Annotated in this window: 224 protein-coding genes, 2 tRNA genes, 1 other RNA gene, 2 pseudogenes and 3 CRISPR repeat arrays (2 of these 232 cut by a window edge); of the genes and pseudogenes, 71 read left to right on the top strand and 158 right to left on the bottom strand. The window is 52.5% G+C overall.

Translation table 11 applies throughout. The annotated features are described in order from the left end of the window. The 16 genes and pseudogenes from Q9L42_RS05405 to Q9L42_RS05330 form a co-directional block, all read right to left on the bottom strand. Nucleotides 1-422, bottom strand: the start of a protein-coding gene (locus Q9L42_RS05405; RefSeq protein ID WP_305909453.1) for a nitric-oxide reductase large subunit. The gene continues 1,876 nt to the left of window position 1, outside the view; 422 of the gene's 2,298 nt are visible here — the first part of the coding sequence; its start codon is at nucleotides 420-422; its stop codon lies off the left edge, out of view. A 16-nt stretch (nucleotides 423-438) separates the two neighbouring features. Next, nucleotides 439-1,161 (bottom strand): ferredoxin--NADP reductase, encoded by a 723-nt coding sequence (locus Q9L42_RS05400; RefSeq protein ID WP_305909454.1) that lies wholly within the window; start codon nucleotides 1,159-1,161, stop codon nucleotides 439-441. Nucleotides 1,162-1,292: 131 nt separating this feature from the next. Then, a complete protein-coding gene (locus Q9L42_RS05395) occupies nucleotides 1,293-2,447 on the bottom strand; it encodes a cytochrome P450 (protein ID WP_305909455.1) in 1,155 nt (384 codons plus the stop codon). Nucleotides 2,448-2,659: 212 nt separating this feature from the next. After that, on the bottom strand, nucleotides 2,660-3,094 hold the full coding sequence (locus tag Q9L42_RS21440; RefSeq protein ID WP_349431147.1) for an IS66 family transposase: 435 nt from the start codon (nucleotides 3,092-3,094) through the stop codon (nucleotides 2,660-2,662). After that, complete coding sequence (locus tag Q9L42_RS05385; RefSeq protein WP_432648879.1) at nucleotides 3,088-3,435, bottom strand: IS66 family transposase; 348 nt, start codon at nucleotides 3,433-3,435, stop codon at nucleotides 3,088-3,090. The genes Q9L42_RS21440 and Q9L42_RS05385 overlap by 7 nt, the downstream gene beginning before the upstream one ends. Nucleotides 3,436-3,955: 520 nt before the next feature. Beyond that, nucleotides 3,956-4,231 carry a DUF6444 domain-containing protein gene (locus tag Q9L42_RS05380; RefSeq protein WP_349432201.1) on the bottom strand — a complete coding sequence of 92 codons (276 nt, stop codon included), beginning with the start codon at nucleotides 4,229-4,231 and terminating at the stop codon, nucleotides 3,956-3,958. Between the two features lie 128 nt (nucleotides 4,232-4,359). Next, complete coding sequence (locus Q9L42_RS05375) at nucleotides 4,360-4,578, bottom strand: hypothetical protein (protein WP_305909456.1); 219 nt, start codon at nucleotides 4,576-4,578, stop codon at nucleotides 4,360-4,362. A gap of 94 nt (nucleotides 4,579-4,672) precedes the next feature. Beyond that, nucleotides 4,673-5,332, bottom strand: a complete 660-nt coding sequence (locus Q9L42_RS05370; RefSeq protein WP_305909457.1) for a hypothetical protein — start codon at nucleotides 5,330-5,332, stop codon at nucleotides 4,673-4,675. A 13-nt stretch (nucleotides 5,333-5,345) separates the two neighbouring features. Further along, entirely contained in the window at nucleotides 5,346-5,681 is a 336-nt protein-coding gene (locus Q9L42_RS05365) for a hypothetical protein (RefSeq protein WP_305909458.1), read from the bottom strand. Between the two features lie 164 nt (nucleotides 5,682-5,845). Further along, complete coding sequence (locus tag Q9L42_RS05360; RefSeq protein WP_349432198.1) at nucleotides 5,846-6,253, bottom strand: hypothetical protein; 408 nt, start codon at nucleotides 6,251-6,253, stop codon at nucleotides 5,846-5,848. A gap of 95 nt (nucleotides 6,254-6,348) precedes the next feature. Next, nucleotides 6,349-7,962 (bottom strand): annotated as a pseudogene (locus Q9L42_RS05355) (ISNCY family transposase). Nucleotides 7,963-8,093: 131 nt separating this feature from the next. After that, nucleotides 8,094-8,282 (bottom strand): hypothetical protein, encoded by a 189-nt coding sequence (locus tag Q9L42_RS05350; protein WP_349432196.1) that lies wholly within the window; start codon nucleotides 8,280-8,282, stop codon nucleotides 8,094-8,096. Nucleotides 8,283-8,373: 91 nt separating this feature from the next. Then, a complete protein-coding gene (locus tag Q9L42_RS05345) occupies nucleotides 8,374-8,622 on the bottom strand; it encodes a DUF2442 domain-containing protein (protein WP_305909460.1) in 249 nt (82 codons plus the stop codon). 3 nt (nucleotides 8,623-8,625) lie between these two features. Then, nucleotides 8,626-8,817 (bottom strand): DUF4160 domain-containing protein, encoded by a 192-nt coding sequence (locus tag Q9L42_RS05340; protein ID WP_349432193.1) that lies wholly within the window; start codon nucleotides 8,815-8,817, stop codon nucleotides 8,626-8,628. A 191-nt stretch (nucleotides 8,818-9,008) separates the two neighbouring features. Further along, nucleotides 9,009-9,200 (bottom strand): annotated as a pseudogene (locus tag Q9L42_RS05335) (transposase); the annotation flags it as partial. Between the two features lie 75 nt (nucleotides 9,201-9,275). Further along, a complete protein-coding gene (locus tag Q9L42_RS05330) occupies nucleotides 9,276-9,842 on the bottom strand; it encodes a hypothetical protein (RefSeq protein ID WP_305909462.1) in 567 nt (188 codons plus the stop codon). Nucleotides 9,843-10,039: 197 nt separating this feature from the next. Here Q9L42_RS05330 and Q9L42_RS05325 point away from each other — a divergent pair, with 197 nt between their 5' ends. Beyond that, nucleotides 10,040-11,023: an integron integrase gene (locus Q9L42_RS05325; RefSeq protein ID WP_305909463.1), complete on the top strand. Its 984-nt coding sequence runs from the start codon at nucleotides 10,040-10,042 to the stop codon at nucleotides 11,021-11,023. A gap of 85 nt (nucleotides 11,024-11,108) precedes the next feature. Here Q9L42_RS05325 and Q9L42_RS05320 read toward each other — a convergent pair whose 3' ends face one another. The 15 genes from Q9L42_RS05320 to yfbR all read right to left on the bottom strand — a co-directional run bounded on the left by Q9L42_RS05320 (nucleotide 11,109) and on the right by yfbR (nucleotide 24,709). Beyond that, complete coding sequence (locus Q9L42_RS05320; RefSeq protein ID WP_349432191.1) at nucleotides 11,109-12,641, bottom strand: phytoene desaturase family protein; 1,533 nt, start codon at nucleotides 12,639-12,641, stop codon at nucleotides 11,109-11,111. Next, entirely contained in the window at nucleotides 12,638-13,060 is a 423-nt protein-coding gene (locus tag Q9L42_RS05315) for an acyl-CoA thioesterase (RefSeq protein WP_305909465.1), read from the bottom strand. Before Q9L42_RS05315 ends, Q9L42_RS05320 begins: the two co-directional genes overlap by 4 nt. Further along, complete coding sequence (locus tag Q9L42_RS05310; RefSeq protein ID WP_305909466.1) at nucleotides 13,053-14,582, bottom strand: HAL/PAL/TAL family ammonia-lyase; 1,530 nt, start codon at nucleotides 14,580-14,582, stop codon at nucleotides 13,053-13,055. Before Q9L42_RS05310 ends, Q9L42_RS05315 begins: the two co-directional genes overlap by 8 nt. After that, nucleotides 14,575-15,498: a hypothetical protein gene (locus Q9L42_RS05305; RefSeq protein ID WP_349432188.1), complete on the bottom strand. Its 924-nt coding sequence runs from the start codon at nucleotides 15,496-15,498 to the stop codon at nucleotides 14,575-14,577. The genes Q9L42_RS05310 and Q9L42_RS05305 overlap by 8 nt, the downstream gene beginning before the upstream one ends. Beyond that, a complete protein-coding gene (locus Q9L42_RS05300; RefSeq protein ID WP_305909468.1) occupies nucleotides 15,495-16,229 on the bottom strand; it encodes a glycosyltransferase family 2 protein in 735 nt (244 codons plus the stop codon). The genes Q9L42_RS05305 and Q9L42_RS05300 overlap by 4 nt, the downstream gene beginning before the upstream one ends. Beyond that, nucleotides 16,226-17,938, bottom strand: a complete 1,713-nt coding sequence (locus tag Q9L42_RS05295) for an AMP-binding protein (protein WP_349432186.1) — start codon at nucleotides 17,936-17,938, stop codon at nucleotides 16,226-16,228. The genes Q9L42_RS05300 and Q9L42_RS05295 overlap by 4 nt, the downstream gene beginning before the upstream one ends. Continuing rightward, nucleotides 17,928-18,479, bottom strand: a complete 552-nt coding sequence (locus tag Q9L42_RS05290; RefSeq protein WP_305909470.1) for a hypothetical protein — start codon at nucleotides 18,477-18,479, stop codon at nucleotides 17,928-17,930. The genes Q9L42_RS05295 and Q9L42_RS05290 overlap by 11 nt, the downstream gene beginning before the upstream one ends. Beyond that, nucleotides 18,479-18,727 carry an acyl carrier protein gene (locus tag Q9L42_RS05285; RefSeq protein WP_305909471.1) on the bottom strand — a complete coding sequence of 83 codons (249 nt, stop codon included), beginning with the start codon at nucleotides 18,725-18,727 and terminating at the stop codon, nucleotides 18,479-18,481. The genes Q9L42_RS05290 and Q9L42_RS05285 overlap by 1 nt, the downstream gene beginning before the upstream one ends. Before the next feature lie 7 nt (nucleotides 18,728-18,734). After that, a complete protein-coding gene (locus tag Q9L42_RS05280; RefSeq protein ID WP_305909472.1) occupies nucleotides 18,735-18,992 on the bottom strand; it encodes a phosphopantetheine-binding protein in 258 nt (85 codons plus the stop codon). Further along, on the bottom strand, nucleotides 18,973-19,755 hold the full coding sequence (locus Q9L42_RS05275) for a lysophospholipid acyltransferase family protein (protein WP_305909473.1): 783 nt from the start codon (nucleotides 19,753-19,755) through the stop codon (nucleotides 18,973-18,975). Before Q9L42_RS05275 ends, Q9L42_RS05280 begins: the two co-directional genes overlap by 20 nt. Then, nucleotides 19,739-20,449 carry a beta-ketoacyl synthase chain length factor gene (locus Q9L42_RS05270; protein ID WP_305909474.1) on the bottom strand — a complete coding sequence of 237 codons (711 nt, stop codon included), beginning with the start codon at nucleotides 20,447-20,449 and terminating at the stop codon, nucleotides 19,739-19,741. The genes Q9L42_RS05275 and Q9L42_RS05270 overlap by 17 nt, the downstream gene beginning before the upstream one ends. Nucleotides 20,450-20,474: 25 nt before the next feature. Further along, entirely contained in the window at nucleotides 20,475-21,812 is a 1,338-nt protein-coding gene (locus Q9L42_RS05265; protein ID WP_349432183.1) for an alanine/glycine:cation symporter family protein, read from the bottom strand. Then, nucleotides 21,809-22,390: a DUF502 domain-containing protein gene (locus tag Q9L42_RS05260; protein WP_349432181.1), complete on the bottom strand. Its 582-nt coding sequence runs from the start codon at nucleotides 22,388-22,390 to the stop codon at nucleotides 21,809-21,811. The genes Q9L42_RS05265 and Q9L42_RS05260 overlap by 4 nt, the downstream gene beginning before the upstream one ends. A 7-nt stretch (nucleotides 22,391-22,397) precedes the next feature. Next, nucleotides 22,398-23,120 carry a hypothetical protein gene (locus tag Q9L42_RS05255; protein WP_305909476.1) on the bottom strand — a complete coding sequence of 241 codons (723 nt, stop codon included), beginning with the start codon at nucleotides 23,118-23,120 and terminating at the stop codon, nucleotides 22,398-22,400. Between the two features lie 1,001 nt (nucleotides 23,121-24,121). Further along, nucleotides 24,122-24,709, bottom strand: coding sequence for a 5'-deoxynucleotidase (gene yfbR, locus Q9L42_RS05250; RefSeq protein ID WP_305909478.1), 588 nt, complete (start codon nucleotides 24,707-24,709; stop codon nucleotides 24,122-24,124). Nucleotides 24,710-24,798: 89 nt separating this feature from the next. Here yfbR and Q9L42_RS05245 point away from each other — a divergent pair, with 89 nt between their 5' ends. Continuing rightward, on the top strand, nucleotides 24,799-25,521 hold the full coding sequence (locus Q9L42_RS05245) for a CBS domain-containing protein (protein WP_305909479.1): 723 nt from the start codon (nucleotides 24,799-24,801) through the stop codon (nucleotides 25,519-25,521). 3 nt (nucleotides 25,522-25,524) lie between these two features. On the opposite strand, the gene Q9L42_RS05240 is transcribed toward Q9L42_RS05245, so the two are convergent. Next, complete coding sequence (locus tag Q9L42_RS05240) at nucleotides 25,525-26,040, bottom strand: nucleoside triphosphate pyrophosphohydrolase family protein (RefSeq protein ID WP_305909480.1); 516 nt, start codon at nucleotides 26,038-26,040, stop codon at nucleotides 25,525-25,527. A gap of 271 nt (nucleotides 26,041-26,311) precedes the next feature. Between Q9L42_RS05240 and Q9L42_RS05235 the strand changes: the two genes are divergently transcribed. Genes Q9L42_RS05235 through Q9L42_RS05225 form a run of 3 tightly spaced genes read left to right on the top strand, consistent with a single transcriptional unit; the run spans nucleotide 26,312 to nucleotide 28,956 of the window. Further along, complete coding sequence (locus tag Q9L42_RS05235) at nucleotides 26,312-26,746, top strand: archease (protein ID WP_305909481.1); 435 nt, start codon at nucleotides 26,312-26,314, stop codon at nucleotides 26,744-26,746. Nucleotides 26,747-26,787: 41 nt separating this feature from the next. Further along, a complete protein-coding gene (locus Q9L42_RS05230) occupies nucleotides 26,788-28,218 on the top strand; it encodes an RtcB family protein (protein ID WP_349432177.1) in 1,431 nt (476 codons plus the stop codon). 3 nt (nucleotides 28,219-28,221) lie between these two features. Continuing rightward, a complete protein-coding gene (locus Q9L42_RS05225; RefSeq protein WP_305909482.1) occupies nucleotides 28,222-28,956 on the top strand; it encodes a DUF72 domain-containing protein in 735 nt (244 codons plus the stop codon). A gap of 33 nt (nucleotides 28,957-28,989) precedes the next feature. Here the strand turns inward: Q9L42_RS05225 and Q9L42_RS05220 are convergent, their stop codons facing one another. The 12 genes from Q9L42_RS05220 to Q9L42_RS05165 all read right to left on the bottom strand — a co-directional run bounded on the left by Q9L42_RS05220 (nucleotide 28,990) and on the right by Q9L42_RS05165 (nucleotide 38,362). Then, entirely contained in the window at nucleotides 28,990-29,232 is a 243-nt protein-coding gene (locus Q9L42_RS05220; RefSeq protein WP_305909483.1) for a DUF1496 domain-containing protein, read from the bottom strand. 595 nt (nucleotides 29,233-29,827) lie between these two features. Next, nucleotides 29,828-30,715 (bottom strand): F0F1 ATP synthase subunit gamma, encoded by an 888-nt coding sequence (locus tag Q9L42_RS05215; protein ID WP_349432175.1) that lies wholly within the window; start codon nucleotides 30,713-30,715, stop codon nucleotides 29,828-29,830. Next, complete coding sequence (locus Q9L42_RS05210; protein WP_349432173.1) at nucleotides 30,702-32,240, bottom strand: alternate F1F0 ATPase, F1 subunit alpha; 1,539 nt, start codon at nucleotides 32,238-32,240, stop codon at nucleotides 30,702-30,704. Before Q9L42_RS05210 ends, Q9L42_RS05215 begins: the two co-directional genes overlap by 14 nt. Then, on the bottom strand, nucleotides 32,237-32,992 hold the full coding sequence (locus Q9L42_RS05205) for a hypothetical protein (protein ID WP_305909486.1): 756 nt from the start codon (nucleotides 32,990-32,992) through the stop codon (nucleotides 32,237-32,239). The genes Q9L42_RS05210 and Q9L42_RS05205 overlap by 4 nt, the downstream gene beginning before the upstream one ends. Nucleotides 32,993-32,995: 3 nt before the next feature. Then, nucleotides 32,996-33,274, bottom strand: coding sequence for a F0F1 ATP synthase subunit C (locus Q9L42_RS05200; RefSeq protein ID WP_305909487.1), 279 nt, complete (start codon nucleotides 33,272-33,274; stop codon nucleotides 32,996-32,998). Beyond that, entirely contained in the window at nucleotides 33,267-33,977 is a 711-nt protein-coding gene (locus tag Q9L42_RS05195; protein WP_305909488.1) for a F0F1 ATP synthase subunit A, read from the bottom strand. Before Q9L42_RS05195 ends, Q9L42_RS05200 begins: the two co-directional genes overlap by 8 nt. A gap of 13 nt (nucleotides 33,978-33,990) precedes the next feature. Beyond that, entirely contained in the window at nucleotides 33,991-34,272 is a 282-nt protein-coding gene (locus tag Q9L42_RS05190; RefSeq protein ID WP_305909489.1) for an ATP synthase subunit I, read from the bottom strand. Then, nucleotides 34,265-34,564: an AtpZ/AtpI family protein gene (locus Q9L42_RS05185; protein WP_349432170.1), complete on the bottom strand. Its 300-nt coding sequence runs from the start codon at nucleotides 34,562-34,564 to the stop codon at nucleotides 34,265-34,267. Before Q9L42_RS05185 ends, Q9L42_RS05190 begins: the two co-directional genes overlap by 8 nt. 24 nt (nucleotides 34,565-34,588) lie before the next feature. Continuing rightward, nucleotides 34,589-34,978, bottom strand: coding sequence for a F0F1 ATP synthase subunit epsilon (locus Q9L42_RS05180; protein ID WP_305909490.1), 390 nt, complete (start codon nucleotides 34,976-34,978; stop codon nucleotides 34,589-34,591). Next, on the bottom strand, nucleotides 34,975-36,381 hold the full coding sequence (atpD, locus tag Q9L42_RS05175) for a F0F1 ATP synthase subunit beta (RefSeq protein ID WP_305909491.1): 1,407 nt from the start codon (nucleotides 36,379-36,381) through the stop codon (nucleotides 34,975-34,977). Before atpD ends, Q9L42_RS05180 begins: the two co-directional genes overlap by 4 nt. A 2-nt stretch (nucleotides 36,382-36,383) precedes the next feature. Then, the gene (gene ahcY / locus Q9L42_RS05170; protein ID WP_305909492.1) at nucleotides 36,384-37,649 is read right to left on the bottom strand and encodes an adenosylhomocysteinase; all 1,266 of its coding nucleotides are present in this window, start codon (nucleotides 37,647-37,649) and stop codon (nucleotides 36,384-36,386) included. 29 nt (nucleotides 37,650-37,678) lie between these two features. Beyond that, complete coding sequence (locus tag Q9L42_RS05165) at nucleotides 37,679-38,362, bottom strand: protein-L-isoaspartate(D-aspartate) O-methyltransferase (protein ID WP_305909493.1); 684 nt, start codon at nucleotides 38,360-38,362, stop codon at nucleotides 37,679-37,681. 890 nt (nucleotides 38,363-39,252) lie between these two features. Between Q9L42_RS05165 and Q9L42_RS05160 the strand changes: the two genes are divergently transcribed. Continuing rightward, entirely contained in the window at nucleotides 39,253-40,278 is a 1,026-nt protein-coding gene (locus tag Q9L42_RS05160; RefSeq protein WP_305909495.1) for a zinc-dependent alcohol dehydrogenase family protein, read from the top strand. A gap of 104 nt (nucleotides 40,279-40,382) precedes the next feature. On the opposite strand, the gene cydX is transcribed toward Q9L42_RS05160, so the two are convergent. From cydX to rluD, 8 genes are all read right to left on the bottom strand, one after another. Beyond that, a complete protein-coding gene (gene cydX, locus Q9L42_RS05155; protein WP_349432166.1) occupies nucleotides 40,383-40,973 on the bottom strand; it encodes a cytochrome bd-I oxidase subunit CydX in 591 nt (196 codons plus the stop codon). 9 nt (nucleotides 40,974-40,982) lie between these two features. Continuing rightward, nucleotides 40,983-42,122 carry a cytochrome d ubiquinol oxidase subunit II gene (gene cydB, locus Q9L42_RS05150; protein ID WP_305909496.1) on the bottom strand — a complete coding sequence of 380 codons (1,140 nt, stop codon included), beginning with the start codon at nucleotides 42,120-42,122 and terminating at the stop codon, nucleotides 40,983-40,985. Continuing rightward, nucleotides 42,119-43,681, bottom strand: coding sequence for a cytochrome ubiquinol oxidase subunit I (locus tag Q9L42_RS05145; protein ID WP_349432162.1), 1,563 nt, complete (start codon nucleotides 43,679-43,681; stop codon nucleotides 42,119-42,121). The genes cydB and Q9L42_RS05145 overlap by 4 nt, the downstream gene beginning before the upstream one ends. A gap of 220 nt (nucleotides 43,682-43,901) precedes the next feature. Continuing rightward, nucleotides 43,902-45,179: a phosphate regulon sensor histidine kinase PhoR gene (gene phoR, locus Q9L42_RS05140; protein WP_349432161.1), complete on the bottom strand. Its 1,278-nt coding sequence runs from the start codon at nucleotides 45,177-45,179 to the stop codon at nucleotides 43,902-43,904. A gap of 7 nt (nucleotides 45,180-45,186) precedes the next feature. Then, complete coding sequence (gene phoB, locus Q9L42_RS05135; RefSeq protein ID WP_305909497.1) at nucleotides 45,187-45,879, bottom strand: phosphate regulon transcriptional regulator PhoB; 693 nt, start codon at nucleotides 45,877-45,879, stop codon at nucleotides 45,187-45,189. Nucleotides 45,880-46,116: 237 nt separating this feature from the next. Further along, entirely contained in the window at nucleotides 46,117-46,953 is an 837-nt protein-coding gene (locus Q9L42_RS05130; RefSeq protein WP_305909498.1) for a ZIP family metal transporter, read from the bottom strand. Between the two features lie 2 nt (nucleotides 46,954-46,955). Then, nucleotides 46,956-47,678 (bottom strand): peptidoglycan editing factor PgeF, encoded by a 723-nt coding sequence (gene pgeF, locus Q9L42_RS05125; RefSeq protein ID WP_305909499.1) that lies wholly within the window; start codon nucleotides 47,676-47,678, stop codon nucleotides 46,956-46,958. Continuing rightward, a complete protein-coding gene (gene rluD / locus Q9L42_RS05120; protein WP_305909500.1) occupies nucleotides 47,665-48,609 on the bottom strand; it encodes a 23S rRNA pseudouridine(1911/1915/1917) synthase RluD in 945 nt (314 codons plus the stop codon). The genes pgeF and rluD overlap by 14 nt, the downstream gene beginning before the upstream one ends. A 98-nt stretch (nucleotides 48,610-48,707) precedes the next feature. Between rluD and Q9L42_RS05115 the strand changes: the two genes are divergently transcribed. Further along, nucleotides 48,708-49,550, top strand: a complete 843-nt coding sequence (locus Q9L42_RS05115; RefSeq protein WP_305909501.1) for an outer membrane protein assembly factor BamD — start codon at nucleotides 48,708-48,710, stop codon at nucleotides 49,548-49,550. A 14-nt stretch (nucleotides 49,551-49,564) separates the two neighbouring features. After that, entirely contained in the window at nucleotides 49,565-50,797 is a 1,233-nt protein-coding gene (locus tag Q9L42_RS05110) for a hypothetical protein (protein WP_349432160.1), read from the top strand. Nucleotides 50,798-50,851: 54 nt separating this feature from the next. Here Q9L42_RS05110 and Q9L42_RS05105 read toward each other — a convergent pair whose 3' ends face one another. The 17 genes from Q9L42_RS05105 to cas3 all read right to left on the bottom strand — a co-directional run bounded on the left by Q9L42_RS05105 (nucleotide 50,852) and on the right by cas3 (nucleotide 78,186). Next, on the bottom strand, nucleotides 50,852-52,114 hold the full coding sequence (locus Q9L42_RS05105; RefSeq protein ID WP_349432159.1) for an MgtC/SapB family protein: 1,263 nt from the start codon (nucleotides 52,112-52,114) through the stop codon (nucleotides 50,852-50,854). Between the two features lie 1,246 nt (nucleotides 52,115-53,360). After that, on the bottom strand, nucleotides 53,361-56,033 hold the full coding sequence (locus Q9L42_RS05100; protein ID WP_349432158.1) for a molybdopterin-dependent oxidoreductase: 2,673 nt from the start codon (nucleotides 56,031-56,033) through the stop codon (nucleotides 53,361-53,363). A gap of 19 nt (nucleotides 56,034-56,052) precedes the next feature. Then, nucleotides 56,053-57,276 (bottom strand): NAD(P)/FAD-dependent oxidoreductase, encoded by a 1,224-nt coding sequence (locus tag Q9L42_RS05095; protein ID WP_349432157.1) that lies wholly within the window; start codon nucleotides 57,274-57,276, stop codon nucleotides 56,053-56,055. Between the two features lie 241 nt (nucleotides 57,277-57,517). Continuing rightward, the gene (locus Q9L42_RS05090; RefSeq protein ID WP_349432156.1) at nucleotides 57,518-58,111 is read right to left on the bottom strand and encodes an ANTAR domain-containing response regulator; all 594 of its coding nucleotides are present in this window, start codon (nucleotides 58,109-58,111) and stop codon (nucleotides 57,518-57,520) included. Between the two features lie 3 nt (nucleotides 58,112-58,114). After that, nucleotides 58,115-59,593 carry an MFS transporter gene (locus Q9L42_RS05085; RefSeq protein ID WP_349432155.1) on the bottom strand — a complete coding sequence of 493 codons (1,479 nt, stop codon included), beginning with the start codon at nucleotides 59,591-59,593 and terminating at the stop codon, nucleotides 58,115-58,117. Between the two features lie 61 nt (nucleotides 59,594-59,654). Further along, nucleotides 59,655-60,566 carry a PhzF family phenazine biosynthesis protein gene (locus Q9L42_RS05080; RefSeq protein ID WP_305909512.1) on the bottom strand — a complete coding sequence of 304 codons (912 nt, stop codon included), beginning with the start codon at nucleotides 60,564-60,566 and terminating at the stop codon, nucleotides 59,655-59,657. After that, on the bottom strand, nucleotides 60,563-60,901 hold the full coding sequence (nirD, locus tag Q9L42_RS05075) for a nitrite reductase small subunit NirD (RefSeq protein WP_305909513.1): 339 nt from the start codon (nucleotides 60,899-60,901) through the stop codon (nucleotides 60,563-60,565). Before nirD ends, Q9L42_RS05080 begins: the two co-directional genes overlap by 4 nt. 2 nt (nucleotides 60,902-60,903) lie before the next feature. Beyond that, a complete protein-coding gene (gene nirB, locus Q9L42_RS05070; RefSeq protein WP_349432154.1) occupies nucleotides 60,904-63,441 on the bottom strand; it encodes a nitrite reductase large subunit NirB in 2,538 nt (845 codons plus the stop codon). 1,042 nt (nucleotides 63,442-64,483) lie between these two features. Then, nucleotides 64,484-66,191: direct repeats of the CRISPR family, unit length 32 nt; unit sequence GTTTCAATCCACGCGCCCGCGTGGGGCGCGAC. Nucleotides 66,192-66,416: 225 nt separating this feature from the next. Next, nucleotides 66,417-68,391: direct repeats of the CRISPR family, unit length 32 nt; unit sequence GTTTCAATCCACGCGCCCGCGTGGGGCGCGAC. A 351-nt stretch (nucleotides 68,392-68,742) separates the two neighbouring features. Further along, nucleotides 68,743-69,553: a CRISPR direct-repeat array (repeat unit 32 nt; unit sequence GTTTCAATCCACGCGCCCGCGTGGGGCGCGAC). Between the two features lie 178 nt (nucleotides 69,554-69,731). Further along, entirely contained in the window at nucleotides 69,732-70,022 is a 291-nt protein-coding gene (gene cas2 / locus Q9L42_RS05065; RefSeq protein ID WP_305909515.1) for a CRISPR-associated endonuclease Cas2, read from the bottom strand. 15 nt (nucleotides 70,023-70,037) lie between these two features. Beyond that, a complete protein-coding gene (cas1c, locus tag Q9L42_RS05060; protein ID WP_305909516.1) occupies nucleotides 70,038-71,072 on the bottom strand; it encodes a type I-C CRISPR-associated endonuclease Cas1c in 1,035 nt (344 codons plus the stop codon). A 2-nt stretch (nucleotides 71,073-71,074) separates the two neighbouring features. Next, nucleotides 71,075-71,698 carry a CRISPR-associated protein Cas4 gene (cas4, locus tag Q9L42_RS05055; RefSeq protein WP_305909517.1) on the bottom strand — a complete coding sequence of 208 codons (624 nt, stop codon included), beginning with the start codon at nucleotides 71,696-71,698 and terminating at the stop codon, nucleotides 71,075-71,077. Nucleotides 71,699-71,712: 14 nt separating this feature from the next. After that, on the bottom strand, nucleotides 71,713-71,928 hold the full coding sequence (locus Q9L42_RS05050) for a type II toxin-antitoxin system HicA family toxin (protein WP_305909518.1): 216 nt from the start codon (nucleotides 71,926-71,928) through the stop codon (nucleotides 71,713-71,715). After that, the gene (locus tag Q9L42_RS05045; protein WP_305909519.1) at nucleotides 71,918-72,127 is read right to left on the bottom strand and encodes a type II toxin-antitoxin system HicB family antitoxin; all 210 of its coding nucleotides are present in this window, start codon (nucleotides 72,125-72,127) and stop codon (nucleotides 71,918-71,920) included. The genes Q9L42_RS05050 and Q9L42_RS05045 overlap by 11 nt, the downstream gene beginning before the upstream one ends. A gap of 21 nt (nucleotides 72,128-72,148) precedes the next feature. Then, nucleotides 72,149-72,997 carry a type I-C CRISPR-associated protein Cas7/Csd2 gene (cas7c, locus tag Q9L42_RS05040; protein ID WP_349432153.1) on the bottom strand — a complete coding sequence of 283 codons (849 nt, stop codon included), beginning with the start codon at nucleotides 72,995-72,997 and terminating at the stop codon, nucleotides 72,149-72,151. After that, nucleotides 72,994-74,985, bottom strand: a complete 1,992-nt coding sequence (gene cas8c, locus Q9L42_RS05035) for a type I-C CRISPR-associated protein Cas8c/Csd1 (protein WP_349432152.1) — start codon at nucleotides 74,983-74,985, stop codon at nucleotides 72,994-72,996. The genes cas7c and cas8c overlap by 4 nt, the downstream gene beginning before the upstream one ends. Then, nucleotides 74,982-75,686: a type I-C CRISPR-associated protein Cas5c gene (gene cas5c / locus Q9L42_RS05030; protein WP_305909524.1), complete on the bottom strand. Its 705-nt coding sequence runs from the start codon at nucleotides 75,684-75,686 to the stop codon at nucleotides 74,982-74,984. The genes cas8c and cas5c overlap by 4 nt, the downstream gene beginning before the upstream one ends. Before the next feature lie 49 nt (nucleotides 75,687-75,735). Continuing rightward, nucleotides 75,736-78,186 carry a CRISPR-associated helicase Cas3' gene (cas3, locus tag Q9L42_RS05025; RefSeq protein ID WP_305909525.1) on the bottom strand — a complete coding sequence of 817 codons (2,451 nt, stop codon included), beginning with the start codon at nucleotides 78,184-78,186 and terminating at the stop codon, nucleotides 75,736-75,738. Between the two features lie 1,240 nt (nucleotides 78,187-79,426). On the opposite strand from cas3, the gene Q9L42_RS05020 reads away from it, so the two are divergent. The 4 genes from Q9L42_RS05020 (at nucleotide 79,427) to Q9L42_RS05005 (ending at nucleotide 85,356) form a co-directional block, all read left to right on the top strand. Further along, entirely contained in the window at nucleotides 79,427-80,749 is a 1,323-nt protein-coding gene (locus tag Q9L42_RS05020; protein ID WP_349432736.1) for a CmpA/NrtA family ABC transporter substrate-binding protein, read from the top strand. A 114-nt stretch (nucleotides 80,750-80,863) separates the two neighbouring features. Then, nucleotides 80,864-81,880: an ABC transporter permease gene (locus tag Q9L42_RS05015; protein ID WP_349432151.1), complete on the top strand. Its 1,017-nt coding sequence runs from the start codon at nucleotides 80,864-80,866 to the stop codon at nucleotides 81,878-81,880. Between the two features lie 9 nt (nucleotides 81,881-81,889). Then, nucleotides 81,890-83,635, top strand: a complete 1,746-nt coding sequence (locus tag Q9L42_RS05010; RefSeq protein WP_349432150.1) for an ABC transporter ATP-binding protein — start codon at nucleotides 81,890-81,892, stop codon at nucleotides 83,633-83,635. A gap of 434 nt (nucleotides 83,636-84,069) precedes the next feature. Continuing rightward, nucleotides 84,070-85,356, top strand: coding sequence for an alginate export family protein (locus Q9L42_RS05005; protein WP_349432149.1), 1,287 nt, complete (start codon nucleotides 84,070-84,072; stop codon nucleotides 85,354-85,356). A gap of 236 nt (nucleotides 85,357-85,592) precedes the next feature. On the opposite strand, the gene Q9L42_RS05000 is transcribed toward Q9L42_RS05005, so the two are convergent. Then, nucleotides 85,593-86,114: a YcxB family protein gene (locus Q9L42_RS05000; RefSeq protein ID WP_305909527.1), complete on the bottom strand. Its 522-nt coding sequence runs from the start codon at nucleotides 86,112-86,114 to the stop codon at nucleotides 85,593-85,595. Nucleotides 86,115-86,257: 143 nt separating this feature from the next. Next, on the bottom strand, nucleotides 86,258-87,148 hold the full coding sequence (locus Q9L42_RS04995) for an SPFH domain-containing protein (RefSeq protein ID WP_349432148.1): 891 nt from the start codon (nucleotides 87,146-87,148) through the stop codon (nucleotides 86,258-86,260). 124 nt (nucleotides 87,149-87,272) lie between these two features. Here Q9L42_RS04995 and Q9L42_RS04990 point away from each other — a divergent pair, with 124 nt between their 5' ends. Beyond that, nucleotides 87,273-87,566 carry a DUF2782 domain-containing protein gene (locus tag Q9L42_RS04990; RefSeq protein WP_305909529.1) on the top strand — a complete coding sequence of 98 codons (294 nt, stop codon included), beginning with the start codon at nucleotides 87,273-87,275 and terminating at the stop codon, nucleotides 87,564-87,566. A 7-nt stretch (nucleotides 87,567-87,573) separates the two neighbouring features. Beyond that, the gene (locus tag Q9L42_RS04985) at nucleotides 87,574-88,545 is read left to right on the top strand and encodes a homoserine kinase (protein ID WP_349432147.1); all 972 of its coding nucleotides are present in this window, start codon (nucleotides 87,574-87,576) and stop codon (nucleotides 88,543-88,545) included. A 577-nt stretch (nucleotides 88,546-89,122) separates the two neighbouring features. On the opposite strand, the gene Q9L42_RS04980 is transcribed toward Q9L42_RS04985, so the two are convergent. The 6 genes from Q9L42_RS04980 to Q9L42_RS04955 all read right to left on the bottom strand — a co-directional run bounded on the left by Q9L42_RS04980 (nucleotide 89,123) and on the right by Q9L42_RS04955 (nucleotide 93,983). After that, complete coding sequence (locus Q9L42_RS04980) at nucleotides 89,123-89,293, bottom strand: hypothetical protein (protein WP_349432145.1); 171 nt, start codon at nucleotides 89,291-89,293, stop codon at nucleotides 89,123-89,125. 25 nt (nucleotides 89,294-89,318) lie between these two features. Then, nucleotides 89,319-89,579: a hypothetical protein gene (locus Q9L42_RS04975; protein WP_349432143.1), complete on the bottom strand. Its 261-nt coding sequence runs from the start codon at nucleotides 89,577-89,579 to the stop codon at nucleotides 89,319-89,321. A gap of 114 nt (nucleotides 89,580-89,693) precedes the next feature. Next, on the bottom strand, nucleotides 89,694-90,914 hold the full coding sequence (locus Q9L42_RS04970) for a UbiH/UbiF/VisC/COQ6 family ubiquinone biosynthesis hydroxylase (RefSeq protein ID WP_349432141.1): 1,221 nt from the start codon (nucleotides 90,912-90,914) through the stop codon (nucleotides 89,694-89,696). After that, complete coding sequence (ubiH, locus tag Q9L42_RS04965; RefSeq protein ID WP_305909535.1) at nucleotides 90,914-92,128, bottom strand: 2-octaprenyl-6-methoxyphenyl hydroxylase; 1,215 nt, start codon at nucleotides 92,126-92,128, stop codon at nucleotides 90,914-90,916. Before ubiH ends, Q9L42_RS04970 begins: the two co-directional genes overlap by 1 nt. Beyond that, a complete protein-coding gene (gene pepP, locus Q9L42_RS04960) occupies nucleotides 92,118-93,437 on the bottom strand; it encodes a Xaa-Pro aminopeptidase (RefSeq protein WP_305909536.1) in 1,320 nt (439 codons plus the stop codon). Before pepP ends, ubiH begins: the two co-directional genes overlap by 11 nt. 15 nt (nucleotides 93,438-93,452) lie before the next feature. Beyond that, entirely contained in the window at nucleotides 93,453-93,983 is a 531-nt protein-coding gene (locus tag Q9L42_RS04955; protein WP_349432139.1) for a UPF0149 family protein, read from the bottom strand. Between the two features lie 188 nt (nucleotides 93,984-94,171). Here Q9L42_RS04955 and Q9L42_RS04950 point away from each other — a divergent pair, with 188 nt between their 5' ends. The 4 genes from Q9L42_RS04950 to Q9L42_RS04935 all read left to right on the top strand — a co-directional run bounded on the left by Q9L42_RS04950 (nucleotide 94,172) and on the right by Q9L42_RS04935 (nucleotide 95,749). After that, on the top strand, nucleotides 94,172-94,399 hold the full coding sequence (locus Q9L42_RS04950; RefSeq protein ID WP_305909538.1) for a TIGR02449 family protein: 228 nt from the start codon (nucleotides 94,172-94,174) through the stop codon (nucleotides 94,397-94,399). Next, nucleotides 94,396-94,695: a cell division protein ZapA gene (locus Q9L42_RS04945; protein ID WP_305909539.1), complete on the top strand. Its 300-nt coding sequence runs from the start codon at nucleotides 94,396-94,398 to the stop codon at nucleotides 94,693-94,695. Before Q9L42_RS04950 ends, Q9L42_RS04945 begins: the two co-directional genes overlap by 4 nt. 22 nt (nucleotides 94,696-94,717) lie before the next feature. Further along, nucleotides 94,718-94,897: non-coding RNA, 6S RNA (gene ssrS / locus Q9L42_RS04940), on the top strand. 213 nt (nucleotides 94,898-95,110) lie between these two features. After that, a complete protein-coding gene (locus tag Q9L42_RS04935) occupies nucleotides 95,111-95,749 on the top strand; it encodes an OmpA family protein (RefSeq protein ID WP_305909540.1) in 639 nt (212 codons plus the stop codon). 116 nt (nucleotides 95,750-95,865) lie between these two features. On the opposite strand, the gene Q9L42_RS04930 is transcribed toward Q9L42_RS04935, so the two are convergent. Beyond that, nucleotides 95,866-96,654 (bottom strand): sulfite exporter TauE/SafE family protein, encoded by a 789-nt coding sequence (locus tag Q9L42_RS04930; RefSeq protein WP_349432136.1) that lies wholly within the window; start codon nucleotides 96,652-96,654, stop codon nucleotides 95,866-95,868. 172 nt (nucleotides 96,655-96,826) lie between these two features. Here Q9L42_RS04930 and Q9L42_RS04925 point away from each other — a divergent pair, with 172 nt between their 5' ends. Further along, nucleotides 96,827-98,065, top strand: a complete 1,239-nt coding sequence (locus Q9L42_RS04925; RefSeq protein ID WP_349432134.1) for a multifunctional CCA addition/repair protein — start codon at nucleotides 96,827-96,829, stop codon at nucleotides 98,063-98,065. On the opposite strand, the gene Q9L42_RS04920 is transcribed toward Q9L42_RS04925, so the two are convergent. Then, on the bottom strand, nucleotides 98,052-98,747 hold the full coding sequence (locus Q9L42_RS04920) for a hypothetical protein (RefSeq protein ID WP_305909542.1): 696 nt from the start codon (nucleotides 98,745-98,747) through the stop codon (nucleotides 98,052-98,054). The two genes, Q9L42_RS04925 and Q9L42_RS04920, sit on opposite strands and share 14 nt — an antisense overlap. Nucleotides 98,748-98,831: 84 nt before the next feature. On the opposite strand from Q9L42_RS04920, the gene Q9L42_RS04915 reads away from it, so the two are divergent. Next, nucleotides 98,832-99,314 carry a YajQ family cyclic di-GMP-binding protein gene (locus Q9L42_RS04915; protein WP_349432132.1) on the top strand — a complete coding sequence of 161 codons (483 nt, stop codon included), beginning with the start codon at nucleotides 98,832-98,834 and terminating at the stop codon, nucleotides 99,312-99,314. 287 nt (nucleotides 99,315-99,601) lie between these two features. On the opposite strand, the gene Q9L42_RS04910 is transcribed toward Q9L42_RS04915, so the two are convergent. The 9 genes from Q9L42_RS04910 to rpsU all read right to left on the bottom strand — a co-directional run bounded on the left by Q9L42_RS04910 (nucleotide 99,602) and on the right by rpsU (nucleotide 108,445). Beyond that, the gene (locus Q9L42_RS04910) at nucleotides 99,602-100,477 is read right to left on the bottom strand and encodes a CPBP family intramembrane glutamic endopeptidase (protein ID WP_349432130.1); all 876 of its coding nucleotides are present in this window, start codon (nucleotides 100,475-100,477) and stop codon (nucleotides 99,602-99,604) included. Further along, complete coding sequence (locus Q9L42_RS04905; protein WP_305909543.1) at nucleotides 100,474-101,208, bottom strand: 16S rRNA (uracil(1498)-N(3))-methyltransferase; 735 nt, start codon at nucleotides 101,206-101,208, stop codon at nucleotides 100,474-100,476. The genes Q9L42_RS04910 and Q9L42_RS04905 overlap by 4 nt, the downstream gene beginning before the upstream one ends. A gap of 259 nt (nucleotides 101,209-101,467) precedes the next feature. Further along, nucleotides 101,468-102,760 (bottom strand): adenosylhomocysteinase, encoded by a 1,293-nt coding sequence (ahcY, locus tag Q9L42_RS04900; RefSeq protein ID WP_305909544.1) that lies wholly within the window; start codon nucleotides 102,758-102,760, stop codon nucleotides 101,468-101,470. 21 nt (nucleotides 102,761-102,781) lie between these two features. After that, nucleotides 102,782-103,942: a methionine adenosyltransferase gene (gene metK, locus Q9L42_RS04895; RefSeq protein WP_305909545.1), complete on the bottom strand. Its 1,161-nt coding sequence runs from the start codon at nucleotides 103,940-103,942 to the stop codon at nucleotides 102,782-102,784. 68 nt (nucleotides 103,943-104,010) lie between these two features. After that, nucleotides 104,011-104,087 (bottom strand) — tRNA-Ile (locus Q9L42_RS04890). A 32-nt stretch (nucleotides 104,088-104,119) separates the two neighbouring features. After that, a complete protein-coding gene (gene rpoD, locus Q9L42_RS04885) occupies nucleotides 104,120-105,919 on the bottom strand; it encodes an RNA polymerase sigma factor RpoD (RefSeq protein WP_349432127.1) in 1,800 nt (599 codons plus the stop codon). Nucleotides 105,920-105,997: 78 nt separating this feature from the next. Then, entirely contained in the window at nucleotides 105,998-107,722 is a 1,725-nt protein-coding gene (dnaG, locus tag Q9L42_RS04880; protein ID WP_305909548.1) for a DNA primase, read from the bottom strand. 19 nt (nucleotides 107,723-107,741) lie between these two features. After that, nucleotides 107,742-108,191 carry a GatB/YqeY domain-containing protein gene (locus tag Q9L42_RS04875; RefSeq protein ID WP_305909549.1) on the bottom strand — a complete coding sequence of 150 codons (450 nt, stop codon included), beginning with the start codon at nucleotides 108,189-108,191 and terminating at the stop codon, nucleotides 107,742-107,744. Between the two features lie 20 nt (nucleotides 108,192-108,211). Continuing rightward, nucleotides 108,212-108,445: a 30S ribosomal protein S21 gene (gene rpsU / locus Q9L42_RS04870; protein ID WP_305909550.1), complete on the bottom strand. Its 234-nt coding sequence runs from the start codon at nucleotides 108,443-108,445 to the stop codon at nucleotides 108,212-108,214. Between the two features lie 101 nt (nucleotides 108,446-108,546). Between rpsU and tsaD the strand changes: the two genes are divergently transcribed. After that, the gene (tsaD, locus tag Q9L42_RS04865; RefSeq protein ID WP_305909551.1) at nucleotides 108,547-109,560 is read left to right on the top strand and encodes a tRNA (adenosine(37)-N6)-threonylcarbamoyltransferase complex transferase subunit TsaD; all 1,014 of its coding nucleotides are present in this window, start codon (nucleotides 108,547-108,549) and stop codon (nucleotides 109,558-109,560) included. A gap of 57 nt (nucleotides 109,561-109,617) precedes the next feature. Here tsaD and plsY read toward each other — a convergent pair whose 3' ends face one another. Continuing rightward, on the bottom strand, nucleotides 109,618-110,190 hold the full coding sequence (plsY, locus tag Q9L42_RS04860) for a glycerol-3-phosphate 1-O-acyltransferase PlsY (RefSeq protein ID WP_349432124.1): 573 nt from the start codon (nucleotides 110,188-110,190) through the stop codon (nucleotides 109,618-109,620). An 85-nt stretch (nucleotides 110,191-110,275) separates the two neighbouring features. Here plsY and folB point away from each other — a divergent pair, with 85 nt between their 5' ends. Beyond that, entirely contained in the window at nucleotides 110,276-110,629 is a 354-nt protein-coding gene (gene folB, locus Q9L42_RS04855) for a dihydroneopterin aldolase (protein WP_305909552.1), read from the top strand. A 3-nt stretch (nucleotides 110,630-110,632) separates the two neighbouring features. Then, entirely contained in the window at nucleotides 110,633-111,124 is a 492-nt protein-coding gene (gene folK, locus Q9L42_RS04850) for a 2-amino-4-hydroxy-6-hydroxymethyldihydropteridine diphosphokinase (RefSeq protein WP_305909553.1), read from the top strand. Here folK and Q9L42_RS04845 read toward each other — a convergent pair. Next, nucleotides 111,113-111,844, bottom strand: coding sequence for a pteridine reductase (locus tag Q9L42_RS04845; protein WP_349432121.1), 732 nt, complete (start codon nucleotides 111,842-111,844; stop codon nucleotides 111,113-111,115). The genes folK and Q9L42_RS04845 overlap by 12 nt on opposite strands. Before the next feature lie 11 nt (nucleotides 111,845-111,855). On the opposite strand from Q9L42_RS04845, the gene Q9L42_RS04840 reads away from it, so the two are divergent. Next, the gene (locus Q9L42_RS04840; RefSeq protein ID WP_349432119.1) at nucleotides 111,856-112,458 is read left to right on the top strand and encodes an arylesterase; all 603 of its coding nucleotides are present in this window, start codon (nucleotides 111,856-111,858) and stop codon (nucleotides 112,456-112,458) included. A 7-nt stretch (nucleotides 112,459-112,465) separates the two neighbouring features. On the opposite strand, the gene tatC is transcribed toward Q9L42_RS04840, so the two are convergent. From tatC to Q9L42_RS04820, 4 genes are read right to left on the bottom strand one after another with little or no spacing between them, the layout of a single operon-like run. After that, on the bottom strand, nucleotides 112,466-113,224 hold the full coding sequence (tatC, locus tag Q9L42_RS04835) for a twin-arginine translocase subunit TatC (RefSeq protein WP_305909556.1): 759 nt from the start codon (nucleotides 113,222-113,224) through the stop codon (nucleotides 112,466-112,468). A 9-nt stretch (nucleotides 113,225-113,233) separates the two neighbouring features. Continuing rightward, nucleotides 113,234-113,548 carry a Sec-independent protein translocase protein TatB gene (gene tatB / locus Q9L42_RS04830; RefSeq protein ID WP_305909557.1) on the bottom strand — a complete coding sequence of 105 codons (315 nt, stop codon included), beginning with the start codon at nucleotides 113,546-113,548 and terminating at the stop codon, nucleotides 113,234-113,236. 8 nt (nucleotides 113,549-113,556) lie between these two features. Then, a complete protein-coding gene (locus tag Q9L42_RS04825) occupies nucleotides 113,557-113,775 on the bottom strand; it encodes a Sec-independent protein translocase subunit TatA (RefSeq protein WP_305909558.1) in 219 nt (72 codons plus the stop codon). A gap of 18 nt (nucleotides 113,776-113,793) precedes the next feature. Beyond that, nucleotides 113,794-114,111 (bottom strand): phosphoribosyl-ATP diphosphatase, encoded by a 318-nt coding sequence (locus tag Q9L42_RS04820; RefSeq protein ID WP_349432116.1) that lies wholly within the window; start codon nucleotides 114,109-114,111, stop codon nucleotides 113,794-113,796. 362 nt (nucleotides 114,112-114,473) lie between these two features. Between Q9L42_RS04820 and Q9L42_RS04815 the strand changes: the two genes are divergently transcribed. Genes Q9L42_RS04815 through Q9L42_RS04800 form a run of 4 tightly spaced genes read left to right on the top strand, consistent with a single transcriptional unit; the run spans nucleotide 114,474 to nucleotide 119,978 of the window. Continuing rightward, nucleotides 114,474-114,833: a hypothetical protein gene (locus Q9L42_RS04815; RefSeq protein ID WP_349432115.1), complete on the top strand. Its 360-nt coding sequence runs from the start codon at nucleotides 114,474-114,476 to the stop codon at nucleotides 114,831-114,833. A gap of 16 nt (nucleotides 114,834-114,849) precedes the next feature. After that, complete coding sequence (locus Q9L42_RS04810; protein WP_349432735.1) at nucleotides 114,850-116,061, top strand: TonB-dependent receptor; 1,212 nt, start codon at nucleotides 114,850-114,852, stop codon at nucleotides 116,059-116,061. A gap of 30 nt (nucleotides 116,062-116,091) precedes the next feature. Then, nucleotides 116,092-118,971, top strand: a complete 2,880-nt coding sequence (locus Q9L42_RS04805; RefSeq protein ID WP_305909561.1) for a bifunctional diguanylate cyclase/phosphodiesterase — start codon at nucleotides 116,092-116,094, stop codon at nucleotides 118,969-118,971. Further along, nucleotides 118,968-119,978, top strand: a complete 1,011-nt coding sequence (locus Q9L42_RS04800) for a terpene synthase family protein (RefSeq protein ID WP_305909562.1) — start codon at nucleotides 118,968-118,970, stop codon at nucleotides 119,976-119,978. The genes Q9L42_RS04805 and Q9L42_RS04800 overlap by 4 nt, the downstream gene beginning before the upstream one ends. 6 nt (nucleotides 119,979-119,984) lie before the next feature. On the opposite strand, the gene Q9L42_RS04795 is transcribed toward Q9L42_RS04800, so the two are convergent. Then, a complete protein-coding gene (locus Q9L42_RS04795) occupies nucleotides 119,985-120,437 on the bottom strand; it encodes an HIT domain-containing protein (protein ID WP_305909563.1) in 453 nt (150 codons plus the stop codon). 9 nt (nucleotides 120,438-120,446) lie between these two features. Then, nucleotides 120,447-121,043, bottom strand: coding sequence for an EF-hand domain-containing protein (locus Q9L42_RS04790; protein WP_305909564.1), 597 nt, complete (start codon nucleotides 121,041-121,043; stop codon nucleotides 120,447-120,449). Between the two features lie 166 nt (nucleotides 121,044-121,209). Between Q9L42_RS04790 and Q9L42_RS04785 the strand changes: the two genes are divergently transcribed. Next, nucleotides 121,210-122,172 carry a M23 family metallopeptidase gene (locus Q9L42_RS04785; RefSeq protein ID WP_305909565.1) on the top strand — a complete coding sequence of 321 codons (963 nt, stop codon included), beginning with the start codon at nucleotides 121,210-121,212 and terminating at the stop codon, nucleotides 122,170-122,172. Between the two features lie 6 nt (nucleotides 122,173-122,178). Here the strand turns inward: Q9L42_RS04785 and crp are convergent, their stop codons facing one another. Beyond that, nucleotides 122,179-122,832, bottom strand: a complete 654-nt coding sequence (crp, locus tag Q9L42_RS04780) for a cAMP-activated global transcriptional regulator CRP (protein WP_305909566.1) — start codon at nucleotides 122,830-122,832, stop codon at nucleotides 122,179-122,181. Between the two features lie 121 nt (nucleotides 122,833-122,953). Between crp and Q9L42_RS04775 the strand changes: the two genes are divergently transcribed. The 4 genes from Q9L42_RS04775 (at nucleotide 122,954) to Q9L42_RS04760 (ending at nucleotide 126,358) form a co-directional block, all read left to right on the top strand. Then, nucleotides 122,954-123,370: an OsmC family protein gene (locus Q9L42_RS04775; RefSeq protein ID WP_305909567.1), complete on the top strand. Its 417-nt coding sequence runs from the start codon at nucleotides 122,954-122,956 to the stop codon at nucleotides 123,368-123,370. A 5-nt stretch (nucleotides 123,371-123,375) separates the two neighbouring features. Continuing rightward, nucleotides 123,376-124,155 carry an adenosylmethionine decarboxylase gene (speD, locus tag Q9L42_RS04770; protein WP_349432111.1) on the top strand — a complete coding sequence of 260 codons (780 nt, stop codon included), beginning with the start codon at nucleotides 123,376-123,378 and terminating at the stop codon, nucleotides 124,153-124,155. A 437-nt stretch (nucleotides 124,156-124,592) separates the two neighbouring features. Next, nucleotides 124,593-125,909, top strand: coding sequence for an HDOD domain-containing protein (locus Q9L42_RS04765; RefSeq protein ID WP_305909568.1), 1,317 nt, complete (start codon nucleotides 124,593-124,595; stop codon nucleotides 125,907-125,909). Between the two features lie 257 nt (nucleotides 125,910-126,166). Continuing rightward, nucleotides 126,167-126,358 carry a pirin-like C-terminal cupin domain-containing protein gene (locus tag Q9L42_RS04760; protein ID WP_305909569.1) on the top strand — a complete coding sequence of 64 codons (192 nt, stop codon included), beginning with the start codon at nucleotides 126,167-126,169 and terminating at the stop codon, nucleotides 126,356-126,358. 426 nt (nucleotides 126,359-126,784) lie between these two features. On the opposite strand, the gene Q9L42_RS04755 is transcribed toward Q9L42_RS04760, so the two are convergent. The 12 genes from Q9L42_RS04755 to Q9L42_RS04700 all read right to left on the bottom strand — a co-directional run bounded on the left by Q9L42_RS04755 (nucleotide 126,785) and on the right by Q9L42_RS04700 (nucleotide 145,168). Continuing rightward, the gene (locus tag Q9L42_RS04755) at nucleotides 126,785-127,702 is read right to left on the bottom strand and encodes a prenyltransferase (RefSeq protein WP_305909570.1); all 918 of its coding nucleotides are present in this window, start codon (nucleotides 127,700-127,702) and stop codon (nucleotides 126,785-126,787) included. 11 nt (nucleotides 127,703-127,713) lie between these two features. Next, nucleotides 127,714-129,948, bottom strand: coding sequence for an MtrB/PioB family decaheme-associated outer membrane protein (locus Q9L42_RS04750; protein WP_349432108.1), 2,235 nt, complete (start codon nucleotides 129,946-129,948; stop codon nucleotides 127,714-127,716). A gap of 26 nt (nucleotides 129,949-129,974) precedes the next feature. Continuing rightward, a complete protein-coding gene (locus Q9L42_RS04745; RefSeq protein ID WP_349432106.1) occupies nucleotides 129,975-130,883 on the bottom strand; it encodes a DmsE family decaheme c-type cytochrome in 909 nt (302 codons plus the stop codon). A gap of 12 nt (nucleotides 130,884-130,895) precedes the next feature. Continuing rightward, nucleotides 130,896-131,840 carry an ethylbenzene dehydrogenase-related protein gene (locus Q9L42_RS04740; RefSeq protein WP_349432104.1) on the bottom strand — a complete coding sequence of 315 codons (945 nt, stop codon included), beginning with the start codon at nucleotides 131,838-131,840 and terminating at the stop codon, nucleotides 130,896-130,898. Nucleotides 131,841-131,891: 51 nt separating this feature from the next. Further along, entirely contained in the window at nucleotides 131,892-132,482 is a 591-nt protein-coding gene (locus tag Q9L42_RS04735; protein ID WP_305909574.1) for a NapC/NirT family cytochrome c, read from the bottom strand. A gap of 1,348 nt (nucleotides 132,483-133,830) precedes the next feature. Beyond that, nucleotides 133,831-137,346, bottom strand: coding sequence for an exodeoxyribonuclease V subunit beta (gene recB, locus Q9L42_RS04730; RefSeq protein ID WP_349432102.1), 3,516 nt, complete (start codon nucleotides 137,344-137,346; stop codon nucleotides 133,831-133,833). Beyond that, nucleotides 137,336-140,467, bottom strand: a complete 3,132-nt coding sequence (gene recC, locus Q9L42_RS04725; protein WP_349432100.1) for an exodeoxyribonuclease V subunit gamma — start codon at nucleotides 140,465-140,467, stop codon at nucleotides 137,336-137,338. The genes recB and recC overlap by 11 nt, the downstream gene beginning before the upstream one ends. 219 nt (nucleotides 140,468-140,686) lie before the next feature. After that, on the bottom strand, nucleotides 140,687-141,730 hold the full coding sequence (locus tag Q9L42_RS04720; protein ID WP_349432098.1) for a succinylglutamate desuccinylase/aspartoacylase family protein: 1,044 nt from the start codon (nucleotides 141,728-141,730) through the stop codon (nucleotides 140,687-140,689). Nucleotides 141,731-141,734: 4 nt separating this feature from the next. Further along, nucleotides 141,735-142,661, bottom strand: coding sequence for a 30S ribosomal protein S6--L-glutamate ligase (gene rimK / locus Q9L42_RS04715; protein ID WP_349432096.1), 927 nt, complete (start codon nucleotides 142,659-142,661; stop codon nucleotides 141,735-141,737). 519 nt (nucleotides 142,662-143,180) lie between these two features. After that, nucleotides 143,181-143,636, bottom strand: coding sequence for an ATP-dependent zinc protease family protein (locus Q9L42_RS04710; protein WP_305909582.1), 456 nt, complete (start codon nucleotides 143,634-143,636; stop codon nucleotides 143,181-143,183). A 111-nt stretch (nucleotides 143,637-143,747) separates the two neighbouring features. Further along, nucleotides 143,748-144,689: a YbgA family protein gene (locus Q9L42_RS04705; protein ID WP_305909583.1), complete on the bottom strand. Its 942-nt coding sequence runs from the start codon at nucleotides 144,687-144,689 to the stop codon at nucleotides 143,748-143,750. Beyond that, nucleotides 144,686-145,168, bottom strand: a complete 483-nt coding sequence (locus tag Q9L42_RS04700; protein ID WP_349432094.1) for a DUF1499 domain-containing protein — start codon at nucleotides 145,166-145,168, stop codon at nucleotides 144,686-144,688. The genes Q9L42_RS04705 and Q9L42_RS04700 overlap by 4 nt, the downstream gene beginning before the upstream one ends. Before the next feature lie 317 nt (nucleotides 145,169-145,485). Here Q9L42_RS04700 and hisB point away from each other — a divergent pair, with 317 nt between their 5' ends. From hisB to Q9L42_RS04670, 6 genes are all read left to right on the top strand, one after another. Then, complete coding sequence (gene hisB / locus Q9L42_RS04695) at nucleotides 145,486-146,079, top strand: imidazoleglycerol-phosphate dehydratase HisB (RefSeq protein ID WP_305909585.1); 594 nt, start codon at nucleotides 145,486-145,488, stop codon at nucleotides 146,077-146,079. 31 nt (nucleotides 146,080-146,110) lie between these two features. Further along, nucleotides 146,111-146,752 (top strand): imidazole glycerol phosphate synthase subunit HisH, encoded by a 642-nt coding sequence (hisH, locus tag Q9L42_RS04690; protein ID WP_305909586.1) that lies wholly within the window; start codon nucleotides 146,111-146,113, stop codon nucleotides 146,750-146,752. A 54-nt stretch (nucleotides 146,753-146,806) separates the two neighbouring features. Continuing rightward, complete coding sequence (hisA, locus tag Q9L42_RS04685) at nucleotides 146,807-147,541, top strand: 1-(5-phosphoribosyl)-5-[(5-phosphoribosylamino)methylideneamino]imidazole-4-carboxamide isomerase (RefSeq protein ID WP_305909587.1); 735 nt, start codon at nucleotides 146,807-146,809, stop codon at nucleotides 147,539-147,541. A gap of 3 nt (nucleotides 147,542-147,544) precedes the next feature. Next, complete coding sequence (gene hisF, locus Q9L42_RS04680; protein WP_349432091.1) at nucleotides 147,545-148,318, top strand: imidazole glycerol phosphate synthase subunit HisF; 774 nt, start codon at nucleotides 147,545-147,547, stop codon at nucleotides 148,316-148,318. Next, entirely contained in the window at nucleotides 148,315-148,704 is a 390-nt protein-coding gene (gene hisI / locus Q9L42_RS04675; protein ID WP_305909588.1) for a phosphoribosyl-AMP cyclohydrolase, read from the top strand. The genes hisF and hisI overlap by 4 nt, the downstream gene beginning before the upstream one ends. Then, nucleotides 148,705-148,780, top strand: a tRNA-Thr gene (locus tag Q9L42_RS04670). A 207-nt stretch (nucleotides 148,781-148,987) separates the two neighbouring features. Here the strand turns inward: Q9L42_RS04670 and Q9L42_RS04665 are convergent. From Q9L42_RS04665 to Q9L42_RS04655, 3 genes are read right to left on the bottom strand one after another with little or no spacing between them, the layout of a single operon-like run. Then, nucleotides 148,988-149,365 carry a protein-export chaperone SecB gene (locus Q9L42_RS04665; RefSeq protein WP_349432088.1) on the bottom strand — a complete coding sequence of 126 codons (378 nt, stop codon included), beginning with the start codon at nucleotides 149,363-149,365 and terminating at the stop codon, nucleotides 148,988-148,990. A 3-nt stretch (nucleotides 149,366-149,368) separates the two neighbouring features. Continuing rightward, entirely contained in the window at nucleotides 149,369-149,632 is a 264-nt protein-coding gene (locus tag Q9L42_RS04660) for a hypothetical protein (protein WP_305909589.1), read from the bottom strand. Continuing rightward, complete coding sequence (locus tag Q9L42_RS04655; RefSeq protein ID WP_305909590.1) at nucleotides 149,629-150,219, bottom strand: hypothetical protein; 591 nt, start codon at nucleotides 150,217-150,219, stop codon at nucleotides 149,629-149,631. The genes Q9L42_RS04660 and Q9L42_RS04655 overlap by 4 nt, the downstream gene beginning before the upstream one ends. A gap of 352 nt (nucleotides 150,220-150,571) precedes the next feature. On the opposite strand from Q9L42_RS04655, the gene Q9L42_RS04650 reads away from it, so the two are divergent. From Q9L42_RS04650 to Q9L42_RS04625, 6 genes are all read left to right on the top strand, one after another. Beyond that, complete coding sequence (locus Q9L42_RS04650; protein WP_305909591.1) at nucleotides 150,572-151,129, top strand: recombinase family protein; 558 nt, start codon at nucleotides 150,572-150,574, stop codon at nucleotides 151,127-151,129. 156 nt (nucleotides 151,130-151,285) lie between these two features. Next, nucleotides 151,286-151,714, top strand: coding sequence for a hypothetical protein (locus tag Q9L42_RS04645; protein WP_305909592.1), 429 nt, complete (start codon nucleotides 151,286-151,288; stop codon nucleotides 151,712-151,714). Next, entirely contained in the window at nucleotides 151,711-152,013 is a 303-nt protein-coding gene (locus Q9L42_RS04640) for a hypothetical protein (RefSeq protein WP_305909593.1), read from the top strand. Before Q9L42_RS04645 ends, Q9L42_RS04640 begins: the two co-directional genes overlap by 4 nt. A gap of 49 nt (nucleotides 152,014-152,062) precedes the next feature. Next, a complete protein-coding gene (locus Q9L42_RS04635) occupies nucleotides 152,063-152,581 on the top strand; it encodes a hypothetical protein (protein WP_305909594.1) in 519 nt (172 codons plus the stop codon). A gap of 261 nt (nucleotides 152,582-152,842) precedes the next feature. After that, nucleotides 152,843-153,697 carry a hypothetical protein gene (locus Q9L42_RS04630; protein WP_349432085.1) on the top strand — a complete coding sequence of 285 codons (855 nt, stop codon included), beginning with the start codon at nucleotides 152,843-152,845 and terminating at the stop codon, nucleotides 153,695-153,697. A gap of 92 nt (nucleotides 153,698-153,789) precedes the next feature. After that, nucleotides 153,790-153,966: a hypothetical protein gene (locus Q9L42_RS04625; protein WP_305909596.1), complete on the top strand. Its 177-nt coding sequence runs from the start codon at nucleotides 153,790-153,792 to the stop codon at nucleotides 153,964-153,966. A gap of 89 nt (nucleotides 153,967-154,055) precedes the next feature. Here Q9L42_RS04625 and Q9L42_RS04620 read toward each other — a convergent pair whose 3' ends face one another. From Q9L42_RS04620 to Q9L42_RS04610, 3 genes are all read right to left on the bottom strand, one after another. Beyond that, the gene (locus Q9L42_RS04620) at nucleotides 154,056-154,379 is read right to left on the bottom strand and encodes a helix-turn-helix domain-containing protein (RefSeq protein WP_305909597.1); all 324 of its coding nucleotides are present in this window, start codon (nucleotides 154,377-154,379) and stop codon (nucleotides 154,056-154,058) included. A gap of 125 nt (nucleotides 154,380-154,504) precedes the next feature. Next, complete coding sequence (locus Q9L42_RS04615; protein ID WP_305909598.1) at nucleotides 154,505-154,690, bottom strand: helix-turn-helix transcriptional regulator; 186 nt, start codon at nucleotides 154,688-154,690, stop codon at nucleotides 154,505-154,507. Between the two features lie 97 nt (nucleotides 154,691-154,787). After that, nucleotides 154,788-156,017, bottom strand: coding sequence for an integrase family protein (locus tag Q9L42_RS04610; protein ID WP_305909599.1), 1,230 nt, complete (start codon nucleotides 156,015-156,017; stop codon nucleotides 154,788-154,790). Between the two features lie 501 nt (nucleotides 156,018-156,518). Here Q9L42_RS04610 and Q9L42_RS04605 point away from each other — a divergent pair. Both Q9L42_RS04605 and Q9L42_RS04600 read left to right on the top strand, forming a co-directional pair. Beyond that, nucleotides 156,519-157,547: a type IV toxin-antitoxin system AbiEi family antitoxin gene (locus Q9L42_RS04605; RefSeq protein WP_349432082.1), complete on the top strand. Its 1,029-nt coding sequence runs from the start codon at nucleotides 156,519-156,521 to the stop codon at nucleotides 157,545-157,547. Then, the gene (locus tag Q9L42_RS04600; protein ID WP_349432080.1) at nucleotides 157,510-158,373 is read left to right on the top strand and encodes a nucleotidyl transferase AbiEii/AbiGii toxin family protein; all 864 of its coding nucleotides are present in this window, start codon (nucleotides 157,510-157,512) and stop codon (nucleotides 158,371-158,373) included. The genes Q9L42_RS04605 and Q9L42_RS04600 overlap by 38 nt, the downstream gene beginning before the upstream one ends. A 57-nt stretch (nucleotides 158,374-158,430) precedes the next feature. Here the strand turns inward: Q9L42_RS04600 and Q9L42_RS04595 are convergent, their stop codons facing one another. From Q9L42_RS04595 to Q9L42_RS04505, 19 genes are all read right to left on the bottom strand, one after another. Next, nucleotides 158,431-158,682 (bottom strand): hypothetical protein, encoded by a 252-nt coding sequence (locus tag Q9L42_RS04595; RefSeq protein ID WP_305909604.1) that lies wholly within the window; start codon nucleotides 158,680-158,682, stop codon nucleotides 158,431-158,433. Beyond that, nucleotides 158,648-158,962: a hypothetical protein gene (locus Q9L42_RS04590; RefSeq protein WP_305909605.1), complete on the bottom strand. Its 315-nt coding sequence runs from the start codon at nucleotides 158,960-158,962 to the stop codon at nucleotides 158,648-158,650. The genes Q9L42_RS04595 and Q9L42_RS04590 overlap by 35 nt, the downstream gene beginning before the upstream one ends. Nucleotides 158,963-159,080: 118 nt before the next feature. Beyond that, a complete protein-coding gene (locus Q9L42_RS04585; protein ID WP_349432077.1) occupies nucleotides 159,081-161,714 on the bottom strand; it encodes an MMPL family transporter in 2,634 nt (877 codons plus the stop codon). Between the two features lie 39 nt (nucleotides 161,715-161,753). Continuing rightward, a complete protein-coding gene (locus tag Q9L42_RS04580; RefSeq protein ID WP_305909608.1) occupies nucleotides 161,754-162,035 on the bottom strand; it encodes a GlsB/YeaQ/YmgE family stress response membrane protein in 282 nt (93 codons plus the stop codon). After that, nucleotides 162,014-162,199: a DUF1328 domain-containing protein gene (locus Q9L42_RS04575; protein ID WP_305909609.1), complete on the bottom strand. Its 186-nt coding sequence runs from the start codon at nucleotides 162,197-162,199 to the stop codon at nucleotides 162,014-162,016. Before Q9L42_RS04575 ends, Q9L42_RS04580 begins: the two co-directional genes overlap by 22 nt. 410 nt (nucleotides 162,200-162,609) lie before the next feature. Further along, a complete protein-coding gene (locus Q9L42_RS04570) occupies nucleotides 162,610-163,260 on the bottom strand; it encodes a DUF4339 domain-containing protein (RefSeq protein ID WP_305909610.1) in 651 nt (216 codons plus the stop codon). Nucleotides 163,261-163,596: 336 nt separating this feature from the next. Further along, on the bottom strand, nucleotides 163,597-164,052 hold the full coding sequence (locus Q9L42_RS04565) for an SRPBCC family protein (protein ID WP_305909611.1): 456 nt from the start codon (nucleotides 164,050-164,052) through the stop codon (nucleotides 163,597-163,599). A gap of 6 nt (nucleotides 164,053-164,058) precedes the next feature. Next, nucleotides 164,059-164,592: a lipocalin family protein gene (locus Q9L42_RS04560; protein WP_305909612.1), complete on the bottom strand. Its 534-nt coding sequence runs from the start codon at nucleotides 164,590-164,592 to the stop codon at nucleotides 164,059-164,061. Nucleotides 164,593-164,796: 204 nt separating this feature from the next. After that, nucleotides 164,797-166,161, bottom strand: coding sequence for a cryptochrome/photolyase family protein (locus tag Q9L42_RS04555; RefSeq protein WP_349432074.1), 1,365 nt, complete (start codon nucleotides 166,159-166,161; stop codon nucleotides 164,797-164,799). 63 nt (nucleotides 166,162-166,224) lie between these two features. Further along, entirely contained in the window at nucleotides 166,225-167,520 is a 1,296-nt protein-coding gene (locus Q9L42_RS04550; protein ID WP_305909613.1) for a Y-family DNA polymerase, read from the bottom strand. Continuing rightward, nucleotides 167,520-168,110, bottom strand: coding sequence for a LexA family protein (locus Q9L42_RS21435; protein ID WP_432648878.1), 591 nt, complete (start codon nucleotides 168,108-168,110; stop codon nucleotides 167,520-167,522). Before Q9L42_RS21435 ends, Q9L42_RS04550 begins: the two co-directional genes overlap by 1 nt. Before the next feature lie 106 nt (nucleotides 168,111-168,216). Continuing rightward, the gene (locus Q9L42_RS04540; protein WP_305909614.1) at nucleotides 168,217-169,374 is read right to left on the bottom strand and encodes an alpha/beta fold hydrolase; all 1,158 of its coding nucleotides are present in this window, start codon (nucleotides 169,372-169,374) and stop codon (nucleotides 168,217-168,219) included. A 30-nt stretch (nucleotides 169,375-169,404) separates the two neighbouring features. After that, complete coding sequence (locus Q9L42_RS04535; protein WP_349432071.1) at nucleotides 169,405-170,124, bottom strand: DUF434 domain-containing protein; 720 nt, start codon at nucleotides 170,122-170,124, stop codon at nucleotides 169,405-169,407. A 197-nt stretch (nucleotides 170,125-170,321) separates the two neighbouring features. Next, nucleotides 170,322-170,540, bottom strand: coding sequence for a formate dehydrogenase subunit delta (locus tag Q9L42_RS04530; RefSeq protein WP_305909616.1), 219 nt, complete (start codon nucleotides 170,538-170,540; stop codon nucleotides 170,322-170,324). A gap of 7 nt (nucleotides 170,541-170,547) precedes the next feature. Next, nucleotides 170,548-171,387: a formate dehydrogenase accessory sulfurtransferase FdhD gene (gene fdhD / locus Q9L42_RS04525; protein ID WP_305909617.1), complete on the bottom strand. Its 840-nt coding sequence runs from the start codon at nucleotides 171,385-171,387 to the stop codon at nucleotides 170,548-170,550. Between the two features lie 14 nt (nucleotides 171,388-171,401). Continuing rightward, nucleotides 171,402-174,257, bottom strand: coding sequence for a formate dehydrogenase subunit alpha (gene fdhF / locus Q9L42_RS04520; protein WP_305909618.1), 2,856 nt, complete (start codon nucleotides 174,255-174,257; stop codon nucleotides 171,402-171,404). A gap of 23 nt (nucleotides 174,258-174,280) precedes the next feature. After that, on the bottom strand, nucleotides 174,281-175,831 hold the full coding sequence (locus tag Q9L42_RS04515; RefSeq protein ID WP_305909619.1) for a formate dehydrogenase beta subunit: 1,551 nt from the start codon (nucleotides 175,829-175,831) through the stop codon (nucleotides 174,281-174,283). Next, nucleotides 175,828-176,307: a formate dehydrogenase subunit gamma gene (locus Q9L42_RS04510; RefSeq protein ID WP_305910294.1), complete on the bottom strand. Its 480-nt coding sequence runs from the start codon at nucleotides 176,305-176,307 to the stop codon at nucleotides 175,828-175,830. Before Q9L42_RS04510 ends, Q9L42_RS04515 begins: the two co-directional genes overlap by 4 nt. A gap of 67 nt (nucleotides 176,308-176,374) precedes the next feature. Continuing rightward, a complete protein-coding gene (locus Q9L42_RS04505) occupies nucleotides 176,375-176,557 on the bottom strand; it encodes a hypothetical protein (protein WP_305909620.1) in 183 nt (60 codons plus the stop codon). A 246-nt stretch (nucleotides 176,558-176,803) separates the two neighbouring features. Between Q9L42_RS04505 and Q9L42_RS04500 the strand changes: the two genes are divergently transcribed. Next, entirely contained in the window at nucleotides 176,804-177,853 is a 1,050-nt protein-coding gene (locus Q9L42_RS04500; RefSeq protein WP_305909621.1) for a sulfite exporter TauE/SafE family protein, read from the top strand. 190 nt (nucleotides 177,854-178,043) lie between these two features. Here Q9L42_RS04500 and Q9L42_RS04495 read toward each other — a convergent pair whose 3' ends face one another. Together Q9L42_RS04495 and ltrA are read right to left on the bottom strand one after the other, a co-directional pair. Then, entirely contained in the window at nucleotides 178,044-178,574 is a 531-nt protein-coding gene (locus tag Q9L42_RS04495) for a cytochrome-c peroxidase (RefSeq protein ID WP_305909622.1), read from the bottom strand. A 156-nt stretch (nucleotides 178,575-178,730) separates the two neighbouring features. Beyond that, complete coding sequence (ltrA, locus tag Q9L42_RS04490; protein WP_305909623.1) at nucleotides 178,731-180,050, bottom strand: group II intron reverse transcriptase/maturase; 1,320 nt, start codon at nucleotides 180,048-180,050, stop codon at nucleotides 178,731-178,733. Nucleotides 180,051-180,707: 657 nt separating this feature from the next. Between ltrA and Q9L42_RS04485 the strand changes: the two genes are divergently transcribed. Genes Q9L42_RS04485 through Q9L42_RS04475 form a run of 3 tightly spaced genes read left to right on the top strand, consistent with a single transcriptional unit; the run spans nucleotide 180,708 to nucleotide 181,934 of the window. Then, complete coding sequence (locus Q9L42_RS04485) at nucleotides 180,708-181,205, top strand: helix-turn-helix domain-containing protein (protein ID WP_349431252.1); 498 nt, start codon at nucleotides 180,708-180,710, stop codon at nucleotides 181,203-181,205. Beyond that, nucleotides 181,186-181,584, top strand: a complete 399-nt coding sequence (locus Q9L42_RS04480) for a hypothetical protein (protein WP_349432067.1) — start codon at nucleotides 181,186-181,188, stop codon at nucleotides 181,582-181,584. The genes Q9L42_RS04485 and Q9L42_RS04480 overlap by 20 nt, the downstream gene beginning before the upstream one ends. Continuing rightward, nucleotides 181,515-181,934 carry a transposase gene (locus Q9L42_RS04475; RefSeq protein ID WP_349432065.1) on the top strand — a complete coding sequence of 140 codons (420 nt, stop codon included), beginning with the start codon at nucleotides 181,515-181,517 and terminating at the stop codon, nucleotides 181,932-181,934. The genes Q9L42_RS04480 and Q9L42_RS04475 overlap by 70 nt, the downstream gene beginning before the upstream one ends. Nucleotides 181,935-182,037: 103 nt before the next feature. Here Q9L42_RS04475 and Q9L42_RS04470 read toward each other — a convergent pair whose 3' ends face one another. Beyond that, on the bottom strand, nucleotides 182,038-182,211 hold the full coding sequence (locus tag Q9L42_RS04470) for a cytochrome c peroxidase (RefSeq protein ID WP_349432733.1): 174 nt from the start codon (nucleotides 182,209-182,211) through the stop codon (nucleotides 182,038-182,040). Between the two features lie 462 nt (nucleotides 182,212-182,673). On the opposite strand from Q9L42_RS04470, the gene Q9L42_RS04465 reads away from it, so the two are divergent. The 3 genes from Q9L42_RS04465 to Q9L42_RS04455 all read left to right on the top strand — a co-directional run bounded on the left by Q9L42_RS04465 (nucleotide 182,674) and on the right by Q9L42_RS04455 (nucleotide 185,470). After that, entirely contained in the window at nucleotides 182,674-184,365 is a 1,692-nt protein-coding gene (locus tag Q9L42_RS04465; protein WP_305909625.1) for an FAD-dependent oxidoreductase, read from the top strand. 146 nt (nucleotides 184,366-184,511) lie between these two features. After that, on the top strand, nucleotides 184,512-184,871 hold the full coding sequence (locus Q9L42_RS04460) for a hypothetical protein (protein ID WP_305909626.1): 360 nt from the start codon (nucleotides 184,512-184,514) through the stop codon (nucleotides 184,869-184,871). Then, a complete protein-coding gene (locus tag Q9L42_RS04455; protein WP_305909627.1) occupies nucleotides 184,868-185,470 on the top strand; it encodes a cation transporter in 603 nt (200 codons plus the stop codon). The genes Q9L42_RS04460 and Q9L42_RS04455 overlap by 4 nt, the downstream gene beginning before the upstream one ends. Here the strand turns inward: Q9L42_RS04455 and Q9L42_RS04450 are convergent. Further along, nucleotides 185,457-185,645, bottom strand: coding sequence for a hypothetical protein (locus Q9L42_RS04450; protein ID WP_305909628.1), 189 nt, complete (start codon nucleotides 185,643-185,645; stop codon nucleotides 185,457-185,459). The genes Q9L42_RS04455 and Q9L42_RS04450 overlap by 14 nt on opposite strands. 46 nt (nucleotides 185,646-185,691) lie before the next feature. Between Q9L42_RS04450 and Q9L42_RS04445 the strand changes: the two genes are divergently transcribed. Both Q9L42_RS04445 and Q9L42_RS04440 read left to right on the top strand, forming a co-directional pair. Beyond that, the gene (locus Q9L42_RS04445) at nucleotides 185,692-187,401 is read left to right on the top strand and encodes an ExeA family protein (RefSeq protein WP_349432061.1); all 1,710 of its coding nucleotides are present in this window, start codon (nucleotides 185,692-185,694) and stop codon (nucleotides 187,399-187,401) included. A 1-nt stretch (nucleotide 187,402) separates the two neighbouring features. Continuing rightward, nucleotides 187,403-188,146: a general secretion pathway protein GspB gene (locus Q9L42_RS04440; protein WP_305909630.1), complete on the top strand. Its 744-nt coding sequence runs from the start codon at nucleotides 187,403-187,405 to the stop codon at nucleotides 188,144-188,146. Here the strand turns inward: Q9L42_RS04440 and Q9L42_RS04435 are convergent. The 3 genes from Q9L42_RS04435 to amrS form a co-directional block, all read right to left on the bottom strand. Then, entirely contained in the window at nucleotides 188,133-188,276 is a 144-nt protein-coding gene (locus Q9L42_RS04435) for a hypothetical protein (RefSeq protein WP_305909631.1), read from the bottom strand. The two genes, Q9L42_RS04440 and Q9L42_RS04435, sit on opposite strands and share 14 nt — an antisense overlap. Nucleotides 188,277-188,288: 12 nt before the next feature. Next, on the bottom strand, nucleotides 188,289-188,456 hold the full coding sequence (locus tag Q9L42_RS04430; RefSeq protein WP_305909632.1) for a hypothetical protein: 168 nt from the start codon (nucleotides 188,454-188,456) through the stop codon (nucleotides 188,289-188,291). Between the two features lie 161 nt (nucleotides 188,457-188,617). After that, the gene (gene amrS / locus Q9L42_RS04425; protein WP_349432058.1) at nucleotides 188,618-189,703 is read right to left on the bottom strand and encodes an AmmeMemoRadiSam system radical SAM enzyme; all 1,086 of its coding nucleotides are present in this window, start codon (nucleotides 189,701-189,703) and stop codon (nucleotides 188,618-188,620) included. 76 nt (nucleotides 189,704-189,779) lie between these two features. Here amrS and amrB point away from each other — a divergent pair, with 76 nt between their 5' ends. Together amrB and amrA are read left to right on the top strand one after the other, a co-directional pair. Then, nucleotides 189,780-190,559 (top strand): AmmeMemoRadiSam system protein B, encoded by a 780-nt coding sequence (gene amrB / locus Q9L42_RS04420; RefSeq protein ID WP_305910295.1) that lies wholly within the window; start codon nucleotides 189,780-189,782, stop codon nucleotides 190,557-190,559. Then, nucleotides 190,546-191,103, top strand: a complete 558-nt coding sequence (gene amrA / locus Q9L42_RS04415) for an AmmeMemoRadiSam system protein A (protein WP_305909633.1) — start codon at nucleotides 190,546-190,548, stop codon at nucleotides 191,101-191,103. Before amrB ends, amrA begins: the two co-directional genes overlap by 14 nt. Before the next feature lie 153 nt (nucleotides 191,104-191,256). Here amrA and Q9L42_RS04410 read toward each other — a convergent pair whose 3' ends face one another. After that, nucleotides 191,257-193,113: a bifunctional diguanylate cyclase/phosphodiesterase gene (locus Q9L42_RS04410; RefSeq protein WP_305909634.1), complete on the bottom strand. Its 1,857-nt coding sequence runs from the start codon at nucleotides 193,111-193,113 to the stop codon at nucleotides 191,257-191,259. A gap of 380 nt (nucleotides 193,114-193,493) precedes the next feature. Here Q9L42_RS04410 and Q9L42_RS04405 point away from each other — a divergent pair, with 380 nt between their 5' ends. The 3 genes from Q9L42_RS04405 to Q9L42_RS04395 are packed head-to-tail and all read left to right on the top strand — an operon-like array spanning nucleotide 193,494 to nucleotide 201,177. Continuing rightward, complete coding sequence (locus tag Q9L42_RS04405) at nucleotides 193,494-198,623, top strand: AAA family ATPase (RefSeq protein WP_349432056.1); 5,130 nt, start codon at nucleotides 193,494-193,496, stop codon at nucleotides 198,621-198,623. After that, nucleotides 198,616-199,020, top strand: coding sequence for a response regulator (locus Q9L42_RS04400; RefSeq protein WP_305909637.1), 405 nt, complete (start codon nucleotides 198,616-198,618; stop codon nucleotides 199,018-199,020). Before Q9L42_RS04405 ends, Q9L42_RS04400 begins: the two co-directional genes overlap by 8 nt. Nucleotides 199,021-199,026: 6 nt before the next feature. Further along, entirely contained in the window at nucleotides 199,027-201,177 is a 2,151-nt protein-coding gene (locus Q9L42_RS04395) for an EAL domain-containing protein (protein WP_305909638.1), read from the top strand. Between the two features lie 201 nt (nucleotides 201,178-201,378). On the opposite strand, the gene Q9L42_RS04390 is transcribed toward Q9L42_RS04395, so the two are convergent. From Q9L42_RS04390 to Q9L42_RS04375, 4 genes are read right to left on the bottom strand one after another with little or no spacing between them, the layout of a single operon-like run. Further along, entirely contained in the window at nucleotides 201,379-202,443 is a 1,065-nt protein-coding gene (locus tag Q9L42_RS04390) for a phosphotransferase enzyme family protein (protein ID WP_349432053.1), read from the bottom strand. Next, nucleotides 202,440-203,039 carry an RdgB/HAM1 family non-canonical purine NTP pyrophosphatase gene (gene rdgB / locus Q9L42_RS04385; RefSeq protein WP_305909642.1) on the bottom strand — a complete coding sequence of 200 codons (600 nt, stop codon included), beginning with the start codon at nucleotides 203,037-203,039 and terminating at the stop codon, nucleotides 202,440-202,442. Before rdgB ends, Q9L42_RS04390 begins: the two co-directional genes overlap by 4 nt. A 2-nt stretch (nucleotides 203,040-203,041) precedes the next feature. Then, the gene (gene rph / locus Q9L42_RS04380) at nucleotides 203,042-203,761 is read right to left on the bottom strand and encodes a ribonuclease PH (RefSeq protein ID WP_305909643.1); all 720 of its coding nucleotides are present in this window, start codon (nucleotides 203,759-203,761) and stop codon (nucleotides 203,042-203,044) included. 54 nt (nucleotides 203,762-203,815) lie between these two features. Next, nucleotides 203,816-204,718 carry a serine/threonine protein kinase gene (locus Q9L42_RS04375; RefSeq protein ID WP_305909644.1) on the bottom strand — a complete coding sequence of 301 codons (903 nt, stop codon included), beginning with the start codon at nucleotides 204,716-204,718 and terminating at the stop codon, nucleotides 203,816-203,818. Nucleotides 204,719-204,762: 44 nt separating this feature from the next. On the opposite strand from Q9L42_RS04375, the gene Q9L42_RS04370 reads away from it, so the two are divergent. Continuing rightward, nucleotides 204,763-205,626 (top strand): YicC/YloC family endoribonuclease, encoded by an 864-nt coding sequence (locus tag Q9L42_RS04370; protein WP_305909645.1) that lies wholly within the window; start codon nucleotides 204,763-204,765, stop codon nucleotides 205,624-205,626. Nucleotides 205,627-206,398: 772 nt separating this feature from the next. Here the strand turns inward: Q9L42_RS04370 and Q9L42_RS04365 are convergent. The 10 genes from Q9L42_RS04365 to Q9L42_RS04320 form a co-directional block, all read right to left on the bottom strand. Beyond that, nucleotides 206,399-207,115, bottom strand: a complete 717-nt coding sequence (locus Q9L42_RS04365) for a M48 family metallopeptidase (protein ID WP_305909646.1) — start codon at nucleotides 207,113-207,115, stop codon at nucleotides 206,399-206,401. A 49-nt stretch (nucleotides 207,116-207,164) separates the two neighbouring features. Beyond that, nucleotides 207,165-210,257 (bottom strand): type I restriction endonuclease subunit R, encoded by a 3,093-nt coding sequence (locus Q9L42_RS04360; protein ID WP_349432049.1) that lies wholly within the window; start codon nucleotides 210,255-210,257, stop codon nucleotides 207,165-207,167. Between the two features lie 236 nt (nucleotides 210,258-210,493). Further along, a complete protein-coding gene (gene darG, locus Q9L42_RS04355; RefSeq protein WP_305909649.1) occupies nucleotides 210,494-211,561 on the bottom strand; it encodes a type II toxin-antitoxin system antitoxin DNA ADP-ribosyl glycohydrolase DarG in 1,068 nt (355 codons plus the stop codon). Beyond that, entirely contained in the window at nucleotides 211,561-212,211 is a 651-nt protein-coding gene (gene darT, locus Q9L42_RS04350; protein WP_305909650.1) for a type II toxin-antitoxin system toxin DNA ADP-ribosyl transferase DarT, read from the bottom strand. The genes darG and darT overlap by 1 nt, the downstream gene beginning before the upstream one ends. Then, entirely contained in the window at nucleotides 212,204-212,788 is a 585-nt protein-coding gene (locus Q9L42_RS04345; protein ID WP_305909651.1) for a DarT ssDNA thymidine ADP-ribosyltransferase family protein, read from the bottom strand. The genes darT and Q9L42_RS04345 overlap by 8 nt, the downstream gene beginning before the upstream one ends. Nucleotides 212,789-212,870: 82 nt before the next feature. Further along, a complete protein-coding gene (locus tag Q9L42_RS04340) occupies nucleotides 212,871-213,290 on the bottom strand; it encodes a four helix bundle protein (RefSeq protein WP_305909652.1) in 420 nt (139 codons plus the stop codon). Nucleotides 213,291-213,310: 20 nt separating this feature from the next. Continuing rightward, nucleotides 213,311-216,361, bottom strand: coding sequence for a type I restriction-modification system subunit M (locus Q9L42_RS04335; RefSeq protein WP_305909653.1), 3,051 nt, complete (start codon nucleotides 216,359-216,361; stop codon nucleotides 213,311-213,313). 9 nt (nucleotides 216,362-216,370) lie between these two features. Then, nucleotides 216,371-216,595 (bottom strand): helix-turn-helix domain-containing protein, encoded by a 225-nt coding sequence (locus tag Q9L42_RS04330; protein WP_305909654.1) that lies wholly within the window; start codon nucleotides 216,593-216,595, stop codon nucleotides 216,371-216,373. Between the two features lie 416 nt (nucleotides 216,596-217,011). Continuing rightward, the gene (locus tag Q9L42_RS04325) at nucleotides 217,012-218,598 is read right to left on the bottom strand and encodes a DUF927 domain-containing protein (RefSeq protein WP_349432045.1); all 1,587 of its coding nucleotides are present in this window, start codon (nucleotides 218,596-218,598) and stop codon (nucleotides 217,012-217,014) included. A 34-nt stretch (nucleotides 218,599-218,632) separates the two neighbouring features. Further along, on the bottom strand, nucleotides 218,633-218,905 hold the full coding sequence (locus Q9L42_RS04320) for a helix-turn-helix transcriptional regulator (protein WP_305909657.1): 273 nt from the start codon (nucleotides 218,903-218,905) through the stop codon (nucleotides 218,633-218,635). A 430-nt stretch (nucleotides 218,906-219,335) separates the two neighbouring features. Here Q9L42_RS04320 and Q9L42_RS04315 point away from each other — a divergent pair, with 430 nt between their 5' ends. The 4 genes from Q9L42_RS04315 (at nucleotide 219,336) to Q9L42_RS04300 (ending at nucleotide 223,842) form a co-directional block, all read left to right on the top strand. Next, nucleotides 219,336-220,649, top strand: a complete 1,314-nt coding sequence (locus Q9L42_RS04315) for an ATP-binding protein (protein WP_305909658.1) — start codon at nucleotides 219,336-219,338, stop codon at nucleotides 220,647-220,649. 211 nt (nucleotides 220,650-220,860) lie between these two features. Further along, the gene (locus Q9L42_RS04310) at nucleotides 220,861-222,093 is read left to right on the top strand and encodes a MerR family transcriptional regulator (protein ID WP_305909659.1); all 1,233 of its coding nucleotides are present in this window, start codon (nucleotides 220,861-220,863) and stop codon (nucleotides 222,091-222,093) included. 214 nt (nucleotides 222,094-222,307) lie between these two features. Beyond that, nucleotides 222,308-222,928 carry a guanylate kinase gene (gene gmk, locus Q9L42_RS04305; RefSeq protein ID WP_305909660.1) on the top strand — a complete coding sequence of 207 codons (621 nt, stop codon included), beginning with the start codon at nucleotides 222,308-222,310 and terminating at the stop codon, nucleotides 222,926-222,928. A 428-nt stretch (nucleotides 222,929-223,356) separates the two neighbouring features. Then, on the top strand, nucleotides 223,357-223,842 hold the full coding sequence (locus tag Q9L42_RS04300) for a YchJ family protein (RefSeq protein WP_305909661.1): 486 nt from the start codon (nucleotides 223,357-223,359) through the stop codon (nucleotides 223,840-223,842). Nucleotides 223,843-223,891: 49 nt separating this feature from the next. Here Q9L42_RS04300 and Q9L42_RS04295 read toward each other — a convergent pair whose 3' ends face one another. Beyond that, nucleotides 223,892-224,749 carry an NAD(P)-dependent oxidoreductase gene (locus tag Q9L42_RS04295; protein WP_305909662.1) on the bottom strand — a complete coding sequence of 286 codons (858 nt, stop codon included), beginning with the start codon at nucleotides 224,747-224,749 and terminating at the stop codon, nucleotides 223,892-223,894. A gap of 1 nt (nucleotide 224,750) precedes the next feature. Continuing rightward, nucleotides 224,751-226,580, bottom strand: coding sequence for a biosynthetic arginine decarboxylase (gene speA, locus Q9L42_RS04290; protein WP_305909663.1), 1,830 nt, complete (start codon nucleotides 226,578-226,580; stop codon nucleotides 224,751-224,753). Between the two features lie 82 nt (nucleotides 226,581-226,662). Between speA and speE the strand changes: the two genes are divergently transcribed. From speE to rep, 5 genes are all read left to right on the top strand, one after another. Continuing rightward, nucleotides 226,663-227,517, top strand: a complete 855-nt coding sequence (gene speE / locus Q9L42_RS04285; protein WP_349432041.1) for a polyamine aminopropyltransferase — start codon at nucleotides 226,663-226,665, stop codon at nucleotides 227,515-227,517. A gap of 230 nt (nucleotides 227,518-227,747) precedes the next feature. After that, a complete protein-coding gene (locus Q9L42_RS04280; protein ID WP_305909664.1) occupies nucleotides 227,748-228,308 on the top strand; it encodes a MarR family winged helix-turn-helix transcriptional regulator in 561 nt (186 codons plus the stop codon). Between the two features lie 219 nt (nucleotides 228,309-228,527). Next, nucleotides 228,528-228,779 (top strand): ubiquinone biosynthesis accessory factor UbiK, encoded by a 252-nt coding sequence (gene ubiK, locus Q9L42_RS04275; protein ID WP_305909665.1) that lies wholly within the window; start codon nucleotides 228,528-228,530, stop codon nucleotides 228,777-228,779. Nucleotides 228,780-228,829: 50 nt separating this feature from the next. After that, entirely contained in the window at nucleotides 228,830-230,338 is a 1,509-nt protein-coding gene (locus tag Q9L42_RS04270; protein ID WP_305909666.1) for a YifB family Mg chelatase-like AAA ATPase, read from the top strand. 3 nt (nucleotides 230,339-230,341) lie between these two features. Further along, a protein-coding gene (gene rep, locus Q9L42_RS04265; RefSeq protein ID WP_349432039.1) for a DNA helicase Rep crosses the window boundary here: on the top strand, nucleotides 230,342-230,686 show its start. It continues 1,659 nt past the right edge of the window; only the first 345 of its 2,004 coding nucleotides appear in the window; the start codon lies at nucleotides 230,342-230,344; its stop codon lies off the right edge, out of view.

The following is a 230,686-nucleotide window of genomic DNA, read 5'->3' as shown; positions in this document are numbered from 1 at the left end:
GCTTTTAGCTCGACTGCTGTTTGCGCATACACAGCCGCCAATTGGCCGGGCGTCAGTGCGGAAAGTGGCTGTTGGTATTGCTGCTGCGCAATGGTCGTGGCGGTATCTTCGCCGATACGGTGCAGTGCCTCGGCCGAATAATCCGGTCCCAGGTAAGCACCATGGCCCCAGATACTGCCGTTGTTCATCAATCCGTATTTGAGGAAGATTGCCTGGCCCTCACTTATTTCGTCACCGCTAAACAACAGTAGCCCTTGTGCATCAAGTACCTGTTTGGGGATCGGCGGGGCATTGCGATAGGCCAACGATGTGATGGCGATTAGTCCCACAAAGCCCAGCGCCATCACGATCAACACCGTGCGTAGCCACCAGGGAGAAAGCGCGGAATCCACTGCAGTTAGGGGATGTGCGGCAACATTCATGGTGTTTCAACCTTCATCAGTAACCTGAAAACTCTTCCGTGCGGATGTTGTCTTCATCGACACCCGCTTCGCTCAACATGTCACGCATCGCCTTTACCATCGGCGCAGGGCCGTCTAGGTAAAAAATGGGTAGGGCCAGATCGTCGATGAACTTCAGCAGCATGGCTTTATTGATAAAGCCTGTTTCACCATCCCACTCGCGACTGGATTTTTCCATCTCGGCCATGGTGCCGATAAAGGTATAGTTTGGGTTGGCAGCGTGTACCACGGACAAATCGTCCAGAAAGGCCGCATCTTCCGGTCTTCGATTAGCATAAAAAACCAGGATTCGGTGCGGTACCCCATCATGAATGGCTTGCAGCACAATGCTTCTGACCGGTGTGACGCCTATACCGCCGGTCAGAAAAACAGCCGGGGCACTGGCTTTATTATGTAAGGTAAACGAACCATAAGGCCCATCCAGCATCACCTCGGCGCCGGGCTGCATGGTTTTTAATACCCGCTTGAACGCCGTGTCGCGCATGCGGGTCGCAAAAATAAGCTCGTCTTCGTAAGGGGCGCTGGCAAATGAAAATGCTCGTGTGTTGCCTTCGGCATCGGTTTCAGTGGGGTTTATCAGCGTCAGATTGCCGAATTGACCTGCTTTGAAGCTTAAACCGGCAGGCTTTTCAAAATGAAACGCCATGGTTCCTTCAGCAATTTCGCGGTTGAACTTCAGTTTGACGGTGTAGTTGGACATGACTAATTTCCATGCATTCTTGTTGAAAATAGGTACACGCAACGCAGTAATCGAAAGCCTACCTTTACCGCCACGGCACTGCTCAATGACGTATTCAGTTTAACCTCGCGCAATCGCTTCAAGCATAGCGGTTATTGGATCTTCAAGGGCAATGTGCAAAATCCGCTTGCTGGATAGCGGCTGTTAGTCGGTGATTGATCCGCTACCAACTCGATCGAGGTGCTATGTTTCAGCAGCTCTTCAATTACCACTCGTAATTCCATACGAGCCAACGGTGCCCCGGGACATGCGTGGATCCCGGCGCCATAGAGAAGATTCTTGCTGGGGTCACGGTCCAGACGAAAAGTGTCCGGCGCTTCAAAAACACGTCCGTCTCGGTTTGCAGCCATCCAGTTAAGAGAGATTCGCTCGCCGGTTCCCAACTCTCGACCGCCGATTTTCACGGGGTGGGTTGTGATGCGCCGGTTAGCTACCAAAGGAGCGTGAATTCGAAGAATTTCGTCGATTGCGGTGGGCAAAATATCTGGCTCAGCGCGTAATTGCATCTGCAGCTCAGTATGCAGTGCAAGATAGTGGACAAGTAGGCCAACGGCAGCGGAAATAGTACCAATCTCTCCGACGGTCCAGTTCCGCAGAATGCTGGCAATTTCTTCGCGCCTTAACGGCTGCCCCCCAACTGTATCCTGTATCAGGGCGGAGGTGACATTGCTGTCAGACTTTGCCCCGGCGTGGCGACAGGTTTCCAGCGTGACGTCAATGAACTCTTCGAACTCGCGCGCGAGTTCTGCAAGTGCCTGTCTATTCTGTGCCAGGGTTGCCTCGTGTTTGTTAATAATCCAGCGAATCAACGGTTCGTGCAAAGCAGTCGGCCAACCGAGAAAGGCGCATTGGACACGTACCGCGAAAGGCTGGGCAAAATCGTTAATCAGCTCTACCTCGCCACGGGCAAGGGCGCTTCGTACCAAAGTCAGGACAATCTCCCGACACAGGGGTTCAAAGGCGTCCATACGTTCTGGGACAAAATAAGTCTCAATCAGACGGCGATATATAGTGTGTTCAGGGGGATCCATCCCGTTAGGTACGGAGAGGTGTTCGGATACCGCGTTGCTGAATGTTTCATGATCATGCAGCGCGCGAGTAATATCCTCATGCCGGAACAGCGACCACCCCATGAGCTCGCTATGCGCAACGGGGCAATGTTCACGCATTTGATCATAGGCCATACGCTGGTCACGCAGGACATCTTCCGATCTCGGATCCCAATCGGGCGTTTTCTTATCGTTCATGGTTAATTATATCCTTTGTTAGTCAAAATACAGCGCCGGAGTACCCGTCAAAGGACGCCATGAATACGTCCATGTGAGCTCTATTGACAGCACCCACGCTGTCAATAGAGCTTACCAAAACTACCCCGGCGCATTCATACGCTAATGCCGAAATTTGAAGTGCTAAAGGTAAACCTTTTAATTCCTCGACATAAATAGCAGTCACAGAGTAATTATTCAGACACCCTAACAATTGGCAAGGCCGGTACCGGCAAGCCTGACCGCTGACTTGCGATCACTTGTGCCAAATAAATCCACGGTGACTGATTTCTTTTGCGGCAGGTTTCAATGACGCTGATTAAAATAGCGAACACACGCGTCCCATTTTCCGAGCGCGTGCCATAGCAAATGCCGCGTAAAATAACCCAGTGGCGCAACGCTCGCTCCGCTTCATTATTCGTTAAGGGCTGATGCGGTTGATCCAGAACTTGAAAAATAGCTGTCCAGTCATTTAGCATTTCCGTGGCTAATGCTGCTGTTTTCTTATGTTCATGGGTTTTCATTTGTATACACATCTGCTGATAGAGCAGTAATTGCAGGCGATAAGTTTCAGAAAGTGGCGTATCAGGTGGTGTTATTCGCGCTTTGCGTACCGCACCTATCAACACAGCCAGTAAATCGTGCGTTTGTTGACCAAAAGCTGGGCGTCTCTGTTTAAGCTTTCATTGAGCCCTTTCGCTTTACGCAGAAGATGAGCCCAGCAACGTAACCGACTCAGATATTTGCGATAAACCGTGTAGCCATCGCTCATTAACCAACCATTAAAGTCGTCGCCTAAAAGATTTTCCAATAATTCAGCGCTACGCGTAGCAATCCAATAGGCTGTGACGCGATTCGTACTGAACACCCATAACCAAAGAAAAGTCGTGTGCTCCATCCAGGAGGTTTCGTCTACATGCAGCAATTCGCTGTTAATGATTTCTTGTGCAAACTCATCTTCAAGCGGCATAGCCGCTGCGCCACTTCATGCAGGGTATTATTGATGGTGCCAACACTTAATTTAATACCTAACCAGTCATATAAAAATTCCTGAATACGCTCACGCGATAGGCGCATACGGTAGGCAAGACAAACAATCATTGCTGCCAGTCCAGGCCCCACTAAACGCCATTCAGTTCGGCTAATACCCGGCAATTGAGCATGACTGCTACGACTGACTTCTTTGCGCGTGATATGTCCATTGGCGCACACTACTTCATAGAGAGTGTGCTTGGTATGGGTGACTAGAATGCCTGGATGCTCAACATCGCCCCATTCGACATTGATTGTTTCATACGCGGCATAGGCGATAGCATGACGCGGCTCTAATGTTTGATGGCAGCAGGCACATATTTCAGGGTAATGATCTTGATAGTGGGTAATGGCTAGCTTTTGTGTTCGGCCAAAGCCTTGTGCGCCTGGTTGTTTGCCGGGTTTGCGGGGTTCTTGATGTTCATTGTTAGGATCAGCGGACTGTTGCTGATCTTTTTTTAGAAGGCGACGGGGGGGGTGACGGTGTCTTCCGTTTCAGCAGACTTATCGATCTCCGTTTGTTCTTGATCGTTTGTATTATCTGTAGCTGCTTTATCCCAAGGCGCTTCGCTGCTAGGTGGACGAGAGCTGTTGCGCGAATTTTGGCTTAAGCGCTCACGCGCTTCTTTTAGGTCGTTAAGTAACTTAATCGATAGGTAACGTAATTCCTCTTCCGGTAAATTGAGAAGCTCGTCTTCATCGATTTGGCTTAGGTCCTGGTTACTGAGTTGCATGGGATAAATACTAAGGCTTCTTAATGGATTTGTACAATGTTCTTGTGTCGGTTTGTCAATTATTTTGTATTTTCAGCTAGGGTGTGTGAATACTTACCCTATTTGCGCCTCTCGCCCATTTGGAAACTTCATATCTCAATGCCATTTAAAATAGCTAGACGAATGAGAATGTTCTCTGCGAGCTGCGCCATTAACTCTTTATTGTGAATGGCGATTTCTATAGGTTCAGGCAGTTCAGTGAAAAGAGTGGCACCCTGAAAGCTGGCTCCAGTCTTAGCCGCATCATGCAGAACCAGAACCGTTTCTCCGTTCCTTTCATCTAGCTGGCAAATTAGTCCGTGCTTCATTTTTTTACACTTAACGCCTTGCTCACCGGAAAATCAGGAGCGTAGCGAGTGATTTTTCCGAGTGCAGCAACTTGTTATGCGCAGTTCTCAAATTTTAAAGATTTTTGTAAGCGTGATAATTGTCGAGCACTTGATGGTAAAGAATTGCCGATTTTTTCCTTGCGGCAGGGTGGAAAGCGTTAATAAAGACAACCCCCTCATGCACATGAACCCGCTCACTCACTTTTTTAATCTCGGGGAATATATAGCGTTTAACTTGACTATATGTACCGCAAAGCACAACAACATCAGGCTTTATCAACTCAACTTGCCTTCTAACAAAAGGAGCAAACTCACTAGCATGTGTATCAAACGCCTTCTTATTGGTTGTAGCACTCCCAGAAGTCTTCCTTATATTTATGTATGCAATGTTCTTAATTGCGTTTTTTTCATTTAGCTTTGCATCTTTGAGTGGCGGCACAACCCCATCATAATTTTGAATCCCGTAAGCCCATCGTCCCACCCGACGAAGAACCTTTCCTTTCCACCATCCACTTTTCTTAACGTCAATAGCTCTATTGATCGCAGTAACAACATTCTGCTTGGCTTTATTTGTTTCCTTTAAAACAAACAAAACTCTTTTTCCACTAATATCCCAATTCTCTTTTGAGATCACACCGTCGTGGTTGAAGTGCCATCCCTCCGGGAATGCCTCTTTCCAAGCAGCCATCAACTCATCAATACAACTTATTTCGGAAATTTCTTTATTATCCATGAGTAAACTCAAATTAACTATTGGATAAGTCAGTAGACCCGTGAGGCAGCCATTCGATATTTAAGCCACCATCACCAAAATGAACTACACCTTCCTTTTTCGGTAGTTCACTGCATTGATCCCGATATTGAATAAAATTATCAAGCAATTCAATTAGGTGCACTTTGAACCCTGACTCAGTAGCCTTCTCAAAAATTTCGTCTTCAACCATCCAACGAGTGCCGCTCAAGCGAGCCTCATTATCTTCCGCACAGAAAACCACTTTGCCATTTTCTTTCACAACCTCAGGGTATTGCTTGGCAAGCATGGCAAGGCGAGTAGCTTCGAAGTTTTGATCAAAATTTGGCATATTGTTTCCTTTGGCTCGTTATTCTTTCAGCTTTCGCCGTATGGGCGACAGGTTGCGTCGTAGGGCCGCATAACGACAAGCATAACCGGGCGCAAAAAGCGGAGCACAGCGGAGCTTTTTGTGGTCCGAGTTTATGCGCTTGTTATGTTTTATTTCACTATGCATCAAGAAGGCATCCATTGTTTGTTTTCGTATTCATACGCCCAAAAATCTACGCCTTCTGTTTCAGTTAATATTTCAATCCTGAGTTCTGGTTCACCAAGCATAAGCTTTTCAGATTCTTTCTTGGCAGCTTCGAACGTTGCAAAATGAAGAGTTATATTGCCAATGTATAGCCGATAATTTAGTTCACTTACATCCTTTCTGAACCAAGTGGGATCTGTTGCAATTGTTTCTTCAAAACCAGACTCCAATGACCTTTCCAGCCAATACTGACTCCTAGTGCTATCTGGAGTGACGCCATTTCCCCCAACTATGTAGTGTCTGACAGAAAAAGCTTTTTTTTCAACCGATACCCAACTTTTGCCACACTCATTTTGATCAACCCAGGCCATTTTCCGGAAAAAATCCATCGCTGTCTCGTCTGATTTCTTCATTAGCGGGCCATTCACCGGTCTGCGGGCGCAACTATCCTGTAGTGAGCCTTTTCTCGCTCCGATGGTATTGTTCAGGCCGCTTGTTGGTAGGGGCCGCGCTTGCGTTTTTCTTTCGCCTGCGCCTGCTGACGCAGGATGGCGCCCAACCGATTGATATTGCGCGAGACGACCGCCAGTGCGACATAGCGTTTGAAGCCATCGAGGCCGTGGTCGGGGCAGATATCCAAGCCGTTATGCTCCAGGGCATTGATGGCCGATTCCACGGCGGAGTGTTGGTGGCGTAGTTGTTTAAAAGCATTGCTGCCTTCCCGCGCTTGATCCGCGGCGCTGAGTCGGCCTTTTTTGGGCAGAATCACCTGTTCCAGATGATTTTTCAGTTCCTTTTGGTTAGCCGGGCTGTGAAAGCCTTTGTCGAAGCTGGTCACGGTCAGTTCGGGGAAGCGCCGGCGCGTTTCGGTGACCATGTCGACGGCGACTTTGTCATCGGTTTGCTTTTCCATCACTAGGTGGTGAAGAACGAAGCGATGGTGGTCCTCCATCACGCAGACCCTTAAACCCAACTCAACCGGGACGCCTGCTTTGCCTACAGGGATGTAGGTAAGGAGCGTGAGCAGGAGCGGAAGCTTTGCCTTTGCTGATCCATTCGGTGTGCGGTTCAAACACGGAGAAGATCTTTTCGGCATGAGGGATGGTTTCGCTGCGTATGACGCGGCGCTCAATTTGGTCCAGCAGCAGGCGGGCATAGGCCTGGTAGGATTGCAACGGCTGCGTTTCATCGGCCAGGGCGCCACGGTCCAGGGCTTGTTTTAAGGTGCGCTCGGATTTGCCCAGGTAGGCGCTCGCCAGGTCCAGGTAGGTCTGATGAGCCTGTTGGATGGCTTGTTCCCGTACGGCTTGTTTGTTTTCATCCTGGCTGGTGGAGCGTTTGAGCTGTTGAGCTCTTCGGTACTGTTGTTTGAGTCGCCGGATGTTGTGCCGGTATTGACGCCAGTCCGGCAGGTCATAGTGTTTCGCCAGCGTATGACTCTCTTCAATAGCTTTGCGGATCGCATCATACAGCAGGTTGATGTCGGTCGGAAAATGGACGTCGGTTTCGACCACAAAGGAATCGCACCGCCCTCTCAGTTTATCGCTGTGGTCGACCGTCGCGGCGGCAGTCGAGTCACTGCGGACGGTTGGCCCAGCGTTTGGCTTTTTTTTTACCAGGGCATGGCCGGCTCTGACCACTTCCTGGTTGATTTGATCGAACAGTTCCGGGTGAACAGCCTTAGATTGTCTTTGATGCGCTGGAGAGAATACTTCGTGTCGTCACACCAGTCGCTATGGCCCAGCATCTGTCGAATGGTATTGTGGTGGTTGGCCAGTTCATGGATGCGGTCGTAGTCGGTATTCAGGCCCAGACGCAAAACGCCCAGCACTAGAATTTTCCATTGTTCCAGGCCGGGCCGACCGCGCCTTGGGTCAGCGGGTTGCTGACGCTCTGCTTCGCTAAGGCCCTGACCGCTTCGGTAGGGAATAACCTGCTCGAGGATGGCGAACACACGGTCGCGCAGTTCGGGCGTGGTATAGATGTACTGCAACCCTAGCAGCAGTTGCGGGATGTCGTCTCTGGATTTGAGGTTAATCTCGATGTCGGCAATATCGACCTGACCGAGGCTCATTTGCGGATTCTTGACGGTGCGCATAGGATTTCAACGGACGAAGATTTCTGGTTTTCGTAAATTTTTATGGCGGCGCTCACCCAAAATCAGTACCTTACGGATTGAGCAACGCAACAATCGTGATTTTGGGCTGCAAACTCATTTCCCGGAATTCATTATATCCCATTGATTATTTTAGGGATAATCAATTTTCGGTCAGGCACTATGTATAGAACTCCTAATTCGTGCGCAGCATGGCCGCTCCCCATATTTGCTGCTTGCAGATAAAGCTGCTCCGCTTCTATAAGATTGTTGCTTTCAAAGTGCTCTTTGTGAGCTTGGATTACGAGTTCTTCAGGACTCATGCTTTAAAAACATAACGCCGCAAATCACCGGCTGCCAACAGCTGCATAGCGAAGCGGCGCAGCTTTTGGCAGTCCGAGTGAATTTGCTTTGTTATGGCATTGCTTGACCATGACTCCACAACTCATATTCGCTAATATCTATATTCTCATTCCAAACTACAGCGTACCCGCCTTGCTCAACCCTGACGGCCTTAAAAAAAGCAGGATTATTTAGCGGATAAAACATGTCCTTATTTAACAGCGGAGTAACATCGTATTTTTTCTTCTGATTATTGTCGAACTCAACAACCAATGTGTGATTGTCAATTGCTAATGCTGACTTTACTTTTGGATATCTCATTTATCACTCCAAGGGAGGCAATTTGTGAAATTCTTGACTATCCCACATCTTTTTCATTTCATCCTTGTTCATCTTTGCCCACTCGATAACCAATTTCTTTGCTCTTTTGGGTAAATCACCTTCAATCATTTCAAGTGTATCAATATTGAGAAGATCGAAGGGGTCAAGATCGAAGGGGGGGCGGAAAGGAATCACAATCCTCCCACCCGGTCACCGAAGGCGGTCACCCGCCTCCGATTCTTAGAACGTAACGTGTGGTTTTCCCTTCTTCGCTCCTCAGCCCGCGTAGGGCGTATTAGCGAAAGCTCAAGGGGTCAGCCAGCTTGAAATGAAAAAAATTAAAAAGGAGTAGAGTTAGACAAAATCAAGTTGGCTGACCCCTTGATTTCGCGTTTATCTGCCACGATCTTGCCTTCCCGATACTCTTTTCGCCAGCGGGACAGCATGAAGGGATGGATATCCAGTGCTTCCGCAACACCCTTCACGCTTGCCCCACTCAGATGGGTCAGCTTAACAGCTTTGGCCTTGAACTCATTCGTGTACTGCCTTGTCTTCTCCTGGTTCTTGTACGCTGGCATTTTTCACCTCGTCTGAATTAGATCGAGGGGTCCACTAAACCGGGGGAACTACACCAGTCCGACAACATGCACTTGTTATGAGCCGATAGCGTAAGTTGTAGTCCGATAGGGTGACTCAATCAAACGAAAAGTACCGGCTCCAACAATATGATTTAATACTTTTACGTCCTGTGCAGTTGAGGTATCTGTTGATAATGCTCGATGATATAAAGCAGAAAATGCAACCAATGCTTCTCCCCAGCCAACGTTTCTAGTCGGGGCAACTATAGCGTTGCAAAAAGATTTATGATAGTTAAACAACTCATCAGCACCTTGTCCAACACTACAGCTTGAGAAACATAAACAGATATTTTTAAGCCGAGGCCAAGCTATTTCATCAAACTCGCTCCAAGTTATAAAATCACCGTCAGTTAACGCAAAACCATTGGAATTACCATGAGCACTAAAATGTACGTAGCGAATATGTTCTTTTTCGGCGTACTTTATAGCTTTAGCCAAATATTCACGATCTACAACTTCTATGTGTTTCGCATGCACTTCTTGCAACTTTAAAATCTGCTTTAAAGTGCCAGCTTCAAAACGATCATCAAAGATATCTTGTGGACTCCGAGATTCAATTATTAAAATTTCATGTTTCGCCATAGCTCCTCCTTGGTTCATAACCACTGATTATCAGGTCAATTTTCCCTGATAAGTTGATAATTACTGGTAATTCGGGAATTTTTTCCTGCATATCCGAAAAAACAGGCATTTTTACCTTGATAAGTTGATATTAACCGATAAATCAGGCATATTGGCCTGCGTATTATTGCGAATGACTCTAGTTGCTAAGCCACTTTATGTCAAGCCAGAAACCCACCCTATTGGACGAAGTAAGACGCGTCATGCGTCTTCGGCATTACTCGATCCATACCGAACGCAGTTATTGCGACTGGATTAAACAGTATGTCAGATATCACCGACTGACGGACAGATCTGAGTTGTTTATCGACAGCGAAAAGAAAATCGAAGATTTCCTGACTCATCTGGCTGTTGAACGCCAAGTTTCGGTGGCGACTCAGAACCAGGCTATGAATGCATTGGTATTTCTATACCGAAAAGTCCTCGATCAAGCTCTGGACAATCCGATCGATGCGGTACGGTCAAGAAAAAACCGCCGAATTCCGGTCGTTTTGACGCAGGACGAGGTCAAAAACATTATCGCCTTGTTGGACGGCGTTCCTCAATTAATCGTCAAACTGCTTTACGGCAGCGGCTTGCGAATTACTGAAGCAGTTAGGATGAGAGTTCAGGATATCGATTTCGATTATAGGCAAGTTACGGTCCGGTCGGGCAAAGGCGAGAAAGACAGAGTGTCAACGTTCCCGGTTTCGTTGACGACTCAATTGAGCGCGCATATGGCCAAAGTCAAATTGATTCATGAGCAAGACCTGGAGAGAGGATATGGCTCGGTTTATCTCCCATTCGCCCTGGCAAAGAAATACCCCAACGCCGACAAGGAATGGGGTTGGCAATACATGTTTCCTGCAAAAACGCTATCGCTAGATCCGCGCAGTTCGATGACACGACGCCATCATATCGATCAATCGGCCGTCAACAAAGCAATCAAAAAAGCGGTGCGGCAATTGGGCATCAGTAAAAAAATCAGCGCCCACACATTCCGTCACAGCTTCGCCACCCATTTATTGCAACGCGGCACCGACATCCGCACGATACAAGCTCTTTTAGGCCATAACGATGTGGAAACGACGATGATTTACACCCATGTGTTGAATCTGGGTGGGCATGGTACGGTCAGTCCATTGGACGATTTGGCTCTGTGAACATGGTGCGCAATGCGCATCCAAAACTGACGCCGTAGAACGCCGGGCGAGGCCCAATGGCCGACTCTGGTGCAGGGAATGCACGCTACGATGGCCGACCTTCATTCACCTCATTCAGCTGCCGCCAAAACTCGGCCTGCTTGCTGATTCCCAAGACCTTTTGTGCGGCCTGCACGCCGGAGACGCTGACGCCGTAGACGCCGCCGCCGGGCGAGGTCCAGTGGCCGGCGAAACAGAGTCCCTTGAGCGGTGACTGATTGGGAATGCGGGCCGGGCCGACCTGGGATGGCGACACGTCCCAGCCATAAGCGGCGCCCTGATAGTTTTGTGTGTAACGCCGCATTGTCGCCGGCGAGCCGCCTTCGCTGAACAGGATATGTTGTCGCAGGCCGGGGATATAGTGTCCGGCGAGCTCGATCAACGCGTCCATATAACCGGGCTTGGCTTGCTTCCAGGATTCGGTCGCCTGATACGGCAACAGCGTCGTCAACATCAGCAGATGCTGGCCGGGGGGGGCCAGTTCCGGGTCGACCAGGGTCGGCGCGGTGATGCTGAGCCAGGAGATCTCGCCATCGACGGTGCGGGCGAAATTGCGGTCATGGTCGACATCGGAGTAACAAAACGACTCGTGGGCGAGGTTCATCGCCGTTAAATCGAGATCGGTAGCGAGATAGACGACGAAGATAGACAGCGAATGGCGCATTTTCTTGATGCGTTGGATATAGCGCGGCGGAAAGTATTGCTCGCCGACCATCTCGCATACGGTATGGCGGATATCGGCATTGGAAATGACCATTGGCGCTGAAAAACGTTGGTCTTTGACGACGACGCCGGCGACGGCGCCGTCTTCGATCAGAATTTTCTCCGCCTTGGCCTTGAAACGGATTTCGCCACCATGGCATTTGAGACCGTTGACCAGCGTATCGGCCAATCGCTGGAAACCGCCCTTGCAGTAATAGGCGCCGTCGACCATGTAGCCGATCAACATTGTCGACCAGTAGACGAAGGATACCTCCGACGGCGGCAGGCCCAGATAAGGCCAGTTGCTGGCGAACACCCCCAGCAGCTCCGGATCGGTGATGAACCGCTCTGCGACCTCGGCCAGCGTCGACTTGCGGTATTTGAACAAAGCCGGCAGCAAGCATTGCGCCTGTTCGTGATCGACCTCGGCCATCATCTCGTCGGCAACGGTAATTTCCTCAGCCACCTGCAGACACAATTGGGTCAAGTCGTTTAGCCCCTGTCGTTGCTCGGGAAACCGTCGACCAAACTCGGCGATAAAGTTTTCGATCGATTGCGGCAGGCCGGCATTGAAGCCCGGATAATAAGCGTGGCTGAACGGGTCGATGCCGATGAACTGAATCTCATCCTCAACCGCCAACGCCCGCAACACCTTGTGGATGACCTGGCCGCCGCGGTAACCCCGGGGCCCGCAACCGCTGATCAGGTGCACGCCGGCATCGAAATGATAGCGCTTGCGCTTAAAGCCGTGGGCGTAACCGCCGGGCCGGTCGTGGCTTTCCAGCACCAGCACCGACTTGCCGGCCTTGGCCAGCAGGCCGGCGGCGGTCAGACCGCCGATGCCGCTGCCGATGACGATGACGTCGTAATCGGTCACGGTTTCGTCAGTCCCAGTTTTTCCCATAAGATCGCAGGAGATTCATAACACATGTCGCCGCTGGCGATGTCCACCGCGACCTGACAGCTATGTCCTCGAATCAGGCGTGCGCCGCTCAGCTTGTCGCAGACCTTATAGTTGATCTTCAGGCGGTTTTCCCATTCGCACAACTCGGCATGGACGGTCAGCTTCTGGCCGAACTTGGCCGGTTTGGCGTAGCGCACGCGCAGATCGATGACCGGCCAGGCGTAACCGGACTCGCGCATTTGCATGTAGTTATAGCCGATCTTGTCGAGCAGCGCGCAGCGCGCCACCTCGAAATATTTGACATAGTGGCCGTGCCAGACGATCTCCATCAGGTCGACATCGAAGAACGGCACGTCGATTTCGACTTCGCAGCTGACGATGCCCTTAGTCATAAAGCCTCCAATGCCGCTCGCGGATCAGTTGCACGCCTAGGCGCAATTCCTGCTCCAAGGCCCGATCACCGTCGAGCAACGGAATGCGGCCTCTGACCTGCGCCATCGTTTCGCGCAAGCCTTCGCTCAAACTTGCTGTATTGCCTCGAAGCTCTGCGCCCTGCACCACCGCGATCAACATCGCCGCGGCCGCCTGTTCGGTCAATTCCAGCACGCGCACGCAGTCACGCGCCGCGATCGTGCCCATGCTGACCTTGTCCTGATTGTGGCATTCGGTGGAACGCGAAAACACGCTGGCCGGCATCGTCAACTTCAAGGCCTCGGCGGTCCAGGCCGAGACGGCGATCTGCACCGCCTTGAAACCGTGGTTCAGCACCGCCTGCTTGCCCTTGGCGCCGGACAGGTTGGCCGGCAGGCCGTGATTGAATTTCGGGTCCATCAACTGCGCCATCTGCCGGTCCAGCAGATCGGCCAGATTGGCCACCGCCGTCTTCAGGCTGTCCATCGCGAAAGCGATATGACCGCCGTAGAAATGGCCGCCATGCAGCACATGCTCGCCCTCGGCGTCGATGATCGGATTGTCGTTGGCGCTGTTCAATTCGTTTTCGATGAACTGCCGCAGCCACGGCAGCGCGTCTTCCAGCACGCCGATCACATGCGGCGCGCAGCGCAGCGAATAGCGATCCTGTAGCCGGGTGTCGTTGCGCGGCGTCTGTTCGGTGACATGCAGATCGTCGCGAATGCGCGCCGCGGCCCTGATCTGCCCGGCATGCGGTTTGACCGAAAACAGCTTGGCGTCGAAATGATAGGCGTTGCCGTTCAAGGCAACCGATGCCAGGCTGGTGATGCGGGTGCACAAGCGCGCCAGATATTCTGCGCGCCTATAGGCCAGACTGGCCACCGCGGTCATAACTGCGGTGCCGTTCATGATCGCCAGCCCTTCTTTCGGTTTCAGCGTCAACGGCTCGATATTGAGCCGACTAAACACCTTCGCGGTCGGCTGCTTTTCGCCCTGATACAATACCTCGCGCTCGCCGGCCAGCACCGCGGCCAAATAGGACAGCGGAGTCAGATCGCCGCTGGCGCCCACCGACCCTTCCTGCGGAATCAACGGCAACACGTCGTGCTTCAGCAATTCGGCGATCCGTTGCAGCAAGGTATAGCGCACGCCGGAATAGCCCTGAGCCAGGCTGTTCAAACGCACCGCGAGGATCGCCCGGGTCTGCTGTGGGTCGAAATGCGCGCCCATGCCGCATCCGTGAAAGGTATACAGATGCTTGGACAGTTCGGCGACGTTTTCCAATGGAATCGACACGGTGCAGGAATCGCCATAGCCGGTCGTGACGCCGTAGACGAAGCCTTCCTCGCGCAACAGGGTTTCGATGAAGCGCGCCCCCTTGTCGATGCGTTCGACAAAGGCAGGCGCATCGCTTAATTCGAGCCGGGCTCCGGCTTCGGCGACCCGGCATATATCCTCGATCGTCATTCCTTTTCCATCGACCATGATGATCTGCTTAGTCATTTTCATCGGTCCAGAAATCATAAAAATTGAACCATTGCAGCGGTTCTTTCAGACAATAGTGTTGCAAACGTTCGGCATAATCCTGCACACAGCGTCGTATCATCGTCTCGCGTTGTTTTCTCGGAAACGACAGGCCGTCGCTGAAAGGATCGAAATAAATACCATATCTACCGCCCCGCTTCAGACAAAACAGCGTGTAGACCGGACACTTCAGCAGCGCGGCCAGGATGAACGGGCCCTGAGGGAACAACGCGGTCTTGCCCAAAAACCGGGCCGGCGCCACCCGGCTCCCGGCATTGATCGGCGTGCGGTCGGCGGCGATCACGACCAGTTCGCCGGCCTCGATCTTATCCTGCAGCAGCATCGCCGTCGCCGCATTGATCTCGGTGACCTGAATCAGATTCATGCTGCCGGCTTCGGCGTAACGGTTCAACAGCTTATTGAACTTCTCCGCATGCTTGGTATGCACCAGCACGTTGACGGTGACCTTGTTGCCCAGATAGGCGATCACCCTGCCGACTTCCAGGTTGCCCAGATGCGAGCCCAGAATCAGCACCCCCTCGCCTTGTTGAATATGGCGCTGTATCGCCTCGCGGCCATGATAGTCGACATCCTGCAACGAGATCGCGCCGCTCCAGGCCGCCAGCTTGTCGATGATGGCATTGGCGAAGCCGATGAAATGCCGGTAGCTGCCCAGCAAACCGGTGTCTATCTTTGACTCCGGCATAAAGGTCGATACCCGGCGCAGATACTGCCTGCTGGCCCTGCGGCCCTTGCCGTTGACCAACCAATAATAACTGACCACCGGATAGAGAAAAAACTGCAACACCTTGCGGCCGAACAGCAGGTACACCTTCAACAAGGCCTGCATGCCCCAGATGATGCCCCGCTCCTCCATTTGCGCCCAATGACTCATCGAAAGCGCCTCCACAGCAGACGCGGCAGACGCCACAACATGCCGAAAAACAATTGCGCGTGTTTACCGGAAATCAACAGGTTGTCCTTGAGTATCTGAAAGTGGGACACGCCGTCCAGCGGATACTGCACCTCCGTTTCCAGATTGACCACGTCGACGCCCTGCCAGTAAAGGCGCACGGCGATTTCGATATCGAAATCCATGCGCCGGCCCAAGCGCGCCGAATTCAGCAACTTCTCGACCGCCGCCAGCGGATAACAACGGAAGCCGCACATGCCGTCGGCGATCGCGAATGACAGCGTGTTGATCCAAATCCACAGGTTGGTGAACTGGCGCCCGTAGAGCCGGCCTTTCGGCACCGTGGCATCGAAGCGGGGTTTGCCCAAAATCAAGCTGTCGGGATGTTGCTCACTGGACGCCAAAAAGCGCCCCAGATCCTCCAGCTTGTGCTGGCCGTCGGCATCGATCTGAACGGCATGACTGTAGCCGTCTGCGATCGCCCGCCGCAGACCATCGCTGACCGCCGCCCCCTTGCCGCCGTTGCTTGGTCTTTCCAACAGCGTGATCCAACCTTTTTCCTGTTCGGCGATCCCTCTCAAGATCGCCGAACAAGCCTCCGAACTGCCGTCGTTGACCAAATAACAAGGCAGATCGTAGGCTTTCAGGCGTTCGACAACCTGAACGATCGCTTGCGGATGATTGTAAACCGGGATGACGATGCAGGTTTTCATGCGCGCTCCCCATAAACCATACGCCCGGAACTGTGCGAACCGGCTTCTGAACCCAATTCGAAATACAGCTTGCCTTTATCCGCCCGCCACTCCAGCGTCATCGTGATCAACGCGGACGGCTGAATGATTTTTTTGAATTTGATCACTTCCATCGTTAAAAACGGTTGCTCAATCGCAAAAAAAAGCTTGCCGTAGTGTTCACAAAAGGCCAGTTGTGCGACGCCCGGCAGAATCGGCTGCTCGGGAAAATGGCCGTCGAAATAGGCCAGCTCCGGCTGAATACGCAGACTCAGCGTGACTATATTGTCTTGACGCCGACAATGAAGCAGTTGGGGAAACTTGCTATGCTCTTGTTGCAACAAAGGCATCAGCAAGGCGTTATCGATTTTTCCTTGCGGCGTAAGCGGCAGCGCATCGATAAACAGCCATTTGCGCGGCAGCACCACGGTCTCGAAGGTCTGCATCAGCTCTTTTCTCAGTTGCCTGATCATCGTGTTCCGGCCCTGCTGCAGACGGTCTTGACCGCTTGCGCTCAAGACCACGACGACGCCGATACGGTCCCTGTGATTGCTCAACAGCAGGCAGTGCGCCTGAACGACCCAATCCGAGTCAGCCAGGGCTCGCTCCAATTCGTCCAGCGACAGGCGTTTTTCCTCGACCTTGACGATGCGATCTAGCCGGCCCAACAAGGTGAAACGGCCGTCTTCATGCACGTCGATGCGATCATCGAGCCGACAATGCCCCGGTTCGGGCAAATACGGCGATGCCAGTCGGCAGCAACCGTCCTTTTCTGGCGTTAGGCGAATGCCGGTAAAAGGCGTCCAGCTTGCGCCTTCGGCGATGCGCCGCCAGCCGATGCCGCCGGTCTCGGAACTGCCGTAGATTTCGGTGACCTGCTGGCCGCTATGATGCTCAATCAACTTGGCCGACTCGGCAGGCAACGGGCCGCCGGAACTGTATATCGCGCTCAACTCGGCAATCTGCCCCCAATCGCTCAGCTCATCCAATCTTTTCAGCTGGGCCGGGCTGGCGACCCAATAGGCCGGCGTCGAGGCCACGGCCCTCAGCATCGGTTCGGGACTCAGAAACATCTCGCTGTGAAAAATTCGGCCTGCAGCCAGAGGCCACAACAATCTGAACAATAGCCCGTAGATATGTTGATGACTGACCGTCGCCACGGCGGCGGCTCGTCCTAAGCTATCGCCCCACTGCCGCTCCAAGCCCTCCACTTCGCTTTGCAGCTGAGCCAGGCTTTTAGCGATCGCCTTCGCTTCGCCGCTGGAGCCGGAGGTGAAAAGGGTCAGCTGCGCATGTTGCAAGTCCAGTGGCGTCGTCGCGTTCGATCTCAAGGGCGCAAGTGCGCGTCCTTCGTCGACACACTCTACGTCACTCTCTTGCCCCGGCCAATCGCCTAACAATCGGCAACCGCGCTCGATCAATTTGTCCGCGCTCGCCGGCCGGTTATTGCCGGGAATCCAGACCTGCTTGCCGGCATGCAGCAAGGCGAACAAGCGCACCGCGAATGGATAAGCCGCATCGCAATACAAGGCGTAATGCTTCTGCGGTTGTTGTTTAAGCGCCGTCGCTAAAACGCCGACCTCTGCGCTAAATTGCCGGCGGTCTATAGGCTGGCCTCGATGCACGGCGATGATCGGCGCCCCGTCTTCCGCCAGCGCACAGCGGGGCAGAGAAGTCAGTTCAGCGCACATGTTCCTGAGTCCGTATTCTCACCCAATACTCGATTGTCATTAATAAGCCCATCAGCACATAAGCCAGCAGGCCATTGTACAGACTCCACCAGGCGAAGCTGCTCCACAGCGCCGTCGCAGCCGCCGCGAGACCGTTCAACAGGAAAAACGCACACCAAACCTGGGTCACCTTGCGGGTATAAAGCACTCCCTTGGGAGGCAAGTCGGGATGTTGAAGACGCGCCAACCGTTCGATCACCGGAGGCGGAAAATACAGACTGGCGGTAAAAATAAGCAACAAGCCGAGATTGATCAGAGCCGGATAGAAGCGCAACGTCATCAGGTTGTTGTGCCAGACGGCAAAACCGCAATAGAGCACCGCGACGATGGCCAACCAGCGGTCGCCTGTGCCGGCCGTCCCGCCACTCAGCAGCCGAAGCAACAGCAGCGACGCCAGGGCCGCGGCGATTTGCCAGGGTTCGATATAACGGATGCCGAAATAAACGGCCAAGGGGTATAACAGCGTCAACGCAGCGATCACGCCATTAGTCAGTCTGCGCATCACTCATTAATCAGTTTATAGACCGCTTCCACCACGTCGTTGATTGTGCGCGCGTTTTTAAAGTCTTCCGGCTTGACCGCCCGGCCTGTCATCTCTTTCAGCTTGACGATCATATCGACCGCATCGATACTGTCAAAATCCAGGTCTTCGTAAAGACGCGCGTCCAAAGTCACCTCGTCCGCTTCAATTTCAAACATATCCTGCATGATGTCCCTAATCATCCGCAGAATGTCATCGCGATTGCACATACTATCCTCAGTTCCGTTCAGATTCTATAAATTCAGCCAGCGCGGCGACCGAGGCGAATATTTTCACCACATCGTCTTTTTCCGCATCGATCCGGACATTATATTTTTTTCTGATAGCCAACCCCAATTCCAGCGCATCGATCGAATCCAATCCCAGCCCTTCATTAAAAAGGGCTTCCTGACTGTCTATGTCGTCTACGCCGATATCCTCCAAGTCCAGCGATTCAATAATGAGGTGTTTTAATTCATTCTCCAAACTGCTCATAGCGTTCTCTTTGTTGGCTAAAATAGTCCTGTAAATAGCGGTTAAAACGACGGACGGCCAGTGTTTTGGGCTCCATCGCCTGAAAATCGTCCAGCACCATATCATCTCCGACCCGCATTGCCAAATGAAAACGGCGCTCCGGAATCTGATACCATTTCTCGGCTTTGGTCAGTGTGCTGGGAACACAACTCAAGGTAACGGGCGTCACGATGGCATTGGCCTTTAAGGCGATAGCCGCCGCGCCGCGCTGAAATTTGTAAGCTTTGCCCGGAACCGAGCGGGTGCCTTCGGGAAAAATAATCATCGTGCCGCCCCTACGCAGACAGTCGACGCAGTCGTTGATCATTTTTTCCGGATCGCCATTGCTGATATATCCGGCGTTGATGATGGGGCCCTTGGTAAAGGGATTATGCCATAACTTTTCCTTAACGATGCAGTTTGCCGCCGGAATCCTGCTGATCAAAAAGACGATATCGACCAAGGTCGGGTGATTGGCGACGATCAGTTGGCCGGGCCGATTAAGCTTTTCCAGGCCGGTAATTTGGTAGGTCATGACGCCGATTCGGTGCATGAAGCCGATAAAAAAATAAAAACTGAGCTGCACGCACTTTTGCGCTCGCCGAATCTTTCGTTCCCGATGGACGGGAAGGCTATTCAACAGCGGAAAAACCAGAACCCATAGCAAAAAACCGCCGATGCCGAACACGGCGAAGCTAAGACCGGTCGCAAACAACCGCCAGCCATAATCAATCTGTTTGCCCATCTTTCTCCCAACACCAACTGTGGCGCGACGTTTTTACGATCAGTTCGGTTTGCGAGTCGGCCAAAAAACGAATGAAAGCCGGTAACTGTAAGGCTTGCTCGCCATCGTTCCCGCTCGCCGGCGATGAATACATCGTCATCCGCTGTCCTTCCCCCTGACCGGCGATACGCAAAGCCAGCGCGCAGCTTTGATCCATCGAGACCTTGAACGGCGCGGAAGGATAAAAATCGACCAGCGGCTCATCATAAAACACCAGCAAAACCTGCTCAGCGCCCTCCTGCAACAGCCCTAAGGCTTCGATGAATCCCGGCGCCATGCCCTCCTCGCCGGGGGCGACGACGGTGCTTTGCAGTTTATTCCGCCAGGCCATCGAAAACAGCCCGGCAATGGCGTTGTGCACCGACAGGCTGAAGGCGGTCGGGGAAATTTCCTCGCCGGCTTGCAGCGTTTCCAGCATCGCGAAAGACTTGGCCAGTTCGCCATGACTGGAGCTGAATACCGTCGGCGCCATCCAGGCTTCATCGATACACTGATTGGCGGCGCAAAACACCGTTTTAGCCAACGGACTCAAGCGCCGTTTCAACATCTTCGGCACGGTTGCCAACAACGCCTTTTCCCTAAGCGCATCCTGTTCCGGATTCGGCAGCAAGGGCGGCCAGACCGCCCAGTTTTGTAATATGAAATGCTGTTGCATGTCGCTGATAAAATTTACGAAAGCTTTACGCGGTTTTCCAGTAAGCTCTGGTCAACCTGAACAAGACCGGACTCAACAAGGCCAGCGCCATTAAATTGGGAATCGCCATCAAGCCGTTCATGACATCGGCCAGTTGCCAGACCAGAGTCAGCTTGCCCAGCGCGCCGACGGGTATCGCGATCAGCCAGAGCAGACGATAAAAACCGATAACCTTGACTCCGAACAGAAATTCGGCGCAACGCTCGCCATAATAACTCCAGCCTAATATCGTCGTGAAGGCGAATACCGACAAACCGCAAACGACAATATAACCGCCCCAGCCGGGCAAACTGCTTGCAAATGCCAGGGTCGATAATGAGGCTCCATTTTCGCCGTCCTGCCAGACACCACTGATGATGATCACCAGCGCCGTCATGCTGCACACGACCAGCGTGTCGATCAAGGTGCCGAGCATCGCCACCATGCCCTGCTGAACCGGGTCCTTGTTTTGCGCCGCCGCATGAGCGATCGGCGCGCTGCCCAGGCCCGCTTCATTGGAAAAAATCCCCCGCGCCACTCCGAAGCGTATCGCCGCCCAGACACTGGCGCCGGCGAAGCCACCCATCGCCGCCGTGCCGTTGAAGGCGCTGTCGACAATCAACGATAACGCCTCCGGCACCTGTTGATAGTGCAGCGCGAGCACGACCACCGCCGCGATTACATAGCTCAGCGCCATCAACGGCACCAGCATCGCCGCCACTTCGGCAATGCGCTTGATTCCGCCGATGATGACCCCGGCGCTCAGCACCGTCATCACCACCGCGCTGACCCAATCGGGAATGGCGAACTGGGTTTCAATCGCATCGGCCACCGAGTTGGCCTGCACCATGTTGCCGATCCCGAAGGAGGCAAGCATCCCGAACAGCGCAAACAGCCAGGCCAGCCACAGCCAATTTTTGCCCAGGCCGTTTTTGATATAGTACATCGGGCCGCCGACATGCTGACCCAGCTCATCGACCTCGCGGTATTTGACCGCCAGCACTGCTTCGCCGTATTTCGTGGCCATGCCGAACAAGGCCGTCAACCACATCCAAAACACCGCGCCCGGCCCGCCCATGACGATCGCGGTGGCCACGCCGGCGATGTTGCCGGTGCCGATGGTGGCCGACAATGCCGTCATCAGCGCCTGAAATGGCGTGATGTCGCCATTCTGGCTGTCTTTTCGGCTGCGCCACAAAAACAGCACCGCCCTGGGCGCGAACAGCCACGGAAAGGCTCTTAGCCCTAGGGTCAGAAAAAAGCCTATCCCTAACAAAAGGGCCAGCATCACTGGCCCCCATACGATCGCGCTGAGCTGGCTTAACCAGGCTTCCAACAGCTTCATTTAGGCAGGTCGTTGGCCTCTATCGCCTTATCGTAATCCGAGCCGATGCTAATGATGAAACTGGTCGCCTGCTCGATATTCATTTGCGATTTGTGCACCCTAGATTCATGCGCGATCAAGGTGAAACCCGAGGTCGGATTGGGCGAGGTCGGCACAAACAAGATGTAGCGGTCGTTTTCCCGATTGGTCACGTAGGCCGGCACCCATAAACCTTCTTTAGGATATTCGATATAGACCACTTCACGGGCTTTGTGCTTTTCATGGCCGGACAGCATGTTGACCAGCTTCTTAGTCACCCGGTAAATGGTGTTCAATAATGGAATACGATGGATCACCGCATCTATGCCCGCAATAATCGAGAATCGTCCCAGACTGACCCGGTAACCGACATAGGCAAATAACGCGAAACTGACGACAAACAGACTAAAAGTCACGCCATAATTTTCATAATAACCGTATACCATCCTGAACAGGTCGGCGAACCGGTCTTTGACAAACCAGACAATCTGTAAAATCACGACGATCGGAATAAACGCCAACACGCCGATTAAAAAATAATTGAATATTTGTCTCATCATGCATTCCTCATATAGATTTTGTTATCAGTAAAAGCCCCGAGGCCAGCAAAAAGGCCGCGAAAAATTTACTGTATTTATTATTATCGATACCACTGTAGACTATTTCTTCAGTCAGCAAAAATACAATAACGCCAACTTGTAAAAAAGTCGCATTTTGCGCATAGCTCAGTTCGAACTCACTCCCTAAGGCCAGCAACGTGGCCAGCTGGAATAACGCGAAGGTAGCGTAACAGACCGCAACGGTGACGCGAGTGGTATTCTTGTCATATTGCTTGCCATGCACGATTGCCGTCAGCAAGGCGCCGCCCAGATTAGTCAGGCCATGGACAATCCCCATTGCCGCCAGATAGGCCTTCTCATATCTCACCAAGGTTTGCAGCATCGTTTCCACCGCCGGGAAAAAGCTTTTCAACGCGACAAAAATCAAAAATGCGCCGATTAACAAGCCGATGTTGATGCTGCTGGAGGTGGCGATAAATAGAAACAAAACCACAAAAGGAATCGTATATATCAATACATGCCTGAAAAAGTCGCCATCGATATAGCGGTAATGTTTGAGAATCTGCAGGGAATTGATCGCGATCGAAATCGGCAACAGAATGCTGAGCGCATTGACAAAATCATAGCCCAACAACAATAACAAAGGCGTGCCAAACAGCAGCACCCCCACCCCGAAAATTGACTGTATCACCGATGTCGCCAGGACAGTCAGCAGAATATCGACCGGCATCCCCTTCCCCCCTTTTTATTTATGCAGAGATTATAAGCGAATTTATCAAGGCAATCGCAATAGTCGCAGAGATTAAAATGACGACAAACAAGGACCAGGGCTCCCTCATTAAAAAATACCTGAATCAACAGATTGGTTAATATCGCGTCATCCCTCAGGGCGGGGCGGGTTATTTAACCCGCCCCGAACGTTTAACTTACTCTAGTCACGGTTGAATCGTTCAGGACCTCGCTGACCTGCATTTCGCATAGCGGCTTTTCGCGCCGAGGGCGGCGCTCCTACGCAAAGCACCGTCTTGCCTTCGGATATGTCGAACACCGTGAAGCGCATCAAAACCGATGCGGGCAGGGCGGATCAAGCGCAGCGGATCCGCCAACGTAGGGCGGCTTCGCGAAGCAAGCCGCCAAAAACCGCCACCAGGGCAAAATTGGGGCGGGTTATTTAACACACCCTAAACGTTTAACTTACTTTAGGCGTATTTGTAGCTAATTTTCTGTTTTGCCACTCATTCATTTAATGAGGTAGCCCTGACCCAAGGTCGACTCACCAGCGCCTTGATTCAATACGTATGTTTGTGATCTCGGCAGGACAATCGTGCTATGTTGCCGGTGATTGTCACATAACCCGCTCCCTTGCGTTCGGTTTGGTCGCTATGCGCCAAGGCGCAAGGGCATGGACAATGCGACCTTGGTGCTTCCCGATATGGTTCACATGCTCTGCGTGGAAACCCAGCCAGGGATGCTCCAGCGTACCGTACCGCAGAGCGCGGGATCGATAGGGCTGAGAAAGGTTGTGGACGGAGTTGCAAACTCCGTCCGGCTTGAGAAATCAATGACCTACTGCCTAAACACTGAAAGATACTGAATAGTTACGTTATTTAAACCAACAACGCTGCCGGTTTAGGCATTTTATCTTCATTGGCCTATGCCGATAGACGGCCAATCGGCGCCGACAATTCCAGACCGCTTTTTCCCGCCGACAACATTTGCCTGGGTGCCCCGTCATTGACCAGCCTCGTAAAGTTGGTCGACCGTCAAATGCACCTCGGGCAGAAAATATTTTCTGAAATAGTCCACTTCCGCTAAGTCGATGGCGTTCAGGCGTTTTTCAATTTCATCCATCGCATCCTTGAACTCCTGATTGCCGGCCTGGATTTCCTCGACGCATTTAACATAGGCGCTGATGGTGTCGGCCGCCTTGACCAGTTCCATGACCTCCAGATCGCAAGACTCGGTCACATAATTGAACAGATCGTCTTTCAGCTGGTCCGGCAGCGTATCGATCAACGCTTGTGCGGCGACCGCTTCAATATCCTTGTAGCCGGCGAAAATTTCTCGGTTGAATCTTTTGATCGGCGTCGGCAAATCGCCGGTGATGCTTTCATGAGCGTCATGATAAAGCGCCGCCAGCACCACTTCGCCGGGATCGATGGCGCCGCCGTAATATTCATTTTTGATCGCGCATAACAGATGGGCTATGACGCAGACATCGAAAGAATGCTCTTTGACATTTTCATCGACCGAATTGCGCTTCAACCCCCAGCGCTGAATGTATTTAAGCCGATTGATGGTCGCGAAAAAACCCGACATGGCGTCTCCTAATATCTATTTCCGATCAAGGTCATGGTGACTATTCTGGCAGTGCTGTATACTTTTTTCAAAAAGCGGAGGAATTCATCATGCGGCTTTGGTTACTGCTTCTTTCCTTTTTCGGCATCCTGTTGCTGATTACCCTGCTTAACGCCCGCATCAACGGCGGTTTCAAAATTGAAAGTTCATGGATTGCCATCGCCTTGGCGCCGACTATCATCTGGCTGCTGTCTTCCGGGCAACTGGCCGAACTCAGCGGCTTCGGCGTGGCCTTCAAGCTACGAGAAGCGGTTGCCCGTCCGTTTTCGCTGAAAATTCACGGCAGCAAAATCACGCCGGAGGTTTTGTCCAGCGATGAGAAAGGCAGCTACGACGCCATTCAGAATTTCATCAGGAACCGGATTCCGGCGATGACTCTGCAACTGGGCCGCAAGGGCTATTACTACGGCCCCGTCATCATGGAATACCTTAAGCAACTCACGCAACACGACTTTTTCCGCTATGTCGTCTTCATCGACGATGCCGGCAAATTCAGCGCGCTGGTTTCGGCCAGACCCTTTTACGAGCAATTGCGCGCAAACAAGGTCGACATCGTCAACTTGATCGAAACCAACGACCTCGAGCCGATTAAGGGCCTGATCAGCAGCGCAATTTCCAGCGACAGCAATAAACGTGAAGTACTGGAAAAAATGGCCCATAAAAACTTGTCGGAACTGCCGGTCATCGATGAAGACGGTTACTTCATCGGCATCATCGATCGCGACAAACTGACCAGCAGCATCGTACTCGACCTGGTCGCGGAAAAACAGTAACGATTATTCAAACAGACAATCACTCAAGTCCGGCGTTTTAAAATGTCGGGAAGGATGCGGATGTTCTTCCAGCGCCGCCATGCGACTGTCATGAACGACTCGAAAGCCCTTGTCGAAATCGGCATTGAGAAAATCCCTCGCCAACTGTTCACACATACGGTAAAGCGCTGAATAATCCGTGCTTTTCCCCGATGAACATTGGTTAATCTTATCGGACAGGCTGCGTACGATCGCGATCACCAAGCGATCATGTTTTCTAGAAGCGTCAGCCTCTTCGACATCGGCGCCCTGCAGTGCGACACCGGTCAATGCGGCATAGCCCAGGTTCACCAGACCGGCCAAGATATCGGCCATCTCGCCTCGTTTGAAAGCGTTGAACAGTTCGCTCCCCTCTTCCATCAACAAAGCCTCACGGGCAATGATGCGCATATCCGCCAACGGTTCGGGTTGGCCGAATTCGGCCTGCGGTATTGAATAAGCGGAATGAAACTCTCTGACCAACTGTAAATGTTCGTTCATCGTCCTGTCTCCTATTTAATACATCGATAGCGAACAGCAATTCCCATTTGAGCGTTTTAAGGGAATGGCTGGATAGTGAATAGACTATGACCATATCATGTGCATTCAGTTTAACCGTAATATGTTACAAAGGCGATAAAAGTTCATCCAGCGCAGCCGAAATTTAATCGATTGAGGTAAAGGTTCTGCTTGCCCCCTCTAACAATATTATTCAACGGTCAACGCATTGGTTTATTATGTTTCCAGTCATCATCCACTGCAACCGCCAGCAATGAACAAGTCTGCCGCCTCGCCTTATTGGGAACATTTCGAACATGACGCCGACATCGGCATACGCGGCGTAGCGCGGGAACTTGACCAGGCCTTTGAACAGGCCGCCGTGGCGATGACCGCCGTGATCGCCGAACCCAAGCTGATTGCGGCGGATCAAGCGATCGCCATCGCATGCGCGGCAGACGATGTTGAACTGTTGTTTCTCGACTGGATAAATGAATTGGTTTACCAAATGGCGATCCATCGGTTATTGTTCAAACAATACCGGGTCAACATCAAAGACGGCAAATTATCGGCAACGGCCTACGGCGAAGCCATTGATCGAGAAAGACACCAGCCAGCCGTGGAAATCAAAGGCGCAACCTTTACCGAGCTGCGCGTCTATCGACAAGCCGATGGCTTGTGGGTGGCGCAATGCATCGTCGATGTCTAATCCGATAAGGCAGCAATGATTCGAGTTAACGGGGGAAAGCGATGGATACCAGTCAATTTATACAACGCGATGAAACCTGTTGGGAAATTCCGCCTCATGGCAGGATGCGGGTGCCGGCCGTCATTTATGCCGACGCCCACTTGCTGCAGCAGATGGATCAAAAGGTCTACGAACAACTCAGCAATGTCGCAATGTTGCCGGGCATCGTCGAGGCCGCCTATGCGATGCCCGATGCGCATTGGGGTTACGGCTTTCCGATCGGCGGGGTCGCCGCCTTCGATCCGGAGCTGGGCGGCGTAGTCTCGGCCGGCGGCGTAGGCTTCGACATATCCTGCGGCGTGCGCACCTTGCATACCGGTCTCAACACCGACGACCTGCAAGCCCATAAACAGGCGCTGGCGGACGCCTTGTATCGGATGATTCCGGCCGGGGTCGGCAGCAGAGGGCGCATTCACCTTAATCATCAGACCATGCAAGGCATGCTGAAAGGCGGCGCACAATGGGCGCTGGCGCAAGGTTACGGCGAACCCCAGGACTTGGAACGCATCGAAGAGCATGGCAAGATGGCCGGCGCCGAACCGAACTATGTGTCCGCCAGAGCCAAAGAACGGCAAAAAGATGAGATGGGCACCCTCGGCTCCGGCAATCATTATCTGGAAGTACAACGGGTTGCCGAAATCTTCGATCAGGACGCCGCCCAGGTATTCGGTTTGCAAACCGATGCCGTCGTCATCAGCATACATTGCGGCTCCAGGGGGCTAGGCCACCAGATCGGCACGGAGTTCTTGAAACAGATGGCGGTCTCCGCTCCGCAGCACGGCATCGCGCTGCCCGACCGGGAACTGGCCTGTGCGCCGCTGGATTCGTCGTTGGGTAACCAGTATCTTGGCGCGATGCGGGCCGGCATCAACTGCGCCTTGGCCAATCGTCAGATCATTACCCATTTGACCCGCCAGGCTGTCGCCGGCATTTTTCCCGATGCCCATCTAAGCCTGCTTTATGATGTCTCGCATAATACCTGCAAGCTGGAACAACATGAAATCGGCGGCAAAAAAAAGGGCCTGTTCATCCACCGCAAAGGCGCGACCCGCGCGTTCGGCCCCGGCCATCCCGATTTGCCGCCGGTGTTCCAAGCCGTCGGTCAACCCGTGTTGATAGGCGGCTCGATGGGCACTAGCTCTTATATCTTGTGCGGCTGCAAAGACAGCGAGAAACGGGCGTTCGGTTCGGCCTGTCATGGCGCCGGGAGGGCGATGAGCCGGCGCCAGGCCAGCAAACAATGGCGGGGTAAAACGCTGATCGAAACGCTGGCGGCTCAGGGCATCATTATCCGCAGCCAGTCCATGCGGGGGGTCGCCGAAGAAGCGCCACCGGCTTATAAAGATGTCGACAGCGTCGTCGATATCGCCGAGCTGGCAGGATTGGCCCGTAAAGTGGCCCGCCTGGAGCCGATGATCTGCATTAAGGGTTGAGCCTTGTCTCGACTTTATATCGGCACCAGCGGCTGGAGCTACCGTCATTGGAAAGACTGTTTCTACTCGGGTATCGCCCGGAAAAACTGGTTAAGCTACTATGCCGAACAATTTTCCAGCGTGGAGGTCAACGGCACGTTTTATCGCCTACAGAATGCCCAGACCCTACGTAAATGGTTCGAGCAGACGCCGGTTGACTTCAAGTTCGCAATCAAGGCCAATCGTTACCTGACCCACAACAAAAAATTACTCGAACCGCAGCAATCGGTGCTGATCGAGAAAGACCATGCCTCGGCATTGCAGCAAAAACTGGCCGTGGTGCTTTGGCAATTGCCTATGAGCCTGTCTAAAGACGCCGCCAGGCTGAAGATGTTTTGTCAGGCCTTACGGCAATGGCCGGAAGTGCGCCATGCAATCGAATTAAGGCACCCTTCCTGGTTTGACGATGAAACGGGGGCAATCCTGACAGATGCCGACATCGCCTCATGCATTTCCGATGCCGGCGACTGGCCGCGTTGGGACAGGGCCAGCTCAAATCTGGTTTATATTCGTCTGCACGGCAAGCCGCAAACCTATGCATCCCGCTATAGCCCGCAGCAAATGCGGCACTGGGCAGAACGCATCGCTCAATGCATGGACCAACAGAAACAGGTGCATGTCTATTTCGATAATGACGCGGAGTGCGCAGCCCCGCTTAATGCCAGGGAATTGCAGCGGTTGTTGAATGGGGCTGTCTGATACAGCCATTGGCGACAGCCCCGACTGACCGGGCTAGGGGTTATCCGGATCGCAAGAGCCCATTTTCACCCAGGCGCCGTAATCACAACGCAATAGCACATCGCCGCTGCAGACTTGGCTTCCATGTTGATAGCTTTTGCCGTTGAAAAGACAGACCGGTTCGCCCGGTTGCTGCTGTTTGATGACATCCGCGCTTTCATCGAATTCATCGATGATCGGAGAGGTTTCCCGTTCCGGATCCGGAGCGCCGACATGCGGCACATTGATGCGATTCATTATTGTCTCCTTATGTCCTGGTCGTTTAAATCCTCTTACCTTAGTTTAAAAATACTCTCTTCGACACTCAATGACAAAACTTTTTAATTCTTTTCCTAGCACATAGTCAATATTATTCTGTCGGCAATTGTGAACATAGGTGAAGTTTTATCCGCGCACTGCGAATAAATTCACACCTACCGCGGCAATTCCCATCAGTTTGGCGTTCAAAAAGGGCACCGGGTGTGTTTGGCGCGGGTGTCCTCGACAGTCACACCCCATGCCCTAAACACAACCTCAGCTTGGGATAAGAGTTAAGAAGGCATCAGGTAGCTCTGGAAGAAGTGTGCGCGGCATGGCCGATTTTTATTTAGGTGCTGGGTGAACGGCGTCTTCTGGAAGCGCTACCTGATACCGGCTGATTTCTTAACCCAAACTCAGGTTAAACACAGCAAAAATGCTCAAACGGAGAAACTTTAGTAAAAGTAGCCTGTCCCCTTTTTGTCCCTTTGTTTATTTAGGTGCTCCTGAGTAAAAGTAGCCTGTCCCCTTTTTCGCTGTCCCCTTTTTTGCCCCTTTTTAAACTCGCGGTCAGTTAATAGCCATTTAATCTTATTCAGCGCTTCCGTTCCTGCAAGGCCTCGAATCCGGACACCACATCCAACAACTCCTCGGTAATCTGATTCTGGCGCTGCTGTCGATAAACCGCCGTTAACGACTCCAGGCGTTGTTGTATGTTTTTTTCCGCCACCTGCATCGACATCAGTCGACTCGCGTGTTCGCCGGCCAACGATTCCGCGCAGGCATTGAACAGCCGGCCGAATAAATACTGCCGGATCAACGACCGCAACAATTGTTCGGCAGGCATAGTAAATTGCGGCAGGGAACGGGACGGCCAGGGTTTGTTGCGGTCGCGGTTAAAGCGGCTCAAATCGACCGGCAATAATTGCCTAACCTCTGGCGGGTAGGTCACCCGTTGCCGGCGGGCATGATGGAACAACATGATCGTGGCTATATCCTGTTGCTGCCAATCATCGATTTTCAACAAAATTTTCTGCACCGTCTCGGTGATATTGTCGACCGTGCCCGGAACCCAGAAACATTCCTCCACGCTTTGCCCCATGGCTCGCAATGAGGCGTCAATCCGGGCGCCGACGACTAGAATGCGGCGACCATTCGTTTGTCGCTGCATCTTATCCAATTCCCGCATGGCAAAGGCCGCCATGTTTTCGTTATAGCGGCCGCATAAGCCGTGATCGGAACCAAACACGATCGCGCCGACCTCTCCTTGCTCCTTTTCGCCACCGCCCATCGTGTTTGCCGGCTTCCGCCGCAATACCGCCTGCAGTCCCAGTTCGACCGTACGATTATATTGCTGCAGCGATTCCTGCGCCCGTTCATACTGGCGTATGCTGACCGCGGCGAGCACCTTCATCGTGCGGACGATGTCCTGCATGTCGGTGGTCGTCGCCATGTCGCGTTGCAAAGCCTCAAGCGTTTTCATGGCCTTCTTCCGTAAAAGCGTCCAGCGTGGAACGGGCGAAATGCATTAACGCGCTCTTTTCCCGCTCACTCAGACGCTCGCCGTCTCTAATTTTCCGGCGCTGTTCGGCGAAACGTCTCGACAACTCGTCGCATAAGCGCAAGCCGGCCTTTTTAACCGCATCCAGCGGCAACGGATCGAACAAACCGGCATTGACCGCCTGCAAAACCACGATTTGATCGAACACGCCGAGCGGCCGACCTTCATCCTGCTTTAAAATCTCCCTGACCCGCCGCCCTCTTTCGATGCTGTGACGGGTGGCGTCATCGAGCCGGGTGCCGAAGCGGGCGAAGGTTTCCAATTCCTCGAATTGCGAATACGCCAAGCGCAGCGGCCCGGAAATATCCAGATATCCCGGCAGCTGCGCCTTGCCGCCTACCCGAGACACCGATTTGCCAACATCGACGGCCGGCAGTCCGCCCTTCTGAAACAACACCGGCGACAGATAAACCTGTCCGTCGGTAATCGAAATCAGATTGGTGGGGATATAGGCGGACAGATTCTGCGCCTGGGTTTCGATAATCGGCAGTGCCGTCAAACTGCCGCCGCCGTATTCGTTTTTCAGATGCGTTGCCCGCTCCAAAAGGCGCGAATGCAGATAAAAGATGTCGCCCGGATAAGCCTCGCGGCCCGGCGGACGTCTCAGCAGCAGCGACAGTTCGCGGTAGGCGTGGGCATGGTGGGTCAGATCATCGTAGATCACCAGCGCATCTCGGCCCTGCTGCATGAACCATTCGCCGATGCTGGCTGCCGCATATGGGGCGATATAAAGCTGGCCGGGCGTGGTTTCGCCGGCGGCGACCACCACCACCGTGTATTTCAACGCGCCATGTTCGCGCAAGCGCTGTATCGCCTTGGCCACCGCGGCGCCGCGCTGGCCGATCGCACAGTAGATGCAGACCATGTCCTTGTCGTGCTGATTCAGGATCGTATCGATCGCGATCGCGGTCTTACCGGTCTGACGATCGCCCAGCAGCAACTGGCGCTGACCGCGGCCGATTGGGATCAGCGCGTCGATGACCTTGATGCCTGTCTGCAACGGCGCCGAAACCGGCGCCCGTTCGATGATCGGCCGCGCCTCCCGCTCGATCGGCCAGCGCGAGCCGGACCTTAGCGGGCCAGCATTATCCTGCGGCCGCCCCAGCGCGTCGATCACCCGCCCCAGCAGAGCTTCGCCAACCGGGACGTCGATGACTCGGCCGCTGCGCTCGACCCTACTGCCGGCCGACAACTCCGTCTCTTCGCCCAACAACACCACGCCGATTTCGTCCGGGTCCAGGTTGAAGGCGATGCCCATGACACCATTTTCGAAGCGCAACAATTCCATCGCCCGAGTATTCGGCAGGCCCTGCACCCGAGCGACGCCGGAACTGAGTTCGATCAAGCGGCCGACTTCCCGCTGTTTCAAGGCGAAATGCTCGCTCGTCAACACCCGGTCGATATGCTGCGAAGCTTGCTGCAGATGACGGCGAAAAAACTCGCTCATGATGATTTGCCGGGGCTAGTTAACAGCTCGCTTTCCAATTCGCTCAGATAGCGATCCACATTCCACTCCCAACTGCGCCCGCCCACTTCCAGCGCGATGCCGCAAACGATCGCGTCACGCTGTTCGAAGAGCAAACGGCAATCGGGCGCAAACTCATCCAACCATCGTTGTATCCGCCGGCGATTGGCCTCGTTCGCCGGAAACCCCGTGATAATCGTCGCCTGATGCTGTTGGCGCAGCGCCTGAGTGAACGCGTCCCGTTCATCCTGCGGCAAGGAGGACAAATGCTCTAGAAAACGCTCGATGATGCGCTGCTCCAGCGACTCGCTGGCCAATTCAGTCAATATCTTGTCGCTGAGCGCTAGCGCTTTTTCGCTAAGCATCTGCCGGATAGATTCGCCCAGCTCCTGTTGCTGACGCTGCATCTCTGCCTCGAACTGCATTTTCTTGCGTTGCATGTCATCGCCGAGGCGTCGCAACAACTCCGTCTTTTCATCTTCCGCCTGCTGCCTGGCCTCCGCCATCTTCGCGTCCCGCTCCTCTTGCAATTGCTGCAGATGCTGCTGGTACTGCTGTTTCAACGCCTGCGCTTCGTCCATTTGCCGATGCGCCTGCTGCAAGCGGCCGTTGATGCCCAGCTCACGACGTTCCATCACATTCATGAGGGGCCGAAACAGCAGTTTTTTCAGCAGCCAAACCAGAATCAGAAAATTGACGATCTGGGCGGCGACGGTAAACCAGTCTATCGACATGGATCAACCTCCGCTTTGGGCGATCGCGTATTCCCAGAATGGATTGGCGAAAATCAGTATCATCGAAATTACCAGACAATAGATCGCGGTCGACTCGACCATCGCCAAGCCGACGAACAGCGTCCGGCTAATCGTGTTGGCTTCGTCCGGTTGTTGGGCGATCGCGCTTAAGGCCTGAGCCAGCGCTCTCGCCTCACCTAAAGCGGGGCCTACTGAGCCGATGGCGATGGTGATGCCGGCGGTAAAGATCGAGATCATACCGATCAAGCTGATGTCACTCATGTGTGTCTCCTGTTTCGGGGTGTTTGCTGTCCTTATCGTCACTGGACGGAACGGCCGAGGCGATATAAACCATCGTCAAGACCGAAAAAATATAGGCTTGGATCGTGCCGGTCAACAAGCCCAGCACCTGCATCAGTATCGGAAAGAAAAACGGCACGAAGCTGAGAAAGATCGCGCCGATCACGACGCCGCTCATGATATTGCCATACAGCCTGACTGCCAGCGCCAGTGTGCGAGAAAGTTCGCCGATGATGTTGAACGGCAGCATGAACAGTGTAGGCCGGCAATATTGTTTCAAATAGCGCCATAAGCCGATCTGTCTGATGCCGTAAACCGGCACCGCGACAAACACGCACAACGCCAATGCGGTCGTGGTCGACAAGGAGCTGGTCGGCGGTATGTAACCTGGCACGATCGCCAACAAATTGGAAATCAGGATGAACAGGAACAGAGTGCCGATCAGCGGCAGATAACGCAGCGGCCGCTGGCGGCTGATTTCGCGGATTTGCAGATTGACGTGAAACACGATCACCTCCAACAGATTCTGCCCTTTGCTCATCGGCGGGTCGACCACCATGCGTCGGGTCACCGCATAACTGACCAGCGCCAGCAAAGCCATCACGCCCCAGGTAAAGGCCAGGGTCGCATTGATCTTGATGAGACCGTATTGCCACAAAATAATCTGATCGGGATTGGTCATCATGGTTTTTCCCCCATCAATGGCTGTCTTGCACCCTGATCCGTCGGCTCAGTAGCATACGGACCACGATGAAACCGGCCAGACAAAACAGCATCGCCTGCCAGCCTTGCAGCGCCACCGGATAAAAAGCCGCCGCCGCCAATAGATTGCGGCTCAAGAAGCTGCCCAGCATCCATAACGCCTGGTGTTTGACTTCGACCAGCCGGCGCACCGTCAGCCACAATCCTCCGAAATAAAACACACCCAGCAACAGGCCCCAAAGCAGGGCCGCGCCGTATAGATAGAACGATTCAGTCATCGCGGCTTTCCTCGCCGATCCAGCGCCAGGCATTCAGGCAACCCAGCACGACGCCGACGAACATCAGCGTCAGCGTCCAGGAAATCTGTCCGGGCCAACGCTTGTCTATCCACACACCCAACGCAATGCCGGCCAGCGTCGGAATCGCGACCGACCAGCCGACCAGGCCGAACATGCCCAAACCGAACCAGACACCATGCCGCCGGTTTTGTCGGGCCTTGAGCTTGCGCTCGGCCTGTTCCTCCACCGATTTTGTCAGTTCCGCCTTGGGCGGCTCCGGTTTTTTATTCATAGTTAATCATTATGTTATAGATCGTCATCGTCCCTCCTGCATCTGGGTAAAGCGCCTGACCACGCCCGCTTCCAGCCTGGACAGAGCGCTGCGCGCGATGCGTTCCCCTTCGTTAAGCTGGCGAAAACGATGTTCCACCGTGTCTTTCAGCGTCTCCAGGTCCTCGCCCCTGACCGCATTGTAGGCCGAAATCATCACTTCGTCGGCGCATTTGACCAGTACGCCTTCATCGACCGCGACAAATACCTCTTGCCCATCGGCATCGACAAACTGCAACAAGCCCGGCGCCAATTCGGAAACGAAATCGACATGGCGCGGCTCCAGGCAAAAGGAACCGTTTCCGCCCTGGGCGATGACTTTTTGCACCGGTTCATCGATCAGCACATGGCTGGGCAGCAACAGTTTCAGTCTCATTTCTCCGCCCCGTCGATGGCGCCGATCATATACAGCGACTGTTCCGACATCTCGGCAAACTCGTCAGCGAGTATGCGTTCACAGCCATCCAGCGTATCCCGCAGGCTGACCAACTGCCCCTTGCGTCCGGTGAAATGCTCGGTGGTGACGAACGGCTGGGTCAGAAAACGCTCCAGTCGCCGCGCCCGATTCACGGTGGCGCGGTCATTTTCGCTCAGCTCTTCCAGCCCCAGCATCGCGATGATGTCCTGCAGTTCGTCATATTCAGCCAACACTCGTCTCACTTCGGTCGCAATTGCATAATGACGTTCCCCGACCACGGCGGCATTGAGCATCTTGGAACGCGACGCCAACGGATCGACGGCCGGATAGAAACCTTGACTGGCCCGTTTGCGCGACAATACCAGCGACGCGGACAGATGACCGAACACATGGGTCGCGGCCGGATCGGTAAAGTCGTCGGCCGGTACATAGACAGCCTGTATCGACGTCATGCTGCCGCCGGCGGAATTGCAGATGCGCTCTTCCAGCTCCGCCAGTTCGGTCGCCAATGTCGACTGATAACCGACCCGAGAAGGAATGCGCCCCATCAAGCCCGAGACTTCGGAACCGGCCTGAATAAAGCGAAAAATATTGTCGATCAACAGCAGCACATCGCGTCGGCTCTCGTCGCGAAAATATTCGGCCACCGACAAGGCGGCGTGGCCGACTCGGAAGCGCACGCCAGGCGGTTCGTTCATCTGGCCGAAGATCAATACCGCATCCTTCAGCACATCGGCTTCATCCATAGTCCGGTAAAGCTCTTCCGCTTCCCGGCAACGCTCGCCGATGCCGCAGAACACGCTGACGCCGCGATAATGACCGACCATGTTGTGGATCAATTCGGTAATCACCACCGTTTTGCCTACCCCGGCGCCGCCGAACAAGCCCGCCTTACCGCCGCGCTCCAACGGCACCAGCAGATCGATGATCTTGATGCCGGTCTCGAACACATCCGAGCTGACGTCGCGTTGGCTCAAATGCAACGGATTGCGATGCAGCGGCCGGGTCTCGCCATTTGCCGCCAAAGGGGCTTTGCCGTCGATGACCTGACCGAACACGTTGATCATACGCCCCAATACCGCATCGCCGACCGGCACCGACAAAAAGGCGCCGGAATCGCTGACCGGCGCGCCTCGCTCCAATCCCTCGGTGGTGTGAAAAGCGATGCAACGTACATCCGTTTCATTCAGATAGGCGGCCACCTCAAGTACGATCTCTTGCCCGCTCTCCACCCGCAGCATTTGATTGATACCGGGCAGTCGCCCCGTAAAAGTCACGTCCACGACGCTGCCTCTGACCGACTTCACCCGTCCGCCGACAGTCTCAGGGTTTTCGCGTGCAGCTTGATTCGACGTCGGCATCGTTAGGTTCCTTCCCGCCACGAGGCCAGATAGGTTTGCTGTTCCTTCGTCAAGCTGTCGATAGCTATTCCCATCGCCTCCAGCTTCATCGTAGCGACCTGACCGTCGAGATCGGATGGCACCGGGTGCACCGCGTGATCGAGCGATGCGCCGTGTCGCCATAAATAAGCGACGCTCAAGGCCTGATTGGCGAAACTCATATCCATCACCGTCGCTGGATGGCCTTCCGCCGCGGCCAAATTGACCAGCCTGCCTTCCGCCAGCAGACGAATGCGACGGCCATCTTTTAGACGGTAGGATTCGACGCTGCTGCGCGGACGGCTTTTATCGGTCGCCAGCCGCTGCAATGCCGGAATATTGATCTCGACATTGAAATGTCCGGAATTGGCGATCACGCAACCGTCTTTCATCACTTCGAAATGGGCCTGATCGAGCACATGTTTATCGCCGGTGGCGGTAACGATGAAATCCGAACACGCCGCGGCTTCCAGCAAAGGCATGACCCGAAAGCCGTCCATCGCCGCCTCCAGCGCCCGCAGCGGTTCGACTTCGGTGACGATGACATGGGCGCCGTGCCCCTTGGCGCGCATCGCGATGCCGCGCCCGCACCAACCGTAACCGGCGACCGTGAAGGTCTTGCCGGCGAGCAGGATATTGGTCGCCCTAATGATGCCGTCCAGCGTACTTTGCCCGGTGCCGTAACGGTTGTCGAACAAATGTTTGGTCATCGCGTCGTTGACTGCGATGACCGGAAAACGCAAGGCATTGTCCGCCGCCATCGCGCGCAGACGAATCACGCCGGTGGTCGTTTCCTCCGTGCCGCCGATTACGACGGGCAGACAGTCGGCGCGATTTTTATGCAATTCGCTGACGAGGTCGGCGCCGTCATCCATCGTCAGCTGCGGCCGATGATCCAGCGCCCTGGCGATATGCCGATAATAGGTGTCGCCATCTTCGCCGCATTTGGCGAAAGTCGGCACCTGATAATGCCGCACCAACGCCGCGGCGACGTCGTCCTGAGTGCTGAGCGGATTGCTGGCGCAAAGCACCAGTTCCGCCCCGCCGGCAATCAGGGTGCGCGCCAGATTGGCCGTTTCGGTAGTGATATGCAAACAACCGCTAATGCGCGCCCCGGCCAATGGTTTTTCCCGATCAAAGCGCTCCATCAATTGCCGCAAGACCGGCATTTCGCTGAGCGCCCAATCGATGCGCTCGCGGCCCTGGTCGGCTAGCGCAAGATCCTTCACATCATGGTTTTTATCATTCACGAACGCTACTCCATCTCAGTTATTCGAGATTAAGGCAAAGGCTTAGCCGCGCCATCGGTCTGATGGCGGCCGGTGAGCGGAACGAAACTGACGCCTAGTATCGCCTGGGCCGCTATTTCCCCGCTTAACTTGTGTTCGACGACGATCAATTCCTGATAACTGTAAGGCAAGCCGACCGGAATGACCAGCCTCGCGCCGGGTTTCAGTTGTTCGATCAGCGGTTGGGGAATTTCCGACGCGGCGGCCGTCACGATGATGCCGTCATAAGGCGCCTGTTCCGGCCAGCCATAATAGCCGTCGTCGGTTTTGAGTTCGATATTGTCATACCCCAATTTGTCGAAGCATGCCTGCGCCTGCTGCGACAATCGTTCGATGATCTCGATACTGTAAACTTTGCGCACTAGCCGTGATAACACGGCCGCCTGATAGCCGGAACCGGTGCCGATCTCCAAAATGCGGTCGCTGGCTTTGCTGTTGAGCAAATCGCTCATCAACGCGACGATATAAGGCTGGGAAATGGTCTGCCCCATGCCGATCGGCACCGGGCCATCGTCATAGGCGTGCTCATGCAGCTCCTGGGGAATGAATTCATGTCTCGGCACCTCCCTCATCGCCGCCATGACGCGGGCGTCCAAGGCGTCTTTGCCGATCTCTGTTCGGGTTAGCCTGACTTCCCTTTCGATGTCCTTCAACATGCGTTGTACATCGTTCATGCATCGACCTCCACAGGGGCATAAACTACTGAGTCATTTTGAATTCCAACACAATAGCGGCCGATTTTCAATTAAAGTCTTTAGCCCCAGTAATTCAGTTTGAGTATTTTTGCAGGGTTTAGGGCATGAGGTGTGTCTGTCGAGGAGCGCCGTAAACCCATCCCTGGGGGCTTGACGGCAGCATCCTTGCTGCCGACATCCTCGCCAAACACACCCCATGCCCTTTTTGAATGCCAAAGTGGGAATTGCTGCTTTAGCCCAGCAGAGCTACCTCATTAAATGAATGAGTGGCAAAACAGAATTTAACAACAAATACGCCAGGGGGATCCGCTGTGCGTGATCCATCTCACGGATGTGGGTGTGCTGACGATAGGAAGCGCACCGGTTTTTGATGCGCTTCACGCTGTTCGGCACATCCGAAGACAAGACGGTGCTTTGCGTAGGAGCGCCGCCCTCGGCGCGAAAAGAGCCATTCGGCCCGAGGGCGGGCCTCCTACGGGCAGACTTTGGCGGAGCAAGCGCACCTTGTTTCGATGCGCTTCACGCTGTTCGACACATCCGAAGGCAAGGCTACATTGGCATGCAACCGTAGGGTGATTCGCCGCCAGGCAATGCGCCTGGATACCTGACCAATTTTGCCTCCGGCGGCGGTTTTTGGCGGCTTACTTCGCGAAGCCGCCCTACGTTGGCGGATCCGCTGCGCTTGATCCGCCCTACCGGTGCGGGTAGGGTGTGCTGACGATAGGAAGCGCATCAAAACACTCCTTTCCCTTGAACGACGATCACCTGCGCTTGCCGCCTTTTTCGGCCAAAATGCAATCATCGCTTTACTCCTGGCAGAAAGCGTAGAATCATTAATAACATCCGGCAACAAAAAAACGGTGGATGCGATGAAAGCGATGCGCTTAACCAGTCTCTGCAATCTGAATGAGAACCAAACGCCGCTGGAATGGGTGCAAGCGCCTGTTCCGACGCCGGCGGCACACGAAATATTGATTCGGGTCTCGGCCTGCGGCGTCTGCCATACCGAGCTCGATGAAATCGAAGGGCGCACGCCTCCGCCCCATCTGCCGGTCATTCCCGGACATCAAGTGGTCGGCCGCATCGAAACGGTCGGAGATCAGGTCGACGACTTTAAAGCGGGCGACAGGGTCGGCGTCGCCTGGATTTTCTCCGCCTGCGGCCATTGCAAATTCTGTCTGAGCGGACAGGAAAACCTGTGTCCGGCGTTTCAGGCCACCGGCCGCGACGCCAACGGCGGCTACGCAGAATACATGACCGTCGATCAACATTTCGCCTATCGCATTCCCGACAGCTTTACCGATCAGGAGGCGGCGCCGTTGCTGTGCGCCGGGGCGATCGGATACCGTTCCTTGCGTCTGACCAATTTACACGACGGCCAGCGGCTCGGACTGACCGGCTTCGGCGCTTCCGGTCATCTGGTGCTGAAGATGGCGAAGCACCGCTTTCCAAACAGCGAAGTGTTTGTGTTCGCCAGAAGTCCGGAGGAAAGACAATTCGCCCTGGAGCTCGGTGCGACCTGGGCCGGCGACACGAAACGGCGAGCGCCGCACAAGCTCGATGCGATCATCGACACGACGCCGGCTTGGCAACCCATCGTCGAGGCGCTGGCTAACCTGGAAGCGGGCGGGCGACTGGTGATCAACGCGATCCGCAAGGAAGCCGGTCAAGAAAGTCTTTTACAATTGGATTATCCGCGCCACCTTTGGCTGGAAAAGGAAATCAAGAGCGTCGCCAATATCACCCGACGCGATGTCAGCGAGTTCCTGACCCTGGCCGCTGACATGAAAATGCAACCGGAAGTCCAGCTGTTTAGTCTGGAGCAGGCTAACGAAGCGCTGGTCGAATTGAAAACCCGTAAGATACGCGGCGCCAAGGTATTGAAAATCGGTTAACGCTCGATAGAATCGGCGGAAAACGCATCACCGGCGCTGATAGGCGCGACCTGATATAGGCTACTCAGGTTAGGCTTTGAACCATGCGCTGCGCATCAGTTGATTCAGGCCACCGCCTCGCCAAGCTGACTCTGGGCGATATCCAACAAGGCATTGACTTCTTCTTCGCCAGTCAAACGATCCAGCCTGAACAGGTCGGCATGAGTGGAATACTCCGCGACGCCGATCATGACTTCCACGGCTATGTTGCCCGGCGTTTTGACCTGGTTGAAAATATCGCTTTTAATTTTTTGCGCGATCTGTTCGGCGTGTTCCTGCGATACGCCCGGCAGCGCCAACAGTAATTCTTCCGGGCCGACTCTGGCCGCGATATCGACCCCGAGCCGAATATCCTGCTTCATCGTCTTCACGACTTTCAGCAGCGTCGTGTCCATTTCATGATCGAGCAAAGTATGTTTAATCTTGAAATCCCTGAGACTCAGATACAGCAACGAAAAAGGCAGTCCATTGCGCCGTGAGTTATCCGTTTTTTCCTGAAGCCGGGTCAACATGCTGTCTTTGCACAACAGCTGCGTCAATGGGTCGATGACTTCATTTTCCTTGGCCAAGGCCAGCTGAGCTTCCAGCCTCAGCACATTGATGATGCCCAATGAACAGGCCAGCAATACCCCCAGAATCCAACTGAAATACCACATGACACTCTCCTAATAAAGCTTATGATCGTTGTCGCGAATAAAATCGACGGTGATTTTGCCGCGCAGCACACGAAACACCCAACTGGTATAGATGACAATCAGCGGCAAGAAAATCACCGTGACCCAAAACATCAAGTTCAGCGTCGCCTGACTGGAACTGGAGTCCCAGACGGTCAACGAGCTGTTCAATGACATGTTGGATGGAATGAGGAATGGGAACATCGACACGCCGGCGGTCAGGATGATCGCCGTGAGGGTCAAGGAACTAGTGAGCAAGCCCCACCCCGGACGATCGAATCTGGACAAGGCGATAGTGGCCAAGGCGCCGACGAAGGCCGCTGCCGGCACGCCCCATAGCGCTGGCACGTGATTATAGTTGTCCAACCACAAACCTTCGGCCCGCTTGACAAACTTATTCAGCGGGTTGGACGGCGCATTCGGGAAAATTTCCGAGGTGATGTGATAGCCCTCTAAATGGGTGATCCACAAGCCGCCCAGCGCAAACAACACGATGACCAGCAAGCTCGATTTCAACACGACCGACTTGGCGCGCTGGTAAATCTCCGCATCGGTCCTTAATTGCAAATAAACCGCGCCATGCATCAAAAACATCGACACGCTTAAAACGCCGGCCAGCAATGCGAAGGGATTGAGCAATCCTCTGAAAGTCCCCAGATAAAAGATACGCATATCGCTATCGAGATGAAACGGAATGCCTTTCAACAGGTTGCCGAAACCGACCCCCATAATCAGCGCCGGCACTAAACCGCCGACAAACAAGGCCTTGTCCCAGTTATTCCGCCAGTTTTGATCGGGCAGTTTGCCTCGGTAATCGAAGCCCAACGGCCTTAGAAACAATGCTACCAGCGTCGCGAACAGCGCGAAATACATGCCGGAAAAGGAGACCGCATAGGCCATCGGCCAGGCCGCGAACAAGGCGCCGCCGGCGGTGATGAACCAGACCTGATTGCCTTCCCAGGTCGGTCCGACCGAATTGATGATGACCCGCCTTTCGTCATCGCTTTTACCCAGATACGGCAATAACATCGCTACGCCAAGGTCGAAACCGTCGGTAACGGCAAAACCGATCAGTAGCGCCCCCAAAAAGGCCCACCAGATGATCCTGAGGGTTTCGTAGTCGAAAATCATGACAACTCTCCTTCGGCGACTTCAAAATGATAACGACCGGTGTGCAGACTGCTCGGCCCCAGTTTGATGAACTTCAGCATCAAGAACATTTCTATCACTAGAAAAATGCTATAGGCGATGAAATAACCGGACAGGCTGATGATCAGATCCCATTCCGTTAATGAAGAGGCGCTAAGGAAGGTCGGCAGTATCTCCGCGATCGTCCACGGCTGACGACCGAATTCGGCGACGAACCAGCCCATTTCACTCGCGATCCAAGGCAACGGAATCATGTATAGACTGGCCTTCAGCAGCCATTCCTGACGGCATTTGCGGATCGAGCTGGCGATAAAGGCCAGGGCAAAGATCACCAACATAACGAAACCGCAAGCCACCATGACCCGAAAAGTCCAGAATAACGGCGCCACTCGCGGAATGCTGTATTGCGCAGCCATTTCGATCTGTTCGTCGGTCGCATCGACGACGTGTTCGGTCCAGCGTTTCAATAACAGCCCATATCCCAAATCGTCTTTCACGCCATCAAACTCGGCCAACAATTCCGGGTCACGCTTGTTATCCCGGAGTTGCTGCAGCAAGGCGTAAGCCTTGATGCCATTGCGTATCCGTAGCCGATTATGCTCCAGGATTTCGCTAATGCCGATAATCGGCTCATCGATCGAACGGGTGCCGATCAGTCCCAGCACCCAGGGGATTTTAACCGCATACTCGGTCTCCATCTTATCCTGATTCGGCAGACCGATTACCGTGAATGCGGCCGGCGGTTCCTCGGTATGCCACTCCGCCTCGATCGCCGCCAGCTTGGTTTTTTGAACCTCGCCATCGGTATAGCCGCTTTCATCACCCAGCACGATCACCGACAACACCGCAGCCAATCCGAACCCTGCGGCAATGGTGTAGGAACGTTGCGAAAATGCCGCATCGCGCCCTTTCAGCATATACCAAGCGCTGATGCCGAGCACGAAGGCGGAAGCCGTGGTATAGCCGGCCGCGACGGTATGCACGAATTTGACTTGGGCGGCCGGATTGAAAATCAAGTCGCCGAAACTCTCCACTTCCATGCGCATCGTTTCGTAATTGAATTCGGCGCCAATCGGGTTTTGCATCCAGCCGTTGGCGACCAGTATCCACAACGCGGACAGATTGGTCCCTAAGGCTACCAGCCAGGTGATCATCAGATGCTGGCCCTTGCTTAAACGGTCCCAGCCGAAAAAAAACAGCCCGACAAAGGTCGATTCCATGAAAAAGGCCATCAGACCTTCAATCGCCAGAGGCGCTCCGAAAATATCGCCGACATAATGAGAGAAATAAGACCAATTCATGCCGAATTGAAATTCCATCGTCAAGCCGGTGGCGACGCCCAGCGCAAAGTTGATGCCGAACAATTTCCCCCAGAACTGGGTCATATCCTTATAAATCTGCCGACCGGTCATCACATAGGTAGACTCCATGATGGCCAGCAGAAACGACAAACCCAACGTTAACGGGACAAACAAAAAATGGTACATGGAGGTAACGGCAAACTGCCACCTCGACAACTCAACCACTCCTTCCGAGATCATAACCTACCCCTCTTTCATTCGCATAAACTTAACCTCGCTGCCCGGCAAAAGACGGTTGGCCGAAATTTGAGGACAAAGCCAATATTAGCGTTTTATTATAAACAAAACAAGATAAATCATCCGAAGACAAATTTCAGAATGGGGTCATTGTGCACCGATCGCGCAAAAGAAGATAGTCGCAATTTGGCTGGGGCTAGGTATAAAGAGGGCTAGCGATAGTTCAGCACACCTGTTTGGCAGGAAAAACGCAGCGGAAACAACTGCCGGCGCCCAACTCGCTATGAATTTCCAACTTGGCGTCGTGCCGGACCAGCACATGCTTGACGATGGCCAGACCCAAACCGGTGCCGCTGAGTTTGCGACTGCGCTTAACATCGACCCGATAAAAACGTTCGGTGACGCGGGGAATATCGCTGCTGGCAATGCCCTCTCCCTGGTCTTCCACCTCCAGACAGGCGCCGCCATCGGCGGCCGCATTCCAACGCACCTTGACCACGGAGTCCTCTGGGGAATATTTCAACGCATTGACGACCAGATTGGTAAAAGCGCTGCGTAATTCCTGAGGATCACCCATCAGTTTCTTATCGGTGCCGAACACCAGTTCTATCCGTCTGGCGGAATTCTCGATGATATCGCCTTCATGACAGATCTGACTGAGCAGGGAGGGAATATCGACGCATTCGACATGCTTATCCGTCGTTTCCAGACGCGTCAACAGCAACAGGTCATCGACCAGAAATTGCATGCGTTCGGTCTGGGCGTACATTTGCTGAAAGGAGCGGGCATACTTGGATCGCTCCTCTTCCATCTCCTGCAGCGTTTCCAGATAGCCCTTCAACACGGTCAATGGCGTACGCAGTTCATGCGAGACATTGGCGACGAAATCCTTGCGCATCCGCTCCATGTTTTTAAGCTGGGTGATATCCTGGGCGACCAACAACCTAAGGCCGGCGCCATATGGAACGACGGTGATCTGCAAAATGATGCTGTCGATGACCGGCGAAGGAATGCTGATTTTCTGAGTATAGTCATCGGCATTGAGAAACTGGCTGAACAACGGCGAACGAATCAGATTATCGATGCGCTGCCCCTTGTCGGATTTTTTCAAACCCAATACTTCCCTGGCGGCCTTATTGATCCACTCGATTTCGGCATGTTTGCCCAACACGACCGCAGCATCGGGCAGAGCATTGGTGGATTTGCGAAACTGATCGATCATCTTGCTCAGTTTCTTCTTCCGTTTTTTTTCGTTTTTTTTGATCTTGTACAGATGATAATAGATATCTTCCCAGATACCCTTGGCCTTCAGATTATCGCCGATGGCGCCGCGTCTCAGCCAACGCTCCAATGCGCTGATCAGCAGCGTTTGCCTGACCAGTAAATAGATCGTGAGCAATAACAATAATTCGACGAAATGGCCGATGAAAAAGCTCAGTATAAGCGCCGCAATGAACAGTAAGGCGACTATATAGGTTTCCCTCCACCACCAACGTCCCATCGTTCACTCAACCGGAAACGGAAAAACGGTAACCAAATCCACGGACTGTCTGCACCAGGTCTTCGCGACCATATTGAGCCAGTATTTTTCGCAAACGCCGAATATGCACATCAACGGTACGCTCCTCGATATAAACACTGCGCCCCCATACCTGATCCAGCAACTGAGTCCTGCTATAGACTTTGTCCGGATTCAGCATGAAGAAATGCATCAACCTGAACTCGGTGGGACTAACATCCAATGCCTGACCGTCTATCATCAGCCGGTGTTGCTCGGTGTCCAGAATCAGATCACCGACCGCAATCTGCCGACTCTCACCGCTCTTGCCGCTGCGCCGCATCACCGCCTTGATGCGGGCGATCAATTCTTTCGGCGAGAAAGGCTTGGTCATATAATCGTCGGCGCCGATTTCCAAACCGCGAACCTTGTCCTCTTCCTCGCCGCGGGCGGTCAATAAGATAATCGGTATCTCCTTGTAACTGTCATCCTTTTTCAACCGACGCGCCAGCTCTACTCCACTGATGCCGGGCAACATCCAATCCAACAACAGCAAATCTGGCAAATTTTCCGCCAACGCCCGCAGCGCCTGCTCGGCGCTTTCGACCGCCGTTACCTGCAAATCTGATTGTTCCAAGGCCATGACCAACATCTCCCTGATGGCTTCTTCATCTTCAACGACCAGAACCTTCAATTTCGACATAATTTTCTGTGATCCGCTTATAAACCTTTTTAATCTATCAGCCCAATGTTACCTTTTTATGACAACGCAAGCATAGAGGCATCGCAGTCGAAACGGTTTGGCTCAAGACCATCAATGGCGGTAATTCCCATTTGGATAACAAAGAGGATTTGGGGTGCGTTTGGCGAAGATGACGGCAGCAGGGAGTGCGCCATCAAGCCCCCACACCGCTAAAACGCTCAAACCGGGAATTCTGGATCAATGGCTAGCCGCTACGCTAGGTCCGTCGATTTCGATATCATGCGCCAGGCCATGCAGGGAAAAGATCAGCAGGACTCCGGCCAGAATCAATGCAATCTGCTCTAACGACGTCTTGATATCGGTTTTTTTATGCAGCGACGGAATCAGGTCGGCCACGGCGATATAGATAAAACTGGAAGCCGCCAGCGTCAAAAAATACGGCAACAGATCATGTAAATCCTCCAGGCTGAAATAGGCCAGCACTCCGCCAATCACCGTCGTCAAACTGGCCAGGATATTATAGAAAAGCGCCTTGCCCTTGGAGTAGCCGCTTTCCAACAGAATGGCGAAATCGCCGACTTCTTGAGGAATTTCATGGGCGGCCACCGCCAGGCTGGTCACGATGCCCAGATGAGTATCGGTCAGAAATGCCGCTGCGATCAGGACGCCATCGACAAAGTTGTGCATGCTGTCGCCCAGTATAATCAGTACGCCTGTCGAGCGGCGGCCGTGACTATGGTCATGATGATCATGACCGTCATCGAGGTGAGCCTCACAAGAATGAGAATGACAGTGACGCCAGATTAACAGCTTTTCCAGGATGAAGAACAACAGAATGCCAATCAATATCGTGCCCGATAGCGACTGCAGCTGATCCGGCTTAGCCTCCTCGAAGGCGTGAGGAATCAGGCCCCAGAAAGAAACGGTCAATAATGCCCCGATGGCGAAACTGATGCCGTGCGGTAAAATACGATTCCTATGCGGTTCCGGCAGCAATAAAAATATACCGGCGGCCAGCACACTCAACACACCGCCTATCGCAGTAAAGATGATGATATAAAGCAATAAATCCAAAGTCAGTCTCTCCAAATGAGCGTCGCCATGCGGCCGGTTTCACCGTCTCGGCGATAAGAATAAAAACGTTCCGATTCGGTGACGGTGCAAAAATCACCCCCGTAGATGCGGTTGACGCCTTGCCTGGCCAAAGTGATGCGCGCCAGCCGATAAATATCCGCCAGCCACTTATGTTCGGCGTGTTCGCGGAAGGCGTGGGCAAACTCCGCAGACTTATGCACGAAAGCCTGCCTGACGTCATCGCCGACTTCAAAACACTGCGCACCGATCGCCGGCCCCATCCAAACCAATGATTCGGAGTCGGCCATCATCTCCACGGTGCGCTCGATGATGCCGCTCAAAAGGCCCCGCCAACCGGCGTGAGCCGCGGCGATTCGCCGGCCATCATCAGTCGTGAACAATAACGGCAGGCAGTCTGCGGTCAGCACCGCGCAAACGATGCCGGGGCGATCGCTGTAACTGGCGTCGGCCTGCGCCACGCCGTCGACCTGATTCGCGTTAACGACTCGCGCCCCGTGCACCTGCCGTAACCAGACCGGCTCGTTCGGCAAATTCAGCATCTGCTTGATCCGCTGCCGATTGACCCGCACGTTTTCGATATCGTCATTGACGTGGCCGGCCGGATTCAAACTCTGGTAGGCGCCGCTGCTGACGCCGCCCGTCCTCAGCGTCGTTGCGCCATGCACGTTCGTCGGCGCCGGCCAATCGGGTTCAATCCAGTTCATCTTCAGCCAATACCGCCAAGAGTTGTTCCATATCGTCCGGTAACGCTTGCTCCCACTCGCAATACTCGCCGGTTAGCGGATGATCCAGCCCCAGTTTGGCGGCATGCAGCGCCTGTCGCTTGAAGTTTCGGAGCGCCTCCTCCAGCTGTGCACTGCATCCCGCCGGCAATTGAAAGCGCCCTCCATAGACCTGATCGCCCACCAACGGGTAATGAATATGCGCCAGATGCACCCGAATCTGATGAGTGCGGCCTGTTTCCAGCTTGACCCGCAACAGCGTATGCCGCTTGAAGCGCCGTTCCAGGCGGTAATGGGTCACCGCCTGTTTACCATCTTCTCTGACCGCGTTGCGTTTGCGGTCTATCGGGTGGCGGCCGATCGGCTCGTCGACGGTGCCGCCGGCGGTCATCCAACCTTTCACCAGCGCCAGGTATTCGCGGGTTATCGTTCTGTTCTGCAGTTGTTCCGTCAGGCTGTGATGCGCCTGCAAGCTCTTCGCCACCATCAACAAGCCACTGGTGTCCTTATCCAGACGATGCACGATCCCCGCCCTCGGCAAAGTATTTAGATTCGGGTCATGATTCAGCAAGCCGTTGACCAACGTTCCGTGCCAATGACCGGCGGCCGGATGCACGACCAAGCCGGGCGGCTTATTGATAATCAGGATAGCCTCGTCTTCGTAGACGATGTCCAGCGGAATGTCCTCGGCTTCGCTCTCCAGCACGACTTCCGCCTCGGCGTCCAAGCGGATTTCCTCGCCGCCATCCAGCTTGTCTTTGGCCTTCAGCGCTTGACCATTAACCCGCACCCGCCCTGACTTGATCCAGGTTTGCAACTTGCTGCGCGAATAATCCGGAAATACTTCCGCCAGACATTGGTCCAGCCGCATGCCCGCCAGCTCTACAGGTACTTTTGCCGTTAATATAGCCATATTCAACTGATTTTAAGTTATACTCGCGAATGGGAAAAACGCCTCAGCGTTCTGAAAACACAAAAAAACCCGTTATAGTACAACGTGTCGTCAACAATATGCGATTACTTTTAATAAAATTTTTATTTCTTTTTGCCCTGTTGGCGCCGCTGGCGGGCTGCGAGACATTAAAGAACCTGCAATCGGCCGACTCCGGTTCGGACGCCGAATATAACGGCTGGGATGCGAAACAATTCCATGACAAAGCCAGGGACGCGATGAAAGCCGGCAATTATCAGAAAGCGATCAAGCTGTATGAAACCCTGGAAGCGCGTTATCCCTTCGGCGACTATGCGGCCCAGACCCAACTCGATGTCGCCTATGCTTATTATAAGAACGACGATCCGGAAGCCGCCATCGCAGCAGCCGACCGCTTCATCAAGATTCATCCCAGAAATCCCAGCGTCGATTACGCCTACTACCTGAAAGGTCTGGTCAATTATAACCGCGGTATCGGGTTTATCGATCGATTTCTGCCCACCGACGCCAGTCAACGAGACCCTGGCAACGCCCGCGATGCTTATGATAATTTCGCCGAGCTGATTCGGCGTTTCCCCGACAGCAAATACGTGCCGGACGCCAAACAACGCATGATCGCGCTCAAAAACAACCTGGCCATGTATGAAGTCCATGTCGCCCGTTTTTATTTGAAGCGGCGCGCCTACGTCGCTGCCGCCAATCGCGCCAGCCATGTCGTGCAGGAATATCAGCGCACGCCGGCCGTCCCTTACGCCTTGGAAATCATGCAGCAGGCCTACGGCAAACTCAACCTGAGCGATCTAGAGGCCGATGCCAAACGGGTTTACCAGCTAAACTATCCTGACGGTCCGCCGATCAGAAAGGATGAAGCTGAAAAAACCTTCGTCGAATCCCTCTGGGACAGCATTGGCTTCGATGAATAAAGGGCAATCCCGCGATGAATAGCAGACGCTCCCCGCGCAGAACTTTCTGGCGACTGCTTTTGTTAACCATCGCGCCCGTTTTCTGCGCCTTTGCCCACCATCCCGACAACGCACCGCCGTTGTTTCAGAACCGCTTTTTCACCCTCTCCCAAGACAACCAGCTGATCTGTACAACCAGCGAAAAACAATTTAAATCGCCGGCCGAATTGCGCGCGATCATCGCCTACTATGAAAAAAATGCCGCTGACCTACGTCAACATTCGGTTGCCGTGCTGACCGACCATATTCATCCGTTGCATCTACAAGATTTACTGGAATTTCGTGAAGATTGCGCCGACACCCCATCGCCTGACTTATGCGTGTTGGAAAAATACTGGGACAGTGAAGAGTCCGCGCTTAGGGTCCTGGCGCTGTTTTATGACACCAAAACCATCATCAAACATAGCGACGATTACCTGATCCCTCGGTTTAAAGATGATCATCTGCGCGTTTTCGAGAAGGGCATTCGTAAGATTCCACCGTTTTTACGTAAAACGATCACCCGGGCCAAACCAATCAACAAACTGGAAAAAGCCATCGCCAAAGCGCCGGCTCACCTGCAGTCGCTGATCCTGGAAGCCTCCCCCGAAGATTACGAAACCAGCATCTGGACCGACCACACCCATCCGTTAACGATCGTACCCGGCACCGGCTTCAGAAGCCAGACGGTGGCGCAGGTTTATAACGGCCAGAACCTGATCATCTTCACCATCCGAGGTTTCGACAAAGCCAAAGACGGAAAGATGTATCGCGACATCGACCTGAAATATCTGGTCGACTTCAGGCTGCCGATACTGATCCATGAAATCGCTCATACGATTGATAACTTCCACTTCTGGAACGGCAGCGATGACCTGTATTTTTTTTACTGGTATCGAAAAATGTCCACCGACAACGCCACGTCGAAACGTATTCTCGACGCCAAACTGGCGTTGTGGCCTTCCAAGTGGTTTGAAGCCTTCGAATACCTCTGGGAAGTCAATGAAGGCCGCTATAACGGCAGGATACAGGAAAAACTGGCCGAACTGGTCGCCCAATATGTGTTGATACCGGAACGGCTAAAACAAAGCTCTCCGGTCGCCTATCGCTGGCTGCGCGACGATGTTTTCAAAGGCGTCGAATACCAAGGCTACGACAGTTGTTCGGCGCCGATCACCAAACCGCTGGACTTCTGGGAAGACGCCGTCGCCAAGGTGCTGGGACAATAAGCGTTTATCCATACAGCAAATATCAATTTGGATAGCAACCCCAGGCAATCACATTCACAAAACCCATAGCCAGACCGATGCCAATCCACTGATGGCGCTGCCCAACAGCGGCAAGCCGACGCGCAGGCCCATAGGGCGTCCTCCGATGAAGGTCGCCATGCCGCCCTTGATCAGATTATTGATGGCCGCGGCGATCACGATTCCGCTTACCGCAATGCGCAATGTCAGATCGTGCTGACTCATACGCGCAAGCGAAAGCGTTATCGCATCCACATCCGCGACACCGGATGCGGCTGCCAGCGCCAAGACCCCGGCTTCTCCGAACCAGCTCTGCAATGCTTTACCAAGCAGCATCACTAACATCAACAACAAGCCAAAACTCAGCGCTGTCTTCAGTTCCAAAGGATTTTTAATCGGCGCCACCGCGTCGGTTTTCTTATGCGACGATGCGCGCCAATAAAACAGTACGGGTAAATAGCTCAGCAGCGCCATCACCAACGCCGGCACTACCAGCAATCTGAATAAATGAGGATTGAGCAGGCTTGCGACTAACACCATGCGCGGAAACATAGTCCCGCAGGCGAGCAGAATGCCCATCGCCAAGATCGGCGCCAGCGCCGCATCACGACGCGATATCCTTGAAAAATGCAGCGTCAGCGCCGTGGACGATGCCAAGCCGCTAAACAAGCCGGTAAATACAGCGCCCCGACGAGCCCCGCCGATCTTGATCGCGAAATAGCCGACGAAAGAAATGGCCGCAATCAACACCACCATCCACCAGATCGCATAAGGATTCAAGGCATTCCAAGGGCCATAGCCCTGATTCGGAAGAATCGGCAACAAAACCACCGAGATCAACAAGAGCTTGATGCCGGCGCGCAGTTCACTGGCTTCAAGGGCGCTCACCCACCGATGCAACAACGGCTTGTAGCTCAGCAGCAGTGTGGTCACCACGGCGGAAGCGGCAGCGATGGCAACCTCGCCGATGGCTGCCAAAGCGCCTAAGATAAAAGTTAAAAGCCCCGCGACTAAGCTGGTAATGCCGACATCGTTGCCTCGATGCAGATTCACGACGTAAGCCGCGGTAAACATCAGCGCAAGCCCGACGAATGCTAACCCCATGGTCAGCGGACCAAACCGTTCGGCAAGCAGGGCTGAGCCTCCCCCTAGCAAACCGGTTAGACCGTAAGTACGCACACCGGCAACGCGCGCGCCCTCCTCGGCTTTGCGTTCCTTCCAGCCACGCTCGAGACCGATCAGCAGGCCTATAGCCAAGGCCACGCTCAAATAGTAAAAAGTTTGCTGCGTATCGCTCATGCGTTAATCATGTAGTTGAAGTAAGGCTATGGTTAACATCAATCTTACAGACATTCCGACCTCTTTGGCCAGGATTGACCTGCAAACTCAAATCGTGTCGGGGCGATTAATGGTCAAAAACTAAGCGATTTTCATTTTTACCCTGTATAGCGGAACTCCAATATAAATCAGCCAGGCTTCTTGATGATCCGAGCTGTTGTCATTGACGACTCATTAGGTAGGGTTTCGCCCCAACCAAGTCAATCGCGCCATGTTGCGGTAATTGCCCTGCGAGCGGATCCACTGCGCGTGGTGCGCCTCACGGATGTGGGTGGATTCGCCGCCAGGCAATCCGCCTTTGATACACACAATGCCAAATTTGGCCCCCGGTGCGGGTTGTGGCGGCTTGCTTCGCGAAGCCACCCTACGCGTTATATCGCAACCGTCGGATGGCCCCACCGTAGGGTAGATTCGCCGCCAGGCAATCCGCCTTTGATACGGACAACGGTCAATTTTGGCCCCGGCGCGAGTTTTGGCGGCTTGCTTCGCGAAGCCGCCCTACGCGTTATATCGCAACCGTCGGATGGCCCCACCGTAGGGCAGATTCGCCGCCAGGCAATCCGCCTTTGATACGGACAACGGTCAATTTTGCCCCGGCGCGGGTTTTGGCGGCTTGCTTCGCGAAGCCGCCCTACGCGTTATATCGCAACCGTCGGGTGACCACCGTAGGGTGGATTCGCCGCCAGGCAATCCGCCTTTGATACACACAATGCCAAATTTGGCCCCCGGTGCGGGTTGTGGTGGCTTGCTTCGCGAAGCCACCCTACGCGAAGCCGCCCTACATTGGGAGCGCACCGGTTTTTGATGCGCTTCACGCTGTTCAGCATCCTACGCAGAGGTTGGGTAATCGCGCCATGTTGCGGTGATTATGACGGCCTGTCACATAAGCCAGCACCTAAACCAGGGCAACGGCTTCATCTGTCAAGCGAATAACCGAATGGCAGCAATTCCCATCAGTTTGGCGTTCAAAAATGCTCAAACTGAATTGCTAACCGAACGGTTCTATTTCGGAAAGTTAGTGTAAGCCAAATCGTAACTATTCAGTATCTTTCAGGGTTTAGGGAGTAGACCATTGATTTCTCGGGACGCGTGAATACTTCCATGTAAGCTCTGACTGCAACGTCCTGTTGCAGACAGCCCGATAAATCAATAGCCTACTCCCTCTGATAAAAATACGCTGAGTAATTACGCCAAATCCTAACCTAAATCACCCCAACAACGCCTTCAATTCCGGGAGGCAGGAACCGCACCCGGTTCCCGCGCCCAAACAACGACCGATCGCGTCAACGTCAGTTAGCTTTTTTTTCTCTATCGTGTCGATTAGCGTTTGTTCGCCGATATTGAAACAGGCGCAAACCGTACGACCTACATCCGCCTGACCTTTGGGAGGTTTGGCGCTGAGCAGACTCAACCGTTCCGCCTGACTCAGCCTGCCCTGCGAAAACAATGACTGCAACCAGCCGCTATCGGGCAGTTGCCAATGGCTGGAAACGAATACACAGCTTTGTAATTGCTCGTCGCCTAATTGTGCCGCCCGGTAAACACCGGCGGAGGTATCTCGATATTCTATCCATTCCGGATCACGCCCTGGAGTGTTAGCAGGCAACAAGGTCCTCGCCCACGCGGCGATATCGTCATGAGCCGTCTTCGTAGCCAGATGATAAAGCCAATATCGCTCCCCTCTTACCTTGACGCAATAGTCGAACCGCGGCAGCGTCAATGCCTGTCGGCTGATGACAAACAGATAATGGCGGACAATATAAGGTGACACCCGCACCGGCGTATGCTTGCTTTCGGGTTGTCCGGAATAAGGATCAACCACTGGATTGACCGTTGCCCCGACTCGCCCGCAACGGCTTAACTGCTCGGTCCAATGCATCGGCGCGAACAAACACCCCATTTTTTGTTTGGATGTCACATGCACTCGACCCAGCATACTGCCCCAGCGGCTTTCAAGCAAAGCCAACCCCCCATCGACGACATCAGCCCGATCGGCGTCCTTGGGATGTATTTCAACGAACGGTTCCGGTTTATGACTGCTCAAGCGGGCCGATAGTCCGGTTCGGGTCATCGTATGCCATTGATCCCGAATGCGCCCGGTATTCAAAATAAATGGATAAGCTGCTGTCGGCGCATTGACAGGCGCCCGCCAATTCACGGGAATAAAATTGGCCCTAGCATTAGGCGTAAAAAAACGGCCGTCTGAAAACAGCCGGGCTACACCATGGCCCGACCTATCCGTGACTGGCCACTGCACCGGTTGCAATCGAGCGTAGTCTCGCTCGGACAAGCCACACAGGCCGGCCAGGTTGAAATCCCGTATGCCATGGCTTTCATCATTCTCAAACGCCGATAACGCGGCATGCTCCTGAAAGATCTCCGCAGCGGAATTGAAATTGAAACCCTCGTCAAAGCCCATGTGTTTGGCGACCTCGCAAATAATCCGCCAATCCGGCCGCGCTTCGCCACTCGAAGGAAAAAGGGCCCGTTGTCTCGAGATCCGCCGTTCGCAATTGGTCACGGTGCCGTCCTTTTCGCTCCAGCCGGCGGCCGGCAGCTTCACATCGGCCCAGGCCGTGGTATCGGTGGAGGCGATGCAGTCCGACACCACCACCAGATCACAGCGTTGCAAGGCCTGTTTGACGAAATCGGCATTGGGCAGGCTGACGACAGGATTGGTCGCCATGATCCAGATCGCCTTCACGTTACCGGACGCCACCGCATCGAACAGCTCAACTGCTTTAAGGCCAGGCTGGTCGGCCACCTGCTCGCTGTTCCAGAATCGTCTCAGACGTCGCACATGTTCGGGATTATCCAGCTCCATATGCGCGGCCAGCGTATTAGCCAATCCTCCGACCTCGCGTCCGCCCATGGCGTTGGGTTGGCCGGTCAATGAAAAAGGCGCCGCACCGGGTTTACCGATACGCCCGGTAGCCAGATGACAATTGATAATGGCATTGCATTTATCGGAACCGGCACTGGATTGATTGACCCCCTGGGAATACAAACTCACCGTCTTGTCACATTGGGCGAACCAGCTATAAAACTGGCGTAAATCCGGCTCCGGCAGATCGCAGTGTTCGGCGACATGCCTCACATTACCGGCTTCGCTCTGCGCGGAAAGCAAGGTATCGGAAAATCCGTCGGTATGCTGTTCGATAAAATCCATGTCCAGCTTGTTATTTTCGGCTAGATAGCAAAGCAAACCGTTAAATAAGGAGACATCGGAGCCCGGCCTTAACGGCAAGTGCAAATCGGCCAGGTCGCAACTGTCCGTATCCCGCGGATCGATGACAACGATCTTCAATTTAGGATTATTTTCCTTGGCCTTGCGAATGCGCTGAAATGCGACCGGATGACACCAGGCGAGGTTGGATCCGACCAAAACCAATAAATCGGCCAGTTCCAGATCCTGGTAATTGCCCGGCACGGTATCCGAACCGAAGGCGCGCTTATAACCGACGACCGCGGAGGACATGCACAGGCGGGAATTGGTATCGATATTGGCTGAACCGATAAAACCTTTCATCAGCTTGTTGGCGACATAATAGTCTTCCGTCAACAGTTGACCGGACACGTAAAAAGCCACGGCATTCCGTCCGTGCTTTGCAATAATATCGTTGAATCCTGACGCGACGTGCGTCAGCGCTTGTTCCCAACCGCAGCGCCGTCCTTTTATTTCCGGATAGAGCAAGCGTCCTTCCCGACTGACGGTATCGGCCAAAGCCGATCCCTTGGAGCACAAACGGCCATAGTTGGCCGGGTGTTGTTTGTCGCCTTGTATCTTGATCTTGTGCGCCTTTGCATCTTCGATCACCGCTTCTACACCGCAACCGACGCCGCAATAGGGACAGGTAGTTTTAATGATGTGTTCGCTCATTTCGTCATAACCAGTTGTTTCAGGCGGCTTCCGAGTGTACCGCTCGGCCGAAAATCAATGCTTCCCGCATTTGGGAAATATCCGTCTTGTCGTGCATCAATTGTTGATACCAGGCGCTGTCGCTCGTATCGCCATACATCAGCATGCCGACGATTTTGTTTTGCCGTAGCACGATCTTGCGATATAGACGCCGTGCGTGATCGATCAATTGTAAGGTATCGGCCTCTTCATCGCCTTGGTAATCGCCCATCGAAAATAGCTTGATACCGCTCACTTTTAGCATGGTGGCCGGAGTGATCGAGCGATAAACGACATTACCCTGCCCGGCGAGAATTTGTGCGCAAACCTTGGCTTGTTCATAGACCGGCGCGACCAAGCCGAACAGTTCTCCCCGATGTTGCACACATTCGCCGACCGCATACACCCGATCGTCACTGGTCTGCATGTTATCCCGGACGATGATGCCTCGTTCACAATCTAATCCGGCCGCTTTCGCCAGCGCTATATTCGGCACGATTCCAGTTGCCATCACCAAAAGGTCGGCCGGCAGCTCCCGGCCGTCATCGAGGACGACGCCGGCGATATTTTCGTCCTCATTAACTATCGATTTGATAGAAAGACCGAGGCAAAATTGCACGCCTTTCGCCTCCAATTCCGCCTGCAACATGGCCCCGGCATGCTCGTCCAATTGTTTGTTCAGTATGTGGTTGGCCCGATTAACAACTGTCACCCGCATGCCGCGTTGCAATAAACCATTGGCCGCTTCCAGACCGAGCAACCCCCCGCCCAGAACGACGGCATTGCTGTGACTGCGCGCCTTATTGATCATGTATTCGACATCGAAAATATCTCGGAATCCAATCACCCCCCGGACATTCCTCCCCGGAATAGGAAGGATATGCGAACTTGATCCGGTGGCGATCAACAGACGATCATAATCGGTCCGGCTGCCGTCGCGGGTGATGACTCGACGCGTGTCGGTATCGATAGCAGTCACCGCTTTGTCCGGGCCGCACTGTAAATCTATCCGATGTGATTGATACCAGGCGAAATCGTGAATCATGATGTCATCGATCCGCTTGGCGCCATACAGTACCGGCGTCAACAGGACGCGGTTGTAATTGCCATAAGGTTCGGCGCCGAAAACCGTTATCGTGAATTTGTCCGCCGCGATGCCAAGCAATTCTTCGATGCAGCGCATCCCGGCCATGCCATTGCCGATAACAACGAGTTTTTCTTTCATAAGTCTACATCCAAAAAAAAACGCCTTACCCCCCTTTCGGGAGATAAGGCGCCATTGCCTAACATGGGTGTGTCGATAACCTTGGGTATCTCGTTAAAGTCTAAAGCAGTATTCGGGCCAACGAATCAGATCCCGCCAAATTCAGCCGCTACGCGTTGGAACAGAGAATAACCGAACCAGATCACGGGTTTCATCGCCGCTTAAACCCTTAGAATTCTCTGCCTTGGTGCGCAACGCACCGTTACTGTGCAGGCTTCTGATTCAGTAAATCGGCCATCGCCAACACATTTTTCGCCATGTCGCCGATGGTCAAGCCCCTTTCCATCGCCAATTTACGCAACGCATGATAGGCCTGTTCTTCAGAGTAACCTTGAGTCTTGATCAACAAGGCCTTGGCCTTGTCTATATCCTTACGCTCTTCCAGTTTGGTTTTGGTTTTTTCCAATTCCAACTTCAATGCGTGCTGTTCCTTGAAACGAGCCAATGCGATATCGACAATCGCCTTGATCCGTTTGGCCTCGAAACCGTCGACGATATAGGCGCTGACTCCCGCCTTGATCACTTTATTGATTGTTTCGGTGCTTTGGTCCTCGGCGAACATAATCACCGGAACGGCATGCTGCTGATTGATACCGATCACTTGCTGCAAGAGAGTTTTATCGGGACGGTATAAATTAAGGATGACGATGTCCGGCCGCAAGTTCTTGACCATTTCCAGCAATTCAAGCCCCGACAGGTTCAATGCCGCAACGTCATAGCCGCAGTGCTGAAGTGTTTGCTGCAATACATCGTCACCCTCCAATTCATTGGCCACCAACACGCTCAACTTGCTCATGATTCAATCCAGTTCGATGACGGCCAACGACCCATCGGGCATGATTTCCGTTATCACGCTCTTCGGTTCATTCAGAAAAAGAATGGTCGTCAGCGACAGCAGACAACATAGCGCCAAAATCAAAAAGAACACGGACGCCGGAACGAAGGTCAGCGCGACCAGAAAGAAAATCGCCCCGGCATTACCGTAGGCGCCGACGACTCCGGCGATTTGCCCGGTCATCGATCGCTTTACCAAAGGAACCACCGCGAAAACAGCGCCCTCGGCCCCTTGCAAAAAAATGGAACAGATCAAGGTGACGGAAACCGCCAGGGCGATAGGCCATTGCGGCGAAATCTGCGCCATCAACACATAACTGATCGTGAGTCCGGCACAATACACATATAACGTCGGCTTGCGTCCGAATCTATCGCTGACCCAGCCGCCGGCCGGCCTGGCTATCAGGTTGAGCAGCACAAAACAGGCCGCCAGCATACCGGCCTCGACCAAGGTGACCTGTTGCGAGGCATTGAAGGTTTGATAGAAAAAAATCGGCAACATCGACACCACCGCCAATTTAGAACCAAAAGTCACCAAATACAGCAAACCCAGCACCAAGACCTGACTGACCTGGTAACGATGAACGATCGCCACCGGTTGACTGAGCCGTTCCGCATTCAGGTCGATAACCTTGTAGGCGTGATAAAAAAACACGCTCCAAATCAACAGATTGATGACCAGGATCCAATAGCCTGATAACAGAGCCATCTCCGGACGCGAAAGTTTCCACACCAACAGAGACAAGGCTCCATAAAGCGGGACGATCGCAAGGATATACAAAAACAAATCGCGAATGCTGGAAACCTCGAGAATAGTCGTAGGCCCACGCCGTAGGCAATGCGCACAATCCGGCAGATTCTTCACGTTGCAATAATAGATAGCGGCAAAACACAAGGACAATAATCCGGTAAGCGCGATGGCATATCGCCAGCCGTTTTCGTCGCCAAAATACAGCGCCGCACCCGGTAAAAGCATGGCGGCGACGGCTGAACCGCAATTCCCCCAGCCGGCATATATGCCTTCGGCGGTGCCCATTTGCCGGGAGGGGAACCAGTCTCCGATAATGCGGATGCCGATGACGAAGCCGGCGCCGATGCCTCCTAACAGAAAACGCGCCCAGGCCAGTTGGGCAAAACTATCGGCCAATGCAAACATGAAACAAGGCAGGCTACACAGCGCCAATAACACACTATAACTGATACGGGCGCCGTAACGGTCGACCAACACGCCGACCAACAAGCGCGCCGGGATCGTTAACGCCACATTCAACAATAATATGATGTTGATCTCCTGTGCGCTCAGTCCGATTTCCTGCTGAATCATCAGCATTAACGGCGCATGATTGAACCAGACGATAAAACTGATCAAAAAGGCCATCCAGCTCATGTGCAAAACTTTCATTTTGCCGCTCAAGCTGAAAAGATTAAATTTAATTGCGCTCATGCTAGATTCTTCAATATCAATTTATACGTCTTTATGCAGTTTCCATACCACCCCATCTGGATCAAATCAAAATCGTACCTTCGGCGAAAATCACCGCTTCCCCGCCTACTCGTAGCGGCAACAAAGCCTCGCCTTTGTTATCCATTTCGATGTTCAGCACACTGCGGCGACTGTCGGCATCACCACGGTCCACGGCAAAGGTATAGGTTCCCTTGCGAGTAAAATCGAAAGAACAAAGATAAGCGGCAAAAGCCGGAATGGCATTACCCACCGGCGGGTCTTCTTGCAAACCGATATTCGGCCCCAGCAGTCTCAAATTGAAATCGGCATCCGGATATGGGGTTTTCGGGGCGAACAACAAAATTTCCTGGGCGGCAGTTTGCGGAGCCACCGACTGGCTCCAGGTCGCATAATTGAATCGAGCCTTGCGCACGCTGGCGTAGCTCCAAAGCGGCACGATGAGATAGGGAAAGCCGCAAGACACCAAGCGGGGAGCGTATTTATTATGGTCCAGGTCGGCGACCCGTAAGGATAGAAAACCAGCCAGCTCTTGATCGCTGGGCGCAAAGCGATCCACCACCGAAGCGACCTTGCGGGTAAATTGCACCAAGGAGGGCCGACCATCCCTGGCCGAAATATTGACCTCGACCGGCCCGGAATTCTGTTCGAACACCATCTGGGTCAAGGGCTCGGCGAGTTGAATATCGCCACAATGCCCCAGCACATAGGCGGTCGCGATCACCGGGTGGCCGGCGAAATCGATCTCGCCATGGGGGGTGAAGATTCGCATGACCCGCCGATGCGGATCTACCGGCGAATTAAACACGAACACCGTCTCTGTCAAGGCCAGCTCCTGCGCAATCAACGCCATTTGCTCATCCGCCAATCCGGTTGCCTGCGGGAAAACGGCTATTTGCGCGCCTCCGAACAATTCGCGGGTAAACACATCGGTTATATAATATTGATAACTCATGGCTCGCTCCCGAAGGCAATTTGCACACGCTGTTTGTCGATACGGACGTTATACGTTTGCAGCTTAACCGCCTCATCCTCAAGGCATACGCCTGTCTTCAGGCTGAAATGCTGTTTATACATCGGCGAAGCCACCATCGGTTCGCCCCGCAAGTCGCCGATCATGCCGCGCGAAAGCACATTGGCATGGGAAAACGGATCATGGTTATCTAACGCGAAAACGGCTTGCTCTCTGGGTAGATAAAAGATGGCGATTTGTCGGTTGTCGATCAGGGCGCAGACGCCCGAATCCGGTTGCAGATCGTCTACAGCGCAGATATCGCTCCATTCAGTCATGCTCAGGCCTCCACGGTTAACTGATGCTGTTCGCGCTCGGCGTCATTAGCCGGGCGAATCTGGCCACGCTCCTCGACAAACAAAACGTTGTCGTCGGACTGGTCGCTGTTGACAAAATGACGGAAGCGCTTGAGTTTTTGTTCGTCCTGGATGGTTGTCTTCCATTCGCACTGATAAGTCTCGATGACACGCTGCATCTGCGCCTCTAATTGCTCACAGATGCCCAACCTGTCTTCAATAACAACAGAACGCAAATAATCCAAGCCGCCTTCCATGTTTTCCATCCATACCGACGTGCGCTGCAAGCGGTCGGCGGTGCGCACATAGAAAATCAACAAACGGTCGATATATTTGATCAAGGCTTCCTTATCCAGATTGGTGGCGAACAAATCCGCATGCCGCGGCTTCATGCCGCCATTGCCGCAGACGTATAGATTCCATCCTCCTTCTGTGGCGATGACACCGATATCCTTGCCCTGCGCCTCGGCGCATTCCCGGGTGCAGCCCGACACGGCGAATTTGATTTTATGCGGCGCGCGCAAGCCCTTGTAACGATTTTCCAGCTCGATGGCCAAACCGACGCTGTCATCGACCCCGAAACGGCACCAGGTGCTGCCGACACAGGATTTCACGGTACGCAGCGATTTGCCGTAGGCATGCCCGCTTTCGAACCCGGCAGCGATCAGCTCTCGCCAGATCGACGGCAGTTGCTCGACCCGGGCGCCGAACAAATCGACGCGCTGGCCGCCGGTAATCTTACTATACAGTCGATATTTCTTAGCGACTCGTCCCAAAGCGATCAATTGATCCGGCGTAATTTCGCCCCCGGTCACGCGAGGCACGACAGAATAGGTGCCGTCCTTTTGCATGTTGGCGAGAAAAATATCGTTGGTATCCTGCAAACCGATGTGTTCTTTCTTGAGAATGTAATCGTTCCAATAAGAAGCCAAAATCGAGCCGACGGCCTGACGACATATCTCACAGCCCCGGCCTTTACCGTGCTTGTCGAGTAATTCATGAAAGGTCTTGATTTCCTCGACCATGACCAGGTTATAAATATCTTGCCGGGTATGGGGGAAATGTTCACAAATATCGTTATTCACCTCGACGCCTGCTTTTTTCAGCTCGCAATCCAACACCGACTTCAGCAAGGGAACGCAACCGCCACAACCGGTACCTGCCAGGGTCTCGCCCTTCAAGGCCGGTACGCTGACGCTACCTTGTTCGATCGCCTGACAAATCCGGCCTTTGGAGACATCGTGACAAGAACAAATTTGCGCCGATTCCGGCAAGGCATCCGGCCCTAAACCGACCGACTCATCGGAACGCGCCGGCAAGATTAACGAATCCGGGTTTTCAGGCAACTCAATGCCGTTCAGACAATATTGCAGCAAGGTACTGTAACCCGCCGCATCTCCCACCAGCACCGCGCCTAACAGACGTGTTTTGTCCGCGCTAACCACCAGGCGCTTGTAGACTTCCGCCGAACCGTCCTGATAGGTGTACACTAGAGAACCTTGGCTTTGCGCATGGGCATCGCCGATACTGGCGACGTCGACTCCCATCAATTTCAGCTTGGTGCTCATGTCGGCGCCTTGAAAACGGTCTTCCCTTCCCGCCAGATTGGCCACGACGGTGCGAGCCATGGTATAGCCTGGTGCGACCAGGCCGAATATGCGACCGTTCCATAACGCGCATTCACCGATAGCGTAAATATCCGGATTCGAGGTTTTGCATTCATCGTCGATGACGATGCCGCCGCGCGGCCCCACTTCCAAGCCACTGGCGTGGGCGATATCGTCACGCGGACGAATGCCGGCGGAAAACAGGATCAGATCGGTTTCCAGACTGTCATCGTCGGCGAACTCCATTTTCAGTGCATGTCGATCGCCATCGGAAATGTTACGGGTATTCTTGCTGGTATGCACCTTGACGCCCAAGGCCTCGATTTTGCTTCTCAGCATCGCGCCACCGCCATCATCCAGTTGCACCGCCATCAAACGGGGCGCAAATTCCACCACATGGGTCTGCAGCCCTAGGTCCGTTAACGCCTTGCCGGCTTCCAGGCCCAACACCCCCCCGCCAACGACGACACCCACGCGTGCATTCTTGGCATGGGCCGTTATCGCTTCCAAATCCTCGATGGTCCGATAAACCAGACATTGCTCCCGTTCATGACCGGGAATTGGCGGCACGAACGGATAAGATCCGGTTGCCAATACGACTTTGTCATAACGGACTTCAAGCCCTTGCGCCGAATGAACCAATTGCCGTTGCTGGTCGATTTTCACGGCGCGATCGCCCAAATGGATTTTGATCCCTTGTTGTTCGAAAAAGCCCTCTTTGACCAAAGACAGGTCGTCAGCGCTTTTACCGTTGAAATATTCCGACAGATGCACCCGGTCATAGGCCGGCCGCGGCTCCTCGCAAAAGGTCACGATATCGAAATCATCTTTCACCTCGCTATTGATTAAGCTATCCAGAAAATGCTGGCCCACCATGCCATTTCCGATCACAACCAGTGTTTGTTTAGCGTTCATAGTGCAAACCTCTCAGTAATTCGCCAGGCATATCATCCCGGTTTCGCGTGCTTCAATTTCATTTCCAAGGTCCAGACGATCCCATCCCATCTTTAGCGCCGCAGTCCTTGATGCATCTTTTACTGTGATCATCATGGCCCCAGAATCGCCCCTCATATCATTGGCCTTCCCGTGTTGCACTTGCCCTAGTTGAAAAACTTACGGACAAAAAAAACGCCTTAACCCTCATCAAGGGGTTAAAGCGCCAATGCTTTAGGGTAACTGCCAACATACAATTTAATTAACAGAATGCAGGTATGATGCCAACTTTTATGATTGTAGTTAACGCATTGTTCTATTTATTATTTTATTGCTCTAGCCCACTGTTTTTTATGATCCCCGTCAAGAGCTTCACCGCGCCAAAAATGTGCGTTTGCACAAACTTGGTTCGTTTTTTTGTCATTTTATTTCGCTCTAAGTTAGTCGTAATCCACGCGCCCGCATGGGGCGCGACAGCGGCCGGGCTTAATCAGCCCTTCTTCAGTTGTTTCAATCCACGCGCCCGCGTGGGGCGCGACTGCGGTGCCTTTTGTGCCGCCCAGAAGATATTGCGTTTCAATCCACGCGCCCGCGTGGGGCGCGACGTTTGTCCGTGCCTTTGCTGGGCATAGGGGGTGTTTCAATCCACGCGCCCGCGTGGGGCGCGACCGTTTTGCGCCTTCGGCGAGGGTGATGCGTTCGGTTTCAATCCACGCGCCCGCGTGGGCGCGACGCTACCGCCGGTAGTCGTCCAGGCGCCACCTGAGTTTCAATCCACGCGCCCGCGTGAGGCGCGACTGGAGTCGGTCATGCGCCACATGGCGGCCGGCCTGTTTCAATCCACGCGCCCGCGTGGGCGCGACGCTACCGCCGGTAGTCGTCCAGGCGCCACCTGAGTTTCAATCCACGCGCCCGCGTGGGGCGCGACTGGAGTCGGTCATGCGCCACATGGCGGCCGGCCTGTTTCAATCCACGCGCCCGCGTGGGCGCGACGTCAAGCGTACCTTCCGCGACAGTCCCGAATTGTTTCAATCCACGCGCCCGCGTGGGGCGCGACTTTGCTTCTTCGTTCATAGCGAAATCATAATTGTTTCAATCCACGCGCCCGCGTGGGGCGCGACAACACCCAGCCCTTCGGCCAATTGCCGGGCCAGTTTCAATCCACGCGCCCGCGTGGGGCGCGACAACCGTGCTGGCCGTTGGCCGATCGGTTATGTGTTTCAATCCACGCGCCCGCGTGGGGCGCGACTTTGCGTTTTTGACCAGATCCTTGTTCTAGTTTCAATCCACGCGCCCGCGTGAGGCGCGATAAGCCGTGGCCGCCGCAGCTTGGCGTGGCGATGTTTCAATCCACGCGCCCGCGTGGGGCGCGACAAGGCCTCGGTACCCTTGCGTATCTCGCCTGGGTTTCAATCCACGCGCCCGCGTGGGGCGCGACGCGAGGTTTTGACGCAAGGGCAAAATGCCGGTGTTTCAATCCACGCGCCCGCGTGGGGCGCGACTGAAACACGTCGACCCGCTCGATGTTGTCGGGGTTTCAATCCACGCGCCCGCGTGGGGCGCGACTTTGTAGCGTGAGAATGTTGCCGCCGTTCATGATGTTTCAATCCACGCGCCCGCGTGGGGCGCGACAACCTTCGGCGTCTGGGTGCATCGAGTATCGGACGTTTCAATCCACGCGCCCGCGTGGGGCGCGACACGGCCTGCTGAGATATCCCGATCGCATCCGCGTTTCAATCCACGCGCCCGCGTGGGGCGCGACAGGAATAATTGGTTTTGGAAAAGTCCTTTAGCAGTTTCAATCCACGCGCCCGCGTGGGGCGCGACCTGCGGCCCTGGATGTTCAGCTTATCCATGATGTTTCAATCCACGCGCCCGCGTGGGGCGCGACTAATAAGTGATGTGCAGGGTATGTGCAGGATATAGTTTCAATCCACGCGCCCGCGTGGGGCGCGACATCCATGATCCTGTAGTTGTGCTAGTACATCAGTTTCAATCCACGCGCCCGCGTGGGGCGCGACATATGTGTGACGAAGTTTGCCGACACGCGTCGTGTTTCAATCCACGCGCCCGCGTGGGGCGCGACTCGGCTATGAAACCGACCTAGCTGGGTTCGATGTTTCAATCCACGCGCCCGCGTGGGGCGCGACGTTAATTCAGCCATAACTATTCCTAATTTAAATGTTTCAATCCACGCGCCCGCGTGGGGCGCGACACTTCTGGTTTGTTCTGCTGGCCATCTGGGGCGGTTTCAATCCACGCGCCCGCGTGGGGCGCGACGGCCGGAATTTGTTAAACATACACGCCTGCGCGTTTCAATCCACGCGCCCGCGTGGGGCGCGACATGCACAAAGAAGCGGAAATTCTTGTAAAGCATGTTTCAATCCACGCGCCCGCGTGGGGCGCGACTATATCCTCTTTGTGTTTTTCGCTATCGAGGATGTTTCAATCCACGCGCCCGCGTGGGGCGCGACATGAGCAAGCGGAACTCTTCGACTTTTTCAGGGTTTCAATCCACGCGCCCGCGTGGGGCGCGACGCCAATGCGTTGATTGCCGCCTATCTCGAATCGTTTCAATCCACGCGCCCGCGTGGGGCGCGACGCCAGAATCCTTGCCGCCGCTGAACGAGACATAGTTTCAATCCACGCGCCCGCGTGGGGCGCGACATGCGCGTTTTTTTCGGCTCTGTTTTGGCTTCGGTTTCAATCCACGCGCCCGCGTGGGGCGCGACATGCCAGCGGTAAAACGTCCGCTTGCTAATCCCGTTTCAATCCACGCGCCCGCGTGGGCGCGACGAGCAGCAACAAGGTCGCTGGCGGCACCAACTCGTTTCAATCCACGCGCCCGCGTGAGGCGCGACCGGGCGGGCGGGGATGACGCCCCAAAGGTGGGGTTTCAATCCACGCGCCCGCGTGGGCGCGACATCGATGCGAGTGTTCAACTTCGCGAGATCTTTCGTTTCAATCCACGCGCCCGCGTGGGGCGCGACCAGGTCTTCATGGGCGACGCCACCGGCAGCGGTGTTTCAATCCACGCGCCCGCGTGGGGCGCGACTTCTATGCGCTGTTGTTTAGTGATGATGTCCTGGTTTCAATCCACGCGCCCGCGTGGGGCGCGACAGCGTATGCAGGCAAAAAGGAAGCTAAGTATCGTTTCAATCCACGCGCCCGCGTGGGGCGCGACACGGTTTCGGAAAAATGGAATCGCAAAAAGATGGTTTCAATCCACGCGCCCGCGTGGGGCGCGACGACGCCGGAAAACAAGCTAATAACATATCTGCTGGTTTCAATCCACGCGCCCGCGTGGGGCGCGACGTCGGACCGCCTGGCAACCCCGCCCTGGTTACGGTTTCAATCCACGCGCCCGCGTGAGGCGCGACGGCCGCCCAGATATTTTCAGGCCGTAGGTGCTAGTTTCAATCCACGCGCCCGCGTGGAGCGCGACTTGACCGCACCAACGATAATGCGCAGATAAACGTTTCAATCCACGCGCCCGCGTGGAGCGCGACGTTGACCTGCTGGCCTCTAGTCTTGGTGAACTGGTTTCAATCCACGCGCCCGCGTGGGCGCGACCATACAGCGCCAGGTCCTCCGCCTCGACGGTGTCGTTTCAATCCACGCGCCCGCGTGGGGCGCGACGCCGGACAACTCGCCTTGCAGTTGCCGGCCTGAGTTTCAATCCACGCGCCCGCGTGGGGCGCGACGGCGATCTTATTACCTGCACGGACTGTGGAATGTTTCAATCCACGCGCCCGCGTGGGGCGCGACTTGTCGCGGCAAACACACGGATGACGCTGAGCTGGTTTCAATCCACGCGCCCGCGTGGGGCGCGACGTTACTGGATCGGTGAAGATGGTGACGCGCCTGTTTCAATCCACGCGCCCGCGTGGGGCGCGACGATACTAAGTCGTTGCTGGAGAAGTTTAACCGGGTTTCAATCCACGCGCCCGCGTGGGGCGCGACCAGAGCGCGGCATATTGCATCGGCATTACGCTGGTGTTTCAATCCACGCGCCCGCGTGGGGCGCGACCGTTTCCGGCCGGGTTTTCGTCGCCCCCTCATGTTTCAATCCACGCGCCCGCGTGGAGCGCGACGCCTGGGCGTCAGCCAGATCCCAGGTATCAGGGTTTCAATCCACGCGCCCGCGTGGGGCGCGACGCCCGATACGTCAGCGCCGGCCAGCTGGTTGAGGTTTCAATCCACGCGCCCGCGTGGGGCGCGACAGGTTCTGGATTCAGATGGCATCATTGGCACAGTTTCAATCCACGCGCCCGCGTGGGGCGCGACCTTACTTATTGCCTGTGGAAATGACGCCAGAGGTTTCAATCCACGCGCCCGCGTGGGGCGCGACTTTCAGTTTCCGGAAAAGAAGCTCAACAATGGTGTTTCAATCCACGCGCCCGCGTGGGGCGCGACACGGTGTTGTCTTCGGTTTCGTGGTTGTTGGGGGTTTCAATCCACGCGCCCGCGTGGGGCGCGACCGGAGGAAATCGAACGTGTGCGACAGGAACGTGTTTCAATCCACGCGCCCGCGTGGGGCGCGACATTTCTTTTTGGCTTTTTCCTGGCTGGCAATGGTTTCAATCCACGCGCCCGCGTGGGGCGCGACGGCTGAACACATCATTTTCCGGTCACACCTGGTGTTTCAATCCACGCGCCCGCGTGGGGCGCGACGGCTTAATGGTGATGGTGCCTTCATCCACCTGGTGTTTCAATCCACGCGCCCGCGTGGGGCGCGACTCCGGTTCCCAGCCTGCCTGCTGCAGCTGGTGGTTTCAATCCACGCGCCCGCGTGGGGCGCGACTTCACAATGACTCTTTTAAAAGACTCAAGAGGGTTTCAATCCACGCGCCCGCGTGGGGCGCGACCCATGCGACTGCCGCGTGATCATGCCGTGGTGGTTTCAATCCACGCGCCCGCGTGGGGCGCGACGGCCAGGACGCGCGGCAGCTGGCGGAGGAAATCGTTTCAATCCACGCGCCCGCGTGGGCGCGACGCCTGGCACGTTCTTGGCTAACCCGTAGTTTCTGTTTCAATCCACGCGCCCGCGTGGGCGCGACGCTGGATGGGGTGGCCTTCATCAGCCAGGCGGTGTTTCAATCCACGCGCCCGCGTGGGCGCGACCTCATCACCATCACAACCCCGCCCGATAGCGCCGTTTCAATCCACGCGCCCGCGTGGGCGCGACAACAAATTAGCCCCGCCAGCCACTCGAACAGAGTTTCAATCCACGCGCCCGCGTGGGCGCGACGTTGCCCGCCCGGCCGCCTGCTCCCTGATATGTGTTTCAATCCACGCGCCCGCGTGGGGCGCGACCAGGGTTTGCAATGTGCCGCAGTGCGGACAGGGTTTCAATCCACGCGCCCGCGTGGGGCGCGACTTTGCGTTCCACTGATATGGATTCTAATTCGACGGTTTCAATCCACGCGCCCGCGTGGGGCGCGACTCGCCTCCATAAGACGCAGAAACCTGCAAAAAGTTTCAATCCACGCGCCCGCGTGGGGCGCGACCAAGGAAAGGCATGCCCAGGATCTGCCTTTCAGTGTTTCAATCCACGCGCCCGCGTGGGGCGCGACTGAATCTGGCCGAGCATGCTGCGGTCAACAAGGTTTCAATCCACGCGCCCGCGTGGGGCGCGACGATTTGATCACATTCACGTCGAAGCAGATAGAGTTTCAATCCACGCGCCCGCGTGGGGCGCGACCCGATAACGCCAACAGGGCGTTCGGACATACTCAGTTTCAATCCACGCGCCCGCGTGGGGCGCGACGGTGGGCGAACTGAAACAGCTGATTGACAAGCTGTTTCAATCCACGCGCCCGCGTGGGGCGCGACATGAATTACTGTACTTTGCGCAGCAGATACCACGTTTCAATCCACGCGCCCGCGTGGGGCGCGACTCGGCGCAGCCTATTTGCCGAGGCATTTGGCCGTTTCAATCCACGCGCCCGCGTGGGGCGCGACACCGACCCGGCGCATAAATCGCACCATAAACATGTTTCAATCCACGCGCCCGCGTGGGGCGCGACGGCCAATAAAGTCATTTTGATCAAAGGCGGGTCGTTTCAATCCACGCGCCCGCGTGGGGCGCGACCGCGCTGCTATTGTCGGTTGATTTGTAAGACAAAAATACCTTGCATTCGCGAATCAACCCATTCAACGCGAAATACATTGTAATCGATAATGCGTAATTCTGAGAAATGACTGTTGTTCAATGATTTAATGGCAGTGCGAGAACTAAGGGGATTTTATGCGCGCTTGGGGTTCGCGCATCACATCAACAGCAAGCCGTCTAAATCCAGGGATTTCTTGGCGCCGATATGCTCCACTTTGCGCTTCCAATTGTTGCCCAGGTAATAAAAGCGCAAACTGTCTTCATCCGGATCCATGACGTCTATCAAATCGTTTTTCAATTGCGTCCATTGCGCCATGTCCACGTCGATTTCGAACACGGAATATTGTACTCGTTGGCCGAATACTTGACACAATTTTGCGATGCGACGCAAACGCTTTGGTCCCGTTTCGGTTTTAAAACTGACATCGTAAGTCACCAAAATCATCATCGTCAGGAACTCCGGTTATTTCCATAAAAACGGCACATAACTGTCGCAGTCGCCGCGCAGGTGTCTGGCCAGAATCTGGGCCTGCAGCCAGGGCAACATGCCGACCGGCACCGATTCCTCGAACCAGGGATGTCTCAAGTTATCCTGCTTACGCTCTTGCCAGGCCGCCAGCAAAGTGCGGCGTGGCTCTTCCTTCAATGTCACCGAGCCGTTGGGCCAGGTTTCGAAGTCTTTAACGCCCAACTGACGTTTATTGATCAGCGACAGCACGAAACGATCGACGATGGGACGGAACTCTTCGGCCAAGTCCAAGGCCAGCGAGGGCCGTCCGCTGCGCAATTGATGCAGAAAACCGCTGGCCGGATCGAGACCGGTCGTTTCCAATGCCGAACGGCAATCGTGAATCAGCAGCGTATAACAAAACGACAACAAGGCATTGACCGGGTCGGTCGGCGGACGGCGCCGGCGGGCATCGAAGGAAAAACCGGGCTTGCGGATCAGATGCCGGAACACGCCGAAATAGACTTGCGCGGCTTCCCCTTCACGACCCATCAACGTATCGATCGTATCGCAATCGGCAAGCTGATGCAGGCAGCGGGCCACGCGTTTTTCCGCCGTCCCCAGTTCCGCCGCCATCGCTTCGGCATCGGGTTTATCGCCATAGTCGCGCAAATAGCGTTTCAGCACCGCGCGTTGATTGTAAAGCTTGCCGCACAACAGGGTTCGGGCAATGACGACGCTTTTGCCGCGATCGGCGCCTGTCAGGTGCTGGGTGCGCCGCAGCAGAACGTTGCCGCTGACCGGCCCCTCGACGCGGGCCAGGAATTTGCCGAACTGGTTCAGATAGGTGATGGTGACGCCGTTTTCGGCGCAATGCGCCATCAAATACGGGGAAATGCTGACCTGGCCGAAACAGACCAAGCCTTGCAGTTTGTGAATAGGCACCCGGGCTTTCAGTTCGCCGTCGACCTTCATCACCAAATTGTCGTTGTCCTTATGCACCCAGGCATTCTGGGTTTGAATGTAGATGACATTGCGCAAGGGGCGCATGCTTATTCCTCCGCCAATTGCGCCGCCAACCATGCCGAGGCCGAGCGGCTGAAGTGTTGCGGATGGCATTGTTCCAGCAGCGAACAGTGCCGGCATTTCTTGGCCTGATACGCGGCCTTGGGGGTTTGTTTGTTTTGCACAATCTCACGGCATGCCTGAACGGTTTGCAAGGTCAGTTCGCGCAAGGCGTCGTCGAAAACGACCCGATGCCTCCGCCGCACCGAACCGTAAAACAACGCGCCTTCCGGCACGCTTACGCCTTCCATGTCTTCCAGGCACAAGGCCTGGGCGCACAGTTGCACGTCGTCGGCCCGGTGCGCCTTGGGTTTTCCGCGCTTGTATTCGACCGGATAAGGCCGTTCCGTTCCGTCCGCAAGACGGTGGTATTCCACGACGTCCGCCACGCCTTCGATACCTAACGCGGCATGCGCCAAACGCAGCGCGCGCACCGTGCGGATATCGCCGCGCGTTTCCTTATCGGCCTGGTCGACGCGCTGGTGCAGCACTTGGCCTTCGGCGGTAAATTGGTTTTCCAGCCAAACATCCTCCAACTCGATCAACGCGAATTGGCGCGGGCAGTACAGATAATGTTGCAGGCGGGAGATGAAGATGGGTTCCGGTTCCATGGATGTTGCTCGCTCTAGAGTAGTTTTTTGAATTCATCGTTGCTCAACCCGGCGTCCCGAACAATATTACCCATCGTGATCGCGTTGACCGGGTTGTGCCGGGGAATCGTGATGATCCGGCTGCCGTTGGTCATGACAATATGTTTTCCTTGCCGGGCGATCCTGAAGCCAGCTTTTTCCAGGGCTCGTACGGCCTGCAAATGTTTGACGCCGTCCAGTTTAGGCAACATGCTCCTCCGGCACTTCGACTTCCTTGACGATTTTGTCCTTGGTCAGTTCCTTCACCACCGCCAGATAATCGGCAATCGCTTCGGCGATATTCCGCAAGGCTTCCTGCTCGGTCGAGCCCTGGGAGTGGCATCCGGGAAGGCAGGGCACGGATGCGGCCACGCCTTCTTCCGAGTGTTCTAGGATCACTTGATATTTCATGTCGATACCTCACCTCGTTTGTTAAAAACCGTCGATGATTTCCGCTTGTAAACCATCCAATTCGTCCAGCTCAAAACTGCCGTCCGGATTGACGCGCAAACTTTGATGCACCTTGGCCGACGAATATTGACCGGACTTGCTATTATGCTGCCACCAAATGAGATTGTTAACCGCCATCGAGCCTTCCGGCCGCGCTGACGAGGCGTCGCCCTCGAATAATCTTGGCAGCACGGACTTGATCGATTCGGCATCGTCATCGCTGAAACCGGTTTTCTCGGCCAATTGCGGGGTCATCGCGCCGTAAGCTACATACACTGCCTGGTCGACCCGGTGTTTCATGCCCATCGTGTCGGCGCCTTTTTTGCTGCCGTCGCCTTCGCTGTTGACGCTTTTGGTGATTTGGGTGCTGGTGATGCTGACCGGCTCGATGCTGAACGCCGACTGTATGGTCACCGGGCCGCGTATCGCGATCGACACGCCGGCGGCGTCGGTTTCCTTGCCGAACGCGAATACCTGGCCGAAAGCGCGCACATCCAGCCATTTATCGCACGCTAGACGAGCGGTGATATCCTTGCTTTGTTTCTTGGCTTTAAAGGCATCCTTGCCCAACCCGATAGGCGGTTCTGCTTCCGCCCGGTGTTTCAAGCTGGTCATGCCGTCGGTCTTTTTTTCGTCGGATTGCACGAAAATCGACCGACCCTCGCCTTGCAAGCGGTCGCGGATTTTGCGTTTCAGACAAACATCGGTGATTTCGCCGTAACCGTCATAGTCGGTGCGGGGCCGGTTGCCGTTCAGCGGATCGCCGTTGGGGTTGGCGTGTTTGACGTTGAATATGATCGCGAAATCGATTTTATGGCTCAATGCGCTCATGCAGATTCTCCTGATTCTGGGGTTCCTTCGGGTAGATCGGATTTGTGTCTAAAGTGGTGGCGTTGACAATGGTAGCCGAGCAGGAATTCACCGGACAGTCGTTGTCTGCTAGTAAACTCTTGCCGGTCGAACATGGCTTTAATAGCGTCGATTTCCTTGAGCCGGTTGGTCAAGAAGCCGCCTCGCGATACGCGTAGCCGTTGCATATAGGGTTGCAGGGCCAGTTCGATCGTGCGCCAGGTTTCAAATGGACGGTCGGCGAAACGTTGCATCAAACGCGCCGCCGTAGTCGGGCGTTTTTCGCCGCCGATATTCAATGCTATTTCTTCAATGTATTCGGCGATTGCCAGTAAACGACCGTATAAATAATCGCGGGCCGCGTAATCTTCTTCTAATGCCATGGAATAGTCTCTCCGTAGATTTCGATGAGGGTGCCGGACGTAGAATCCCCTGAACAACGCGCAAGTGATGCCGAGGTTCTTCTCCCACAACCAGTGTTTGTCGCTGGAATAAGCAGTGCGGTTGCAGGCCTTGCGTATACAGTTTTCGAGCAAATCTCTTGGAAACGGCTGGCCGTCGATGATGCAAGGCAGCAAGCGTTCGATGACTTTTTTCTTCAACGTGTCGTCGACGTTTTCGCCGTATGCGGCGACTGCGATGTCCTTGGGAACCGGCGAACTGATAGGCCAAAACACTTGCGTTTTTGGTTTCTTGCCGGTTGCGTCGGTCAACTTGCGGCTATGCCGCTGCGGCCAGGCGAATTGCCGGTGCCAGTTTTCCAAACGGTCCAGGAATTCGGGGCCCACCATCTCCCGGTAATAAACGATGCCCATCCGCCCCGGCGTCGCCGAATCTATGCCCATGATGGTGATTTGTTCGTGATGGTCCAGCTTGGCGGCGTAACCGGCCATGTAATGCCTTAGTTGCTCGGCGTAGGATTGACCGGTATCAAGGCTATGGTCGATCGTTGTTTGCGTTTTTTCCGGTTCGGTTTCTTCGACCTCATCCAAGTCTTCTTCGTCGGCGGTCATCAACCAGAATGAATCGGCCAAGGGCTGCGGAATTTTCTTGCCGGACACGGCCCAGGCGACATAAGCTTGGTCGCCGTTTCTAAACCCTTGTCGGGCAACCAGCCAGCGCAAGGCATTATGCGCTTTTTGCGATGTCTCGTAGCCGATGCCACAAGCTTGCGTTTCATCTAAAAACCTGCCGCGAAAGGTGTAACCGCTGCTGTCGTTGGAAGAAATCAGTTTGGCCTTGTCGCCGGTATGGCGAATTTTGGCCGGGTGATTGACCGATAAAGCTTTTTCGTCTCCGCTCACGAAACACAAACCGGAGTCGTTTGCCTGCTGGTTGTCGTAGGCTATCCAAGCTGTTTGTATGGATTGATCCTTCCAGGTATCGGCCTGTGGATCGCCGGCATTTTCGACCGACCAACAGACCAGCGCATTGCCTTGATCCAACGCCCCCTTCTCCTTTGGCAAAACTTTGAATAGCGCGGGCGGCTCGGAATCGGCATCTTCCGGCCAACGAGTCAACAACACGTTGTGGGCGTCGGCATGCAAAACGCGTTTTGCAATCAAATCGGCCACTACAGTACCTTTAGCGATGTAGCGATAAACGGCCTCCACCTTTGCGTGGCTTTGCCCTGATTCACACCAGTCTAGTAATTGTTTTCGATACCCCTCGAAATAGGCTTTTTTCTTGCCGCCAAAATCTGGGTAATCCTTGGCGACATATTGAATTTTGTCCGCCAAGGGGTGCGGCGCCTCGCCACTGCTACGGCCGGCGGACTTTTCGGTCGCCGGCAAAACAATCTGAGTCTTTTCCAGCACAAACGCCCGCTTGAAGTTGCCTTCGCCATCGATGACGATGTTGATGTGGGCATTTTGCAAGGTGTGGCTAATTGGCATCAATCGATCTTCAGGTTTCAAATCCAACCGAATGCCTGCTTCATAAGTTCGATAAAGCTTTTCCATCCAGCTCATAACTCGGCCTCCGTGTCGTCGACTCCTTGCAGATTATCGCCGATGCCAAACGGTTTGACGCTCATCGGCCTGACCAAGCGGCTGATCGCGCAGTGCTCCGGTCTTGGAAATTCCACAATGCCGTGTTTGAGCGTGGCTTGCCAGAACTGGCTATGCAGGGCGTCGCCGCCGCTTTCGTCGGGATAGGCGAAGCTGTGAAACATCAAGCCGAAACCCAGTTCGTCGATGTCGTCGTAGGCGCCTTGTCCCGTTCCGAATTCGCACGGTTCGATGTAGCCCTGACAATCGCGGACGCCGAGAAAGATATCCTGGCGGCCGCCTTTTTCCAGCATGCGTTTGGCAATATTGTAATGCTTGCCGTCGATGCGGTCGGCGGCCAGTTCCGGGCGATGCTCATTCCATTCGAAATGGGCTTCGACCTGATATTCCACATCGCGCAAAAAGGTGTAGATCGCCAGCGAATTACCGCCGCCCCAGACCAGCGGCTTGGTGCCTTTGGTTTGGGTGCGCAAGGGCTTCATGACCCGCACTTTGTCGACATACCAGATGATTGTCGGTTTCCAGTAGATGGATTTGAGCACGCCCTTGATGGCTTCGTAGGTCGGCAGATGATAGGAGCATTTCTCGCCGCCTATCTTGGTGATGGGGTCGGTAAACAGGGCGTAACGGCCCCATAAACGAAAACTGATGCGGTTTTTCATCCATTCATTCCCTGCGCATGGCGCATTTATCCTCCGGCCCGGCCGGTTGTTACCAAATAAGGGAGTCGGCTTTGGCGACGATGTCGGTGGACAAACCGAAATCCGGGCTATAGTGGCGTTCGTCCAAATAGTAGACGCCCTCGCCCGGATGAATTTCGTGTACGGCTTGTTGATCGACCAGCGTACGCCAAACCTGGGGGAATACATTAACACTAAACTTCTGCGCCTGTCTCAAAAAATCGCGATAGGCGGCCGCGTCGAACTGTGTCGACAGGCCGCATAAATTATTGATCAATTGTTCGGCTTCTTCGTTGTACGGAACGATAACGGCTTGCGTCGGCGCGTCGATAGCCTTGAAGTTGTCGGCGGCGGTTTTGAAGGATTGTCGCAATTGCCAGGGTTCCGTGACGCCGATATTGTTATCGTTCGTGCTCAGTAGATTAAGCAACGAGTCATGCCTAGCTGCCTGTCTCGCCTTGAGCGGATAATCCATTTCGGATGTCCGTTCGTAGAAATAGTAGCTGAAATACAGCGTCATCGCTTCTATCGACAATAAGTCTTGGTCGCCGATCTCGCTCAACAGGCGTTGCGCCTTGTCGCGGCCGATTTTTATGTCCGGCAATAGGTCGATGGACTCTTCAGCCGGATTGACGACACGAACCGTGGCTTCGGATCGTCTGCCGTTCCGGTTGCATCGGCCCGCCGCCTGGGCGATGGAGTCGAGGCCGGCAAGAAACCGAATGACCGACGCGAAATCGATATCGACGCCGGCTTCGATCAGTTGTGTGCTGATGCACAATACCGGCCGCCCGTCGTCCAAGCGTTGCCGGATTGTGCAGAACAGGTCTTTCCGGTGCGCCGGGCACAGGCTTGTGCTCAAATGAAACAAACTATCGCTGTCCACCGTTTCGAGACAGCGTTGATACAGTCGTTGCACCCAGGCTTTGGTGTTGACGATGACCAGACAGTTTCCCTGGTTTTCGAATTCGTCAGTCGCCAAATCGGCGATCTCCTGTTCACTCCAACCGTTCGGCCAACGGGTGAGGTCGCAAATGTTGACCCGTTCCAATTGCTTGAACAGCGCCGCCGGGTCGTCCATCAGTTCATTTTGCGGTGGAATGCTCAATTGCCCTTTGTCGGGCGCTTGCAGTTTGTCCAGCAACGGTTGAGTCGCCGTACACAATAACGCCGTGGTTTGGGTTTGCGTACTCAGGAAATTGATTGCATTGCAGAATAAATGCGTACAGCGAATCGGCAGGGTTTGAATCTCGTCGAAGACAATCACGCTGTTCGCCAATTGATGTAAACGGCGCACGCCGCGAGTGCCACCGCCGAACAGTGTTTCCAGAAATTGCACCATGGTCGTTAACACAATCGGCGCATCCCAATTTTCTGCGGCAAGCTTGCTGTGCCAAGTCTGGGTCTCGGGCTCCAGGTTGCTGTGATGTTCAAGCACCCAAGGGAATCGATCTCCCTCGCGCTCGACAATGGTGCGAATGGCGGCGGCGTTCTGCTCGATGATCGAGGTATAGGGAATCACATAAATAATGCGTTCCAGACCATGGGTTCGGGCGTGATGCAACGCAAAACGCAAGCTGGCCAGGGTTTTGCCGCCGCCGGTCGGCACGGTCAGGGTGTAAACGCCTTGTGAACCGGCGGCCCGGCGTCTGCAAGCATCGGAAATCCGCCGGCGTATGGCGTCTATCGGCGTCGCCTCGCTGGTTCGGCCGGACAACTCTTGCAAATGCTCTTCCAGCCTGTCGATAACGACCGACCATGGAGTTTGTTCGCGGGAGCGATAGGTTGAATTATCGGGATTTTCGAAATCGGCGCTGCTGATGCGATCGGCATCGATCAGGCAACTGAACAGAAACCGAGTCCAAAAACCGATATTGAAAGTATGTATCGTCTTCGACGGCGAGATTGCCGCCAGAGTCTGTAACCTTTTGACAATCTTCGACACCAAGGCTTTGTCGGCCAGCGCTTCCGCCCTGGCCAAGATCTCGCGGCCATTTCGTATGCACTCTTCGAGATGGGTTTGTTCGTCCGCTTTGTCCGCGCGAATTAAAAAACCATTCTCTCCATCCGGTTTCAGGCTGTCGATCAAGCCGCTGTGATGAGAAGCGACGCACAAGGCAAGAATTTGCCCGCAACACTTGCCTTGGCCGGCCGCGCCGTATTTTTTCAGGGCCTGCCAAATCCATTGAGCGCCGGCGCTCGAATGGTCTATCTTGCCTTTCGCGGCTTTGGCGTCGATATAACCGTCGTCATGATCGGGATCAAGCATCCCGGTTGCCGAACGAATATAGTTTTGAAACGCCATACTGTATTTGCCGAAGTCGTGTAACAGGCCGACCAATTCGCCAGTCTCGGCCGCATCGATTTTGGCGGCCAGATGCTTACTGATATTTGCAACTTCGCCTAGGTGAATCGATAAGGCTTGGATCTCCCGGTCAGACTGACGAATATGAGCAATATGATAAGAATTTATTTTGTCCATGGTAATAGCCTTACTGAAGTTTCCCAGTTTTTAGGGGGGGTATCCTGACTTGTAGGGGTATTTTTTTATGGGTTTGCCATGTTTCACGCAAACCCTGTTAAAACCAATGTCGCTCTGGACACTACAACGGATTGCTTTCTGAATTATTAGGTAACTTCAGTACTCCTATTTGTGAGCAGAAATTCCCAATTTGGAGATCAAAAAATGCATAAGCTGTGTCTGGCGTCAAGGCCCCAGGGATGGGTTTACCCAGCACCTAAATTCCATGGCTACAGGACTATATTTTACATTCCAGGATAATTTAGGTGCTGGGTGAACGGCGCTTCTCAACAGACAAACCCTTGTGCTTAATACGGCTAAAATATTAAAACTGGGAATTGCCGCATTGAGCGGCTCGTTTGCCATTCAAAGACAAAGCACTGTAAGACGCTGGGAATCTCAATAATTTCCGAAAACAATCCTATCAGTTTAAAAGAGTTCAGAAAGATTTGCTATCTATTAACGGGCTCGCTACCGCTTATATTCGGCTAAGGATATGGTCGTAAATAACTTCCAGGATCAGCCCTTTCATTCCTCGCTCTGCGGAACGGGGACATTGGAGCATCCCTGACTGGGTTTCCATGCAGAGCACTTGCCGTTATACACAAGTATGTCGTAGGCTGGCTGAGCGATAGCGAAGCCCAACATTTCCGGCGCGCCTCAATTTGTTGAGGCTTCATTTTATTCAGCCCAATCTACACAAATTTAAGACATCCCGCAATTTATGTATAACGCTAAGCGCAAAGCAAGAAAACTCTATCGGGATAGTTATTTTTAGCAAAATCCTAACGAACTATCCAAAGCGCTAATCATGTTCCCCCATTTTGCTGCAACATAGTGCCGAATGCACCAAATTGGGTAATTATGAAGAAGTATCGAGATTTTACAGAATTTATTTCGTTCCTTAAATTTCTCAATAAAAAATATAAACCATTGTTTATAAATATCTTTTATAAAATCATTAAACAATCCCCAGGTTCTGGCACAGCTACTGCTTAATCAGGAATAAGCGCTTCATCGCCGAAGCAAACATTTGCAGTCCATAGCGGGACAATTACGACAAAGGCGTCATCGAATATCGAATGGATATCCTGATGACGCCTTTTTTTTTTGAAAAATTTAGTGCGAGAGATTCATGACGACATTTCAATATAAAGCCTTTAAGTGGCTATCCGCCGTAACGACGGCATTTTTGATCAGCATGCCCGGACAAGTCGGCGCGATTGATAACCTCGAGAAGGAGGAGCTTAAATTCGGCTTCATCAAACTGACCGACATGGCGCCGTTGGCCATCGCCTATGAAAAGGGTTATTTCGAGGACGAAGGTCTGTATGTGCAGATCGAGGCGCAGGCTAACTGGAAGGTATTGCTGGACCGGGTCATCAACGGCGAGTTGGACGGCGCCCATATGTTGGCCGGCCAACCGTTAGGGGCGACCATCGGCTTCGGCACCCAGGCTCATATCATTACCGCCTTCAGCATGGATTTGAACGGAAACGGCATCACGGTCGCCAATGATATCTGGCAACAAATGAAACAACATGTGCCGATGGAAGGAGGTAAACCGGTCCATCCGATCAAGGCCAGCGCCTTGAAGCCTGTGGTCGATCAATACAAGTCCGAAGGCAAGCCTTTCAATATGGGCATGGTGTTTCCGGTTTCGACGCATAACTACGAGTTGCGCTACTGGTTGGCGGCGGGCGGCATAAAACCCGGTTATTATGCGCCGCCCCAGGATATCAGCGGCCAGATCAACGCCGATGCCCTGCTGTCGGTCACTCCGCCGCCGCAAATGCCGGCTACCCTGGAAGCCGGAACGATTTATGGCTACTGCGTCGGCGAACCGTGGAATCAACAAGCCGTATTCAAGGGCATCGGCGTTCCGGTCGTAACCGACTATGAAATCTGGAAGGACAACCCGGAAAAAGTTTTCGGTGTCAGCAAAGCCTGGGCCGATCGGTATCCCAACACGCACCTGGCAGTGGTCAAGGCCCTTATCCGGGCGGCAATGTGGCTAGATGCGGACAACAACAAGAATCGTCCGGAAGCGGTCAAAATCTTATCCGACAGCGCCTATGTCGGGGCCGATTACGACGTGATCGCCAACAGCATGACCGGCACCTTCGAATACGAGAAAGGCGATAAACGCCCGCTCCCCGATTTCAACGTCTTCTTTCGCTACAACGCAACCTATCCCTACTACAGCGATGCGATCTGGTATTTGACCCAAATGCGCCGTTGGGGACAAATCAACGAACACAAACCCGACAGTTGGTACATGGAGGTCGCGAAAAAAGTCTATCGTCCCGACATCTACATGGCCGCGGCTAAGGAATTGATCGCCGAGGGCAAGGCCAAGAACAGCGATTTCCCCGCCGACGATGAAAGCGGTTTCAAACCACCGCAAGGCGAATTTATCGACGGCATCGTCTATGACGGCAGTAAACCGAACGAGTATTTGGCCAAGTTCGCCATCGGCCTGAAAGGCAAACAAAGGGTTGTCGACGGCAAAGTGGTCGAGTAAACACGCTTTTCATAAATCGTTGTTTTCGTTAGTGGTGTTCTCGGTGATACAGGGATGTTGACTTGGCGCCGGGACGCGCCTTTTTTTGAGACTCGACGCAAAACAGGTGTAAAGATGAACAATCAATTGATCAAGTTTTTAAACATTACCGGCCTGACTTGGTTCGTGCCAGTAGTCAGGATTTGTCAGGGCGACAATCCGCAACAGCAAATCAAGGCCTTATGGATGGCGATCGGTATCCCGACATTCGCCTTCATCATTTTTCTGCTGCTGTGGAACAGCGTGGCGCAACAAATACAAACCAGCCTCGGAACGCTTCCCGGGCCGGTCGCGGTCTGGACCGAAGTCGATTCCTTAATGGAAGACCATTATGCCGAGCGGGAGAAAGAAGTCGCGTTTTATGAACGGCAACGTGCGCGTAACGAAAAAAAGCTGACCCAGACCCCTGATGCGAATGTCAAAATCCGCCCTTATACCGGCAAACCGACTTATCTGGATCAAATCGTCACCAGCTTGTATACCGTGTTTTCCGGCTTCTTCTTGGCAACGCTGGTTGCCGTGCCGCTAGGAATTCTCTGTGGAATGAGCCGTGTCTTCAATACCGCCTTGAATCCTTTGATTCAGGTTTTCAAGCCGGTCTCGCCGTTGGCTTGGTTACCCATCGTAACCCTAATCGTTAGTGCACTATATGTCAGCAATGACGACTCCTGGTTCGAAAAGAGCTTTCTGACCTCGGCGATTACCGTCACCCTGTGCTCATTGTGGCCGACACTGATCAATACGGCTGTCGGCGTGTCGTCGATCGACCAAGATCTGATCAATGTCGGGAAAGTATTGCGTTTGAATTACAGCACACAAATCAAAAAAATAATCTTGCCTTCCGCGCTGCCCTACATATTCACCGGCATGCGTTTGTCGCTGGGTGTCGGCTGGATGGTGCTGATCGCCGCCGAGATGCTGGCGCAAAACCCGGGCCTGGGCAAATTTGTTTGGGACGAATTTCAGAATGGCAGTTCGCATTCACTAGGCAAAATCATGGTAGCGGTATTCACGATCGGCATTATCGGTTTCATCCTCGATCGCATCATGCACGCGCTACAAAATGTTTTTTCTTTCGGTAAAGCACTCTAGGAGCACGCCATGGCAGCAGCGCAACATTTATTGACCGAAGAATTACGGAAGCATAAGGCAATCGAACAAAAACCCTCTCCAGCCTTGATCGAACTCAAGAATGTTTCCAAGTCTTACGGCGAGGGCGCCGAATACAGTCCGATTCTCCAGGATATCAATCTGAAAATCCAGGAAGGGGAATTTGTCGCCATCGTCGGTTTCTCCGGCAGCGGTAAAACGACGCTGATTTCGTTGATAGCCGGTCTGATTACGGCCGATCAAGGCCAGGTACTGAAAGCCGATCAATCGATCACCGGCCCCGCTCCCGATCGTGGCGTGGTGTTTCAGAATTATTCCCTGATGCCTTGGCTGACCGTCTATGAAAACGTCGCCTTGGCCGTCGATCAAATTTACCGGGACTGGAACAAGGAAAAACGCAACGCGCATACGAAAAAATACATCAACATGGTTAACCTGGGTTCGGCCATGGAAAAACGTCCGGCCGAACTGTCCGGCGGCATGAGACAACGGGTCAATGTGGCCCGTGCGCTGGCGGCCAATCCCGAAGTTTTATTATTGGATGAGCCGCTGAGCGCTCTGGATGCATTGACCCGGGGTAATTTGCAGGATGAAATCCTGCATCTCTGGGATAAAGAGAAAAAAACCGTCATTCTGATCACCAACGATGTCGACGAGGCAATTTATATGGCGGACCGGGTCATTCCGCTCACTCCCGGACCGGCAGCCACCTTCGGATCACACTTTCCTGTCGACATCGAAAGGCCCCGCGACCGGGCGGCATTGAATCACGACGAAAACTTCAAACGCCTGCGCGCCGACATTACCCGTTATCTGATGGATATCGGCGCACAACAATCTGAGCAAGCCGATAGCGACCGCGTGGTTCTGCCGGATGTGCGTCCCAACACCAGCAATGATTGGAAACTGGATATCTCGGCGTTGAAGCCGGCGCAAAAGGATGTCGGAAAACCACGCTATGTTGAATTTTCCCAGTTATCGAAAATATATCCGACGGCCGACGGCAATAGCACCGTTAAGGTGGTAGACGGCTTTGACCTGAAAATGAAAAAAGGGGAATTCATTTCCATCATCGGTCACTCGGGCTGCGGTAAATCGACCGTGTTGACGATGACGGCTGGGCTGAACGAAATATCCGAAGGCGGCATCGTTCTGGACAACAAGGAAATCGATGGCGCCGGCCCCGATCGGGGCGTGGTCTTTCAGTCACCCAGCTTGTTCCCTTGGCTGACGGCGTTTGAGAACGTCGCGCTTGGCGTGGAAAAAGTCTATCCCCATGCCCAACAATCGGAACGCGACGATATCGTCGAATATTATCTGACTCGTGTTGGTTTGGGCGACTCCTTGTTCAAAAAAGCGGCGGATATGTCCAACGGTATGCGACAACGGGTCGGAATCGCCCGCGCCTTCGCCCTGTCGCCCAAGCTGTTATTGCTGGACGAGCCATTTGGCATGCTGGACTCGTTGACCCGCTGGGAACTACAGGAAGTATTGATGGAAGTATGGGAAAGAACCCATGTCACCGCAATCATGGTGACGCATGATGTCGATGAAGCGATCTTGCTGGCCGATCGGGTCGTGATGATGACCAATGGCCCCATGGCCAAAATCGGTAAGATCGAATCAATCGATTTGCCGCGTCCCAGAACTCGTAAGGCCTTGCTGCAACATCCCGATTATTACCGCTATCGCGAGAGTTTATTGACCTTTTTGAATGAGTGCGATCACCGCCATTAGCTCGCCATAACCCGGAGATTGAAGTGGCCACAATGCCAGCAAGAGCGTTTTAAATGCCTTGACTTTAACGAGATCCATTCACTGCTGATTAGCAGCAATTCCCACTTTGGCGTTCAAAAAGGGCATGGGGTGTGTTTGGCGAGGATGTCGGCAGCAAGGATGCTGCCGTCAAGCCCCCAGGGATGGGTTTACCCAGCACCTAAATACCATAGACTATTGGCTATGATTTATTATCGTCGTTTATTTAGGTGCTGGGTGAACGGCGCTCCTCGACAGACACACCCCATGCCCTAAACCCCGCAAAAATACTCAAACTGATGATATGGGAATTGCTGGCTGATTAGCGCTATTTCGCTCTCGACAGCGCGTCCGAGAGTAATCAGTACTTAATTACCAACCGATTCATTCTTACTTGTATTTATTGGAGCCCCATCATGACTCTGCCTGAAAAAAAAACCCTCCCCAGATTCGCTTTGAGCAAGCCAGGCGTCGCGACGCTGTTTATTTCATTAGCCGCAACTCAATCCGTCAACGCCGGCATCGATCAGACGATCGAGGAGGCATTGCGGTTTGGCCAGAAGAATCCGCAATATTATGGTCAAATTAAATTTGACCTCAATTATCGCTATGAATACGCCGACACCGATGACACGGAGCCGGAGCCCGCCCATGCAAATACCTTTCGGCTGCGCCTGGGCTACCTGACGCCCGAAATTCTCGGCGTTCAAGCGTTTGCCGAATATGAAAACCTACTCGCCGCGCAAAACGATTACCGGGGCGGCGGCGTATACGGAGACCCCAATCATCATGTTGTGGCCGACCCCGCCGACCGCCATGAACTGAATCGTTTATGGATAACTTACAAGGGAATTCCGGATACTGTCATCAAAGGTGGAAGGCAACGGATCAAGATCGATGACGACCGCTTTATCGGTAACGTGGGCTGGCGACAAATGGAACAAACCTATGATGCGGTACTCGTAACGAATGATTCCATCCAAGACCTAACAATCAACGCGGGTTACATCGGCCGAATCAAAAATATTTTCTCATTGACCGACAATATCGATGCCCCTATCGTCAACATCAATTACCGAATGGGTAACCTCGGCAACGCGATAGGCTATGGCTATTGGCTGGATTATCGCGATGACCCGGCCAACGCCCCGAAATCCAGCCAAACCTATGGCGTTCGTTTCATCGGCTCGCCGAAATTGACCCAGGACATCAGCCTGCATTACACGGCTGAATATAGTTATCAGCAGGACTACGGCAGCAACAAGGCCGATTTTTCTCGGGACCGTTACCATATCATGGGAGGCATCAGCGTAGCGGGTATCACCGTCAAAGGCGCCATGGAACAACTGGATGGCCGAGATGGAGGCGTATTCTCGACGCCGCTAGGCACCAATCATGCCTTCCAGGGCTGGGCGGACCGTTTTCTAAATGCCGCCCTCTATCCCAACGGCGTACGCGACGTCAATGCCACCGCGGCGACTTCGATTGCAGGCGCCAAGCTAATGTTCGTTTACCATAACTTCAAGGACGACACGAGTAATTTTAGCTATGGCAATGAATATGACTTTCTGATCACAAAAAAATTTGGCAAGCATTATGCGTTGCTGGCCAAATACGCTTATTACGACGGAGATGATGACGCGCCGGGCGGCTTCAAAAATGATACGCAAAAATTGTGGCTGCAGGCTAATGTCTCGTTTTGAGCTCTATTAATGCATTTACAGCCTTTCCCTGGCATGGATTGCCAGGGAATATGGATACGCCATGATCGTCGTCGGGCATGTGCCTTCTTGTCACCCTCGATCATCGTCCGATTAGACAAGCTCGCCGACTGTCTCGCTCAAGATTGCTTGATTGCACACCGGCTCCTTTCCCCTGTTGACCAGGCTCAGGCGGGTATGATTCCGCCATCAAGTATGACGAGTCTTTCCAATTGACGTCAGCCTAATCGCTCGATCATGCTTTCCGCTTGTTTGGCGAATTTTTTCAAGTCGCCCGATTTGACCGTTTCCTTAGGGATCACGATCGCCGCATCGATGGCGATAAAAATATGCACATATTCTTTCAAAGAATCGACCCTGAGCATCTCCGACCATGGAGTCTTGCTGGTGCCGCCGGGCGATGTCTCGATCAGGTAATCCTGATCGATGGTCAGCTTGTGTATGCCGAACATCGCTTTCTTTTCTGCTTCGCTGTAGTTGTTTATGATCTGCCTGCGCATATCCATTTTCATGATATAGGGCGAGACGATTCCCCATACCAATGCCAATATCGTGATATAAGCGGTGGTCAGCATATCGACATAATAGACATAGTAGAACAAGCCGATAAACAACATGATGCCAGGCACAAACAAGCGATTTTTTCGGATATTTTTCTGCATTTCCTGGTCGTTTTCCAGTCTCAACTCATTAAAATGCAGCAGATCCTGCTCCCGGAATTCGTATTCAATTTCAAACATTTTTTATTTTTAGTGGATTAAGGTTGATGTGTTTTGGTTATATGGCCTTGCATTTTAATGCATTTTTATCGGCGCATGGCTAGTACGCCTATTCAAACCAGCAATTCAAACAGGTTGTACTCAGGCATAATTTATCCGAAAAATCATCTGCCGGTCCCGGGCAAGCTTAATATCAGTCCGTCATTGTTGCCTCCTAGCAAAGTCTGCGGATATTTTCCATTCCATTTTTGAATGGCATTATATCTGATCAATGCCGGCGTCACCGATTTTGCCAGCAACTCGTTGGCCATGGCTTGCGCCTCCGACTCCTTGCTGATTCGATAAGCTTCGGCATCGGCCTGAATTTTTTTCGCATTGGCATCGGACACCGCCGCCATTTCCCTGGCTTCGGCCTGTTTGACCTGCTGCTGGGCCTGCTGCTCGACGATTTTCAACTGGGCTTTTTCCCGCTCCAATTGCTCCTGTCGTTCCTTGGTCTGAATCACGGCATTGGTCACCACGTCCGGCAAGGTGATATCGCGAAACAATACCGCCGTCACAATGACTCCTTTAGCCTCCAAATAAGCTCGCAGACCGTCTTCCATGTAGCGTTGCAGTTCGTCTTGCACGCTGTCCAGATAAAAATCCTGTGATTGCTCGACGCTTTTCCCCGCCTCCCGCAGCAAGGAGCGCACCTTCGGCGTCACATGTTTGATAACGACATCTTGCAGCGTTCCGGTTTCTTGCAGAATCGTCGGCGTCCTGACGCCATCGAGCCTGAAGGTGACCGAGATATCCATCGACGTTTTCAGCTTATCCTGTGAAGGCACGTGAACCTTTTGCCAGGTATGGGTCTGTTGGCGCAAATCGAAATCGACGAAGTCCAGCAATGGATTGACGATATGGAAACCTTCGTCATAGGGCTCCGGCTGAACCTTGCCGAACATCGTCGCGACCTTGTTATGGCCGGCCTCGACGGTAGTATAAGAATTGAAGATTAAAATCAGCAGTATTAATGCCGCGCCCGCAAAGCCCGCATATTTCATTTTATCCATCGCTTTTCTCGCATTTATTACCCTTCACATAAAATCTGTACTATGATGTTCCCAAAATAATACCCAAGAGACACACATGCGTCGTAATCTAATCATAAGCACATTGCTCCTGCCAACTGTCTGTATGGCCGAACAACAAGAGCAGGAGTCCGCCCCGGCTCCAGAACCTCCCGAATTGCCGATGCCCGTGCAAAACGGAGAAGTTTTAGAGCCCGATATTACCATCATTCGTAAGGGAAAAAAGACTATTCAGGAATTCCGTAATAACGGCCAGCTCTACATGATCCGCATTAAACCCGATGTCGGTCCCGCCTATTATCTGATTGATACCGACGGCGACGGCAATATGGACGTCAGGCGCAGCGATCTCGACAAGGGCCTGAATATCAATCAATGGAAACTGTTTGAATGGAAATAGCGCATCCGTGTCAGTTTATACCCGCATCACTACGGCACAGCTACAACGCTTTCTGCAATATTATGACCTTGGCGCGCTCATCGATTTTAGCGGCATCGAAAACGGCGTAGAAAACACCAATTATCGCCTCCACACCGACCGCGGCCAATTCATCCTGACGCTGTTTGAGGAACTCGCGGACACTCAAATCGAACCTATTTTCGCCTTGCTAAGCCATCTGCGCCGCCGCGGCCTAAGCGTTCCGCACCCCCAAGCCGACCGAAAAGGCGCGCCATTGCTCAAACTCAATGATAAAAGCGCAGCCCTGTTCAGCTGTCTTCCAGGTCAGTCTTTAGTCAAGCCCACGCCTAACCATTGCTACGAAATTGGCCGGCAATTGGCCCTGCTGCATATTTACGCCGGGCAATTCGAATTTCGGCGCCGCAATCCCAAAAACCTGTCGGCTTGTCAGACGTTGTTTGATGATTGCAAAGCCCTGTTGTCAGATCAGGAAATCCAAACCATTGTAGCCGAACTGGCTTTCCAACGTGGATATGAAGAGGTCGAATTACCCAACGGCGTCATTCATGCCGATTTATTCCGCGATAATGTGCTCTTCGAGCACGGCAGAGTCAGCGGCATTCTGGATTTTTACGCCTGCTGTAACGATTTTTTGCTGCTCGATATCGCCATCGCCATCAATGACTGGTGTCGGCGACAAAGCGTCATCAACAAGCAAAAAATGACGGGGTTATTGCAAGGTTATCAATCGATTAGGCCCCTAGAAAGCCTAGAGCGCCAGCTCCTGCCGGTATTCTTGCGACGGGCCGCCTTGCGCTTCTGGCTATCCAGGCTCAAACACCGGACCGACGGCAAAAATGGCGACCTCACTCAGCACAAAGACCCGGCGGAGTTTCGTCTCCTGCTAGAACAGCATCGCAGCCAACCAACGCTGTCGGCATCGTCTGTTAGTCCGATGCCTTGGCCGGCAGCCCTCTGATTTTTATTGTGAATTTAGGTGCGGATTTAGCCGCGCACTGCGAATAAATTCGCGCCTACCGCCGCAATTCCCAATTTGCCGTTAAAAGGGTTAAGCCTGTATCAGGTCGCTCTGGAAGAAATGTGCGCGGCATGGCCGATTTTTGTTTATTTAGGTGCTGGGTGAACGGCGTCTTCTGGAAGAGCTACCTGATACAGGCTGATTTCTTAGCCCGAACTCAGGTTAAACACAGCAAAAATGCTCAAACGGGGAAACTCCAGTAAAAGTAGCCTGTCCCCTTTTCTGTCTTTTCTGTCACGATTTTTAGTGATTGCCCTATCGGCCCGCCTTGCCGTAGAGCATGGGGAATTTTTAACGCCGGGACGTTACCAGCAAGTCGAACGCGGCAAAGGACTGGTACATAGTCAACATTATTCTGTCGGCAATTGTGCATGTAGGCGCAGATTTAGCCGCGCCATGCGAATAAATTCGGGTAAAAGTAGCCTGTCCCCTTTTTTCTCTAGCGAGTACCCGTCATGTATGACATGACTGAGTACTGAGAGATGGGTCAATTTTCCCCATCTCGCGGTGTGCGAAACTATTGATATTTATCCATCGCCTTCAGCTTATCCAGCGCCGTCTTGATCTTGGCATTGGTCGCATCATCCAGTTCATTGTTTTTGTATATCTTGTCCAATAAACCTTCGTTGACCAAAGCTTCCTTGACCCAACGCTTGGTGAAGCGATAATTATTCGGAATTTTAGCCACTTCGCCAGTTTCCGGATTTTTTACACTATCCGGCAACGCCTTGCCGGCCGCCGGCTTCGCGGCAGGGGCCGGAGCCGGTTTTTGCCGCCGCTGCCGGCTTTTCCGCCGCGACCGGGGCGGCTTTAGCAGCCGGCGCCGGTTCGGCTTTTACCGCCGCGGCAGGCTTTTTAGCCTCAGGCTTCGCCGTCTGTTTTGCCTCTTCTTTTTTTCTTTTCTCGCACTCAACGACGACAAAGACCACGTAAGCCACAAAAACCGTCGTCAATATAAAAAGCAACTCTGCCATACCCCTTCCCCTTAATTATTCTTATGCACTATAGCCATACTCTCTATAGTGTAGTCGCTAAAGCACAGACTATACCAGAAGCAGCGCCGCACGGTAAACCCGTTGCCGGAGCCCTCACCAGCAACGCTGTTTTCGCGCCAGCCTCGGTAAATCATCACGCAACCCCATCGCATGACGGTTAAAATAGTTTTTGATCATATCGCTATGATTGATCCAGTTCATGCCGGCTGACCGTATCGAAACAAACGGCAATGCGCTGACCGCGAAAGTCTTGTTCAAGGCGTCCATGGCCGACATCATCAGCAGGTTATCGCCTTTGCGCCAACGTTCGTAGCGGCGCAGATATTGATGACCGGACAACGGCCGTCCCGCTTGCCGAGTCTTGATGATCAGTTCGGCCAGCGCGGCCGCATCCAATAATCCGGCATTGGCGCCCTGACCCGCCAACGGATGCATCGCATGCGCTGCATCGCCGATCAAGGCGAAATGACGCTCGCAATAACGGTTGGCATATTGAAATTTAAGCGGAAAAGCGGCCCGCGGGCCGGTCGCCAGCATCTTGCCCAGCATACCGGCCGAAGCCGACTCCAACTGCTGCAGAAACGCTTCATCCGATAACTGCAAACAGGCTTGCGCAGTTTCCGTTTTCAGCGTCCATACGATGGAACACTGGCCGTTTCTCAACGGCAGAAAAGCCAGCGGTCCTTCGTCGAGAAAACGTTGCCAGGCGGTCGCCTGATGAGGCTTTTCTGTGCGGATCGTCGCCACCAATCCGTCCTGATGGTAGGGCCAGCCGGTCACATCGATACCGGCTTGGTCGCGCAAAAAAGACTCCCGACCATCGGCGGCGATGACCAAGTCGGCCTGAAACTGCCGTCCGTCATCGAGCTGCAAGCGTGCGTCTTGCTCCAGCAATTGCATATCGGCTACTTTGGCCCCGGTGATACAAGTCGCGGCCGGCAGCGTTTCCAATACGTCCCACAGGGAAGCGACCGTCACCCGGTTTTCGACAATATGGCCCAATTCATTGTATTCGGTCTCCGCACAATCGAAATGCAATTCGCCATCGGCCTTGGCATCCCAAACCCGCATGTCTTTATAGGCGCAGACGCCGCGCCCGACCATTGCCGGCCAGGCGCCGACACATTCCAATATGTTCTGCGAGGCGCGTGTCAGTGCGGAAACTCTGATATCCACCGAATCCTGCGGCCACTGCCGTGGCGGATTATGACTATCCAATAACGCGACCCGAATGCCGCCATGCGCTAAGGCGCAGGCCGCGGTGGCGCCGACCATGCCGCCGCCGACGATGATAACGTCAAATGTTTCCTTCATCAGTTTCTTTTACTCCCTATTCTGGGCAAACGTTGCGCCAATCCCATCGCGTGACGCGCCAATAAATCCTTGGCCCAAGGGATATGATCGAGCACGGTCAAGGCGCTGTTTCTGACGGCGGCCAACGCCAACCAGTCGCTGGAGAATATCTTCACCACATTGTCGGTGAACGCGATGGTGCGATCATGATCCTGCTGTCTGAGCCGCACATAGTCCTCGAGCAAGGCGCTGGCGCCGACATCCAAGCCTTGCTCATGTTGGTTCAGCAGCATTTCCGCGAGCTGCACGACATCCCGCAAGCCCAGGTTGAAACCCTGACCTGCGACCGGATGCAACTGATGCACGGCATTGCCGATAATCACGGTGCGCCCCGACATCATCGTTTGCGCGCGAATCAAACTTAGCGGGAATGCCCGGCGCGGCGCGGCCAATCTCAATTCCCCCAAGCGATAACCGAAGCATTCCTGTAACTGGGCGATAAAATCAGCCTCGCCACCGGCCATCAGGGCCTCGGCATCTTCTTGTTTGCGCGTCCACACCACCGCCGAGCGATTGCCCGCCTGCGGCAGCAAGGCCAATGGCCCGGAAGAGGTGAAACGTTCGAAGGCGGTATGATGATGGGGGAGCGAAGAACTGATCGTCGTAACCAACGCCGTCTGGCCGTACTGGGTCACCTGTTGCGGGATATCGAGTAATTTACGCACCGACGAATTGCCGCCATCGGCGCCGACCAACAGCGTAGCCGATAAATTCAGCGACTGCTCCCCTTGCTTCAAACTGACATTGACGGCATCGATACCGGACATCAAGCCTGCCACTCTGGCCGGACAAAATTGTTTGATGCCTGCCTCCGCCACCCGAGCCGCCACATGATCTTCTATGTCCCTGGCGCAAATGACATAACCCAATGCGGCTACACCCTGCTGCCGGGCCGACAAGCGGGTTTTGCCGAAGTGTCCCCGATCGGAAATATGGATGTCGGTGATGGCCGTCGCGGCCCGAGCCACTCCCTGCCATACGCCTAAGGCTTGCAACATATTGACCGTTCCGGCCGCCAATGCCAATGCCCGGTCGCCGGCCGGAGAATCATGCAACTCTTCGCGGCTGCGGGCTTCGATGATCGCCACCTTCAAGCCCGAGTCCTTCAGCGCCAAAGCCAAGCAATTGCCGGCCAAGCCGGCTCCGGCAATCAATATATCGTAATCAGGCTGCATCGGTTTCACGCATTAATGTTTCTATGTCTGCTATGGTCTTGGGAGCGCCATCCGTCAAGACTTCAGGGCCGTCGCGGGTCACCAGCACATCATCCTCGATGCGTATGCCGATGCCACGCCATTTCTCATCGACGGTCTCGCAATCGGCCGGTATATACAAACCCGGCTCGATAGTCAGAACCATTCCCGGCTCCAACACCCGCCATTGATCATTGAGTTTATAGTCTCCGACATCATGCACATCCATGCCCAACCAATGGCCGATCCGGTGCATATAAAACTGCTTATATTCTTCATCTTTGATCAACTTGCTGACTCGGCCTTTCAACAGCCCCAGCTTCACCAAGCCTTTGGTCAACACTTCCACCGACACATCATGGGCCTTGTTCCAGGGCAAGCCCGGCTGCACCTGCTCGATGGCGGCATATTGCGCATCCAATACCAATTGATAAAGCTGGCTTTGCGCCTCGCTGAATTTGCCGGAAACCGGAAACGTCCGGGTGATATCGGCGGCGTAATGGTCGCATTCGACGCCGGCATCGATCAGCAATAAATCGCCTTTTTTGAGCTTATCCTTGTTTTCGGTATAGTGCAGCACACAGGCATTTTTACCGCCTGCGACGATCGAGGGATAGGCCACCGCGCGCAAGCCCTCTTGAATAAATTCATGGATCAACTCGGCTTCCACCTGATATTCATACATTCCGGGCCTGCATTGCCGCATCGCCCTGACATGGGCCTTGGCCGACACGGCGGCCGCCCTGCGCATCAGCTTCAGTTCGGCCGCACTCTTGAACAGACGCATTTCATGCAGTATATGTTCCAGCGAAACCAACTCACCGGGCGCATTGACGCCGCTACGCGACTGTTTGCGGATATTGTTAATCCACTCCAATAGCTGGTGATCCAATTCGCTATCCCGGCCCATCGGATAAAACACCTTGCTCTTGTTTTCCAGCATCCCCGGCAGGATGTCCCCCATATCGTCTATCGGAAAGGAATCGTCGGCCTCGTAATGTTTGGTCGCACCTTCCAGCCCGGCGTGAGCGCCTTCCCACAAGGCTTTTTGTTCATCGAATTCGCGGCAGAATAAGATGTATTCCCCCTGCTTTCGACCGGGAATAAAGACCGCCAATGATTCGGCCTCGTTAAAACCGGTCAAATAATAAAAATCGCTGTCTTGCCGGAACGGATATTCCACATCTCGATTTCGGGTGCGACTAGAGGCGCTGGCAATCAGAGCGATATTGCCCTTGCCAACCTGTTGCATCAAAGCTTTGCGGCGTCTTTTAAATTCACTTTGTCTCATATCAAGGCATCCCTGTTAGTGTCGAGTTTGTTCATCGGAGTCTGTCGCCATTTGGTCTCTGATCAACAATACCGCGGAGCGTAAATATTCATGAATTTCCACAAAATCATTTTCGTCTTCCTCGCCGCCGGCATCGGAATCCATCTTGGTGAACTCAACGATATCGCGCATGATTTCACCGCATTCGCCCGGCCAAACCGAAGTTGCTTTAGCATAACCGATACCGAATAAAAAACCTTGGCACCAGCAACGCAGCGCTTCCACCCGTTCAGGCAAGGCTTCATCGTCGCCCGGCAACAGCAAATCGAAGGCAAATTGTTCGTCGTCTCCATCCAGTAGTCTGCGGGTTTGCTCGAATATCGATTCCAATATGTTTTTTTCTTCCTCAGTCAACGAAACGTCTTTCTGAAACAGCTCGCCCATCCAATTGACTGCCTTGGCTCGAATGTCGATACACAACATCCCAACCGCAATCCCATGAGCTTCAGCCGCACCTTGATCCGCATCGTGCCGTACAAAAATTGAATTTAATACCTGATAAGCCATAAGCACAAAATATTGTTCACCACCGCTAAAAAAAAAATACTGCTTATGCTAACATTGATCGACAGTCAATATGATTTTTATGTTGCTATAATTAATAAAAAAGTATCAAATCGGCATAAAAAGCTGAAAAATGCTCAACAATTATCTCAACGGCATTGCTTTTCTAAACCTAGCCAAAAACAATTTCCATGTCCAACGCAGAGCACGACCCATCAACAGAATTAACAGATCTGGAAGAAAAACTGGATGCGCTGATCGCGCAATATAATTTACTGAAAAACGAAAACAGCTCGTTAAAGGTCAAGCAAGAGGCATTAGTGAAAGAAAAAGCCAAGCTTTTAGAAAAAACGACCTTAGCCCGCACCCGCGTTGAGGCGATGATTACCCGTCTTAAATCGATGGAGCACGGTTCATGAATAAACGACCGCAACCGGTATCGATCACCATTCTAGGCAAAGAATATAAGATTGCCTGCGAAGAGGAGGAAAAAGACACATTGATCCGTTCGGCCCAGGATCTCGATAAAAAAATGCGCGCGATTCGTGATACCGGCAAGGTCAACAGCCCCGACCGCATCGCGGTGATGGCGGCATTAAACCTAGCCCATGAACTACGCCAACTACAAAACATGTCCCAAAACCCGAGCAAAAGCCTCGGCGAAAAACTGCTCAAACTACGACATAAGATAGAAAACGTTTTAGAAATTCCTTAAATCGTTTAAAATATAGTCACGGTATCTCCTGCAGCGTTCGAGCAGTGCTGGGTGTTTCCTGAACCTGCTATTACCCCGGAAACAGATGCCTAGTAATGGTGAGCATGCCTGTTTACGACGGGAAGCCTGATTTACTGGCTGAGTTTCCACTTGAACCTCTGGTTCAAGGACGAAAGTACGAGACGGCGCAGGCGGGAGATACTTCTTCAATTTGTTATCGGCATCCTTGCCGAATCGGTTCCACTATATTTCCCCCTTTTAAAATTTACCATGGACGCCTGATTTCTACTCGGCCTCCCGGCTTCTTCCTTATTACTAAGGTATAAACGAAATTCACCACGCGCCGCACATATTCATCGATTATTAAGCTAAACTTGGCTATGATTTTACTATTTTCAATGACTGGAGATTTATCATGAAAAAAATTGCAGGCATCCTGTTGGGATCAACTTTACTAGCGGGTTGCGCGATCGATCCTTACACCGGCGAACAGAAAGTCGCCAATACCGGCTGGGGCGCCGGCGCCGGCGCCGCAGTCGGCGCGGCCAGCGGCGCGCTGATCGGCGGCGACACCGAAGGCGCCTTGATCGGGGCGGCGGCCGGCGCTGCGCTCGGCAGCGGCATCGGTTATTACATGGACCGCCAGGAGGCGAAGCTGAGAGCGCGCCTGGAAGGAACCGGCGTTCGGGTTCAACGCCAAGGCGATAATCTTAAACTGATCATGCCGGGCAATGTTACCTTTGCCACCGACTCCTCCAATGTCAGCCCCGGCTTTTATCCGGTGTTAGATTCTGTCGCCATCGTTTTGAAGGAATTCGATGAGACCACCATCAATATCTCCGGCTATACCGACTCGACCGGCAGCGACATGTACAATCAGGAACTCTCCGAGCGCCGCGCCAACAGCGTCGCCAGCTACCTGGTACGCTCCGGCGTACATCATGGCCGGATACAGGCGCGTGGTTTCGGCGAACGCTACCCGGTCGCGTCGAATGACAGCGAAGCAGGCCGCTCCCAAAACCGCCGCGTAGAAATCAGCATTCGTCCGAAATAAGTCGGGCATCGACGGCGAAAGACGAAATGCAATACTCGTCTTTCGTCTTTCATCTTTCGTCTTTCGTCTTTCGTCTTTCGTCTTTCGTCTTTCGTCTTTCATCTTTCGTCTTAAAATCAAACCATCATCTTCACCGCCATAATGAACAAAATGATGGCAAAATAGCGTTTCAGTCTTTGCGCAGGCAGCTGATGCGCCAACTTGACCCCTAAGGGGGCCGTCAACACGCTGGAAGCGACAATCCCGAAAAACGCCGGCAGATAGACATAACCAAGACTACCATCCGGCACGACCGCATGCTCCCAGCCTAGCCAGGCATAACTGAGCGTTCCGGCAACGGCAATGGGCAGGCCACAGGCGCTAGAGACGGCGACCGCATTTTTCATTTCCAAGCGCTGGCCTAGCAAATAAGGCACCGTCATCGTGCCGCCACCTATGCCCAATAGGCTGGATATCATGCCAATCACGCCGCCCGCCAAATAATCCAGCCAACTCAGCCGTAGATGCAGTGTGAACACCGGCCTGACTTGCATAACCATCATGCCCGCGACATAGAGCAAATATACGACAAACATCACTCGTAAAATGCCGTCACTGACCCAATCGGCAAACAAGGCGCCGATTGCCGCCCCCACGATGATACCGGGCGTAAGCTTCGCCACTCTGCGCCAAACCACGGCTCTCTTGCGATGATGCGAGCTGACCGCCACTATCGCGGTCGGTACGATAGTCGCCAACGACGTCGCCACCGCCATAATCATGATCAACTCAGAATTAAACTGGTGGGCGCTGAACAGCCAGGCCAAAAGCGGCACGATGACCAGCCCCCCGCCCAAGCCCAACAAACCCGCCACGAGGCCAGACACCGTGCCCAACAGCAGACTGAATAAAAATATTTCTGTCATCTTTTTCCCGATATTTTGTTTGCTTTTTTACTATCGAAGCGCAGCATCAATGCACTTTAGCCTCGTTTAGGACGGAAGAAACGCTTCAATCCAATGTATCGATATTATGAGGCATGCCGCCGTGTCCTTTATACTATGCCTTTGTATCGATTCAACAAGTGCAACGTTGTTTATGAAAACTTATCTGGTGGGAGGCGCAGTTCGCGATTTTTTGTTAAATCTGCCGGTTAAAGAGAAAGACTGGCTGGTGATTGGCGAGACTCCGGAATCGATGATCGCCAAGGGCTTCCAACCTGTCGGCAAGGATTTCCCGGTATTTCTGCATCCACAAACCCATGACGAATACGCCCTGGCTCGCACCGAACGCAAAACCGCTCCGGGCTATAAGGGCTTTATTGTACACGCCTCTCCCGAGGTGACGCTGGAGCAGGATTTAATTCGCCGTGACCTGACCATTAACGCGATGGCGATGGACGATAGCGGGAATATCATCGATCCTTACCAGGGCCGCAAGGATTTGGAACAGCGCATATTTCGTCATATCTCGCCGGCATTCAACGAGGACCCGGTCAGAATTCTGCGAGTGGCACGCTTTGCCGCCCGTTATGCTCATCTTGGTTTCAAATTGGCGGCGGAAACCCGCGATTTGATGGAGCAAATGGTCAATGCCGGCGAAACCGAACATTTGGTCGCCGAAAGAGTCTGGGCCGAACTGCACCGCGCCTTATTGGAAAAAAATCCCTCGGCGTTTTTCTATACATTGAAGGATTGCCGGGCGCTGGCATCGATCTTCCCTGAAATCGAACAACTGTTCGGCGTTCCGCAACCGGAACAATATCATCCGGAAATCGACACCGGTGTGCACAGCCTGATGGTGCTGGAACAAGCCGCTCTGCTATCCGATAAAGCCGAAGTCAGGTTGGCCGCGCTGCTCCATGATCTCGGCAAGGGCCTGACGAATCCGCAATACTGGCCTAGTCATCGCGGACATGAACAAAAAGGCCTGCCGCTGCTGGCTCAATTCTGCGAACGTCTGAGAGTGCCGAAACATTTCAATGTTTTATGCCAACTGGTGATGCAATATCACACCCATTGCCATCGCGTCAGCGAATTGCGCGCCAGCACACTGACCGATATGCTACAACGTTTGGGCGCCTTCAAGACACACAACAACTTGGTGGATTTTTTGTTGGCCTGCGAAGCCGACATGAGAGGACGCAAGGGCTTTGAACAGAAACCTTATCCGCAGGCCGATTTTCTGATCGGCGCCGCTGAAGCGGCTTGCTCAGTCGACACCTCGGAAATACTGGCTAGCGGTTTGCAAGGGCCGCAAATCGGCGAAGCAATCAGACGCCTGAGAATAAAGGCGGTCAGTCGCTATATTTCGCGTCAGACGGCTAAATCGGAATAAATGCCGTGGCCAAGGCCTGAATTACATTTTTGATCTGTCTATGCGTCCTGTCCGCCATGATTTGCGCCAACATATCCTGGGCATTGATCATCTTGCCGAATAGCCGTTCAAAGCTCAGATTCACTTCTTCGGCATCGCCAGAACTCAATAAAAACAGCTCTCCCTCGCTGTTGTGCTTGCTACGCAATAACCATGACGCCAACTCGAGATTGCGAGCACTGTCATATAGCTTTTGCGCTTCCAGCATATTATGCAGATAAAACTCGCGATGTCCGTCGTATGAATTCAATACCATCGTTTCCAGACCAACGACAAATGCCCTCACCCTGTCCCCTTGATACACTTCATCGAAGGCTAAACGGATGCAATCGATGCTTGTTTTGCCTTCTATCAACGGAAAAGGCTCACTCGCCAAGGCATCGACGGCATCCTGCAACGACCGATGTCCTTCCTTTTTCCATTCCGCCGGATTGCGTTTATATAACTTAACGGCTAATTCCCTCAGAGACGCCAACACGATCTGCTGATGAGTCTCGGAGACTAGATCGATATCATTTTTAACCACCGATGATACTTCGAAATCACGACCTTTAACATCGCCACTCGACGAACAAGCGTTAAGCAGGATCAGACTCAAGGCGGCAATGGTCACGGACAGCGGTTTATTCGGGAAGAGAGTCATGGATATCGACACTAAAAATGCATTGAAAATAAACTATAACAAAATTATAGTAAGTATATTTTTTTTTACCGAATAGCGCAAAAAATGCCATCATTTGACATAGTTTCCGAATTCGACAGCCACGAAGTCACCAACGCCGTCGACCAAGCCAACCGTGAGGTTTCAACCCGTTTCGATTTCAAGGGTTCGAACGCACAATTTGAACAACAAGAGGACAGTATCGTCATGAAAGCGGAATCCGCTTTTCAATTACAGCAGATGCTGCCGATGCTTTACGCCAAAATGACTAAACGCGGTATCGACATAGGTTGCATGGAAAGCGGCAATCCGCAAACCACCGGCAGGACCGCACAGCAAACCATCACCCTGAAACAAGGGCTGGAAACGCCAGTCGCGAAAAAAATTGTCAAATTGATCAAGGACAAGAAACTGAAGGTGCAAGCGGCGATCCAGGGCGATAAAGTGCGGGTCACCGGCAAAAAAAGGGATGACCTGCAACAGGTCATGAAAATACTAAAAGAGGAAGAGCTGGGTCAACCGTTACAGTTCAACAACTTCCGCGATTAATCAATTCGGGGGCATACGCCGGCAATTCCCAGTTTGAGCGTTTTAGCGCTGCTTAGACCTGGGGAGCGCCTGTCGAGGAATGCCGTTCACCCCCAAAGCCCTCTTTACCATCCTAATTGGAAATCACTCTGAGCAGGACGAGGTTTGTAACCCCGTCCTGCACGATTCAACCGTGTCCAAAATAATTTTAACGTTCGGGACGGATTCTGAAAGCCTCCCCGGCCCTTACGCAGCCGAATTGCAGAGAGGTGGTTTTTAGCGTGATGCATATCCCTTTCACAGTCCGGCTAACGAATCTTGTATTTTTTCCACAGATAATAAGCCGCAATCGCCAGCGACAGCCAGACCGTGACCAAGGGCCCGACCACGCCGTCATAGCCGCTGACCAGATAATAATACTCCGCCTGCTTATCGGTATCGAAAAAATCCTTGCTCACCTTGATCTGCCAAACCCAAGCGGCATGACAACCGACACAGATGCCTAAACCGTTGCCGAACTCCGTTCTAACCACGGCCAAAAATACGCCGACAACCAGTAAGGCCAGTAATGCTGAAAAAATTTCCGGATTGAGCCAATTGCCGAAAGCCTCGGTCATTAAGCGGAAGCCGCTTTCCGGCGACAAATCCTGATAGGGAACCTTCGTTTTGGTTTTCAGGAAGTGTAATGCGGCATAATAGAAGGAACTCAGAAATATCGCCATGCCGACCGCCATTTTGCGCCGGAAGCTCGCCAGTAGAAGGCCCCGAAAGACCGGCTCTTCGAAAAAAGAAATCAACAGGGCCAACAACAACGCCACGACGATTTTCGTCGCCGCCTTGCCGACCGTCCATTCTTTGCCCTGATCGATAACATGAATATCCAGGCCATATAAAACCAATAACACCGGCAATAACGTCGCCACACCCAGCAACAAGCCCAATCCCATTTGCCGGATGAATTGGCTTTTGTTCGCAAAGCCTAATTCGGCCCAGGTCATTTTCAGCCACGACATCAGCGGAACAATGGACAACACCAATAAAACCTGTGTGCCTTTGCTGATGACCTTACTCAACTCGACCACATCGCCCAGCGCCAACAGAATAAGATAACCCAACAGGCACGACACGGAGGCCAGGGTCACCAATACCAACAAGGGCATCAATGCATAAGCTAGCAATCTCATGCTGAAAAATCTCCCCACAGCGTTTGTACGGCCGATAAAGCGGCCAATGCCGCGGTTTCAGTGCGTAGAATTCTTTGCCCCAATCGCACGGGTATAAAACCGGCCTGCACGGCAATATCGCGCTCCTGTTCGCTAAAACCGCCTTCAGGTCCCGACAGTAACGTGACCTTGCCGTTTCCAGCGGGCAAGTCTGACAAAGACTGCTTCGCATAAGGGTCCAGAAATATCCTCAATCCCTGCTGCCCCTCGACCCATAGGCTTAATTCGTCGACCACAGACATGTGAGGCAACAACGTTCTGCCTGACTGCTCGGCTGCATGTTGAGCGATATTACGCCAATGTATCAGACGCTGCCGCTTTTTCTCCTCATCCTTGAACTTGATCACACAGCGCTCCGTCAGCAGCGGCGTCATGTGGTTGACGCCCAATTCGACAGCCTTCTGCACCGCCCAATCCATGCGATCGCCGCGCGAAATTCCCAGGCCAAAAACGATTTCCAATGACGATTCGACGCTGCGGTCGCTAAATTCCAGCACATCGACGACGACCTTTTTGCGGCTGACCTCCTCGAAACGACCTAGGTATTCGCCACCTTGGCCGTTGAACAGGATAATATCCAGGCCTTTTTTCAAACGCAGCACCGTGCGCACATAATGCGCCGCCTCGTCTTGCAGCTCAAGCCGTTTGCCTACGATGAGATCATCGGCCACATATATTCTGGAAACTCGCATAAGAAAAGTCTAGTGAAGTTAGCCAGCAATTCCCAGTTTGGCGTTCAAAAAGGGCATGGGGTGTGTTTGGCGAGGATGTCGGCAGCAAGGATGCTGCCGTCAAGCCCCCAGGGCTGGGTATACGGCGCTCCACGACGGACACACCCCATGCCCTAAACACAGCAAAAATGCTCAAACTGAGAATTGCTGGAAGTTAGCGTTTTTTAAAATAAAAAAGGAGCATTATGCTCCTTTTTTACCGAACGATTATCGCAACGGATCAATAACGGTAATGATCCGGCTTATAAGGGCCTTCTACAGGCAAATTCAGATAGTCCGATTGTTCCTGAGTCAACTCGGTCAGCTTTACGCCCAATTGCATCAAATGGGATCGCGCTACTTTTTCATCCAATTTTTTCGGTAACACATAGACCTTGTTTTCGTAGTTGTCGGCGTTATTCCACAACTCGATTTGAGCCAACACCTGGTTACAGAAGGAATTGGACATGACGAAGCTAGGGTGGCCGGTAGCGCAACCCAGATTGACCAAGCGCCCTTCCGCTAGCACGATCAGTCTTTTGCCGTCAGGAAAGATCACATGATCGACCTGCGGCTTGATGTTCTCCCAAGTATATTGGCGTAATGCGGCAATCTCGATTTCCGAATCGAAATGGCCGATGTTGCAGATAATGGCCTGGTCTTTCATCGCCTTCATATGCTCATGGGAAATGACCTTGCAATTGCCAGTCGCGGTCACGAAGATGCTGGCGACCGGCGCCGCCTCTTCCATCGTCACGACGCGATAGCCTTCCATCGCCGCCTGCAGCGCGCAGATCGGATCGATTTCGGTAATCCAGACTGTCGCTCCCAGCCCACGCAGCGACTGTGCGCAGCCCTTGCCGACATCGCCATAACCGCAGACCACGGCGATCTTGCCGGCGATCATCACATCGGTCGCCCGTTTGATGCCGTCGACCAGCGATTCGCGGCAGCCATACAAGTTATCGAACTTGGACTTGGTCACCGAATCGTTGACATTGAAGGCCGGCACTTGCAACGAACCTTTCTTGACCATTTCATACAGGCGCAAGACACCGGTGGTGGTTTCTTCCGACAAGCCTTTGACATCGGCCATCAACTCGGGAAATTTTTCATGCATCATCACCGTCAAGTCGCCGCCATCATCCAAAATCATGTTAGGACGCCAGCCGTCCGAACCGATGATGGTTTGTTCGATGCACCATTCCGCCTCGTCTTCCGTTTCACCTTTCCAGGCGAAAACCGGAATGCCCGCCGCCGCCATCGCCGCCGCCGCGTGATCCTGAGTCGAAAAAATATTGCAGGAAGACCATCTGACTTCCGCGCCTAAGGCCGTCAGGGTCTCGATCAGCACCGCGGTCTGAATGGTCATATGCAGACAACCGGCGATGCGCGCGCCTTTCAACGGTTGCTGCGCGCCATATTCTTCCCGTAACGCCATCAATCCTGGCATTTCCGTTTCGGCAATGCTAATTTCCTTGCGACCCCATTCCGCCAACGCAATATCGGCGACTTTATAATCTTGTGTACTCATGCTTTCCGTCCTGATGTGATGTTAAAGACCGGCCCAATCTTTGATGGCCTCGACTTTATCGGTTTTTTCCCAGCTGAATGACGCCTCGGTGCGGCCGAAATGGCCGTATGCCGCCGTGGGACGGTAAATCGGTTTCAACAAACCGAGCTGTGCAATCAATCCTTTCGGTCTCAGATCAAAATGTTCTCTGATGATCTCCACCAGCTTATCTTCATCGATCTTGCCGGTGCCGAAGGTCTCGACGCTGATCGACGTCGGTTCGGCCACGCCGATTGCATAGGAGACTTGGATTTCGCAACGCTCCGCCAAGCCGGCCGCAACGATGTTTTTCGCCACATATCTGGCCATATAAGCGGCGGAGCGATCGACCTTGGAAGGATCTTTACCGGAAAATGCACCGCCGCCGTGTCTGGCCATGCCGCCATAGGTGTCGACGATGATTTTACGCCCGGTCAAGCCGCAGTCGCCGACAGGGCCGCCGATGATGAACTGGCCAGTCGGGTTGATGAAATATTTGGTATCGGCATGCAACCATTCTTTAGGCAGTGTCGGCAAGATGATTTCGTCCATGATCGCCTCTTCCAATAACTTACCGCCGATCTCCGGGGAATGTTGAGTCGACAAGACGACCGCATCGATAGCGACCGGTTTGTTATCTTCGTAACGGAAGGTAATCTGACTCTTGGCGTCGGGACGCAGCCAAGGCAGGGTGCCATTTTTACGAATTTGCGCTTGACGCTCGACCAGTCTGTGCGAATAAGTAATCGGCGCCGGCATGAAAACATCGGTCTCATTGGTGGCATAACCGAACATCAAACCCTGGTCGCCGGCGCCTTGTTCGTGATCTTCCTTATCGTCGACCCCCATCGCGATATCGGGGGACTGTTTGCCTATCGCATTCAACACCGCGCAAGTCTTACCGTCAAAGCCGATGTCGCCATGATCATAACCAATTTCGCAAACCACATTACGGACCAATTCTTCGGTATCGACCCAGGCTTCGGTGGTGATTTCACCCGCTAGGATGACCATTCCCGTCTTGACCATCGTCTCACAGGCAACCCTGGACTTAGGATCTTGCGCTAACAAAGCATCCACTATCGCATCAGAAATTTGATCGGCAACCTTGTCGGGATGCCCTTCAGATACCGACTCCGACGTAAAAATGAAATTATTACTCACTGTGATTTCCTCATGACTGAATCTTACAGATATGCAAAAGGCCGCGTTCGCGGCCTTTTTTTAAATAATGGTGGGCCCTCCCAGACTCGAACTGGGGACCTGCCGATTATGAGTCGGATGCTCTAACCAACTGAGCTAAGGGCCCTTAAAAACTGATCACCAATTCTTTTGGCGCCATCAATCTCCATCCAAAAAACATCTCAATTGCTCTGAACGAGAAGGATGTCTCAGTTTTCTTAACGCTTTGGCTTCAATCTGACGTATCCTTTCCCGGGTGACATCAAACTGCTTACCCACTTCTTCCAAAGTGTGGTCGGTATTCATATTGATACCGAAACGCATACGCAACACCTTGGCTTCCCGCGCCGTTAAACCGGCCAGTACATTCTGGGTCGATTCACGCAGACCGGAAATTGTAGCAGATTCTACCGGAGATAACACCTTGGCGTCTTCAATAAAATCGCCTAAATGCGAATCTTCATCGTCACCGATCGGCGTTTCCATCGAAATCGGCTCTTTGGCGATTTTCAGTACCTTGCGCACCTTGTCTTCCGGCATCTCCATACGCTCGGCCAATTCCTCCGGCGTCGCCTCCCTGCCCAGCTCCTGCAGAATTTGCCGCGAAACCCGGTTCAGCTTGTTGATAGTCTCAATCATATGCACCGGAATACGAATCGTTCTTGCCTGATCCGCTATCGAGCGGGTAATCGCCTGCCTAATCCACCAAGTGGCGTAGGTGGAAAATTTATAACCCCGCCGATATTCAAACTTATCCACGGCCTTCATCAAGCCGATATTGCCTTCCTGAATCAAATCTAGAAACTGCAGGCCGCGGTTGGTATATTTTTTTGCAATCGAAATCACCAGCCTTAGGTTGGCTTCGATCATTTCCTTCTTAGCGCGTCGGGCCTTTGCCTCGCCGATCGAAATACGGCGATTGATATCCTTGATGGCGGCGATACTCATACCATGACTTTTCTCGATTTCAGCCAGTTCGCTTTGCGCCGCTCTGATTTCATCCTCATGTTCGCGCAATACGCCGGCATAACGTTGCCCATCATCCAGATACCGGTCTAACCATGCCGAACTCGCTTCGTTTTTAGTAAACGAATGGATGAAGTCTTTTTTCGGCATTCTCGCCTTTTTGACGCAAATGTTCAGAATAGTCTTTTCTTTTTCCCGAATCTGGGCAGTCACATGGGAAGCGGCATTAGCCATTTTCTTCAGGTATTGTGGCGTCCACTTAAACTCGGCAAAACACTGAGCCATCTCGGTGAATAATTGCTCGGTTTTATCATGCTCATAGCCATTTTTACGGATGGATTCTAGAATTTTCTGTTGAACGGACCTCAGGACATCGACCTTCTCTTTAACTTCGTCGTAATCGAGAGCCTTATTATTGTCGCTCTCTTCCGCCTCATCCGCCGATGCATCCAACTCTTCCGGCTCGCTCAAATCGGCAAACCCGGACATCATATCCGTCAGGCGAACGCCGGAATCTTCCTCCAGGACCGCGTCGAATGACTGTAAAAACGAGTCGACGATAAAGCCGGAACGGGACAATCCTTCGATGATCTGCTGTTGACCGTATTCAATGCGTTTGGCAATTTTCAGCTCTTCTTCCCGAGTCAACAACTCCACCGACCCCATTTCCCGCATGTACATGCGCACGGGATCTGTGGTGCGGCCAAACTCGCTGTCGACCGACGCCAATGCGGCGACTTCTTCGACATCCTCATCGTCATCATCGGTACTGACCGCGGCATCCGCGCCGATCAAAGAATCGTCATCATCAGGCGCCACTTCATGGACCTGAATTCCCATATCATTAATCATGCCGATGATATCTTCGATCTGATCGGGATCGACAATATCACTAGGCAAATGATCGTTCACTTCTGCATAAGTCAGGTAACCTTGTTGCTTACCTTTCGCGATCAGTTGTTTAAGTTGGGATTGCTGTTGTTCTTGATTCATTCTACACTCACAAAATACCTTCAGCACCAAGCATTGCTGAACAGGACATTATAGCACTAAAAATACAAATACGGCTAATTACAGTTTATTGCTCAATAATTTTCGCAACACCTCTTTTTCTTGCGTCGTCAATCCTTCCCGCCTTTCTTTCGCTAACAGTTGTTCCAAACCACTCTCACGAGCCTGCACCACCAATCGTTCAAGGGCGCCTTTAAATTCCGCCTCTTCATCAGGAATCGATAACTCCAGATTTGCCAAGGCTCGCACGGTTTTTTCCTGCGCCGTTCCTCGATAAAGCTCTAGCAATATCGCCGCATTTTCAGGCCGTTTGACCGTAATAATCTGAAAAATATCCCTCAAGAAATCAATCCCCGGAAAACTAAGCATATCCCAGTCGAGATTTCGCTCCTCCAAGATCTCGACCAGATCAGGATTTTGCACCAGCAGAGCAATCAGCACGCGCAGCGGCGAAAGCCTTAACCCCTCTCGCCGCTTACCGCTACCGGCATTACCATTAAGTGTAGCCAGATTTGACGAAACGTCCAGCCCGGGCGAACCGCTTAATTCCCGCAGCCGGGCAAACATCATTTCCTTAAAAAAACCGGTCGGCAATTTTTCCAGATAAGGCTTGGCCGCGGTCAGCAGCTGCGCACGCCCCTCCATCGCACCCAGATCCACAGATTGACTCAGATGATCGAAAAAATAATCCGATAAAGCCTGAGCCCCATCGACACGCGCCACAAAGCCATCCACACCTTCCGCCCTGACCAGCGTATCCGGATCATGCCCCTGGGGCAACAACATAATCCTGACCTGTCGCCCATCGCGCAAACAAGGAAACGCCGACTCCACGGCTCGCCAGGCCGCCTGCCGGCCTGCGTTATCGCCGTCGAAACAGAACACCAATTCGGAGCTGAAGCGAAACAGCAAGTCCATGTGCGCCTGTGAAGTCGCGGTCCCCAGCGCCGCCACTGCATAGCCGATGCCAAACTGCGCCAACGCAATGACATCCATATAACCCTCGACGACCAAAATGCGCGACGGCTTGCTGTCTTTCGCCAGCAATTCGGCGAGCCCGTATACCTCGCGGCCTTTTGAAAACACCGCGGTTTCCGGCGAATTGAGATATTTCGGCACAGAATCATCCATCACCCTGCCGCCGAAGCCGATGATGCGCTGACGCCTGTCCCGAATCGGGAACATCAAGCGCCCACGAAAGCGATCATAAACTTTTCCAGCGTCATTGCTGGCCAACAAACCGGCCGCCATCAATTGCTTGCGATCAAAGCGCGACAACAGCGCATCCCAACGTTTTGGCGCATAACCCAGCGCAAAATCCCTGGCCAGCTCGCCGCTAACCCCACGCCCCTTCAGATAATTCACAGCCTCCCGACCTTCGCTAGTCGCGCGCAGTTGTTCACGATAAAAAGCCGCAACTTGTTCCAATAAATGATATACGTCGGACAATTCCTGCTTATCAGAGCCGCCCTTATGCGAGATCGCCTCGCGCGGCACCTCGACACCGACAAAGGAGGCCAGATCCTCGACCGCTTCGACGAAATCAAGATGATTGTAGTCCATCAGAAAACTAATGGCGTCACCGCCGACGCCGCAGCCAAAGCAATGATAAAGCTGTTTTTTACGACTGACGGAGAAACTAGGCGTTTTTTCGTTGTGAAAGGGACAGCGGGCAACGAAATTGCTGCCGGACTTTTTCAGGGGGACATGCGAATCGATCAGATCAACTATATCGACCCGCACCAGGAGATCATTTATGAATTCACGAGGAATGCTTCCGGACATAGCACCGGATGATAACAGACTATGCAGTGAGCACAGCCTTGATTTTGGCGCTCACCACCGACATATCTGCACGCCCTTGCATTTGCGGCTTCAACAAGCCCATCACCTTGCCCATATCCTTGATCGATTCGGCGCCGGCATCGGCCACGGCTTGCGCAACTAATGCCTCAATTTCTTCATCGCTCAGCGCTTGCGGCAGGAAGTCCTGAATTACCAGGATCTCCGATTCCTCCTGTTCGGCAAGATCGTCCCGACCCGCATCGCGGTACTGCCTGATCGATTCGCGGCGCTGCTTCAGCATCTTATCCAAAACAGCGATCACGCGATCATTATCCAGCTCGACCCGCTCGTCGACCTCGATTTGTTTAATTGCCGCCAGGATCATGCGAATCACGCCCAACCTGCTCTTATTTCCGGCCTTCATCGCGGTCTTCATATCGTCCTTGATACGATCTTTCAACAATTCCATCTCAGTTGCACCTGAATTCATTAGAATTGTGGACGACCACGACGCAGATTTTTCAATGCATAACGCTCGCGCGCCAGTTTTTTCAGATGACGCTTAACGGCCGCGGCGCCCTTGCGCTTACGCTCTGCCGTTGGTTTTTCATAGAACTCACGACGTCTGACTTCCGACAGCACACCTGCCTTTTCGCAAGCACGTTTGAAGCGACGAATCGCGATATCAAAAGGTTCGTTTTCTTTAACTTTTACTGCTGGCATATAATGACCCGATTGTATGTTAATATTTCATATTGCTGGGCCGATAGACCCAAAAGAGAACTCCCAATTATACCCAACAAAATCTCTATATTCAAAACTTAATGTATATATTAGGCATCGAAACTTCCTGCGACGAAACCGGCGTCGCCATCTACCACTCCAAACTCGGATTAATCGCCGATGTTTTATACAGCCAGGTTTCGATGCATAGCGACTATGGCGGCGTGGTGCCGGAGCTGGCCTCCCGCGACCATATACGCAAGCTTTCGCCGCTGATCAAACAATGCCTGCACGATAGCCAATTAACATCCGCCAACATAGACGGCATCGCTTACACCGCCGGCCCGGGACTGATGGGCGCCTTGTTGGTTGGCGCCACCACCGCCCGCAGCCTGGCCTGGACCTGGCGAGTACCCGCCGTCGCCGTCCATCACATGGAGGGCCACCTGTTGGCGCCGATGCTGGAAAATAACCCGCCGCAGTTTCCTTTTGTCGCGCTATTGATTTCCGGCGGCCATACAATGTTGGTCAAAGTCGACGCCATAGGCCGCTATACGCTGCTCGGAGAATCTCTGGACGATGCGGCTGGCGAAGCCTTCGATAAGACCGCCAAGATGCTGGAGCTCGGTTACCCGGGCGGACCGAAACTAGCGAAGCTAGCCGAACAAGGCCAGGAGCGCTTCCATTTCCCCCGTCCGATGACCGACCGCCCCGGCCTAGATTTCAGCTTTAGCGGCTTAAAAACATTCACGATGAACACCCTGCGCGGCACCGAACAAACCCTCCAGGACAAGGCCGATATCGCCTATGCCTTTCAGAAAGCGACCGCCGAAACGCTGACCATCAAATGCAAACGCGCCTTGCGCCAAACCGGCCTGAAAAGCTTGGTCGTGGCCGGCGGCGTCAGCGCCAACAAAGCGATCCGCGCCCATCTCCAGGAAATGACGGCTCAAGAAGGCGCACAACTACACTTCCCCAGGCTGGAATTTTGCACCGACAACGGCGCAATGATCGCCTACGCCGGCTGCCAGCGCCTGCTGGCAGGACAACATGAAGACCTGCAGATTTTCGCCCGACCGCGCTGGCCTATAGACGAACTGTTAACCGTCGCTTAAATGCCTGCAGACCGAACGGCGGCTACCCTTGCCGCCGCCTAGTATTTTGGAATATTTTTAGCGTTCCTCCCCGACCAACAGCCGCTGAATATTGCTTTTATGTCGCCACAACAGAATGATGGAAATGAGCACAAAGGTCACCACCAAATTCACATCGCCGACAATCAAAAAGACATAAAGCGGCGTCAGCGTGGCGGCGACCAATGCCGCCAACGAAGAAATTCCGCCTACCTTATAGACGATAAACCAGGTGGCCGACACCACAATCCCCAGAAGCCAAGTGACCCCCAATGTTACGCCAAAGGACGTCGCAACACCCTTCCCCCCTTTAAAACCGAAAAACAGCGGGTATAAATGACCGAGAAAAGCCGCAAACACGACACAAGATAACAGCAAGCTATCCACGTTCATCGCCTTGGCGACCAATACCGGAACCAGCCCTTTTAAGGCATCGCCTAGCAAGGTAATCGCGGCCGCCTTCTTGCCGCCGATACGCATGACATTGGTGGCGCCGGGGTTGCCCGAGCCTTGCTCTCGCGGATCCTCTAACCCCATCAATCGACACACGATAATCGCGCTGGATACCGACCCAAACAAATATGCGCCCGGCACAAGCAACCACTGAATCATTTTTTAGCCCCCGTAAAACTTGTTTCTCAGCATCGTTTACCCGATACTGTTGCTTTTAACACTATATGATAACCGGATTATTATAATGGACATCATCTTTTTAGGCGGCCTGGAAATTGACACGGTCATAGGCATCTATGATTGGGAAAGAAGAGTCAAACAAACTATCGTACTGGATATCGAAATGGCATTCGACATAAGCAAGGCCGCCGAAACCGATGACATCGCTCACACCCTCGATTATAAGGCTGTTTCCGACCGGGTCGTCGAGTTTGTCGAACAAAGCGAGTTTTTTCTGGTCGAAACTTTAATTGAACGAGTCGCCACTATTTTGCGACAGGAATTCGACATTCCATGGCTAAGAATCGTGCTGAATAAAAGAGGAGCGATCAGCCGCGCCAAAGATGTCGGCATTATCATCGAACGAGGCGAAAAGTAGACTATGACCATCGGCTATATCAGCATCGGTAGCAATATTGATAAGGAAAAAAACATTCCTTCGAGCCTCGTTGCGTTAAAAAAACAATTCGGCGACATCATCGTTTCAAGCCTCTACGAAACGGCTCCGGTCGGTTTCAGCGGCGACAACTTCTACAACCTGATCGTCCGCTTCGAGTCTAAGCTGGAAGCCAAACAGGTCGCCAAGATTCTGCATCAGATTGAGCTGGATCATGGCCGTAGCCGCGATAGCCAAAAATTCTCCGCCCGCACCTTGGATCTCGATCTGATCCTTTATGGCGACCAGGTTATCAACGACGGACGCCTGCGCGTACCCCGCGACGAGATCGAACGCTATGCTTTCGTGCTGGAGCCCCTGGCCGAGATCGCCGGCGAGGAACGCCACCCCGTCAGCGGAAAAAGCTACCGCCAATTATGGGAAGAGTTTGACAAGAGCAGCCTGAAACAGCAAAGAATCACGCCTTCAACAGAATAGCGTTCTGCCGCCGTCAACAGCAATAATCTGGCCGGTGATATAATCCGCCTCATCAATCAAGAAACGCACCGCCCGGGCGATGTCCAACGGGTCGCCGCAACGCTGCAGCGCCACTCTTTGCAGGATGTCGGCCTTGGTTTGCTCGGTGATCTCGTGCTCCGGCCATAATATCGCGCCCGGGGCGACGCCGTTGACCCGGACATCCGGACCCAACTCCTTAGCCAAGGAGCGCGTCAGCGTCGCCAGACCACCTTTGGAGATGCTGTATAGCGGATAACTTTTCAAGCCCCTTTCGGCGTGTATATCGATAATGTTGACGATGCAGCCGCGCTTCGCTCGCAAAGACGGCAACAAGGCCTGCGCCAGAAAAAAAGGCGCCTTCAGATTGCTGCCCAGCAGCACTTCCCAGTCCTGCTCCGTCGCCTCATCCACCGCCCCCGAATAAAATGACGAGGCATTATTGACCAACACATCGATGCCTTGCCAAGCCTGTTCCGCCGTTTCCGCCAGCCTCTTAACCTCCTGCATCTCCAACAGATCGGCTTGGATCGTGATCGCCGACCCGGCTCTTTGCCGATTCAATTCGCCACATAGGAACTCCGCTTGACGCTCGGAAGATCTATAATGTAAACAAATATTATAACCCTCGGCATGCAGCAGGCGCGCACAGGTCGCACCTATGCGCCTGGCCGCGCCGGTAATTAAAACATTTTTAACCATAGAACATCCTCATGAAACCCATTTTATTCGCCTGCTTTTTGATGCTGCTGTTCGGCTGCGAACAACCACCGCAACTGAATAAATTGCCGACGGAAGCCGTCATCTTAGCCTTTGGCGACAGCCTGACTTACGGCACCGGCGCATCCCCGCAACGCAATTATCCCAGCGTCCTCAGCCAGCTGACCGGGCTGCAGGTGATTAACGCCGGCATCCCCGGCGAAATCAGCCGCAACGGCCGCAAACGCCTGCCCGACATACTGGACAAACAGCAGCCGGATTTGTTGATTTTGATTCATGGCGGCAACGACATACTCAGAAAAATCCCCCCTCAACAAACCCAGGAAAATATTCGCCAAATGATCGAGGAAGCCAACCGCAGAAATATCGATGTCGTGCTCTTCGGCGTGCCAAGACCGGGTTTAATCATGATGAGCAGCGCGGCGCTATATCAGCAGATTGCCGAAAATCAGGCCGTCGTCCATGACCTGAACACACTGCCGGAGATCCTCGGAGACCCTGCGCTGAAATCGGACATGATTCATCCCAACGACCGGGGCTATCGTATTATCGCGGAAAACGTGTATCGTTTATTGCAGCAACAAGGCGCTCTGTAAAGTGTGATTAATCTTCGACCTCGTCGTGATCCACCTGTCTGACGAAAAAACGCGAGAACAACAGTCCGACCTCAAACAGCAGCCAGATTGGCAAGGCCAGCAGCGTCTGCGAAATCGCATCCGGCGGCGTCAGCAACATACCGACAATAAAGGCGCCGACGATCACATAAGGCCGTTTTTCGGCCAGACTGGCCGGCGATGTCAACCCGGACCAAACCAGCAGAATGGTGAAAATTGGCACTTCAAAGGCCAAGCCGAAGGCGAAGAACAGGGTCAATACGAAATCGAGATACTTGGCGATATCGGTCATCACCGCGACCCCCGCCGGCGCCGCCGCGGTCAAAAAGCCAAACACCAGCGGAAATACGACAAAATAGGCAAAAGCAATGCCCAAATAGAAAAGCACGGTGCTGGCAATCAACAGCGGCAAGATCAGGCGCTTCTCATGCCGATATAGGCCGGGCGCGACAAATGCCCAAAGTTGATAGAGAATCACCGGCATCGATGCAAACACCGAAGCCACCAGGGCCAACTTGAACGGGGTAAAAAATGGCGACGCCACATCGATGGCGATCATGCTGCTGTTTTCCGGCAAATGTATCAACAAAGGGCCGGACAAATAAGCGTAGATTTCATTGGCGAACGGCGCCGCCCCCAAGAACACCACCAACACGAACAAGACGACGCGCAACAAGCGGTTACGCAACTCGACTAAATGGCTGATGAAAGGCTGTTCCTCGCCCGGTTCGGATTCAAGCTGATTCATGCGCCCCAATCAATCATTTGGTTTATCTTTTTTATCCGCTTCGACCACCGAATTGACGGCGGAATCGACCTCCTTCAGCGCGTCTTTACCATCCTCCAGCACCTCATGAACCTCGTCCATAGGATTGTGCTGCCGCAACATCTGGCGCATTTCCTCGGCCTGTAGTTCCTCCTTGATTTCGGCCTTCACCGAAGCCACCATGTTACGGGTCTTGCCTACCCAGAAACCGGCGATACGCGCCGCCTTTGGCAACCTTTCCGGCCCGATGACCAGTAAGCTGATCAGCCCGACCAGGCACAACTCCCAAAACCCGATATCAAACATAGCCGGTCCTAGACCTTGTCTTTCTCTTTCGAAGACACTTCACCTTCCAAAGTCTCACCGTCATTTTCAGTAATGTTTTTCTTGTCTTCGGCGCCGTCTTTCATCGCGCCTTTAAAGCCCTTGATCGCCCCACCGAGGTCGGCGCCGATATTCTTCAAGCGCTTGGTGCCGAACAAGACGACGACTATCGCCAAGATAATCAACAACTGCGTCACACTAATGCCCATTTTTTTACTCCTGAATCGTTATTTATCGCGCTGGGCTTTTTCCTCTAAACCCGACAACCCAAAACGACGTTGCAATTCCCGCAATACATCATCCGGCCCCAAGCCTTGATCAGCCAGCATCACCATACTATGAAACCAGAGATCGGCCGTTTCGTATACGATCTGGTCTTTATCCCCCCCCTTAGCGGCAATCACCGTTTCAGTGGCTTCTTCCCCAACTTTTTTTAAAATATGATCCAACCCTTTCGCATAGAGACTGGCGACATAAGACTGATCGGCCGACTCCTGTTTGCGTTGCTCCAGAACTTGAGCCAACTGCTGCAATATTTCACTCATTTTCTACCCTAAGATTGTCAGCACCGTAACCCTATCTTGAGACACATGTTCGATAAAGCCGATACTGAATGATTAAAAAATTATACTCCATTTTAGGTAATAGTTATGAATTATACATGACATAGTTTTAACGCCGAGCGAGTTGCTTAGTAAGCACTCGCTTTTAGCGAGCGAACCGTTAGCTCCGCCCGTCGATCAAAATCAAAAAGCAATGGACTCACCATCAATCGATTCAGCTATGGAAGGTTTGCCAAATCGTCCGATCGTGTCTATATTTAGACGCCATGAGGCGCTTTCTATCATTACCCGACTGCAAACATCACCGATTTTTTAGGTTTTGTGTCTCATCATTTTTAGCCGCCATGGTGGTAATGCTGCCATGCCCGGGAACTGCCGGCGCAGACACAACGGTTGTTCCTTACAGCCTAAGCAAGCAATCCAATCAGTTTAGCCGCGAAGATTTACGCGAGATATTCTTTGGTCGGCGCACCCGTTGGCCTGATGGAACAACGCTCAGAGTCTATGTATTACCCGACCAGCACCCTGTGCATGTCCGTTTCGCCAAGGAAGTCTTGGGCGTTTATCCATACCAACTGCGTTCCGCCTGGGACCGAATGATTTATTCCGGCACCGGGACTGCGCCGATTGTCATAGACACCGTCGAACAAATGCAAACAGTCATCAAACAAACGCCCGGCGCGATTGGATACATCGAACAATAGGAGGCTGAACTTGTCCATGAAAAACATCCCATTACGCCGTCACACCGCCTCAGTCGCTATTTTAATCGGCGCCATGCTTAGTTATGCCCAGCCTTCTTCGGCGTTGGAGCTAGGCCTAGGCGATTGGCAAGCCCATGGTTTTGTCAGTCAAGGTTATACATTAACGTCCAAATACAACGCCTTCGGTCAAAGCCGATCCGGAGGAAGCCTGGACTTCACCGAGATTGGCGTCAACCTTCTAGGGCATCTGCAGCCCAACCTATTGATTGCCGCGCAAGGCATGTACCGGAATGCTGGCGGCTCCGACCGGGAAGATTTTCGCCTGGACTACGCCAATCTTGATTATCACATGATGCTAGACCCACAAGCGACTATCGGCGTTAGGTTAGGGCGAGTCAAGAATCCATTCGGTTTATACAACGACACTCGCGATGTCGTATGGACACGCCCGGGCGTATTTGTGCCGCAATCCGTTTATTTCGATTCGCTGGCCCTGCGTCAGCCAATGATCTCTTCCGATGGCGGCTTGTTTTATGGTCGCTATGCGGTCGGCGATCATGCATTCACCAGCGAACTGGTAATCTCCGAACCACTGGATAATAGCGGCGGCGCCACCGAGTTTTTAACGGGCGTTCCCAATGCCCAAGGCGATATGGGCGGCCGTCCGATGTTCGTCGGCCGCATGGGGTACGAATGGCAGGAAGGGCGCTTTCGCCTGTTATTCAGCGTCGTCGATCTCGACCGGGACTTTAATTCATCGACGCCCGGCATCGCCTCCGGTAACATCAAGGCATTTTATCCGCTGGCATCGGTGCAACTAAATTTAGAGGACTGGACCTTCACCGGCGAATACGGCCAGGTAACCGCAGAGCGCAGCGGCTTCGTCAACGACGAAAACACCTCGGAAAGCTTCTATGTCCAAACCGAATACCGCTTTATGCCGAACTGGTCCGCATTATTACGCTATGACAGTTTCACCTTTGATATCGACGATAGGGGGGGCGACCACAATGCGGAAAAATTCAACTTACCCCAACATAGCTTTTATGCGCGCGACCTAACCGTCGGTCTACGCTGGGAATTTACCCGCAATTGGCAATTGCTATCGGAATATCATTCGGTCTGGGGCACGGCCTGGCTTTCACCCCAAGACAACCCCGATTTGAGCCAGCGCACCGGCCCCGAACGTTGGGACATGTTTGCACTGATGCTGTCGTTCCGTTTTTAAGGCTGAAACAGCAGGGAGATTATCGACGGCATGCGCCATCAGAAAGCAGAACAACACAAACAGAGCTTCATCGGGCTGCGCTGGCAAAGCTATTTATGGCTTAGCCTGTTGTTGTTGTGCATGTGTACTGCGTTTTTCGCCCTGAACTATCATGCCTTGATGGAACAATTCCATGCACGGCAACAAGCAGAAATTAATTCGCTGCGCCACCACATCAAGGGACTTTTTAGCGGTAGCTCAGACCGTCTCATTCGCCTGGGCGGGGCGCTGGCGACGATGAACGACCTGGGCGAGACATTAAAGACCAACAAGCCCAGCCAAATACAGTCGACAGCCTCACATTACGCGAGTCTGGGCTATGAGCTGGATCTGAGGCGCATAGCGCTTTATAGCTCTAACGCCACTCTTGTTAGCCGCTGGGCTCAATTCGGCAGCGAACAGCTGTCCGCAAAGATTTATCAGCAAGCCATCGATAAGGTACAACAACAGGAAAGGCCGGTCACCCTGTTAAATTGCCAGCCTCTTTGCCTGCTCCACGCCTTTGTTCCGGTCCTGGCCGGTGGGAAAAATGTCGGCGTGATAGCGCTGGGACAATCGATCGCCGATTTCATTATCGGCTTTAAACAAGCCACCGGCGTGGACATTGCATTGGCGATACCGGCCGATGACCAACACAGACTTCAACTGTCCAACTGGGGTGCTAAGATACCTGCCTTGACCGATGCGGCCAAATTGATGCCGCTATTGCGACACTTATCCGAACACACTCCGGAGCCGAAGAAATTCGATCAAGGGCAAATCATCGAGTGGCATGGCGCTCATTATGATGTGCATAGCCTGCCGTTAAACGACATCATCTCCGGGCAACCGGGCTTCATCCTGTTGATCTCCGATGTCAGCCAACGTTTCCATGATATCGAACAAGCCTTGCGTCAGGGCATGCTGGTGACGCTAGGCAGCCTAATCGCCGCCGAATTAATCCTGTTTGCGCTGATCAGCGCGCCATTGCGCCGCCTTAGCCGTTTAACCTTGACTCTGCCGTTACTGGCGGAAGGGGCTTATGATCAAGCGCGCCAATACTTCTCTTCGCAACGTAAAAAAGCAAGATTTCAAGATGAAATCGATTTTTTATATGACAGCGCCGTGCAATTATCCCATCAACTGGAACAGAACAGCCTGTCTCTGGCGAGCAAGAACAAAGAACTCGCCGAAGAACGCGATTTCATTCAGGGCTTACTGGCTTCGGCACAGGTGCTTGTTGTCACTCAAACCAAGGAAGGCCACATTCGGGTCGGCAACAATTTTGTGTCTCAACTCACCGGTTATCATCCCGGTCAGCTTCATGGCAAGCGCTTTGTCGACCTTATCTCCGATAGCGAAAGCAGAGAGGAAATACGCCGCAAACTACAGAAATTGTTCAACAGCGGACGCCCTCAAATGGAACATGAGCACGAACTGAATTGCCAAGATGGCGAACGGCGCAAAATAGCCTGGGTGCATACGCCATTACAAGAGGAATATAGCGACGGCAGCGCATTGCTATCGGTCGGAATGGACATCACCGAGCGGGTAAAGGCCGAATCCAGAATGCGCTGGCTGGCCAATCACGATCCATTGACCTCGCTAGTCAATCGTCATCGTTTCATCGAGGATTTGAGCCACACCTATGATGAAGTCAGCAGAATCGGAAACAGCGCCGCCTTGCTAGTTTTCGATCTGGATCATTTCAAGGAAATCAATGACACTAGCGGACATGCGGCCGGTGATGCGCTGCTCAAAATGATCGCCGACGAATTGAGAAGCCGGGCGCGCAAATCTGATATCGTGGCCCGATTAGGCGGCGACGAATTCGCCATGTTGATGCCGCAAACCGACCGCTACGGAGCCGAGACCTTCGCCAAGCAATTGAATGAGCGCCTCGCCGGCACGCCTTTTATCTATGACGAAAAACGCTATCGGGTCGGCGCCAGCATCGGCATCGCCTTCTTGCCTGAACACGGCGCTACCGTTCAGGAAGTCATCGCCAATGCCGATCTCGCGATGTTCGAGGCGAAACGGGCCGGCCGTTCGCGAGCCCGGGTTTTTTCTTATGAATTACAACAGTCGCAAGCGCTGACGGAAAACGTCTACTGGAAGGACACGCTGCTGCGCGCCATGGAAAATGAACAGTTGTTTTTTTATTTTCAACCGATAGTCGCTGCGAAAACCGGGCAAATAGTCTATACCGAGGCGCTATTGCGCTTGAAAATGTCTGACGGCAGGATCGTGACGCCCGGCGAGTTTTTGCCATCGGCGGAACGAGCCGGCTTGAACTATGCCCTGGACTGCTATGTCGTTAAGGCGGCCTTGAAAATTCTGTCCGCCAATCCAGACAAAAAACTTTCCATCAATATTTCCACCGCGGCGCTTAACGACTCAGGCTGGACCGAAGCACTGATCGAAGCGGTCCATCAACAAAGACTGTCGCCGGAGCATATGATTTTCGAAATTACCGAAACAGCCGTCATCTCAGACATGGAAAAGGCCAAACAAATCGTCGAAGAATTGACATCGCTAGGCTTTCGCTTTGCCGTCGATGACTTCGGCGCCGGCTTCAGTTCCTTATATTATCTAAAACACTTATCGGTGGAATATGTGAAAATCGACCAATCGCTGATCAAAGACCTTATCAACGATGGCGAGGACAAGGACTTCGTGCGCGCGATTATCTCGATGATCCATGTCTACGGCAAGAAAGTGGTCGGCGAAGGCGTCGAGAACGCGGCCATCCTCGAAATATTAACAAGCATGGACGTGGATTTAGTGCAGGGCTTCCAAATCGGACGACCCGCCGAACATTGGCCAGCTGCGCCGACCGACAATGAAGATCTCAATCCCAAAACATTCAACCATTCTATTGATAGACTATGACTGATAACTTCACCATTCCCGCAATTTACTGCCCATTTCCGTCCGCCATCAGCCCCCACGCCGATGCAATACAGCAACATACGCTAGCTTGGGTGCGGGAATTTGATCTTGCCGTCGAGGAAAAAGCCTGGCGCCGATTGCAAGCCTCGAAATTCGGTCGACTTGCGGCCAGAGCCTACCCGGATGCTCCGCTGGACCGTCTCGAAATCGTTTCCGACTGGAATACCTGGTTGTTTGTGCTCGATGACCAGTGCGACGAATGGGGACTGGGCAAGGATCCGCGCCAGCTGACTGTCTTGCATAACCGCTGCCTGGAAGTCTTATCCGGAAGTCAGCCCAATAGCCAAGACGCCTCACTAATTTACGCCATTTATGATATTCGCAAGCGTATCACTCCGTTAATGCCACTCGCCTGGCAAACGCGTTTTATCAAAAGCGCCGCCGAATATTTCGAGTCGACGGAATGGGAAGCCGATAACCGTCAACACAATACCTGGCCAGATGCCGATAGTTATATAAGAATGCGTCCCTACACCGGCGGACTGTTAACGGATATCGACCTGGTTGAACTAACAGAATCGATCACACTGCCGCTAGCGGTACGCAAACATCCCTGCATCCAGGAGCTCATCGACATCACCAACGATGTCGTTTGTTGGTCCAATGACATTATTTCCTTGCACAAGGAAAAAATGCATCACGATATGCACAATCTGGCATTAATTTTCCATCATCATCAGTCCATCGATCTACAAACAGCGATCGAACAGGTCAATGAACTGATCGGCGATAAGGTACGACGTTTCATGGAGCTGGAACAATCCTTACCTTGTTTCGGAGAAGGCATTGATGCGGATATCGCCCATTTCGTCGGCGTGATGCGCGCCTGGATGCGCGGAAACCTGGACTGGTCCTTCGAATCCGGCCGTTACCTACAGGATGAATCACAGACAGTCCAGGGAGACGATCGCTACGCCGATGAAGAGCGGCTGTTGAATTCGCTCTGAACCGAATTAATCATCGGCGCCTAAATGAAAATGCAGGTAAGCGACATCCTGCTTGTCCGGCCCATTACTCCAAAGCCGATAATCGGATAGCTGACGGGACTGAATGATGGTTGCCAGCGCGGTGAACAGATCGCAGATGTAACTCATGTCTTCGCTGCCAAGCTCACCGATGTTTTTAATGTCTTTTTTCGGCACGAACATATAATGAGTCTTGAACCTAGGTCGTGGATGCTCGAAAACCAGCGTCTTATCGGTTTCTAAAATCACATTAGGAATCAAGCGAGGCGCTTTACGCACGATCACAGAGGCGAAAAGACCGGCGATTTGATTGGCATCCCAGCCGCGCGCGCTCAGATGCAGGCTAGCCAGACGCCTGGGTCGGGTATCGGTGAATAAGATGCGCCCGACCCCCAATCCGGCCACAAACACCAATAAAGTCCAGATAAAGATCATACTCATAAGCCCTGTTCATCTTCGCTTGAAAGCGCGCAAATGTCCTTGCCATTCGTCGCTGCTGATCACCTTATCGCCATCGCTATCCAGCTTTTCGAACCAGCGCCCGATCAATTCGGCATGCTCTTCAGCATCGACCGCACCATCCCGGTTATTATCGATGCTCTCCAACAATCGCTCCTTGTCGGCCAAATGAGCTTGTCCATATTCCTCCTGATCCAGTCGGCCGTCCTGGTTTTTGTCCAAGCCATTAAAACGCCGCTCGGCTTGTTTGGCCGCATGATCGATAAACTCCTGCTTGCTGACGACGCCATCCCGGTCGAAATCCATTTTAACGTGTTTCTTTTGCCGCCAATTTTTTAGCCTCTCGATCGAATAGCGTTTCAACTCGTCGATGCTGACATCGCCGTCTTCGTTGCCATCCATGCTTAGATAGCGCTGCTGCATGGCGCCATTGAACTCCGCTTCGCTGACGACTCCATCGCCGTTGCCGTCAAAACGCTTCAGAACATCGGCGCTGTTAATGTCTTTTCCGCCGCTGTCCGGCTCGGCGATAACGCCCTCGGCAAACGTCAGCGCCAGTAGGATGCAGGCTAGCAAATGTTTGTTCATGATCTTGCTCCGGTTAAGAAATATACAAAAAGCACTGAGCATGTATGCCGTATCGCGTGAAAAGCCACTACGGCAATTCGTTTTGGCCGGCACGGCATGCTTCACCGCATCGCTTATAATCTACTATTATAAATAGCATCGACATGTGACAGGTAAAAAACAGATCGTGGCAATAGCACGAAAACACATTAATCCGGCGCGACTCATTGTTCTGCTGTTGTTATCGTTCACGACAACGACATCAGCCAAGAAGCTTTATAAATATCAGGATGCCGAGGGCCTTTGGCACTACAGCGATAAAAAACCGGCCGAAGGGCAGTCCTTTGAAAGCAGACAACTGAAAGCGGAACCGAAAAGACATGTCTGGTTGGAAAAAACCGGTGAGGCCCATCGACCGGCGTTTTTCATACGCAACACCTACCACGGCCCGGTCGAGGTCGAAGTCAAATTCATCGATCAACAAAACGCCGTCGCCGACCCGCCGTTGCCGCGCCGCTTCGTTGTCGAATCCGGACGCTCCGCCACCTTATTCCGCGTCGCCGGCGCCAATCGCAAACAGTCCTGGCAATTTCAGCTGGCATATCGCTATACCATCGGCAGTCCATTCGCCGAACAACAAGTGGACGCCGTCTATCTTCCGCCTGTTGCAGCCGGCAGCCGCTTTCTGATCACCCAGGCCTTTGATGGCCCTTACAGCCATCAGGACGGACAGAACCGTTATGCGGTCGATATCGCCATGCCGAAAGACACCCCGGTTCACGCAGCCCGCGCCGGCGTGGTCATGGATGTTGAAGATGATTATTTTAACAGCGGCGCCGAACAAGCCTTTAAAAGTCGGGCCAACAGCATCCGAATCTTGCATGAGGACGGTTCGATGGCGGTTTACGCCCACCTGGCCCTAGAAAAAGCCCAGGTCTATCCGGGCATGGCCGTAGAGGCGGGACAATTGATCGGCTATTCCGGCAACACCGGCTTTACCACCGGACCGCATTTACATTTCGCGATTCAGGTCAACAAAGGCATGAGCTTAAGTTCGGTGCCGTTTGCTTTTATCGATGAGCATGGCGGAAGGTTGCGGCCGCAGGCGGGCATGTGGCTGAGAGGATTAGGCTCCAGAATCAGTCGTTAAGGGCCGTCAACGGGTGCCGAACACGACAATGGTTTTACCGTGGGCGCTGATCAAGCCTTTGTCTTCCAGCTCTTTCAACACCCGTCCGGCCATTTCCCTAGAACAACCGACGATACGACCGATTTCCTGCCGGGTGATATAAATCTGCATGCCGTCCGGATGGGTAATGGCGTCGGGTTCCTTGGCTAAATCCAGTAATGTCCTGGCTATACGGCCTTCGACATCCATAAACGCTAGGTCGCGATATTTGCGGCTGGTGATCAAGAGCCGGGAAGAAATCTGCTCACCGAGCATCGCCAAGATGTCGGGCGCATAATCACGCAGTTCCCTTTTTAGCGATTGGTTGAAACGGTCATAGGAAATTTCCGCCAGTTGACACCTAGAACGCGTCTTAACGGTGACGGTTCTAACCTCCGGGCCTTTGAAAACACCGACTTCGCCGATAAATTCATTCTTGTTAAGATAGGCCAATATCAATTCCCGTCCTTCTTCGTCCTCGACGCTGACGCTGACCGAACCGGAGACGATGAACAACAATTTATCACCGACATCTCCGGGACGAATAATCGTGACTTTGGCGGGGTAAGATCGCGTGTGGCAAAGCCTCAGAAATTGCTCCAGCGCTTCCTGGTGTATCATTTTGTCTGTAATGAGTGCCATGGCAGTAATCTTCCTGTCCTTATGGGGTAATTTGATATCGTACCATGCAGGATTTTTATGAAAAAATCAATAAAATCTATGAAGTCGTTGTAGAATCTGCAATTTGTCTAAGAGGAATCTAATGGAAGCAAAAATCAAATGGGTTGATGGCCGCATGTTTGTCGGCGAAACAGGCAGTGGGCACGCGATCGTGATGGACGGACCGCCGGATCATGGCGGTAGAAACATGGGCATCCGTCCGATGGAAATGATGCTATTGGGCCTGGGTGGCTGCTCGTCTTTTGATGTGGTGGAAATTCTACAGAAAGGCCGGCACGATGTCAGCGATTGCACGACCGAAGTCTCCGGAGAGCGAGTTGACGCGATCCCCAGCGTGTTCAGTAAAATTCATCTGCACTTTAAAGTCGTCGGCAAAGGTCTGAAGGCATCCGCGGTGGAAAGGGCGGTGAAATTATCCGCCGAGAAATATTGCTCGGCGGCGATAATGTTGGGAAAATCAGTCGATATCACCCACAGTTTTGAAGTGCTTGAAGGTTAACGGTCTTGAATAAGTTAAAATTATATGGTTTCAATAATCTCACTAAATCCCTGAGCTTCAACATCTATGATGTCTGTTATGCGCCGGAAAAAAAACAGCAGGCCTATATCGAATATATCGATGAAGCCTATAATGCCGATCGCCTGACCCAGATTCTGAAAGATGTTGCCGAAATCATTGGCGCCCAAATCCTGAACATCGCCCATCAGGATTATGAACCGCAAGGCGCCAGCGTGACGATGCTGATCGCCGAGGATGAGGTGATCCCCTCCGGGATGCATTCCGAGTCTCCGGGACCTTTGCCGGAAACCGTGCTCGCGCATCTGGATAAGAGCCACATCACCGTCCATACTTATCCCGAGAGTCATCCGGATAATGGCATCAGCACCTTTCGCGCCGATATAGACGTGTCGACCTGTGGCCAAATATCACCACTGAAAGCCTTGAATTATCTGATTCACAGCTTCGAGTCCGACATCGTCACGATGGACTATCGAGTGCGCGGCTTTACCCGGGATATCGCCGGCAACAAACATTATATCGATCACGAGATCAATTCGATTCAAAACTATATTGCCGAAGACACCAAAGAGTTGTATCAGATGATCGATGTCAATGTGTATCAGGAAAATATCTTTCACACCAAGATGATGTTGAAAGAAACGGAGCTGGAAAATTATCTGTTTGAGAAAGAGAGCAACTTAAGCATCGAAGACAGACTGAAAATCCAGAATCAGTTACAGATGGAAATGGCGGAAATTTTTTACGGAAGAAATTTCAGCTAAATTAAGATGGGCATTAAGGCCACTATCGAGCCTTCAGTGTTAAAGTCTGAGCGGATAAGCAGACTAGTACTCAGTCATGTTATATATGATGGGTACTCGAAAGGCGCCAGCCATTCCCGGTTTGAGCATTTTTGCTGTATTTAGGGCATGGAGGTGTGTCTGTCGAGGAGCGCTGTTCACCCAGCACCTAAATTATCCTGGATGTAAAATATAGTCCAGTAGCCATGGAATTTAGGTGCTGGGTAAACCTATCCCTGGGGGCTTGACGACAGCATCCTTGCTGCCGACATTCTCGCCAAACACACCCCCATGCCCTTTTTGACTGGGAATTGTTGCGGTAGGTACGAACATTTATTCGCATTGCGTAGCAAAATCTGTACCTACATTCACAATTGCCGACAGAATAATATTGACTATGTACTAGACTGGCCCAGGATATGAAATTTTTTGATTCTATCAAGCAGCGATTCGATAACTTATTGATCGATCAACAGCCTTCCAGGGCCGATTCTAATGCTCAGACCATTAATGAAAGGACGCCTTACCAGGGGCCGATCACCTTCCTTAAACAGCTGGTGCCGATTGGCCAGTTGGACGAACAACAATTGAGCGAGCTGAGAATTTTCAAGATCAGCTATGAGCCGGGGGCGATTATCTTCAATCGCGGGGAAAGCACCGAATCCCTGCTTTATCTGTTGTCCGGCGTCGTGCACCTGGAAACCGCCGGACGACAGGGCCTCGATATCGCCGCCGGCACCTTCGAAGCCCTGCATCCCTTGTCCAGCGGCGAATACCGTAATGTGACGGCGATCTGCAAAAAACAAGCCGAGGTGATTTCGATCCCCAAGCTAGCGATGGACTTATACCGCCAACGCTATAATATCAACCCCAAGCGTTTATTGGATTTGCCGGAATCGTATCAGGATAACGCCCTGTTGAATAAATTTATTGCCGCCGACAACCTGGTCATGCCGGCATTGCCGGACGTGGCGATCAAGCTCAGGGAAGCAATGCGCAAGGATATCGGCATCGCCGACGTAGCAAAGATCGTCATGCTGGACCCGGCCATTTCCGCCAAGCTGATACAAGTCGCCAACAGTCCTTTCTACCGCTCGGTTAGTCCCATCACGACCTGTCATAATGCGATCAACAGAATCGGTCTGCTCAGCACGAAAAATATCGTCACCAGCATCAGTCTGCGCAGCCTCTATAAAAACAAGCGCAACGAACTGAATATTCTGGCGCGGAATTACTGGAAACAGAGCATACGCATTTCCGCACTCAGCTATACCCTAGCTAAGTTGACTGATTGCCGCGATCCGGAAGAAGCGTTGCTGGCCGGCTTGATCACCAACATCGGCATCGTGCCGTTCCTTAAATTCGCCGATAACCAAGCCGATGATGTTTATAGTCTCGAAGAGGTCCACAGCGCGCTGCCGTTTGTCACCGGCGCATTAAGCGCGCTGATTCTGGATAAATGGCATTTTCCCGACGACATGAAAAATATTCCGCTGGAAACGCAAAATTGGTTCCTGCCTGGCGACGACACCCAGACTAGCCTGGCCGATATCGTATTATTGGCCAAATATCATCGTCACATCGGCGCCGAAAGCATGGCCAAGCTGCCGCCGATTACCTCATTGCCCAGTTACGCTCATATCAAACATGCCGAATTGACGCCGGATAAATCGTTGAAAATCCTGCACGACGCCAAACAGCAGATTAACGAAGCGATGCAGTTTTTCAGTGCCTAAGGAAATACATCCGTTTGTTCCGTTTCCAACAAAGCCTGGCCGCACTAACTATTCAGTATAAAAATGCTTTTACTATCAGTTACTTGCTCCAGAAGACGCCGTAAATATGTCCCTATAGGCTTGGATGCGACATCCCTGTCGCATACACTTCTTCCACAAGCAATTGATAGTAAAAGAAATATTTTCTCAGCATCAAGCTGAATAGTTACCAAAGCCTTTACTCATGAAAGATCAAACATGCTTCGATATTGACCGTCATGCTGGGCGGTGCTTACCCTACCTGGCTATTAAGCGGTGAACCGATCGAGGAATCCATCGTCGGACGCGGGTCATTCGTGATGAATACGCAACAGGAAAAGGCGCAGGCGATCGACGATTTCAACAGCGGCCTTTCGGCCGAATGTAAAGGTATTCGTAATTATTCTGCGTATTTTTATCAGAGGGAGTAGGCTATTGATTTATCGGGCTGTCTGCAACAGGCAGATTTTTGCTCCTGCAAAATCTGCATTTCCATCGTCCCTGACGGTCTACCTCACCGGTTCCCGACCGGTGTGGCATTCCCACCCTCCCTGGCAGTCAGACGTTGCAGTCAGAGCTTACGCCGCACAGGGAAGTGCAAGTGCCGCGTGAGATAGGACATCGCTAGCGGCCGCCGCACAGGGAAGTGCAAGTGCCGCGTGAGATAGGATGCCGTTAGCTGCCATGGAAGTATTCACCCAGCACCTAAATACCCTAGGTTATTGGCTATGATTAATAATCTTCGTTAATTTAGGTGCTGGGTGAACGCGTCCCGAGAAATCAATGGTCTACTCCCTAAACCCTGAAAGATACTGAATAGTTACAGGTATTCAAGCTTGGGGTAATCCGTCAGAGCCTCAGTTAGTCCATGGTGGGAGGCTTTCCCATACCAGTCCTAATGCAAGCATTACCGGCAGACTCAAGGTCAACACGACATTCAAGCCCAGGACGGGCGTGAGCCGTTCCATATCGTCATGATATTTAAGAGCCAACATCGCGGCCGGAATCGCCGCCGGCAGCGTTATAAGACTCAGCAGGCCGGTAGTCGGCAGCAGTCCTGTGAATACGCTCAGCAACACCAACGCATAAGCCAACAGTAACAAGGCGACATAGACCCAGGCCGAGTTTTGTCGGCCAATGAGAATAAGCAGATGTCGGCGTCCGGCCTCCCGGTCGGCTTCCAGGTCGGGAAACTGGTTCAACAGCAGTAGATTGCTGACGATCAGCATGATGACCAAAGAGACGACGAACACCGCAGCCGGTTGTTGGCCGTTAAGCAGGGTATAGGCGCCTAATATCATCACGGGCCCAAAACCTATACCGGGAGCTAGCAGGCATAACCAAGGACGCTCAGTGATATAAGGACTGTAGCCGTAAACCAATAATACGCCCACAAGACCAAGCGGCAATAAACCCCAAGCGCCGCGCCAGACAAAATACAGTCCGATCATAATCGTCACAAGCAAACACAATAAACCGCTTTGTTTGACCCGTTCGGCGCAATCCGGTGCGGCGGGCAAGGCGCCGCTGCCGCCGCTGAAAGGCGTGCGTCGGGTGTGCAAGTCCAGTCCGGAACGAAAATCGTAATATTCGTTGAGCTGATTGACGCTGATATGGGCCGACAAGGCGCCGGCAAACATTAAGCTCAACGTCAGGCCATCGAAACTAATGCCTTCCGCGATGATAAAAGCGACGGCGACGGATAGGCAGCAGGGCGTCAATAATAGGAAAGAAGGCCGGCTACATCGGAACAGGGCCGACAGTGTCTGGCGCATGATTTTTAACCTTAGAAGTTATAGAGCATGGTGAGTCCGAAGACATGGGCGTTGTAATCGGGTGAACTGCTGCCCAGGCTGATGACCCGGTCCATCGTGTCGACTTGCACGCCGTCGCGGGCAAAATCTTCGGTTAACAAGGATTCATAGCGATAGCTCAAGCGCAGACTCAGGTTTTTTTGCAGGCGGTAATCGCCATGAAAGTTCAAGCTGTGCAGTTCGGTGTTGATATTAGGCAAGTCGGTCACCGGGTCATTACGACTCGGGTCGATTTCGGTGACGGCGCGCGAATACAAATAATCGAGGCCGATATCCAGCGTATCTTCGATCAGCGTCCAGCTCAATCCGGCGCCGACGGTATGGACGGTATCTTCATTATCCAGCCACCAAAAACTATCGGGGTCCAAAGGAGGTAAGGCCGCTTCGACGCTACGGCGGGCGAAGCCGGTTTGCCGCGACAGAAAATATTCTTGGGTGTAAAAGCTATGCAACTCCAGGTGCTTGCTGAAGGCATAACTAACATCGAATGTCCCACTCAGTCGGGTCTGACTGCTGAGGCCGATCAGCGCATCATAATTGTCGTGTAGAAAGAAACCGGACAACCCCAGCGTTAACCGGTCGGTCGGAATCAAGGTGACGTTGCCGTCGACCCGGTCGCGCACCCGGTCGGAATACTGAAATTTACGCAACAACGGATTGTTGCTGAAACGCCGGTCGGCCGGCAAGGTATCCAGAAATTGTTGAGTATGGCTGTCCGTGTACAGTTTGTTATGTCTATAATCTGATCCGTTGCGCATCGAATGGGCGTATTGCAGTCGCGTCGTCATGAAATTGAACGGGCTGGCGGTCAATTTGAGACGTCCGGTGTGTTCATTGGTGGCGTAAACTTCCGCATAATCTCGTTCGATGCGTTCGAAATCGTAACCGGCCGTCAGCTTGACGGTATTGAACAAACGATAACCGAGATCGAGTTGGGTTTTGTGTTTGCGGTAGTTATAGGGCAGATTGGTTCTAATGACATCGCTGTCGGCGGCGGTTTCCTGATCTTCGGAATCGTTGCGCAGGATCGCATAAGCATCGGTCGGCGTCTGGTTGTCCCGTTCGGTGTAGGTATAGCGCGCCTTGAAATTCATTTTTTTGAAGGGACGGGCGCTAAAGGTCAGGTTGCCGTGCAGATTGTTGACGCGCGCATCCAGGCTGTTTCGGGGCAGGGGCGTCGTGACATTCAGAGCGGGATTGACGGTATAAGGCAGGAAATCTTGGTCCTGCAGCATCCACCCATAGGAAAATTTGCCCGATAGGCGAGTCGTCCGATTAAAACGGTGGGCAAAATTCAGGCTAAGTTGATGAGCCTGGTTATCCGGCTCATAAGCGAGTCGTCCTTGATCGGGATAAGCGGTTTGCAATGGCGACATCAGACTATACGGATTCTGCCAGGTCAACGAGTCGCTGTTTTCAAATAGCGACAGATGATAACGGAAGGAAAGCTGGGAGCTGTTGTCGTTGTAACTCAATTCGAAGTTGACGTCGTTGGTATTGAAATTGATCGGGCGGGGCAGAACGGCTGCTAACGGGTTGCCGCCACTGGTGCCGAAGATGCCCGACGTGATGTCGAAGCCGTCTTTTTTCTCATTGAAATACTGAAGATTCGCGCTCCATTGTCGATTGAAATGCCACATCAGGCCGGCTTTGTATTTTTTCCGTTCCGTCGCGATGGATACCGGCTTCAGACTGCTATTCAATTGCGTCATTCCGGTCGTATCTTGACCTGCTACCCAGCCGGTAGGCAGGTTAAGCGTATTGCCGCCGGTGATAAACGGTGTTTTCGCATCGTCCCAGCGGTAATGCGGCGTTTGATCGTATTCAAAAAAAACCTTACCGCTTCCCTGTCGACCGTATTCGCCCCGTATATAACGCGATGTCAGCCCCAGATTGCGGGCATCCAGTTTCCAATAATCGGTCGATTCGCCGTTAGGGTCTGCGCGCCGTTGCAGTTTCAGGTTGCCGGTCACATAGCCGCCACGGTTTTGCAATCCCGAATATTCGCCGAATTTGAACGAATCTTCGCTGCCGTAAAGCCCTCCTAATTCCACTTCATTGACATAGACCGATTCGATAGGCTTAGGCGCTTGTTCGACCGGAAGGGCACCGAGGCTGAAGTCCATGCTGTCTTCATCGTCGGCGATAGCCTCCGTCGATAGACACAGGCCGGTCAAAAAAAATGGGGTCAGGAATAACATCTTCATAATACAACCCTCTTAATGCATTTTTGCTAACGCGTAAAAGCGGCGCCGGCCGGGTGATTGGAGCCATGCACGAAATAATGGCAATTCAAACAACCTTCGGCGAGTAACCGGCTTTGCGCGCCGACCGGCGGTAGGCCGCTGCCATCGTATAGGGTGCTGGGATGAAAACGGTCGGAATGGCATTGTTGACATAAAAACGGCGTTCTGACTTTCAATAGCCTGTCCTGAGTCGATCCGTGCGGGTTATGACACAGTGCGCAGTTTTCCTGAACCGGCGGATGCTCCCACAGGAAGGGGCCGCGTTTTTCGGTATGGCAGGCGTAACAGGTTTCTGTGACGGTGTTTTCTTTCAATTGAAAGTCGCTAGTCGACCCATGTGGATTATGGCAGTCGCTGCAAACCATTTTGCCTTCCCGGAAAGGGTGCCGCGAACGTAAAAAGCTTTGCGCTTTTTGTTCGGTATGGCAGGTGAAGCAGACCTGGATTTGCGTGCTCTTCTCGACGACCGGGTCGCGTACCGCGTGGATGCGGTGACACGCGGCGCAGGCGATGTCCGAGGCTTGATGACTGCTGTTTTGCCAATGGACCTTATCGCCGCGATCGTGACAGTCCAGGCAGACTCGGTTTTGTTCTTCGACCGGCGTTTTCGATAACGCACCGAAGGCGATCTCAGGATGATCTTCGCCGCCGGGGCCATGACAGGTTTCACATTCTTTGGTCGCAAAATTTGTGCGAGGATCGCCTTTTTGCGCATGGGGGGTGCTGAAGATCGGTTGGATATTATTATCGTTGTGACAACCGAGGCAGTTCGAAGGATCGATTAGATCTCGATCCGCCCGTGACGGCAAGGTCGTTTCCGCCGACACATCGAGTACCATCAGCCCTAAAAGCAGCGTCGGGAAAAAAATTAGCGTCGAGATGAGGCGTTGCATCATGATGAAACCTTTTTATTGTTTACGGGCGATGAAGTCGGCGGGGCCTTCATCCAGACGCAAGGTATAGGCCAGCGAGACATAATGACGTCGACCTTTAACATGGCCGTCATGAACGGCGAAACCCACCGTATAGGTTTTGCCCGGCATGATATCTTTGTAACCCGGCTCGTTAATAATCAGTGGCCGGCTCAATTCCACGAACCACCGTCCACTGTCGTAGCGGGCTGAAGCACGTACCTGACTCTTGGTATGATCATGGCGCCTGGCCAATATATAACCTTGCGACACGTTAGCGTCTTGCCCCCGGTTTAGACGGGCTTGCCAGATTTCGGCGAAGAAGCCTGAATCCAGCAGGTTTTGCAGGTCGGCCGACGACTTGATATGATTGCCGCCACCGTAACGAGTCATCTTGCTGCGCGACTTGACCAGATATTTGGAGATATTCGAGGCTCTATCGGCATTGGGCATGCCGTTGACGTCGGCATGACAGGCCCCCCAGCAGCCTCCCCGAGCAATTTCAGGCACTCGGCCGTCGTCCAGCATCAGCGAGGCCATCGCTTCGTAATCCGGATATTCGTTAGCGCCGGCTTGAGGGGTAGCCGTCCACGCCAGATGCAGATAAAGGTTTTCGGCATCATAGGTCGATTTGATTTCGATTTCGACCGAACTGGCTTTGCCGGCGATCGGTTTTGGTTCGAGGAATGCCCCGGAAATCAGTTTTTGTCCCATTTCCTGTTGTATATCGGCATGGCATTCCCGGCAAAATTTTCCGGATTTGATTTCCGATGCGCCTTCGTGTTCGGTCAGCAGCCATTCCCAGGAGGATTGCCCCGGATAAAACAACGTGATCTTCTGTCCCGGCAGACGTTGCCAATCGATTGCATAAGCGCAACTGTTCGCTAACCAGAACAGACTCACTAATAAAAATAACGAATGCGTGATGGAGTATTTATTCATGACACTGCTCGCTGGATGATTTTGTTTAACAGAACGGAGAGGCGACTCACGTCACTCTAAAGAAAAACTCTCTTCGCCATCCGTTGTCGTGCTTTCGGAAGGATGACCGACGCCCTCGTGACAATCGACACAGGTTTTATGTTGCTGTTGGCCTTCCTGATGTTTCACGCGCGCGACCGACGATTGCTGAGCCAGGTCCATGTAGGCCTCTTGATGACAATTTCGGCACTCGCGCGAATCGCTGGCCCGCATTCTTTCTCGAACGCGTTCGGCATACAAGGGTTGATGAGCGGCGTATTTTTCCGGCGTATCGATCGTTCCGATTAGCGTATGATAGATATCTTTAAGGGCTATGGTTTTACGTATCAGTTTCGCCATCAACGGCTTAGGGATATGACAATCGGCGCAACCGGCCTGTATGCCCTTACTGTTACGAAAATGAACGCTTTGTTGGTATTTCGGATAGATATAGTTCTGCATCGAATGGCAGGACGTGCAGAACTCGTTCGTGTTGGTGGCATCGAGCGTCAACAGGAAACCGTTCCATAACAGGATGCCGACGATGACGCCAGCAACACCGCAAATCAGTTTGCTGCGTACTGACGGGTGTTGGGTCCATGCATAAAGATTGTGCAAATGCATAAGGCGCTCCTTTATCGTTATAGTTTTCGAAGCGTAAGAGAAATGTCCTTATGGATTCTCTTGGTAATTATAATGGAGGCTAGATTCTTTTTTAATCCTAATAAACTTAAAATGCAAGTGGAATATCGAGAAGTATCGAGCGAACGGTAAACACCCCGAGTCCCTTGGGGGGTTTTGTGGCAGATTTTAGGTCTTGGTCGACAGCGCCATCGTTACAAACCTAGTACTCAGTCATTTTATATATGACGGGTACTCGGCAGGTGCCAGCTATTCCCGGCTTGAGCATTTTTGCTGTGTTTAGGGTTCGCTGGTCGAATTACACCCATTTGGCTTACGAAATTACTATTACTGGAACGAAACCCAGGGCTACCTCATTAAATGAATGAGTGGCAAAACAGAAAATTAACAACAAATACGCCAGGCAGGATGATGATATGGACTCCTCTCTTTTCCCAGGAGTCCGACATGAATTAAATAACCCGCCCCGCGTACACGGCCAATTTTGCCCCGGAGGCGGTTTTTGGCGGCTTGCTTCGCGAAGCCGCCCTACGGTGCGGGTAGGGTGTGCTGACGATAGGAAGCGCACCGGTTTTTGATGCGCTTCACGCTGTTCAGCACACTCGAAGGCAAGACGGTGCTTTGCGTAGGAGCGCCGCCCTCGGCGCGAAAAGAGCCATTCGGCCCGAGGGCGGGCCTCCTACGGGCAGCCGCCCTTGGCGCGAAAAGCAAGTAGCCCACATGTCGCTATGCGAAATGCAGGTCAACGAGGTCCTGAACGATTCAACCGTCACTAGAGTAAGTTAAACGTTTGGGGCGGGTTAAATAATCCGCCCCGCCCAAAGGGATGACGCGATATTGACCAATGTGTTGGTTCAGGTATTTTTTCTAGCGCGCCACTATTTCTGCGAAAGCTTGTTTTGGGCATCCCAGCCCAAGCAAGCGGCAGAAATTACGTGGCGATTATTGCCTCCGGCGGCCCCGATTCGTCCTGCGTCCGTGCCACTCCGCCATATCATCGTAAACTCGATACTGGCTCCGTCGCACTCCCACAAATGACTTGACGGCGTTTCGGGAGACCTTTTATTTTGTCTCCACCTTCGCTCTCGCTTCGATTCCGACAAAACAATCGGCCCTACGCCTATCGGGGACTAAAAATCTTCACTTCGCTGGCGCTCCGTTTCCAAGATTTTCAGCGAATGAGGGAGCCCTGGGAACGAAACGGCTTCGAGGTTGAACAGCCCACCCTACCCGGCTATGCCACGTGCGATCGCGTCAGGTCATGATCTTACAACAGCTAATTGTTACTCAGGTTGCTTCAGCATGAACTAACTGACTTTACCCCCCCAGTTTAAGGGCTTTCAAAGAACAACGCGGCCAGTTTCTCCACACCGTCCAGGTCCGGCCGGTCGCTGAATACGCCGCTTTCCGGCTGTTCCGCCGACATCCCGCGCATAAACAAATATTTCACCCCGCCGAAGTGATGCCGATAATCATAATCCGGCAATCGCTGCTGCAGATAGCGATGCAACACCAGCGTGTATAACCAGTATTGCAGGCCGTAATTGTGATCGCGCATGGCCCGCGTCAGACTGTCGGCCTGATAGTCTTCCAGGCTGTTGGACTTGTAGTCGATGACATAATAGCGGCCGTCATATTGGCAAACAAGGTCGATGAAGCCGGTCAAATAGCCGCACATTTGCCGACTGCTTAACGGCTGATAGGCCGGACAGTGCCTCAGCAGATCATTGATGGCCGCCGCGTCGATGCTCCGCAACGCCAAATAAAAAGGCATTTCCTTCAGGCAATGACGATCCGGAATCCGTCGCAGGCGGAATTCGTGGTCGGCTGACAACGGCGTGTCGACGACGACTCGCAATAACTGGTCGATCAATTCAGGCTGGTCAACAGCCAGCCCATACTGCAAACAGGCTCTATCGCGCCGGGGCACGATATCCTCGCCGGCGGCGATAGCGTCGAAACTCAAGTTTTCCAGCAAATCGTGCAGCACATTGCCGGCATGAGCGCCCTTAGGCAACTGCTCCGCATCGCTTGCCGGCGCAAGCGCCAAGACCTGCTCATCGGCCTTATCCGCCGGCAATTCCGGCGCATCCTGCAAGCTCAGCGCCGACAACGCGGTATAACTGCTCATCTGCCAGTGGGTATACAGGCTGCGAGAACGTTGCCGGTGCCGCAGTTCGCTCGCCGATGGGCTTGCCCGATAAGGACTGGAAATGGCGTTTTCCACAGTTAACAGCCGATAGGCAAAACTCCGGCTGTCGTCGCGATTGAAACTGCGCAGTTTTTCCTGCTGAGCGGCGAAATCGGACTCACCGAAATCCATCAGCCACGCCATCGCCGAATCGTTAGCCGCCTTTTGAGTGCGCACATCGGCCCAGTTGATATAGCAGCGGTATTTCGCCCGCGTGACCGCCACATAAAACAAGCGCAAATCTTCCGCCAATTCTTCGTCCAGCGCCTGTTGCCGGCGCAGCTCGAACTGCTCCGAGCCGAAATCGATGATCATTCGGCCGTCCTGATGACATTTGACGATGTTTTTTTCCTTTTTCAGACGATCGCTGCGTTGCCACAGGCTCGGACAGAAAACGACCGGGTACTCCAAGCCCTTGGCGCTGTGCATCGTGATGATATTAACCGCATCCTCGTCGCTTTCCAGACGCAATTGCTGTTCATCGCCGCCGTTACCCTGGGCGGCCTGATCGATGGCGTGATGCAACCAATCCAGCGTCTTATTAATGCCTAGATGCTCATCGATCGCCGCCTGTTGCAGCAGCTCAATCACATGATGCAGATTGGTCAATGTACGTTCCGCCTGCGTCTGCCGGGAAATATGCGCCTCGACCCGCTCATTACCGAACAGCTTGCCCAGCATGCTCATCAGCCCCAGTTGCTGCCAGGTTTGCAGATAATCCTGAAAGCGGGCAACCCACGCATCCAGACTCGTTTCATCGTTGCCGAGGCGGTACAGTTCCAAGCCATTCAGGTTAAACCAGTTCACCGTCAGCGCCTGCTTCAACAGCGGCAAATGGCCGGGCTGGCTGATGGCTTGCAGCACCGTATGCAGGTCGCCGGCCTCTCGGCTGGCAAAAACCGACTCCTTGCTGTTCAGCACCGAGGGTACGCCGACTGAGGCGAGCGCCTGCTGATAGTCCCGCGCCTGGCTATGACTGCGAACCAGAATGGCGATGTCTCTGGGTTGCAGCGATTGTTCGGATTGCTTTTTCTTGATCATGACGGGATGATTCAACAGCTCGACAATTTCGGCGGCGACCCCGTCCCGTATGATCCCGGCCGCCTTGCCGGCGCTCCAATATTCCTGCTTGCCGGGGTATTGTTGCAGTTGCCAAAGCAGCAACGGCGCCAGCGCTTCCTCGTCCCGGTAAAGCGCGCCATCCTCGGTCGATAGAGCCGCCTGCACCGGTTTAAAATCCAATTGCTCAAACAGAAAAGGCCTTTGTTTTTGAAACAGGCGATTGATGCCGGCAACCAGTTGTGGGTGGGAGCGCCAGTTTTGACCAAGGGTGTAATGGCGCTGGGCCTGGCTCTGGGCCGCGAAATAAGAATAAATATCGGCGCCGCGAAACTTGTAAATCGCTTGTTTGGGATCGCCGATCAGATAAAGATATTGAGTCGGCGCGGCGAACAGCGTAGAGAAAATATGCCATTGATTCTGATCGGTGTCCTGAAATTCATCGATCAGGGCCGCCTGAAAACGCCGTTGCAGTTCATCGGCCAACAGCCTGCCTTTATCGCCCTGAAGCGCGGCGGCCAGCCGGGTGATCAGGTCGTCAAAGGACAATAAGTTGCGCTGTTGCAGGGTTTGTTCGAGTCGTTCGCGCAGATCGTGCAACAGGGCCAGACGGAAATGCAGGCGAATTTGCGCCAGCGTTTCGCCGAGGCAATCGAAGGCCCGCGTATCGATCCCGCAACGCTGTAGATAAGCGGCTTTTTGTTCATCCGGCGGCGACGGGTTTTTCTTGCTGCTGCGGAATTTGCTGCCATTGAGCCCGACAAGCAGGCCGGCGCGGGTCAGGGGAGTGAAATCGGGCGCAATCAAGCTTTGGCCGTTCAACCAACTTAACCAGGCGCTGCCGTCTTCGGGCAGCATGCGACGATAGCTGGTCGTGAACTTACCGTCCGCCAGCGCCGAATTGAGCGCCGTCAAGGTGGAATCCAGCACCTGCGCCGCGCTGTCGGCTTGTTTCCGCAATTCCGCCAGCAACGCGTCGAAATCGGCATAAGGCGGATAGACAGGCTGCCGAGCGGCGGCGACATCGATGCTGTCGAGCAGGCTGTCCGGGCTCTGATAGTCGCCGGTCAATATCGACACGTCCCAGGCGCTGCGCTGATACAGCGTGCGGCGCCAGAAGTCATCGGCGCAGGCCTGTTTGAGCGCGGCGATATCGCCGGTCAATTCACAATCGAACAACTGGCCGCTTTCCAGCGCATGTTCGGCCAGTACGCGCTGGCAAAAGCCGTGTATCGTGAAGATGCCGGCCTGATCGATGTCCAACAAGGCCTGATTCAGCCGTTGCCTGATCAAATCGGCTGGCAACTCCGAGCCTTGCAGCCAATCGACCAGATTGCCGTCCAAGCCGTCCAGGTCGCCATCCAACGCCGTCTTGGCGTCGGTCAGCCGAGCCCTGATCCGGCTTTTCAGTTCCTCGGTGGCCGCCTTGGTGAAGGTCACGACCAACAAGGCTTTGATGTCCAGTTCCCGCTCCACGACAAATCGCAGCACCAGCATCGCAATGGCATAGGTTTTGCCGGTGCCGGCGCTGGCCTCGATCAAATTGACGCCGGGTTGCAGCGGGCTGCTGACCGGATTGAACTGTTCAGCGCTCATAGACGGCCTCCCAGATCGGTTGCAGCAGCGCTTCGCATTGCGCGGCGAAGTCCTCGCCGAATGCCTGAGTCAACGCCCCGTCATGACTGAATAATTGTCTGAGTTCCGGCTCATATGGCCTAGCGATGCGTTCCTGCATCTTGGCGATCGTGTGCGCCAGTGGCTCGGTAATGGGACGAGTGCTGGCTTTGACTTTCTGCCCCTGTTGCAGATAATCGAACACCGCTTCGGTAAAAAAGACGTCGGGGCGCCGTTGCCCCTGCTGAAAAATATCGATCAAGACTTGCAGATCCTCGGAACGAGCAAGAGCCGCCGGAAACAGCAGGTCTTTATCTTTGCTGAGCAAGACAGTGTCTTGGCTTTCAAGCCGGTTGATCAACAGATGATGCAGCCAAGCCTGAATAAAGTCCTTGCCTTTTAAGCTGCTGAAACGATACAACAGGCTGCCTTTTTGATACAGATTGGCAAGTTTTCCGACCAGCCGATAACGCTCGAAGGCGATATCGATCGCCAATTCAGGACGTTCCTCGCCGAGCCCCTTGCTTTTGATCCGTTCGACAAACTGCTCGATGGCAGGTTGCTGTTGGGCGAACGCCAGTTCTCCGGGCGCCCCTAACAGCCAGCGTCCCTCGGCCTGCAACTTGGGCAATGACAGCGTGTCGTCGTGCAGTGCCGCGTGTATCCAATCCTGCTGCACCGCGTAGCTTTCCAGTGCGTCCAGCGCAAAGGCCTCGCGTTCCTCGGCTTCGACGCTGAGGCCATAGTAACGCAGTCCTAATTGACGCTGCATGAAATAACGCTGAGGATGGCGATAAAAGGCGAACAGATCGGCGATCTCGACCATCTCATCGTTTTCGGCTTCGATGCTGTCCTGCCACCAGGGTTGTTCCGGCGCTTTTTCATCATGCAGCCGCCGGGCCGTTTCACAATCGCTGTGCACATAGCTGAATAATTGTTCAGAACGACCGTCAAAATAACCCATGCTGAAGGACTGCAGCGGATGGCGAACGGTCAGGTCGCTCAGCTGGTAATGCTCTGCCAACACATCGAGCAGTTCACTGACAATCACCGACGGCGGGATTTCCTTGTTATGCTGCATCGATTGGCCGATATAGCTGATCATCAGTTGCTGCCTTGCCGACAGCAGGATTTCCAAAAACTGATAACGGTCATCGGCGCGGCGCGAACGGTCGCCGGGACGGAAATTCTGCCCCAGCAGGTCAAAGGTCGGATGACGATCGATTTTGGGAAACTCGCCGTCATTCATGCCCAACAAGACAATCACCTTGAACGGAATCGAACGCATCGGCAGCATCGAACAAAAGGTGAGCTGACCGCGCAGGAAGCCGGTCGATGACTTGCGCTCCGACACCATGCCTTCCAGCCAGCTTATAATGACTTCCAGCGCCAGCGCTTCGTCATGCACGCTGGCGTAATGCTCCGCCAGCTCCAGCAACAATTCATTCAGTTGCTGCCGCTCCACCGGCTCGGCCTCCGCCAGCAATTGATCGGCATAACGATACAACACCTCACCCCATTGCCGCAGGTTTTTGCTGCTTTGCAATTCGGCGGCGGCCTGAAACAAGGTCTGCAAAAAATCATGCAAACCGCCCAGCGCTTGCGCGGCGGAACCTTCGATATGTTTGTACGGCAGCACGCCGTCGACGAAGTCGCCGTCGTCGGCCACCGCATATCCCATCAGCAGGCGTTCCAGCGCCGCCTGCCAGGTGTTTTCAGCCAGCGGCGGCAATCCCAGTTGCTGTTTATGCTCGGCATTTCGGCCCCAGCGCACGCGGGTATCGTCGACCCAATAGCGGATCAGATCGAGGTCCGCTTCCGACAGCCCGAAGCTGAGATAGACGGCCGGCTGTTCCAACAAATCCAGCACCTCCTGCCAGCCGAAGCGGCTGCGGCTCAGATGCAGGAAGCGGAGATAAACATCCAGCGCGGTGTTGCTGAGGCTCAGGCTGCGATCGGCGATGGCGTGCTGAATGTCGTCGAACACCGCGCTGATAAACGGCGCATAAAGCTGTATGTCCGGGGCCATGACGACGATGTCGCGCAGCTCCAGCTCCGGGTCCTGCTCCAGCGCCGCCAGCAATTGGTTTTTCATGACCTGTACCTCGCGCATCCGGGAATGGCAGGCGTGAATGGCGATAGAACCGTCGTTTTCCAGCGCGCAGGCGGGGCGTTCGTTGCCGAGTATGTCGTTTTGTAATTGTTGCAGATTGCTGACCGCCGACGCGGCTTCGAAGCTGTCCAGCTCCAGTTCGAATTGCAGCTGATCCAACAGCATCTGCTGGAATTCGCGTCCCTGTTGCCCCAATGTCGCCAGTAACGGGTGACCGTCGAATTGTTCCAGCTGGGCGCGCAGTTTTTTGCCGGGCGCATCGCCCCAGTAGACCTGAGCCGGATTGAGCAGATAAAAATGTACGTCGCAATGTCTGGACAGGCCTTGCAGGTAGCTTAAAAACAGCGGCGGCAGGCTGTGTACGCCGAAGACCGAAACCCTTTCCGGTAACTGAGTTTGAAACTGCCCCGGTTCGGCGGCATTGAATTTATCGATCAATTGCAGCCACAGCGCCCCCCGATGCTTTGGACCGATGTCGGCGCTCACCTGTCGCCACAAGGCGCATTGCCAAGCTTCGGTTTCGCCGCCATAAAGAAGTTGTTCCTGTTGCCACAGGGCCAACATGTCCGGACGCATCATCTGATACTGATCGAAAATCTGTGACAACTGCTGAGCCAGCTGGAAACGTTTCAGCTCGACGTTTTCGCCGCTTAAATAATGCAGCAAGGGTTTAAAGACATCGCCTTGCAAATGCCGCAGCGCGGCTTCGAAGCGCCATAGCATCAGATGACGGTCGAAGGCCTCGTCGCTGAGGCGACTGTCGAGCTTTTGCGCCAGAGAACTGAAGAATTTGCCCGGAAACAGGAATCGATAATTGCCCCAGACCTTGAATTCCGCCGCCAGTTGCTGGGAAAGCCAGCGCTCCATGCCCTGACTCTGGATTAAAAAGACTTCCTCGCTAAACGGGGAAGCCAAAGGCGCATGCTGCAATATAGCCACCAGGTGGGCCAGCAGGTTTTCGGTCTTGTTGGAGCTATGCAGAATGAACATCAAGTTTTCAAGGTGATAAATCGCGATGATTTCGACTAGGCGCCATTATCCTTTATTTGAAGACGAAAGACGAACCGTGTCGGTGGCGTATAAACATGACTGAATACTCTGACGATAATGCGGCATATGCCAACGGCAATGCGACAAGCAACTGATAGTCTAAGCAATATTTTCTCAATACCAAGCTAAATCGTTACGACAGGAAGAGGATTGGCGCGCTCAGGTGATGATCAATTCATCACTCAATTCGTCCGTCGGAATGATCGCGTCTTGAAACGATTCCACCTGCTCCGCGACCCCTTCGTGATCTTCGAATTTGGCCAGATGATAGAGCGCCTCTCCTTCATAGACCAGCGGAATTTCCGAGCGCCCGATGACCAGGCCGGTATGTGGAGATATGACCTCGACCTCTACATTGCTGATCGGATCACTGATGATGCCCAACACTTCCTTACGCGCCACATGACTTCCCAATGGTTTGATGGTGCGAAAAATGCCGCTTGCCGGCGCCCTGATCCAGTTGCTGGATTGGGAGATATAAGGTTCCTTGCGTTTTTTTCGAACCCTTTTTTTCGAGGCGACCATGCCCAAATGGCGCATCACGGCCAGTATCCCTTGCAAACCGGCGCGAATGCAGATTTCATCAAAACGCAACGCTTCTCCGGCCTCATAAAGCAGCATCTGAATACCCTGCTCCGCTGCCGATTCTCTCAATGAACCGTCGCGCAGATGGGAATTGATCAACACCGGCACATTGAAGGCCTCAGCCAGCGCCAGGGTTTCCTCGTGATCGAGGTTGGCGCGTATCTGCGGCAGGTTGCTGCGATGTATGGCTCCGGTATGCAAATCGATGCCATGACTGCACTGGGCGACAATTTCATGCATGAACAGATCGGCCAGCCTGGCGGCCAAAGAACCCTTGGCTGAACCGGGAAAAGAACGATTCAAGTCGCGCCGGTCAGGCAAATACCGAGAATGATGGATCACGCCATAGACGTTGACCATCGGAATCGCGATCAGAGTACCGTGCAAACGCTTCAGCGCGGACTGCTTCAACAAGCGACGGACAATCTCGATGCCATTCAGTTCGTCGCCGTGGATGGCGGCGCTGACAAACAGGCGCGGGCCGGGTTTTCGTCCGTTGATGACATGCACCGGCATGGTCATCGGTGTATGGGTGTATAAGGACGGTAATGGCAGGTCGATAACCAGGTTGCAGCCAGGCCTTATTAGCTGATTATTGATGATTAGCTCTGGCTGCATAGGTTTATCCCTTGCCGCGGGTTAGGGTTCTGTAATGTTGTTTACCGGCTTCCAGGGCAACTATTTTTTTCTCTATAAACTTAATGATCAACTCGGCAATATCCTTACCGCTGGCTTCTTCGATGCCTCTCAGGCCGGGCGATGAATTAACTTCCATCACAACCGGTCCATGATTGGAGCGCAGCATGTCCACGCCACAAACATTCAATCCCATGATTTTGGCTGCACGCATCGCCGTCGAACGTTCTTCCGGCGTTAGCCTGATCAATGTCGCGGTGCCGCCACGATGCAGATTGGAACGAAATTCACCCTCTGCGCCTTGACGCTTCATCGAGGCAACCACCTTACCGTCAACGACAAAGCAACGGATGTCGCTGCCGCCGGCTTCTTTGATAAATTCCTGCACCATGATGTTGGCATTCAGGCCCATGAAGGCCTGAATAACGCTTTCCGCCGCCTTGTGCGTTTCCGCCAACACCACGCCGATGCCCTGAGTGCCTTCCAATAACTTAATGACCAGAGGCGCGCCGCCGACCTCTGAAATCAGGTCTTCAATATCGTCGGGATTGTTGGCGAAACCGGTGACCGGCAGACCGATGCCCTTGCGCGCCAGCAGCTGGGTGGAACGTAATTTGTCGCGGGAACGGGTGACCGCCACCGATTCGTTTAACGGAAACACGTTCATCATTTCAAACTGTCTCAGCACCGCGGTGCCATAAAATGTCACCGATGCGCCAATTCTGGGGATCACCGCGTCAAAACCACTTAATTCCTCGCCACGATAATGAATCGTGGGATTTAAGGAAGTGATGTTCATATAGCAGCGCAACACATCCAAAACCCTGACTTCATGCCCCCTTCTTTCCGCAGCTTCCACGAAGCGTGAAGTCGAGTAAAGCTTGGGGTTGCGGGATAGAATTGCGATCTTCATAAGGCTTTTCCTGGAGTAATCTCGTTTCATTGAGCGCCTTAGCGCCGTGTTTTTAGGCCTGTTTTAGACTGAGCGCTTGTCTTTCGCCAGCTCTTGCAATAGCTAGCTTAGCAAGGATGATCGGTCAATCGCTTCGCATCGTTAACATTGCCGAATATTCGAGTGCTGAAGTCATCGTCAAAACAACTTACCGGCTATTGTATCTCGTTTTATCGACTAAGCGTCAAAGCCGCATTCGCACCAGTAATTCCCAGTTTAAGTATTTTTGCAGGGTTTAGGGCATGAGGTGTGTCTGTCGAGGAGCGCCGTTCACCCAGCACCTAAATTATGCTGGAATGTAAAATATAGTCCAGTAGACATGGAATTTAGGTGCTGGGTAAACCCATCCCTAGGGGCTTGACGGCAGCATCCTTGCTGCCGACATCCTCGCCAAACACACCCCATGCCCTTTTTGAACGCCAAAGTGGGAATTGCTGCATTCGCACGGGAAACGTTCTTTTCAACGCAAACGAGCGTCACTCAATCGTCGCGTTCGCCGAAAACAGGCTTGCCCTGCAAATACGATTCCGCCGGATTGACGATAAAACGTTCATTCATCGCCGTTCTGCCCAATAACATGCGAAACTTCATCGTATCACGATTGGTCAGCGTCATTTCCGCCTTGAACAGAGTGTGACCGATCAGCATCGGCGTTTCGATCACAAATCGGCGCTGTTTATGGCCGCCAGAATCGGACACCATACGTCGATCCTTCACCCGCGCCTCGCATTCGATAGCCAGCTCACTGTCATGCGGGTGAGGGTGTATCCCGAAACGGACCCAATGCTGCTTGCCTTTCTTGTATGGATCGACGAAGAATGCATGTAGCGCAGAAGTCCTGGCGCCGGTGTCGATCTTCACCTTGATCGGGGGCAGATCTAATTCTGGCAGCGCGATCCATTCTCGCCAGCCTAGCATGGGAAACAGATTTGACATGGGGGTTATCTCGTTTTTTAGCCGCAATTATAGCCGCTTTGTGAAAATTTCCGTGTAACTATTCAGTATAAAAATGCTTTTTCTATCACGCGAAATCGTTATCTTTCCGCCTTATATATCGTTCAACAAGGCAAGCTCCTCGGGATGAGGCGACATGTAATAAGAACTGTCGATGAAGGGGTCCGGTTGCTTACGGAAATGGTGTCTCAGCAACGTGACCGGCACAATCAGCGGCAAGACTCCCTGACGATATTTCTCGATCGTTTCAATTAACTCTCGCTTGTCCTCATCATCCAGCCTTTTCTTCAGATAACCCTGGATATGTTGCAGCACATTGACATGATTGCCGCGGCTGGCGACGATGCGTAGGCATTGCATCAAGGCCGAGACATAGCGGTCGGCCACTTCCTCGATATTATCGTTATTGGCTGACGCCGCGATGCGTCCCAATTCCCTGGCCTGATTTTGTTCATGGCTCATCGCGATCAGTTTGTGACGACTGTGAAAAACCATCAGCGCATGAGGCGTCAAGGCCTGCTGATTTAATTGTCGCCAACGGTGATAAACAAATACCCGCTGGATGAAATTTTCTCTCAAACCCGAGTCCCCCAGCCGACCTTCCTCTTCCAAAGGCATCAGCGGGAAATGATCCTTAATATACTGGGCGAACAAGCCGGTGCCGGAGCGATGAGGATATTCCTTGTGGTAAACCTTGACTCTTTCCATACCGCAGCTAGGGGAGTCTTTTTTAAGGATATAACCGGTCAGCGTGGCCAACCAGTCATGTTGCTGCTGCGAACATTGTTGCAACTGCTCGGTGACATCCAGATCATGATCCTTCACGCCCACGCAACGTATGCCTTGCTCGGTTTCCCTTAATTGCACCGGGGGCCGGGGGATTGTCATGCCGCTGGCCACTTCGGGACAAAAACGGCGAAATTCGAAATATTCCCCCAGTGTTTGCTCGATATAACTATTGCGTTTATGACCTCCGTCATAACGGACTTCATCGCCCAATAAACAGCTGCTGATGCCGACGATTATTTTTTTCATTTTTTCTCGGACGGTTGTTTGGTGTGACTGCGTAGATAGACATTCATTTTGTCTTTGACGGCCTTGACTCGGTTCCGATTGACGCCGAAATCATAATGACCGACCCGGGAGGCAGAACGCAGATGAATCAGCTTCTTTTCTAAATCCAATCTGACCTCGAGATCATCGACAAACCTTAGCCAGCGGGAACGAAATTCGGCTCGTAAGTAAAATCCATCCTCATCGATTATGTTCCCTCCCTGGGCGGCGATGATGTTTTTCAACAATTTCCAAGCCGGCTGGGAGGGATAGTGACCTAACTGCAAGGCCTTTGCCGGCATGTTTTCGCTGCTGACGCAGTTCGGCGAATCCGGGCAAGGCAACAGTTTGCCGTTTTTCAATCCCAATCTGGGCATGGGATCGCTGAGACTGATCATGGCCAAGAACGACAACAGCAACAGCATTGCCATAATCAAACCAAATCGAGACACTTTATTCATCATGGTTCCCCATTGTTTCACAGCGCCTAAGCTTACAGTGGCCATAACCACAGTCGCCAGTCTTTGGCTACGCACTCGCAATGACGTCACGATCCGTTCACGGCCGGGACAATCGACGCTATTTTCTATCACTATAACGCCTTCATGGGCGTCAATGGAATAGCTAATTTGCAAGGCCGGGGATGCAATGATTTTAGCGCGCCGAGACCGCGCAGGCTGTGCATTATGCAACGCTTTCAAGCGGGCTTGCGTTTTTAGCATTTTTTTTGTTATGAGTCATGGTGTAGAATTGCTGATTTGAACACTAAAATCCCGGCATGAACCCACGTACCGCCCAAATCGAGCGTAATACGCTAGAAACACAAATAAAAATCAGCATTAATCTGGACGGGGATGGCAGCGCCTCCTTTGTCACCGGGGTTCCTTTTCTGGATCACATGCTCGATCAGGTGGCGCGACACGGTTTAATCGACATGAACATCGAAGCCAAGGGCGATCTTGAAATCGACGCCCATCATACCGTTGAAGACATCGGCATCACCTTGGGCCAGGCCTTCGCCAGCGCCTTGGGTAATAAAAAAGGCATCTATCGTTATGGCCATGCTTATGTGCCTCTGGACGAGTCCTTATCCAGGGTGGTGATCGACTTTTCCGGGCGTCCAGGGCTGTTTTATCAGGCGGACTATCCGCGCGCGATGATCGGCTCGTTTGACGTGGATTTATTTCGCGAATTTTTTCAAGGTTTCGTCAATCATGCCGGCGTAACATTGCATATCGACAATCTAAAAGGCGGCAATGCCCATCATATCGCCGAAACCATCTTTAAAGCGCTGGGCAGAGCGATTAGAATGGCGATTAGCGAAGATCCGAGAATGGCCGGCATTATGCCGTCCACCAAAGGTACACTATAATAATTTTAACCTACCACTTTAACGCTTTGTTATGTCATCAGTTGCCGTTATTGATTACGGGATGGGCAATCTTCACTCGATTGCCAAAGCCCTGCAGCATGCCGATCCGGCAGTCAATGTTCAAATATTCTCCGACGCCGCCGCCATCAAACAGGCGGACCGGGTAGTATTCCCCGGTGTCGGCGCCATCCGCGATTGCATGCACGCCCTAAACGACAGCGGCTTATCGGACGTGATCAAGGAAACGGCCGCCAGCAAACCTTTCCTGGGCATCTGTCTGGGCATGCAGGCCTTATTGACCGATAGCGGGGAGAACGGGCTGACGCCGTGCCTGGATATTTTCCCCGGCCACGTCGTGCATTTTGCCGAAGGCCTGGTCGATGCCGACGGCAGCCTGCTAAAGATCCCGCATATGGGTTGGAATACGGTCAACCAAAAACCACATCCTCTATGGCAGGATATTCCTCAGGGCAGTCGTTTTTATTTCGTGCACAGCTATTATGCGGTGCCGGACAACGATCACGACAGCATCGCCACCAGTCAGTATCCCGAGGAATTTACCTGCGCATTGGCGAAAGACAATATCTTCGCCGTGCAATTCCATCCGGAAAAAAGCCAGACGGTCGGACTGCAATTGCTGAAGAATTTTTTAAACTGGGATGGTGTTTGCTAGCGCCGTGCCTTTTACTCGCCTCTATGTATCTGATTTAACCGTTGAGAAGTTGATATGTTGCTAATACCTGCAATTGATTTAAAAGAAGGAAAGTGTGTCCGTTTGCGTCAGGGTCGCATGGAAGACAATACCGTATTTTCTGACGATCCCGTGGCCGTAGCCGGCAAATGGGTGGAAGCAGGCGCGAGAAGGATTCACCTAGTCGACCTGGACGGCGCGTTTGCCGGCAAGCCGAAAAATGCCGACGTGATTCACGCCATTGTCGAAGCTTATCCCGATGTGCCGGTGCAAATCGGCGGCGGCATACGCGACGAGGACACAATACAGGGCTATCTGGATGCCGGCGTGCAATATGTCATCATCGGCACCAAGGCGGTCAGCGAACCCCATTTTATCAGGGACGTGGCGCTGGAGTTCCCCGGCCATATCATCGTCGGTCTCGACGCCAAAGAAGGCAAAGTGGCGATCGACGGCTGGTCCAAACTGTCGCGCCATGACGTCATCGATATGGCGCAAAAATTCGAGAATTACGGCGTCGAAGCGATCATCTATACCGACATCTCCCGCGACGGCATGATGACCGGCGTCAATGTCGAAGCCACCGCCAAACTGGCGCGCTCGATTCGTATTCCCGTCATCGCCTCCGGCGGCATCACCAACATGGACGATATCCGCGCCTTGGGCGCAGTAGCCGAAGACGGCATCATGGGCGCAATCACCGGCCGCGCCATTTATGAAGGCACGCTGGATTTTGCCGAGGCCGAAAAACTGGCGGAATCATTCGCATAAATCATGAGCTTAGCTAAACGTATTATCCCTTGTCTCGATGTCGATAACGGCCGCGTCGTCAAAGGCGTCCAATTCGTCGACATCCGCGACGCCGGCGATCCGGTCGAAGTCGCCAGACGCTATGACCGGGAAGGCGCCGACGAAATCACCTTTCTCGATATCACCGCGACCCATGACGACCGCGACACCATCGCCCACGTGGTCGAACAGGTCGCCAGCGAAGTCTTCATCCCACTGACCGTCGGGGGCGGCATCAGGACGCTGGACGATATACGCCGGATGCTCAATGCCGGCGCCGACAAGGTCGGCATCAACAGCGCCGCGGTGCGCAATCCGGAATTCGTCAGGGAAGCGGCGCAAAGATTCGGCTCGCAATGCATCGTCGTCGCGATCGACGCCAAAAAAGTCAGCGCCGAAGGCGAACCGAACCGCTGGGAAATCTTCACCCACGGCGGCCGCAAGCCGACCGGCATCGATGCGGTCGAGTGGGCGAAAAAAATGACCGATTACGGCGCCGGCGAAATCCTGCTGACCAGCATGGACCGCGACGGCACCCGCGAAGGTTTCGACCTGGCCCTGACCCGCGCGATCAGCGAGGCGGTATCGGTGCCGGTAATCGCCTCCGGCGGCGTCGGCAACCTCGATCACCTGGCCGACGGCATCATCGAAGGCAAAGCCGATGCGGTGCTGGCCGCCAGCATCTTCCACTTCGCCGAATACAGCATCGAACAGGCCAAGCAGCACATGCAGGCTAGAGGTATCGAGGTGAGGTTATGAGCGACGCCTGGCTGGACGAAATCCGCTGGACCGATGACGGGCTGGTGCCGGTCATCGCACAACAAGCCGACAGCGGCAGGGTGATGATGTTCGCCTGGATGAACCGGGAGTCCCTGCAATTGACCGCCGAGGAAGGCTACGCCGTGTACTGGTCCCGTTCGCGGCAAAAGTTATGGCGCAAAGGCGAGGAATCCGGCCACCGGCAGAAGGTGCTGGATATCCAATTGGACTGCGACGAAGACGTCATCTTACTGAAAATTGAACAAGAGGGCGGCATCGCCTGTCATACCGGTCGAGAAAGCTGCTTCTACCGCAGTCTGGTAGATGGGCAATGGCAACCGGTCGAGCCGGTACTGAAAGACCCGAAAGCGATCTACAACAAATAAGCCGATGTAGCTCAGTCGGTAGAGCAACTGATTCGTAATCAGTAGGTCGCGGGTTCGACTCCCGCCATTGGCTCCATTAATTTCAATGGATTGAGCGCCTATTTTCTTTTTATTGAAAGACTAATATAAAATTAATAGGCATATAGTAGGCATTTTTTTGTGATCGATATTTTTAGTCAATACTTCAAAATTTATTACTTTTTGATGCAATTAATGCCGCACATGTGGCGAAAAGGAATTGTTAGCTAATGACTAGATGGTGGATCAGTAATGTATGTATAACTTATTCCTGGTTTGCCATTGCATGAAAGTTAATTGTCGGCAAAAGAACAGCACCATAGCCAGAATTTACGGTCAGTGTGCTAATAAAACTACGTAAAAAAGGATAGGCTATTGCTGGAGCGTTTTCTTTTGTAAAGTGAGAATTCTTAAATTCTTCAGTAAGCTCTTCATCAGTTTCAAAAAAAGCAATATATTCGATAGACAAGTTGAAGCCTTCTTTGGATTTTAGAGATAGATTGAAGCTTATTATAAAGGAAGTTCCATGATCATTGCTAAAGCCACTAGAGTAACCTAACTCGATAGAGTCCTCTTTGGGTAGCTCTTCAATTCTATAAAATTCTAACTTCTCTACCTTTGTTTCGCGTAGGGATATCTGCATTTTTTATGCTGCAAGATCAATGTTGTGATTTTCCAAAGTAAAAAACGTAGGTTGATTTGCGACTTTGACTTCTGAAATCGGGTAATGTTTCATATCTACAGAGCGAACAACAACGATTTGCTTATTAGAATAAGTTACATGGTAAGGGGACTCCAATTGAACAGGAACATATCCATAGCCATGTTCTACAAATTTCTCTCCAAGTTCTTCTGCAGACATTGAATTAATACGCTCAAGGGCTTGTTTTGCCAATTCTTGAATGTTCATAATTTCACCTTTCCTTCCTTTGCTTTTTTCATTGTGTTAGTGCATATATTTGCAGAATTTTTCACGCACATTACCGTTACATTCGGAACATTAGATTTGATTCTATATTGTCTTTGTCGTTTTGTTTTTATGTAAAGATTATGAATAATAATCTCTAGTTTCATAAAGTCAGCAACCATGTTCCAAAGAATCCGATTATCTTCTTCAAGCTTACGGTTTCTTTTCCAGTGTTTATCGTGTATTTCCAGTAATTTGTCTCTTACCTGATTAAAAGCTTTAAGATCTTCTTGTTTATTTGTATCTAGAACATTCTTACCATGAACTTCAGCTGATAGAACAGTATATCGGGGATACAAAGGAGGATTGCTCCTACCGTTCCATGCTTGATTTGTAGCCCATTCCTTAGCATTATTTATAGGATCAGAGATCCCATCTACAAAGAAGTATATACCATATCCAAGCCAATCATCAGGATTTTCGCTTGGTTTAAAATTTGTATCTAGGATTTTGTCGGCACATTCTTCGCTTGTCCCATGATATCCAATGAATATTTTACTTTCCTCTACCGTAGTCAATTCTTCTATCATGCTCTATCCAAAGCTATTTTTACTCCATTGTAGGCGATAAGACGTCTATCTTTTTCTCCTTATCCCTCATTGAAATAGCGGAAACAGGATGAAAAAACGGATGAATAAAAGAGGATCTATCAAGTGGATGCGGGTAAATTCATAAGGCATCCATATTGAAATGCTGAAGTATGATAATTGAAAAATATATAGGCGTAAATCCAAAAGGCGATTATTTGTCTTTTAAAGTATACATTGCAAGACCTTTTTTGCTAAACGGTAGAATGCGGTCTTGACGCGTCTTATTCTATGTCTCATAATTAATTCCAACAAACTCTAAGAGTTTATGAGACATAATTAAGAGGATACGATCATGGCTAAAATAGGTTACGCGAGAGTTTCATCAACCGGTCAATCGCTGGACGCTCAACTGAAGAAATTAACAAAGTATTGCGGCGACGGCGACAGCGAGATATTCCAAGAGAAGCACACAGGAACCACCGACAACAGACCTCAACTAAAAGCCTGTTTAAGACATCTCAGAAAAGGTGATCAGCTTGTAGTCACAAAGCTTGACCGACTGGCGCGTTCAACACTGCACCTCACCCAAATAGCCGACGATTTGCAAACACGTGGCATCGAGCTCGTCGTCCTCGATCAAAACATCGATACCTCGACACCGACCGGCAAACTCTTATTCAACATGCTTGCGTCCATTGCTGAGTTTGAGACAGCTCTCCGCAAAGAGCGACAAACCGATGGCATAGCCAAAGCCAAAGAGAATGGCGTTAAGTTCGGCGCAAAATCTAAGCTGACGCCGACGCAGATCACAGAACTGAAGGAGAAGCGCGCCAGCGGCACAAAAATAAAAGACCTCATGTCAGAGTATCAGATCAGCAAAGCAACCGCCTATAGGCTTCTATCTGACTGATACACGCTGCCTCACCACCAAACCGGCCACTGTGCCGGTTTTTTTATGCCTATCGTCCAGCCGTTAGATGATTAATTAAACAATCAACAACTTACATCTTGTAACGTATACGAATTAATAATACAATATTCTTTTTAATTCAAATGGTTATAAAAAATGAAGAAAAAACCGGGACCAAAGCCAATTAAGGGCGAATCAATGACCGCCACCGAAAGAATGCGGCGTTATCGAGCAAAAATGAAAGCCACTAAGGCCAAACAAGAGATCATCAAGGAGGAAATGGAAAAGGTCGGCGTGTCACCCGTTGGCCTGTATCTGCCGTCGATCTATTTACATGCATTACGCCAGTATGAAATAGGACTTTGTTCGCATCCTGATTTAGTTGACGCGGTCGCGGGTTCGTCGCGCTGGCTGGCTTTAGCCATTCGGCAGTTTTTAGAGGCCCGTGTTGATGAGGCCCATAATCCTGAGTTATCGGAAATGATGAATAGCGCGGAATGGCAAGAGGCGTCATCAATCGATTATGGCGATGCAATGACGCGGGCAAAAATCAGGATTCACGAAGAAATGGAGGGCAACCAATGAGAACAATCTACCTTAACAAATTCGAAGCATCAGTCTACCTGCACAGGCTATACGATGAACTGCTAATCATTGAAGGGCTTGACGACAAGCACCCTGATTTTTATTCAATCATCACTGAGAACCTGAGAAATCCAATATCGCCGGATGCCGTCAAGAAAGGCTACCCACGCGGCAATCGCGTGACGTATGGCAAAATTGAACATATCCGCATCGGAAACCGCCCTTGCTTCTTCAGATCGGAACTAAAAAAGTGGTTCATTTTGCATTACGCACCGAAGTTGCTACTAGAGGCGGCGTGATATGCCGGGAAAGCCGAAAACAACACCCGAGATTAAAGAGGCAATCCACTTGCGTGACGCTGGCTATTCGTTAGCCAGCATCGCAGACAAGACCGGCATCAGCATTGCGACACTGGCGCGCCACTTCAAAAGGCACGGCGTCAGCAAGGGCTCTCTGACCGATGAATCGGTCGAATTGGCGCGTCAGCAATTACTATCCGATGCCGGATTCATCGACAGCCTAAAAGCCCAGATTGCCGCCTCCATCGTCGATGACCTTGCACACGTCCGGCAGCTACGCACGGCAAGCGCCATATTGCTTGAAGAGATGCTAAACGATAAGAACCTACCACCGCACTACAAAACGCGCGGTGTCGCGGCTCTGTCAACGTCTCTGCGGCTAACACAAGAGGCAGCACGCAAGGCTTTACGAGTTGATGAACTGGAGCCGGAACCCAGCGAGTTGCCGGAGCTGATCGTATCCGAACTGACGGCGGCAGAGATCGAAGAAATGCGCAAGGAGCAACAAAGCGATTCAGTTTATGATCTGCCAGCGCCGGAAGAGATCGAGATCGTAGAGGAGAGTTGACGATGGCTGAGTTGATACTTGCGGCGGCTTGTTTGGCCGATGTTTACATTGTATTGCCGGAGTCGATGACGTGACCATGCCGACGGCGTGATAAAAACCAATGTCTTAGAAAAAAACGACTTTATGCTGAGGGGACCTATTCATCGCCTACTGTGATTTTGAAAATCTGGGTGATGTGAGGCGAAAATCCGGCAACCGGTAACACAAACAAAAAAGCCCCCAATGCGCTGCAACGCCGGAGGCCTTAAGAAAATATATTACATGACATATTATACACCACTGAAATACGACCAAACTTTATTTCTTGAAAGGCGTGCGGCCTTTCTACGCCGAAAACGCGAAATACAAAAATGTGAAGATTCCCGCCGAAAACCATCGAGAAAAACCAAGCTCAAAAACAGGCGCACACTAGAGGCCATGCAGGCTGTAGTCAAATTGGAAAAAGCCAAAAAGAAAGGCAAACCAGTATGTATAAATATAAGACACATAACATCACGCATTCCGATGGTTCAAAAATGGCAATATTTGGATGAATGCAACAAAGTATTTTTCTATCAACTGGCGTTGGAAAACGCAGAAAAAAGAGGCGGCGGCCTGAAGCTCACCCCTTTTACATTTAATGCCTCAAATGAGCTTGTGGGGGCCTTCTACCGGCAGAAAACAAAAAAGCTGGCTGACTTTCTGCGTGACCACATAACAGAAGCTCTAAAAGGTCTTAACAGGCCGGTAGAATATTATTTCGTCATTGAGACAGCCGGACGCGGCAAACTTCACCTACAAGGCGCAATGCTTATTGCTGAGCCTGAGCAATCACTTATAAGAAAGGCGCTTGCAAAGGTAAACCGCAAAATGACGACAGGCGAGAAAAGAAGTTTTCTTGAATGGGGCTTAAACAGCCGGAACGAAACTATCAACGCCTATGGCAACCTATACGCAACATTGAACTGGGCAGATTACAACCTCAAAGAATACCGGCGCAATATGCTGGGCTACAGCTTGAAGAATGTGACCGCATCTAGCGCCCCGATGACGCGGCTTGCTAAAGAATACCACGCTCGATTCAGACAGCTAAAAAAGCAAAGCAAATTACCGGCTCATTGCGCGCATTACGCTTGATCAACACAATAAGTCACGGCTTAGTTATTAGCATTGCCTAATATTCTCAGATACAATCACCGGCTCTTCAAATCCAACAAGGAAAAATAACAATGAAGTTCCAAGAAATCACCCTCAACCAACTAGCAACGATTCACGACGAAGCGACAGACCTGCAAACCCACCACGCCGGCAATCAAACAATCTTTACCGGCAATCACCCACAACACGGCAGCTTCATCATGCATCAGGTGGGCGCATCAGACGAAGCAATCCTGATTCAGCTATAGAAGCAATCCTGATTCAGCTATAGTAGAAATGCTTTAATAGAGAAGGGACCGACCACTCTTGGAGGAGATGTTTACGAATGAAGGAGTGATTAAGACTGTGAAATGACTTTGATCATGTTGATAACTGCCTTTCTTTTTTCCTCTGGAAGCTCTTGTAAGATTATCGCAGCTTCATAAACTTCATCATCAAACTCTACTCCATATTGCAACCATGCCGGAGATACGTCCAGCGCTTTTGCAAGTAACTTCAGATAAGTTTCGGTTGGTTGAGTGGTCGGTCCCTTCTCTATTTTTGCAATAGTCGACCGGCCTACGCCAGATCTATCGGCTAACTCCTGCTGACTCATACCTAACTTTTTTCGCCTGGTTTTTAATCGCGTTCCGATATCACTGTTAGTAACATTATTCGTCATAGAACCACTTGCGTTTTAATTAATTGAGCGGCAATAGTGTCACCAGATAAGCAAAAAAGACAGGAAAAAAACTTTCCTTTTCTTTTTATCACCTCAGCCGGTTTTGCCCGTCACCGCTCATACAGTTAGGCACACGGCTTCACCTCACAGCTTTTCAAATACTCTTCAATGTCAGCGACACGGTATTTCACCATCCGCCCGATTTTAATATACTTCGGCCCAGTTCCTCGCCAACGCTGTTGCTCCAGCCATGCCATAGTAAAACCATATCGTTTAGAAACTTCTTTCGTGCAGAGCAAAACATCACTCATTAAACCAATCCTCATATCAATATTAAGGAGGCTGATGCACTACGCTCCAGCCTTACATCCCAATATAGTCACGCGCGGCTTATTTGATGAAAAAAAATTATTTTGCCACCCTGACCCGATCCAGCTCCACAACCTCAGCGGATTGTCGAATCTCAGCAGATCTCAAAACAAAGTCGGTGATTCTCTGCATAGGCTCGCGTAAACGTTCGGTATTCAATTGTAAATAGCTGCTGGTAATATCGCTGCTATCCATTTTATGATTAACCAATGCCTTTAGCGTATAGTGGCTAATATCCAAACTTTCGGCGATAGTGATAAACGTTCGGCGTAGATCGTGTAAGGTGAAGTGATTACCAATAGACTCGCCCACAGCAATAACCCGCTTCTTAGGTTCTGCTAAATGACCGCTTGCCGAATCAGCAGGAAACACGAAAGGGCTATCATTACCAACCTTGCGGCCTTTCAGTAAATCAGCCAGGTAATCACTCAGCGGCAGCACAATAGGGTTTTTATTCTTCGGGTCACGAATAAAGAAACTACGGTCCTCAAAAGAAACATCGTCCCACCTTAACCGCGCGGCCTCTTGACGCCGACACCCTGTCAACAAAACAAATTGCATGTAATCACGAATTACGGGATTGTCTATTGCCAGCACCGCATCGAACCACGCTTTTAACTCATGCGCTTTAAGGTGACCTGTCCGGCGGTCCACTCGATACCATTGTTTTGTTTTGGAAAGTCGAGATACTGGGTTTTCTGGGAGTATCGAATTGCCTTTAGAGTCTTCATATTTGGCGGAAGCGAAGTTCAATACAGAGCGTAACACGCGAGCGGATAGATTGGCGTATGCATGGCCGCGTTCTTCACCGATCTTTTTATGTCGGCGCTCGACCATATCTTTACTGATGTCCACAATGCTCTTTCGATACCAGTCACCGTAAGCCACCTCCATCGCGCGCTTGTAATCGTAGACTGTTCTCGGTTTTAAAGATCGTCCGGCCATAAACTCATCAAACACCTGTTCCAGTGTCACGGCTTTTGCTTTGCGTTCCTGTTTCTCAGCAGTGGGGTTAATACCTCTAGTCATATCGCCAAGCGTCTCCTGAGCCATTTTTCGCGCTACAGGAGCCGTTAAAGCCGGATGCTTGCCTAATGTTGTCCTAACGGTTTTTCCGTCGATACGGCGCTCACAGATAAACGCCTTCGACTGTTTGCCAACGCGCAGACCGAAACCCGACAAATCTGTGTCCCAATAGATGACCTGACCGGATTCAGGCAGCGGTAGTTTATCGACGGCTGATTTTGTCAGCTTAATTTTTGATGCCATGCTCTTTATCCTCTTGATTCACGCCTACTAAAAAATTAGTAGGCATATAGTAGGCAGACTGTGTCAAAGTCGGTCGGTGACCGTATGACTAGATAATACAGTCAAGGCCATGTAAATCAAGGGATTCGAGACAGCGTAGAAATTAGTAGGACTCGGTAAAACACAGGGACGTAGAATTCGTAACCAGTAGGTCGCGGGTTCGACTCCCGCCATTGGCTCCATTTTTTATCACACATCAATAGCATATAGTGCTGCTCTTCCCCACACCACACCTTGTTAATTCAAAAATCGTCAGAGCCTCTGATGCTATCATTTATTGATATATAACTTTTGGTTGAGCTTTTCTTTCTAGAGCCATAACCGTGCGTAATTCCTGCCGCTAATGATTGCCAAATTTATGGAAGATGCGTTTTATTGCGCGCGTTCATTTCTTACATATGTACATTTTTAATGAACACGCTAAAATAATGAACAAAGTTAAAGCGCCAAGAGATAACTAGAGTGAAAACTAAAGATACGGGGCAAATAGACAAGGCTGTAGAAAATTTCAGGGAGCATACTGGTTTTACGATTGAGATCGATCACTATTTCCATGAAGACAAGGACATGGATGCAACAGGTATTTTGCATACCGGTGTCAAAAAAATACCTTTAGCTATCCAGTTCAAAAAAAGAGTCACTATTCCAATCTTGGCGAATATACGCAATCAATTTTACCATGCAGAGGAGCAAGGAATACTCATCGCCGAATATATCAACCCGATCATGGCGGAACGACTCAAGGCGATGGATATTTGGTTTCTTGATACCGCCGGTAATGCTTATATAAACGCCCTGCCAGTTTATATCTATATCAAAGGCAATAAGCCAGCCGAAGAGCAAGCGACTACTCCAAAATTGAACCGTGCCTTCAGGGCAACCGGTTTGAAAGTCGTTTTTGCTTTTCTGTGTCATCCGGATTTAGTCAATGCGCCCTATCGTGACATTGCGCAAACTGCGCAAGTTTCACTTGGAGCCGTAGGAATTGTGTTCAAGGACTTAACGGGAATGGGCCATATTATCGATATGGGTGATCGCGGGCGGCGCTTGAAAAACCGAAAAAAGCTATTGGAACGCTGGCAGGTAGCTTACCCGGAACAACTCAGGCCTAAGCTTGAAACCGGCAGATACCGTGCGCCTGATCCGGACTGGTGGCGAAAAGCCGATCTGCATAATCTACACGCCTACTGGGGCGGCGAAGTAGCCGCAGACAGGCTCACGCATTATTTAAAACCGCAAACCGTAACGGTCTATGTGGATGAAAAGCGGATAAGCAAACTGAGAGCTATAAACAAGTTACGAAAAGACCCGAACGGCGATATCGAAATCCTCAAGGCATTTTGGGATGTCGAACATGAATCCGATCGAACGGATATCGTCAATCCGATACTTGCCTACGCGGACCTGATGGCGACTGGGGACCCGAGAAACATGGAAACGGCACAAATCATTTATGAGCGAGAACTTGCAGAACATTTCCGGGAAGATTAGCGAAGCAATAGTTTCAATTTACGCGCTGATCACCGACATAGCTGAACAAAATAACCTGCCGTTTTTTATCATTGGCGCGACCGCAAGAGACATTATTTTTGAACATGTTTACGGCATCAAAGCGCCCCGAGCGACCAGAGACATCGATTTAGCAATAGAGGTTGCAAGCTGGCAAGACTTTGAGCTGTTAAAGAGACAGTTGATCGAAACCGGCCAATTTACCCAAACCAAGCAAGCTCAACGGTTAGCTTATCGAAATGAGATCCCGGTGGATATCGTTCCGTTCGGCGATATTGCAAGCGACGGCAATATCAGTTGGCCGCCGGATTTCGATATCGAAATGACCGTAAAAGGTTTTCAGGAAGCCTACGACAACACGCAAGGGGTTAGACTCAGCGACAATCCACCATTAGATGTGCATGTCGTGACACCAGTCGGCCTGATGATATTGAAAATCATAGCCTGGAATGAGCGTGATCATCAGAAACGAAAAAAAGACGCCTTGGATATTGCCTTCATCTTACGCAACTATGTGGATGCCGGGAATGACGGCTTATTTTGGCAACAACACGATGACCTAATGGATGACGACACCGATTATAATGTCGCCGGAGCCAGAATGTTGGGGCGGGAAATGGCTAAAATGCTTTCCCCGGTAAATAGGCAATTGCTCTTAGATATTTTGCAGCATGAAACCGGACAACAACGCATTTATCGGCTGGTTGAAGACATGATGAACACACCGGGACAATTTGAAGAAAACTTGGAACTACTGGAAGCACTGAATCGCGGCTTGCATGACGAGCTGTCAAACAACAACGGATAAAACTGAAACGATCAAGAAAAGCAACGGCGGAAAAAGAGGGGGCAAAAGAGGGGGGCCTTACATTTTACATTTGTTTTGCTCTACAGCCTTTACTGCCCTACTGACAGTGGCATAACTCACGCCAAAATGATGACCGATTTCGACGAGCGCATAGTGGCCACTTAAATAAGCACGAGCCATGCCTTCCTGACGACTATCATAATGCTCAGAATAATATGTCAATGATTTTATAGGAGCCCGTTTTTGTTTTTTGGGAATATCTTTTAGCGATTGTTCATTTACCCTGCACAGCATTAATAAAATCATCATTCCCCAAATAAATCTGGTTTTTTAACTGTTGCCAAGGGGACGGTTGTCTTTTACCGGCATCAACAAAATCACAGTAACGTCGCTGGGCTTGTTTTTTACTCTCCGAAAATTCAGCAAGTATCCAGTCGGTGGTTAGACAAGGAGGCTTATCTGCATAACCCGCCGTTGCTCGATAACTGCTCCAAGGCCACTGCTTCGCATTTCTGACCATTTGCGCACGAACAGGATTCAAAACAATATAACGCGCTAACTCCAATAAATATGAATCTTTTTCAACCAAGATGGCCTTAAATCGACCTTGAAACACATGCCCGACTCGGCGTTTTTGTCTTTAATTGTATATTTTCTGAGACCTTTTTTACTCAAAGGAACGAAGGGGGTAGAGTAGAGAACAGAATTCATCTTTCCGCCTTATAGGCAAATGCAGGCAATACGATTAGCGTGCAAACAATCGTCAGGATCAAGCCGATAGCCAGCAATTGACCCATGCTCGCCAAGCCCGGATGTGGCGTGAATGCCATGCTGACCAGACTGCAGAGCGTCGTCAACAGGCTGAAGAATACGGCTCTCGCCGTGCTGGTTCGCAACACGCTCTGCTCCCGTTCCGGATTTCTCAATCGGTACATGATATAGATGCCGCCATCGACGCCCAGGCCGAAAAGCAACGGGATGATGATGATATTGGCGAAATTGAAAGGATTGTTCATCACGACCGTCGACGCCCCGGTCAGAATAGCGGTCATCATCAACGGCAGGAGGATCAGCAGCGCATCCTTGAAGCTGCGTTGGATGATCAGCAAAACCAGTATGATGGCCGCCAACGCGCTGACCAATGCTTGTTGAAAGGCTCCTACGACCGCATTGCCGGACTCCAGATAAATGACCGGTAAATCGGTGGCGTGGGGCGCCACCTTCCTGACTTCGGTAACGAATTCCCTCAGATTTTTCGCTTCGTTGAGATCGCGACTAGGCGATATCATGATGCGATAAATGCCGTCTTTATTGAGCCAGCGTTCGCTCAGATCCTCCGGCAATGTGTCGATCGTAACCGGGCCGGCAGTCAATCCTTTTAGCAACAGGTTCATGGTAGCCGGCAGTGTGTCCAGCAGGCTGAATTGCAGCTTATCCAGCATGGCCTTTTTGGCCTGCTCGGATTCGGATTGCAGCTTGGCGATGAATTGATCCAAGTCTTCGCGCAGTAAATGCAAGGCGCCCGACAATTCACTGTCCGGTTGGTCTTCCAAATGCTCGTCGATGTCCTGTTTAAACTCATCCAACACCTCCATGTTGTTCTCGACGGTATCATGATGCATGGGAGGAAAGGTCGTCAAATGAAGCCCCAACACCAAAGACAAATCCTCGATGATGGCCAGCTTGGCCTTTTGTTTCTCGGGAATATAATCGAAAATGGTAATCGCATTTTCGACCACTTCCAGACGTTTCAATTTTCGGGCTTTATCAAGCGCTTCGTCTTTGTTCTTGGCCAGCGCGGTTAACGTCATCGGCGAGGTGTCCTTGGTTTTCAGCAATTCCCTGAATGTGGCGACGGACTCGCTGTCGGGATCGCGCAAATTGAGCGGATTGAAATCGAACCGGGTCTGCGTCAACAGCCCCAGACCGGCAAGAACCAGTGCCGCCGACGTCCACCGGACAACGCTTGCGTGCCGCATTGGGAACCGGTAAACCCAATCCGGGAACATTCCTTCGGATGCCACGGTGATAGCTGAAGAAGTATCCACCCTGAACAGCTTCAGCAGTGCCGGCAGCACCGTCAGCGTAATCAGGAGGGAGATGAATATGCCCACGCCGGAGATGATGCCCAGTTCCGAAACGCCCTTGTAGGCTGTCGGAATGAATGAAAAAAAAGCCGCTGAAGTCGTCAGCGCGCACAGGGTGATGGAGGGCCCCACCTTGCGAACGGCGTCTCTCAGCGCCTGCGACCGTGGCAATTCGTTTTGCCGCAATTCCCGATAGCGCAGACAGAGCTGAATCGTGTAATCGACACCGATGCCGATATACAAAACTGCAAATGCAATGGAAATGATATTGAGATGCCCGATGGCGAGCGCAGCGAAGCCTGAAGTCAACAGCAATCCCATCAGCAGGACGGTCAGCGTGACCAGCACCATCCTAATAGACCGAAGCCCTATATATAAAACCATAAAGACCAGAGTGACGGAAAATATTAAGGCTATTTCGGCGCTGCGGGTCACGCTGATCAATTCATCATGTTCCAGCACGACTTCACCGGTCAAATGCATACTCACGTCGGGAAAAACGGTTTTCGCTTCATCCACGATAACGCGCACGGCCGCCAGCGACTTTTCGGCAGGCACCAATTCATTGAAGTCCAGTTTAGGCTTGAGCAGGATAAAGCGTTGGGTTCTCAGCAAATCCCGGTCTTCTCCCAGCATCTCTTGCTGCCAGGACAGCCGATAGGTTTTAGCTTCCCCCGCGGCGTTGACCGCTCTCCGTATTTTATTCAACAAAGGGTTCAGGTCGGCCGGTAGTTCAACAATTTCCTGGGAAATAGCCTGTCCGATAATGGACAACAACCCGTTCAGGCTGTTGTCGTCGGCCAGCGATCCGATAAACGGTTGGGCTTCGTCCAATTTGGATGCCAGTTCATCGAGCTCGTCAAGATCGAGATAAAGCAACCCGTGCCGGTCAAAAAAATCGCCTGCTCCGGGAATATAGACCGATTCTATTTGCTTTTTTTCCTTCCTGAATTGCGTTCCGAGGTAATCCAGCGCCTTCGTGGTTTGTTCCGGCATATTGGTCTCGACAACGACCAATATGGCCTGATCTTCCTGAGGAAAGGCTTCAATGAAGCGTTTTCGATCCTGCTGAAAAGACAGTTTTTCGGACAATATTTTGGTCGTGTCTGTATCGATGCCGAGATGCCCGGCCGCATAAAACAGGCTCCAGCCACAGAGCAGACAGGTCAACAGGATCAGCGTCTTCGGATAGCGCTGCAAGCCGTTCGCCAGGTGGACTAAAAAATGACTGCAAACTTCGGTACTCTTTTTCATGCGTCACCTCTGTTTTCATATCTCGGACTGATCCCCAAACTATGCTGAGTTCCTGCGACTCAAAAGTCCCAATAAAGCCACAAAAAGAGCCGCCCCGATAATTGACCATATTATCGGAAAGGCGGCCTCATCACCGATGCGAATAACAAAAAGCTCAGGCAATTCCATCGCTCGTGCAAGCCACGCGCCCAAAAGTGCGCCAATGAACCCCAGTACGATAGAACCAAGACAACCGACGCGTGAGTAACCAGCAATGGCTTGTCCCAATCCGCCGCAGATGCCGGCAACAACTAATAACGTCAGAAATTCCCAAATATCCATAGTGTTTGCTCCAGAGACGGGTGACGGCGAACGAAAACCGGCGTCATGATGAACAGCGCCAGAAACACAAAGAACAAAATGCGCGCCGCCTCGGTGGCGACTGCGGCGACATCGCCAAAACCGAAGATGGCGGCAATGAGGAAAATAAATGCCCAGCGTAACATCGCAATACCTCCTGTAGATTGGTGCCGAAAGCGTTTAGGCGACTTACTACCGACTACAGTGTCGGCAGTTTGACGCCAATTCTCTGAGATATCTGGTCTATTGTGCCCGCTCCGACCGACTTTACTTTAAAGCCGGAGGCAATCAGTGGCTATGACTTGTTACGAAACATCTGTATGCAAAACAAAGCATGGCGGGCAAATCAATTGAAGTCTCCCTCTGCTCTTACCGCTTGCCGGCATTGTCTGGTTAGGGCTGTGAACGGTTAGCCACGCCCCCTGTGTCAGGACTTTTCATCCCGAAAAATTTACGGCGGCGCATTGGAGGCGCAAAAGTTCAGTAAAGAAAGCGATCTTACCCGGATGCGCAATAAGAAAAAAGAAGCTTAGCGTAAGCATAGAGCGCCCTTGGATTATTCGTCGTTTGTCTCCATCTTCCGGCGAAAGTCATCCATTTTATCCTCCCGGTCACGCTTGTAAATGTACGCGTCGTGACTCATCTGTCCGATTTCCCGTTGCGCATCCATTATGGCGCGGTGTTGTGCCTGCCAGCCCGGAGGAGGCGTTTGGCCCATCGGCATTTCCTGTTGGCCCTGGGCGTACTGCGGCTGGCCTTGCTCCTTGTCGGCAGATAAAGAATAAACGAACATGATTAGGACAGCGATCATGGCGGCGAACGTCCCCGCCACAACATAAACAGCGTTCTTCGGGTTTTTCCGTACATAGGCTCCGATCGGAAACTGTTTTCCTTTCCAAGGAGGGTACATCGCTTTCGCAAAACGATAGGCTTTTTCTTCAAAAGAGCTCAAGCCTGCGGGGACATCGGCGTCGGGCAACGGTGGGGGCGTCGCCTGATTTCGGGGTAAGGGAGGGGGCTGGACGCGGCTCTTAAAGAATGACGATAATTCCTGGATTTGATCAGCAGGCTTCCAATTATCCATGCCTTCGCACCACACGAGCGTCTGAGAAGTGATCACGCCTTCCGTGATCTTCTTTTTGATCGCTTCCAGGTCCAACGGGCCGGTCTGTTGATTATCTTCGCTGAAAAAATAATCTTTACTCATCTCTTCCCCCTTTTTAGATACGATCCTTTTTGGCTTGGATTATCTGAAGAAGTGAAATTATCTTGCGATAAATTGGGATTTCAACGCCACTTTAGAACCTATCCATTGATCAACGCTACTCCAAGCGGGTTTGTTTGGCAAGTCCTTTTGACCGTATCCTCGGTATCTGAGGATGTAGACTCAACCATCGGGGGATTTTTGAGCGAAAATGATGCGTTTAGCGTTCGTTCTCTGAATAGTGCACAATAGCAATATTAATAGAGCATTAAAAACTCGATTGATCTTTTTAGTTCATTGACAATATTTCAATTGACATCAATACATCTGTAGATCAACTTAGCCCCAGCGATTGGCCAAGTAATCGTGCCGGGTTGCAAAGATCTTGTTCAATTTGTCGGCAATCAGCAACTTATGGAAGAAATCACCGATGAGTCCCAGCGGCATCGCATAAAAGACGATGTCCTCCACTATAATGCCTTGATCTTGTTCCGTTAAACGGACTTCGTGGCTCCAGAAGCGGAAAGGCCCTATGCGTTGTTGATAGACAAAATAATGGGGCGTCTCGCAATGGCTGATTTCCGATAGCCAGGCCATCGGCATGCCGAAGACCGCTTTCATCTTATAGCTGATCATCAACCCACCGTAGATGCATTCGGGCACCGCCGAAGTTGGCGTGATGGTAAAAAAATCGGGGGTGATGGTATTCAGATGGTGCGGGGAGGTGAAAAAATCCCAGGCTTCCTGGCGCGATAGATTCAGCGCCTGGCGTCGGTACAATTGATGGATTTTCATGCCGGCTCAAGGAGTTCGGGATTGATCGTGTTCGGTAAAGATCAGTTGATCGACCGCGAATCCCAGCGTTTTGGCGCGGGCGATTAGATCATTCAGTACGGCCGGGGCAAGATCCGGTGTGCGGGCGAGTATCCACAGATAATCGCGATCGGGACCGGTGATCATCGCATATCGATACGCCTCTTTGTCCAGCTCGATAATATGATAGCCGCCGTAAAACGGACCGAAAAAAGAGACCTTCAGGCTGCCGACGTCGTTTGCGCCGATGAAATAGGCCCGACCTTCGGCTTGTTCGAGCTGACCGTCATCGACGTTATAACCGCTGTTGACGACCCTGATGCCGCCGTCTTCCCGCAGGCTGTATTCGGCGGTGATTGCGGTCAGTCCCCGTTCGAAACGATGGTCCAGGCGGGCGATTTCGTACCATTTGCCTAGATAGCGTTGCACGTCAAATTGCTTTACCGGCTCGATGCCTTCGGGGATGCCTGTGCAGCCGGTCAAGGCCAACAGCAGAATCAATAATAGCGGTTTCATTTTCATAATCAGATCTTTTAAAAAATATCCCTAGAAGCCGGCATGCCCTGCCATATGATGCTAAGGAAAAATGATGCGCTGACGTTAGATTATTCGTATCCCGGTACGCTACACGTTGTTCAACGCACCCTACAATTTTTTTGAGCGCTTCCTGAAAACAGGGATGCTTCAGTTAATGAATGTATCAACCGAAACGATAAAAGCAAAATCTCAGCAGTTTTTAAACAATTCCTTGCTGTAGGCGCTTGCGATTTTATGGTCGATGATAGGTTTCGGATAAGCGCCATCGCCGTGTTTTTTGTCCCAGCGCTGGATGATTTCGACCGGGATTTTTTCCAGTTCCGGCAGCCAACGGTAGATATACCGACATTGCGGATCGAATTTCTGTTGCTGCCGCCAGGGGTTGAAGATCCTGAAATAAGGTTGCGCATCGCAGCCGGTAGAGGCGGCCCATTGCCAATTGCCGTTGTTGACGCAAGGGTCGTAATCGACCAGATGCCGGGCGAAGTGGCGCTCCCCCCAACGCCAATCGATATGTAAATCCTTGACCAAAAAGGAGGCAGTGATCATCCTTACCCTGTTGTGCATATAGCCGGTCTGCTTCAATTCGCGCATGCCGGCGTCGACGATCGGGAAACCCGTGCGCCCTTCGCACCAGGCCTGGAAGTCTTCGTGTTTATTGGGCCAGACGATGGCGTCGTATTTTTGCCGGAAGGCATGGCCGAATACCCGCGGAAAATGGAAGCCGATATGGGTAAAAAAGTCGCGCCAATACAATTGCCTGATCAGGGCATGTTCGGGACCCAGCTGCGTTTGCACGGCGTGCAAAACTTCCCGCACCGAACAGTCGCCGAATTTTAAATGAGCGGAGAGACGGCTGGTCCCGGCCAACGCGGGAATATCCCGTTGTTGCGGGTAGTCGCTAAAACGCGCCAGCCGATCGAGGATATTCAAGGCGGCATCGCGTCCGCCCGGCTGGATCGCGGCGTTTAAGCGCCGGTCCCGCAACGGCTTGGGATCATATTGCCGGGCCTCGCCGAGGCCGGGATGGAAATTTGTCGCGGTCAGCGCTTGCGGGAGCGGAACCGGGGCGTGCCGCGCCGTATTGTAAAACGGCGTGAAAACCTGATAGGGACCGCCGCCGGACTTGCCGATTTGTTCCGGTTCGGTCAGCAAGGCGTCGTTGAAGCTATGAAAGTCGACGTTCAATTCGCGGCAGCGCTGCTGCATACGCTTGTCCCGGTCGATGCTGAAAGGCGTGTAATCGCGATTGACGAATACCGCTTCCAGCTTTTCCAACGCGCACAGCTGACCGATGACCTTTTCGGGCGAACCGTAACATAGATTTAACCGGGCGCCGATGTGAGCGAATTGACGCTGCAGGTCTTCAAGACTCTGCAACATGAATTGCAGGCCGGGAGCGCTTTGGTAGGGATGACTTTCGATTTGCGCCGGATCGAAAATAAAACAAGGAATCACGATGCGCGCCTGCTTCAAGGCCTGATTGAGGGCGCTATTGTCGACAAGACGCAAATCTCGGCGAAAGATGAATAAGGCGACGGAATATTTTGCCATACGTCATTATAGGTCGATAACCTGAAACCTTGCTCTGCTTTTTACCGGATAGCTCGCATGCCGTCATCGGCATTGCGCCACGGCCAGCTCGTCCCAGTTTGTCGTATAACGGCAGGAGCGTCGTTCGACCCGAGTTTGCCAGTGCTGATCGAGGCCGGCCGTGCTGACGGCAATGCCCTGGTGAAAACGCTTGTTGATCTGGTCCATCGCCGCCATTAACATGCGGCTTTTGCCGTATTCATCTTGCTCCGGGTCGCTCATTGCAAACAAATCCAGCTGCCGAAGGGGCGTCTCCGCTTTGATGTGGCCCAGCTGCACCCCGCATTTTTGATAACGGTAGCCGGGCCTGTAACCTTCTTTCAACAGACGTTTGGCCGTCTCGATAATCTTGCGCGTATCCTGGGTGCTCTGCCCCAGCATCGCATAGAGTGAGCGCTGATATTGCGGTTCTTCGGGGTTGAACGGGTTGGTGCGGAGGAAGACGGTGATGGAGCCGGCGACCGAGCCTTGCCGGCGCAACTTTTCCGCGGCTCGGCTGCAAAAATGACTCAGCGCCTCGGCCAGCTCGTGATAGTCCGTCAGCCGGCGTTTAAAGCTGCGTGAACAAACGATTTGCTGTTTGTCCGGCGCGATTTCATCCAGCGTCAAACAGGCCTGGCCATTCAGTTCCATCACCGTTCTCGCCAGCACGATGTTAAACTGACCGTGCAGGCTTTCGACAGGCTGCTGCGCCAAGTCATATACCGATTCGATGCCCATTTGCCGTAGCCGTTGCGCCGTGCTGGGCCCGATGCCCCACACTTCGTTGACCGGCACTAGGCGCATCAGTTTCTCGCGCCTGACGGGACAGGATAAATCGAGCGCGCCGCCGGTTTTGCGCCATTTCTTGGCCGCATAGTTGGCCAGCTTGGCCAGCGTCTTGGTCGGACCTATACCGACACAAACCGGGATGCCGGTGACCCGGTAAACCGTTTGCTTGATCCCTCGTCCGTAGGCCTCTATGTCGCGATCCCCGATGCCGCTCAGGTCAAGAAAAGACTCGTCGATGGAATAGACTTCAATCCGCGGCGTGAACGACTCCAGGCATTGCATGACCCTGTTCGAAAGATCGGCATACAACGCGTAATTGGACGAAAACAGCTCGATGCGGTGCCGCCTGATCAATGGCCGCACCTGATGAACGGGCGCCCCCATCTTGATGCCCAGCGCCTTGACTTCTTGGCTGCGAGCCACGATGCAGCCGTCGTTATTGCTGAGCACGGCGACCGGCTTGTCCCTCAGGTCGGGACGGAACAGCCGTTCGCAACTGACATAGAAGTTATTGCAGTCAACCAGGGCGAGGCGGATCGGCGGCGTCATCAGAGCTTGTGAATCACATTGGTCACGACGCCCCAGACTACCAAATCGACCTCTTCATCGACGACGATATCGGCATAATCCGGATTCTCTGCGGCCAACACCATGTTGCGGCCCAGGCTCTTTAGGCGTTTGACCGTCAACTCGCCATTCAAGGCACAGATAACGATCTTGCCGACCGCCGGTTCGATGGAGCGATCGACGACCAGAATATCATTCGGGTGTATGCCGGCGCCCAGCATCGACTCCCCCTCGGCGCGAACGAAAAAGGTTGCGGCCGGTTTTTGGATCAGCAGCTCATTCAAGTCCAAGGTTTTTTCGACATAATCGTCGGCCGGGGACGGAAAACCGGCTGCGACCTTGCCGGTAAACAACGGAATGCTGACACTGCTGAGTGGCTCCGCCGGTAATGAGGTCGCCGCATTGAGTTGGCCTAAATGTTGTTTGCGCCTCGCTAGCAGGGTTTTCACCTTCGGAATCATGCTCTCCGGGATGCGTATCGCCCGGGTGCTTTCGCCATAGGCCGAGGAGCCTTTTTTGCGGCCCGCGCCCGGTCGTGCGCCGCCGCGTTGGGAAGGGGATTTTTGAGTCATGACACGGAAACAGTTGCTTGTATTTTGAAAAGTGTACAGTATTCTATATCGTACAAGCAAGCGTCGGAGTCATTTCAATAAAGCGGAGTTAGCCTACAGGCCGACATCAATGTTCGGCCGTTCTCAGCAGTAACCAGGAAGCTATTTTTTCCAGCACCTGTCGGCGTAAGGCCGGTTCCGAAAACAGCTGTTCATGATGATGGGCGCCGGCCAGCATCATCACGTCATTATCGCGATGATTTTGTCGGCTGGCAGCGACGAAATCTTCATTGCCCCAGGCCGGGGTGATCGGGTCATGCTCGGAATATATGAGCAGATAGGGCGTGTTGAATTCCGCCATCCGCCGCCTGAATCGAATCACTTCCTTTTCCACCGCCAGCACATAGCGTAATACGGAACGGCGGATGATGAAGGGGTCGGCGTTATGACGGCGGCGCTCCGCTTCCCAGTCGCTCAGGTAATCGACGACCCAGTCTGGAGTAGACGGTGAAAACAGTTGCCTCATGCCCGGCAATGACAGCAACTCGATCAGGCCGTCCTGGATCGGCACCGTGACGAGGGCCAACAACTGGTTGAACAACAGTAACGGCAAGGCTTCATCGTGCGGATTGAGGAAGTGTTCGTGCGTATGGTAGGTGAAACGAACCAACGGGGTCTGCAGCCAACCGCGCCAGCCGGGAACCTCGGTGACCGAGAAGGCCGGGCCGCTGAAGATCATGCCGGCGATGCTGTGTTTCAGTTCGCTGTCCTCGGTTTGCAACAGCCAGGAGGCGGCGACCAGTGAGCCCAGGCTGTGCGACAGGATGAAAACCGGCATCGCTTGATCGGCTGATCGTCGGTGACAATGATGCTGCAGATAGCTCAGGGCTCGTTCAAAGTCTTGCCGCATCGGCTGCAGATCGCGGATGCGGGACTGTTCCAGAAACGCCTCGCTGATATCCTGCTTGCCATTGCCGGCCTTGATGTTTTCATCGGCGCGGGCAATGACGGGATTGCTGAGGCCGTGCGCGCTCAGGTCCAGGCCGGCGACGGTATAACGGTCGGCGAAATAAGCGGCGATTTCGCCGTAACGTCCGATGTATTCGTTCATGCCGTGCACGATCAGGATGCAGGCCTCGCTGTCCTTAGGCTCCAATATTTGCAAATGCCGGGTTTGGCCGTCGGTCGCGGGCAGATTGATTGGGCGGCCCCATAGCGGATAGCGGGCATTCAGCGGCTTTTGCTGGGCGCAGCCGTTAATCAGCATGATCAGCAGGCAGAGCATGGTAATAACCTCCGGACGAGCCGCCTACTGTCAAGACAAGTCGATAAGCCATGCATGTTGAAAATGCCGTTCCAGCAGATAAGCGGACAGGTTCAGCCAATGATCGACGGCATCGAGTATCGCCGAATCGGAGGTGACGGCGACCTTGGCGCTGGCCGCAAGCGCCCGGTCCGGATTGACGAGCAATTCCGCCTGCCAATTCCAGTCATTTTTTTCGCCGACGCGGCGAACCAAATTCGCCAATCTACCGCTGTTCGAGATCGGCTTGTCAAACAACCAATGGACGCTGCGCGGTTGGAATTCGGCCAGCGTTCGGCCGATCAGCGTTATCGCAGTTTCGGTTTCCCCGACCTGATGGTAGGTGCCGTGTACGCTGGCCAGGTCGCGGATGCAGTGGTCGCGACAACGCAGCAACACGGCGCCGGCGATGGCCGCTTCCAACGTGATGATCAGATTGAAGCCATCGATCAGCAGCGGCTGGCCTTTGATGTCGTTCAGCTCGACGCACTTGGCGAGTCTGGCATTTTTGCTGTCATCGGAACAAGCGGCTCTGCCGATGGCCAGGCGTTGACGTTTTACCAGTTGATGATGATCGCCGACCAACTTAATCGCCGAATGCCTGGCGTAACCGCGATTGAACAGCCAGCAAAGCTCGTCGACGGCCGCCTGCAAACGTAGTAGGCTTGGCCCGGTGAATAGGCCGTCGTCATCGGGGTGAGCATTACGATGTCTATGTTCCAACGGATTCATGGCAGTCATCATATTAGCGAACAGCGCGATGCCGTTGTTGATCCGCCGCTAATCAGGGAACGGAAGCAGCCGGTCTAGCGGCGAAGGATTTCAATTTTGCCGCCATACGGTAAGTGTGACGTTGCTCAATGCATCCTTCGAATTCTTGAACATTGACGGCGCGAATAGACACAAACGCCGCCGCTCAACGTTAAAAGCTATTTTTGTACCGATAAATTACGCACCGCTTCGGCGACAATATCCATCAATTCGGAACCGTCCTCTTTCAGATAGTCGATAATCTGGGTTCTCATGCGCGGTTCCCAGAATTTTCTGATATGTTGCTCGATGCCGGTTATGGCTACTTCTCTGTCTGGTTCCGATTGAAAATAAGCACCGATATTGTTGGCCATTTTGACCAGGTTTAGTTTGTCCATAGAGTTTTTATGAAGCGATAGTCTGATAATGTTGAATACGATGCGGATGGGTGTAGATAACATGGTTATCGTTACGGGCATAACCGACTAGAGTTAAGCCGCATTCCCTCGCCAATTTAATCGCCAGCGCGGTCGGCGCCGAAATCGCCGCCATCACGGTAATGCCGACGCTGGCAGCCTTTTGCACCATCTCATAACTGGCGCGACTGGTGATCAGCAGGCAACCGCGATCGAAATCGGCTTCGCTTTTGGTCAATGCGCCGATCAGCTTATCCAAGGCATTATGGCGGCCGATATCCTCGCGAATCATCGTGATGCCCTGGTCCAGCGCCAGCCAGGCCGTCGCATGAACCGAACCGGTGAGCTGGTTCAGAGACTGCTTATCCCGCATTGCGCCCAGCGCGGACATCATTTGTTCAGCGTCCACCACGGGACCGCGGCCAACTGGAGGCGGTTGCCTGATGGCTTGTTCCAGCGTAGTCGCGCCGCACAAGCCGCAACCGGTCCGACCGGTCATGTTACGGCCTTTGTCGAGGATGCAACTGAATCGTTGCTCCGGTATCCGCATTCTGACTTCGATACCTTTGGCTCGTTGCACGACCCGAACCGAGTGCAATTCGGAACGATGGCGGATAATCCCCTCGGTCAAACTAAAACCGAGGGCGAAATCCTCCAGATCCAGCGGCGTCGTCAGCATCACGACATGCGGCTGGTTGTTGTAGACCAGCACGATCGGCACTTCCTCGGCGACATAATCTTCCTTGCGGGCATGGTTGGAACCATGCCAACTGTCGACCATTCCTTGGCTGTAACTGGACCAACCTAACTCGGCTGCGATGTTGTCCATCGTGTCGCCCGATTTTACTCGTGTTCGTGAGTGGCAATACGGTTATCCAACAAGGCTTGCTGCTCCTCGCTGAAACTACGGTATTGCTCCTGCCATTCCGATGGATGACTGACCTTGGCCACATGCACCGCGGTCACCTTGTATTCCGGGCAGTTGGTCGCCCAGTCGGAATTGTCGGTGGTAATGACGTTGGCGCCCGAATGCGGGAAATGGAAGGTCGTATAGACGACGCCCGGTTGCACCCGATCGGTGATCAAGGCCCGCAACACCGTTTCCCCGGAGCGGCTCTTGACGCCCACCCAGTCGCCGTCGGCGATACCCAATTGTTCGGCGTCATGAGGATGGATTTCCAGGCGATCCTCCTGGTGCCAAACCACATTGTCGGTACGGCGTGTTTGCGCGCCGACATTGTACTGCGACAATATCCGTCCGGTAGTCAGCAACAGTGGGAACTTGCGACTGCTGCGTTCATCGGTTGGAATATATTGGGTCAGCATGAAGCGACCTTTGCCGCGCACGAATTCATCGGCATGCATGGTCGGCGTGCCCTCTGGAGATTCGTCGTTGCACGGCCATTGAATGCTGCCCATGCGCTCGATTTTTTCGTAACTGACGCCGGCGAATTGTGGCGTCAACTGGGCGATTTCATCCATGATTTCCGATGGATGAGTGTAATTCATCGGGAAGCCGAGGGCATTGGCCAGGTCTTGCGTGACCTGCCAATCTTCCTTGCCGCCCAACGGTGTCATGACTTTCCGTACCGGCGAGATACGACGTTCGGCATTGGTGAACGTACCGTTTTTCTCCAGGAAGGACGAGCCTGGCAGGAAGACATGGGCGAACTGAGCCGTTTCGTTCAGAAACAGATCCTGGACGATGATGCATTCCATTTCCCGCAAGGCATGGTGCACATGCTGAATGTCGGGATCGGATTGGGCGATATCCTCGCCTTGCACGTACAAGCCCTTGAAGCTGCCGTCCACCGCCGCCGCAAACATATTAGGAATACGCAAACCCGGCTCCGCCTGCAATTCGACATTCCAAGCTTTTTCGAACAACGTGCGGGTTTCGGTATCGGACACATGGCGATAACCGACGAACTCATGCGGGAACGAGCCCATGTCGCAAGAGCCTTGAACGTTGTTTTGTCCGCGCAGCGGATTGACGCCGACGCCTTCGCGGCCGATATTGCCGGTGGCCATCGCTAAGTTGGCGATGCCGATTACGGTCGTGGAGCCTTGGCTGTGCTCGGTCACGCCCAAGCCGTAATAAATCGCACCGTTGCCGCCGGTGGCATACAGACGGGCCGCCGCGCGAATCGTTTCAGCCGCTACGCCGGTCACTTCGGCCATCGCTTCCGGCGAGTTTTCTGCCTTGGCGATGAAGTTTTTCCATTTTTCGAAAGATTCGCTATCGCAACGTTCGCCGACAAAACGTTCGTCGGTCAGGCCTTCGGTGACGATCACATGAGCCATCGCGCTGACCAGCGCGACATTGGTGCCGGGGCGCAGTTTCAGATGGTAGTCGGCCTTGACATGCGGCGACTTCACCAGATCGATATTGCGCGGGTCGACGACGATCAGCTTCGCGCCTTCGCGGATGCGGCGCTTCATCATCGAACCGAATACCGGATGGCCATCGGTCGGGTTGGCGCCGATCACCATGATGACGTCGGACTTCCGCACCGAATCGAAATTCTGAGTACCGGAAGACTCGCCGAAGGTATTTTTCAGACCATAGCCGGTCGGTGAATGACAGACCCGGGCGCAGGTGTCGACATTGTTATTGCCGAAACCGGCGCGCACCAGTTTTTGCACCAGGTAGGTTTCCTCGTTGGTGCAGCGCGACGAGGTGATGCCACCGATCGAATCGCGGCCGTATTTAGCTTGCAGGCCTTTCAGCTTGTCGGCGGCAAACTGAATCGCTTCCTCCCAGCTGACTTCCTGCCAGGCATCGGTAATTTTCTCGCGGATCATCGGGGTCGTGATGCGGTCCTGGTGAGTCGCATAACCGAAGGCAAAACGGCCCTTGACGCAAGAATGACCATGGTTGGCCTGGCCGTTCTTATCCGGCACCATGCGCACAACCTCTTCGCCTTTGATCTCGGCGCGGAAAGAGCAACCGACGCCGCAATAAGCGCAGGTGGTGATAACGCTACGATCCGGTTGACCGTGGTCGATCACCGAGTTTTCCATCAGCGTGGCGGTCGGACAAGCTTGGACGCAAGCCCCACACGAGACACACTCGGAATCCAGGAAGTCCTGATTTTGTCCGGCGGCGACCTTGGATTCGAAACCGCGGCCGTCGATGGTCAACGCGAAAGTGCCTTGGGTTTCCTCGCAGGCGCGGACGCAGCGTGAGCAAACGATACACTTGGAAGGATCGAAACTGAAATAAGGGTTGCTGGTGTCCTTGGCCGCCGACAGATGATTTTCACCTTCATAGCCATAACGCACCTCGCGCAGGCCGACCTGACCGACGGTGTCCTGCAGTTCGCAATTGCCGTTGGCGGAACACGTTAAACAATCCAGCGGGTGGTCGGAAATATACAGTTCGGCGACACCGCGACGAATATCGGCTAATTTATCGTTCTGCGTGCAGACCTTCATGCCCTCGGCCACCGGCGTGGTGCAGGAAGCCGGATAACCGCGCGCGCCTTCGATTTGCACCAGACACATTCGGCACGAGCCGAACGGTTCCAGGCTGTCTGTCGCGCATAATTTGGGAATGCTGACGCCGGCTTCGGTTGCCGCGCGCATTACCGACGTCCCTTCGGAGACGGTGACGGTGCGACCGTCGATTTCCAATGTCACCTGATTGGCGGAGGAACTGGCCGGGGTGCCGTAATCTGTTTCTTTATTCATGCTCATGACTCTTCTCCTGGCTAACTGCTTCAGGCTGCATCAACGGCCTTGTCGAGGCCAAAATCTTCGGGAAAATGCTTCAATGCGCTTAGTACAGGGTAAGGCGTCATGCCGCCCATCGCACACAGTGAACCATTGACCATCGTATCGCATAAATCTTCCAACAACACGGTGTTTTGTTCTTTCTGTATGCCTTTGACGATGCGATCGATCACTTCGACGCCTCGGATCGAACCGATTCTGCAAGGCGTACATTTGCCGCAGGATTCCTCGACGCAGAATTCCATCGCATAGCGCGCCATCGCCGCCATATCGACCGTGTCGTCATGGACGACAATGCCGCCATGACCGACGACCGCCGAAATGGCGCTGAAGGCTTCATAATCCAACGGGGTATCGAATTGCGATTCCGGCACATAAGCGCCCAGCGGACCACCGACCTGCACGGCGCGGATGGGTCGGCCGCTGGCCGAGCCGCCGCCGTAATCATATAAAATTTCACGTAACGTCAAACCGAACGCCGCCTCGAACAAGCCGGGGTATTTGATGTTGCCGGCCAGTTGCAATGGCAGCGTGCCGCGTGATCGGCCTATGCCGTAATCGCGGTAATAGTCGCCGCCCTTGTCCAGGATGATCGGCACCGAGGCCAGTGAAACCACGTTGTTGACGACGGTAGGCTTGCCGAACAGGCCGATGATGGCCGGCAGCGGCGGTTTGAAACGCACCAGACCCCGTTTGCCTTCCAGGCTTTCCAGCAACGACGTTTCCTCGCCGCAAATATAGGCGCCGGCGCCGAGGCGGACTTCCAGGTGGAACGCTTTTCCGCTGCCCAGGATGTCGTCGCCCAGGTAACCATTGGCGTAGGCGTTTGCAATCGCTTCATTCAGCGCCACGTTGGCATGGGGATATTCGACGCGCAAGTAGATATAACCTTGGGTCGCCCCGACCGCCAAGCCGGCGATGGTCATCCCTTCGATCAATACGAAGGGGTCGCCTTCCATGACCATGCGATCGGAGAAGGTGCCGGAGTCGCCTTCATCGGCGTTACAGACAATATATTTTTGTTCGGCCGGCGCGTTCAATACCGTGTTCCATTTGATCCCGGTCGGGAACGCCGCGCCGCCGCGGCCGCGCAGACCGGAATCGGTGACCTGCTGGACGATATCTTGCGCCGACATGTTCAGCGCATTTTTCAGACCACGATAACCTTCATGAGCCAGATAATCATCCAGCGACACCGGGTCGGTGATGCCGACACGGGCGAATGTCAGACGGCTTTGATCCTTGAAATAGGGCAGCGCTTCGATATCACCCAAGAATAAGGCATGTTCCTTGCCTTCCAGCATGCCGGCTTCCACCAACTCGACAACATCTTGGCTTTGCACCGGACCATAGGCAACCCGGCCCTGGGCCGTTTCCACTTCGATCATCGGTTCCAGCCAGAACAGTCCTCGTGAACCGTTGCGCACCAGTTCGACATCCAAACCCTTGCTGTCCGCGGCTTGTTGTAAGGCTTCCGCAACCTGATTAGCGCCTAGCGACAACGCGGTCGAATCGCGGGAAATGAAAATTCTTGTCATTCTGCGGCACCTCTTTGACTGGCAATTAATTCGTCGAAACGTTCCGGCGTGACACGGCCGTATACTTCGTTATTTATTGTGATGGCTGGAGAGCAGGCACAGTTCCCCAAACAATAAACAGGTTCCAAAGAAAATTCACCGTCGCTGCTGGTTTGATGCCAGTCTATATCGAGCTGTTTTTTTGCATGTTCCTGCAAGGCTTGACTATTCATCGCCTGGCATGATTCCGCCCGACAAATACGAATGGTATTTTTACCGGGAGGCGTCTGCCTGAAATAATGATAGAAACTGATAACGCCGTGAATCTCGGCAATCGATTGGTTCAACGCCTCGGCAATATCGGCGACCGCCTCTTGGGGAATGTAGCCTAAAGAATCCTGAATGCCGTGCAAAATGGGCAGCAAATTGCCCGGCATACCCTCATGCTCGGCCAAAATCTTTGCCACCACGCTTTTTTGAAGATGATATTCCTGCATCATTACACCGTAAATGATCAAATAACTGTATCGAGCATTTAATCATAAACAAACATGAATATGCAATTTAAAGCAGGCGGCGCATCTCATTATTTAACTGGTTTTGCCGAGCCCTGAAAGCAGGAGAAAAACCTTCATTTGATGACGGTTTTATCATGTCGCATTGATCGAAATGCAAAGAAATTATATTCTTTTCCTCTGACCATTTCGGCAGCGCGACCGTCTTAAAGCCAAACAGCAAGCCATCCATTTTATGGCTGTCCTTATTTAAACTCTACGGTGGCAAAGCCTCTCCATCTGATAGCAGCAACGGCCATTTATTATCCCGAGCAACTTATATCGGACTTGACAGTCTTAGACTATAATAAAATTAACAGATAGTAATTAATGGGCAGCCAAGCCATTACGGAAACGCAAGGGCAGCGAGAAACGGCCGCCTATAGCAGGGCGGTTAGTCCGGCCGCCATGAAAATTAACCTTATAATAGGTGACAGTAATGATGACCACGACGCATCTGATTATTGAAGGCATGCATTGTTCCGGCTGTGAACAAGCCATTGAATCGGCCGTATCGTCGTTACCGGGCGTACGTCAGATACATATCAGCTATGTCGCCGGAAGCGCCGATATCGAGTTCGATGACGATCTGATCGACGAACAGGCCATCCGCCTGAGCATCATCGACAAAGGCTATGAAATTCAGTGCAGATCGATGGCCAAGCCACGGCGATGGTTAAGGCCGCTGATTTTTATCGTCTTGCTGCTCGCGGTTGGCGGCGTCGCGTTCTGGGGCAAAAGCCAAATGCCGGCGTTGCTGCCACAAGTTAACGCACAGATGAGCCATGCCATGCTGTTTGGCATCGGTTTTTTGACCGGCTTTCATTGCATCGGCATGTGCGGCAGTTTCATCGTCAGTTATGCCGACCAATCCATGTCGAAAATCCGGGCGCTGCTGACACATTTGGCTTACGGATTCGGAAAAACGGCCTCCTATTCGGCTATCGGCGCCGCATTCGGCCTGCTCGGCGCGGCCATCACCATTACCCCGCATATGCGCGGCGTAGCGGCATTGGCGGCCGGCATATTCCTACTGTTGTTCGGGTTGAAGATGCTGGATCTGATGCCGTGGCTGCGTCATTTCTCATTGCGTCTGCCCAGGCGCTTCGTCCGTGGCGTCAACAGCAGCATCAGAACCCAACGCAGTCCGCTGGTGATTGGCGTATTGACCGGCTTCCTGCTAGGCTGCGGACCGTTACAGGCTATGTACATCATGGCCGCAGGGACCGGCAGTCCGCAAGAAGGCGCGACCTTGTTATTCTTTTTCGGCCTCGGCACATTGGCGCCGTTACTCAGTTTCGGCTTCTTTGCCAATTTTCTATCCCGGCACATGGTTCACGAACTGGTCCGAGTCTCCGGCGTGTTGGTGATTATCATGGGCCTGATGATGACTAATCGCGGCCTGAAAATGACTCGGTCCGGCTATGATTTCGCCTCGCTGCAGACTCAAATACAGCAGAAAATCGATTCGATCGACCAAAAAGAATGACACTTTACCCCGCACCTAATTTCCATGGCTACTGGACTATATTTTACATACCAGGATAATTTAGGTGCTGGGCTCCTCGACAGACACACCCCATGCCCTAAACACAGCAAAAATGCTCAAACCGGGAATAATTGGCGCCTGCCGAGTACCCGTCATATATAAAATGACTGAGCACTAGCCGCTTTCAAGACTACCGTATCAGCTCCGTGTGGGCAAACGGCGAAGGCGAGTCTTCCGGCACGCGAGGGTCATGACCCCATTGAGGATAGCCGTCGGTCAAGGTTTTAAGAAAAGCCACTAGCGCCGCCTCCTCTTCCGCGCTCAACATCAGGTTGCCTAGCTCATCGATATTAACATTCTGCTCGATTTCAGGCGCCGGCCAGCCGTTTTTGGCGAACTGCGGATCATTAATATCGGAAACAAAGCCCAACACATCACGAGTATTATAAAAATGCACGATCTCTTCCAGCGTCTTGAACACGCCGTTATGCGCATAGGGCGGGGTGATTGCAATATTCCTAAGGCTCATGACCTTGTGTTTGCCGATTTCGTTGCCGTCAGGACCCTGCTCGGCGATATCCGCTCTTCCGCCTAGCCCCAGGTCGGCTTCCGGGTCATCGGGGATATTGACGTTACGCGGCACACCAATGTTGTCATAGGTAAAATCGGTAAATAATGGCGGAAAGGTCGAGTAGACCGGTTTCTTTCGACAAAATGACATCGTACTTGCCATGCTTCTCTGGAACGCCCCGCCGCACGCGGCTACTACGTGATTGCAAATAGTTTGTTATTTCATCAATTGTTACCAAGCCCCTCACAGAACCGTGCTTGCGCTATTTACGCACACGGCTCCTCATTAAGAACCCTATTCACGGATTCAGAATAGATTCACCAAGATTTTAGGTTTCGGCAGTGGAAAACGCGCTAACAATAGAGCAAACTTTGCCCAACTACAGCAGTTTCTCCGACCTCGCCGATTCAGCCATTTGTGTAGAATGCGTTGCACTTGATAAAAGTACAGGTTTATTCCTCGACTGTTATCGGTGACGCCATAGTAGCCGTAATGGCCTCGCAGTTTGCGGGCGGTTCGCTTGAGTATTTCGGCGGTCGGCAGGTTTCGGTTTGCCTTAAGCCATGCACGGTAGGCTTTCAGCTTCGCCGTTAGGCGTTTACCGATCGTCTTCCGCTTCATCCGAAAGCGTTTTCCGTCTCGCGTCCGTGAACAGTAATGGGTAAACCCCAGAAAATCAAAGGTCGCCGCCTTTTCGCCACGCGCTCTCGCACGTTTGACCGCTAACGGGCCAAATTCAATGCATTGCGTTTTCTCCGGTGCTAACGTCAGCTCAAACAGGGCGAGCCGTGCTTCTAGCTCGTTCCGGAATCGTTTGGCATCCGCTTCCTGCTGGAAGCAGACGACAAAATCGTCCGCATAGCGTATCATTCGGGCGACTCCACCGCAGCTTTTCGCAAACTTGCGGGTCATCCACAAGTCTAGGCTGTAGTGCAAATAGAGATTGGCTAGCAAGGGCGATATCACGCCACCTTGCGGCGTACCTGTTTCACTGGCTTTAAACTGTCCGTCTTCGACGATACCCGCTTTCAAGAAGCGTTTGATGTAGCGCAATACGCGTTTGTCGGCGATACGATGCGCGAGAAAAGTCATCAGCTGCTCTTGGTCAACCGTATCGAAAAAGCCTTTTATATCGGCTTCCACAATGTGGTTTATCGGTCGATTTTCGACTGTTTGGCTTAACGCTCGCAGCGCATCATGACAGCTTTTACCCGGCCTGAATCCATACGAGTCGTCTATAAAGTCTTGCTCATAGATAGCCTGTAAGATTTTGACCAGCCCGGCTTGCACCAGTTTGTCTTCCAGCGCCGGTATCCCTAAGGGCCTTAACTTATCAGTCCCGGGCTTGGGGATGTAAACCCGTTGCACCGGTTGGGGTAGGTAGGCCATTCGGTGCAGTTTATCAACTAGCTGCTGAAGATTTTCCAGTAAGTTGTTCTCATACTGTTGCTTGGTGACTCCATCAATACCTGACGCAGCATGATTCCTCAGCGCGTCAAAGCATCCCCATAACATTTCCACTGTCATCAGATGAAACAAGCTGGTGAACTGACAGTTCGGTTCGTTACGGGCTTTCTCCGCTATACGTTGCAGTTTCGTGGTTACCGTTTCTTCGTTTCTGGGCACGTTCGGTATGTCTCCTTAACGTTGTTTCTTAATGTAACGGTCTTCCCTCCCGCAGCATTACCCGCGTTCATCGGTACTACACCGTTATCCGACTACCTATAGGCATTTGTCTTTCTTACTTTATGATCGCTTGTCCGACATACTCGCTTCCTTGTGAGGCCTGATAGGTTCTCCCAGGTTGCCGTTTATTCCCGGTGTCCAACATGCCATGCTCTTCGACCCCGGAGAGGCAGCGTAAGACTTGTCATGACGCCTCACTCTGTGTTGATTTCCGCATAGTTAACTACGTCATCCCTCTCTTGTCTCTGCTTTCGAGGCTCAATCACTTCAGCTTTCGCTTACGGCCTGTTGTCTTGAGTTGCTTTGTGCTTAATCTTTGGGGTTACCCCCGCCGACCCAAAGACTCTACCCAGTGGCTGACCGGCCTTCTGGGACGGGATTCTCGCCCGCTGGAATAAACGACCTTGCCTGGCCGCACTAACTATTCAGTATCTTTCGGGTTTTAGGGAGTAGGTCATTGATTTATCGGGCTGTCTGCAACAGGACGTTGCAGTCAGAGCTTACATGGATGTATTCACCCAGCACCTAAATACCCTAGTACAATAAACTTGAAATATATTGGATAATACAACGATTTGAAACCAATAAAATAATCCCTTGGCACGTCCACTCCTCCCACTGACATTGAGCTCTGAACAGCAGAGCATTTTGGAAACCATTGTTCGAAGTCGCGAAGCGCCACACAGTCTGGTGCAACGTGCTCAAATCGTGTTATTGGCCCACGTCGGCAACACCAATAAATCGATCGCTCAAAACCTGGGGCTCTGTGAAGAAACGGTCGGGTTTTGGCGAAAGCGTTGGTTAGGCGACAGTATTGAGTTGGAAAAATATGCCGACCAATCAAAAAAGTTGCGCGAGGCGATCAGTCACGTGTTGGCCGACAAACCACGCGCTGGCTGCCCCGGCGTCTTTACTGCGGAGCAGATTTGCCAGTTATTGGCGCTCGCTTGTGAAACGCCTCCCGAGCATCTCAGTCATTGGACGCAACCGGCACTCGTCCGAACCGCTATTGATAGGGGGATTGTAGACACCATTTCGCTCAGCAGTATCGGGCGTTTTTTAAAATCAGGGGGATTTGAAACCGCATCGCACTAAATATTGGCTCAACCACAAAGCCGAAGATGAAGCGACCTTTCGACAAGAAGTGAGAGACGTTTGCAAGCTCTACCATCAAGCTCAAGAGCTACACGAATCCGGTGTACATGTGATCAGTGTGGACGAGAAAACCGGTATTCAGGCGCTGGAACGGATTCATCCGGATCACCCGATGTCCAAAGGAAAACTGGAATTACACGAATTTGAGTACAAACGGCATGGCACACAAACCCTGATAGCCAATTTTGAAGTAGCGACCGGAAAATCCTGTGTCCAACGTTGGGCGACACCCGAACAGAAAACGATTTTGTGGCCCATATCCAGGCGACCGTCGCTACTGACCCCACGGCAAAATGGGTATTTATTGCCGACCAACTGAATACGCATAAATCCGCTTCATTGGTGAAATGTGTGGCAGAACTCTGCGGCATCGAAGCCCCGCTGGGCGAGAAAGGACAATCCGGCATTTTAGAGAACATGGCGTCGCGCGCGGACTTTTTACAATGCACCGAGCACCGTATCCGTTTTGTTTATACACCAAAACATTGTTCATGGCTGAACCAAGTCGAGATTTGGTTCGGCATTTTAAGCCGTCGCTTACTCAAACGCGGAAGTTTCCCTTCGATTAAGGCTCTGAATCAAAGAATTCAGGCGTTCATTGCATTTTTTAATGAAACATTGGCAAAACCGTTTCGATGGACCTATATTGGTAAGCCTCTACTTGTCTAAATTATCGAAGGTATTTCAGAAGGCGAGTACTAGGTTATTGGCTATGATTAATAATCTTCGTTAATTTAGGTGCTGGGTGAACGCGTCCCGAGAAATCAATGACCTACTGCCTTTTAGTAAAACTACGCTGAATAATTACCCATTTTCCTGATTTGAGCGGCTTTAAGCGATGACAGGACGCACAGGACTGATTATGATTTAACGATAAGTTTTCCTCATTGAATAGCGCTTGACCTAACTTTTCTTCGGCGCTGAGCGCTGCACGCGGGCCGGCCATAAGAGCCGTGGAACAAACAAAAAAAGAGATGAAGAATGCAAGGTAAAGTTTTAATGGCGTCATAGTTAATAAGACAAGCAAGTAAATTTAATTAACCTCAGTTCGGGATAAAAGAATCATATATTGCAAAGGGTTAAGACAGTATCAGGTAGCTCTGGAGGAAGTGTGCGCGGCATGGAGGCCGCGCTCAAGCCTACATGGACGTATTTACGGCGTCTTCTGGAAGAGCTGCCTGATACAGGCTGGTTTGTTAACCCGAACTCATGATAATTATTATTGTAAATAATAATTATTCTTATTTGCAAGAGTCTATTTTAAAATGCTAGCGTCCGCTTGTTGAATAGTCTCCGCTAGCCCCGCTTACTGATGGCGTTAATCAACAAAATTCGGCACAATAATCGGAAATGGGGTTGAATAGGCGATAGCCGAAAACCACCACGCAATCACAACCGGAGTGACGCAATGCAACATGGCAATAAACGTATTCTGATTATCGGCGGCGTAGCCGGCGGCGCCTCCTGCGCGGCAAGATTAAGACGATTATGTGAGCGATGTGAAATCGTCGTGATCGACAAGGGCGAACATGTCTCCTTCGCTAATTGCGGGCTGCCTTATTTTGTCGGTGATGTGATCAAGGAGGAACAAAAGCTGCTGGTCGCCAATCCCGAACTTTTTCAGAATCGCTTCAATATCCAGGTGCGGGTCAGGCATCAGGCGACGAGCATCAACCGCACCGACAATACCGTCAGCATCACTAACTTGGAGGATGGTAGCGTGACGGAGATGCGTTATGATGCGCTGGTGCTGTCCACCGGTTCGGAAGCGATCAGACCGCCGTTGGAAGGCATCGATTTGCCGGGCATCTATGTGCTCAGAACGATACCGGATAGTCATAAGTTGAAAGCCGCGGCCAAAAACGCCAAGCGCGCAGTCATCATCGGCGGTGGTTTCATCGGCCTGGAGATGGCGGAGAATCTGGCCGGACTGGGCTTGGAAGTGACCCTCATCGAAATGGCCAAGCAGTTGATGCCGCCTTTGGATGCCGAAATGGCCAGTTATATCAAGACCTGCCTGGAAGACAACAAGATCCAGTTGAAACTCGGCTGTGCGGTGGAGGCCTTTAGCCGGACGACCGAGGGTTTAAGCGTGCATTATTCGGACGGCCACCACGTTAATACCGATATCGTGCTGCTGGCGATCGGCGTGACGCCGGCCTCGGAATTGGCCAAGCAGGCGGGACTGGAGGTCGGGCCTCGCGGCGGCATAAAAGTTGATGAAACCATGCAGACCAGCGATCCCGACATCTGGGCGGTCGGCGATGTCGTCGAGGTCGAGGACTTCATCAGCAAACAGAAGCTATCGGTGCCTTTAGCCGGTCCCGCCAACCGCCAGGGGCGCATCGCCGCCGGCGCGATCCTGGAGTCGTTCAACCCGGCAATTAAACGCAACCTAACCTTCCGGGGAGTGCAGGGCACAGCGGTTTGTCAGGTATTCGGTTTGACGATCGCGCTCAGCGGCGCCAGTGAAAAGTCCTTGCGGCGGGCCGGCATCGATGATTATCAGAAGGTTTACCTGCATCCGGGTCACCATGTCAGTTATTTTCCCGGCGCCCAACCGATCCATCTGAAACTGATTTATGCGCGCGACGGCAAAATTCTGGGCGTGCAGGCGATCGGCAGGGCTGGCGTCACTCGGCGAGTCGATGTCATCGCGATGGCGATACAGATGGGCGCGACCGTCTATGACCTGGAAGAAAGCGAACTGTGCTACGCGCCGCAATTTGGCGGCGCCAAGGATCCGGTCAACTTGGCCGGCATGATCGCGGCAAACAATTTACGTCATGACCTGGACCTGGCCGACTGGCATTTGTTGCATGACGACGGACACCAATTACTGGATGTGAGGACTGATAGTGAGTATCAACAGGGCTATATTGACGATGCGATCAACATACCGCTGGAGCAACTGCGCCAACGCCTGGACGAATTGAGCGCCGACAAGGAACTGTGGCTGGTCTGCGGCGTCGGCCAGCGAGCCTATTATGCCGTGCGTTTGCTGATGCAACAGGGATTCAAGGTCCGCGTACTATCGGGCGGAATGCAAACCTATCAGGCTTTTGCCAACGCCGGGCTATTGGAGGCCAAGAATGCCTGATGGCGAAACATTAATACCCTGCTGATAGGGGTGATCTTGCAAGAGTCATATAGTCAGGGAACGCCCCCCCTGACTGCAAGAAACGAATTGAGTCATGCGTAGCTTCAATGACTTATTGTTAAAACTATAGAGTCAGGAGGTCAATAATGGGCTGTTGTGACGATCCCACCGAACCGGTCAAAGTCAACCGCAGTGATCTGGTGCAAGTCCAGGAACGATACGGCAATCTGCAACGCGAGCTGTTCACCGGCGATCCGGAAAAGGTGATGGCAAAGGAATTGCGTAACGCCAATACCTATTTACTTGAACTGGCGGCTCTCCGTGCGCATTATGCTTCGGTGCGAAAACAGGCGATTGCATTGCTGGAAAAGAGTAGCCAATCGGTGCTTGAACGCATAAGCGAAGCCGAAGCCAACAGCGAAATCGGCCTGGCGGCAAAACAGCGCCTGGAACAGCTCGCCAACGACAAAGGCTTATTTGGCAATTTATTTAAAGGATCATCATGAGTGATTGCGAATGCAGTCTCGAAGTGACTGACAAGGAACAATATAAGGTGCTATGGTGGCTGCTGCTGATCAATGCGATGATGTTTGTCGTTGAGCTGGCGGCAGGCCTGCTGAGCGAGTCGACGGCGCTGATAGCGGACTCGCTGGATATGCTGGCCGACGCCTCGGTTTACGCGATCAGCCTCTACGCGGTAGGCAAATCGGCGGGGCAAAAAGCCGGCGTCGCCTTCACGAGCGGCATCATCGAGATCATCCTGGGGCTGGCGGCCGGCTTCGAAGTAGTCGACAAATTGCTGCACGGCAGCGAACCGCAGTCGTTTTATATGATATCCGTCGGTAGTTTGGCGCTGCTCGCCAATAGCGTCTGCGTCTGGCTGATCGCCCGATTCAGAGACGGCGATGTTCATATGCGCGCCAGCTATATCTTCTCCAAGAATGATGTTATCGCCAACCTGGGCGTGGTCACCAGCGGACTCTTAGTCGCCCTGCTGGGTTCCAACATTCCCGATCTATTGATCGGTATGCTGATTGCGCTGGTGGTGACCCGGGGCGGCATCCAAATTCTTAAAGAGTCGCGCGAAGCCTTTAGGGATCGCTGAACCCGCTGGTTTCGTAGTTGGGGTTCTGCGCCGCCTGCCCTTGCTGATGTAGATAAGAGCCACCGACAATGAAGGCCATGAGACAAATAAATATCATCGACGCGATGCGTTTAACTTTTTTGACTCCAGGGTCCTGAAAATCATGCGGAACCACGGGCTTGTTTTTATCGTTCATTTCCAATACCTTGTTGGCGTTATGAAATCAATGAAGAATTATACTCTTGTATCAGCAGTTTTTTAATTTTACCGAAGCGCCTTTTACGATAGCGCCGGATCCGCATTTTGTTTATATGAGTTCCCGGCACCAAGAAGGCTTGGCCCATCTGCTGTATGGCATCAACCAGGGGGGCGGTTTCGTGGCGCTGACCGGAGAGGTCGGAACCGGCAAGACGACCTTATGCCAATGTCTGTTGCAACAATTACCGGACGAAGTCGATCTCGCCCTGGTATTGAATCCGAAGCTCAGCGCGGTTGATCTGCTCGCGACGATTTGTGACGAATTGGCAGTCAGTTATGACAAATATCGTCAAACCCTGAAGCATCTGGTCGATCGTCTGAATCATCACCTGCTGGCCGCCCATGCCAAGGGCCGACGCACCGTTTTGATGATAGACGAGGCGCAGAATCTCAGTTTTGACGTGCTGGAGCAGATTCGCTTGCTGACCAACCTGGAGACCAGTAAGAGCAAGCTGTTACAAATTATTCTGGTGGGTCAGCCGGAATTACAACAGTTGTTGGCGCAACCCAAATTGCGTCAGTTGAATCAGAGAATTAACGCCCGCTATCATTTATTGCCGTTGAACCGCGCCGAAACCAGTCTCTATATCAAACATCGGCTGGCCGTCAGTCATGGCGATCCAGGCATCTTTAAAGCCCCAGCCATTAACAGAATCTATCGACTGTCCGGCGGAATTCCACGCCTGATCAATATCCTTTGCGACCGCGCCTTATTAGGCGCCTATGTCCATGACAGCCACAACGTGACGATAGCGATGGTTAACCAGGCGGCGGATGAAATCGACAGACAGTTGCTGGAAGGTCAGCGCCACAAACGCTTATCGATATTGCTAGGCTGTTTGCTGCTGAGTGCTGGCGCGGCGCTTATTTATCATTGGCCTGACGATTTGCGCGAACGATTTATCAATTTTTTGGTTAAAACCGAGCAAACTCTGGTGGCGCAAAAACGCATGGATAGGGCTAGGATAATCGATGTCCCAGCTAACGTCCAAAGCGAACCAGCCCCTCCGGTTCCCGCCGCCAAAAAACCACAACGTGACGCGGCAGTCAGCGAAACTGACGAAGCCAAGGAATCCAGTGACACAGCGGATTTAGCACAGTTTTTGCGCCAGCCGCAGCTGACCCTGAATCAGGCCTTTTCCGGACTGCTGCAACAATGGGGGCTTTCCCCCGAAACTGAGCCGGATTGCGCGCAGTTGCCATTGAACTGTCTTGCCGATCAGGGCACGTGGCGTGAATTAGTCGCCCTAAATCGCCCCACACTGATGGAATTCGTTGTCGAGCCGGGCGAAAAGCGCTATCTTTTGCTGATCGCAGTAAAAAACGGGCAACCGCTATTCTGGCATCAGGGTCAAGAAATCCGCTTTACCCTGCACGAGGTTTTAACATTATGGCGCGGCGATTTTCTATTGTTATGGCAGTCGCCGCTGGAAAAGGTCGATATTGTTTATCCTAAACAGCAATCACCGGCGGTATCATGGATACGCGACCGACTCGATCCGGAGCTGAAACAAGGAGGCGAAACCACAAGCGGTCAAGCCGATTATTTTGATCCGGTCCTCCGGGAAAGCGTTCGTAATTTCCAGCAGACAAGACAGCTACAGGCCGACGGCATCGTCGGGCCGCGTACGATGATTCATCTACAGAACCTGACGACTAACGATTATGGCCCTAGGTTACAGATAAACGATTGATATGTCCTATATACTAAATGCCTTGCGTAAATCGGAGCAGGAAAGACAACAAAACCGAGAACAGACTTTGTTCGCCCAGTTGCAGCCTAGCCGACCTAACAAGGCCGGCCGTTTCACCGGCTGGCTGATGCTGCTACTTAGCATCAATGTCTTGCTACTCGCTTATTTCCTATGGCAATACGCTGGCAACAAGAAGAAAGCGGCGCCGAATGAAGCCACGGTTGCGATAAAAACAACGAAGACGCCCGCCGAACCTGACTCGGCAAAAGCTGTTGCCGGCGCGATTGCGCAACGTCCGTCCAAACTGCTATCAATCGCCTCTCTGGTTCAAAACAAAAAACCGATCATCAAGACTGAGCCTATCGCCAAAGCGACGCTGGCAAAAAAGCAAAGTAGTGAAGTGGTAGTCGCGCAAAAGAAGGAACCGGAGACAATCATCACTCCGACCGTCAAAACTGTAGCGGAAACGGTTAGCAAAACCGAAAATAAACCGACGGAAGAATTGGAAAATAATGATATTCCCTGGCTAGATGAATTGCCACATCACTTCCGCCGCAATGTGCCGAAACCCGATATCAATGTCTATGTCTATGCCGAGCGACCGGAAAACCGCTTCGTCATTGTATCGATGCAAAAATATCACACCGGCCAGGAAATCGGTGCTGGAATGATGCTCGACGAAATACAGCCGGACGGCATCGTAGTCGAGTACGAAGGCCGACGGTTTAAGATCAGACGAGATTAACCGGTTTATTCACGGCCATCTTATCGAGAGCGGCTAGGATGAAATTCAGCGCCGCCAGCGCGATGAACAAGGGGATGGCGATAACCAGACTGATAATCCAGATGAATGCATCGTTGCTTTGTTTTTTCATGTCGGTCACCGATTAAACGACCATGGCCTGCTCGTATTCATCCAGACCGGTCGCGTTTAAATTTGCCGGCTTTTCTGCTTTTTCAGCCCTGTTCGGAGCGATAAGAAAATCGATCACTTCAGGGCTTACTCCGGTGTCGGCACCCAAAAATTCACTATCTATTTGGCTTTCTCTGTTCATAAGCTTTTGCATATCATTACAAGAGTTTACTTGTTTATGGGACTCTGTCATTTTTTCAAAAGTTCATTATCAACAGTTCATGTTAAAGAAAGATGACAATGCCAACTTTCAATCGCCAATCCCTGTGATGCGATCTCCGCATATCTGCGCTAACCGAGTACTCAGGGCATCCTGACTCCCTGTCTTCTCGATCCCCAATTGCCAGGTTTGGGGTCGAACACGCCGGCGCAACGAGCGCCGCATTGCTTGCAACAACCATCGGCGTCCAGCCGCCATTCGGACAGCTCGTACCAATCCCGACCGATCAACAAATTACCGCAATGGTGACAGTAAGTGCTGTCCGCCTCCTTATGATGAACATTGCCGACATAGGCGTAATGGACGCCGTTTGTTAATGCAATGTCCCGCGCCATCAACAATGAACGAGTCGGAGTGTGAGGTTTGTCGAGCATTTTCCAGTCGGGATGGAAGGCGGAAAAATGCATCGGCACATCGGGACCGAGATGTTCAACCACCCATTGAGTCATCCGCTGCAACTCCTGCTCGGAATCATTTTCCCCGGGAATGATCAGCGTCGTCAGCTCCAACCAGACATCGGTTTCGTGCTTGATATATTGCAGCGTTTCCAGCACCGGCTGCAGATGGGAGCCGGTGATTTTACGGTAAAACGCCTCGGTAAACGCCTTCAAATCGATATTGGCGGCGTCCATAACCCGATAAAACTCGGCCCGTGGTTCGGCGCAGACATAGCCGGCCGAAACGGCGACCGATTTAACGCCCCGCTCCCGACAAGCCAGCGCCGTATCGATCGCATATTCGTGGAAAATCACCGGATCGTTATAGGTGTAAGCGACACTCTTACAGCCATATTCGGACGCCGCCTTGGCGATGGCTTCCGGCGACGCCTCGCTCATCAACGAATCCATTTCTCTTGATTTACTGATATCCCAGTTCTGACAAAATTTGCAGGCTAGATTGCAACCTGCGGTGCCGAAGGAAAAAACGGCACTGCCAGGATAAAAATGATTGAGCGGTTTCTTCTCGATGGGGTCTACACAAAAGCCACTGGAACGACCGTAGCTGGTCATGACGATTTGTTGATTCAGATTCTGTCGAACAAAACACAGTCCTCGCTGTCCATCGTGTAACTTACAAAAGCGTGGACATAAATCGCATTGGATACGACCGTCATCCAGCGCATGCCAGTAGCGAGTGCTTACCGTGTTGTCGTCGATTAATGTGCTCATAGTCGTCCCTTGTAATTTACTCGAAACTGCCTATAACTTTACTATAGATTAAATCAGTGAGGTGCATATGTCTCCTATTATTCGTCAACCCGCCGTCGCAGGCTCTTTCTACCCGGCCAACCCGGTGCAATTACAGGCCATGGTCGACCGCTATCTGGAAGAGGTAAAGCCCACCGAGAAGGCGCCCAAGGCTATTATTGTCCCGCATGCCGGCTACATCTATTCCGGACAGATCGCGGCCTCCGCTTATGCGAGATTGAAGTCGGCGGCCGGACTCATTTCCAGGATCGTGCTGATCGGACCTTCTCACCGTGTCGGCTTCAGTGGCCTGGCCGTCTGTCATGCGGACCAATTCGCGACACCGTTGGGTAATATCGACATCGATACAGAAAGCAGAGATCAACTGCTTAACCTGCCCTTTGTCGATTATCTGGATCAGGCCCATAATCTAGAACATAGCCTGGAAGTTCAACTGCCTTTTCTGCAGGAAATGTTAGGCGAATTTAAGCTATTGCCATTGGTTGCCGGTGACGCCAACGCCGAACAAGTATCCCAGTTATTGGAAAAGGTTTGGAATGGCCCGGAAACGCTGATCGTGATCAGTTCCGATTTAAGCCATTATCATAATTACGCAACGGCTAAAGAGCTGGATCAACAGACCACCGATAACATTCAAGCCTTGCAGTACGAAAAATTGGATTTTGATTCGGCCTGCGGCAGGGTGCCCATCAGCGGTCTGCTGGCTTATGCTCGAAAACATGGCTTAAAAGTCACAAACGTGGATTTGAGAAATTCTGGTGACACCGCGGGCGATAAATCCCGAGTGGTCGGATATGGCGCTTATGTCATTGAATAAAAGGCAACAGGAAGTGTTATTGAAATTGGCCCGACAATCGATCGAAAACGGCTATAAGACCGGTCATCCGCTCGGTGTCGATTTACGTGATTATCCCCCAGAGCTCGTCAAGCCCGGGGCAACCTTCGTCACCCTGGAGAAGAGGGGGCGGTTGCGTGGTTGTATCGGCATGCTGGAAGCGGTGCTTCCTCTGGTTGAAGACGTGGTGGAAAATGCATTTTCCGCCGCCTTTAAGGACCCTCGGTTTCCGCCGGTGGAAAAAAACGAGATAGACGAACTGGACATTCATATTTCGATATTGGGTGAGCCTGAGCCTATCCATTTCGCTTCCGAACAGGAGCTGCTTGATCAGATTCGCCCCCATATAGACGGCCTGATTCTGCAAGAAGGCTCCCAGCGCGGAACCTTTTTACCGTCGGTATGGGAAACCTTGCCTGATAAAAAACAATTTCTTCGCCATTTGAAAAACAAGGCCGGCTTGCCGGCGGATTATTGGTCCGATGCGATCAAGGTGTATCGTTATACCACAGAGATGTTCGGTTGAAGATCGAGGCGATACCCCTCCCCCGGCCATCAGAACAATGAGTGTCTGCAACCGTTATACGGACCGTTTGGGGCTACTACGCAAGGGCGCTAGGAGAATAAAATCAATCACACCGAGGAGCGTCGCCCTCGGCGCGAAAAGAAAATCTTAATCTTAGGCTTGTTGCCGAGCAAGCAACAAGCGCTCAAATTCTTCGGCCGGCAAAGGCTTGCTGAGTAAATATCCCTGCAATAAATCACAACCCTTTTCAGCCAGAAACGATTTCTGTGCGGCTGTTTCAACGCCTTCAGCGACTATTTTCAAACCCATGCTATGGCCCATGCTGATGATTGTTGAGGCGATCAGCATATCATTGTCGGCAGCGGGAATATCCTTGATGAAGGAGCGATCGATTTTAAGTTTGGAAATGGGCAGATGTTTGAGTTGGGCCAATGACGAATGACCGATGCCGAAATCGTCCATCGCGATCGCGATGCCCAATGCTTGCAGGGCCTTCAACTCGCTTAAATCTTCGTATTTCATGATCAGGCTTTCGGTCACTTCCAGTTCCAAATTGGCTAATGGAAAACCGATTTCCATCAACAACGCTTGAAACTCGGCGGCTACGCCGGGGCGCAACTGATTGACCGACAGATTGACAGCCAGGGAAAAGCGGGGCAGCCCCCGTTTCCACCATGCCAGGCATTGTTGACAGGCGGTTTTCAGGACATAGATCCCCAATTCATTGATTAAATCCGATTGTTCGGCAACGGGAATAAACTCGGCCGGAGGAATCATGCCCTTGTCCGCATGTCGCCACCGGACCAAGGCTTCGGCGCCGACGATTTTATCGTTGTCATGACAATATTGCGGCTGATAATGGATGACGAAATCCTGCTGGACCAGGGCCTGACGTATTTCGGCGGTCAATTGCAGGCGATCAGTCACCGTTTGTGTTAACGCCTCCTGATAAAACTGGTAGCGACCTAGACCCTGTTTTTTGGCGGCATACATCGCCGTATCGGCATTGCGTAACAATATCTGCGCCGTTTCCCCATTATCGGGAAAAATACTGACGCCGATGCTGACGGACAGGGGATAATCGATGTCGTTGAGGGTAAATTTGGACTTAAAAGAGTTGTTTATTTTTTCGCAGATATGGGTGACCAGTTCGGTATCATTGAGATTTTCGATCAGCACGACAAATTCATCGCCGCCCAACCGAGCAAATGTATCGCCTTTGCGTAAACACGATTCGATGCTTTGGGCGATATATTGTAATACCCGATCTCCGGCTTCATGACCCTGGGTGTCGTTGATATCCTTAAATTTATCCAGATCCAGAAACAACAGCGCCAATTTTTGCCGGGTGCGCCTGGCGATCTGAATGGCGTACTCCAGATGATTATTAAAGAAGGAACGATTGGGCAGGTCGGTTAATGGATCGTAATGCGCCAGCTTCCATAACTGGGATTCTTCGCGCTGCCTTTTGATCACGATGCCGGCAATATAGGCGCATGTTTCTAGCAAACGCCTGAGGAATTCTGAAGGCTGACCGGGCTCAAAATTAGACAGCGCGAATGAACCAATCGGCTCCTGTTCATTGATCCGAACCGGGTTAGACCAGCAAGCGCAAATATTGAAATCGAAGGCGAATTGGCGCAGTTTACTCCAACGCGGATCGTCACTGGTATTGCAGACGTATTGCGGTTCATTGCAATAAACCGCGGTCCCGCAAGACCCCGCCTGCGGCCCTGGAATCAGGCCGTTTAACGCACTAATCGCATCGGCTGGCATCGAGGGGGCGGCCAGCACTTTCAGAAAACTGCGGCTTTCATCGAACACCATGACCGAAGCGACCGCACCTGCAGACATGTCTTCCGCAGTTTTGCATAAGGCATCCAGTATGCTCTGATGGTCGGCGCCTAACGTCAACCGCTCCATGATATCTCGCTGTATTTTCAACAAAGCATTACTCTGCTCTCTGCTGATTATCATGTCGCGGTTCTGTGGAACTAAATCCGGTTTCATAGTGGTCACAATACTGCGCCGAAGCTGTTTCTGTTGGAATTGAGGTTGATTTCTACATACCTTACGTACTTCGAAAAAGTTCGTACGTCCTCTGTAAGATGCCGCACCCACAGCTCGAAAAAAAAACCACCAAAAATCTATAATTTGCGCAATTCTGATCGACGAGTGCGTCCCACGCCTTCAACAAAGCCATACGATTACCTAATCGCTGTCGCTTAGGCTGGACTCTCGATGCGCTCAAACTTATTTCAGGGCGCTTAATCAGCCGTTTATAGCACAATTTAACGGTAGTCATTAATCAATAATAGCCGTGAAATGACGCGAAAGCAGCATAAATGCTATAGTCCGCTAGTATATGGTTGCCCGTTAAGGATTACAAATTGATCAAAAAATTATTGAATTATCAGATTGAGGACTGGCTGGGCAGCAGTATGCATGCCGAAGTGTATAAGGCCTCTCCGCTCGGTCAATCTGATAACATGGTCGTCATAAAAAAAATCAATGACCAATTCTGTAGCGATGAGCTGGCGCTTTACCTGCAACAGCAGATCGATCATCTGGCGGAACTGCCGTTGGAGGACTTGATCGTGCCCGTATTACTGCATCCGAACAGCGAAATGTTGTGTCTGTTGCAACCTTGGCAACCGGGACAAAGCCTGATGAAGTGGATGGAGGACAATGCCACGCCGGGACTGGAGACTATACTGAAAATCGTGTTGGCGATCGCTGAACGAATCGAACACAGACACCGCGCGGGACATATCCACAAGAGCATCAAACCGAGCAATATTCTGATACAGCCAGACAGCCTGAAAATCCAGATTCTCGACGATGTCCGGGTGCTGGATATCAACCAGATCAGCCATTTCATCTATCATGAAAATTTTCGCATCCAGACGCTGCCCTACCTATCGCCGGAACAGACCGGACGCATCAAACATTCGGTCAATTATTCAACCGATCTCTATTCATTAGGGATGATTTTTTATGCGCTGCTCACGGGCAGGCCGCCGTTTTTGTTTGACGACCCGATCACGATCATCCATTCCCATCTGGCCGAAACACCGCAGCCGGCGCATCAGGTCAACCCGGCCGTGCCGAAGACGCTGAGCAAGATTGTCGGCCAATTACTGAAGAAAGCCCCTGAAAAACGTTATCAGAGCGCATCAGGCTTATGCGTAGATTTGCGCCACTGCCTGGAGAATTGGCAGCAGCATCAGCACATCAGCCGTTTTACTTTGAAACAGAAGGATTATAGCAACCGCATCACGATACCCTCGTTGATGGTCGGCCGCGACCAAGAGAAAAAGCAATTATTGGAGGAATATCATAAGGTTTGCTCCGGCGTGTTCAGGGCGGCGTTGATTTCCGGCTTGTCCGGCATCGGCAAGACCCGCTTGATACAGGAACTGCAACTGCCGATTGTGTCCCATGCCGGCTATTTTTGCTCGGGAAAATTCGATCAATTTAAAAAGCACATCCCCTACAGCACACTGATTCAGGCATTGACCGCCCTAATCAAGACCTTTCTGACCGAGGACAGCAGCCGCATACGGTACTGGAAAAACAGGATAGCCGCCCAACTGGGAGAAAATGGCCAGTTAATGATCGACCTGGCGCCAGAGCTGGAATTGATTATCGGAGCGCAGCCGGAGGTGGCCGATTTGCCGCCGGTGGAAGCACGCAACCGTTTTAACGATGTGGCCGGCAAGCTCCTCGCCTGCCTGGCCAGCCAGGAACACCCGCTGACCCTATTCATCGACGATTTGCAATGGTGCGACGGCGCCACCTTCGATTTTCTCGAGCGCCTGTTCGACAATCCGCTGGAATATCCCTATCTGTTCCTGATCGGCGCTTATCGACATAATGAGGTGGACGCCAGTCATCGCCTGACCGGATTGATCAATAAAATCCACCGGGCGAACAGACCGCTGCAAGAAATCCGTCTACAGGCGCTGGGCTTGCCTGAAGTCAATCAAATGACGGCCTATATTCTCAACACCTATCCGTCCCGGACAGAAGCATTAGCCGATGTCATCTTCCATACCTCAGCCGGCAATCCGTTGTTCGTCAATGAAAGCCTGCGCTGGTTGCATAGTTACCGACATTTGCATTTGGCTGAAGACGGCGTCTGGGTCTGGGATGACGAACAGCTGCGTCATACCGCGATACCCGAGTCGGCGCTGGACTTGTTCAAAGATAAAATCGCCAAACTCGACAGCGTTTCGCGAAGACTCTTGTCGATCGCGGCCTGCCTGGGCGCCCGCTTTGCCGCCAACGAACTGGCGCTGGTGGCCGGCATGTCATTGCCGGCCTTATACCAGGCGCTGACGGCATGCTTTACCCATAATATCCTGCTCAGAGAAAAAGAACAGATCCTGTTTTTTCATGATCAGGTACAGGCGGCTTCGGAAAGCTTCATGGATGAGACGACTAAACGCCGCATCCATAAACAGATCGCCGATGCGCTGATCATGGCCATCCCGCCCGAGACTGAATTGGAAAGCCTGCCAAATCTGTTCAGCATCGTCGAACACCTCTATGAAGGTCGTCCTGAACAACAAAGCGAGCAACAGCGTCGTCAGGAAGCGGAATTCAATTATCACGCCGGAATCATGGCGATGAAGGCGCTGGCGATGGAGAATGCCAATTTTTTCTTCCGCCAGAGCCGTGAGCTGTTTGCCGATCAATCCTGGGACGAACATTATGATTTTTTGTTTTCGCTGCATAAATATCTGGCCCGCACCGAAATGGCGCTGGGCTCCCAACCGGAATCGGAGCAGATTCTGAATATTCTGATCAAAGAGGCGAAAAGCGATCTCGACCGGGTCGATTGTCTGTATGAGCAAACCACCGGCCTGTCCTCGATGGGAAAATTCAAACAAGCGATAACATTGGGTAACCGCGGCCTAAGTTTCTTCAATCGCGCGATTCCTGACGACGATGAACAGGCGCTGGCGAAATCTGCCGAAATTATCGAACAGATTCATCACGACAATCGCGATATCTGGCAACAGATTCTCGATATCACCCCTAGCGGCGATCGCGCCACCAAGATCGAAACCGGCATCTACAGCGAACTGATTCCCGATTATTATCTGGCCGGCATGGTGCCTCAGCTATATTTGTCGGCGATACAATCGACTCAGAACTGCCTGGCCGGCGGCGTCGATGAGACTGTTATTTACGGTTTTTCGATGGTCGGCCTGTATTTACAGCGCCAAGGCCAATATGACAGGTCGTTTCGCTATGAAGACTTGGGATTGGCGCTGTCCGAGCGCTATCCCGATACTTTCGGCGCCACCAAGGGCATCAACGGCATCTTATGGACCAATATGCACAATCGCCGCGGCTCCGAACATATCATCGAGCAATGCCGAAAAAATATCCATCGCGGCAAGGGTTGCGGCGATTTATATAACGCCGGCCTGTCCTACGGCCCGTATATCTGGCACCTCATACATCAAGGCAAGCATCTTGACCAGGTCAATAACATCGCCGAACAATGCATCGCTTTCTCGGAAAAATTCAATCTGTCATTGTCATTGGGGTTGGCGCAAAGCGCGATAGCAGGCTGGAGCGACCTGATGGTGACCGGAACCGCCAGTTACACGCCTGAGCAAATCGAGGCGATGCTGGCGAAATGGGAACGCGATAAGCATGTCGTATCGATCGGCGGTTATTACACGTTGAAAGGCATCAGCTATCATTATCTTGGCGACTTCCTCAGGGCCAGCGAGGCCTTGGAGCAAGCCCGACCTTATCTAAGAGGCTTGAGCGACAATATCCTTAACCGGCTCTGGTATGTGTTTCGTTATGTCAATGATCTGCGTTTGCAGCCTTCCATCTCGACGACGGAACGGCAAGTGCTGAATGAATGTGTCGACAAGGTGGAAAGCTGGGCGACATTGGGACCGATTCTTAAGCCCTATTTTCTATTCATGAAAATGGAAAAAGCCTATCAGCAAAATGATTTCAGCAATTGCCGCCGCTATTGCCTGGACGCGATCGATCTGGCGACGACGCAGCAATTCATATTGCTGGAAGGCTATTTGCAGGAGCGTCTAGGACAACTGTTTATCGAAAATCAGCATGATCAGGCCAGCTATTATTTGCAGCAGGCCGCCAAAGCTTATCGCCGTTGTTCCGCAGCGGTGAAATTCAAGCAATTGCAGGAAAAATATTCGCTCACGCTGCGCGACCAAGAGCACAGCGCCGAACGCTCACTGGCGCAATTGCTCGATGTCAATTATCTGCTGCAAGCCACCCGGGCGATCACTCAACAGCTCGATTTTAATTTACTGCTCAGCACAATACTGAAGGCGGTCATGGAGCGTTTAGGCGCCAAGACCGGTTATTTTTTGCTGGCCGAAAAGCATCATCTGCAAGTCGTGGCGCGCGGCAGCAAACGCGATATCGTCGAGGTGCAAATCAGCCAAGAGCAAGGCTTTGACACCGGCAGTTTAAGCTGGGCGATCGTCAACTATGTGCACCGCACCGGGGAAATGCTGGTGTTGGAAAACGCCTGCGCCGAAGGCGACTTCATTACCGACGAGACCGTGCAGCAACAGCAACTGAAGTCGATCCTATGTACACCGCTGTTGATTCAGCAAAACGTGCTGGGAGTGTTATATTTAGAGAACAAACTGATCAAGTCGGTCTTCACCCGTGAACAGATCGAGCTGACCCGGATGTTGATGGCGCAAGCGGCGATCGCCTTGCAAAACACGCAATTGATCAGGAAAATGAAACAGAGTCAGCAAGCCATCGAAAGCCTAAACAAAGACCTAGAGAGGCGGGTGCAGGAAAGAACCAATGAGCTGAATCATGTCAACGAGGAATTGAAAAACTTCGCCTATGTAGTGTCCCATGATTTGAAGGCGCCGCTACGAGCGATTAATCAATTATCGGGCTGGATCGCCGAAGATTATGCCGATAAGTTCGACCAAGACGGTCGAGAACAAATGGCGCTGCTCAGAGACAGAGCCAAACGCATGCATGACATGATCGACGGGATTTTACAATACTCCCGGGTTGGTCGAGTTAAGGAGAGACTGGAAACGGTGGACACCGGCGAAGTGTTCGACGAAGTCATTCAGTTGATTTCGCCGCCTGAGAGGATAAAAATTAGTATCCAGTCGCCATTACCTGTTATAAAGGCGGAAAAGCTCAGGGTTTATCAAGTCTTTCAGAACTTGCTCGATAACGCCATCAAATATAATGATAAGGAGCGGGGACTGATCGATATCAGTTGTTCAGAACTGGCTCACGACTGGCAATTTTGTATTGCCGATAACGGACCGGGCATCGACAAGAAATACCAAGAGAAAGTCTTTCAATTGTTCCAAACCTTAAAACCCAAGGACCAAACCCATGGCACCGGCATCGGCTTGAGCCTGATCGAAAAAATGGTGCACAACTGGGGCGGCAAAATCTGGATAGAATCGGAAGTTGGTCAGGGATGTTCGGTTATTTTCACCTTACCTAAAATAATAAAAAAAGATGAATAATGTTCAACCCATATTATTGGTCGAGGACGACCTGGTCGATGTAATGACAGTCAAACGCGCCTTCAGAGAATTGGAGGTAGTGAATGTGCTGGTGACGGTCAGCAATGGCGAAGAAGCCATTGCCTATCTGCAGCAACCGACCCAAGGATTGCCCTGCGTGATTTTGTTGGATATCAACATGCCGAAAATGAACGGCCTGGAATGTCTGGATATCCTCAAGGAGCATTCCTTGTTCAAAAACATTCCCGTCATCATGCTGACGTCGTCGAAAGAACAGCAGGATGTCGATCAAAGCTTCATCAAAGGCATCTCCGGCTATATTCTCAAGCCGGTTGATTATGATCAGTTTCTGGCCTCGATTCAGGTACTGGCGCCTTATTGGACGCGCAAACAATAAGTCCCGATGCCGCGAATACGCTTGTTATTGATCGAAGATGATCTGGCCGATCAGATCATCTTTAAGCGCTTCGTCAAGCTTCGGCGACTCGCCTATGACTACGACATTGCGAGCTCTGTGGCACAAGCCTCTGCATTGCTGAAATCCCGGCAATACCAGATTGTTCTGGCCGATCACTCCTTGGGCGATGGCACCGCATTTGACTTGCTGCCGCAGATTCCTGCGAACACGCCGACCATCTTCGTCACCGGCAGCGGCGACGAGGAAATCGCCGTCAAAGCCCTGAAACGAGGAGCGGCCGATTACCTGAGCAAAGATGTTCAAGGCGATTATCTGAAGCTGCTGCCGCTGATCATCGATAATGTGCTGAAAAGCAAGGCGGCGGAACAAGAACTGGAGATCTATCGTCAGCGCCTGGAACAACAGGTGGAAGACCGGACGCGGGCCTTGCGGCAGGAAATTTCGGAGCGCTTGCAGGCGGAAGAAAAACTGATCCAGGAAAAGGAGCGCGCCCTGGTCACCTTGAAGTCGATTGGCGACGCCGTCATCACCACCGATGAAAACGGCTTGATCGAATTCGTCAATCCCATCGCCGAAAAATTGACCGGTTGGCCTCATCATGAAGCGAAGGGGCTGGCAGTGGACAAGGTCTTCTACACGATCGACGAGATCAGCCGGACGCCGCTGAGTTGTCCGGTGAGGAATTGTTTACGTAACGGTGAAATCGTATATTTGAGCCGCAGCACCCTGCTGCTCGACAGACAGGGCCAAGAATATTCGATCCAGGACTCGGCCGCGCCGATCATCGACAATGACGGCAAGGTGCAAGGCGTGGTGCTGGTATTCAGCGACGTCACCGAATCCAGGCGGCTGGCTCAGGAACTGGAATACCAGGCATCGCACGACTCCCTGACCGGCTTGGTCAACCGGCGTGAATTTGAAAACCGCTTGAACAAGGTGATGTCGCTGCGGCATGAAATGCACAGCGACTACGCCTTCTGTTATCTGGACCTGGATCAATTCAAGATTATCAACGATACCTGCGGCCATACCGCCGGCGATGAATTGCTGAAGCAGTTGACCCTGCTGTTACAGGATAAGATCAGAAGCCGAGACACGCTGGCGCGTCTCGGCGGCGATGAATTCGGCGTGCTAATGGAACACTGCTCGCTCGAACAGGCCGAACGCATCGCCAATTTACTGCGGGAAGAAATCGCCGATTATCGTTTCAATTGGGAAGACAAAAGCTTCCGCATCGGTGTCAGCATGGGGCTGATCGAAATTACCGACGAATTTCATAATCTGAACGACCTGCTGATCGTAGCCGATTCCTGCTGTTACGCCGCCAAAGACGCCGGCCGCAACCAAGTCTTCATCTACCATAAAAACGACGAAGAAATCCGCCTGCGCTCGGGACAAATGCAATGGGTAGCCAAGCTGCATGAGGCTCTCGATCATGACCGTTTCGTGTTGTATAAACAGCCGATACAATGCATTCATGCGTCGGAAGGCGAGCATTTCGAAACCCTGCTGCGAATCAATGATCACATCGACACCGATATCCAGCCGGGCGCCTTCATTCCCGCCGCCGAGCGCTACGGCCTGATGGATCAGATCGACCAGTATGTCATCAAGCACTGTCTAACCTGGTATGCCGAACATAGTAAACAGCTCGATAACCTGGCCTTATGCACGATCAACCTATCCGGCCACACCCTGGGCGCGAAAGGGGTTTTGGATTCGATTTATCGGCAATTCGAATATTTCGCCCTGCCCAGCGAAAAGTTCTGCTTCGAGATTACCGAAACGGCGGCGATCGCCAACTTGAATCTGGCTACCGACTTCATGCGGGCGCTGAAAGCCAAGGGCTGTTTGTTCGCGCTGGATGATTTCGGCAGCGGCCTGTCTTCGTTCGCCTATTTGAAAAATTTACCGGTCGACTTCTTGAAGATCGACGGCATGTTCGTCAAGGATATTTGCGATGATCGGGTCGATTTGGCGATGGTGAAGTCGATCAACGAGATCGGCCATTTGCTGGGCAAGAAAACCATCGCCGAATTCGTCGAGACGCAATGCATTTACGACCAGGTCGTCGAGCTGGGCATTGATTACGCCCAGGGCTACTGGATCGCAAAACCCCAACCGTTTACCGACTGACGTCCTTCGTGCGCTGAAAGCGCGGGGCGGCTTAATTAACTCGCCCCGCACGCATTGAATGCTTTTGGCGGATCCGCTCCGCGTGATCCAGCTCACGGATGTGGGTGTGCTGACGACAGGAAGCGCACCGGGTTTTGATGCGCTGCCCACGCGAGACGGGATTGCAAACCTCGTCCCGCTCAAAAACAAGAAATATCCGGATTAAACGTTCCGTAGCCGGTCGATCAGCGCGTCGATGTGCGGACGTTGACGACGAACATCCTGGCACAGCCGAAACTGCTCGACAGCCCGTTCCAGGTTCTGATCCCGACGCTTCACCTTGAAATAACGGTCGCCGTTCAAAAAGTCGGTAAAAAAGCGTAGACCCAGTTCAAACGGAATCAGCTCGATCGCCGCATATAAATAGTCGTAATCGGCGTCGCTGAAAAAAGAGCCGGCCTCGCGCAGATAATTCTCCAGCACCGAGGCGCAAAGATCCAGATCGAAACGGTGGTCTCGCTTGATATGGCAGCAGGAACGCAGACAATCGCCGATGTCATAATGCACCAGCCCCGGCTTGACGGTGTCCAGATCGATCAGGCTGATAATGCTGTCGGCATCGCCGGCGAACAGAAAATTGTTCAGTTTCGGATCGCCATGTATGATCCGTTCCCGCAACAAGCCTTGCCGTCTGGCGTTTTCAAGCACGTCGCACTTGTCCCGATAGTCGTCGATAAATCGTCGACAGAAAACGACAGACTCGTCTTTGCGATCAGCGGCGGATGCGGCCGCAACCTGATCATAATGCCGTAAATAACCGGGCGTGACATGAAAACCGGGCAACGTGTCGTGCAGTAAGCCCGGTTCAAGATTGCTGAACAGGCGATGGAAATGCGCCAGCGCGAAACCGGTCTGCCCCGCCTCGCTGCGGCGACTGAGGCATTCGCGGCTTTGGCCGTGTTCGATCAATGCCAGAGCCCGCCAGAAATCGCCGGCGGGATCGCGATAACCATAGTCGCCGGCCGCCGTTTGCAGTAGCGCCGGCAGCGTCAGTTTGATCATCCGGGCGTCGAGCGATTGCAGATGACGCCCGATACATTGCAGATTTTCGATCACCCGCTCAGGTTGAGAAAAAACCCGCCCATTAATTCGCTGCAACACGAACTTCGACTCGGCGGCGCTCACCAGGAAGGTGTCGTTAATCAGGCCATTGCCTAGCGTTTTAATCTCGGCGATGGCCTGGCCCGGACAGAATTGACCGGCCGTGGCCAGCAGCGGGTCTTTCACCGGGACTTCATCAATTCGGCCAGTTGCTTCAGCGCCTGGCCGCGATGGCTGATGGCGTTTTTCACCTCCGGCGTCAGTTGCGCCGACGAGCACTGGTATTCCGACACCCAGAACACCGGGTCGTAGCCGAAGCCGTTTTCGCCGCGCGGACTTTCCAAAATGCGTCCTTCCCAGCAACCCTGAGCGATGACCGGCGTGGGGTCGCCGGCATGCTCCATGAACACGATGACGCACACGAAGCGGGCCGTGCGCTCGGCTTCGCCAACGCCTTCGAGCTCCCGCAGCAATTTGATCACATTGTCCTGATCGGAAGCGCCGGCGCCGGCATAGCGCGCGGAAATGACGCCCGGAGCGCCGTTCAGCGCATCGACGACCAGCCCCGAATCATCGGCGATGGCCGGTGCATTGGCATGCAAGGCCGCGTTACGGGCCTTGATGATGGCGTTTTCAATAAACGTGGAGCCTGTTTCGTCTGCCTCGGCGATATCGAATTGTGATTGCGGCAGGATCGGATGACCTTCCAGGATGGCCTGAATCTCCTTGATTTTGCCCCGATTGCCGCTAGCTAAGACGATATGCTGATGATTGCCGAACATTATTAGACGCTGTCCAATGCTTGCTGTTGTTTTTCTATCAGCACACGGATGCCTTGCTCGGCCAACTCCAGCATGCTGTCCAGCTCTTCTCTTCTGAATGCATGGCCTTCGGCGGTGCCCTGCACCTCGATGAAGGCGCCGGCGTCGTTCATCACCACGTTCATGTCGGTTTCGGCATTACTGTCTTCGGCATAATCCAGGTCCAATACCGGCACACCTTGGAAAATCCCCACCGACACCGACGCCACCTGACCATGCAGCGGATTTTTCTTGATTTTGTTTTTGTCCAGCAAATGCTGAATCGCGATCGACAGAGCGACAAAGCCTCCGGTGATCGACGCCGTGCGAGTGCCGCCGTCGGCCTGAATGACGTCGCAATCGATGGTGATGGTGTTTTCGCCCAAGGCCTTCAAATCGACTGCGGCTCTCAATGAGCGGCCGATCAAACGCTGGATTTCCAGGGTCCGACCGCCTTGCTTGCCTCGGCTGGCTTCGCGTCCCATGCGATCATGGGTGGACCGAGGCAACATGCCGTATTCCGCGGTAATCCAACCTTCGCCCTTGCCTTTCAAGAAAAAAGGCACGCGGCTTTCCACACTGGCGGTGCAGAGTACCCGAGTGTCGCCAAATTCAACCAGCACAGAACCTTCCGCATGTTTAGTATAGTTGCAGGTAAAACGAATTTCTCTTAATTGATCTGGGCTACGTCCGCTTGGTCTCATGGTGTTCTCGACAAAATTAAAACCGGACAGTATACCCGTTTTTACCGTCATGGTTTAATTTTTACCGAGCAGCGCCTGCTGTAGATCCTCCACCGATTGCGGCCGTTCTTCAGGCTTGACCGCCATCGCCCAATCTATCGCCTTCAACAGGTAATCGGGATACTTGTTTTTATGCGTCTTGACCGCCGGCGCCAACGTGTCTTTTCGCTCTCGCTCGGGAGCCGGCGGAGGCGTCTTATGATCCAGGCAGGCGCGCATACTGGCGCCGACGGCGTAGATATCGGACCAGGGTCCCAGCTGGATTTGATTGGAATATTGCTCGATCGGCGAATAACCCTTGGTCAACACCTTGCTGCGGTTGGCGCCCTTAACGATGGGATAGCGCTGGATGGCGCCGAAATCCAATAGCAAGGGATCGTGTTGCGCGCGAATCAGGATATTCGCCGGCTTGATATCCAAATGTATAAATTTTTGCCGGTGAATTTCGGCAATACCGTTCAGCAGATCATGAAAAACCTTCCGCAAGAACTCTTCATCGACGGTCAGCAGTTTCTTATGCAGTATCTTATCCAAGGTCAGGCCGTAATCGTAAGTCATCACCATGTAGACGGTTTCATTGGCCTGAAAGAAATTGATCACCTCGACGATGTTATGGTGCTTTAAATTGGCCAGCGCCTTGGCTTCCTCAAAAAACAACGCGCGGCCGCGCATAAACAAGGTCTTGGTTTCATCGCCATGCGGCGTCACGACATTATTCCAGGTGCGATGCGCCAGTTTTCTGGGCAGATATTCCTTGATCGCCACCTGAACCTGATCCTCCAATTGCCTGGCCAAATAGACCGAACTGAAGCCGCCATGAGCCAGTTCCCGCTCGATCATATACTGGTCTATAATGGTGCCCGTTTGTAGATAATTCCATTCTTGCGGATAGGTTTCCGGATCGTAATATTCTGACATTGGGGTTTGAGAGACTTTGATAGCCCTACAATTATAGGTGAAAAATGATAAGAAGTATGACAGCTTTTGCCGGAGCCGAGGCCGAGATCGCTAATTTACTGATCAATTGCGAATTACGTTCGGTCAACCATCGTTACTGCGATATCAGCTTGAAACTGCCGGAGCGCCTGCGCTTCGCCGAATCCGATATGCGCGTCGCCATTTCAAATCGCCTCAAGCGCGGCAAGATCGAATGCACCCTTAATTACAAGAAACAGGGGACCGAGCAAAGCTATGCCTTTAATAACGAAGCGGTCAAAGGCTTGCTGACGGCGACCGCCGCGATCGAACAGCACATGGAAAGGCCGCAGGCTTTTTCCGCGCTGGAGGTGCTGGCCTTTCCGGGCATTCAACAGGAAGCGGAAAGCGACCGCGAGTCCTTGCAGCGGGGCATCAACGATCTGCTGGACCGCGCCCTGAGCGATGTGCTGGCCGCGCGTGAACGGGAAGGGGAACAGTTGGGCCTATTGATCGAGGACCGTTGCGGCAAGATGCGCCTATTGGTCGAACAGGCCCAGGCGAGAATGCCGGAAGTGCTGCGCCTGCTGCGCGAGAAATTGACCGAGCGCATCGCCGAACTGGTCGCCGAGCCCGACTTCGACCGCCTGGAACAGGAGCTGGTGATGCAGGCGCAGAAACTGGATGTCGCCGAAGAACTGGACCGCTTGAATACCCATATCGACGAAGTCTCCCGCATCCTGACCCAGGACGAGCCGGTCGGCCGCCGCCTGGATTTTCTGATGCAGGAAATGAACCGCGAAGCCAACACGCTGGGTTCGAAGTCGGCCGACAAGGAAATGACCGCCATTGCCATCGACCTGAAGGTGCTGATCGAACAGATGCGCGAGCAGGTTCAAAACATCGAATAAAGCTTTCGTAGAGTATAAAATTACCTGATTACCCATAAGTGTCCGCTAACTTTAAAGAATAATGATTAACTGCATTAAGCGTACTTGCTAAGATAGGTAAAAAAACGAGCATTCGGTAACTTGCTCTGCAAGACGCTGTAAATATATCCCTATAAGCTTGGGTTCGGCATCCATGCCTCACACACTTGCAGATCAAGCCACCGAACACTCGCCCAGTAGCTGAGAGTTATAAGTAATCAGGTAAAATTAACCCTAACCGCCTTAGGAGCGCCGCCCTCGGCGCGAAAAACTTCATTTGGTCCGAGGGAGAGACTCTTACGGCTACAACGGCGGGACGGGATATTTTTCCCGTCCCTAACTTTGCTGCCGACGGTAATTGGCGCATCAATCTCGAACGATGCGCTTCACCCAGTGATAGGGTAGGCATTGCGTACCCTTTTCAAACGATTCGGACGTATTCATACGCCAAAAGGTACGCGGCGCGCGCACCCTACGCCGGCGCGATTAAGGAACGAGTATGAAATAACTTCTCCAAACGTCGGAAGAGGAATCGGTGGCTCGATTGACAGGTGTCGGCGGCAGGGATAGCCGCCGTCAAGACTACACGGATGTATTCACGGCGTCCTGTCAAGCGAGTTACCGAACCTCCACAAAGCCTATTGTTTCGGGAAGTTATTTTGTGCATATTCCTAAGGAAGTCTACAACCGGCAACTGAATAGTTCCTTACTTTGCTGCAAACCTTGCCGGAACCAGATTATGTTGAACGCCCGATCAATAAATCCAATGGTTATGGCCAAGCGGCATACTATTCAAAAGATCTCGACGCTCGCGCCAGTCGGGCAGGAACTTATCCATGTAGGCCTTAAATCGCTCGTTGTGCTTACGTTCCAGCAGGTGGATCAATTCGTGCACCAGGATGTATTCCAGGCACTCGGGCGGCTTCTTGGCCAGCTCCAGGTTCAACCAGATCCGTTTAGCTTCGGTGTTGCAGCTTCCCCACTTGGTTTTCATCTTCTTCACACCCCAGCGACTCGCAACAACGCCAATTTCTTCCTGCCAGTATTCGAGCAAATTCTCTATGCGCGCTTTCAACACTGAACGGTAATACTCCGACAGAACCCAAGTTTTGTTCTCAAGCGAGGTTTCCGCATTCACGTAAAGATGGATTTTCCCACCCCCGACCTTCACCTCATGCCGGCCCGCCCGTTCCAAAACATTCAAACGATGACGCTTGCCCCATAGATAGTGGCATTCGCCGCTGACCATTTCTCGGTCTGACTGTCTGGGTTGTTTGGCAAACTCATTTTGTTGCCTTTTGATCCAGGGAATACGGCCGATCACCGCCATGCGAATAGCGGTGTCCGTCATGGACTCAGGCGCGGAAATCCGCACCCGGCCATCGGGCGGCAATACGCTGATATGCAGGTTTTTGATGGCCTTGCGATGTAACGCTACCGTAATCGAACCGATTTCTATGATTGACCCCAATGTTCAGCCTCTGGTTGTTTGGGGGGATGCGCTAGGCTTATCCTTCTCTTCATAAATAATCCTTTTGCGCCTTGGCAAGCTCCATTACACCTTCAATGTCCACCTCATAGCCTGTGGTTTCCTCTCGCACCGCATTGGCGATTTCCCGTTCTTTAAAACGGTCACCCACCCAATCCGCTTTCTTGGTATAGCGAATGGCGCTGTCAATTTTGGTTGCCAGCAGTTCATCTTTGCCAAAATTGTCGTAAAAGGCGCGTTTGGGAGGGGTATCCATTGAAGATGGATAATTGGATGACGTTTGCTCGGGGCGGATCACCTTGCGTGATAACTCACGAATGCGCTGCAAATATTCCTGATACTCGATGGCCTTTTGACGACGCAGTTCAATCAGTTCATCCAACAATACCGACATCTGCTCGTAATACTTCGGATTGACCGGATTTTCATCGACAATGGTTTTACGCACATTGTTCTCGATGGTTTCCGCCATGGCCTCTGGGTTGTTGCGAATACTCTCCGGCAAGGCATCAACGGCATCGGCCCCTTTTTCGACGATCAGCTCGATCAGCCCGAGCTCTTCAAAATCCATCAATACTTCGCTGTCGTCGGCGCGAATATACATATCCAGCAAGTGGCGCATCGCGGGTTCAAAGCGCTTCATGTCCAGCAAATCGCCACTGGCCAACTTGACTTCATCGCGAACCTTTTCAAAGCGGGTCACTTCCGTTCGAATGGCATCGACTTCTTGCGCAGAATAGCCTGCGTCAGGCATTTCGTTGGCGATATTGGCAAACGCACGCAGCAGCTTGGCCACGTTTTGATACAGGGTTAAGCGTAAGGCTTCCTTTTCGGTCAACTCATCCTGATTCGCGCCGGATTCGCCACAGAAATAATGAATGTAGTCTTCCGTATTACGCGGCGCTTTGACCGGCTCGCACAAGGCGCGAACCATTTCAAGCGCATTATCCAAGTCCAACTTGGCTTGCTCTAAACGGTCTTTCAGGAGTCCTGCCACGTCTTCCTTGTCGTAACCCTCAAACGCGCCTTGGGTATAGTCAGAAATGGCTTTATCCAGGGACCGGAACAAGTCTTTGTAGTCGATGATATAGCCGTATTCTTTGTCGTCGCCATCCAAACGGTTGACTCGGCAAATCGCCTGGAACAGATTGTGGTCGGCCATCGGTTTATCGATATACAAATAGGTGGCCGAGGGCGCATCGAAGCCCGTCAGCAGTTTATCGACCACAATCAACAAGCGTATCTGTCCCGGCTCGTCGATAAAACGCTTTTTGACCTCTTTTTCGAACGCCTCAACGCGACTGGCCGCTTGCTCTTCCGGTTGCTCGAAGTAGTCGGCCAGCATCTTGCGATAAATATCGTATTTAAACAGCTTTTCGGTCAACCCTTCGCCGCTTTCCTCGCCTTTGATGCTGGCAGCCGTAGGCTGAAAGCTGGTGACAATGGCGACCTTGCCCGCTAAATCGCTTTGGCTGAACATCTCATAGGCTTTACAGGCCTGATAAACGCTAGCGCACACCAACATGGCGTTGCCGTAGCCGTCCATTAAGCGCGGCTTGGTATCCATGTCCAACAGAATGTCATTCACAATCTGTTGCAGGCGCGACTTACTGGATAGCACCTTCTGCATGGTGCCCCATTTCTGTTTCAGCTGTGTTTTGGCTAACCGGGAAAGGCCACGGGTTTTGGCCTCGAACCAGTCGTCCACCTTCTTTTGCGAGGTAATATTCTGGTCGATGTCCCGCGCTTCGTAGCGCAAATCGAGCACCACGCCATCGGCCACCGCTTCGTCAAATTTGTAGGTGTGGATATAGGGGCCAAATACCTCCACCGATTTTTTCTTGTCTTTCTTCATCAGTGGCGTGCCGGTGAAACCGACAAATAGGGCTTCAGGCAGGATGGACTTCATCGCCTCGTGCAGTTTGCCCGATTGGGTGCGGTGACATTCATCGACAAACACAAACAGGTCGCCTTTAGCGCTAAAATCCGACGGCAGCGATTTCTTCAGTTCGGCAATGAATTCATCGGTAGCCGCGTCATTTTCCGAATCCGACTGCCGACCAAACTTATGCACCAACGAACACAGCAACCAAGGATTAGGCTGGTTCAAGGTCGCCACCAAATCGGCGCCGCTTTTGCTGCGGTAAATATCTTCTTCCACGCCAGTGAAAACTTTTTCGATTTGTTCGTCCAGCTCGGTACGGTCGGTGACAATCAGCACGCGAGCGTCTTTTACATTTTCGCGTATCCACTTGGCCAGCCACACCATAGTCAAGCTTTTACCCGAACCTTGGGTGTGCCAAATAATGCCGCCTTCGCGCCTGGCGATATGGCGCTTGGCCGCTTCAACGCCAAAGAACTGATTGTGGCGGCAGGTTTTCTTGATGCCGGCGTCAAAGACAATAAAATCATGGATGATCTGCAAAAAGCGCTGCTTGTTGCAGATACGGCTCAGGTGAAAATCCAGCTTGTGGTCGTATGGATGCGCTAAATCTTCTTTCCATTCCAGATAATGCTTTTCCGGCGTTTCAATGGCGCCGTAACGCAAGCCCTGGGCATCGTTACCGGCCATCACCAGTTGTAGGGTGGTGAAAAAGTTACGGATAAAGTCTTTCTTCTGGTTATCCAGATTCTGGCGAATACCTTCGGAAACCGACACAGACGAGCGTTTCAACTCGATCACGCCCAAGGCGACGCCATTGACGTACAACACGATGTCCGGGCGCTTTTTGTTCTCGCCCTTGATCGACACTTCTTCGGCGATGGCAAAATCGTTGACCTCCGGATTGTTCCAATCGATCAGCCATACGGTTTCATTCTGGTGACCTGCGCCTTCTTTGTCTTTCACGCCATAACGCAGCAGACGGTAAACGTCTTTATTGGCGTAGTAGAGCTTTTTACCTTCACCCAGCGCGGCGGCGACATCCAACTGGCGAATGGCGCGATTAATCAAGGCTTCGCTAACACCACGCTTTTTCAGCCAATCGACAAGGAGATCGAGCTCAATATTTTTATTATTGGCGCGATCCTGCCAATCGCCTAAATAGCGGTAGCCCAAATCCGTTTGAAAAAACTGAACAATACGGTTTTGGGTAATGCGCTCGCGCTGGCCTACGTTGCTCATCATATCCTCTCATGTATTCGATGCTGTTTAACCTCTGCCAGTCAAGCAACGATCAAGCAAATATTTATCATAAAAATCATATGCCTACATAGAATTAACCAAGAATAGGCTGCTCTCAGTCAAGCAAGGATCAAGCCCCCAAATAGCGATAGCCTAAGTGCTGCTGGAAAAACTGAACGATACTATTTCATATGATACGCTCACGCAGGCCTGCATTCGACACATTAAAACTCCTTTTACAGTGCAACTACTTTCAAACGATCTATCGCAATTTGTAGGCTTTTATCATCAAACAATGCAAGCTTTCGATCAGCCCACTTCCTGCCAGCAGGCCAATTAGCGAGGCCGGTTTTAATAGATGCTAGCGTAGGCTCACAGCCTTCGTTTACCAACAACCAATCAACGCTAGAAAGCAGCTCCATACCAAAGGGAGACTCAAAGCCATCCATGATCTCGCTAGCCTTTTCCAATGCAGGTAAAAAGTCTTTGCCTTCACTATTCAGGTAAGCTTCAACTTGCTGCTTTTTAGCATCATTGAAGGCAATAACGTCTAAAGGGTTGCTATCGGGAATACGCTTATCGGATTTTAAATAACTACCATCCAGCGCATTTAACAGATGTTCTAGGTTATTGGCATAAGGGCCATAGTTGTTTGCCTCGAAATTAAGCTTTAACTCGTTTTTTAGCCCTTGTGCTTCGATAACGCGTTGTAAGAACCACGCTAACTTTTGAATCTCCAATAAGCTGCATTCCATCCCCAAAATCCAGTAGCGTCTCACCAGTTCAGCCACCATGGCTCGTGCAGGTGTCAGCTTATTCACCCCCGTCTTTTTAGCCACGTTTTGATATTTCGCTGTCGGCTCGAATATCCAGATTTCAACATCTGGTAGTTCCCCCAACGTTTGCTCAATTTTCAGTTTAACCTCTTGCCACACCAAACCGCCATTACCGGCGCCCAAGGGCGGGATGGCGATGGATTTAATTTGCTGCTCAATAATGAAATTGCGTAAGTCTAAGAGCCCTTCTTCCACCCATTCCATTTTGGATTTGGTACGCCAATGCTGCTTAGTAGGGAAGTTTACAATCCACTGCGGCCCCATCAGTTCGCCGGTTTGGGTCACAAACATTTTACCGGTAACCACTTCACCGGCTTTGCAGGCTTTGACATAGGCTTGCATGTTCATAGGAAAGCGCTCTTTAAACATGAGCGCTATACCCTTACCCATCACCCCGACGGTATTTACGGTATTAACCAAAGCATCGACGTCGGCTTCGAGTAAATTGCCTTGTGTGTAATGAATCATTAGAAATACCACCTAGCTCGTGCAAACACTGGCATGATTAAATTGCGCTGTTGCAGCCAACCATCCAGTTGTATTTTTGTGTTTTCAGTGTAACAGACCATACCTATAAGCGCGTCAATGGGGCAATGCCCATGAACTAAAGCCTCTGCCTGATAGCGCTCAAATTTTGCCGGGTCGTCAGGGTCACGCCTGAAATCTCGCGCTTGAAGAATACGCCAGTCGATTTTATCTAAATCGGCCAGATCCGTATAGAAATTCGACCATGCGTAGTAGGCGTGGCCATCGGTAAATACAAACGGCAACGACAACTCTCGCGCCCGAAAAAGATTAGACACCAGTATCACAATCTCATCATTAGAACGCTGGCGAATACCACCATAGCCGCTGTGAATATTCTTCATCATAGGCGAAAAAGGGGTGAAATAAAACGGCACATAATCATTTAAATAGCCACCCGCGCCGATAGGCACCGGGTGTGACGCCCGCTTATCAATCAAATCCGGATTGCCAATATGCACCCAATTGGGAGCCTGCACGATACTATTACCGCAGTGCAAACCGTTATCCAATATCCATGGGATATTTTCGCGGTGGACAATACGCCAAATCAGTGCTTTTTGGGGATTCAGGGTTTGGCTGTAATCATACATGAGCTTCACCCGCAAACATGTGAATCGCCAGATTGATGTGAGACGAAACGTTATGCTTATCAGCCAAATCCTGTACAGCTTTCCTAACTGCCTCCGTCTTCACATAGACACAGAATATTTTCCCAGCAGGCACACTGTACGGAGATAAACACTCAGCCATACAGGCAACTTTGCAGGCCCTGTCGCTATAGTCTCTTTGTGAAATCAGCGCCCAATCAATTACATTGATTCCCGCATCGTAATCAAGAATTTCATAACCCTCGTCTGCCAGGGGGTGTCTTGGCACAATCTTCCAATTATTAGCCTGCGCTACCGTTCTATGCACCGTCACCAGTACAAAATCTTTATTGGGATGAGCTCTCTGAACACCGTAATCAAAAGGACTTTTCGCGAAAAAATGAAAAGGAACGTATTGCTCTAAGCCATGTTCTTGGCGCGAATTTAAAATCTCAACATCCGCAACATCTTCGAACATTCCTTTTTGTAAACCGGCTCGAGACTGCAATCCAGTTTTGAAAATAGAATCAAGATTTTCCAACGCTGATAAGTGATATAGCAGCTTACCGTCCTTTGCCATTTACGCCTCCTTCACCAAACGCGTTTTCCCAGTCAGCAGTTCCTGCATGTTAAGTTGAAAATGGAAAGTTGAAAATGGAGAATTACTTTTTGTCATTTTCGGCATTCTCCCTAGAGGTTTTGACGATGGAAACCAATAGTTTTAATAGCTCTTGAATATCCGGTTTGATGGATTGATAGCTTTCTTGGGTGATTTCGCCTGATTGAAACAAAAGCTCTATCCAATAATCCGTTTCGTTGGCTTCTTTCAAGGCGATACTCATTTTATTGATAAAGTCCGCCTTACTTTGCGCATGCTCCGCCTCACGCACTAACGCACCAATCGCCGTGCCACTGCGCAACACCTGCTTGCTCAAAACATACTCGCGCTTCTCGGATTGTAAAAATTTCGACATTTTTACTACGCGCAATGAAAACTGAAACGACTTCTCGGCAACGGAGTTACGCTTTGTGAATGGATAATTGAGAGTTGATAATGGAGAATGTTGGTTGTCTTTTTTCATTTTCAATTTTCCATTCTCAATTATCCATTGACGCGCAAGCGCGTCCGTCCGGTTAATAACTCTTGCATCATGCCCTGTTTGATTTGGCGGGTTTTGCTCAGGCGTTGCTCCAGCGCCTGAATCTCTTCGTCCATATCGGAGAGGATGGCGGCGATGGCAGTTTGTTCTTTCTCTGAGGGAAGAGGCAAAGACAAATCCTTAAGCTGAGTCCCTGTTATTAGTGGTTGGCCTGACCCAAAAACTAGAGTATTGAGATTCTTCCTTATCAACCAATATTTGAAAAAGGCGATGTTATTGTCTGGCCTTAATTTGACTATTATTGTGTTATCAGAAACGCCATACTCACCGCAAACAAAATTAAGCCTACCAGCATTAGCCCCAACACGCGCGACAAGTAGAGCATCACCTGTATATTCAGGTCTTTCGCAAGTACCGATTAGGCCTGTAGAACCGTAAAGCGGAAAGTCTCCAGTATATTTTGTACTCGTTTTTCCAGAGCCAACATAAGATGAATAATCGCCAAGTTGAACAACCTCCCAATCCTCCGGAATCTCCCCCAACTCACTGTGTTTCATAAGTTGAGAATTGACAGGGGATAGTTGATAACGGGGTTTTCGTTCTCCATTTTCAACTTTCAATTCTCCATTCAAATCTATTCCCATCGCCGCCAAGTGCCCATAAACCTTATCACTCAACGCACTAACCGACCGCTCAATACTCGGCAGCGGTTCGCTATAACGTTCTTCCAGCTCTTTAACCCGATTGGCCAATTGCTGAGTGACGCGCTCAATTTCAGCCACGATATTACTTTCCAGCGTTGCCAGCCATTTGTCCTCAACGATCAGGGTTTTAATCTCGTCTTCTGACAGTTTGGGGTATTGCTTAAATACCGCCAAGTCGAGGGCCTCTTGCGCCTCTTTCAGGGCTTTTTTGGCGTCCGCCTCGGCGTCGAACAGCTTTTTGGCCTGTTTGAGCGCGGCTTTTTCTTCCGGGTCGGTAGCCTGTTTTAAACGGGCGGTCACGCTGGCCTTGGTAACCTTGTCTTTGTCGTTCAGCGCATCGATCAGCAATCCATCCTCTCCGCCGTTCTCCTCGATATAGCTTTCGAGCGCTTGGCTGACGCTATCCAGGGCGCTTTGCAAGGCATCCACTTCGGCTTGTTTATCCGCAAAATAACGCGCGACCACCAAGGCGGGCGGGATCAGTTCGGCCTTGTATTTGCTTTTGTTAATCACCAAATCCGGTGTTTCTTTGAGTTTTTCGCCTTTTTTGGCCACCAGTTCACGCAATACCTTGCCCGCTGGCCAGCCGTCTTGCACCAATACGTAAACATCGTCTTGCAGGGTGTCGGCCCAGTAGTCCATCAGGATCTGATAGATATCGTATTTGCTCAGCAGCGGAACATTGGTATAGCTTTGCAGCAGACTTTCACTGATTTCAAAAATCAGTTGCTTAGGTTGGTCGCCTTTAGCAATTTCTCCAAGCGCCGCCGCGGAACTCCAAGCCGTGAAATGTTCGAGACTTTCCGCGGCAAACGCCTTGAACTCATCGTGATTTAAAATCGTGCTTTTCACGTCTGAAGCTTTCACCAGCGCATCGCTATAGCCATCGCGGGCAGGTTTGAACAGGCTGGCGCGAATGCTGGGGAAGACTTGCCAGTATTTTTCCAAGGCATCGATGTCGGCATTGGGGATGCCGCCTTGTAAATGGGCGCTTAAGTCGTGCAGGTCTTCCGGTTCGCTGGCGTCGATATAGCGGGGGATGTTCAGGTTGTAGTCGTTCGCCGCTATCTCACTTAACGGCGCCATGCGCGAATAGCGCGGCAGCTCCAGTTGCTTGGTGAACACATCCACGATTTTGTGAATGTCCTGGCTGCGCAGACGGTTTTTGTTGCCGTCTTTGATAAAGCCTTTGCTGGCATCGACCATAAAGATGCCTTTCCTAGCCTGCGCGTGTTCTTTGTCGATTACGATAATACAGGCGGGAATGCCGGTGCCATAAAACAGGTTGGCGGGCAGGCCGATAATGCCTTTGATATACCCCTGTTTAATGAGGTTTTCACGAATACGCGCTTCGGCATTGCCACGGAACAATACGCCGTGGGGCAGAATCACCGCGCCTTTACCGGTGCTTTTCAGGCTTTTGATGATGTGCAGTAAAAAGGTGTAGTCGCCGTTTTTCTCGGGTGGTATGCCCCAGGTAAAGCGACCGAATTCGTCTTCGCTCGGGTTGATACCGCTGGTCCAGTTCTTGTTGGAAAACGGCGGGTTGGCGACGGCGAAGTCGAAGGTTTTTAATTGGGCTTTTCCATTACTGGCGGCTTCCTTCCACTGCGGATCAGAAATGGTATTGCCTTTCCAGATTTTGGCGGTGGCGGTGTTGTGCAAAATCATGTTCATGCGCGCCAAGGCGCTGGTGGCGTTGTCCATTTCCTGCCCGAAGATACTCAAACCGCGCGGCGCCTCATCGCTGGCTTTCAGCAGCAGCGAACCCGAACCGCAGGTGGGGTCGTAGACGGTGGCATCCTGCGGCGTATCGCTACTGATGCCAATCACCTTGGAGAGAATACGAGACACTTCCGACGGCGTATAAAACTGCCCCTTGGATTTGCCGGATTCGGTGGCGAAGTGGCGCATCAAATATTCGTAGGCATCGCCTAACAGATCGTCACCGTCGGCGCGGTTGGCGGAGAGATCCAGCCCTTCAAATAGGCCAATCAGCTTGGAAAGGCGGTCGATCATCTCCTTGCCTTTACCGAGCTTGTCTTCGTCGTTAAAGTCGGCGACGTCGATCACGCCTTTCAGGTCGTTTTCTTCCGCTAAGGCGCTGATGATTTTATTGATCTTGTCACCGACTTCCTTGTCGCCCTTGAGGGCGACCATGTCGTCAAAGCTGGCGCCTTGCGGCACCACAATCATGCCATAAGGGTCGCCTTTGTATTTATCGGACACGTACTTCATAAACAGCAGGGTCAGTACATAGTCTTTGTACTGGCTGGCGTCCATACCGCCGCGCAGCTCGTCGCAGCTGGCCCAAAGGGAGGAGTAGAGTTCGGTTTTCTTAATGGCCATTTGGGGTCCTTAATTTTTTGACGTATGCCCGATGGCCGGTACACGTTCCAGAATATGGTGTATTTCACAGTCAAACAGCACGCACAGTTTATCGAGCGCCTCTAAGTCCACCTTTAGCGCGGTTTCTTTGTAAAGTAGCGTGATGGTGGTGCGGCTTAGGCCGGTTTCTCGCATCACGTCGCTAATGCGCATTTTTCGTTCGCCCATTAAACGAGCTAGGTGGCAGCGGATCATGCTCTCTCCACGGTGTTTTTTTAACCATAAACTTTGGGTTTTATCACTGTTGCTTATCCTACCACGATTATGATTTTTCTCAACTTATTTGAGTTGAAACCAAATAATTGGGTTCGTTAGCTATTGGTACATCGCTGGTTATTGGTGTACTAGCAGTACACTGTAATGACTCTAGCGGTGTTGTCTGTGTGGAACTGCAACTAAGGCCAAACACCTGCGTTTACTGGCGGTGCACTGAAAGGTGACAAGGCTGTACTTGATTGGTCGTCCGCTTAGCTAGTCATCCAAGATGCTGCCTTTGACACAGTACATCCGTGGGTGGGTGTTGTCGGGCAGGCTGACTTTGCGCTGCGGCCGGTTGCCATCGGGCACGAGGTAGCCTGCGGCCATAAGGGCTTTGGCGGCGCGCTCTGGGCTTAAGCCTTCGGTGGCTTCGCGCCAGCCGGTTGGGTAAAACAGGTATAGGGTTTGTGGGGGGTATCGATCCAACCAGCCCGTTGGCGTACTTGGCTGCTGTAGCCTGTTTGTTTAGGGGTGAAGCGACTTTCGCCATGTTGCTCAATAAAGCTGCGCACCTGGCGAATGGCTTGTTGGTCTTCATTGGCAGCGACACCACCGCGGGCGAGTATCCATTGATTGAGCTGGGTTAAACAGGCCGCTTCTACGTTTTGGCCTGGCCAATCTAGCACTTTGGCTTGAATGGCTAACAGCCCCGCGCTGGCCAGTAAGGCAAACTTTTCTGCTACTCGGTGCACTTGGCCATCTGCCTCAGAGGGTAAGCTGGCTAAAAAACGTTGGCGTACGGCTTGGAAAACGGGGCGAACCTGTTCGCTATGCTCAGTTATATACCTTAACCAATCCAAGGCTAAGGTGCCGTAATGTTGGCGGCTTTGCTGTTTTAGATGATCGGCTAAATCGGCCGCATTCATACCGTGACTGTGATTAAATACGCCCATTTGCGCACCAGCATCAGCACTAAGATCGATCACTCGCACTTGCTGTCCTGCTTTCACGCGCTTACCTATGCTGGCGAGGTGGCTTTCTAAGGTAACTTCTCCGGTAGATAAAAACACCAAGCGCCAACGGGCGGGTAAGCGCATTTCACCGTACTTGCCCGCGCGGGTTTTACCTTGGCCATTGGCAAGCATGTAGGCGACATCGCCCGCTTCTTTTGGGTCCACCTCGCCCATTTCATCGAGCGCGAGTAAGGCATCGTTATGGGCCAAGGCGGTGCCTTCTAAACCGTTGGCAGTGGCACGCCAACTATGGCGCAGTTGATTGAGTTCGCCCCAAACGGATAACGCCGGATACAGCGCAGCGGTTTTACCGGTACTGCTGGCACCGTAGAGGTGTAAACCAAAACCATCCACACCACCACATAGATGCAGTAATGGCGCAGATAGCGCAGCACAGACGCCCACCATTAACAGCGGATTATCCAGACAATAACGGCCAACCTGTTGTCGCCAACTGTCGCTGCTGCCTCGTTGGATAAACCCTTCGATGGGGTGCATGGTTTGCAGCACCATACGCGGGCTTTCGGCTTGTTGGCTTGGGTAAAAAGTAGTGCGCGGATGCACATAGGCGCTGTGGTGCCAGCCTATGCAGTTCACACTAATGGCTTTTTGGGTGGCCAGTTCGCCCATTTGCTGAATAAACAGCGAGAGTAACTGCCGCGCTTTTACGCTGTTGCTTAGGCGCATGCCTCGACTGAGTAAAATTCGGCGGTACTCGCTGCCATCTCCTGCCAATAGCTCCGCAGGCATGGCCCAGTAGCGATGGCGGTTATCATCGTCTAACCAGTTCAGCAAATAGCCGTAGTTGTCCCCTTGTGGGTCACGGGTACGTGCGGCTACTTGCAGCCAAGAGCAGATTTTGATTGGGCTATCTTGCCCTGCCGGTTGCATCACCAGCCAGTTTTGCGCGTTGTAGGCAAAACCAGCCGGTAACGGCGGCAATGTTGGCGTGTTGCTGTTTAGGGCGCTATTCATGGCGCTATTCATGGCACTGTGGGTTGGCAAGTTAGATGTTGATGTATTACCCACGGCCATATGCGGCACCGGCAAGGCGTGTTTCAATCCACTGATCGATATCGCTTTCTAACCAACCCACGGCACGAGCCCCAATACGAATGGAATGCGGAAATTCACCGTTGGCCATCAAGGCATAAATGGTACTTCGGCCAAAGCCGGTTTTAGCCTTAACCTCAGGCAAACGCAAAATACGCTGCTGGCGGCCTTGGCCTGTTGCTGTTGTGGACGATGATGCTGCGGCTGATTGAGCTGTAAAAGGTTGAGTAGTTGGGTTCATTCTTTGTTTCCTCACTGATCTGTTAAGTTCAGTTAGGAGTTTGCCAGCACTAAACGGACGCGGTAGGCAGATAAATGCCAAGATCTTGCAGCTTTCTGAGGGTATAGGTAACCACCTGTCCCAGTTTTTAAACAATGCCCCAAGCAATAAGAGCATTGTGGGCATGGTTGAGTGATGGCAAAGCGAGATGGTTTGAGACTTTGCCCATACTGCCCCAGATGCCCAAGGGGTGGTGTGCGGCTTGTGAACAAATGAAGTGAGAAATCGAGGATAAAAGTGAAACTATGAATACTGCCGAGCTAAAGACAAAGCGAGCGCAAAAACACTTTTATGCGCATGAAAATGTAAAATTTCACACTTTTTTGCGCATAAAAGTGTTGGATAGGTTATAGTATTGACCGGTTAACGATCTTATTGACAGGAAAAGACAATGCAGCGCACCTTACTCAACGCCCTAATTGCATGGAAAAACCAACCTATGCGTAAGCCATTATTGATCGATGGCGCTAGGCAAACGGGTAAAACTTATCTGCTGCAAGAGTTGTTTGGTAACACCTTTGCCAACATCCTTCGTATCGACTTTCTTGAAAACCCTGCCTACAAAGAAGCGTTCGATGGCTCACTGTCACCTGACGAACTGTTAATGAACATTGAGCTACTGACCAACCAGACGTTCAACCCAGAAACGGATCTGCTGATCTTAGATGAAATTGGCGAATGTGAACGCGCCGTTACCTCACTAAAGTATTTTGCCGAAAAAGCACCGTCCTATTTTGTCGCGGCCAGCGGCTCGAACATTGGTTTGCTCAATACCTTTCCAGTTGGCAAGGTGGAACAATACAATTTACGACCACTAACCTTCCAAGAATTTATTTATGCATCAAAGGAACAGGCGCTGATCAAAGCCTTTGATAGCCAAGCAAGCACACCGGCAGTACACACTAAACTGATGGATAAACTGACGGACTACTTTTTTACGGGTGGCATGCCGGAAGCAATTTCTGCTTGGTATCAATATAAAGAATCGAGCATTTTAGAACGTGTTGAAAAAGTCTCTAAAATTCATGCTGATTTAGTTGAAGGCTATCGCCGCGATTTTGGTAAATACGCGGGCAAGGTCGATGCCACAGTGATTGAATCGGTGTTTAATAGTATTCCATCACAATTATCGCTGGTTGCCGATGAATCCGTTAAACGCTTTAAATTTAAGCACGTTCATGAGCGCAAGTCTCGCTACAGCGATTTTGAAACCGCAATCCATTGGCTTACCTGTTGCCACTTAGCCTTGCCGAACTACCCCATTGAAGGGTTGCCGAAATCGCCTCTGGCGGCCTATAAAAAAGAGAATATGGTAAAACTATTTTTGTTTGATGTGGGCTTGCTCAATCATATGCTGGGTAGCAGTTATAAGGAAATCAAACAGCAAAACTACGAATATAAAGGTTACGTTGCTGAAAATTTTGTGCAACAAGAACTCACCGCCATTGGCGTTGACCCAAGTTATTCCTGGAATGACGCCCGCGCCGAAATCGAATTTATTTTAGCAACGGATGAAGGACATATCGTCCCTGTCGAAGTAAAAAGCGGCAAACGCACGCGAGCTAAATCGCTGGCGTCCTACATTGAAAAGTGCTCACCAAATAAAACGTTTAAGTTAACGGGAACGCAAGGTTCCTCAAAGCTAGAACAAACCAATATCGTGATGCCCTTGTACTTTACCCAGTATTTGCCGCTGAGATGTTGACAGCTTCTTTTCCTATCACCTAAAGGTCTACACAAAGTTACCTTATTGGTAACAATCTGTAGACCTACAAAGTAAGTATCTTGATCTGCTTCAGTTTCTCAGCCAATCGAAAGCAAATTCATGTTTACCGCTATTTTTTGCCAAGACCATTTGACCTGTCTATAACTTCATAGTTTATCGTCATTAAAAATTTGGTCAGTTTGAGTCAACTTTGGAGTTTTATCTGTGTATCGCATTTCTGAATTGGCCGAAAAAAGTGGGACTGTCGCGCTCAACCTTGCTCTACTACGAGAAACAAGGGGTATTACATGGGACACGCCAAACCAACGGCTATCGGCTGTACCTCGATAAAGATGTTCAGCGGCTGTATTTACTGCAACAACTGCAAGCAGGCGGCCTGACACTCAAGGAGTGTAAGGCCTGCTTAGGCAGCAAAGTTGAACGCGCTGTGCTTAAAAAACGCTTACAACAATTGGATGAAGACATTGCCCAAAAACAGCAGGCGCGCGATTTGTTAGCGGCCTTGCTGGGTGAAGGCTTGCTGCGTCCTTGGCATCAACAGACCGATAAATTAGCACCAGATGCCCATCTGGATTGGTTAAAGCAGCAAGGCTTTAATGAAAAACAGGCCCTGCATTTGAATTGGTTGTCGAAAGATATGAATGAACACGATCAATACGTGGCCGACTTTATGACCGTATACCAGCCCTTGGAGCGCTGGGGACCAGGGACGGAAGAAGACTCTTTAAAAGCGTTGCAGCTATTACCCACAACACCAACCAAGGCCGTGGATATCGGTTGTGGAAAAGGGTTTTCGACCACCCTGTTGGCACAGCACACCCAAGCCCGGGTGATCGCGGTGGATAATGAACTTAACGCACTAAGTCAGTTAGCGCAGAGATTAACAGAACAGGGCTTAGCGGAGCGCGTTACCACGCAGTGCGCCAGTATGGCGGAATTACCTTTTGCGCCAAAAAGCTTTGACCTGATTTGGGCCGAGGGGTCGGCATACATCATGGGCGTTAAAAACGCCCTTACCCAGTGGCGACCGCTGTTGCAAAATCGAGGCTGTTTGGTGCTCAGTGATTTGGTGTGGTTAACGAATACCTCAAGCCAAGCAGCATTAGATTTTTGGCGACAGGAATACCCAGACATACAAACCGTAGCCACGCGTATCAGCCAAATGGAAAAGGCAGGTTATGTGGTATTAAGCCACTTCACCTTGAGTGAGCAAGCTTGGCTCGATTATTACCTGCCGCTTAAGGCACGCGTTGCAGCGCTTCAAAACAGCCTGCCGAACTCGGCGGCGCTACAAGATCTTGCCCGTGAGGTCGCGCTCTACGAGCAATATCTTGGTGAGTTTGGCTATGAGATGTTTGTATTGCAAGTGATGGAAGATCAAGCACTAGATGAGCTTTCTAGGATCGATCAGGAGCTGGGATGATATGAGGCTTTATCGTCGCTATAACCGGAACAGTGACGAGGGACCGAGTCGCGCTTACCCGCTCAACACCAAAACTGCTATCATATGGCTTGGCCTCGTAGGTTACGCAATGCATACCCTACCGATGCTGTGGAGCGAACCATACTGGCTATTGATTATTTTTGATTGCAGATTTTCAATGCGCGAGCAAAGCCAAATTATCGAATAATAAGTGATGATTACAGGAAAACTTTATATTATTTCGGCGCCTTCCGGGGCCGGAAAAACCAGCTTGGTGAAACAACTGATAGCCGATATGGATCAGTTGACCGTATCGGTTTCGCATACCACCCGGTCTATGCGTGACGGCGAGGAGCACGGGCGCGATTATTTCTTTGTCTCGGTCGATGAATTTAAAAAAATGATCGAACGGGAGGCTTTTCTCGAATACGCCCGCGTGTTCGATAATTTTTACGGCACCGCCAAGCAGACGGTGGAAGAGACCCTGGCTGCGGGTTCGGATGTGATTCTGGAAATCGATTGGCAGGGCGCTCAGCAGGTCAGAAAAATGATTCCGGATTGCCTGTCCATCTTCATCCTGCCGCCTTCGATAGCCGTTCTGCAACAGCGCCTGAAAGGACGCGGACAGGACAGCGACGAAATCATCGCCCGACGCATGCGCGATGCGGTGACGGAAATGAGCCATTATGGCGAATTCGATTATCTGGTCGTCAATGACGATTTTCAACAAGCGCTGGCCGAACTGCAAAGCATCATCACCGCCAACCGCTTGATGAAGAAGCGCCAGCAACAACAACTGGCCGGTTTGCTACCGGAATTGCTGGGACAAGTTTAGGTTATTCGCGCGGAGGGCCGAGGACTTAGAAAGCCGGCGGGTTGAAATGCCATGGCGCAAGGGCGCGGGCATCGTGACCTACGGTGCTCCGTCGGCGACATCCCGGCATGCGCTCATGTCCATCGATGCAGCAATTCCCACTTTGGCGTTCAAAAAGGGCATGGGGTGTGTCTGGCGAGGATGTCGGCAGCAAGGATGCTGCCGTCAAGCCCCCAGGGATGGGTTCACCCAGCACCTAAATTCCATGTCTACTGGACTATATTTTACATTCCAGAATAATTTAGGTGCTGGGTGAACGGCGCTCCTCGACAGACACACCCCATGCCCTAAACACAGCAAAAATGCTCAAACTGATGCTGCCATCGATGTGGCTAACTTGTGACCGTTAAGGTAAACTTGCCGGCTTTGCAAGAATTCCGTTTTACTCCATGTCCAGCGACTCCTTATGCCTTTGCGGCTCGAACATCGACAAAGAACAATGCTGCGCGCAATTGCATTCCGGCGCACGATCGGCGGCGACGGCCGAAGCATTGATGCGCTCCCGCTTCACCGCTTATGCTCAGCATAACGAAAGCTATCTGCTGGAAACGTGGGACAGCGGCAAACGACCGGACGGCATCGATTTCTCCAAGGAGGGCGACGTCGAATGGACCCGGCTGGAAATCGTCGGCAAAAAGAAAGGCGGCGAAAAAGACAGCAAAGGCATCGTCGAATTCAAAGCCTATTACACGCTGGAAGGCGAAGAATACGCGATGCACGAGATCAGCCGTTTCGTCAAAAAAGCCGGCCGTTGGCTGTATCTGGACGGCATGGTCAAATCGGTCGGTAAGGTCGGCCAACAAAGCAATCAGGGCAGGAACGCGCCCTGTCCGTGCGGCAGCGGCAAAAAATTCAAGCGCTGCTGCGGTAAATAGCCGTTCGCGGCGCGCCCGCCCCCGGGCCTTTAAGCGTTAAGCGAGCCCATCATTTCGGCCGTTTCAAACGATACAACGCAGAAATATCCTCATCGCCATGGTCTGCGGCCATCAATTTCTCGTAATCGGCCAGCGTCATCTCGGTTAACGGCGAATCGACGCCGCTTTGCTCGGCCATCTGCCGGCAAATGGTTAAATCCTTGTGATGCAGCGCGACCTTGAAACCCGGCTTGAAAATATCCCGCGTCATCGTCGGACCGCGATGCTGTAAAAACCAGTTTCCGGCGGCGCCGCCGGAAACCACTTCAACCACCTTATCCATCTCCAGTCCCTGGGCCTGACCGAAAGCCAAGGCCTCGGTCACCGCCTGATTGATGCCGGCGGCCATGATTTGATTGACCGCCTTGGTCGCCTGACCGGAGCCGGCAGGGCCCATACGGATAATGCGCGCCGCCATGCTTTCCAGCACCGGCCTGACCGTCGCCAGCGCCTGCTCCTCGCCGCCGACCATCATCGCCAACGTGCCTTTATCGGCGCCCTCGACGCCGCCGGAAACCGGCGCATCCAGAAAGGCCGCCCGCTTTTCCGCCAGCATCGCCGCCGCCTTCCTGGCCGTTTCGATGCTGACCGTCGACATGTCGACGACGATGCCGCCGGGCTTGATCGCGGCCGCGACCGCGTTGACCATTTCCAGCACGTCCTGATCGGCCGAGACACAAATCAACACCACATCGACCTGCTCGGCCAATTGTTCCGGCGTATCGCTGGCCACAACGCCCAATTCTGTCGCCAGTTGCCGGGCTTTATGTTCGCTGCGATTATAAACCGCCGCCAGCAAGCCCGCTTTCGCCACATTGCGGGCCATGCCCATGCCCATCGCGCCCAATCCGATAAATCCCGCTTTCATGTTATTTCTCCAAATAAGTGTAAGCCTTCAAACCGGCATTCAACTCCTGTAGATAACACTCCCGCTGTTCGTCGCTCAAGTGACTCTGCTGCAATTTTTCGTAATAGGTCGATTTCAGCGACTCGACGTTGATATGGACATAGTCCAATAAATCGCTGACGTGTTCGCCTTCCAAAAAATCGCCGATGTGATAACCGTTCTGATCCAGCTCGATATTGAACGAATGGGTATCGCCGAACAGATTGTGCATATCGCCGAGAATTTCCTGATAGGCGCCCAGCATGAAAAAACCGATCAAATACGCTTGGTCCGATTCAATCTGATGAATCGGCAGCGTGTTTTCGATGTTCTGATGATCGACATACTGATCGATGCGGCCGTCGGAATCACAGGTCAGATCCTGAATGACCCCGCGTCGCTGTGGCCGCTCCTGCAAACGATGTATCGGCATGATCGGAAAAATCTGCTCGATGCCCCAGATATCCGGCATCGACTGGAACAGGGAAAAATTACAGAAGACTTTGTCGGCCAGTTTTTCATCCAATTCCCGCAAAATTTCGCGCTGATTATGGTTTTCCGGATTCAGTTGTGCGCGGACGCCGTGACAGGCGTTGATATAGCGTCTTTCAGCGACGGCCAGTTCCTGCAAGCTCAGATCCCCTTGCACAAACAAGGTGCGCGCCTCGGCGATGTCGAACTGAATATTGTGATAGACCTCGACGATATTGCGCTGCTGAGAAACCCGTTCGACCGCCGCGGCATCGACCGGCAACGCCTCGACCTCGGTGACGTTGGTAATCATCAGCGCATGGTGCGCGGTAATCGCGCGGCCGGATTCGGTGATGATGTCCGGGTGTTGCAAATTATGGGCATCGCAGACTTCGGTGAAGCTTCTGACGATATTTTCGGCATATTCGTTGAGACTGTAATTGATCGAACATTCACGCCTGGAGGCGCTGCCGTCGTAATCGACGCCGAGACCGCCGCCGGCATCGACCGTGGTGATATTGGCGCCGAGTTTCTGCAGCTGCAAATAAAACTGACCCGCCTCCTTCAAGGCCAGCTTGATGTCGTGAATATTGGCGATTTGCGAGCCCATGTGAAAATGCATTAACTGCAGGCAATCCAGCATTTCCCGCTGCCTCAAGCGATCGATCAATTGCAGCACCTCACTGGCGTGCAGACCGAATTTCGATTTCTCGCCGCCACTGTTCTGCCACTTGCCGGCGCTGATCGTCGACAGCCTGACCCGTATGCCCAGCTGCGGCCTGACCTGCAGCTTTTCCGCCTCCGCGAAAACCATGTCCAGCTCGGAGGGTTTTTCGACCACGATATAAACCTGCTGCCCCATTTGCCGGCCAATCAATGCCATGCGGATATAGGCGCGGTCTTTATAACCGTTACAGACGATCACGCCGGCGCGCGGCGCCATCCCCAAAATCGCCAGCAATTCGGGTTTGCTGCCGGCTTCCAGGCCGATATGCTCGGCGGCCACGATATTTTCGACCACGGTGCCCTGTTGATTGACTTTGATCGGATAAACCGGCGTATAGCGGCCCCGATAACCATGACCGGCGCAACTATCGTCAAAGGCTGTTTGCAGCCTGTTGATCCGGTCGCGCAGGATATCCGGAAAACGCAACAGCACCGGAAAAGACAGCTTCTTGCCCTGTAAGGCCCTGGCGACCTCAAACAGATCCACCTCGGTGTCGAGATCGGCCCTGGGCTTGACACAAACATGTCCCTCGCCGTTAATGGAAAAATAATCTTTTCCCCAATGCGGCAGCGCGTAGAGTTGCGCGGATTGTTCAATCGACCATTTTTGTCTCACTTTGTCATCCTGGCTATGCTAATTTAAAGAGAATTTTAATATAATGAAGCCGATTCTTTTACCTTTATTTCAGGACAACACAATGCTTGAAGCTTCACAATGGTTTACCGAACAATGGACGGCCGATGGCTCGGCGTTTTCATTAAAAATCAAACAAAAACTGCACGAAGAGCAATCCGACTTTCAGTTCCTGGAAATCTACGAAACCGAAGGCTTCGGCAACCTGATGGTGATCGACGGCTGCGTGATGCTGACCAGCCGCGACAATTTTTTCTATCACGAAATGATGAGTCATCCGGCCTTGTTCACTCATCCGGACCCGAAAAAAGTCTGGATCATCGGCGGCGGCGACTGCGGCACGCTGAAAGAGGTGCTGAAACACCCGGGCGTGGAAGAAGTCGTGCAAATCGATATCGACGAACGCGTCACCCGCCTGGCGGAGCGTTATTTCCCGGAACTGTGCGCGTCCAATGACGATCCGCGCGCGCAATTGAAATTCATCGACGGCATCAAATGGGTCAAGGACGCCGCCCCGGACAGCGTCGACCTGATTATCGTCGACAGCACCGACCCGGTCGGCCCGGCCGAAGGCCTGTTCAGCGAAGCGTTCTACCGCGACTGCTACAATTGTCTGACCGCCAACGGCATGGTGATACAACAAAGCGAATCGGCGCTGTATCATCTGCGCTTGCTGGGCGAGATGCGCGGAGCGATGAGCGCAGCCGGCTTCGGCGATCTACAGACCTTATTCTTTCCGCAGTGCGTCTATCCGTCGGGCTGGTGGAGCGCGACCATCGCCGGTAAGGCCGAATTATCGACCTTCCGCGAACAGGATGCCGCCAATAAAGTCTTCGATACCGTTTATTACAACAGCGATATCCATAAGGCCAGCCTGGCGCAGCCGGAGTTTTTCAAGAAGGCGATGAAAACGCAATAACGGCATGATGAAACATAGGTGCTGGGTGAACGGCGTTCCTCGACAGACACACCTCAGGCCTAAACACCGCTAAAACGCTTAGCCACCATTAAATTTTCATGCGCCTAATTGACTTCATGCTTGCCTCTTCCATCTCGAATAGTTTCTGAGCTAGGGAGCGTAGCGAGCAGAGGCGAAATAAACTCGCCAATATTGCTAGGGTTTGGCATGACTTGTGCTAAAATTTCGTCATGCACGAGTTAAACACCTTTAAGCTTATCGAACGCATCAGCACCTTGGTGCGTTCGGAAGAACGCAAACGATACGCCGCTATCGGCCTGCAGCCCGTTCACGGACAGGTGCTGGAATATCTGGCCAAATGCAATCGATACAGCGATACGCCGGCCGCGGTAACCGAATATCTAGGTTCGACCAAAGGCACGGTTTCTCAATCGATTCAGGTATTGGAACGGAAAAACTACATCGAAAAAGTGCCGGATACCGAAGACCGTCGAGTCGTGCATCTAGTGCTGACCGAAGCTGGATTGGAATTGATCAACGGCTTGCAACCGCTGGAAATTTTTGATCAAGCCGAACAACAGGTTTCGGCGCAACAATTCGAATCGATCGATGATGCGCTGAACGTGACCCTTTCGGCCCTGCAAGCCGCCAACCATTCGAAAAGCTTCGGCTTATGTCGGACCTGCCGCTTTTTTGGCGAGAGGGAAAATCATTTCCATTGTGAACTGACCCAGTCACCGCTGGAACAGGCCGACACCGAAAAGTTATGCAGGGAACATCTCCCTTGTTAAGCTAGAGGTCACTATTCAGTATAAAATGGATTTTCTCGAGACCAGACTGAATAGTTACAACGTAACTGCTCGCCCCACTTATCGAACGCGGCAGGGCATGTAGGGGGATAAGCCTGAAGGGCGCATCCACCCTACGAATGGGGGTGAGTCGTTACGTTACAACTAGAGTAGTGCTGATTAAATCGACACTTCCCCAAGACCAACGATTAAGAGACTATTATGATAGACCCCAAAGCTATTGATGATATCGCCAGCCGCTTATCCGGCGCCATTCCTCCCGGCTTCAGCAACCTGAAAGAAGACCTGGAAAAAAACTTTCACGCCATTTTGCAAAGCGCGCTAGGCAAACTGGATCTGGTTAGCCGCGAGGAATTCGAAGTGCAAAAGGCGGTCTTGGCAAAAACGCGCAGCAAGCTGGAAGACTTGGAAAAACGCGTTGCCGACATGGAGCAACAACTGCCCAAAGACTGACAGTCGGGTTTCCTTGGCCCTCATAAGCATACGCTGGTATATTTACCCCTATGTCACTCGCCATTGTATACAGCCGCGGCCGTTCCGGCATCGATGCGCCACTCGTGACGGTCGAAGTTCACGTTAGCAATGGCCTGCCGTCGTTGAGCATCGTTGGCCTGCCGGAAACGGCGGTCAAGGAGAGCAAGGATCGCGTGCGCGGCGCGATTCTGAACTCGCATTTCGAATTCCCGATCCAGCGCATCACGATCAATCTGGCGCCGGCCGACCTGCCCAAGGAAGGCGGCCGCTTCGATCTCGCTATCGCACTGGGCATTCTGGCCGCTTCCGAGCAAATACCCAAGCAAGCATTGAGCCGTTACGAGTGCATAGGCGAACTGTCGTTAGGCGGCGAGTTACGCCCGATCAGCGGCGCACTGCCCGTCGCCATTCATAGCCGCGATGCGGACAGACAGCTGATACTGCCCAGCGAAAACCTGGCCGAAGCCGCGTTAGTGAAGCAGGCCGAGCTAATTCCGGCCGATAGCCTGCTGCAAGTCTGCGCTCACCTGAGTGGGCAAAAATCGATCGAAACGACGCTGGCTGAACACGACACGCCGGTAAGCGACCACGCGCTAGACTTTGCCGATGTGCAAGGCCACTTCCAGGTCAAGAGAGCGTTGGAAATCGCCGCCGCCGGCGGGCACAATTTATTGATGATGGGCCCGCCCGGCACCGGTAAGTCGATGCTGGCGGCGCGCATGCCGAGCATCGTGCCGGACCTAAGTGAACAACAGGCGCAGGAAACGGCGGCGATAGCGTCGATCAGCAATCAGGGCTTGGATATCAGTCAATGGCGCCGGCCGCCATTCCGCGCACCCCATCATAGCGCCTCCGCCGCAGCGCTGATCGGCGGGGGCAGCAATCCAAGGCCTGGAGAAATATCATTGGCCCATCACGGCATGCTGTTTCTCGACGAACTGCCGGAATTCGACCGCAAGGTGCTGGAGGTTCTCAGAGAGCCGCTGGAAAACGGCTACATCACCATTTCCCGAGCCAGCCGTCAGGCCGACTTCCCCGCCCGCTTTCAGCTGATTGCCGCGATGAACCCCTGCCCCTGCGGCTATCTGGGCGATCCTTCCGGCCGCTGCCATTGCACCGCCGAACAGGTCGAACGTTACCGCGCCCGCATATCCGGACCACTGCTGGACCGCATCGACATGCACCTGGAAGTTCCCAGGGTCTCGCTGGAGGTATTGCGCCAAGGCTCGCCACAAGGCGAGGAAAGCAGCGCCGACATCAAACAAAGAGTCGTCGCTGCACGTCAACGGGCATTGGCGCGTTGCGGAAAAGCCAACGCTCTGTTAACCTCCCCCGGCGTGAAAGAATTCTGTCCCTTGTCCGAACAAAGTCATCAATTGCTGGAGCAGGCGCTGGAAAAATTCGCTCTGTCGCACCGCGCCTATCATCGCATCCTAAAACTGGCTAGAACCATTGCCGATCTGGCCGGTAGTGAAGCCATCAATACTTCGCATGTCAGCGAAGCCATCAGTTACCGCAAACTCGATCGCGCTGTTTAAATTATGGCTAAATTAAATCCACAACAGCTTGCCGCTGTGAAGACTATCGATCGTCCGTTATTGGTGTTGGCCGGGGCCGGCAGCGGCAAAACCCGCGTCATTACCGAAAAAATCGCCTATTTGGTGCAGCAGGGCACCTCGGCGCGCAACATCGCCGCGGTGACCTTCACCAACAAGGCGGCCCGGGAGATGAAGGAGCGGGTCGCGCGCCTGCTGGACGACTCGCAAAGCAAAGGGCTGCGGGTTTCGACCTTCCATTCCTTGGGCTTGGACATCCTGCGTAAAGAGCATAAGACATTGGGCTACAAATCGGCTATTACCCTATTTGATGAACAGGACAAGCTGAGC

The organism is Methylomarinum sp. Ch1-1 (assembly GCF_030717995.2).
GTDB lineage: Bacteria > Pseudomonadota > Gammaproteobacteria > Methylococcales > Methylomonadaceae > Methylomarinum > Methylomarinum roseum.
The sequence above is the reverse complement of the archived record's forward strand: the minus strand, read 5'-3'. Positions and strand labels throughout refer to the sequence as shown.

Coding starts and splice junctions, on each gene's coding strand:
- Q9L42_RS05400 (WP_305909454.1), bottom strand. CDS start 1,161: ATGTCCAACTACACCGTCAAACTGAAGTTCAACCGCGAAATTGCTGAA.
- Q9L42_RS05395 (WP_305909455.1), bottom strand. CDS start 2,447: ATGAACGATAAGAAAACGCCCGATTGGGATCCGAGATCGGAAGATGTC.
- Q9L42_RS05385 (WP_432648879.1), bottom strand. CDS start 3,435: ATGCCGCTTGAAGATGAGTTTGCACAAGAAATCATTAACAGCGAATTG.
- Q9L42_RS05380 (WP_349432201.1), bottom strand. CDS start 4,231: ATGCAACTCAGTAACCAGGACCTAAGCCAAATCGATGAAGACGAGCTT.
- Q9L42_RS05375 (WP_305909456.1), bottom strand. CDS start 4,578: ATGAAGCACGGACTAATTTGCCAGCTAGATGAAAGGAACGGAGAAACG.
- Q9L42_RS05370 (WP_305909457.1), bottom strand. CDS start 5,332: ATGGATAATAAAGAAATTTCCGAAATAAGTTGTATTGATGAGTTGATG.
- Q9L42_RS05365 (WP_305909458.1), bottom strand. CDS start 5,681: ATGCCAAATTTTGATCAAAACTTCGAAGCTACTCGCCTTGCCATGCTT.
- Q9L42_RS05360 (WP_349432198.1), bottom strand. CDS start 6,253: ATGGATTTTTTCCGGAAAATGGCCTGGGTTGATCAAAATGAGTGTGGC.
- Q9L42_RS05350 (WP_349432196.1), bottom strand. CDS start 8,282: ATGAGTCCTGAAGAACTCGTAATCCAAGCTCACAAAGAGCACTTTGAA.
- Q9L42_RS05345 (WP_305909460.1), bottom strand. CDS start 8,622: ATGAGATATCCAAAAGTAAAGTCAGCATTAGCAATTGACAATCACACA.
- Q9L42_RS05330 (WP_305909462.1), bottom strand. CDS start 9,842: ATGGCGAAACATGAAATTTTAATAATTGAATCTCGGAGTCCACAAGAT.
- Q9L42_RS05325 (WP_305909463.1), top strand. CDS start 10,040: ATGTCAAGCCAGAAACCCACCCTATTGGACGAAGTAAGACGCGTCATG.
- Q9L42_RS05315 (WP_305909465.1), bottom strand. CDS start 13,060: ATGACTAAGGGCATCGTCAGCTGCGAAGTCGAAATCGACGTGCCGTTC.
- Q9L42_RS05310 (WP_305909466.1), bottom strand. CDS start 14,582: ATGACTAAGCAGATCATCATGGTCGATGGAAAAGGAATGACGATCGAG.
- Q9L42_RS05305 (WP_349432188.1), bottom strand. CDS start 15,498: ATGAGTCATTGGGCGCAAATGGAGGAGCGGGGCATCATCTGGGGCATG.
- Q9L42_RS05300 (WP_305909468.1), bottom strand. CDS start 16,229: ATGAAAACCTGCATCGTCATCCCGGTTTACAATCATCCGCAAGCGATC.
- Q9L42_RS05295 (WP_349432186.1), bottom strand. CDS start 17,938: ATGTGCGCTGAACTGACTTCTCTGCCCCGCTGTGCGCTGGCGGAAGAC.
- Q9L42_RS05290 (WP_305909470.1), bottom strand. CDS start 18,479: ATGCGCAGACTGACTAATGGCGTGATCGCTGCGTTGACGCTGTTATAC.
- Q9L42_RS05285 (WP_305909471.1), bottom strand. CDS start 18,727: ATGTGCAATCGCGATGACATTCTGCGGATGATTAGGGACATCATGCAG.
- Q9L42_RS05280 (WP_305909472.1), bottom strand. CDS start 18,992: ATGAGCAGTTTGGAGAATGAATTAAAACACCTCATTATTGAATCGCTG.
- Q9L42_RS05275 (WP_305909473.1), bottom strand. CDS start 19,755: ATGGGCAAACAGATTGATTATGGCTGGCGGTTGTTTGCGACCGGTCTT.
- Q9L42_RS05270 (WP_305909474.1), bottom strand. CDS start 20,449: ATGCAACAGCATTTCATATTACAAAACTGGGCGGTCTGGCCGCCCTTG.
- Q9L42_RS05265 (WP_349432183.1), bottom strand. CDS start 21,812: ATGAAGCTGTTGGAAGCCTGGTTAAGCCAGCTCAGCGCGATCGTATGG.
- Q9L42_RS05260 (WP_349432181.1), bottom strand. CDS start 22,390: ATGATGAGACAAATATTCAATTATTTTTTAATCGGCGTGTTGGCGTTT.
- Q9L42_RS05255 (WP_305909476.1), bottom strand. CDS start 23,120: ATGCCGGTCGATATTCTGCTGACTGTCCTGGCGACATCGGTGATACAG.
- yfbR (WP_305909478.1), bottom strand. CDS start 24,709: ATGTCGGGTTTTTTCGCGACCATCAATCGGCTTAAATACATTCAGCGC.
- Q9L42_RS05245 (WP_305909479.1), top strand. CDS start 24,799: ATGCGGCTTTGGTTACTGCTTCTTTCCTTTTTCGGCATCCTGTTGCTG.
- Q9L42_RS05240 (WP_305909480.1), bottom strand. CDS start 26,040: ATGAACGAACATTTACAGTTGGTCAGAGAGTTTCATTCCGCTTATTCA.
- Q9L42_RS05235 (WP_305909481.1), top strand. CDS start 26,312: ATGAACAAGTCTGCCGCCTCGCCTTATTGGGAACATTTCGAACATGAC.
- Q9L42_RS05230 (WP_349432177.1), top strand. CDS start 26,788: ATGGATACCAGTCAATTTATACAACGCGATGAAACCTGTTGGGAAATT.
- Q9L42_RS05220 (WP_305909483.1), bottom strand. CDS start 29,232: ATGAATCGCATCAATGTGCCGCATGTCGGCGCTCCGGATCCGGAACGG.
- Q9L42_RS05215 (WP_349432175.1), bottom strand. CDS start 30,715: ATGAAAACGCTTGAGGCTTTGCAACGCGACATGGCGACGACCACCGAC.
- Q9L42_RS05210 (WP_349432173.1), bottom strand. CDS start 32,240: ATGAGCGAGTTTTTTCGCCGTCATCTGCAGCAAGCTTCGCAGCATATC.
- Q9L42_RS05205 (WP_305909486.1), bottom strand. CDS start 32,992: ATGTCGATAGACTGGTTTACCGTCGCCGCCCAGATCGTCAATTTTCTG.
- Q9L42_RS05200 (WP_305909487.1), bottom strand. CDS start 33,274: ATGAGTGACATCAGCTTGATCGGTATGATCTCGATCTTTACCGCCGGC.
- Q9L42_RS05195 (WP_305909488.1), bottom strand. CDS start 33,977: ATGATGACCAATCCCGATCAGATTATTTTGTGGCAATACGGTCTCATC.
- Q9L42_RS05190 (WP_305909489.1), bottom strand. CDS start 34,272: ATGACTGAATCGTTCTATCTATACGGCGCGGCCCTGCTTTGGGGCCTG.
- Q9L42_RS05185 (WP_349432170.1), bottom strand. CDS start 34,564: ATGAATAAAAAACCGGAGCCGCCCAAGGCGGAACTGACAAAATCGGTG.
- Q9L42_RS05180 (WP_305909490.1), bottom strand. CDS start 34,978: ATGAGACTGAAACTGTTGCTGCCCAGCCATGTGCTGATCGATGAACCG.
- atpD (WP_305909491.1), bottom strand. CDS start 36,381: ATGCCGACGTCGAATCAAGCTGCACGCGAAAACCCTGAGACTGTCGGC.
- Q9L42_RS05165 (WP_305909493.1), bottom strand. CDS start 38,362: ATGAACGATGTACAACGCATGTTGAAGGACATCGAAAGGGAAGTCAGG.
- Q9L42_RS05160 (WP_305909495.1), top strand. CDS start 39,253: ATGAAAGCGATGCGCTTAACCAGTCTCTGCAATCTGAATGAGAACCAA.
- cydX (WP_349432166.1), bottom strand. CDS start 40,973: ATGTGGTATTTCAGTTGGATTCTGGGGGTATTGCTGGCCTGTTCATTG.
- cydB (WP_305909496.1), bottom strand. CDS start 42,122: ATGATTTTCGACTACGAAACCCTCAGGATCATCTGGTGGGCCTTTTTG.
- Q9L42_RS05145 (WP_349432162.1), bottom strand. CDS start 43,681: ATGATCTCGGAAGGAGTGGTTGAGTTGTCGAGGTGGCAGTTTGCCGTT.
- phoR (WP_349432161.1), bottom strand. CDS start 45,179: ATGGGACGTTGGTGGTGGAGGGAAACCTATATAGTCGCCTTACTGTTC.
- phoB (WP_305909497.1), bottom strand. CDS start 45,879: ATGTCGAAATTGAAGGTTCTGGTCGTTGAAGATGAAGAAGCCATCAGG.
- pgeF (WP_305909499.1), bottom strand. CDS start 47,678: ATGAACTGGATTGAACCCGATTGGCCGGCGCCGACGAACGTGCATGGC.
- rluD (WP_305909500.1), bottom strand. CDS start 48,609: ATGGCTATATTAACGGCAAAAGTACCTGTAGAGCTGGCGGGCATGCGG.
- Q9L42_RS05115 (WP_305909501.1), top strand. CDS start 48,708: ATGCGATTACTTTTAATAAAATTTTTATTTCTTTTTGCCCTGTTGGCG.
- Q9L42_RS05110 (WP_349432160.1), top strand. CDS start 49,565: ATGAATAGCAGACGCTCCCCGCGCAGAACTTTCTGGCGACTGCTTTTG.
- Q9L42_RS05105 (WP_349432159.1), bottom strand. CDS start 52,114: ATGAGCGATACGCAGCAAACTTTTTACTATTTGAGCGTGGCCTTGGCT.
- Q9L42_RS05100 (WP_349432158.1), bottom strand. CDS start 56,033: ATGAGCGAACACATCATTAAAACTACCTGTCCCTATTGCGGCGTCGGT.
- Q9L42_RS05095 (WP_349432157.1), bottom strand. CDS start 57,276: ATGAAAGAAAAACTCGTTGTTATCGGCAATGGCATGGCCGGGATGCGC.
- Q9L42_RS05090 (WP_349432156.1), bottom strand. CDS start 58,111: ATGAGCAAGTTGAGCGTGTTGGTGGCCAATGAATTGGAGGGTGACGAT.
- Q9L42_RS05085 (WP_349432155.1), bottom strand. CDS start 59,593: ATGAGCGCAATTAAATTTAATCTTTTCAGCTTGAGCGGCAAAATGAAA.
- Q9L42_RS05080 (WP_305909512.1), bottom strand. CDS start 60,566: ATGAGTTATCAATATTATATAACCGATGTGTTTACCCGCGAATTGTTC.
- nirD (WP_305909513.1), bottom strand. CDS start 60,901: ATGACTGAATGGAGCGATATCTGCGCTGTAGACGATCTGCAACCGGAT.
- nirB (WP_349432154.1), bottom strand. CDS start 63,441: ATGAACGCTAAACAAACACTGGTTGTGATCGGAAATGGCATGGTGGGC.
- cas2 (WP_305909515.1), bottom strand. CDS start 70,022: ATGATGATTTTGGTGACTTACGATGTCAGTTTTAAAACCGAAACGGGA.
- cas1c (WP_305909516.1), bottom strand. CDS start 71,072: ATGCGCCCCTTGCGCAATGTCATCTACATTCAAACCCAGAATGCCTGG.
- cas4 (WP_305909517.1), bottom strand. CDS start 71,698: ATGGAACCGGAACCCATCTTCATCTCCCGCCTGCAACATTATCTGTAC.
- Q9L42_RS05050 (WP_305909518.1), bottom strand. CDS start 71,928: ATGTTGCCTAAACTGGACGGCGTCAAACATTTGCAGGCCGTACGAGCC.
- Q9L42_RS05045 (WP_305909519.1), bottom strand. CDS start 72,127: ATGAAATATCAAGTGATCCTAGAACACTCGGAAGAAGGCGTGGCCGCA.
- cas7c (WP_349432153.1), bottom strand. CDS start 72,997: ATGAGCGCATTGAGCCATAAAATCGATTTCGCGATCATATTCAACGTC.
- cas8c (WP_349432152.1), bottom strand. CDS start 74,985: ATGAGCTGGATGGAAAAGCTTTATCGAACTTATGAAGCAGGCATTCGG.
- cas5c (WP_305909524.1), bottom strand. CDS start 75,686: ATGAAAAACCGCATCAGTTTTCGTTTATGGGGCCGTTACGCCCTGTTT.
- cas3 (WP_305909525.1), bottom strand. CDS start 78,186: ATGGACAAAATAAATTCTTATCATATTGCTCATATTCGTCAGTCTGAC.
- Q9L42_RS05020 (WP_349432736.1), top strand. CDS start 79,427: ATGCCCGGACAAGTCGGCGCGATTGATAACCTCGAGAAGGAGGAGCTT.
- Q9L42_RS05015 (WP_349432151.1), top strand. CDS start 80,864: ATGAACAATCAATTGATCAAGTTTTTAAACATTACCGGCCTGACTTGG.
- Q9L42_RS05010 (WP_349432150.1), top strand. CDS start 81,890: ATGGCAGCAGCGCAACATTTATTGACCGAAGAATTACGGAAGCATAAG.
- Q9L42_RS05005 (WP_349432149.1), top strand. CDS start 84,070: ATGACTCTGCCTGAAAAAAAAACCCTCCCCAGATTCGCTTTGAGCAAG.
- Q9L42_RS05000 (WP_305909527.1), bottom strand. CDS start 86,114: ATGTTTGAAATTGAATACGAATTCCGGGAGCAGGATCTGCTGCATTTT.
- Q9L42_RS04995 (WP_349432148.1), bottom strand. CDS start 87,148: ATGGATAAAATGAAATATGCGGGCTTTGCGGGCGCGGCATTAATACTG.
- Q9L42_RS04990 (WP_305909529.1), top strand. CDS start 87,273: ATGGCCGAACAACAAGAGCAGGAGTCCGCCCCGGCTCCAGAACCTCCC.
- Q9L42_RS04975 (WP_349432143.1), bottom strand. CDS start 89,579: ATGGCAGAGTTGCTTTTTATATTGACGACGGTTTTTGTGGCTTACGTG.
- Q9L42_RS04970 (WP_349432141.1), bottom strand. CDS start 90,914: ATGAAGGAAACATTTGACGTTATCATCGTCGGCGGCGGCATGGTCGGC.
- ubiH (WP_305909535.1), bottom strand. CDS start 92,128: ATGCAGCCTGATTACGATATATTGATTGCCGGAGCCGGCTTGGCCGGC.
- pepP (WP_305909536.1), bottom strand. CDS start 93,437: ATGAGACAAAGTGAATTTAAAAGACGCCGCAAAGCTTTGATGCAACAG.
- Q9L42_RS04955 (WP_349432139.1), bottom strand. CDS start 93,983: ATGGCTTATCAGGTATTAAATTCAATTTTTGTACGGCACGATGCGGAT.
- Q9L42_RS04950 (WP_305909538.1), top strand. CDS start 94,172: ATGTCCAACGCAGAGCACGACCCATCAACAGAATTAACAGATCTGGAA.
- Q9L42_RS04945 (WP_305909539.1), top strand. CDS start 94,396: ATGAATAAACGACCGCAACCGGTATCGATCACCATTCTAGGCAAAGAA.
- Q9L42_RS04935 (WP_305909540.1), top strand. CDS start 95,111: ATGAAAAAAATTGCAGGCATCCTGTTGGGATCAACTTTACTAGCGGGT.
- Q9L42_RS04930 (WP_349432136.1), bottom strand. CDS start 96,654: ATGACAGAAATATTTTTATTCAGTCTGCTGTTGGGCACGGTGTCTGGC.
- Q9L42_RS04925 (WP_349432134.1), top strand. CDS start 96,827: ATGAAAACTTATCTGGTGGGAGGCGCAGTTCGCGATTTTTTGTTAAAT.
- Q9L42_RS04920 (WP_305909542.1), bottom strand. CDS start 98,747: ATGACTCTCTTCCCGAATAAACCGCTGTCCGTGACCATTGCCGCCTTG.
- Q9L42_RS04915 (WP_349432132.1), top strand. CDS start 98,832: ATGCCATCATTTGACATAGTTTCCGAATTCGACAGCCACGAAGTCACC.
- Q9L42_RS04910 (WP_349432130.1), bottom strand. CDS start 100,477: ATGAGATTGCTAGCTTATGCATTGATGCCCTTGTTGGTATTGGTGACC.
- Q9L42_RS04905 (WP_305909543.1), bottom strand. CDS start 101,208: ATGCGAGTTTCCAGAATATATGTGGCCGATGATCTCATCGTAGGCAAA.
- ahcY (WP_305909544.1), bottom strand. CDS start 102,760: ATGAGTACACAAGATTATAAAGTCGCCGATATTGCGTTGGCGGAATGG.
- rpoD (WP_349432127.1), bottom strand. CDS start 105,919: ATGAATCAAGAACAACAGCAATCCCAACTTAAACAACTGATCGCGAAA.
- dnaG (WP_305909548.1), bottom strand. CDS start 107,722: ATGTCCGGAAGCATTCCTCGTGAATTCATAAATGATCTCCTGGTGCGG.
- Q9L42_RS04875 (WP_305909549.1), bottom strand. CDS start 108,191: ATGGAATTGTTGAAAGATCGTATCAAGGACGATATGAAGACCGCGATG.
- rpsU (WP_305909550.1), bottom strand. CDS start 108,445: ATGCCAGCAGTAAAAGTTAAAGAAAACGAACCTTTTGATATCGCGATT.
- tsaD (WP_305909551.1), top strand. CDS start 108,547: ATGTATATATTAGGCATCGAAACTTCCTGCGACGAAACCGGCGTCGCC.
- plsY (WP_349432124.1), bottom strand. CDS start 110,190: ATGATTCAGTGGTTGCTTGTGCCGGGCGCATATTTGTTTGGGTCGGTA.
- folB (WP_305909552.1), top strand. CDS start 110,276: ATGGACATCATCTTTTTAGGCGGCCTGGAAATTGACACGGTCATAGGC.
- folK (WP_305909553.1), top strand. CDS start 110,633: ATGACCATCGGCTATATCAGCATCGGTAGCAATATTGATAAGGAAAAA.
- Q9L42_RS04845 (WP_349432121.1), bottom strand. CDS start 111,844: ATGGTTAAAAATGTTTTAATTACCGGCGCGGCCAGGCGCATAGGTGCG.
- Q9L42_RS04840 (WP_349432119.1), top strand. CDS start 111,856: ATGAAACCCATTTTATTCGCCTGCTTTTTGATGCTGCTGTTCGGCTGC.
- tatC (WP_305909556.1), bottom strand. CDS start 113,224: ATGAATCAGCTTGAATCCGAACCGGGCGAGGAACAGCCTTTCATCAGC.
- tatB (WP_305909557.1), bottom strand. CDS start 113,548: ATGTTTGATATCGGGTTTTGGGAGTTGTGCCTGGTCGGGCTGATCAGC.
- Q9L42_RS04825 (WP_305909558.1), bottom strand. CDS start 113,775: ATGGGCATTAGTGTGACGCAGTTGTTGATTATCTTGGCGATAGTCGTC.
- Q9L42_RS04820 (WP_349432116.1), bottom strand. CDS start 114,111: ATGAGTGAAATATTGCAGCAGTTGGCTCAAGTTCTGGAGCAACGCAAA.
- Q9L42_RS04815 (WP_349432115.1), top strand. CDS start 114,474: ATGGTGGTAATGCTGCCATGCCCGGGAACTGCCGGCGCAGACACAACG.
- Q9L42_RS04810 (WP_349432735.1), top strand. CDS start 114,850: ATGAAAAACATCCCATTACGCCGTCACACCGCCTCAGTCGCTATTTTA.
- Q9L42_RS04805 (WP_305909561.1), top strand. CDS start 116,092: ATGCGCCATCAGAAAGCAGAACAACACAAACAGAGCTTCATCGGGCTG.
- Q9L42_RS04800 (WP_305909562.1), top strand. CDS start 118,968: ATGACTGATAACTTCACCATTCCCGCAATTTACTGCCCATTTCCGTCC.
- Q9L42_RS04795 (WP_305909563.1), bottom strand. CDS start 120,437: ATGAGTATGATCTTTATCTGGACTTTATTGGTGTTTGTGGCCGGATTG.
- Q9L42_RS04790 (WP_305909564.1), bottom strand. CDS start 121,043: ATGAACAAACATTTGCTAGCCTGCATCCTACTGGCGCTGACGTTTGCC.
- crp (WP_305909566.1), bottom strand. CDS start 122,832: ATGGCACTCATTACAGACAAAATGATACACCAGGAAGCGCTGGAGCAA.
- Q9L42_RS04775 (WP_305909567.1), top strand. CDS start 122,954: ATGGAAGCAAAAATCAAATGGGTTGATGGCCGCATGTTTGTCGGCGAA.
- Q9L42_RS04765 (WP_305909568.1), top strand. CDS start 124,593: ATGAAATTTTTTGATTCTATCAAGCAGCGATTCGATAACTTATTGATC.
- Q9L42_RS04760 (WP_305909569.1), top strand. CDS start 126,167: ATGCTGGGCGGTGCTTACCCTACCTGGCTATTAAGCGGTGAACCGATC.
- Q9L42_RS04755 (WP_305909570.1), bottom strand. CDS start 127,702: ATGCGCCAGACACTGTCGGCCCTGTTCCGATGTAGCCGGCCTTCTTTC.
- Q9L42_RS04750 (WP_349432108.1), bottom strand. CDS start 129,948: ATGAAGATGTTATTCCTGACCCCATTTTTTTTGACCGGCCTGTGTCTA.
- Q9L42_RS04745 (WP_349432106.1), bottom strand. CDS start 130,883: ATGATGCAACGCCTCATCTCGACGCTAATTTTTTTCCCGACGCTGCTT.
- Q9L42_RS04740 (WP_349432104.1), bottom strand. CDS start 131,840: ATGAATAAATACTCCATCACGCATTCGTTATTTTTATTAGTGAGTCTG.
- Q9L42_RS04735 (WP_305909574.1), bottom strand. CDS start 132,482: ATGCATTTGCACAATCTTTATGCATGGACCCAACACCCGTCAGTACGC.
- recB (WP_349432102.1), bottom strand. CDS start 137,346: ATGAGCGCTGAACAGTTCAATCCGGTCAGCAGCCCGCTGCAACCCGGC.
- recC (WP_349432100.1), bottom strand. CDS start 140,467: ATGTTCATTCTGCATAGCTCCAACAAGACCGAAAACCTGCTGGCCCAC.
- Q9L42_RS04720 (WP_349432098.1), bottom strand. CDS start 141,730: ATGCAGCCAGAGCTAATCATCAATAATCAGCTAATAAGGCCTGGCTGC.
- rimK (WP_349432096.1), bottom strand. CDS start 142,661: ATGAAGATCGCAATTCTATCCCGCAACCCCAAGCTTTACTCGACTTCA.
- Q9L42_RS04710 (WP_305909582.1), bottom strand. CDS start 143,636: ATGTCAAATCTGTTTCCCATGCTAGGCTGGCGAGAATGGATCGCGCTG.
- Q9L42_RS04705 (WP_305909583.1), bottom strand. CDS start 144,689: ATGAAAAAAATAATCGTCGGCATCAGCAGCTGTTTATTGGGCGATGAA.
- Q9L42_RS04700 (WP_349432094.1), bottom strand. CDS start 145,168: ATGAATAAAGTGTCTCGATTTGGTTTGATTATGGCAATGCTGTTGCTG.
- hisB (WP_305909585.1), top strand. CDS start 145,486: ATGAACCCACGTACCGCCCAAATCGAGCGTAATACGCTAGAAACACAA.
- hisH (WP_305909586.1), top strand. CDS start 146,111: ATGTCATCAGTTGCCGTTATTGATTACGGGATGGGCAATCTTCACTCG.
- hisA (WP_305909587.1), top strand. CDS start 146,807: ATGTTGCTAATACCTGCAATTGATTTAAAAGAAGGAAAGTGTGTCCGT.
- hisF (WP_349432091.1), top strand. CDS start 147,545: ATGAGCTTAGCTAAACGTATTATCCCTTGTCTCGATGTCGATAACGGC.
- hisI (WP_305909588.1), top strand. CDS start 148,315: ATGAGCGACGCCTGGCTGGACGAAATCCGCTGGACCGATGACGGGCTG.
- Q9L42_RS04665 (WP_349432088.1), bottom strand. CDS start 149,365: ATGCAGATATCCCTACGCGAAACAAAGGTAGAGAAGTTAGAATTTTAT.
- Q9L42_RS04660 (WP_305909589.1), bottom strand. CDS start 149,632: ATGAACATTCAAGAATTGGCAAAACAAGCCCTTGAGCGTATTAATTCA.
- Q9L42_RS04655 (WP_305909590.1), bottom strand. CDS start 150,219: ATGATAGAAGAATTGACTACGGTAGAGGAAAGTAAAATATTCATTGGA.
- Q9L42_RS04650 (WP_305909591.1), top strand. CDS start 150,572: ATGGCTAAAATAGGTTACGCGAGAGTTTCATCAACCGGTCAATCGCTG.
- Q9L42_RS04645 (WP_305909592.1), top strand. CDS start 151,286: ATGAAGAAAAAACCGGGACCAAAGCCAATTAAGGGCGAATCAATGACC.
- Q9L42_RS04640 (WP_305909593.1), top strand. CDS start 151,711: ATGAGAACAATCTACCTTAACAAATTCGAAGCATCAGTCTACCTGCAC.
- Q9L42_RS04630 (WP_349432085.1), top strand. CDS start 152,843: ATGACATATTATACACCACTGAAATACGACCAAACTTTATTTCTTGAA.
- Q9L42_RS04625 (WP_305909596.1), top strand. CDS start 153,790: ATGAAGTTCCAAGAAATCACCCTCAACCAACTAGCAACGATTCACGAC.
- Q9L42_RS04620 (WP_305909597.1), bottom strand. CDS start 154,379: ATGACGAATAATGTTACTAACAGTGATATCGGAACGCGATTAAAAACC.
- Q9L42_RS04615 (WP_305909598.1), bottom strand. CDS start 154,690: ATGAGTGATGTTTTGCTCTGCACGAAAGAAGTTTCTAAACGATATGGT.
- Q9L42_RS04610 (WP_305909599.1), bottom strand. CDS start 156,017: ATGGCATCAAAAATTAAGCTGACAAAATCAGCCGTCGATAAACTACCG.
- Q9L42_RS04600 (WP_349432080.1), top strand. CDS start 157,510: ATGAGCGAGAACTTGCAGAACATTTCCGGGAAGATTAGCGAAGCAATA.
- Q9L42_RS04595 (WP_305909604.1), bottom strand. CDS start 158,682: ATGATGATTTTATTAATGCTGTGCAGGGTAAATGAACAATCGCTAAAA.
- Q9L42_RS04585 (WP_349432077.1), bottom strand. CDS start 161,714: ATGAAAAAGAGTACCGAAGTTTGCAGTCATTTTTTAGTCCACCTGGCG.
- Q9L42_RS04580 (WP_305909608.1), bottom strand. CDS start 162,035: ATGGATATTTGGGAATTTCTGACGTTATTAGTTGTTGCCGGCATCTGC.
- Q9L42_RS04575 (WP_305909609.1), bottom strand. CDS start 162,199: ATGTTACGCTGGGCATTTATTTTCCTCATTGCCGCCATCTTCGGTTTT.
- Q9L42_RS04570 (WP_305909610.1), bottom strand. CDS start 163,260: ATGAGTAAAGATTATTTTTTCAGCGAAGATAATCAACAGACCGGCCCG.
- Q9L42_RS04565 (WP_305909611.1), bottom strand. CDS start 164,052: ATGAAAATCCATCAATTGTACCGACGCCAGGCGCTGAATCTATCGCGC.
- Q9L42_RS04560 (WP_305909612.1), bottom strand. CDS start 164,592: ATGAAAATGAAACCGCTATTATTGATTCTGCTGTTGGCCTTGACCGGC.
- Q9L42_RS04555 (WP_349432074.1), bottom strand. CDS start 166,161: ATGGCAAAATATTCCGTCGCCTTATTCATCTTTCGCCGAGATTTGCGT.
- Q9L42_RS04550 (WP_305909613.1), bottom strand. CDS start 167,520: ATGACGCCGCCGATCCGCCTCGCCCTGGTTGACTGCAATAACTTCTAT.
- Q9L42_RS21435 (WP_432648878.1), bottom strand. CDS start 168,110: ATGACTCAAAAATCCCCTTCCCAACGCGGCGGCGCACGACCGGGCGCG.
- Q9L42_RS04540 (WP_305909614.1), bottom strand. CDS start 169,374: ATGCTCTGCCTGCTGATCATGCTGATTAACGGCTGCGCCCAGCAAAAG.
- Q9L42_RS04535 (WP_349432071.1), bottom strand. CDS start 170,124: ATGAATCCGTTGGAACATAGACATCGTAATGCTCACCCCGATGACGAC.
- Q9L42_RS04530 (WP_305909616.1), bottom strand. CDS start 170,540: ATGGACAAACTAAACCTGGTCAAAATGGCCAACAATATCGGTGCTTAT.
- fdhD (WP_305909617.1), bottom strand. CDS start 171,387: ATGGACAACATCGCAGCCGAGTTAGGTTGGTCCAGTTACAGCCAAGGA.
- fdhF (WP_305909618.1), bottom strand. CDS start 174,257: ATGAGCATGAATAAAGAAACAGATTACGGCACCCCGGCCAGTTCCTCC.
- Q9L42_RS04515 (WP_305909619.1), bottom strand. CDS start 175,831: ATGACAAGAATTTTCATTTCCCGCGATTCGACCGCGTTGTCGCTAGGC.
- Q9L42_RS04510 (WP_305910294.1), bottom strand. CDS start 176,307: ATGCAGGAATATCATCTTCAAAAAAGCGTGGTGGCAAAGATTTTGGCC.
- Q9L42_RS04505 (WP_305909620.1), bottom strand. CDS start 176,557: ATGGATGGCTTGCTGTTTGGCTTTAAGACGGTCGCGCTGCCGAAATGG.
- Q9L42_RS04500 (WP_305909621.1), top strand. CDS start 176,804: ATGATGACCACGACGCATCTGATTATTGAAGGCATGCATTGTTCCGGC.
- Q9L42_RS04495 (WP_305909622.1), bottom strand. CDS start 178,574: ATGTCATTTTGTCGAAAGAAACCGGTCTACTCGACCTTTCCGCCATTA.
- Q9L42_RS04470 (WP_349432733.1), bottom strand. CDS start 182,211: ATGGCCGGCCCGCGTGCAGCGCTCAGCGCCGAAGAAAAGTTAGGTCAA.
- Q9L42_RS04465 (WP_305909625.1), top strand. CDS start 182,674: ATGCAACATGGCAATAAACGTATTCTGATTATCGGCGGCGTAGCCGGC.
- Q9L42_RS04460 (WP_305909626.1), top strand. CDS start 184,512: ATGGGCTGTTGTGACGATCCCACCGAACCGGTCAAAGTCAACCGCAGT.
- Q9L42_RS04455 (WP_305909627.1), top strand. CDS start 184,868: ATGAGTGATTGCGAATGCAGTCTCGAAGTGACTGACAAGGAACAATAT.
- Q9L42_RS04450 (WP_305909628.1), bottom strand. CDS start 185,645: ATGAACGATAAAAACAAGCCCGTGGTTCCGCATGATTTTCAGGACCCT.
- Q9L42_RS04440 (WP_305909630.1), top strand. CDS start 187,403: ATGTCCTATATACTAAATGCCTTGCGTAAATCGGAGCAGGAAAGACAA.
- Q9L42_RS04435 (WP_305909631.1), bottom strand. CDS start 188,276: ATGAAAAAACAAAGCAACGATGCATTCATCTGGATTATCAGTCTGGTT.
- Q9L42_RS04430 (WP_305909632.1), bottom strand. CDS start 188,456: ATGAACAGAGAAAGCCAAATAGATAGTGAATTTTTGGGTGCCGACACC.
- amrS (WP_349432058.1), bottom strand. CDS start 189,703: ATGAGCACATTAATCGACGACAACACGGTAAGCACTCGCTACTGGCAT.
- amrA (WP_305909633.1), top strand. CDS start 190,546: ATGTCATTGAATAAAAGGCAACAGGAAGTGTTATTGAAATTGGCCCGA.
- Q9L42_RS04410 (WP_305909634.1), bottom strand. CDS start 193,113: ATGAAACCGGATTTAGTTCCACAGAACCGCGACATGATAATCAGCAGA.
- Q9L42_RS04400 (WP_305909637.1), top strand. CDS start 198,616: ATGAATAATGTTCAACCCATATTATTGGTCGAGGACGACCTGGTCGAT.
- Q9L42_RS04395 (WP_305909638.1), top strand. CDS start 199,027: ATGCCGCGAATACGCTTGTTATTGATCGAAGATGATCTGGCCGATCAG.
- rdgB (WP_305909642.1), bottom strand. CDS start 203,039: ATGTTCGGCAATCATCAGCATATCGTCTTAGCTAGCGGCAATCGGGGC.
- rph (WP_305909643.1), bottom strand. CDS start 203,761: ATGAGACCAAGCGGACGTAGCCCAGATCAATTAAGAGAAATTCGTTTT.
- Q9L42_RS04375 (WP_305909644.1), bottom strand. CDS start 204,718: ATGTCAGAATATTACGATCCGGAAACCTATCCGCAAGAATGGAATTAT.
- Q9L42_RS04370 (WP_305909645.1), top strand. CDS start 204,763: ATGATAAGAAGTATGACAGCTTTTGCCGGAGCCGAGGCCGAGATCGCT.
- Q9L42_RS04360 (WP_349432049.1), bottom strand. CDS start 210,257: ATGAGCAACGTAGGCCAGCGCGAGCGCATTACCCAAAACCGTATTGTT.
- darG (WP_305909649.1), bottom strand. CDS start 211,561: ATGATTCATTACACACAAGGCAATTTACTCGAAGCCGACGTCGATGCT.
- darT (WP_305909650.1), bottom strand. CDS start 212,211: ATGTATGATTACAGCCAAACCCTGAATCCCCAAAAAGCACTGATTTGG.
- Q9L42_RS04345 (WP_305909651.1), bottom strand. CDS start 212,788: ATGGCAAAGGACGGTAAGCTGCTATATCACTTATCAGCGTTGGAAAAT.
- Q9L42_RS04340 (WP_305909652.1), bottom strand. CDS start 213,290: ATGAAAAAAGACAACCAACATTCTCCATTATCAACTCTCAATTATCCA.
- Q9L42_RS04335 (WP_305909653.1), bottom strand. CDS start 216,361: ATGGCCATTAAGAAAACCGAACTCTACTCCTCCCTTTGGGCCAGCTGC.
- Q9L42_RS04330 (WP_305909654.1), bottom strand. CDS start 216,595: ATGATCCGCTGCCACCTAGCTCGTTTAATGGGCGAACGAAAAATGCGC.
- Q9L42_RS04325 (WP_349432045.1), bottom strand. CDS start 218,598: ATGAATAGCGCCATGAATAGCGCCCTAAACAGCAACACGCCAACATTG.
- Q9L42_RS04320 (WP_305909657.1), bottom strand. CDS start 218,905: ATGAACCCAACTACTCAACCTTTTACAGCTCAATCAGCCGCAGCATCA.
- Q9L42_RS04315 (WP_305909658.1), top strand. CDS start 219,336: ATGCAGCGCACCTTACTCAACGCCCTAATTGCATGGAAAAACCAACCT.
- gmk (WP_305909660.1), top strand. CDS start 222,308: ATGATTACAGGAAAACTTTATATTATTTCGGCGCCTTCCGGGGCCGGA.
- Q9L42_RS04300 (WP_305909661.1), top strand. CDS start 223,357: ATGTCCAGCGACTCCTTATGCCTTTGCGGCTCGAACATCGACAAAGAA.
- Q9L42_RS04295 (WP_305909662.1), bottom strand. CDS start 224,749: ATGAAAGCGGGATTTATCGGATTGGGCGCGATGGGCATGGGCATGGCC.
- speE (WP_349432041.1), top strand. CDS start 226,663: ATGCTTGAAGCTTCACAATGGTTTACCGAACAATGGACGGCCGATGGC.
- Q9L42_RS04280 (WP_305909664.1), top strand. CDS start 227,748: ATGCACGAGTTAAACACCTTTAAGCTTATCGAACGCATCAGCACCTTG.
- ubiK (WP_305909665.1), top strand. CDS start 228,528: ATGATAGACCCCAAAGCTATTGATGATATCGCCAGCCGCTTATCCGGC.
- Q9L42_RS04270 (WP_305909666.1), top strand. CDS start 228,830: ATGTCACTCGCCATTGTATACAGCCGCGGCCGTTCCGGCATCGATGCG.